Genomic DNA, 225,583 nt, shown 5'->3' with positions numbered 1-225,583 from the left:
GTGATGCGCGCATCAGGAATGCTGCGCAGCATCGGGGCGATGGAGCGCGTGAACTGCTCTGTCGTCATGCTCCGGTCGGGATCGAGCAACACGGTGATCGTGCCGGTGCTGACATCGCTCGGCCCGGCCTGCAAGAGGCTGGAACTGGCGACGCCGGTCTGCGCGAACACACGCGTCACCTCCGGCCGGGCCTGGAGCAAGGTGGTGGCCTTCCTGAAGGCCGCATCCATGTCACGCGTGGTGGCGCCGCGTGGTCCTTCGACCGTCAGGTACAGGAAACCGGCATCCCGCACGGGCTGGAAACCCACTTGCATCGTCGCGGCGATGGCGAGGGCGCCAAAAAAGGCGAGGGCGCCCAGGATTACCGAACGCCAGCGGTGGGCTAGCGCCCAGTCCAGCGCCTTTTCATAAAGGGGGTTGATTGGTGGGCGCGGCCTGCTGTGGGCGACCGGTCGCAGGAAATAGGCGGCCATCAGCGGCGTTACGAAGCGTGCGACGAGGAGCGAGAACAGAACCGCGACCGCGACGGTCAGGCCGAATTCGCGGAAGAACTGGCCAACCTGGCTGGACATGAAGGACACAGGCAGGAACACGACGACGATGGTCGCCGTGGTGGCGATGACGGCAAGGCCGATCATGTCGGCGCCGATCAGCGAGGCGCGGTAGGGCGATTCGCCACGTTCTATGCGCTTTTCGATATTTTCGATCTCGACGATCGCATCGTCGACCAGGATGCCGATCACCAGAGTGAGCGCCAGCAGGGTGATGATGTTGAGGCTGAAGCCCATCACCTTCATGACCGCGAAGGTAGGGATCAGCGACAACGGCATCGCCAGCGCGGTGATGACGGTCGCGCGCCAGTTACGCAGGAACAGCAACACGACCAACGCGGCGAGGATCATGCCTTCGATCAGCACATGGACCGTCGCGACATAGCTCATGCGTGTCTGCTTGACCGTCGAGACGATGGTGGTGATCTTGACCTCGGGATGGTCGGCCATCAGCTTCGCAATAGCCTTGTCGACCTCGTCCTCGACGCTGACCTCGCTGGCGTTGGCTGTGCGGCTGACCTGAAATGCGACTGCGGGCCGCCCGTCGAGCCGCGCGAAGGAGCGTTGCTCCGCCGTGCCGTCGGCTACCGTAGCGATATCGTCCAGGCGGACATAACGGCCGGCTGAAACGGGAATCATCATCCCGCGCAGTTCCTCGACCGTCGCGGCCGAACCCAGGACGCGGATTACCTGCTCGCGTCGGCCGATATCGGCGCGGCCGCCGGGATCGTCTCGATTATAGAGCGCAAGCGCACGGTTGACCGCGCTGGCGGTGACGCCATAGGCGGTCAGCCGCTGCGGATCGAGCGTGACGTTTATTTCCCGCGCGACCCCGCCGACGCGCGATACCTGGGCGACCCCCGGCTGCGCCTGTATCGCGCGGGCGATGGTGTCGTCGACGAACCAGGACAATTCGACGTCGCTCATCTTCGGACTGTTGACCGCATAGGTGAGGATCGGCGCATTGGCGACATCGATCCGCCGTGTGCTGGGTGGGTCGATCCCCGCAGGCAGGATGGCGCGGGTCTTTTCCACCGCGGTCCGCACATCGTCGACCGACTTTTGCATGTCGGCCCCGATTTCGAATTCGGCGGTGGTGGTCGACGCACCAAGCACCACGGTCGAACTGATGTGGCGAAGGCCTGAAATGCCCGAAAGACTATCCTCGATCGGGCGCGTGATCTGGGTTTCGATCTCGGCGGGCGCGGCGCCATTCTGGGTGACGGAGATCACCACGAGCGGGAATTCAATGTTCGGCGTTTGCTTGATCGGCAGCACCGCATAGGCGCCGAAGCCCGCAATGGTGAGCGCGATCATCACCAGGACGACCGGGATAGGGTTGCGGATCGCCCAGGCGGAGACCTTGATACTCATTGGGCGGTTCCGGCCAGGCGCGGCGTCACCTTGTCGCCGTCGAGCAGGAAGCCCTGGCTGCCGAGCAGTACGCGGGTGCCCGGCGGCGGCCCGTCGACCAGTTCGATATAGCCGCCGCCGCTGCGGCCGGTCTTGACCGTTCGCGTGGTGACGGTGTTGCCCTTGCCAAGGGTCATCACCGTTGCGCCTGATGCGCCATATTGGACTGCCGCGGTGGGAACCGACGACACAAGCGGGGCCTGCGCCTGACCCAATATCGCCTGAGCGAATCCGCCGGGCCGCAGATCGGGACGTGGCGGCAGCAGGATGCGTGCCCTGCCAAGATTGGTGTCCCGGTTCACCTCTGGACTTACAAGCCTGATCGTCCCGCTAATCCGCGTCGCCGTCGGCAGAACGACATCTGCCGTCTGGCCCGGCCGGATCAGGCCGATCATTCGTTCAGGCACCTCGGCATCCAGTTCGATCAGGTCGCCGCGTGCGATACGGAACATGGGTGTGGAGGGCGAGGATACGTCGCCCGGCCGCACCGACCGTTCGAGAATACGACCGCTGACCGGTGCGCGGACTTCCATTAATCGTGCACGGACCCGTTGTGCATCAAGCAGCGCCTGCGCCTGTGCGACCGCCGCGCGTGCGGATCGGGCGGCCATGCGCCGCCCTTCGATCGCCTCGTCGGAGAGGACGCCGCTGTCGTCAAGTCCGGCGACACGATCGGCATCCTGCTCGGCCTTTTTCGCGGCGACTTCCTTTTGGACGAGGTTGGCCTGCTGTTCGGCGATGTCGGCGCGCAACAGGCTGTCATCCAACCGGGCAAGAACCTGGCCCGCACGCACCATGTCGCCCTGATCAACCAGGACGGCCACGACCTGATAACCGGAAAGTTGGCTCGCGACGACGGCTTCCTCACGCGGTACGAGTCGACCGGACACCATGCTGTCGCTTGCGAGCGGCCGCAGCGCCACTGGCGCCACCAGTACGGCGCGGGGCTGCGCGGCTGGCGACTCCGGCACGCTCTTGCTGCATCCAGCAATGGTGATCGGCAACAGCAGCGCCAGAGCGGTTGAGGGCAGGCGGCGCATCAGGGCATGTCCTTGTCTGCGGCGCCTGCGGTATCTGGTGTCCAGCCCCCGCCCAGCGCCTTGAATGTATCGACGGTATCGCGAAGCGTCGTGACCTGAAGCCCGGTCAGCGCCGCGAGATTGCCACGCCAGGTCCGTTCGGCGGTCAACAGCGCGGTCAGATCGATGATGCCGACGCGATAACCCTTTTGCTGCGCGCCGAACGCCGCGCGCGCGCGGCCTTCGGCAGTTTGTAGATCCATCAGCCGTCGCTGATCAGCCGCGAGGGTCGTCAGTCGGTTTTCGGCTTCGCCATAGGCGCGCTGGACCGCAGCCTCATAGGCGATCACCGCCTGTTCGGTGCGGGCATCCTGTGCACGGATCTGGGCGAGCAGGCGACCTCGATCGAGGATCGGCAAGGTAAGTCCGGCGCCAATCGACCAGAGGCTGGTATTATAATCGACCGGTCCTGTATTGCGGGTGGCGGATGCCGTGGGTAGCAGGTTCATGGTCGGATAAAGCGCCAACCGATCCAGCGTGAGCCGTCCTATGGCCGAGGCGAGCCTGGCTTCCGCCGCCCGTAAATCGGGCCGGCGGACCAGCAATTCGGCGGGCGCCGTCGCCGGAATCGCGGGAGGCGTGCCCAGATCCGCGGCGATAGGAAGCGAATCGAGAGGATCGGCACCGCGACCGACAAGGACGAGCAGGGATCGTCTGGACACGGCCGAGGCGGCATCAAGCGCGGATAAATCCGCCGCAGCCGTGGCCGCGTCGGCGGCAAGCGCGTCGGCATCCGCCCGTGCGCCGATGCCTGCCGCCGCTCGGCGGGCACCCAGATCGGCGAGCCCCTGCAATATGTGTAACGTGTCGCGCGCCTGCTGTATGCGTACAGCCAGACCGCGCGCTTCGAAAAGGTTGAGCGCGACATCGGCGGCAAGGCTGTGGCGGGACGCCTCATAGTCGAACTGGGCCGCCTGAACATCGGCCTGTGCCATGCGCGCGGTGGCGGCGCGCCGCCCGAACAGATCGATTTCCCAACTGGGGCTGAAGCCCCCGGCGAGCGTGGTCGAATCGCCTGCGCCAAGCTGAACTCCGGCCCCCGGTAAAGAGCCGATACCGCTGATCTCCTGATGCTGCCTTTTGGCCGAAGCCGTAAGCGAGCCTTGCGGATCGAAGGCTGCCAGGGCGCGACTGCGTTCTGCCCGCGCTTCTGCGAGCACGGCGAGCGCACGGCGTGCGTCCGGCGCGGCGATCAGGGCTGCATCGATTAGCTGAGAAAGCTGGGCATCGCCGAACAAGGTCCACCAGCGGTCGAGCGCAAGTGGGGCGGCGTTGGAAGCCGCAGGCCTTTCATAGGCGGGCGGCAGGGCGATGGCGGGCGTGCGGACGGGATGCACCGCGCATCCGCCAAGGGCCGACGCCGTCAGGACCATCACGATGAGGTCCCTCCGACCGACGCGCGGGGGCAATACAGGACAAAACAGCACATCAACCCCCGCGGTTGTAAACAGGTGTTTATTTGACCTGTGTGCAGAGGAGTGTCAACACTCGTTTACTCATGAACGGGACGATGGGCCAATGACCGATGCTATGATGCAGGAAGAGGGCAAGCGGACACGCGACGCCGCAGCGACGCGCGACGCCATTTTGGCGGCGGCATGCGAATGTTTCGTCGCCAATGATTATGAGCATGTCGGCCTGCGTGAGATTGCCGCGAAGGCCGGGGTCACCGCTGCGTTGATCAACCGCTATTTCGGTACCAAGGAAATGCTGTTCCGCACCGTGCTGGAAACACGGCCGGTCGATGCGGAGGCCAGTGATTCCTCGCTGCAGGCTTTGATGACGGATCGTGACAATTTCGGTATGCATCTTGCGCGCCGAGTGCTGAACGCGCGACGCAATAAAGCCAATTTCGCGTTCGATCCGATGCTGGTGGTGTTGCGCTCGGCGGGCCAGCCTGCCGCCCAGGCGGTTCTGCGCGAGCGCATGACGCTGTGGCTGACTCCGCTTGCCCGCGAACTGGGTGGTTGCGATGCGGCGATCCGGGCCGAGATGATTTTGGCAATCCTTGTGGGTTTCGACCTGCTGCGTAACGTCATCCTCATGCCGGGATTTGCCGAGGGTGACGAAGAGCTTCTGATCAAGCGCCTGGGCGCCGCGCTGCAGGCGCAGCTGGACGATTGAAGCGGGAACAAGCTGAAACGGCGATTTAAAAGATGGCTTCCCTACGGAGAACCGGGCAATTATTTTCGTCCCGTTTCGCTAAGGGGCAGGATTGGACAAAGACGTCAGTGGGCCAGGCAAAAGCGGGATGCTGTAGCAATCTTGCCAAAGCAAGGTGCCGTCCTTAGGCTTTGGCAATCGGCGGATCTCGATAATAAAAGCCGGGGGAGGAGAGTTTTTGACATATGTCTGACAAGAAGGTGCATTCGGTCAAACGAGCTGTAGAGGTCGCCGCAAGGGCTTTCGCATTTCGAAAATTCAATGAAGTCACCGTTGCTGAGATTTCCCAAGCGGCGCAATGCTCCACGACCACCATCTATGCCATCTTCGGGAACAAGGAGGGGCTGTTTCTGGAAGCGATGACTCATCTGCTTCAAACCCAGGTGCCCGAAGTCAGACTCAATAACCGATCGGCGCTTTGCAGACTTGTCAGTTTTGCAGAAGCGCGGGTCCGGAGTCTGTCCAGCCCGGTCGTGCGCGGCGCCGTTCGCGCCATTTCAGGTCAGATAGACACCGCCCGGACGCTGGTCGATCATCTGGCAGAGCAGCAATGTGGCAAAGTGATAGCGATTCTGGAACCACAGATTGATGCGTGCGTGCAGCACAATCTGCTCCGGCCGCTGGGCAGCGATAATTTGGCATATGCGATCATGGCCGTGACGGCCTATGAACCGATCGTTTTCGGCATGTTGTATGGCAATGACCAATCTGTCGATATCACCGGCGTATTACGCAAGGCATTTACGCCACTTGTCACGCCAAGCGGCGAAGTGATGCTGACCCAATTGCTGGATGAAGGCCCGGTCTATGGTGCCCTTAGCTTGGCGTCACGCAATCCTCCTCAACATTATCAATCTACCGGCAGGGCCTGAAAAGCGGTTTCGGTAGGAATTGGGCTTTGCTGGAACAGGGCTTGATCCAGTGACTTAATGCGAGCGCCTATATGCGTAATTGCCGAAACACTGGCTGGAACTGAAAGCGCACTGTCGCTTGAGTTTCGCACACTTTCAGACTCCCCCATTGATTCTCCGATCTACTTGACACACTCTGTTGCCAGCAATCCGACGACAGACATCTTCAGAATGTCGGGCAAGGTCGGCAATGCGGAGGGTGAGGATGGCTAATATGCCAGTCCAGATCGATTGGTCTGAACTTTATTCGGACTTGATGTCCGACAGGGAGACAAAGCGCGGAATCGCGGCTGCGCGGCTGCTGGAAAGGGATATCCGACTGAACGGCTGGTTGGTCGGGCGGGTATTTGCGGATCGGCCGGAACTGGCGAAACGTTATGGACTCGGCCGAAGGACGCTGGTGGAAGCCGTCCGCCTGCTGGAGGACCGGGGAATTGCGCGAATGCGTAGAGGCCCTGGCGGTGGTTTGATCGTTCTTGAAGTGTGTCGCAGCCGTTCGTTGAAGTTGCTGAACGAGCATTTCGTTGCGGCAGGAACGACGGTGGCGCACATCCGGGAAGCGCGGCTCGTTATCCGCATTATCGCGGATTATCTCCGTCTTCATCGCCGGGGTCCGGCAGCGCTTGAAGTCTTCAACGGTTATTTCACGCGCGGATTGGCAACGACGCGCCGTGAGGATCCACTTGCAAATATTGTCGCCGCTGGCGCCATTCAGGACCCCGCACCGCCGGGCGATCCGATCATCGATTTCCTAAACGATTCTCTCGATCGCTTCTCTCGGCTGGTTGCCCTGACCGATGCTCCTGCGGCGAGCGACGAGATGAATATTCGCGTTCCCGCGAACCGGCCGAAGACGAGCCTGGCGAGCCTTGTCGCGAAACGGATCGTCGAGGAGATCAGGAATGGAGATAGTCATGATCTCCAGCGGCTGGGCACCGAGGCTGAGATCGGCGAGCGCATGGGGGTCAGTCGCCAGGTCGTTCGCCAGGCGGTGCGTATTCTCGAATCGCAGGGAACCGTCGAGAGCAGACGCGGTCGAACGCATGGGATATCCGTGACCGATCCAGAGTCCACAGTCGCGGCTGAAGCCGTCGTCGCGCTGTTGTCATCGATGCGGATCGACGAAGCGAATGTTCGGGCGGCATGTTCGGCCATGGGCCGTTTGACCCGGATTCTCGTTGCGGCCAAGGCAGGGCCTGAGCATTTCAAGGAATATGAACGTCTCGTCGATTGCGGTCATACATGGGGCGGAATCAACATGTTTTCCCAGTGGGTCCGCCTCGATTGGGAGATTATCGACAACCCCATCCTGCGTATCTTCGCCCAGGCGCTGACCGGCTGCCAGGTCCGCCTCTCCAACGACGTCTGTGCGGTCCCGATGGAAGGCATGCCGGGGGTACAGCGCGGGCTGGCTGATCATATCGAGGCCGCGAAGAAAGGAGACCTCCTGCTCGCGGACCGGTTGCATGACGAATTGACGATGCTCGTCAGGGCCGCCTTTCACCCGGCATGATAGGTGCCCCCCGTGCTGATCAGCCCGAGGGTTCCGCAGTCTGCAACCGTGTGTTGGGTCGCCCCATCATCATGATCAGGGGAATCGTGAGCAGGGTGATTACGATCGCGGCGTAGAAAACCGGGTCGTAGCTTCCCGTCCGTTCCCTCACCCATGCAGCCAGCGGCGCCGTGACGGAAACGACCGCGAAGAAGGGGACGGCGAGCCCCATCACCCTTCCCACCGATCGCGCGCCAAACAGGCGTGTGAAAAGGACCGCCTGCATGGGCGCCACCGCACCGGACCCCAAACCAACCAGAACCAGAGCCATGTGAAGGCGTGGGAGGCCTGGTTCGTTCGAAAGCAATGCCAGCGCAACCATCTGGATGACTGCCACAACCATCCAAAGCGTCGGCAGCGCCACCTTGTCCGACAGATAGCCACTCAGGACGCGACCAACGATGATGGCAAAGGCGAAGGTCGTTATCAGGAGCGCCGCCGGCTTGAGGCCGACGTTCAGGTCGGCGGCATAGGGCGCGATATTCGGCTGGATGGCTGCGGCGACGGCCAGGAAGGCGAGAACGCTCAACACGGATAGCCAGAATTGCGGGGCGCCGAAGATGCTGCGCGCCGTCAAGCTTTCGGTGCCGCGTGGCGCTCTTGCAACCGCGCCGCCCGCCGGCACCACCAACAGAATGACCGGCAGAAGCACGATGATCGTGAATGCGCCCAGATACAGGTTGGCGCCGCGCCATCCATGATCCGCCAGCAACGCCGCGAAGATATTGGGGATGATCGCCCCGCCGATGGACCCTCCGGTCAATGCGACGCCCAGGGCGAGTCCGCGTCTTTGCTCGAATGCGCGCGTAATCAAGCTGATCGCGATCAGCGATCCGGCAAACACGACCGAGGCTGGAAATATGATCGCGAAGACCAGATAGAGGCTCCACAGATTGGGAGCGACGGACGCGAGGATAAGCCCGCCCCCGAGCGCAGCCACTCCGATCAGCAGCAAGGTTCGCGGCGCGCCATGATCGAGCATGCGGCCGAATATTGCAGACGCCGCGCATGAGGCGATGCCGAAGGCCGCCAATATCCCCAGCACGGCCTTGCGCTCTACGCCGAACTCTGTGGCGACGGGATCCACCCACAGGCCGAAACTATAGGCAACGGCTCCTGTCGACATGGCCTGAATGGCCAGCAGAACGAGGAGGAGGATCCATTTTGACGCCATCGGGCCGCGTCCTTCCTGCACGCGCGTCATGCGCCTAGGATACTATGACACGGGCGGCAGCGAGATTTTCGATGCGTCGCGTCACGGCAGCGCAGTCGCCATCGCGATGGGACGTCACCCGCGCCGTCGGGAAATAGGTTCCGGCTGTGTCAAAGGCGTGCGTGACCATGCTCCGCATCCGTGCATCGGTGCCAGTGACCTCTTCCTTGACCGGATAGGTGCCCTTCCCGTCAAAGTCCCATTCCAGCGCGATGATCGTGCCAGCGCCGGGCGGAACCTCCGCGATCACCTCGAGCGTTATCTTTTCCCCCACAGCCGTCTCAATCCGGGCGGCCCCGTTCGCGGTCACCGCGATGACCGGCTGGATGCCGCCGCGCTCTCCGGCGGATTTCGGCAGGTTGATCTTGCCGTCGGAGAAGGTGAATTGCGTGCTGGCGGGGTCGATGCCCTGCTCCACCCAATCGATTAGATCCTTGAGGCTTTGTTCGACCAGCCCCTGAAAGGTGATCAGCCAGTTCGCGGCCGATCTGTTGGGTTGCATCGGCACCATCATCGGGGGCGTATGCTCGGCATTCTCGGTCCAGCGAATGCGGAAATTCTCCTGGGCGCCCTCCAGCCCCTGCGCCTGTTCGACCGCGCGCTTGTAGGTCAGTCCCTGGGGCGGCCACAGCGACGAATCGTGGGTCGCGTGAATCCACATCAATTTGCCCTCATACTGCCCGCAATAGGGGACTCCCATCAACGGAGAGGCGAGTGGCACGGCATGCTGCGGGTAGATCGGCTTTCCGTCGATCCGCAGGAAATCGCAGATCGGATCGTCGCTGATATGGTGACGATAATAATAGCAGAATGCAAGGAAGGGTCGATTATCGACCCGCACCTTGTCGCCGGCCTTGACGCCGGTCGCGCGGAGCAGGTTCGCCTCACCCCGGCCATCCAGGAAGAAGATGTCGTTCGATTCTCCCATCGCATACAGGCGCCTGCCGGCTGCCTCGCCGGTCTGGACATAGACGCCCGCGCCGCGCCGATACCCGCTGCCGACCCCTTCCAACTGGATCGCCATCGGCAGATCCATGGTCTGATTGAGCATTGCGATGAAAATCGATGGATAGGCCAGAGCCTGCAGTGCTGGATCGGCGAACTCCGTATTTTCCTGCAGATCCCTCGCGGTGAGTACGCGGGCGACCGTTGCCTCCACATCAATCACATCATTTTCGACGAACTGCGGTTCATCATGGCCAAGATAGCCCGGCTCGCTCCAGAACGCCCTGAAATAGTCGGCATCATCCTCAAGAAGCATGTCGGCGATTGAGGTCCAGAGCCAGATTTGGCCGAAGGGCTGGCTGATCATGAATTCGTCGCCGCGGGGAAAGCCCAGGCGGTAGAGATTGGTGAGTTCCTCCCGCTGATGCACATTCAGGCCCGCGCAGGGGTCGCCCGAGCCGCCCGGCGCCATGGCGTCGATGACGCTGCCGATACGGTCTCCCAATAGCCTTTGGACGTTGAACATCAGGCCGAAATGGACGGGCTGTTCGCTCCGTACGCGTGATGTCGTCCCCCAGGGTTCGATATTGCCGCCGCTGTGATAAGGCAGCGCCCCCGTATAGACTCCAGCGCCATATTCGAGGCATCCCGGCGAGCGCCTGCCCCCGCCGCTGCCGCCATAGACATAGCCGTTTGCGGGCGGCGCGCCGTAAATCTGTTCGGCAAGATGGCGCGAGAGCCGCGCGGATTCGATCGCCGCACGGAAGCCATAGAGCGTCGGATCTTCGCCTCCGCGCGGATCGATATCGTCCCCGATATGCCCGCAATTGGATTCGACCATATAGCCGCCCAGCCGAAATGCCATTTCGAGCCCGCCGGAAATTTTCGCGACGGGGCCTTCCCCAAAGATGTTCTCATGCCCGGCGTGGCCACCTTCCATCGGCTGGAACATGCGGCTGCGATAGCCTTCCTCCGACTGGAAATAGAAATTGAAGCGAGTGTCCGTGCCAGCAAATCCGCCATGGACCACACGATGCGACCGCGGTTCGGACCTGTGTTCGTCGCGATCGATGTAGGGTGCGCCGAAATAGCTGTCGGTCACTGCATAGGATGCGAGGTCGAGTGCGCCCCCGATGTTCTTTGTCGTCAAGATATTCTCCTATTTGCCTGGTCCGAGCTGGTTGCGTCGAGATGGCCGCTTTTGTTCATTGCCCGCTATCCCGTCGATAAGCGCCGCACGGCTGAAATTCGTGAATTATGAAGTGATCGAGCGAACAACCCTTCATTCTACCAAATTTTTCAACAGTTATGCCGAAATCCAATGGATGTCGGGCGAGCGCATTCCGTCCATGAATCTGGAAATTCCATCAACCCAAGATGTTTTGTAAGTCATTAATATGGTTGCCTTCCATATTATCTGTTCATGTTCGATAAAATAGTGGTCAGAATTACCGAGAACCCTGTTTTTCTACCCATGGTTTCTCCTGACACGAATAGTGACCCCTATTTTATTATTGGGCGATTGCTAGAAATCGGGCCAAGCGGCGCGCCCACTCTGAGCCTCAGAGGCGGAGTCGGTCGCATATAAACGTTCGGAGCCGGCCACGTGCAGGCCGGCAACCGAGCATATCGGGAGAGTAAGATGTCTCGTATGGCCAAAGAAATGTCTCGCATCGCCAAGGCGACCGGATTTACCTGCCTGGCGTTGCCGGTGGGCCTCGCTTATGCACAGGCGCCTGCGGAATCGCCTCGCATCACGGCCGGTGAGTCCGGATCGTCCCGAATCGACCAGGCCATGGCCGAAGACATCGTTGTTACCGCGCGGCGCGTTAACGAGCGGCTCCAGAATGTCCCGCTTTCGATCACAGTCGTCGATGCGCGGCAATTGACCGAACGCAACGTGCGCAGCGCCTTCGATCTGCCGAACGTCGCGCCGGGGTTGAGCGTGCAGGCAAGTGGTTCGGGGACCACCGCGCAATTCTCGTTGCGCGGACAGGGGCAGACGCTTGGCCAAAGTGCGCCAGGCGTTGTCCCCTACTTCGCGGAGGTTCCCGAATTTTCGACGCAATTCTACGACCTTGCCAGCGTTCAGGTGTTGAAGGGCCCCCAAGGAACGTTGTTCGGCCGGAATACGACGGGCGGCGCGATCCTGTTTTCTCCCGTGAGACCGGGCAATGAGTGGGAGGGCTTCATTACCGGGCGGTTGGGCTCATATGATCGCCGCGATCTTGAATTCGCGGTCGGAGGCGCGATCGTGCCGGACAAGGTTATGTTGCGGGTGGCGGGCCAGATCCTCCGCCGCGATGGCTATGTGCATGAACTTACATCGGGCAAGCGGGCGAATGACGAGCACAAGACATCGTTCCGGGCGAGCCTGATCCTTTCCCCTGTCGAAGGCTTCGAAAACTACACTATCGTTGAGCGTACGCGGATCGACGAGCATGGCGTGGCCCAGATATTCTCGGGCTTTCGTGCCTCGCACCCGCTCGCCGCGGAATTTACGGCCCTGCTGGCCAATCAGCAGGCGCTGGGAATCCGAAAGCTGGCCACGAGCCAGCCTTTGTTCAACAAGTTCAAATCGAACGGGGTCATCAATACGACCACACTGGATATAACGGAAAATATCTCACTGAAGAACATCTTCAGTTACAGGGAATTCGATGTCTCGCGCGGTTTTGATCTGGACGGCACCACCTTGCCGGTGCTCGACGTGGTAAATCCGTTCAAAGGTTATACCAAGAACCGTACCGAAGAAATTCAGCTACGAGGCGATTTCAGCCAGTTGCGCTTCGTCGTCGGTTATTATGACGAGACACTCAAAGATCCCTATCGATTGGCATCGCAGACCGTTCAATATCTTCAGGGTCTGGGATTCCTGCCCGCTGCCGGTTTCAACAAGGGCGATCAGAAGACCAGGGCGGGTTTTCTGGAAGTCACCTACGATGTCACAGATGCGCTTGCGCTGACAGGCGGTATCCGGCGGACGAAGGATAGCCGGTCGTCCAAGGCGCAAACGAGCCTGCTTGTTCCCGGCTTCCCGGCTGGCCCCGTCCTTGCCGCATCGGGCTCGTTCAAGGCCACGACCTGGAATGCCAGCGCGCTTTACAAGATCAATCCCAATGTGAGCGTCTACGGTGCCGTCCGCCGCGGTTTTCGTGCTGGCGGGTTCAATCCGGCCGCCTCGACACCGGAACTGTTATCCTATGCGCCCGAGACGGTCACGGATTATGAGATCGGCATCAAATCCTTCTTCGTCACCGAAGGGGGGTGGAAGATCCGCGCGAACGTCGATCTGTTCTACGACGATTACAAGAACATACAGAGGCTGGTGCTTCTGCCGACAGTTCCGGCTGCAACCTATACGACCAATGCAGCTCGCGGCAATGTCAAGGGCCTCGATCTGGAACTGAGCGTCGCCCCGAGCCCAGTCTTCGAGACGAGCTTTCAATATGCCTATCTCGATACCCAGTATAAAGATTACACGGATTTCGTCGTGACACCCACGGGTCTCGTCTCGGCGGACCTCAGTGACAGCCGCTTTCCCAATGCGCCACGTCACCAATTCACCCTCACGCCGCGGTTGAATATGCCGCTGTCCAATGAGCTTGGCACGGTGACGGCGCTGGCCGCGCTCTATTACCAGACAGGCGTGGCCTTCGATCCGGCGAATCGGATCGATGGGGTTCTCCAGCCTGGGACAACCGTCAAGGGCTATGCCAAGCTCGACCTCAGGGTCGAGTGGCGGGATATCGCAGGGACCGGTCTGTCGCTGGCGGCTTATGCCCGAAACGTCACCAACAAAAAGTATATCGTGGGCAATGCCAATCAGTTGGCGAATTTCGGCACCCTGCTTTACACATATGCGGAGCCGAGAATTCTTGCCATGGAAGCAACATTCAAGTTCTGAATATAACATTATCATAAATCTGGATTATATTCCAAATATTGGAATAATAATAATTTCATAAGTTAAATATGTGCTGGCCGCGCGTCGTGGCACATGCTCCAGGAGACGACCGAATGCTCAACGAAATCACATGGATGCCGGCTTGGCAGATTCGGGATCTGATCTTCAGGCGGGAGATTTCGCCGGTGGAGGTGACCGAACATTTCCTCGCGCGGATCGAAGAGCATGACGGCAAGATTCAATCTTTCGCACATGTCGATCATGCCGGCGCGCGCGCGCAGGCCGCACGGGCCGAGCGGGCGGTCGCGGTGGGGGAGCAGCTAGGCTCTCTCCACGGTATTCCCGTTTCGGTGAAGGGCCACATCTTTGTCGAAGGTCTGCCGACGTTCGATATGGGAACCCTGTCCAACATTCCCGCCGCCCCGCGGGACGATGTACAGGTCGAGCGGCTGCGGGCGGCGGGAGCCGTGATTATCGGCACGAATACGCTCATGGGTTCAGGCTCTGATGCGAGCCTTGCTGGCGGAGACCCCCGGCGGAGTTACAACTGGGATGTCGAGGCGCGTAACCCGTGGGACATATCGCGCGTGCCGGGCTGGTCCAGTTCGGGGACCGCAGCAGCAGCGAGCGCCCGTCTGGTGCCGATCGGCCTGGGGTCTGATGGTGGCGGTTCGACACGCCTGCCATCGGCTTATTCCGGGGTGTTCGGCATTGTGGCTACACCGGGACGCATCCCCTGGATTCATCCATCCGCGCCCGCGATGGCGCTCACCGCGAGCACGGGCCCGATGTGCCGCGACGTGCTCGATGGCGCCATCGCCACGCAGGCGATGGCTGGTCCGGATGGTCGCGATTTCTATAGCCTGTACGATGAACCCGATAATTATAGCGCGAACATTGAAGACGGCGTGGAGGGGATGCGCTTCGCATGGAGCGACGATATGGGCTTCGCCTCGCTCTACGCGCAGGAAGAAAGCCCGCGCGTGATCGCCGCCATCCGCGCAGCCGCGCACGGCTTCAACCAGCTTGGCGCCACGGTCGAGACCACCGACGAGAAATGGGACGACTTCTGGGACGGCTTCATGATGATCAACCGCGCTTTCGGCGCTGGCGGGCGCGGCATGGGCGAGCAGCCCCCGGCCGACGAATTATGGGCATCCCTGCAATCGCGCGGCGAGAATGTGGACAGGTTCAATCGCCTGTTCAAGGATTATGACGTGCTGCTCACGCCGACGACCCAGCTGCTCCCGCGCAAGATTGAGGACTGGAACGATTGCTGGACGATCAACAGTCCGCAATATCCGCATGGCAGTTTCGCGGGCGTCTATACAAGCCACGTCATGCTCTTCAACTGGCTGTCCATGCCTGCCTTTTCGGTGCCGGCGGGCTTCGTCGATGGGCTTCCCGTCGGATTGCAGATCGTTGGCAAGCCCGGCAGCGAAGCCAAGATGTTCAAGATCGCTCGCGCTTTTCAGAAGGCATTCCCGCATGACCAGCGCCCGCCGACCTTCTGAGCAAGCCCAGTGGAATTGATTGCGCGCATCGCTCGATGGCTATGATCCGTTCTTCATCAGCCGGCGACAAGCTGTTCTGTCGGTCGACAAGCTTGCCCCCTTCTGTCCGAGGTGCTCGATGAACGACCAGCCAGTTAATGCGGCAGACCATATGTCTCCCGCCGTGCGGGACGCATGGCGCGCTTACCTTGATGCCATCGAAGTGGTGCGTGAATTCATCTATTCCCGCGAATATGCCGAGCTGCCGACCGTCCGGCAGCAGGCTACCCAGTTCCTGATGCAGATGCAGGCGGTCAGCTATCAATGGATCATCGCGCCTCAGGTCGATTATCCGCGCTTCTATCGTTATCTGCATGAACCGATGAGCTGGAACTGGGGGTTCCCATCGCCCGACTACGGGTATCGATGGGGTTTCGTCGATGGCAGGCAGACCTATCGCATCAGCGGCAAGCGCAGCGATTGCGTGTTTCTCGACATTCAGGTTCAGCCACTGTTCGGGATCGTCGAGGATGCCGAGTTCGTCAAGCTGCCAACGAAATCCTATCTCGTCGACGACATGCAGATGGATGCGGACGGGAGCTTCGAGATCATCGCCAGTCCGGAGCCGCATCCCGGCAACTGGATTCAGCTGGACCCCAATCAGCATGTCATGATGCTGTTCGTTCGCGAAACTTTCTATGACTGGGGCAAGGCGCGCCCGTCCAGCATGTGGATCGAACGGGTATCCGATACGCCGGCACGGCCAATGCTGAACGACGAACCGGCGCTGATCGCAAAGCTTGAGCACGCTGCCCGCTTCGTCAAGTTCATCGTCCGAGCGTGGGTGACAGCGGGGTTCGATAGAAGCCTGGCGGCGCAGGATCGTCAGTTCAACCGCTTCGCTATGCAGCATATTCCGGCCAATGCGGGGGGTAATCCCCTTGCGGTCTATCACAATATGATCTTCAGTCTGAAAGACGATGAAGCGCTGATTATCGAGGTGAACGCGCCGACCAGTCGCTATTGGAGCTTCAGCATCGCCAACCGTTACATTCAGCTCATCGACTATGTTTATCATCAGTCGAGCCTGAACGGTCATCAGGCACGGCAAGATGCTGACGGCAAATATCGCTTTGTCCTGTCCAAGGATGATATCGGCGCACCCAACCTCTCTTATTCACGACGCTCGGTTTCGGGCCCGCTCTGGGCATTTGCTGCGGCTGGCTGTATTGCGCGGACGACCGGCATCGCTGGCGTTTGTTTCACCGCATTCGGATTGATGGGCTTTTCGGGTTGAAGGGCTGGGCTCGGAGTTCTGCGGCGCTGCCGCATGGGCTACGTCGGCGCAGGCTTCAGCCGGAGAACGAGGGCGCGGAACAGGTCGGCATCCGGACAGGCGGAAGCGAAGGCAATGCGGATGCGGCTAGCACTTTCTACGACGCGCGCAGCGACCTTGAGCAGCCGCAGGCGCAAGGTGGTAAACTCCGCGCTTGCCAGAGCAGCGGTCCTGGGCATCGCCTGCTGGATGCGCCATAGCAGCCAGTATGCGGCAGTGTGCAGTATCAGGCGCATCTGATTGGCATTGGCCGAGCGGCACGAGGTTCGGTCGCTGGCGAGCTGGGACTTGTGGCGCTTGATCAGGTTCTCGGCCTGACCACGCGCGCAGTAGAGCGTGTCGTAGATGTGCTCGGCCGATCCTGTTGCCAACGAGGTGACGACATAGCGGATGTCCATGCCCAGCGTGCTGGCCTCGATCCGTGCAACGACGCGACGCTGGCACTTCCAGGTCTTTGCCCCATAGCGGGTCTCGGCATAGTTGCGCAGGACGGGACACTGACGCTGGGCGCGCTTGACCGCGCAGGCATCGGCGACCGCAACAATGGCGGGATCGGCGCGCAGCGCTGAATTGGTGGGCAGGCCGAACACGTAATCGACGCGGGCCGCATCGCAGTAGGCCATGACCTCGGGTCGACCATAGTGCCCGTCGCCGCGGATAGTGATGTGGGTATCGGGCCAATTACGGCGCAGGTGACGCACCAGGCGTCGGATGTGCCCCGCCGCCTCCTTTCCAGAAGGCGTCTTGCCTGTGCGCAGCAGCATGGCCACCGGCCTGCCGGTCGCGGTGTCGTAGATATGGATCGGTAGGAAGCAGCGCTCCCCATGATGCCCGTTCCAGAACGAGAGCTGTTGATAGCCATGCACGACGTCGCACGTGTCGTCGATATCCAGCGTGACCGCTGTCGGAGGGGCGGGATAGCTGGCGCAGTAGATGTCGATCATCGCGGCCATCATGCTGGCCAGTTCGCGCGTAGTCGGTGCATTTTCCCACCGGCTCATCGTCGGTTGGCTGGCCAGCCCCGCGCCCGATTCCGGCAGCTTGCCGAGCGCCAGGCGGAAGCCTGGATCGTCGCGCAGAGCATCGAGATCATCGGCATCCTCATAGCCGCACGCAATCGCGAACACACGGGCACGCAGAATGTCATCCAGGCGATGGATCACCCGCGCTGGATCGCGCGGATCGGCAATACAAGCCGCCAGGCGCTGGCAAATCCCCATCGCGCGCTCGGCCTGTGCAAGCAGTAGAACACCGCCATCCGAGGTAAGCCGGCCACCGTCGAACGCAGCTGTGATTTTCTTGCGGCCGACTGCTGGGAATCCAAATGAGCTTGCGATATCATCGTTCATGGCGGGTGTGGCCCGTGGCATTTTCTGCCCTGCGGCAGGTTCGGCTTAGACACCCAGTTCCTAATTCAGATCAGAGGCTTACGCCACTCCCGCCAACCCTTCAGGACACTTTTGGTGAATAAGGCGGGCCAACTGGCTCGACCCGCTCGACGCGGCGGAACTGGGCATGATGCAGTTTCGCCAATTTTATCAGGAACAGGCGGTTGATCTGCCGAAGGTGACCAGCGTGAGGTCACAAGATGCGTTCACCGCGCTTCCGGCCGGTACGATCTTCATTTCACCTGTGGAGAGGCAGGCTCAGCTTGCACAGCGCAGTCGCGATGTGCTGGCCATTTACGGCTATTGAGCCGCCGCGCCATTTGTCGCCTTCTCCGCTTCAACCTCCATTTCGGCGAGAGCCGGGAAAGACACGGACTTCATGCTTACAGCCTCAGGATATTTCGACGGCGCAGCAATCTTTGATCGCGTGGCAGAGGATACGAGTCTGGGCTCGCATGCCGATCCGGCTGTTCGCGAGCGATATATTGCCATCGTCGAGCAGTTCAATGATTTCGCCAAACCGCGCGAGGATGCCGTGGAAGGATCGCTCCGTGATCTGCGGCGTATCGTCGAGATGCGGCTTCAGCTATCCCGCGACTGGGCGGACTATCCCGCGATTCTGGATGAAGAGATCACCCGACCGATATTCGTGATGGGCTTTCCGCGCGGTGGCACCACCTTGTCGCAAAAGCTGCTGTCTCTGGACTGGGGTCATCGCACCCCGCGTTATATGGACGGGTTGTTCCCGTCACCGCCGCCCGGGCTCGATCCCGATGCCGATGCCGAAGCGTTCAGGGCAGGCGACGCTTATACCCAGCATGTGATCGATCGCGAACGCATGGCGTTGGTCGCGCATCCTTATCACGACAAGGGAGCGATGGCCGAGGCGGAGGATGAGTGGGGCGCTTGCCTCGATTTCCGGTTCGTTTATCCGCTGCACTTCCAGAACACGCCCAGCGTGCCGCCGACCTTGCCCCCGTCGGACCCGCACGCCCATTATCTGTTCCAGAAAAATATGATGCGGCAATATCAGTGGAAGCGGCCGACTGCCCGCTGGGTCGGCAAGGGCGTCCTTCATCATTACATGGCGCCATCGCTGTTCGATGTTTTTCCCGATGCCATCGGCGTGTGGTGCCACCGCCCGATAGAAGATCAGATCGCCTCGATGATATCGATCAACAATATCTTCTACCAGCCGATCCGCGGGGGAAACTGGCGCGAAGAGCCGTCCAGGATGGTGGAGGCGGTGGAGGCTGGCGTGCAGGCGGTGCTGGCGAATCCTATGGTGAATGACCCGCGGATCTACCACCTGCGGTTCGCGGACCTGGTGAAGGATCCTGTCGCTGCGCTCGCCGGGGTCTATGAATCGCAAGGCCTGCCCTTCACCTCCTATTTCGAGCAACGCATTCGTGCCTGGCTGGCGCACCCGTCCAACAAGGTGGATCGTCATGGGCGATTCAACCATTCCCCCGAGCAGCATGGGCTCGACCGCAAGGAACTCGCGCGCATCTTCAAGCCCTATAAGGAGCGGTTCGGGCTGTGAGCTGGCTGGCGTATCTGCAATGCCCTCTGGGTTGACTGCGGCAAGTTGACCAGATTGATATGCTTTAAGCGGCCCCGGCGTAAAATTTCGGGTGGGTGGCCGCCTGCGCGTGAAATATCGAGTGCAATGCCGACAGGACGCCGCAAAGGAACATAAGCCATGGAAACAGAAAGCTGATCATGAGTTCGAATGAAGTTGCGGGCAACCCATATGACGAGACGGGGCTGGATCGGATCAAGGCGCTCGTGGAAAAAACCACAGGCGGCAAGATCGTGCGGCTCGAACAGCAGGCTCGCTGGCGACCGGCATGGTTTGCCGACGTGGAAATGGACGGAACCATCCTGCCGCTGCACCTGCGCGGCAATCGCGTTGGCGACGTGGCGATTTTTCCCGATCTGAAGCGCGAGGCGGACATTATTAATGTGCTCCATCGGGGCGGCGTGCCGGTGCCACGCATCCACGGCTATTGCGCTGATCCCCCATGTATCATCATGGATTCATTGCCCGGCACCCGCGATGTGCATGCCGCGACAACGTCCGATGATCAGCGCCGGGAAATTGGCCGCGCGCTGATGAACGGGCTGGCGGTCATGCATCAGCTGCCGCTCGACTCGTTTGCCGCAATCGGCATCGAGACTCCCGATACGCCGGAGGAAATAGCGCTGGTCGGCTTGCGCGCCTACATGCCGCTCTACCAGCGCACGAAAAGCAAGCCTGAGCCGCTGCTTGAGTTCGTCATCCGCTGGCTGGAGCGGAACTATCCCAGGCATCGTGCACGGGCCAGTTTCGTCCAGTTCGATTGCGGCCAATTCCTCGTGGAGGATGGCCGGATGACCGGCTTCTATGACTTTGAATTTGGCCTTGTGAGCGATCCACACGTCGATCTGGCGACGCTGGCCATGCGCGACAGCGTGGAACCGATGGGACGCCCGCTGCCGGAATTGTTTCGCTGCTATGAAGAAGCGATGGGCGAGCCGGTCGATCACGACATCGTGCAATATTATATTGCCTTGTTTTCGACATTGGGGACGATGCAGTTCGCGGGCACCGTCGGCAAGCCGGCTCCTGGCGATCCACACGCCGTTTATCTGTCATGGGATATGTCTCTGCGTAAATGCATTTTGCTGGCCTTGTCCAAGCTGTTGCACGCGCCGTTTCCCGATCATGATGACGTGCCGATCACGCCCTCGGCGGGCAAGAGCGGCACAGCGATCGCTGCGCTTGTCGACACGATCCGCCAGGTGCGCGGCGCGGCGCCGATTGATACGCATACGCTGGAGCAGGCGCTGGAACTGGCCGAGTGGATTGAGCGGGATGATCGCTGTGGAGACGAACTGCGTGCCCGCGACCATGCGGATATCAGCGCTTATCTGAAGGTGGATTTTGCGGATATCGACGATGCCGTTCTGGCGCTCGAGCGGCACGTGCAGCAGGCTCCTGCCGAGGAAGAGCTTGCACTCTTCACGCTGCTGGCCCGTCTCGAACGACGGCGTCAGGCGGTGTTCGAGCCGGTGAAGCTGGGTGTCCACTCGCGCAATGTCATCCCTATCGAAACGCGCTGATATACCCAATGGTAGGGGACGACGCTCTGTTGATGCGGTCGAAGAAAAAGATTGGAAAGGAGATCAACCATGTCTGACGTATCCAAGCAGGATATCGAGAATTTCATCACCAACCAATATCGATTGTGGAGCGAGAACCGGATCGACGAGATGATGGATTTGTTCCGTGCCATCGCGCCGAATGGATTCACCATCCAATATGTCGGGGCCCCCGAGGTTGAGGGGGAAAAGGCGATGGCCGACATGATCGCCGAATATGCAGGTAAGATTCGGACGGATCTGGTCAGGCTGCTCATCAACGGCAACGAGGCGGCAACCGTTGTGGACAATATCCGTAACGATACGGAGCAGGTTATTCCGAGCATCGAGACATACCGGTTCGAGAATGGCAAGATGTACGTCCGCTATTTCCATTAAAGACGTGGGAGCCCTCGGCAGAGGGCTCCTCAGCTTTGTCTTGAATGCGGATGAGCCGATCTCTCCGCTGGAGGTGGGCAGTGCCGCCTCAACGCGCCATGATCGCTGCCATTTTGCCGGTCGAACTCGCAGCGAATTAAACCGGTGGGCCAGATGGCGCGGGCTCAGGCGGGTTCCGATCGATCGATGAGGCCGCTGTCCAGCAGGGGAGCGGCGTCGATATGCTGCGCGTCCATGAGCGTCGCCAGGCGCTCGACGGCGGCCAGGATCATGGCCTGTTCCCATGGCGGCAGACCCGCAAAGCGATCGGTGAAGGTAGTCTGCAAGAGGTCCGGAGCGTCGGTGAGCGCGGCTTTGCCAGCGGGCTGGGCTGACAGAATGAACTGGCGCTTGTCCCTTTCGCTGCGCTGGCGTTGCACCAGTCCGAGTTCCTGTAGCCGGTCGACGATCGCCGTAATGGTCGCCTGACTGAATTGAAGGGCCGTTGCGATCGTTCCGGGGGTGGCCGAATCGCGGGAGTCGATTTCGCGCAGGACGAGCCATTGCGACGGGGTGAGGCCGGTCATGCTGGCGAGGCGGCGGCTGCCGATTTCGGTGGCGCGGAGCACGCGGCGCAGGGCGCGCAGCGTCAGGGAGGCGATCTCTGAATTCATGAAGGAATTATAGAAGGGTTGGGGATTTTTCGTCACGCGGAATCCTTCATAGGGTGAAGGAGTTTTGCACATGTTTCATTGACCGAAGGACTGCTTGAAAGCCATAAGGGTTGAAAACCGAGTCCAAACAGCCATATATGGCGCCGAAGTCACACCGGGACCATGCAGGTTCCAAAGAATATACTTCGGGAGGTGAATAATCGTTGATCCGGAATCCGACGCGGCCCTGGCGCCGCCACGGAAGTTCGCGCGCCCTGCGCCGAGCGTGCAACCAGAGTTTCAGTTGCGCCCGCCCATGGGGAGCGATGGGCCTTCGATCACCAGCCTGATCGCGCGGTGCCCGCCGCTGGACGCCAATTCGGCTTATTGCAACCTGCTGCAATGCACGCATTTCGCGGAAAGCTGCGTCGTTGCGGAGCATCGCGGCGAGGTCGCGGGATGGGTTTCGGGCTATCGCCCGCCGTCCGAGCCGGAGAGCTTCTTCGTGTGGCAGGTCGCCGTTTCGCCCGCCGCGCGGGGGCACAGGCTGGCCGGACGCATGATCGAGGCGCTGCTGGAGCGTCCGGCGGCGGCAGGCGTCACGCACCTCATCACCACGGTGACGGATGACAATCACGCGTCCTGGGCCCTGTTCGAAGGGCTGGCGCGGCGATGGAACGCGTCCCTGACCAAGAGCGCGCTGTTCGAGCGCGACACCCATTTCGCCGGTGCCCATGCCACCGAATGGCAGGCCCGCATCGGCCCATTGCCGCGCTGATCCGCGACATACCCCATCAAGGAGAATTGGCGACATGAGCACCACCCTTCCGCAGCCCACCACACGCAAACCGGACACAGCCATCTATGAACGCCGGGAATCGGCCGTACGCAGCTATGCGCGGTCGATGCCGCGCCAGTTCAACAAGGCGGAAGATGTCTGGATGCACGACAATCAGGGCGGCCGGTATCTCGATTTCCTGTCGGGCTGTTCGACGCTGAATTACGGCCATAACCATCCGGTTCTGAAAAGCGCGCTGATGGATTATATCGCCGCCAACGGCATTACCCATGGCCTTGACCTGCACACCGACGCCAAGGAGGCCTTTCTCGACACGCTGGAGACGGTGATCCTCAGGCCGCGAGGGCTGAATTACCGGGCGATGTTCACCGGGCCGACCGGCACCAATGCGGTCGAAGCGGCGATCAAGCTGGCGCGCAAGGTGACGGGCCGCGAATTGGTGATCGCCTTCACCAACGGTTTCCACGGCATGACGTTGGGGGCGCTGGCCTGCACCGGCAATGCCGCGAAGCGCGGCGGCGCGGGCGTGCCGCTATTCCATGTCGCCCATGAACCCTATGACGGCTATCACGGCCCAGACGTGGACACGGCCGAACTGCTGGAACGGCGCCTGGCCGACCCGTCAAGCGGCCTGGATGCGCCCGCCGCGATCCTGGTGGAAACGGTGCAGGGCGAAGGCGGGCTGAACGTCGCGTCCGCCCCATGGCTGCGGCGCATCGCCGCCATCGCGCGCCGCCACGGCGCGCTGATGATCGTCGACGACATTCAGGCGGGCTGCGGCCGCACCGGCGGCTTTTTCAGCTTCGAAGACATGGGCTTCGTCCCCGACATCGTCACCATGGCGAAGTCGCTTTCGGGCATGGGCCTGCCCTTTGCGCTGACACTGTTCCGGCCCGAACTGGATCAATGGTCGCCCGGCGAGCATAACGGCACCTTCCGGGGCAATAACCACGCCTTTGTCACCGCAGCCGCAGCGTTGCGCCATTTCTGGAGCGATGGGCAGTTCCAGCAGGACGTCGCCCGCAGAAGCGGGATGCTGGAACGGCGGCTGGACGCGATGGCGGCCGAACATGGCCTGTCGACGCGCGGCCGGGGCATGATGCGCGGCATCGACCTGGGATCGGGCGAAATCGCCGGGACCGTCACCGCCACCTGTTTCGAACGCGGCCTCATCATCGAAACGAGCGGCGCCCATGACGAGGTGGTCAAGGTGCTCGCCCCGCTCGTCATCGACGACGCGCTGCTGTCGGCGGGGCTCGACATTCTGGAAAGCAGCATCCGTGAAACGCTGGCCACGCCCTATGGCGTCGCCGCGGAATAAAAGGAGACAAGATCCATGATCGTCCGCAAACTCCAAGCCATCCGCAAGTCGGACCGCAATGTCCAGTCAAAGCAGTGGGAAAGCGCCCGCCTGCTGTTGAAGGACGACAATATGGGCTTTTCCTTCCACGTTACGACCATGTACGCGGGCGAGGAATTGCACATGCACTACCAGAACCATCTGGAAGCCGTGCTGGTGCTGAAGGGCACCGGCACGATCGAGGATCTGGGTTCCGGCATCACCCACCAGCTCGCATCGGGCGTCATGTATGCGCTCAACGCCCATGACAAGCATGTGGTGCGGCCCACCACCGACATATTGTGCGTCTGCGTGTTCAATCCGCCGGTCACCGGTCAGGAAGTGCATGACGAAAGCGGCGCCTATCCCGCCGAAGCAGACATGGTTCGCGAGGGCGAACTTACCCATTGAAGATTACAGGAAAGGGGGAAGTCCCTTGAAAGACATCTACCCATCCCGCCATGCAGCCATGGCGGAATTCTCGCCGCGTCTCGACCCCGTCGTTCACAGCGAATGGAACGAAGCCGCGCCCATCGGCGCCCAGCAGGCCGAACAGTTCGAACGTGACGGCTATCTGGTGCTGGAGGACATGTTCTCCGATGAGGAAGTCGCGTTTCTTCAGGCCGAGGCTGGCAAGCTGCTGGCCGATCCCGCCGCGCTGGAGGCCGAAACCGTCATCACCGAGCCGGGCAGCCGGGAAGTGCGGTCCATCTTCGCGATCCACGCGCAGAGCCGCGTGCTGGCGCGGCTGGCCGCCGATGAACGGCTGGCTGGCGTCGCACGCTTCCTGCTGGGCGACGAGGTTTACATTCACCAGTCGCGGCTGAACTACAAGCCGGGCTTTCAGGGCCGGGAATTCTACTGGCACAGCGATTTCGAGACATGGCATGTGGAGGATGGGATGCCCCGGATGCGGGCGCTGTCCATGTCGGTCCTGCTGGCGGAAAATACGCCGCATAACGGGCCACTGATGCTGATCCCCGGATCGCATCGCGCTTTCCTGACATGCGTGGGCGCAACGCCCGAGGACCATTATCGCACTTCCCTCAAGAAGCAGGAATATGGCGTGCCGGACGAGGACAGCCTGGCCGAACTGGCGCACAGGCATGGCATTGTCGCGCCGACCGGCAAACCGGGATCGGTCGTGATCTTCGACTGCAACGTCATGCATGGGTCGAACGGCAACATCACGCCTTTCCCCCGCGCCAACGCCTTCCTTGTCTATAATGCGGTCAGCAACCGGCTGGCAGCGCCCTTTGGCGTCGAAAGGCCGCGCCCCGAATTCGTCGCCACGCGCGGCGAACCGCGGGCGATTGCGCCGATATCCGGCCTCCTGCTGGAAGAGGCGCCGGCATGACGGGCCACCACAGCGTCGAGAAGATCGGCGGCACGTCCATGGCCGCCACCGCGATCCTGTTCGACAATGTGCTGATCGCGGGGCGCAAGGACGCCGATCTCTACAACCGCATCTTCGTCGTGTCGGCCTATGCCGGGATGACCGACCTGTTGCTGGAGCACAAGAAGAGCGGCGAGCCGGGCGTCTATGCGCGTTTCGTCGCGGACGACGGCGCGGATGGCTGGCGCGAGGCGATGAAAGATGTGCGGGCGGCCATGCGGGCGCGCAACGCGGAGATGTTCGTCCCTTCCGAAAGCCTGGCCCGGGCCGACGCTTTCGTCGACAGGCGGATCGATGGCGTGGCCGCATGTCTTGAGGATCTGGCGCGGTTACGCAGCCACGGCCGTTTCTGTGTGAAGGAACAGCTGATGACGGTGCGCGAGATGCTCGCCGGACTGGGCGAGGCGCACAGCGCGCACAGCACGGCGCTGCTGCTGCGCGACGCGGGCGTCCATGCGCGCTTCGTCGACCTGACGCTGTGGGACCAGCAGGACATGCGTGCATTGGACGAGCGCATCGTCGAGGCGTTCGAACCCATCGACCTGTCCACGACCCTGCCCATCGTCACCGGCTATGCCGGGTGCAGCGAGGGCATGGTGCGGCGTTATGCGCGCGGCTATTCGGAAATGACCTTTTCCCGCATCGCCGTGCTGACCGGCGCGCGCGAGGCGATCATCCACAAGGAATTTCACCTGTCGAGCGCCGATCCCAGGCTGGTCGGCACCGACAAGGCGCGCAAGATCGGGCGCACCAATTACGATGTGGCCGACCAGCTCGCCAATCTGGGGATGGAGGCGATCCATCCCGGCGCGGGGCGGGGGCTGCGCCAGACGGATATTCCGCTGCGCGTTCGCAACACGTTCGACCGGGAAGATGGCGGCACGCTGATCTGCGGCGACTATGTTTCCGACACGCCGCGCGTGGAGATCGTCACCGGCATCCGCCACGCCCAGGCGCTGCAATTTTTTGAGCAGGACATGGTGGGCGTGAAGGGCTATGACGCCGCCATATTGGAAACGTTGACGCGCCATCGCGCATGGATCGTCAGCAAATCGTCCAACGCCAACACCATTACCCATTATCTGTCGACCGACGCCGGAACGGTGAATCGGGTGATCGAGGATTTGCAGCGGCGCTATCCCGACGCTGCCATATCGGCCCAGCCGGTCGCGATGGTGTCGGTGATCGGCAGCGACATCGCCCGGCCCTCGCTGGTGGCGGACGCGCTGTGCGCGCTGGCCGCGCAGGGGATCGGTGTCATCGCGATGCAGCACCAGATCCGCAATGTCGACGTGCAGTTCATCATCGACGTCGCGCAATATGATGCGGCCGTCCGCGCGTTGCACCGGGCGCTGGTGGAGGAAGAGGACGAGAACGAGGCGATAGCGGAGGGCCAGCGCGCGGCCTGATCGGCCGGAATCGCGCACGACATCATGCTTGCAGCCATTAAACCTGTCCAAAGCCTGCTGCTGTCCATCTTCATGCTGATGGCGGGGAGCGGTTTCCTGGCGACGCTCATCAGCCTGCGGCTGGAGCGCGAGGGGAGCGGAACGATCACCATCGGCATCGTCGCCACCGCCTATTTCGGCGGGCTGATGATCGGTGCGCTGCGGGCCGGGGGGATCGTGCGGCGGGTGGGGCATATCCGGGCCTTCGCCGCCTTCGTCGCTTTGCTGTCGGCCAGCACATTGGCCTATGTGCTGCTGCACCATCCGCTGTTCTGGATGGTCTTGCGGCTGATCGACGGGATCTGCGTCGCGGGGGTGTTCGTCTGCCTCGAAAGCTGGCTCAACGACCGGGCCGAGCCGGAGATGCGGGGCAGCGTGCTGGCGGCCTATATGGTCGCGCTCTATTCGGGGCAGGCGATAGGCCAGTTGTTGCTGGGCGCGAGCGGGGCATTGCCCTCCATTCCCTTCCAGCTTGCCTCCATCCTCATTTCGCTCGCCATCATTCCGCTGTGTCTGACGCGCAGTTCCGCGCCCGCGCCCGCGGAAGCCAGCGCCCTTTCGATCCGGTCACTGCTAGCCGCCACGCCGTTGGGCACGATGGGCGCGGTGGCGACGGGGTTGATGCTGGGCGCCTTTTACGGGCTGGCGGCGGTGCATGTCCGGCGGCTGGGGCTGGACCTGCCGGAAACGGCGCGGTTCATGATGATCGTGATCCTGGGCGGCGTGGCGTTGCAATGGCCGCTCGGGCGGCTGTCGGATCGCTACGACCGGCGGCGGGTCATCATCCTGAGCTTTGCCGCGACCGCGCTGGTCAGCCTGGCGCTGGCGCTGCGCGGTTCGGGCGGGGTGGGGCTGCTGGCGCTGGGCGCGCTGTTCGGGGGGCTCAGCTTCGCGCTTTATCCGCTGTGCGTCGCGCATTGCAACGACCGGCTGCTGGAAACGGAGCGCGTGGCGGCCAGCGGGCGGCTGGTGCTGCTTTATTCCATTGGCGCGGCGCTCGGCCCGGTCTGCGCGGCGAGTTTCATGACGGCGGCAGGGACCGGCGGGCTGTTCCTGTTCATCGCCATTTGCGCCGTGCTCGCGCTGATCTTCGGCTTGTGGCGGCAGAGGGCGTCCGATCCCGTGCCGGGCCGCGAGCAGCAGGAGTTTCAGATCGTCCCGCGCACCACGCCCATGGCGTCCCTGCTCGATCCGAACACGCCCGATGAGGGCGCGACCCAAGGACAGACGACATGAGCGCGATTTCGCCCGCACCCGCATCGCCAGCCCCGCCGTCTTCGGCAAAGGATGCCACCTTGCGCCGCGCCATCGCCGCATCGGCCATGGGCAATGCGACCGAATGGTTCGACTATGGCATCTATGCCTATGGCGTGACCTATATTTCCGCCGCCCTGTTCCCGGGCGACACAGACGAAGCGGTGCTGTTCGCGCTGGCCACCTTTGCCATTTCCTTTCTGATACGGCCGCTGGGCGGGCTGTTCTGGGGACCGCTGGGCGACCGGCTGGGGCGCAAGTCGGTGCTGGCGCTCACCATATTGCTGATGTCGGCGGCGACGCTGTGCGTCGGCCTGATCCCCGGCCATGCCACCATCGGCTTCTGGGCGCCGACACTGCTGATCCTGCTTCGCATGGTGCAGGGCTTTTCGACCGGCGGCGAATATGGCGGCGCGGCGACCTTCATGGCCGAATATGCGCCCGACGACCGGCGCGGCTATTATGGCAGTTTCCTGGAGTTCGGGACGCTGGCGGGATTTTCGCTGGGCGCTTCGCTGATGCTGGGCTTTTCCTTGCTGCTGGGCGAGCAGGCGATGCACGATTGGGGCTGGCGCGTCCCGTTCCTGGTCGCCGCGCCCATGGGGCTGATCGGCATGTACCTGCGATCGAAAATGGAAGACACGCCGGTTTTCCGCGCGGCGGCCAGCCTGCATGACAGCGGGCAGGCATCGCCCGGCCTGTCCGTGCTGATGCGGCGGCACTGGCAGCCGATGCTGGTGGTCGGTGGGCTGGTCGTCGCGCTCAACGTCGTCAACTATACGCTGCTGAGCTACATGCCGACCTATCTCCAACGGCGCATCGGCCTGTCGCCGGACGAGGCGCTGATCGTGCCGATCATCGGCATGGTGCTGATGATGGTCTTCCTGCCCTTCGCCGGCCGTTTGTCCGACAAGGTCGGGCGGCGGCCGATGTGGCGCGTGTCGCTGATCGGGCTGCTCATCGGGGCGGCGCCGCTCTATATGCTGATGGCGACGGGGCTGGCGGGCGCGATCATCGGCTTTGTCCTGCTGGGCCTGCTCTATGTGCCGCAGCTTGCGACCATATCGGCGACCTTTCCGGCGCTGTTCCCGACGCATGTGCGCTTCGCGGGCTTTGCCGTCGCCTATAATGTGTCCACGTCTATCTTTGGCGGAACCGCGCCGGTGATCGGCAGCGGGCTTATCGGCCTTACGGGCAATGAACTGATGCCTGCATACTATATGATGCTGGCCTGCGCCGTGGGCCTGGTCGCGCTGCGCTTCATGCCGGAGACGGCGGGCCAGTCCCTGTATGACGACCCTTTCAGCAAGGAGAAGCGAGCTTGATGCGCCACCTGTCGGTTTCCAGCGAAAATGTCGGGACGCTGACGCAAAAATATGTCAGCGAGCCATGGATGCAGAGCGGCGTCGCGCTGCTGCTGCTGGGGCTGGTGGCGTGGATCGCCAACTGGGTGGCCAAGCGCATCGTGCTCAAGCTGTTGATGCGCCTGCTCGATCATCTGCCTTTCCGGGTCGAGGCGTCGCAAATCGGCGCAATCGTCGCCCGCCTGTCGAACATCGTTCCGGCGCTGGTCATCCAGAACGGCGTCGGCGCGGTGCCGCATATGCCCGCGGGAGCGATCGTTTTCGTCCGCAGCTTTTGCGCGGCGTTCATGATCCTGACGATCGCCATCGCGCTGAGCGGGCTTCTCACCGTGCTGAACGATCTTTACCAGCGTCGCCCCTATGCGGCCAACCGGCCGATCAAGGGTTATGTTCAGCTTGGCAAGTTGCTGATCTACGCCGCAAGCGCGATCCTTGTCATCGCGGTGCTGATGGACGAGTCGCCCTTGCTGCTGCTGTCGGGCCTTGGCGCGATGGCGGCGGTGCTGATGCTGGTGTTCAAGGACACGATCCTGTCGCTGGTCGCGTCGGTGCAGATCGGGTCGAACGACATGGTGCGCGTGGGCGACTGGATAGAAATGCCGCAGTTCAACGTGGACGGCGATGTCATCGACATCGCGCTCCACACGGTGAAGATCCAGAATTTCGATAAGACGATCACCACCGTCCCCACCCACCGCCTTATTTCGGAGAGCTTTCGCAACTGGCGCGGCATGGCGGAATCGGGCGGGCGCCGGATGATGCGGTCGGTGATGATCGACCAGAACAGCGTGCGCTTCCTGCAGGCGGAGGAACTGGACGGCATGTCCCGCTTTGCGCTGCTCCGCAACTATCTGGCGACCAAGCGCCAGGATATCGAGCAGTGGAACGCGCAGAAGGCGGCGGGGGAAAGTGTCAATGGCAGGCGCCTGACCAATATCGGCACCTTTCGCGCCTATGTGCTGGCCTATCTGCAATCCCGGTCTGATATCGACGGCGACAAGACGTTGCTGGTGCGCCAGCTTGCCCCCAGCGAAAATGGCCTGCCGTTGCAGATATACGCCTTTGCCAACACTACGGCATGGGGAGAATATGAGGGCATACAGGCCGATATATTCGACCATCTGATCGCCATCATGCCTGAGTTCGGGCTGCGGCTCTTTCAACGGCCGGCTGGTTCCGACCTGTCCGCGCCGCGCTTCATGATCCCGGCGCATGCTTGAGGCCGGCAGGTCCGTCCTCATGGGGCAAGGAGGCGACGGCGCGGACCGGGCATGAGATATCGGCTTTTGGACTGGAACCGCTGCGGTTGCCGGTCCAATAGACGCCATGCCCGGATTCGAAACCCACAGCCCGATCATGCCATGAAATTGCGATCCCAGATCGACCGGCTGTTGCCCCGGTCCGCAGGCAGGCTGGTGCCGGTGGCCCGCCGCCGCATCGCCACGGCGCTGGGCGCAGTGTTGCTGGGGCTGGTCGCGCTCGTCTTCGCGGCTCTGGGCGACCGCCTTCAGCTCGCCCAGCTTCAGATCGTGCATCATTGGCCCTATGCGCCGTTGATCCTGACGCCGCTGATATTCGCGGGCACCGCCTGGATCACCTGTCGCTGGTTCGCGGCGGCGCGCGGCTCCGGCATTCCGCAGGTCATCGCGGCGGCGCACAATCCCGAAGGTTCCAGCAAGGGACCGTTCGTTTCGCTGCGGACGGCATGGGCCAAATTCGGCCTGACGCTCGCCATGTTGTTCGGCGGCGGATCGGTGGGGCGCGAGGGGCCTACGGTCCAGATCAGCGCCGCCATCATGATTGCCATGCACCGGCTGCTGCGCGTGCCGATCACGTCGGGCGTCTATATCGCCGGGGGCGCGGCAGGCGTGTCGGCGGCGTTCAACACGCCGCTGGCGGGCGTGGCCTTCGCCATAGAGGAACTGGCGGCCGCCTATGAACAGCGCGTCGCCGTGCTGGTGATGGCGGCGGTGATGATCGCGGGCTTTGTCAGCCTGGGCATTGCGGGCGATTATGTCTATTTCGGTGCGATGCGGCAGACGCTGGAGTTTGGAGCGGCGCTGGCCGTGATCCCGGTGGTGGCGTTCTGCGGCGGGCTGGCCGGGGGGCTTTTTTCGCGCGGGGTGCTCGGCTTTGGCAGGTCCACGCATCGCACCATCGTCGCGATACGGGCAAGGCCGGTGCTGCTGGCGCTGGGGTGCGGCGTGCTGGTGGCGGTGATCGGGCTGGCGACCGGGCTGACCTGGGGCACGGGCTATGAAACGACGCGCAACCTGGTGGAAGGCGAAGGCGCGCCGCTGTGGTTCGGACCGGCGAAACTGGTGTCGACGTTCGCCACGACGCTCAGCGGCACGCCCGGCGGCATCTTCGCGCCTTCGCTGTCGGTCGGCGCGGGCATCGGCAACCTGCTCTCGCCTCTCTTTGCGGCGCCTGTGAGCGTGGTCGTGGTGCTAGGCATGATCGCCTATTTCGTCGGCGTGGTCCGCGCGCCGCTGACCGCCGTCATCATCATCACCGAAACCACCGCGAGCCGGGGGCTGGTGCTGCCCCTGTTCGCGACAGCCCTTATCGCCGACGCCGTCAGCGCGCTGGTGTGCCGGGAACGCCTCTACCACGGATTGTCACGCGGCTTCCTGGTGGAGGAAGGGAAGGGCGGGCAATCCGCGGCAAGCCAGGAAGCTGACGGCACGGGCCGATGAACGGGCCATCAGCAATATTTTGTTACGTTCGGCATATATGACAGACATGTGGCATGGTTACAGCTTTGGGCTGTCCGGCTCCCGGCCGGGCGTTTCCGGCCGCGAAAGGAGAAGCCTCCCATGTCTCTTGCCATGGCGCTGAACGCCGCCGTGCCGCGCCTTCGCCCGGCATATGGGGCGGCGGGATGAACCATCCGCTGATCCTTGTTGCCGAACGGCAGATGGAATTGCGCCAGGATCTGCATGCCTTTCTGGAGCAGAGCGGATTCCGCACGCTGCCTGTATCTTCCGCGCGCGACGTTTGGGACGCGATCACGGCCGAGCCGGTCGATGCGTTGGTGCTGGACGCGGGGCTGCGCGGCGCCGATGGTATGGACCTGTGCGGCGGGGTGCGGGCGCGCAGCGATGTGCCGATCATTCTGGTGGGCGCGAACAGCACCGAAGTCGACCGGGTGGTCGGACTGGAACTGGGCGCGGACGATTTCATCGCCAAGCCCTATTCGACGCGGGAAGTGGCTGCGCGCCTGCGCGCTGTGCTGCGGCGCGGAAGAAGCGCGCGGGCGCTGGGCCAGCGCCATCAGACCGAAGCGCATTTCGAGGGCTGGGTGGTCGATTTCGCGCGGCGTGAAGTGCGCGATCCCGATGGCGCGCCGGTCGACTTTACGGCGGCGGAATTTTCCCTGCTGTCCCTGTTTCTGGACAATGCGCGGTCCGTCGTCGCCCGCGCCAGGTTACTGGAATTGAACGGCACGCGGGAAACGCCTTCGTCCGACCGCAGCGTGGACGTGCTGGTCAGCCGCCTGCGCCGCAAGCTCAATCACCCCACCCGCGCGGCGCCGATCGTGACGGTGCGGGGCATCGGCTATATGTTCAGCGCGATCGTCGAGAGGCGCTGACAAGCCCAGACATAGTTTTTAACAAAGGCGCTGCGCCGCAGCAAAACGGCATCCCTATTCTTCCTTCCAAAGCCGGTCCGTTCCCTCGACCGGCGTAAAGACAGGAAGGATAACGACATGAACGAGCTTATCGGCCGCGTCTTCAGTTTCGAAAGCCATGTCTTCCCGAACCAGAGCGTGCTCTATAACCGGCTTGCCAGCGATGGGCAGAGCCCCAAGGCGCTGATGATTTCCTGCGCCGATTCCCGCATCGTCCCCGAACATATCATGCAGGCCGACCCCGGCGACCTGTTCGTTTGCCGCAACGCGGGCAATATCGTGCCGCCCTTCGCCACGCAGAATGGCGGCGTGTCCTCGACCGTCGAATATGCGGTGATGGCGCTGGGCGTGCGTGACATCATCGTGTGCGGACATAGCGACTGCGGCGCGATGAAGGCGCTGGTCAATGAAGCGCCTCTTGCATCCATGCCCAATGTGGCGGCGTGGCTGCGCCATTCCCATGCCGCGCAGAAGGTCTGCCGCGAAAGCTATCCCGACGACATCAGCGACGAGGAAAAGATCCGCAATGTCACGCTGGAGAATGTCGTTGTCCAGCTCGCGCATCTGCGGACGCATCCTTCGGTCGCGTCGGGCATCGCGCGCGGCGAGATCGCCCTGCACGGCTGGGTCGTCGACATCCATGCGGGTCAGGTGCTGGGCCTGGACGGCGAGACCGGCCGTTTCGTGCCGCTGCGCGAAGGCCAGCCCATGCCCGTCGCCTTGCCGCACGCCCGGCGCCTCGCCGCCGGAGCGGTTTACGCAGAGGCCGCGGAGTAAGCCATGCTGAAGGCGTTTTCAGGCGGTACGCTGAGCCGCGACTTCACCGCATCCATCGTCGTTTTCCTGGTGGCGATGCCCTTGTGCATGGGCATCGCCATCGCGTCCGGCGTGCCGCCTGAAAAGGGGCTGGTTACCGGGATCATTGGCGGTATCGTCGTTGGCCTGCTGGCCGGATCGCCCCTGCAGGTCAGCGGCCCAGCGGCGGGTCTGGCCGTCATCGTCTTTGAGATCGTCCAGCAACAGGGCTTGTCGGCGCTGGGACCGATTCTGATCCTGGCGGGCGCGATTCAGGTGATCGCGGGGCTGCTCAGGGTCGGTGGATGGTTCCGCGCCATTTCGCCCGCCGTGGTCCATGGCATGTTGGCGGGCATCGGCGTGCTGATCGTCGTCGGGCAATTCCACGTCCTGTTCGACGACAAGCCGTTGTCGAGCGGTCTGGCCAATCTGCTGGCGATGCCGGGCCAGATATTCGGCCTTACCAATCAGGATGCGGCGATGGCCTTTGCCGTCGGCCTTGTCACCATTGGCGGCATGATCGGTTGGGAAAAGGTCCGTCCCGCATCGATGAAATTGTTGCCCGGGGCGCTGGTCGGTGTGGTGCTGGCGACGCTGGTGGCCTTTTTCCTGGGCCTGCCGGTGGCCCGCGTGGTGGTGCCGGAATCGATCATGTCGGCAGTCACCTTGCCGGAAGGCAATCTGCTCGCCCAGCTGATGACCCCCTCCGTCATCACGACCGCCATCGCCATCGCCTTCATCGCCAGCGCCGAAACGCTGCTGTCGGCGGCGGCGGTGGACCGGATGCATGACGGCGTTCGCACCAATTATAATCGCGAACTGAGCGCGCAGGGCGTGGGCAATCTGCTTTGCGGCTTTGCCGGCGCATTGCCGATGACCGGCGTGATCGTCCGCAGCTCCGCCAATGTGCAGGCGGGCGGCAAGACGCGCCTGTCCACCATGCTGCACGGCATCTGGATATTGGGCTTCGTCGCGCTGCTGCCCTGGCTGCTGCGGGAAATCCCGATGGCGGCGCTGGCAGGCATATTGGTGGTGACGGGCGTGCGCCTCGTCAGCCTAGACCATGCGAAGCATCTGCTGCACCGCTATGGGCCGCTTCCGGCGGTGGTGTGGGCCGCGACGCTGGTGACGGTGGTGACGACCGATCTGCTGACGGGCGTGCTGGTCGGCATTGGCCTGTCGTTGCTGGAAATGCTGCCCCATGTTCGCCGCCTCGGCCTCAAGATCGACGAGACGAGCTGGGACAACAAGCATGAAGTCGCGCTGGACGGCACGGCCAGTTTCTTCAGTCTGCCCGGCCTGTCCGCACGACTGGAGGCATTGCCCGCCGGCCGCGTGATCATCCTCAACGTCGAACGGCTTGGCCATATCGACCATACCTGCGCGGAAATGCTGCGGGAATGGATCGACCGCCGCCGCAATGCGGGGATGGAGGTCGAACTGTTCGGCGCGGCGGGACGGTTGCGCCAGCTCGCGGCCTGACCGCTCCCGTTTCGAATCCCCCCTGGCCGCCGCGTCCTCCACCCCCGGACGCGGCGGCTTTTTCATGTCTGGCGTGGAATGGGACAGCAATGAAATGGAAACATGGGTTGCCAATTCGGAAAAGAACCGTGTTCCCCGGGCCACGCTATTCGCCCAGCCTTTCGCACTTGCACAAAATACGGTTTGTAAGGGACGGCAGGCGGGATAGCCCTGTGTCTGTCCGCACGTACCGAAGGCGAACCGATCTTCGGACTGGCGGACGCAGGAAGGAACATTCTTTCGTAAAGGGGAATGTTCATGAAAAAATACCAGATCGCCTGTGCCGCTCTCACGCTGATATCCGCAGCGCCCGCCTTCGCGCAGGAGGCACCCACCAGTCCTGTCACGGTTTCGGGCAGCGTGGCCCTCGTTTCCGATTACCGCTTCCGCGGCGTGTCGCAGACCGACAAGGGCATGGCTGTCCAGGGCGGCGTCACGCTGACCCATGAAAGCGGCCTTTATGGCGGAACATGGGCGTCCAACCTGTCGGGATGGGGCACGTTCGGCGGCTCCAACATGGAACTGGACCTGTTCGCGGGCTATGCCATCCCGCTGGGCGGCGCGACGCTGGACGTCGGCCTTACCTGGTACATGTATCCCAGCGGCGCGGACACCACGGATTTCGCCGAGCCTTATATCAAGCTGTCGGGTGATGTCGGCCCGGTTTCCGCCCTCGTCGGCGTCGCCTATGCGCCCAAGCAGAAGGCGCTGGGCAAGGTCTATAACAGCGCGGCGTCGGTCCTGCCCGACAATCCGGGCAAGAAGAACGACAATTTCTATGTCTGGAGCGACGTTAGCGGATCGATCCCCAATACGCCCGTGACGCTCAAGGCCCATCTGGGCTGGTCCAAGGGTAATTCGGGCCTGGGCCCCAACGGCACCAGCCTTGCCCCGACCGGCAAATATCTCGACTGGATGGTGGGCGCGGACGTGGCTGTTCCGAACACGCCGCTGACGGTGGGCGTGGCCTATGTCGATACCGACATCGCCCGGGTCGAGGAAAATTACATCCGCCCGAACTTCTCGGACGCGGACGGTTCGTCCATCGCGCGTGGGCGTGTGGTCTTCTCGCTCTCGGCAGCGTTCTGATCGAAGAGGACGGGGCGGATGTCCTCCGCCCCGTCCCTCGACCGCGAATGTCTCCATCATGACAAATTGTTGCTGACGGCCCGGCATCCGCGCGCGCCCCGGCCGCTTGGTTGACCGTCGGCAGGCGCGGCCCTATCTCCTCCTCATGATCCATTTCCACTGTGTAAAGTCGCGATGACCGCCCCTTCGATCATCCTGGTGGAAGACGATCCGCCGCTTCGCACGCTGACCGCCCGTGCCTTGCAGGAAAATGGCTATCAGGTCCGCCCGGCATCCTCCGGCCCGGAAATGTGGGTGGCCTTCGACGCGGGACCGGTCGACCTCGTCGTGCTCGACGTCATGCTGCCGGGCACCAACGGCATCGACCTGTGCCGCCAGATCCGCCGCAAGAGCGACGTGCCGATCATCTTCATCAGCGCCAAGGGCAGCGAGACGGACCGCATCGTCGGGCTGGAACTGGGCGCGGACGATTATCTGCCCAAGCCCTTCGGCACACGCGAGCTGATCGCCCGCATCCGCGCCATATTGCGCCGCGTCGGGGTGGAGCGCGGCCCGGACGAGCATCGCGACAATGAAGCGCGCTTCGACGGCTGGGTCGTCAATTTCCCCCGCCGCGAGCTGCGTTCGCCCACGGGCGGCATCGTCGACCTGACCGGGGCGGAGTTCGACCTGCTCGGCTCTTTCCTCAGCCACCCCCAGCGTGTCATTGCCCGCGAACGGCTGATCGAATTGTCACGCACCCGCATGGGCGACAGCAGCGACCGCAGCATCGACGTGCTGGTCAGCCGCCTGCGCCGTAAGCTTTCCACGCAGGACAAGGGCGCCCCCATCACCACCGTGCGCGGCGTCGGTTACATGTTCAATGCAGAGGTCAGCCGCGCTTGAAGTCGGGGATGAAGCGGCCGCTCGGCCTGGTTGGGCGGATTTTCGCGATATTGCTGCTGACGGTGGTGCTGGAATTCGCGGTCGGCACGCTGATCTACGAGCGGGCCAGCCATTTGTCGCTTCAGGATGACGAAGCGCGCCGGCTGGCAGAACATCTCATCATCGCGCGCAAGCTGATGGACGAGCAGCCCGCCCAGGCCCGCCGTCCGCTGGCGGTGCAATTGACCACCGACCGCTACGACATTCACTGGACGCCCGCATCCCCGCCGCCGCCGCCGCTTGCGCCGGAACTGGAGCGGATGCGGCGGCAGATCGTCGCTTGGGAACCGTCGCTGGAAAGGTCGCGTCTCTGGCTGCGGCTGGCCGCGCCGGGGCGCGTGTCGGAAATCAATGGCGGGCTGCTGCTGTCGGACGGCAGCTGGCTTTATTTCGGGATGCACCATAGCGGATCGAAATGGGAATTCACCATTGGCCGGGTCGGACTGGCCCTCATTCCCGTGGTGGCGCTGCTGCTGGTGGGGGGCGCGATGATCCGCCGCACGCTGGCCCCCTTGCGCGAACTGACACGCGCGACCGAGCGCATTGGCCTGAGCGATGGGGTGATCGTGGAGGAAGGGGGCGGCAGCGACGTGCGCGACCTGATCCGCGCCTTCAACGCGATGCAAAAGCGCATCCACCGCCTCATCACCGAGCGGACGGAGACGCTGGCGGCGGTGGGCCATGACCTCCGCACGCCGCTCTCCCGCTTGCAATTGCGGCTGGAAGGCGTGCCGGACGGCGAAGCGCGCGAGGCGATGGAGGGTGACCTTGCCGAAATGGGCGAGATGATCGATTCCCTGCTCGCTTTCCTGGGCGGGGAAAAGAATACGGAGCCGACCCAGCGTACCGACATCGCGGTCATGCTGGCGACCATCGCCGATGCCTTTCAGGATCAGGGCAGGGATGTGGATTATGACGGCCCCGATCATCTGGAGATGGCGGCGCGGCCGCTTTCCCTGCGCCGCGCCGTCGGGAATCTCGTGGAAAACGCGCTGCATTACGGCCAGCGCGCGCGGGTCAGCCTGTCGCGGCGCGATGGGGAAGTCCTGATTCGCGTGGATGATGACGGCCCCGGCATCCCCCGCGACAAGCTGGAGGAGGTGCTGAAACCCTTCGCCCGGCTGGACGAAGCGCGGCAACGCAACACGCGCGGCCTTGGCCTCGGCCTGGCCATCGTCGCAAAGGCGGTGGAGCGCGAGGGTGGGGCGCTGCTGCTTGTCAACCGTCCCGAAGGCGGCCTGCGCGCCGAAATCAGCCTCCGCGCGCTGAACAGTTAGGGGAGGCATGGGATTGCAAACCCGTGCTGGATGGCGGGGTTTGGGTGGGAAGGTGGACGTCGACTTCCTTCGGATGGAACGTTCGCTTCCATCCCAACAAGACGGCGTCCGCCCATCCCCTTTCCTGAAGGATTGAGGCGGAGACGCGGAGACGTTGTGGACCATCAGCCTGTGCCCTTCGCGTCTCTGCGCCTCCGCGTGAACCTGAAAGGGCGCTCTGAATGGCGGTTATGGGTGGAAGGTGGGCATTCCCTTTATCTCCGTTCGCCCTTCGACACGCTCAGCCCGAACGGAGGTGGAGTGGCGGCTATGGCCGAAACCCGCCATCCCCACTGCGCGTGAATTTGCAGGCCGCGTGACTAATGCCCAGCGCAGCTATCTCCTTCGCCGGCGATCAGATCCAGGCAACGTCCGTCTATCTCGCCCTTGGGCACCGGCAGGTTGATGAGCGCGGCGAGGGTCGGCAATATGTCTACCGTTTCCACGCCCAACGGCTGTTCGAAATGCCGCAGTCCCTTGCGCCAGAACAGGATCGGCACGCGCCGGTCGGTGTCCCATGGACTGCCATGGGTCGCCACATAGCCTTTGGTCGGGTCGATGATCGGCATGATGCGGGGTTTCAGCAGCAACAGCAGGTCGCCCGAGCGTTCGGGATCAAAGCTCGCCCGTGCTTCCTGCAACAGGCTCCAGCTTTCGGGCGGGCCGGAGGGAGAGGGGGTGGCGGCGATCTCCGCCCTGGTGAATACCGCCTGCACCTGGGGATGGGCGCGCAGGATCTTCAGCGTTTCGGCCTGCACGGCGGCGCGCTGTCCGGGCGTCAGGGAAAGGTCGAAATAGAGATCGCCCATCGGCCCGTCGCCCCAGATCAGCCTGCGCCCGGCCAGTCCCGTCCTGGCGCCGACCGCTGCGGTCAGCGCCTTGGGCGTCAAGGCCGCGTCCACGCGGCTTTCCATCGGCATGGCGTTCTGCCGGTGCCGCTCGGGCAGGTCATGGCCGCCATGATCGGCGGTCAGCACGACCACATAGTCGATGCCGGTCTTGTCCAGCCGGTCGAAGAAGGCGCCCAGTTCCTGATCCAGCCGATCGATCTGGATGCAGCTTTCCGTGCCTTCCGTGCCGTAAGTGTGCCCCACATAATCCGTCGCGGACAGGCCGATGGAGATGATGTCGGTCTGCCCCTGCCTGCCAAGGTCCATATTGTCGATGACCGACGCGGCCAATGCCAGCGTCAGGGCATCCTGTTCCGGCGATGCGCGAAAGACCTTGAAATCGCCCGCCTCCCGCGCGAAGCGGCCGGTGCCCACGCTCTTCCCCGCGCCAATGCCGACGGGGAAATCCTTTGCCGCGCATTGCGCCGGCAGTTCAAAGCCGGGGCTGGGCTGCGCCAGCCTCTGTGCGAAAACCGCATTCACCTTCGCGATCAGCGGCGGCGTCGGCACGCCCTTGTAGCTCACATAGCCTTTGGGGCTGAGCCACCAGACCTGATCGGCGGTCGGCCCGCCCATCATGATGGCCGCGCGATCCTTCCCCGCGACGGACACCACGCGGGTCGCCGGGTTCGCGGCCTTCATCCGCCCGCCCAGCGTCGGCACGCGCAGATGGATGGGGGAGGCGACATAATCGCCGCTGTTCGTCCCCGGCTGGCTTTCATCCTCGGCGCAATAGACCGCCTTGTCCTCGCGCCCGGTATTGAGGTCGAACCATGTGTTGGCGATGATGCCGGTGCGCGACGGGCGGCTGCCGGTCAGGATGGTGCTGTGGCCGGGGCATGTTTCCGTCGCGGCATGGGATTGATAACCGCGTGGGAATGCAATGCCGTCAGCGGCCAGGCGCTTCAGACCCGCTTCGAAATAAGGGCGATATTCGTTGAAAAGATCGCCGGAAAACTGGTCGACGGAAATGGCGACGATCAGCTTGGGCGGCGTCGCGGGCGCGCTTTGCGGGGCAGGGGCCGCGCCCGGCTGGGCGATGGCGGGCATCGCGCACGGGACGAGCAACAGGGCGGCGGCGACTTTCCTCAACATCATGCAATGACCTTCTCGACCTTGACGGCGGATGGACAGAGACCTAGCCCGCTCCAAGCCACCCGACCAGAGGCCCGATGCGGATAGTTCATGTCCTTTTGATGACGCTGGCGTTGTTGCTGACGCCAGCCGCCGCCTGCGCGCAGGGCGCCTTCGGGACGGGGGCGCCGCATATCGCCGCGCGCCTGTCGGCCGAAAGCGGCGCGCCCGCGCCGGGGCAGGAGACGACCATCGCCTTCGCCATGACGCCAGAGGCGGGATGGCACGGCTATTGGGAAAATCCGGGTGACGCGGGCCTTGGCATGACGGTCAAATGGACGCTGCCCAAGGGCGTGAACATTGGCGCGCTGCGCTATCCGGTGCCCGAAATGCTGACGATCTCCGGCCTGATGAACCATGTCTATGAAGGGCCTTATGCGATTCTGGCGCCGCTGGCGATTGCACCGGACGTGCCGGAAGGCACGCGCCTGCCGATCCGCGTGCGCGCCGAGTGGCTGGCCTGCACCGACAAGATCTGCGTGCCCGAAGGCGCGGACCTCAGCCTGAACCTGGTGGCGGGGAGTGGACAGGTCCAGCCCGCCGATGGCGCCCGCTTCGACCAGTGGCGCGCCCATCTGCCCCGGCCGCTGGGCGCGCAGGCCAGCTATGCGATGGCCGATGGCAAGCTTCGCATCGCCATCCCCTTTCCAGCGGGCGCGCAGGCGAGCGACGTGCATTTCTTCCCGCTGGCCGAAGGGTTCGCCCGCTATGCCGCGCCGCAAAAGGTGCGGCGCGAGGGCGACCGCCTGCTGATCGAAACGGAAGTGGGCGAGGGTTTCAAGGGCGGCAGGGCGCAGGGCGTGCTGCGGACTGGCGATCATGTTGGCTTCCTCGTCGCCGCCGTGGCCGGGCCGGTGGCCGCGCCGGGGGGAGGTGCGGCGCAGACCATCCTGATCGCGCTGGCTGGAGCAGTGCTGGGCGGCCTGTTGCTCAATGTCATGCCTTGCGTCTTTCCGATCCTGGGGCTCAAGGCGCTCAGCCTTGCCCGCGCGGGGGGGCAGGAACGGGAAGTGCGCCGCGAAGCCATCGCCTATGCGGCGGGCGTCATTGTCGCCTGTCTGGCGCTGGGCGGCGCGTTGCTGGCGCTGAGGGCGGCGGGCGCGGCTGTGGGATGGGCCTTTCAGTTGCAGGACCCGCGCATCATCCTGCTGCTGCTGCTGCTGGTGACGGCCATCGCCTTCAACCTTGCGGGCCTGTTCGAGCTGAGGGCTTTTGGCGGTGGCGAGCGTCTGGCCGCAAAGGGTGGCATGATCGGCAGTTTCTGGACCGGCGCGCTGGTCGCCTTTGTCGCGACGCCGTGCACCGGGCCTTTCATGGGCGCGGCCATGGGCGCGGCGCTGGTGCTGCCGCTGGCGGCCTCGCTCGCCATTTTCGCGGGGCTTGGCCTTGGCCTTGCGTTGCCCTTCCTGTTGCTGGCCTATCTGCCCGCCTTGCGAAGCCGCTTGCCGCGGCCGGGGCCATGGATGGAGCGGCTGCAACGCATTTTTTCCATCCCCATGTTCCTGACCGCACTTGGCCTTGCGTGGCTACTGGGCCAGCAGAGAGGCGTCGCGGCGATGACGCTGGGGCTCGGCGCGGCGCTGCTGCTGGCGCTGCTGCTTTGGTGGCTGGGCGGGCGGCAGGGCAGGGGAAAAAGCGGGGGCCTGTTCGTCTTGCTGGGCGCGCTGGCCCTGCTGGTTGTCGGTGCCGTCCTGCTTCCGAAGCAAGCGCCCGCCGCTGCTTCCGCACAAGCATCCGGAGCCATTCCCTTCGACGAAGCGCGTCTCGCCAGCCTGCGCGCGGCGGGCAAGCCCGTATTTCTCTACTTCACCGCTGACTGGTGCCTTACCTGCAAGGCGAACGAAGCCGCCGCCATCGACCGCGCCGAAACCCGCGCCGCGTTCGACAAGGCAGGCGTCACCGTCATGGTCGGCGACTGGACTAATGCCGATCCCGCCATCACCCGCTTCCTCGAAGGGCAGGGGCGGTCGGGCGTGCCGCTCTACCTCTGGTATGCGCCAGGCGGTGAGGGGAGGGCGCTGCCGCAGATCCTCACCGTCTCCACCCTGACCGCTTTGGTGCCCTGATGGCGAAGGTGCGCGCCGACCAGCTTCTCGTCGACCGGGGCCTGGCCGAAAGCCGCGCCCGCGCGCAGGCGCTCATCCTGGCGGGCCATGTGTTCCTCAATGACAGGAAGGTCGAGAAAGCCGGGCAGCAGGTCGCGCCCGATGCCTCCCTCGACGTGCGCGGCCGCGACCATCCATGGGTGTCGCGCGGCGGGATCAAGCTGGCCCACGCTCTCGACCATTTCGCCATCGACGTGACCGGCCTTGTGGCCATCGACGTGGGCAGTTCGACCGGCGGCTTCACCGACGTGCTGCTGACGAAGGGCGCGGCGCGGGTCTATGCGGTGGACAGCGGCACCAACCAGCTTGCGTGGAAGCTGCGTTCCGACCCGCGCGTCATCGTGCATGAACAAACCAGCGCCCGCATCCTGACCGCCAGCCACATCCCTGAACCCGTCCAGATCATCGTTTGCGACGCCAGCTTCATTTCGCTTGCCAAGGTTTTGGAAAGGCCCATGACTTTCGCGTCTTCCGGCGCGATGCTGGTCGCCCTCATCAAGCCGCAGTTCGAGGCGGGGCGGGAAGAAGTGGGCAAGGGCGGCGTCGTCCGCGATTCCGCCGTGCATGACCGCGTGTGCGCGGAAGTGCGCGCCTGGGTGGAGATGCAGGGCTGGCGGGTCGAAGGCATCACACCCAGCCCCATCACCGGCCCGCAGGGCAATGTGGAGTTCCTGCTCCATGCCCGCAAAGACGGGCTGTGACCGGCTGTTACATTTTGCGACAAAAGCATCTGTTGTGTCGCGTCTCAAGGGCCGCTAGCTCCCTTTCCATGCGTTTTCCCGTAGCTCTGTTCCTGTGCCTTTCCCTTGGCTTGACCGGCTGCGGCAAGAAGCAGGAGGCAAAGCCGCGACCCGCCGCGCTGGTCGAAGCCGCGCCCATCGGCAGCGCCACTTTTTCCGATGATGTGGCGGCGGTCGGCACCGCGCTCGCCAATGAACAGGTGGTGCTGTCCGCCCCGGTGACGCAGCGCATCACGGCGCTGAACTTCTCCGACGGCGGCTTCGTGAAGCAGGGGCAGGTCATCGCCACGCTGGCCCAGGGGCAGGAACAGGCGCAACTCGCCGCCGCGCAGGCGCAGGCGCTGGAAGCGCGTCAGCAACTTGATCGGATCAAGGCGCTCAAGGCGCGGGGCTTCGCCACCACCGCGACCTTCGATCAGCAGGTCGCCGCCGCCAACGCCGCGCTGGCCAATGCCCAACTGGCCAAGGCGTCGATCGGCGACCGGGTCATCCGCGCGCCCTTTTCGGGCTGGGCCAGCCTGCGGACCGTCTCGGTCGGCGCGATTATATCAGCGGGCACGCCCATCGCGACGGTCAGCGATATTTCGCGGATCAAGCTCGACTTCACCGTACCTGAAACCCAGCTCTCCCTGATCCGGCAGGGGCAGGCGATCAAGGCGGTGTCGGCCGCATGGCCCGACCGGCCCTTCAGCGGCGCCATCGCCACCATCGATCCCGTGGTCGATCCCGCCACCCGCGCGGTGAAAGTCCGGGCGATCCTGCCCAATCCCGACCGTGCGCTGAAACCGGGGATGTTGATGACCGTCAGCGTCATCGCGCGCCAGCACCAGTCGCTCGCCGTGCCGGAACTCGCGGTGGTGGGCGATGGCGAGCAGCGGTCGATCTTCATCGTGCAGGATGGCAAGGTGAAGCGCACCGATGTCCGCACCGGTCTGCGTCAGAACGGCCTCGTTGAAATATTGGATGGCGTAAAGGCGGGACAGGTCGTGGTGACGGATGGCGTCGTCAAGCTGACCGATGGCGTCCCCGTGCGGATGGAGGGCGCAAAAGCCCCCACCGCCGCCCCGGCGCGCTGACGGGACGGGCGGTGCAGCTTTCCGACCTTTCCGTCCGCCGCCCGGTCTTTGCCGCGGTGGTCGCGGTGTTGCTCTGCATTGTCGGGCTGGTCGGCTATCTCAGCCTGTCGGTGCGCGAATATCCCGACACGGACCCGCCGATCGTGTCGGTCGAAACCACCTATACCGGTGCGGCGGCCTCCGTCGTGGAAAACCGCATCACGCAGCTTCTGGAAGATTCCATCGCAGGCGTGCAGGGCATCCAGACCATCACCTCCACTTCGCAGGACGGACGGTCGGACATCAATATCGAGTTCAGCCCGTCCCGCGACATCGATTCCGCCGCCAACGACGTGCGCGATCGCGTGAGCGCGGCGGTGGAGGATTTGCCCGAAGATGCGCTGGCTCCCGAAATCCGCAAGGTGGATGCGGATTCCCGGCCCATTCTCTATCTCACCTTTGCGCGCCCCGGCTGGAATAGCATCCAGATCAGCGACTATGTCGACCGCAATATTTCCGACCGTTTTTCCGCCATTGACGGCGTCGCCCGCGTGTTCATCAGCGGGGAAGCGCGTCCGTCCACCCGTATCTGGTTCAACGCGGAAAAGCTGGCCGCTTTCGGCCTGACCCCCGCCGATGTGGAAGCTGCGCTGCGGGCGCAGAATGTGGAACTGCCCGCGGGCCGTTTCGAATCGAAGGACCAGAACCAGACCCTGCGCGTCGAGCGGCCCTTCGTCACGCCCGCCCAGTTCGCGCAGCTTGTCGTAGGGCGCGGCGATGATGGCTATCAGGTGAAGCTGGGCGACGTGGCCCGGATCGAAACGGGCGCGGAAGACCCCTATAACATGTTCCGTTCCAATGGCGGCAATGCTGTGGGCCTGGGTATCGTCCGCCAGTCCGGGGCGAACACGCTGGAGGTCGCGGAAAGGGCGAAGGCGCTCATCAAGGAACTGGAACCGACCGTGCCGCAGGGGATGCGTATCGCCATCGGGTCCGACGAATCCCTGTTCATCAGCCGCGCGATCGAAAATGTCTATGACACGCTGATCGAGGCGGCGTTGCTGGTCGTGCTGGTCATTTTCCTGTTTCTGGGATCGGTGCGCGCCACGCTTGTGCCTGCCGTGACGGTGCCGATCTGCCTGCTCGCGACCTGCGCGGTCATGTGGCTGTGCGGCCTGTCGATCAACCTGCTGACGCTGCTCGCCTTCGTGCTCGCCATTGGCCTTGTCGTGGACGACGCCATCGTCGTGCTGGAGAATGTCTATCACCGCATCGAACAGGGCGACGATCCGCTGGTCGCGGCCTATCTCGGCACGCGGCAGGTGGGTTTCGCCATCATCTCCACCACACTGGTGGTCTGCGCGGTGTTCGTGCCGGTCATGTTCCTCGCCGGACAGACGGGCCTGCTGTTCCGCGAACTTGCCATCGCCATGGTCGCGGCCATCGCCTTTTCCGGCTTCATATCGCTCAGCCTTGCGCCCATGCTCTGCTCCAAGCTGCTCAAGACGGCCGAGCGCGGTCGGCTGGCGCGCTGGATCGACGCCCGTTTCCAGCGGCTGGAGGCGGGCTATGCCCGGTGGCTGGACAGGGTGTTGGGCAAGCCGCTGCTTCTCCTGCTGGGCGTGGCCCTGTTCCTGGCGCTTTCGGGCGCGGCTTTCACCCTCTTGCCCAATGAACTGGCCCCGGAAGAGGACACTGGCGTCGTCCAGGGACAGGTGATGGCTGCCGAAGGCACCGGCTTTGACCGGATGACCGTCTATATGGATCGGATCGAAAAGGATCTGACGCCGCTGGTGAAGGACGGCGCGCTCCAGCAATTGCTTCTCCGCGCGCCCGCCGGTTTCGGGGGCAGCGACGATTTCAACAGCGGTAATGTCATCGCCTTTCTTCGTCCGTGGGAGGACCGTCACCTCACCACCGCGCAGGTCGCCGACGCCATCAACAAGGTGATTGCCCAGCAGCCAGGCGTGCGCGGCAACGCCGCCGCCCGATCCGGCCTTGGGCGGGGACGCGGCCTGCCGGTCAACCTTGTCATCGCAGGCGCCACCTATGAAGGGCTGGCCGCCGCGCGCGACCGGATCATGGCGGCGGCGGCTTCGAACCCTGGCCTCATCAACCTCGATTCCGACTATAAGGAAACCAAGCCGCAGATGCGGATCGACGTGAATCAGCAGCGCGCAGGCGATCTGGGTGTGTCGATCAACGACATCAGCCAGGCCTTGCAGAGCCTGCTCGGTTCCCGCCGCGTCACCACCTATGTCGACCGGGGCGAGGAATATCGCGTGCTCGTGCAAGCCGAAAAGGAAGGCCGCCAGACGCTTGCCGATCTTGAACGCATCCAGGTCCGCTCGCGCAGCGGCGCGCTCATCCCGCTTTCGTCGGTCGTCACGGTCCGCGAGATCGCCGGTCCGCGCCAGCTCAACCGCTATAACAAGTTGCGGGCCATCACGCTGACCGCTGCGCTTGCGCCCGGCACTTCGCTGGGCGAGGCGCTCAGCTGGCTGGAAGGGCAGGCGAGCCAGTCGCCCGAAGTGCTCGCCATCGGCTATCGCGGCGAAAGCCAGTCGCTGCGCGAAACCGGCGGGTCGATCTGGCTGGTCTTCGGCCTCACCATCCTGATCGTCTACCTGCTGCTTGCCGCCCAGTTCGAAAGCTTCATCCATCCCGGCGTCATCATCGCCACGGTGCCGCTGGCGGTTGCGGGCGGCGTGCTGGGCCTCCTGCTGACGGCGGGGTCGATCAATCTCTACAGCCAGATCGGCATCGTCATGCTGGTGGGGCTGGCCGCGAAAAACGGCATATTGATCGTGGAGTTCGCCAACCAGCTTCGCGACGAAGGGCTGGAAGTCGCCGACGCCATCCGGCAGGCGGCGGCCCGCCGTCTGCGCCCGATCCTGATGACCTCCATCGCCACGGTGATCGGGGCGGTGCCGCTGGTCATCCGGGGTGGGGCGGGAGCAGCGGCGCGGCACAGCATCGGCACGGTCGTCGTGTTCGGCGTGTCGCTGGCCACGCTCATCACGCTTTTCCTGATCCCGATCTTCTATTCGCGGGTTGCGGGACGAACCGTTTCACCGCAAACCGTGGGACGGCGGCTGGATTCGGCGCTCAAGGATTCGCCCGACGCCGCCGAGTGAGAGGGCAGGGAGAATAAGTGCCGATGAACCAGATCGCGTCGCCCGGTCAGTTGCGCCTTGCCTATCTGCGCTGGGCGCTGGTGACGGTTCCCGCGATCCTCTTTCTCGGTTTCCTGTCGGGAAAGCTCGCCAATAGCGGCTATGGCAATCGCTGGTTCGCCGCGCTTGCCAAGCCGGAGCTGATGCCGCCCGGATGGGTATTCGGCGCGGCATGGACGCTGCTCTATATCCTGATGGCGCTGGCCTTCGCGATGGTGCTCCATGCGCGCGGCGCACGGGGGCGGGGCGTTGCCATCGCCCTGTTCCTGATCCAGTTCGCCTTGAACCTGATCTGGTCGCCGCTGTTCTTCCGCGCGCATCAGGTCGGCGACGCGCTGGCGCTGATCCTTGTCCTTACCGTGCTGATCGCAGTCACGACGGCGCTTTTCCGGCGCATTCGCCGGGCGGCGGGATGGCTGCTGCTGCCTTATCTGCTGTGGCTGGCCTTTGCCACTTACCTCAACTATGAGGTCGACCGGCTGAACCCGGACGCAGAAACCCTTGTCGTCCCGGCGCTTCGCACCCAGATATGATTTTTGCCGCCCGACAGGAGGCGGCGCGAATGAGGACGACAGGATCATGCAGAGCGAAAACCGCTTTTTCGACGACCTTGCCAAGCTGGTGAACGGCGCCGCCGGGACCGTCGCGGGCATGAGCCGCGAGTTCGAGTCCAATGCCCGCGAAAAGGCGAAGCAGTGGATGGGCGGCATGGATTTCGTCAGCCGCGAGGAATTTGACGCGGTCAAGGCGCTGGCCGCCGCCGCCCGTGAAGAGGTGGAGCTTTTGAAAGCCCGCGTCGACGCGCTGGAAGGCAAAGCGCCCGAACCCGTCACCAAGACCGTCCGCGCGAACAAGGGCAAGGCGAAGGACGCCGAATAACGGCGTTTCGCGCCTGTCCTTTCACTGTTCCCGATGTTAAGGGCCGCACATGATGGACGCCGACGAATTTGAAAATGGCGGGCAGGAAGCGGCCCCGATTGATATGCTGGCCGCCTATTTCGAGGCGCATGGCTGGAGCTTCGACCAGATGGGCGAGGATGAGATCGTCGCCAGCACCCAGGGTTCATGGGCGCAATATGAGCTGCGCGGCATCTGGCGGGACGAGGATCAGGTGCTTCAGCTTCTGGCCTTGCCCGACATTCGCGTGGCGGATGAAAAGCGGGCCGCGATCCATGAAACGCTGGCCCTGATCAACGAACAGCTTTGGCTGGGTCATTTCGAACTGTGGTCGTCGAGCGGCATCGTCCTGTTCCGCCACGGGGCATTGCTTGGCGCAGGGGGCACGCTGACGCTCGATCAGGCGCAGGTTCTGGTCGAAACCGCCATTGACGAGTGCGAGCGTTTCTATCCCGTGTTCCAGTTCGTCCTGTGGGGTGGCAAAACGCCATCTGAAGCGATCTCCGCCAGCCTCATCGAAACCCGCGGCGAAGCCTGAACGCATCCCATGACCGACATCAAATGGCCCGACCACCTGTTCCTCGTCGGTTGCGGCAATATGGCGGGGCAGATGTTGGCTCGCTGGCTTGATTGCGGCCTCGATCCGGCCCGGGTCATCGTGCTGCGCCCCAGCGGAAAGCCGGTAGCCGAAGGCGTGCGGGTGGTAAGCGATTATCCCGCCGCCCTGCCGGCCGGAACCACCGTTCTGCTGGGGATGAAGCCCTATCAGATCGCCGATGTCGCCGCGTCCCTCGCGCCGCTCTGCGGGGAAGAGACGCGCATCGTCTCGATCCTCGCGGGCACGCCGCTCAACGATTTGCGCGGGCATTTCCCCGCCGCCCGCGCCTTGGTGCGCGCCATGCCGAACCTGCCCGTGGGCATAGGGCAGGGCGTGACGGCGCTCTACACCGACGCCGCGACGCCGGATGAAGCCCGTGCGGCCATAACCGCGCTTATCGCGCCGCTCGGCCTTGCCGAATGGATGGCCGATGAGGGGCAGTTCAATGAAGTGACCGCGCTGTCCGGCTGTGGCCCCGCTTTCCTGTTTCGCTTCATCGACGCGCTGGCGCGGGCGGGGGAGGCGCTGGGCCTGCCCGCCGATCAGGCCGCGCGCATGGCGCTGGCCACGGTGGAGGGTTCCGCCAGCATGGCAGCCCGCGCCAGCGACGGCCCCGGCGCGCTGGCCGACCGCGTCGCCAGTCCCGGCGGCATGACGCGGGAGGGTCTCAATGTGCTCGACGCCGACGATCGCCTGCTCAGGCTGCTGACCGACACGCTGACCGCCGCCCGCGACCGGGGCGAGGCCATGGCGCGGGGCGGCTAGAGGACGCCTCACTCAATTTCTGGAGCTTCCCATGTTGTCCCCCGACACGCCCATCCTCATCCTCACCACCGGCGGCACGATCGACAAAATCTATTTCGACGCGCTCTCCGATTATCAGGTGGGCGAAACCGTGGTCGCCAAGCTGCTGGAGATCGCCCGCGTCAAACGCCCCTTCCGCATCGAGGAAGTGACCCGCAAGGACAGTCTGGAACTGGACGATGCCGACCGCGCTCATATCCGCGCCCGAGTCGTCGCGGCCCACGAAAGCCACATCGTCATCACCCACGGCACCGACACGATGACGGAAACCGCCAGGGTGCTGGCCGATATTCCCGGCAAGACGGTGGTGCTGGTCGGCGCGCTCGCCCCCGCGCGTTTCGGTGAGAGCGACGCGAGCTTCAACCTCGGCATGGCCTTCGCCACGGTGCAGGTGGCGCAGCCGGGCGTCTATATCACGATGAGCGGATCGGTCTTTCCCGCCGCGCATGTCGTCAAGGACCGCGAAAAGGGCGCCTTCGTCCCGGTGGAGTGAAGGCGCTAGGTTCGATGCGGGCCGAGCAGGATGACGGCCGCGCCGATGAGGCAGAGCGTAGCGCCCCCCAGATCCCAGCGATCGGGCCGCACGTCTTCCGCCATCCACAGCCACAGCAGCGCGGATGTGATGTATATGCCGCCATAGGCCGCATAGGCTCGGCCTGCATGGCTGGTATCGACCAGCGTCAGCAGCCAGGCGAACAGGGCCAGCGAAAGGCAGCCGGGAACCAGCCAGAGCGGCGACCTGTCCAGCCGCAACCAGGCCCAGAAGGCAAAACAACCGGCAATTTCGGCGATGGCTGCTGTGATATAGATGATGGTTGTGGTCATTCTCCGCCCCTCATGCGCGAATGGCAACGTGTCTGCCAACCCCATAAACTCCGCCTCATGGCCGCCATTGGTCATGGGTACGCGGCCTTGGAGAGAAGGGGCTTATGAAAGGCGGCAAATAAAATTTGAGCCGGATTGCGGTTTTGGGTGGATTGCGGAATGGCCGCTTTCCTCACCCCCATTCGTCCTGAGTAGCCGCTGAGCTTGTCGAAATGGCGTGCCGAAGGACTGATGTCGCGCAAGATCCTTCGATACGGGTCTTCGACTTGGCCCGAGGCCAAGTTTATCCTGAGCAAGCAGTCAGTCGAAGGGCTTGGCCCACCTCAGGGCGAACGGATGTCTATGTTTCGGTAAATGTCCGCATTGGCCAATAGCAGCCCATGCATGATCGCGGGTTTGTGAACGGAAATCCTCCAAAAGAAAAGGGCGGCGCCATGATGGCGCCGCCCCGATCCTCTCTCCGCGGTGCGGAGCGAAAGCTTACTTGAGTTCGACGGTCGCGCCGGCTTCTTCAAGCTGCTTCTTGAGCTTTTCGGCTTCGTCCTTGCCGACGCCTTCCTTGATCGCCTTCGGCGCGCCTTCGACCAGCGCCTTGGCTTCGGTCAGACCCAGGCCGGTGATGGCGCGGACTTCCTTGATGACGTTGATCTTCTTGCCGCCGTCGCCGGTCAGGACGACGTCGAATTCGTCCTTGGCTTCTTCAGCAGGCGCGCCGCCAGCAGCGCCACCGGCCGGAGCGGCAACCGCCACGGCAGCAGCGGCCGAAACGCCCCACTTTTCTTCCAGAGCCTTCGACAGCTCAGCGGCTTCGAGGACGGTCAGGGCCGACAGCTGATCGACCAGTGCGTTAATGTCTGCCATAATATTTTACCTGTTCCCTTCTGGGCGGGGCCAGAAGGCCCCTTAAACTAGCGTTGAAACAATGTCCGGTTTCGACCGGGCCTGAAAAATCAGGCCGCGTTCTTTTCCGCATAGGCGTTGAAAACCCGCGCGAGCTGCGCTGCCGGCGCCTGGGTGACGGTCGCGAGCTTGGTCGCGGGCGCAACGAGCAGCCCAACGATCTTCGCACGCAGTTCATCCAGCGACGGCATCGATGCGAGCGCCTTGACGCCGTTCGCATCCAGCAGTGTCTCGCCCATCGCGCCGCCAACGATCTCAAGCTTGTCGTTGGTTTTCGCGAATTCGACCGCAACCTTGGCGGCTGCGACCGGATCGACCGAGGAAGCAAGAGCGACCGGACCGGTCAGCAGGTCGCTGATGCCGGTATAGTCGGTGCCTTCAAGGGCGATCCTGGCGAGGCGGTTTTTCGTAACCTTGAAGGTTGCGCCGGCATCGCGCATTTTCTGGCGCAGGTCCGTCGACTGGGCGACGGTCATGCCGAGGTTGCGGGTCACGACGACCACACCGACCTCTGCCAGATGTGCGTTCAGCGCGGAAACGACCTCAGCTTTCTGATTACGATCCATGCCATTCTCCACATATTCATGCGCCGGACGGTCCGGCGCACAACAAACCCATGCAAAGGCTTTCGCCGCCGCATGGGGCACTGGTCCGAATGGGGAGAGGTCGACTGGCCCGAATCGCTTCAACGAAGACAGGCAGACCCGGAACATGGCATAAAGGCCCGTCCGGCAAGAACTTTTCCCCGTCTAGGCTGGACATTAAGAAGGGCAGATTCCCTTCACCAACTGTCTCGGACGGTGGACCCGCAAGGGGTCCGGTGGCGGCCCTTTACAAGGGATGGTGGAGGAAAGCAATCCCTTGCGGAAAAGGGGTCATACGCGATCCGCCTGCACCACCGCGTCCAGCGCCCGCAGCGCGGACAGGATACGGTTGAGGTGCTGGGCATCGGCCACTTCCAGGTCGATGATGTCGGTGTGGAACGGCCCTTCGCGGTTCACCAGTTGCAGGTTGAGGATATTCGCTTTGGTCGCGCCGAACACATTGGCGACGGCCGCCAGAGCGCCCGGCTGGTTCTTAACGATGACGGAAAGGCGCGCTGTCCCGCCCTTGGACCGGCTGTCCCAGGACAAGTCCACCCAGTCCGCATCCTGCCCAGCTTCCAGCGCCTTGCAGTCGATGGTGTGCACCTCAATCGGTTCGCCCGTCCGGCGCAGTCCGACGATGCGGTCGCCCGGCACCGGGTGGCAGCATTCGCCCAGATGATAGGCAATGCCGGGCGTCAGGCCACGGATCGACACGGGCGCGTGCTGACGGGGGTGGGCTTCCTCCATGCCTTCCGCGCTGGTGGAACCGGGGATCAGCGCCTCCATCACTTCGGAATCCAGCAGGCGATGGGTCGCGATGGCGATCATCAGCGCGGCGCGATCCTCCAGCTTCAGCCGCTTGAGCGCCGCGGCCACCGCCTTGTCGCCCAGTTCGCTCGCCAGTTCGTGAGGGAGGCGGCCGACGATTTCCTCATAGAGTTTTTCGCCGAGCGCGATTTCCTCGCCCCGTTGCTTCTGGCGGATATAGCGGCGGATGGCGGACCGCGCCTTGCCGGTGATGGCGAAGGTCAGCCAGCCCGGTTGCGGCTGCTGCCCTTCGGATTTCAGGATTTCGACCTGATCGCCATTTTCCAGCTGCGTGCGAAGCGGCATGACCCGGCCATTGACCTTCGCCCCCACCGTCTGGTTGCCGAGCGAGGTGTGCACGGCATAGGCGAAATCGACCGGCGTCGATCCTTTGGGCAACTGGTGCAGTTCGCCCTTGGGGGAAAAGGCGAAGATGCGGTCCTGATACATCGCCATACGAGTATGTTCGAGCAATTCGTCCGCATCCTGGCTTTGTTCCAGGATTTCGACCAGATCGCGCAGCCATGCCGCCTGATGATCGTTCGCGTCGCCCCGCTGCTTGTAGGCCCAGTGCGCCGCCAGCCCCAGTTCCGCGTCATGATGCATTTCGCGGCTGCGGATCTGCACCTCGATGCGGGCATTGTCCTGATGGATGACGGTGGTGTGCAGCGAACGGTATCCGTTGCGCTTGGGGGTGGAGATATAGTCCTTGAACCGCCCCGGCACCATTTTATAGGTCTGGTGGATCACGCCCAGCGCCTTGTAACAGTCGGCGGTGGTTTCCGTGATGACGCGGAACGCCATCACGTCGGTCAACTGCTCGAAGCTGATGTGCCGTTCCTGCATCTTCTTCCAGATGGAATAGGGATGCTTTTCCCGGCCCGATACCGTCACCGGCAGGTCGTGGGTGCCCAGCAGCAATTGCAGTTCCGCGCCGATCCGGTCGACCTTGTCATGGCCACCTTCCTTCAGTTGCTCCAGCCGCTTGGTGATGCTGTCATAGGCTTCCGGCTCCAGTTCCCGGAAGGCGAGCAACTGCATTTCCCGCATGAAGTCATACATGCCGATTCGCTCCGCCAGCGGGGCATATATGTCCATCGTCTCCTTCGCGATGCGACGGCGCTTGGCCTCATTCTTGATGAAATGGAGCGTCCGCATATTGTGCAGCCGGTCGGCCAGCTTCACCAGTAACACCCGGATGTCGTCCGACATGGCGAGCAGGAATTTGCGGAGATTTTCCGCCGCCCGCTCATTTTCCGACATGGCTTCGATCTTGCTGAGCTTGGTGACACCGTCGACCATGCGCGCGACATCCCTGCCGAACGCCTGCTCAATCTCTTCATAGGTGACGAGCGTGTCTTCGATCGTGTCGTGCAGCAACGCGGTCACGATGGTCTGGTCGTCCAGATTGAAGTCGGTCAAAATCCCTGCGACTTCAATCGGATGGCTGAAATAAGGGTCGCCGCTGGCGCGTTTTTGCGACCCGTGTTTCTGGACGGAAAAGACATAGGCGCGGTTTATCATCGCTTCATCCGCGTCCGGATCATAGCGTTTCACCCGCTCGACAAGTTCATATTGGCGTAACATCGTTTCCCGATTGTCCGTGAAGCACCTTGTGGTGCAACAAAAAAATCCCATTTTGACGTAATTCTGCTGCACTTTTGCAACGGAGCGCGCTTTACGTTAGAGTTGTTACGATGAGACACAATCTGGCGCAGGACCTGGAGCAATGCGCGCTGCCAAGCGCGCTGGAGATGATGGGCGAACGCTGGTCCTTCCTGATCTTGCGGGGCGCCATGGCGGGCATCCTGCATTTCGAGGAGTTCCAGTCCGTCCTGGGCATCGCCCGTAATATCCTTGCCAATCGCCTGGCCCGGCTGGTTGAAAACGGTATCATGGTCCGCCAGCCCATGCAGTGCGACCGGCGCAAGGTCGAATATCGTCTGACCGCAAAGGGGCAGGAACTCGCCCCTGTCATGGTCGCCCTGCGTCAATGGGGCGAAAGATGGGGCTGCAGTCCGCAAACCTGCCAGGTGCTGGCCGACAGCCGCGACCGTCAGCCGATCCGCCGCATGACGATCCAGTCCCATGATGGCCGCGATCTGGCGATCGAGGATCTGGTCTGGCTGTGCGCGGATGGAGTATCGGCATTGGAGGAAGTGGCCGCTGGCTGATGGGCGGCGCGATCCCGCTGCGTTGAACCCGGTGCGGATCGCGCGGCACTGTTCTTTGATCGCCATCTTTTTTGCGAAAAACCGGTTCCCACTTTTTCGCATGATGCTTTAGTCTGCCCCTGATGTCACCGCCTCGTATCCAGCCGGAACCCTTTTTCGCGGACAAGAATCGCGCTTTCTGGAACCTCCAGTCGCTGGGCTGGGCCGGGGCCTTCCTGCTGCGCGGTTCTTCCACCGTCGCCAACGGCCAGCCGCTTTCCAGCCTGATCCCGGTGTTGATCTCCACCGTCAGCGGTTATTCGGTCACGCTTCTGATCGCGGTGATCTTCCGCTTTCTGTTGAAGCAGAAGCCCGTCATCACCTGGGGCGTTTCGATCATCACGGTGCTGGCGGCGGCGGGGCTGGTGGCGTTTATCGACGCCTGGGTCTTTTCCACCCAGAACCGCGCGAGCGGGACGGCGGGGGTCCAGCTTTTCCTCGGCGCCTTCTATCTCAGCGTCACGCTGCTCGGCGCGTGGTCGGCGCTCTATTACGCCATTAATTTCTACCTGACCGTGGAGGAGCAGGCGGATCAGCTTCTGCACCTGGAAAATCAGGCGTCCAGCGCGCAACTGGCGATGCTGCGTTATCAGCTCAATCCCCATTTCCTGTTCAATACGCTCAACAGCATCTCGACCCTGGTGCTGCTGAAACAGACCGACCGGGCCAATGCGATGCTTTCGCGCCTGTCGTCCTTCCTGCGCTACACGCTGATCAACGAACCCACCGCGCAGGTGACGATCGAGCAGGAGGTGGAGACACTGAAACTCTATCTCGAAATCGAAAAGATGCGGTTCGAGGACCGGCTGCGTCCCGTCTTCATCATCGATCCGGCGGTCGCGCAGGCGCGTCTGCCCTCGCTATTGCTTCAGCCGCTGGTGGAAAACGCCATCAAATATGCAGTGACGCCCAAGGAGGAGGGGGCGGAAATCTCCGTCACGGCGCAGCCCGCCGGTGAAAACGTCCGGATCATCGTATCGGACAGCGGTCCGGGATTGAATGACGGGGCCATGCGCCCGAACAATCCCGTCAGCGCGGGAACAGGCGTCGGGCTGGCGAATATCCGTGATCGGCTTATTCAGGCTTTCGGGGAACGACAGAGCTTCGAAACGCGTTCCACGCCAGGCGGCTTTTCGGTCATTATCGAAATGCCGCTTAATCTGGATGAACCATCGAAAGTGGCCGCATGACCATCAGAACGATCCTCGTCGACGACGAAAGCCTGGCTATTCAGGGCCTCAAGCTGCGTCTGGAAGCGCATGAGGATGTTGAAATCGTTGAAACCTGCAGCAATGGCCGTGAAGCCATTCGCGCCATAAAGACGCATAAACCCGACCTTGTGTTCCTTGACATTCAGATGCCCGGATTTGACGGCTTTTCCGTCGTTCAGGGCATGATGGAGGTCGAACCCCCGCTTTTCATCTTCGTGACGGCCTATAGCGACCATGCGATCCGCGCGTTCGAGGCGCAGGCGGTCGATTACCTGATGAAACCGGTGGAGGAAGGCCGCCTTGCCGACGCGCTCGACCGCGTGCGCCAGCGCCTGTCCGAAAAGCGGCAGGTGCAGGAAGTCGAAAAACTGCGCGAAGTGCTGGCCGAAGTCGCGCCCGACGCGATGAACGACTTTGCATCGGACGAGGATGCGCCCGCGTCCAACCGCTTCGAAAAGCTCATCAACATCAAGGATCGCGGCCAGATTTTCCGCGTCGACGTGGATTCGATCGAACGGATCGACGCGGCGGGCGATTATATGTGCATCTACACCGCCGACAACTCGCTGATCCTGCGCGAAACGATGAAGGATCTGGAAAAGCGGCTCGACCCCCGCAATTTCCAGCGCGTCCACCGCTCCACCATCGTGAACCTGTCGCAGGTGCGTCAGGTGAAGCCCCACACCAATGGCGAATGTTTCCTGGTGCTGGAAAGCGGGGCGCAGGTGAAGGTCAGCCGCTCCTATCGCGACGTGGTGGCGCGGTTCGTCCATTAACGCGCGGTGCGTTACCGGAATACCCATTGCCGGTTGAGCAGGAACACCACCGCAGGGGTCACGAACAGCATGGCCGGGATGGGCGACCATTCCGGCCATTGCATATGCGTGACGCACAGCCACACCCACAAGGCATTGAGCGCATAGCTCACCAGCGATACGGCGACGAACCGCGCGCCTCGCGCCGCATGGCCATCCTCTCCCGCGCCATGTCCGCGAAAGGTGAAGGCGTTGTGGGACGCATAGCCGACCGCGACTGCCGCGATATAGCCGATCCCGTTGGCGATCTGGACATGCAGCCCCACGGGCGCGGCCAGCACCCAGTAGATCGCCGCCTGACAGGCCGTGACGAACAGCCCCGTCACACCATAGCGGACGATCTGCCACATCAGCGCCTGCTGCTCTGCCGACAATCGCTGAATGATTTTCATATGTCCCCGTTGCGCTTTGATGCGGAGCGTCTAATCCACCGTTCATGAACTTGCAAAGCTGGCCAGCCCTGCGCGCCCGTATCGCGACTTTTGCGACGGGCTTTCCCGACTATGCCGCAAAGCACTGGAAATGGCTGACCCTGCTCCTCTGGATCGCCATCGTGGCGGGTTTCCTCGTCAGTCGCTGGTCTGCCATCCACTGGTTTGTGCTCAGCGATACGGACGACAATATCCGTTATGTGCAGGTGAAGGACTGGCTGGCGGGGCAGGGCTGGTATGACCTGCGCCAATATCGGCTCGATCCGCCAAAGGGGTTCGACATCCATTGGTCGCGGCTGGTGGATTTGCCGATTGCGGGCTTGATGCTGTTCTTCCGCGCCTTTCTGGATCAGGGCATGGCCGACCGGCTGGCCTGCGCCATCGCGCCGATGCTGCCCCTGCTGCTCTTGATGCTGAGCCTCGGCTTTATCGCGCGGCGGCTGGCGGGGGGCAATGCGTGGATCATCGCCGCGCTGGCGCCGCTCGCCGCGCAGATGGGCCTGAGCATGTTCGTGCCGATGCGGATCGACCATCATGGCTGGCAACTGGCGCTCGCCGTCACGATGCTGGCGGGACTGGTCGACCGCAACTGGCTGCGTGGCGGCATTATCGCGGGGATCAGCACGGCGCTGTCGCTGACCATCGGCATGGAGATGATCGTCTATCTGGCGGCGGGCGGCGCGTTGATCGCCCTGCGCTGGGTGTTCAAGGAGGGCGCGGGCCGCCGGATGCTGCCCTATGCGCTCAGCCTCACCGGCGCGACTTCGCTGCTGTTCGTGCTGTTCGCCAGCTATGCCAACCGGCAGATGGTGTGCGACGCGATCTCGCCCATCTGGGTCGCCATCTTCGCGGCGGCTTCGGCGGGCATGGTGCTGCTCACCTTTTTGCCGCTGCGAAGCTGGCAGGCGCGGCTTGCGGCGGGGCTGGCGGTCGGCGCGGCGGTCGCGGCCTTTGCCTGGCTCAACTGGCCGCAATGCCTGAGCGGCGCCTATCAGATTTCACCGGAGCTTGAGCGCCTGTGGCTCGCCAATATTCGCGAGGCCAAGCCCCTGATGGCGCAGAGCCGCGATGTCGCCGTGCCGTTGATGGCGCTGCCGGTGGCGGGATTGATCGGCCTGCTGTGGGCCTTGTGGGATTCTCGGCGGGATGCGGATCGCCTGTGGGCATGGGCGACGGTCGGGCTGATGATGCTCTTTTCCACGGCGATGCTGTTCTGGGCCTTGCGCGCGGGTCCGGCGGCGCAGTTGATGGCGGTCCCGCCTGCCGCATGGATGACGCATCGCCTGCTCGGCCTGATGCTGAACGCCCGCCCGCTCGTCCGCCTCGCCGTCTGGGCCGGGATATTGCCGCTGGCTGCCATGGCCTTTGCCGCGCCGCTCTATCCGCAGGCGAACCGGCTCTGGGCGGAACTGACCGGCAACAAGCCGAAGCCCTGGCGTCCGCAAGCGAAGGCGCGGACCGACGCGATCAAGAAAGCCAATGGCCGTTGCCGCACCCTCCCCGCGCTGGAGGTGATGAACAGGCTGCCATCCGCCACCATCTTCACCATGGTCGACCTTGGCCCGCGCATCATTGCGACGACGCACCACAGCGCGGTCGCCGGACCCTATCATCGCAACGGCGCGGTGATACTGGACGTCCACCACGCCTTTGACGGGCCGGCCGACGCCTTCCGCCCTATCGCGGCAAAGCATCATGCGACCTATCTGCTGATCTGCCCCAATTTCCCTGAAGGAACCATCTATCAGGCGCGCAGCCCGCGCGGCTTCTACGCCGATTTGATGCGCGGCCATGTGCCGGGCTGGCTGCATCCCGTGACGATTAGGAGCGGGACGGAATTGCCCTACACGCTCTATAAAATCGACTATTCAGCGCCGGACAGCAAAAAAGCCGCGCAGCAACGCTGAGGCCTCCGCCTCGGCCAGTCCGCCATAGACTTCGGGTCGGTGCAGGCATTGGGGCTGGGCGAACAGACGTGGCCCCTGTTCCACCGCGCCGCCCTTGGGGTCCGACACGGCGTAATAAAGCCGCGCTATCCGGGCATGGGAAATCGCCCCCGCGCACATCGGGCACGGCTCCAGCGTCACCCACAGATCGCACCCCGTCAGGCGGAAGTCGCCGATCCGCCGCGCCGCTTCCCGGATCGCCACCATCTCTGCATGAGCCGTCGGATCATTGTCGCGCCGGTTGCGATTCTCACCCTCGCCGATGACGCGCCCGTCCAGCGTCACCACCGCACCGATCGGCACTTCATCCGCCTGCTGCGCCGCATAAGCGAGATCGAGCGCACGGCGCATGGGATCGGGCAGGGGAAAGGGCGACGGCATGCGCCGCCCTTATCACGGATGCCCGCACCGATGAAACGCTCAGGGCTTCTTCACGTTCACGGTCGGCACTTCAACCGTTTCGTTGCGGCTGCCCATCTCCACCTTGCCGACATTGGCGTCATATTTGGGAAGCTGGCCGCCCTTGACGGAGATTTCGGGCAGGCTGCCCTCCTGCGTCTTTTGCAGGTTGATAAAGCCCGTCGCGATCCCCGCCGCCAGAATCAGCAGCACGATCAGCAACAACCCACCAATCACTCGCATTGCACTCTCCTCTGGGATACGGGAGAAGGAACGCCCGGCCAGCGGAAAAGGTTGCGGTTGCGGCATGATCGGGCCCTCCGCATGGCTTGACGGGAAACGGGAATCCGGTTACTGGCGCCGCTTTCCGAACGAAACCGAACAACAAGGTTGATGAGATTATGTCGCGCATTTGCGAGCTGACCGGCAAGGGCCGCCAGGTGGGTCACAATGTTTCCCACGCCAACAACAAGACGAAGCGTGTGTTCCTGCCCAACCTGCAGAATGTCACGCTGATCTCCGAAGCGCTGGAAAAGGGCGTGAAGCTGCGCGTGTCGACCCATGGCCTGCGTTCGGTGGAGCATAATGGCGGCCTCGACAACTGGCTGCTGAAGACCGGCGACGACCAGCTGTCGGTGAAGGCGCAGCGCCTGAAGCGCGACATCGTCAAGAAGAAGGCTGCCGCCGCAGCCTGATTTCTTCTGATTCGTTTCGGTAAGGGAGCGGTCTGGCGACAGGCCGCTTTTTTGCGTGGGATCAGGCGCGGTATCAGCGCAGCGCGAATTTGAGCAGCAGGGTGCGCTGGAAAAATTCGTGATTGTCGTCCGACGCGACCCAGATCATCGTTTGTCCGCCTTCTCTGGTGACGGCCAGCCCCTCGAAATTATCGGCCAATAGCGGCGGCGCGAGCCGTGCCAGCGTTTCCGCGCGCAGTCGCGTGCCGGGCTCCAGTCGTTCGGGCAGTTCGACGATGGCGACGACGCCGGTGAACAGTTCCTGCAAGGTCAGCCGCCGGTTCAGCACCAGCAGGTGCCGTTCATCCAGCGCCACCGCATCGGTGGGGCGATAGCCTTGCGGCGGCGTATAGCGCAGATGAATGGGAGAGGGGGTGTCCGGGTCTGCCGGATCGCCGGAAAAGAGCAGGGCATCATGATTGCCGTCCGCCGTCATCCCCATTTCGGCGATGGCGATGAAGCGTCCGTCGGGCAGGCGAGCGAGGGATTCGATGGAGCCGGTTTCCGGCCACGCCTCGATCTCCGGCCATGTGCGGCAGGCTTCGACCCGCGCAAAGCCGGATGAATAGCGGCAGATCATCTGCTGCAATTCGAAGCCGACCCAATAGCGGTCCGTGGCGGGGTCATGCGTCATGGACTCCGAATCCCACGCCCACCAGGGTTTCTGCCGATCCTGCGGACGGACGGGCAGGGGCGCGATGAAGGACCGGCGGCGGGCTTCGCCGGGGCCGACATGAAATCCCATCAAAATGCCTGCGTCGCTCAGCCCCAGAACCTGTCCTGACGGTTCCACCAGCAGCGACGATATGCCGCCGAAATTGGGGTTCCGGCTGGTCAGCGCCCATCCCGCGACATAATCCAGCCTGCCCACGCGCCGCAGCGCCGGGTCGCTGGCGCTCAGCGCGACGGCGCGCGCCAGCACGGGCAACGTACCGGGATGCAGCAGTTGCGGCTTGTTCTTGTGGGCTGCCGGCAGCAGCAGGATCGCAAGGACCAGAACGATCAGGATTCGACGCATCGCGGCTTGCCATAGGACAATAGCAGGCAGCTTGCAGCATCCGCGTGACAGATCGATGATTAGCTGAACAATGGCTGTCACGCTTATTCAGGCTTGGCTCAAAGCGAATCGGGCATAAGGGCGTCAATCAAGGCGAATTCGTATTCCGGATGCGCCGAGAAGATGGCTTTTGGAGGAGCAACGCCATGAAAATGAAGTTTCTTGTGAATATGGGAGCTGCGCTGGCCATGGGCGTTGCATCTCTCGCGGTGACCGCCACCCCCGCCATGGCGCGCGACGGCTGGGGTCGTCATTATGATCGCGGCCATTCCTATCGGGGTGATCGTGGCTATCGCGGTTATCGCGGCGACTATAATCGCGGCTATCGGGGCGATCGCTATTATCGCAACAATTATTATCGCGGTTATCGGGGCGGCTATCGCTGCCGGGACAGCGGCACGGGCGGCACGATCATCGGCGCGATCGCCGGTGGCCTGCTGGGTAACGAAGTCGGCAAGGGCAGCGGCCGCTATGGCCGTGGCGACGGCACCACGGGCGCCATCCTTGGCGCAGGCGTCGGGGCCCTGGCGGGTCGGGCCATCGACCGCGATTGCTAAGCGAACCGTCCTCATCGGACATGATTCAGGCAGGGCCGCTCCGCAAGGGGCGGCCCTTTCTGCTTGGTGGTCCGGGATGGGTTACGGCCATTCGGCTCCGCCCCTCCTGGGGAGGATTTATAGGTCCGCGCCTGACCGCCGCAGGTCATTGCATGGCATGGATTTACGGAATTTTCGCGCCTGAGCTGTTTTCGGCGGCGGGCTCGATACGATTTCGATCGGCGCGCAGGGCCTTCATCGCCGCTGGGTTGATGCCCGCGTCTTCATTGTGAGCCTGTCCCGCACGCATATCCAGCATGGCCGCGGCATCGTTGAGCGCGCTGGCCTCACTCGCGCTGACGCCGCCTACGCCGTCGCCGGAATCCGATCCGCAGGCCGTCAGGCAGGCCAGCATCGTCATGCCCATAAGGGTGCGGATCATTTTTCCATCCTCCTCACGCATAAGAAAAGGGCCGCTCCGTTTCCGGCGCGGCCCTTTTCGAAAACTTCCGAAACGGAATTACATCGCGTTCGAAGCAGCGTTCGCGGCGGCGTTCGAAGCGTTCGAAGCAGCGTTCGATGCGTTGTCGGCGGCATTCAGCGCGGCGTTCATCGCGTTGTCGGCAGCGTTCGATGCGTTATCCGCAGCGTTCGCGGCGGCGTTAGCGGCATTTTCCGCACCGCCCGAACAGGCGGCGAGGCCGAGCGACGCGGCGAGAACGAGCGAAAGAGCAATCGACTTGGTCATGGGCTAAACCCCTCTCTGAGAACAAAAAACCGTGCAGACCATCTCGGAGAAAAGCTCACCCCCCATTGTCTGCGGGCCGATTCGTAATGCCTTGGTCCGCGCAAGGCAATCCTCTTCATGTGGGTTAAGGGCGCTATTTCCACGATTTTATGCGAAACATATAGGGAAAGAGCGCGATTGACGTATATAAAGTTTTCTTTATATAACCTTGTCATGAGCGCCGCACTCGACATTTTCCGTGCCCTTGGCGATCCCACGCGCCTGCGGATCATCCATTTGCTGCGCGCCATGGAACTGGCCGTGGGCGAAATCGCGCAGGTCGTGGGGCAAAGCCAGCCGCGCGTGTCCCGTCACGTCCGCATCCTCGCCGAGGCCGGTCTTGTCGAACGGCGCAAGGAAGGAAACTGGGTTTTTCTTCGCCTTGGCAAGGATGCCGCCCTTGCGCCCTATCTCGCTTTGTTCGACCGGATCGAACCGTCGCAGGCCGAACATCTGTGGCAGCAGGCGGACCTCGCCCGCCTGGCCGCCGTGCGGGCGGATCGTTCGCGCGCCGCAGAAAGCTATTTCGCCGAACATGCGGAGGAATGGGACGCGATCCGCTCGCTCCACGTTGCCGAAGCCGATGTGGAAGCGGCCATGACCGCGCTCCTCGTGCAGGAGCCGATCGGCCATCTCCTCGATATCGGCACGGGGACGGGCCGCATGATCGAGCTTTTCGGCCCCGAAGCCGAACAGGTGACCGCGCTCGACCGCAGCCCCGACATGCTCCGATTGGCCCGCGCGAAGCTGCCGGAGGACGCGGGCGACAAATATGCGCTGGTGCTGGGCGATTTCGGCGAGTTGCCGATGGAGCGGGGCAGCGTTGACACGGTGGTCCTGCATCAGGTGCTGCATTACGCACAGGCGCCCGAAGCCGCCATCGCCGAAGCCGCCCGCGTCACCGCCGCGCAGGGCCGGGTGCTGATCGCCGACTTCGCCGCCCATGAGCGCGAGGAACTGCGCCTGCGCGATCAACATGCGCGTCTGGGCTTTTCCAACGAGCAGATCGAAAACTGGTTCGCGCAGGCGGGCCTTGACCTGGAACGGGTGGAAAGCCTGCCCGGACAGGAACTTACCGTGCAACTCTGGCTGGGCCGCCGCCGTGGCGCGCGCGTCCTGCCGATCGAAGGACGCATTTCCGCATGACCCTCAGCTTCCCCTCCGTCGAAGAGGCGCGGCGCGCACTGGATGCGCCGCTCTATGCCGATCTGGCGGGCGACCTTAACGTCAGCTTCGAATTCTTCCCGCCCAAGACGGAGAAGATGGAGGAGCAGCTCTGGTCCGCGATCGAGACGCTGACGCCGCTGGGGCCGAAATTCGTTTCCGTCACCTATGGCGCGGGCGGTTCGACGCGGGAGCGCACGCACAACACGGTGGCGCGCATCGCGAAGGAAACGCCGCTCGCCGCCGCCGCGCACCTGACCTGTGTTGCCGCCAGCAAGGACGAGATCACCGAAGTAGCCGATGCCTATTGGGACGCGGGCGTGCGCCACATCGTCGCCCTGCGCGGTGATCCGCCGGTGGCAGGCGCGAAGTTCGAGCCGCATCCGCAGGGCTATCAGGGCGCGGCCGAACTGGTCGATGGGCTGGTGAAGCGCCATCCCTTCGAGATTTCCGTGGCCGCCTATCCCGAAACGCACCCCGATGCGGCGAGCGCCCAGGGCGATCTCGACAATCTCAAGCGCAAGCTGGACGCGGGCGCGACCCGCGCCATCACGCAATTCTTTTTCGAACCGGACACCTTCTTCCGCTTTCGCGATACGGCGGCGGCGGCGGGCATTTCGGCGGACATCATCCCCGGCATCATGCCCGTCAGCAATTTCGCCGCGGTTCAGCGCATGTCGGCCATGTGCAACACTGATGTGCCGCTTTGGATGGGTCGCCTGTTCGAGGGGCTGGACACGCTTCCCGCCGCACGGCAGCTTGTTTCCGCGACGCTGGCGGCGGAGCTTTGCCGCAAGCTTTATGCGGGCGGAGTGCGCGACTTCCATTTCTACACACTCAACCGTGCGGAACTCAGTTACGCCATCTGCCATCTGTTGGGCCTGCGACCGGAGAAAAGTGCATGACCGCCGAGGAACAATTCCGCGCCATCGCGGCGGAAAAGATCATGATATTCGACGGCGGCTATGGCACGTCGATCCAGAAGCATGGCCTGACCGAAGCGGACTATCGCGGCGATCTGGAGCTGCCCAAGGACCAGAAGGGCAATAACGATCTGCTCTGCCTGACCCGCCCCGACATCGTGGAGGGCATCCACGCCGCCTATCTGGAGGCGGGCGCGGACATGGTGGAAACCAACACCTTCTCCTCCACGAAGATCGCCATGGCCGACTATGGCTGTGAACATCTGGTGCGCGACATCAACATCGCCGCCGCGAAACTCGCGCGCAAGGCGTGTGATGCGGCGACCGCGAAGGATGGCCGCCCGCGCTTCGTGGCGGGGTCCATCGGCCCCACGAACAAGACGCTGTCGATCTCACCGGACGTGAACGACCCCGCTTACCGCGAGGTGGATTACGATACGCTGAAAGCGGACTATCGCGAACAATGCGATGCCCTGATCGAAGGCGGCGTCGATTTCCTGCTGGTCGAAACCTGCTTCGACACGCTCAATGCCAAGGCGGCGGGCATGGCTGCCCGCGAAGCCGAAGCGGCGGCCGGCCGTTCGGTGCCGCTGATGCTCAGCTTCACCATCACCGACATGTCGGGCCGCAACCTGTCAGGGCACACGATCAATGCCTTCTGGTATTCGCTGCGCCATCTGAAGCCGATCACCATCGGCGTGAACTGCGCGTTCGGCGCGGATCTGCTGCGGCCTTATCTCAGTGAACTGGCGAAGAATGCCGACACGCTGATCCTGGCCTATCCCAATGCGGGATTGCCCAACGAACTGGGCCAATATGACGAACTGCCTGAAACCACGGCCAGCCTCATCCGCCAATGGGTGGACGAAGGACTGGTCAACATGGTCGGCGGCTGCTGCGGCACCACGCCCGCGCATATCGGCGCGGTGGCGAAGGCGCTTGCGGGCCACAAGCCGCGCGTCGTGCCGGAACTGCCGGTCGTGACGCGCCTCGCGGGTCTTGAACCGATGCACATCGCGGCCTGATACCCACCTCCGTTCGTGTCGCGCGAAGTCGAGACACGAACGCAACCGCCTCTAGACTTCGCTCGAAGCGAACGGATTGACAGAATGACCACCCAACCTTCCGCCACCAACTTCGTCAACATCGGTGAGCGCACCAACGTCACCGGATCGGCCAAGTTCAAGAAGCTCATCATGGCGGGCGACTATGCCACCGCCATCGACATCGCGCGCGAGCAGGTGGAGAACGGCGCGCAGGTGGTCGACGTCAACATGGACGAAGGGCTGCTCGACGCCATCGAGGCGATGACGACCTTCCTGAAACTCATGACGTCGGAACCCGACATCAGCCGCGTGCCGGTGATGATCGACAGCTCCAAATGGGAAGTGATCGAAGCGGGCCTCAAATGCGTGTCCGGCAAGCCCATCGTCAACTCGATCAGCATGAAGGAAGGGGAGGACGCCTTCCTTGCTCATGCCCGAAAGGTTATGGCTTATGGCGCGGCGGTGGTCGTCATGGCCTTCGACGAAACGGGCCAGGCCGACACCAAGGAGCGCAAGGTCGAAATCTGCGCCCGCGCCTACGACCTGCTGGTCAGCATCGGTTTTCCGCCGGAAGACATCATCTTCGACCCCAATATCTTCGCCGTCGCGACGGGCATCGAGGAGCATAATAATTACGGCGTCGACTTCATCGAAGCCTGCAAGGAGATCAAGGCCCGCTGCCCGCATGTCCACATTTCGGGCGGCCTGTCGAACCTCAGCTTCTCCTTCCGCGGCAACGAACCCGTGCGCCGCGCGATGCACTCCATTTTCCTGTATCACGCCATTCCGGCGGGCATGGATATGGGCATCGTCAATGCGGGCCAGCTCGACGTCTATGACGCCATCGACCCCGAACTGCGCGAAGCCTGCGAGGACGTCATCCTCAACCGCCCCCAGCGCGATCCCAGCGTTACGCCCACCGAGCGGCTGGTCGAACTCGCCGAAAAATTCCGGGGCACCGGCGGGGAAGTCGACAAGGCGGCTGAGGAATGGCGCGGCTGGCCGGTCGCCAAGCGCCTCGAACATGCGCTGGTCAAGGGCATCGACATGTATGTGGTCGAGGATACGGAGGAAGCCCGTCTTTCCGCAGACAAGCCCATCGAAGTGATCGAAGGCCCCCTGATGGACGGCATGAACGTGGTCGGCGACCTGTTCGGCGCGGGCAAGATGTTCCTGCCGCAAGTCGTCAAATCCGCCCGCGTCATGAAGAAGGCGGTGGCCCATCTCCTCCCCTATATCGAAGCCGCGAAGGAACCCGGCGCCAAGGGCAAGGGCAAGGTCGTCATGGCGACCGTCAAGGGCGACGTGCACGACATCGGCAAGAACATCGTCGGCGTCGTGCTCCAGTGCAATGGCTTCGAAGTGATCGACCTGGGCGTCATGGTGCCGTGGCAGGACATATTGAAGGCCGCGAACGAGAATGATGCCGACATGATCGGCCTGTCCGGCCTCATCACGCCCTCGCTGGACGAAATGGTGACGGTGGCGCAGGAAATGCAGCGCGCCGACATGTCAATGCCGCTGCTGATCGGCGGAGCCACCACGTCGCGGGTGCACACCGCGCTGCGTATCGACCCGGCCTTCACTGGCCCTGTCGTTCATGTGCTGGACGCCAGCCGGGCGGTGGGCGTGGCGACCGCGCTCGTCTCGCAAACGCAGAAGACCGATTTCGTCCAGAAGACCAAGGACGATTATGAGCATGTCCGCGTCGCCCGCGCGAATAAGGGGCAGAGCGCCCTCCTGTCGCTGGAGGACGCCCGCGCCAATGCCTTCGAGATCGACGAGAATCTGAAGCCGCCGCGCCCGCGCCTGCCCGGCGTTCATCGCTTCCCGGACTGGGATCTGAAGGATCTGCGGGACTATATCGACTGGACGCCTTTCTTCCGCGCCTGGGAGCTGGCGGGCAATTATCCCGCGATCCTCACCGATGACATCGTCGGCGAAAGCGCCGCCAGCCTGTTTGCCGACGCACAGAAGATGCTCGACCGTATCATCGACGAAAAATGGCTGACCGCGCGCGGCGTCGCGGGGCTGTGGCCCTGCGCCCGCGAAGGCGACGACATCATCGTCCATGTGGAGGACGAACGCCACGTCCGCCTTCCCATGCTGCGCCAGCAGATCGCCAAGCGGGAAGGGCGGGCGAATATGTGCCTTGCCGACTTCATCAGCCCGGACGGCGACTGGATCGGCGGTTTCGCGGTGTCGCTCCACGGCATCGAGCCGCATCTGGCCCGCTTCAAGAATGCGATCGACGATTATTCGGACATATTGCTGAAGGCGCTGGCCGATCGCCTTGCCGAAGCCTTTGCCGAGCGGCTGCATCATTATGTCCGCACCGCGCTCTGGGGCTATGCGGAGGGTGAGCAGCTTACCAACGAAGCGCTCATCAAGGAGCAATATCGCGGCATCCGTCCCGCGCCGGGTTATCCCGCCTGCCCGGAACACAGCCTGAAACCCTTGCTGTTCGACATGCTGGATGCCCATCACGCGACGGGCATCACGCTCACGGAAAGTTTCGCCATGCTCCCCACGGCGGCGGTCAGCGGCTTTTATTTCGGCCATCCGCAGGCGGAATATTTCGGCGTCGCCCGCATCGGCCGCGACCAGTTGGAGGATTATGCCCAGCGACGCGGCGTCGATGTGGAAACGGCGGAAAGGTGGCTGCGGCCCAATCTGGACTGATCGGATCGCAGCCCGCCGTTCACTTCATCGGGCTGATGCGATTGTCAGCGCCCGTTATCTGAATCCGGGGCCGGGAGCCATCCGGCGTCGACCAGTGGATTTCGTTGCTTGCGCCGGTGACGCGGATGGTGCCGCCCTTGGCCATGGACAGGTGGACGCGGTTGTCTGCGCCTTCGATAGTGACCAGACGGCAATCACCGGAAATATGCACCTGATTGCCCGCACCCGTGATGGAGGCGGACTCGCCTCCGCAATCAAGCTCGGTGGTCTGTCCCGCGCCAGTGAAGCTGGCCTGCGCGAACGCCGCCATCGGCAACGTCCCCACGACTAATAAAGTCGCGACGCCGCTCAGAAGGCTCGGTTCATCAATTTCTCCCTTCTGCCAATGATTTCGCTATGGCAACGTCGGCGGGGGGAAGGAGTTCCGGCAGAGACTTTTCTCCCTTCCCTCACACTCGGCGTCACGACCGTCCCATAACGGGGCAGGAATCCGTTAACCATGTCCCTGCATTGGCCGCGCGCCGGGCAGGGGCTACATGCCGTTCATGCGTATCCTCTCCACCATCGTGCTCGTTTCCGCCGCCGTCGCCGCCACCGCGTTGGCGCAGGTGGCCCCCGCGCCCTTCACCGTCGCGGAAACGGGGCAGGCGTTCGGTTCGCTCGCCGATGCCGTGAACGCTATCGGCCATGCGAAGGGCACGGTGGTGATCGCGCCCGGCACCTATCGCCAGTGCGCGGTGCAGGAGGGCGGCGACGTCACCTTTACCGCAGCGACCCCCGGCACGGCCATATTCGATGGCGCGACCTGTGAGGGCAAGGCGGCGCTGGTCCTGCGCGGCAGCGCAAGCAAGGTGGACGGCATCGTCTTTCAGAACCTGCGCGTGCCCGACGGCAACGGCGCGGGCATCCGTCTGGAAAGCGGCAACCTTACCGTCACCAACAGCCTGTTCCGCAATAGCGAGGAAGGCATCCTCTCCGGCGATGCGCCGGGAAGCAGCGTGACCATCGACAAGTCGACCTTTCGCCATCTGGGCCGATGCGACCGTGACCTGGACTGCGCGCATGGCATCTATATCGGCCATTATGGCAGCCTTACCGTCACTCGCTCCCGTTTCGATCAGGGCGACGGCGGCCATTATCTGAAAACCCGCACGCCGCGCGTCACCATCACCGGCAACAGCTTCGACGACAGCGCCGGGCACCTCACCAACTATATGATCGACCTGTCCAACGGCGCGAGCGGCACGATCACCGGCAATGAAATGGTGCAGGGCAAGGACAAGGATAATTACAGCGCTTTCATCACCGTCGCCCCCGAAGGCCGGGAACATGACAGTTCGGGCCTCTCCATCGCGGGCAACAGCGCGTCCTTCGTGCCGGGGCTTTCGCGCAGCAGCAGCTTCGTCGCCAATTTCACCGATGACGCGGTAAAGATCGGCGCGAACAAGCTGGCGAGCGGCATCAAGGTTTCCGACCGCCGCTAAAGCGTTTTCAAGTCAGGGAGATCACCTGACGATCCGAAAATCATGGCAAGCAAAAACCTCTTTGCCTTGCCAGCGGAGCGTTGGGGGCGGACAATCGGCTCCATGCGAACGACTTACCAATCCGCCACGGTCCGCCTCTATCATCTGAGCGACACGCAGGAAGGCGGGGCGGCCACGACTCTTTTCTATGGCCCGTTGAACGAAGCCCTCCTTATCGCCGAGCAACAGCCGGCCGATGTGCAGGACGGCCTGTTCCTTGCCACCGACAATGATGTCGTCGCCTATCTCGACCTGATCGACGGGTGAGGGGTATGTGGTTCCACGTTTCTGTTTGATTTGGGTGGGAAGGTGGACGGTTTGCTATTCCCATCTCCGTTCGCCAGGCTTCGACAGGCTCAGCCCGAACGGAGATGGGTTGTCCCAAGCTGGCCGTCGTCCGCCATCACCCGTCCGCAAATCCAAAGGGTGCATGGGTGCGCCGGAAATCGTCGGGCAGCACGTCGCGGCCGATGGGCGGGGCGGATCGCGCCAGGCACTGGCTGCGGTGGCACAGGCGGCATGTCACGCCGATGGGCGTCGGTTCTGACGGCGCGGTATCCTGCGTATAGATCAGCCGATGGGCGTGCTCCGCCGCGCAGCAGAGCGCGATCGCCCGGTCGACGCGCGGCGCTCCCCATCCGCCGCCGCCCGCCCGCACTGACCGCGCGATGGAGAAGAACCGCTCGCCATCGGGCAGCTCCAGCCATTGCGTCACCACTTCGCGCGGCGTTTCGAACACCCGATGCACCGACCAGAGCGGGCATGACCCGCCATGGCGCGCAAAGGGAAAGCCCGCCCCGTCCAGCCGCTTGCTGACATTGCCCGCCGGATCGACCCGGATGAAGAAGAAAGGCACGCGCTCCTGCCCCGACTTTTGCAGGGTGGTCAGCCGGTGCGCTGTCTGTTCGAAACTGGCGCCGAACTGTCGCGCCAGCGCCTCCACATCGTAATGCCGCGCCTCCACCGCTTTGGCAAAGGCCGTGTAGGGCATCAGGATCGCCGCCGCACCATAGCTCGCCAGCGCCCGCCGCGTCAGCCGCCGCCCGCTTTCGCTGGCGAACTGCCCTTCCTTCAGCAGCGTATCGAAGGCCTCCCGCATCTCCAGATAGGCGATCTGCAGCGCAAGCTGGAAGCTGGTGCTGGCCCCGTCCAGCGCATCGTCGATCAGCACTGCGTCGCGATGCCGGTCCAGCCGCCGCATCGACCCCGCCATCACCTCCGAAGGCAATCGCCGCACCCGCAGCCCATGCTTTGCCTTGAGCCATGCATGGAGGTCGCCCGCGCCCTCGATCTCCGCCGCCAGCACTTCGCCCGCATCGTCCAGCAGCGGAAAGCTGTTCCGCCGCGCCGCCACGAAACGCCGCGATTCCGCCACCGGGTCAGGGGCGTCTCCGGCCTCCATGCGTTCCCCGTCCATGTTCGCGCCCCTGTCGGCCAGCGCGAGTTGTTCCTCGCGATAGGCGGTGTAGAGCCGCAGCAGAGCTTCGGTCATGCCGGGATAGTTGACCGCGACATCCTGCGTCGCGAGGGCGGGTAGGTCGATATCGGCGAACATCGGGTCTTTCAGAACCGTCTGCAAACGCGCTGTCTGCTCCGCGCCGCCGTCTCCCGCCAGTTCGCTCATGTCCAGCCGGTATGTCCGCGCCAGCCGCAGCAGCATATCGGCGGTTAGCGGCCTCTGATTACGTTCCAGCAGCGCGACATAGGATGCGGAAATCTCCAGGTCCGCCGCCATGTCGGCCTGCGTCAGCCCCAGTTCGCGGCGCAACCTTCGCAAGCGCGGCCCCATGTAAACCGGACGATCCTTGGCCATCTAAAGAATGCTCCTGTACAGGCTTTACAACTTTACACCAGATTTTTGTAAAAATCGACAACTGAACTTCAAAGAGAGTGCCGGACAGATCCCGCCCCCCTAAACCGGCGCCAGTTCTCTTTTTTACGGAATTGACGCTCATGACCTACCAGCAGGAAATCGCGAAAGCCGGCACGCTGATCGGCGGGCAAGCTCATTGGGACGGCATCGCACCCGAATCCGTCGCCCGGATGCGCCTTCAGAACCGCTTCCACACCGGCCTTGACATTGCGCGCGCCACCGCCGCGATCATGCGCCGCGACATGGCGGCCTATGACGCCGATCCGGCAGCCTATACCCAGTCGCTCGGCTGCTGGCATGGTTTCATCGGGCAGCAGAAGCTCATCTCGATCAAGAAGCATTTCGGATCGACCAAGGGCAAATATCTCTATCTCTCCGGCTGGATGATCGCTGCGCTGCGGTCCGAATTCGGCCCGCTGCCCGACCAGTCGATGCATGAAAAGACCAGCGTTCCCGCGCTGATCGAAGAACTCTACACTTTCCTGCGCCAGGCCGACGCGCGCGAGCTCAGCCTCCTGTTCCGTGATCTCGACAAGGCCCGCGAAACCGGCAACGAGGTCGAAATCCAGCGCCTCACGCATGCCATTGACAATCATGAAACCCATGTCGTGCCGATCATCGCGGACATCGACGCGGGCTTCGGCAATGCCGAGGTGACCTACCTCCTCGCCAAGAAGATGATCGAGGCGGGCGCCTGCGCGCTCCAGATCGAAAATCAGGTGTCCGACGAAAAGCAATGCGGCCATCAGGACGGCAAGGTCACGGTCCCGCATGAGGACTTCCTGGCGAAGATCCGCGCCTGCCGCTATGCCTTTCTGGAACTGGGCGTGGACGACGGCATCATCGTCGCCCGCACGGACTCGCTGGGCGCGGGGCTCACCAAGCAGATCGCCTATAGCCGCGAGCCGGGCGACCTTGGCGATCAGTATAACAGCTTTCTCGACTGCGATGAGGTCGACCTGAACGGGATCGGTAATGGCGATGTCATCATCAGCCGCGACGGCAAGCTGTTGCGTCCAAAGCGCCTGCCGTCGAACCTCTATCAGTTCCGCTCCGGCACGGGCGAGGATCGCTGCGTCCTCGACTGCATCACTTCGCTCCGGAACGGCGCGGACCTGCTGTGGATCGAAACGGAGAAGCCGCATGTCGAACAGATCGCGAGCATGGTCGACCGCATCCGCGAAGTCATCCCCAACGCGAAGCTGGTCTATAATAATTCGCCCAGTTTCAACTGGACGCTGAACTTCCGCCAGCAGATATTCGACCGCTGGCAGGCGGAGGGCAAGGATGTGTCAGCCTATGACCGTGCAAAATTGATGAGCGCAGACTATGACGCGACTGACCTCGCCGTCGAGGCCGATGAGAATATCCGCACCTTCCAGAAGGATGCGGCTGCACGGGCTGGCATCTTCCATCACCTCATCACGCTGCCGACCTATCACACGGCGGCGCTCAGCACCGACAATCTGGCCAAGGACTATTTCGGCGATGCGGGTATGCTGGGTTATGTCGCGGGGGTTCAGCGTAAGGAAATCCGCCAGGGCATCGCCTGCGTGAAGCATCAGAATATGTCGGGTTCCGACATCGGCGACGATCACAAGGAATATTTCGCCGGCGAAGCCGCGTTGAAAGCGGGCGGCGTCCGCAACACCATGAACCAGTTCGCCGCATAGAAAGGGTTTCGCGGCTGGCGCCGTGAGGACCATGTCGCAGGGGGTATCCCATGCGCCTTGCGATAAGGAAGGACTGGCGGCCCGGAGTGCTCCTGCTCCGGGTCGTTTTTTTGCCGTCCCGTGAAATGGCCTTGCGAAACTTATGCGCCGTTCCGACTTTTACGGCCAGAAGCGACGCTGTATCGTCATGCCGGATCGCTCCATGGAAAGGCTGGCCCATGCCCTTCACGCTCATCACCGCGAATCGCAATTATTCGAGCTGGTCGCTTCGGCCATGGGTGTTGATGAAGGCGCTGGACATATCATTCGCCGACCGGATCGAGCCTTTCACGCAGGTCAGCAACTATGCGGCCTTCCGCGATTTTTCGCCGACCGGACAGGTGCCCGTCCTTGTCGATGGCGATCGGACCGTCTGGGATTCGCTGGGCATCGCGCTCTATCTCGGCGACCGCCATCCCGCTGTCTGGCCGCAGAAAGAAGCCGTCCGCGCATGGGCGCAATGCGCCGTAGCGGAAATGCACAGCGGCTTTGGCGCCCTGCGTCAGGATTGCACGATGAATGTCGGCATCCGCGTGGAATTGCACATGCCATCGCCCGTGCTCAATCGCGACATCGCGCGCCTGCGGGAATTGTTGGAGGAGGGGTTGGCGCGCTTTGGCGGTCCTTTCCTGGCCGGTTCGGCATTTACCGCCGCCGATGCCTTCTACGCGCCCGTGGCTTTTCGCGTGCGGACTTATGGACTGGACATCGGGCCGGTGGCGCGGGGCTGGGTAGATCATATGCTGGGGCTTCCGGCCATGCGCGAGTGGGAAGCTGCTGCTCTGGCGGAAACATGGCGCGAGGAAAGCCACGAAGCGGAAGTCGCCGCGGCTGGCCGGGTTGTCGCGGACCATCGCGCCATATAACTTTCTTGCTTGACGATGCGGTGAAACAGCCGATTCAGGCTCCATTTCCTCTTTCGTCCCGCGCCTGACAGGTCTAGGGGGAAGGGATCATGGTCAAGCCGAGCACTCTCTACGAAAAAATCTGGGACTCCCACGTCATCGAACGCCGTCCCGATGGAACCTGTCTGATCTATATCGACCGCCACCTTGTGCACGAGGTGACGAGTCCTCAGGCGTTCGAGGGGCTACGCCTTGCCGGGCGCAAAGTGCGCCGTCCCGACCTGACGCTGGCGGTGCCGGATCATAACCTGCCCACTACGCCGCGTCGAGACGCCGCCGGCAACCGCATCCCGATCGCGGACCCGCAAAGCGCGCAGCAACTGGCCGCGCTGGAGCGCAATGCGCCCGAATTCGGCGTGCGCCTGTTCGGTGATACCGATCCGCAGCAAGGCATCGTCCATGTCGTCGGGCCGGAACAGGGTTTCACGCTGCCGGGCACCACGCTGGTATGCGGTGACAGCCACACCAGTTCGCACGGTGCGCTGGGGGCGCTGGCCTTTGGCATCGGCACCAGCGAGGTGGAGCATGTGCTTGCCACGCAGACGCTGCTGCTCAAACAATCGAAGACGATGGAAGTCCGTATCGACGGTGAACTGGGCTTTGGCGTCACGCCCAAAGATGTGGCGCTCGCCATCTGCCAGCATATCGGTACGGCGGGCGGCACCGGCTATGTCATGGAATATCGTGGCTCGGTGTTCCGCGACATGTCTATCGAGGGACGGCTGACGGTTGCCAACATGTCGATCGAGGCCGGCGCGCGATCCGGCCTGTTCGCGCCGGACGAAAAGACTTTCGCTTATTTGAAGGGCCGCCCGATGGCTCCGAAAGGCGAAGCATGGGACGCCGCCGTAGCCTGGTGGAAGACGCTCAAGACTGACGAAGGCGCAGTGTTCGACAAGGTGGTGGTGATCGACGCCGTCGACATCGTGCCCAATGTCACCTGGGGCACCAGTCCCGAAGACGTGGTGGCCGTGACGGGGGTGGTGCCGGACCCGGAAAGCTTCGCCGATGCGTCCAAGCGCGCCGCCGCGCAGAAGTCGCTCGATTATATGGGGCTGACGCCGGGTCAGCGGATGCAGGACGTGCCGGTCGAGCATATCTTCATCGGCAGTTGCACCAATAGCCGGATCGAGGATCTGCGCGCTGCCGCCGCTCTGCTCAAGGGTCGTCATGTCGCCAGCGGCATCAAGCAGGCGATGGTCGTTCCTGGCTCCGGCTTGGTGAAGTTGCAGGCGGAGGCCGAAGGGCTGGACCGCATCTTCAAGGAAGCGGGCTTCGAATGGCGCGAGCCGGGCTGCTCGGCCTGTCTGGGCATGAACCCGGACAAGGTGCCCGCGGGCGAGCGCTGCGCGTCGACCAGCAACCGCAATTTCATGGGGCGGCAGGGACCGGGATCGCGCACGCATCTCGTCTCGCCGGCCATGGCGGCGGCGGCGGCAGTAACGGGCCGCCTGACCGATGTGCGCGAACTGTTGGATAATAAGGAAGGGGCGGTCGCATGAAGAAGATATTCTGGTTGCTTACGCTGGGCGCACTGGCGAGCGCCGCCATGGCGGCGACGTTGGGTCGTGCCGAAGATGGCCCCGCTACGGAGACGAAACAGGTTCGCTGATGGAAAAACTGACTGAAGTCGAAGGCCGGGCCTATCCGTTCGGCATGAAGAATGTCGACACCGACATCGTCATCCCCGCGCATTGGCTCAAGACGATCAGCCGCACCGGGCTTGGCAAGGGCGCGTTCGAAGTGCTGCGGAAGGAACCGGGCAACGTCTTCGACGATCCGGAATATGCGGGCAGCCCGATTCTGATCGCGGGCGACAATTTCGGCTGCGGGTCGAGCCGCGAACATGCGGCATGGGCGTTGGCGGACCTTGGCATCAAGGTCGTGATCGCGCCCAGCTTTTCGGACATTTTTTCGGGCAACGCCTTCAAGAACGGCATACTGACCGTGGTTCTGCCGCAGGAAGCGATCGACCGGCTGATGGAGGTCGCGAAGAGCGATCCGATCCATGTGGATCTGGAACATCAGACGGTGACGACGCGGTTCCAGGATCGTTTCGCGTTCGAGATCGATCCTTTTCGCAAGCATTGCCTGCTGGGTGGTCTGGATGAAATCGGTCTGACGCTGGATAACAGGAGCGAAATCGACCGTTATGAGGACAGGCTTGCGGCCGAAAAGCCCTGGCTCGTTCCGACCGTTGCCTAAGCGCGCGGTTCGGCATATCTGCGAAGATGACCAACGAGCTTTTGAACAGGGCATAGCATGACCACTTTTGACGATCGCGAACGGGCTTTTGAAAATATGTTCGCGCATGACGCGGAAATGCAATTCCGCATTCAGGCGCGCCGCAACCGCCTCGTCGGTGAATGGGCGGCCGCCAGAATGGGCCTGACGCCGGAAGAGACCGACGCCTATGCCAAGGCCGTCGTGCAGGCCGATTTCGAGGAAGCGGGCGACGAGGATGTGATCCGCAAGCTTCTGGGCGACATGACGCAGGCGGGCGTCGACATTGATGAAGCGTCTGTGCGTACCGCGCTGGAAGAACAGCAGGTGATCGCTCGCCGCCAGTTCATCGAAGCCCAGTAAGCTGCAGGAACGGGGAAGCCGCCATGCCGATGGCCGCCGATGAAATAGCCGACATGATCCGGGCCGCGATCCCGGACGCGCAGGTGGAGATCACCGATCTGGCCGGCGACGGCGATCATTATTCCGCCCGCGTGGTATCCGAAAGTTTTCGCGGCCTGACACGCGTCGCGCAACAGCGCGCCGTCTATGCCGCGCTGGGCGGCCGGATGGGCGGCGTCCTCCACGCCTTGCAACTGACCACTGCCGTTCCCAACTAAGCGGCAGGAATAATGTTCGCGCCTGCACGATGATGGCGCCAGACAGGAATGGACTCAATAGATGACCGACGTCGTGCAGCAGCGGATTGCCGAGATCGTCAATGGCAATGACGTGGTGCTCTTCATGAAGGGCACGCCGCTTTTCCCGCAATGCGGCTTTTCCAGCCGCGCCATCGCCATATTGGAACATCTGGGCGTAGCTTATGAAAGTGTCGACGTGTTGCAGGATCAGTCGATCCGGCAGGGCATCAAGAGCTTTTCCGATTGGCCGACTATCCCCCAGCTTTATGTGAAGGGCGAATTTGTCGGTGGCAGCGACATCATGATGGAGATGTATGAAGCGGGCGAACTGCACCAGCTGATGACGGATCAGGGCGTCGCTCTGGCCAGCTGAAGAGCGACCTTACGGGAATTTCGGAAGGCGGTCCGGCGCTTCGGGCCGCCTTTTTCGTGCGCCATTGCCGGGAAGGAAAGACCGGGTGGGGGACGCGGCGGAGACCGGCCTGCGTCCCCCGAGTAGTTAAACGGTCGGGAACGCCTGACAGGAAGCAAGCGCCGTGCCAGAGCCATAGGCTGGCAGAAAAGCGCCCTTTCAAAGGTTAACGCTTTCGCGTCGATGGAAGCGGATGTAAAATATATCGACAGGTTCGGACGTGATGGGCGTATTCCATCCTTGGCCCGCCTATTGACTACGTCTGTAGTCAATGCGATTACAGACGTAGTTGAGGACTCGGGACTCGAAACGCATCATGGCTGTCAGTGAAAAGATCAGCGAAGCCGAACTGGTGGTGATGGAGGCTTTGTGGCAGCGGGCGCCACTCACCGCCGCCGACGTTGCCGGCCGGGTGACGGCGGATCGCGGCTGGAGCGTGCAAACGGTCAAGACGCTGCTTTCCCGCCTGATGGCGAAGGACATCATCGCCGCTGATCAGGACGGGCGCCGCTTTCTCTATCGCCCCATGGTCGCGCGGGAGGATTATGTCGCGAGCGAATCCGGGCGGCTGGTCAAACGCCTGTTCGGCGGCCGTATATCGCCGCTCGTAGCCCAGCTTGCCCAGCAGGACCAGTTGACGGCGGATGACATCGCGGAACTGGAAGGCATATTGAAGGGGCTGAAATCATGAGCATCTGGCTCGCTGAAACCCTGATCGCCACGACTTTACTGATAGCGCTGGTCATGATGGTCCGCCGCCCGGTCGCGCGGTGGATAGGGGCGGGCGTCGCCTATTGGCTCTGGGCTTTGCCGCTGGCGCGGATGCTGTTGCCCACCTTGCCCAGCCAGGTCGCGGCGCCGTCTCCGCTCCAGACGGCCGTCGATCAGTCCGGTATTCCCGAGTTCATGACCGTTATATCCGTTTCGTCTCCAGCCGACGCCGCATCAAGCGCTCCATGGCTGGAAATCGCAATCGCGGTCTGGCTGTGCGGCGTGGTCGCTTTCCTGGCCTTGCAGTTGGTCGGCTATATCCGTTTTCGGCAGCATATGCTGGAGGGCGCGACTCTGATCGAGCAGGAAAGGCGCATTCGGATCATCACCAGCCCACAGGCCGGCGGTCCGCTCGCCTTTGGTGTGTTGCGCCCTTATATCGTGCTGCCGGTCGATTTCGCACTGCGCTTCGACGCGGAGGAACAGGCGATGGCGATCGCCCATGAACGGGCGCATCACGACCATGGTGATCTGGCCGCGAACATGGCCGCGCTGCTGTTGCTGGCGATCCATTGGTGCAATCCGGTCGCATGGATCGCCTATCGGGCCTATCGCGCCGATCAGGAGCAGGCGTGCGACGCCCGCGTGCTGGCGCTCTACGGTCAGGATCAGGCCCATACCTATGGCCGCGCCATCCTGAAGGCGGCAGGTGGGCGTCAATTCGCCGGAGCCTGCCATCTCACCCGCATCGCTGCCTTGAAGGGGAGGCTGAAAATGCTCTCGAACCATGAAATGTCGCTCCGCCGGATCAGCTGGGGCATGGTCCTTGTGGGGCTGGTGACGGTCACTGGACTGGCCCTGACGGCGTCGGGCGGGCGGGCCGCGCGGCAGATGTCAGCTATTACGGAACAGGTGGAAGCCGTCGATTTCGCGCGGCTTTCTGATCTGGTCGCTCAGCCTGCCCATGCGGATGAACCCGCGACCATGCAAACGGCCGATGCGCCGGAGGCGGTGGACGCGCCGCCCGCCGCGCCGGCCGTAACGCAGGCCCATCACGCCGTGCCTTTGGCCCCCGTCGCGCCGCCCGCGCCAATGGCGCCCACGGCTGACATGGTGCCGCCGGTTCCCCCCTTGCCGCCGGTTCCGCCTGTCGCCCGTGTTTCCGATGCGGGGATGGAGGCTTATGCCATCCCGAGCGAGGCAGACATCCGCCGCAGAATTCCCAATGTCGACGTTCGCAATGGCTGCGATGGCGATCAGACCGTCAGTCATCGGGAAACCGTGGGCGCCGATGGCCGCCGTCACATCCGCGTCCGTATCTGCGAAACCGCGATCAAAGCGCAGGCCAGCAATGCGGCCCGGGCAGGCCTTATCAAGGCTCGGGCGGAGGCTGCGCGCGCCATGAAGATGTCGGATGAAATCCGGGCCGAAGTACTGCGTGATCTGGATGAGGAAATTGCCCGGATCGACAACCGCGCCGGAGATTGATCGTCAGACGGCGACGATTTCTGGCAGAATCGCATCAAGCAGCAACATGCCCGCCGGTTCGATCCGCAGCGCCTGTCCAGCTTTCGCGACGAGGCCGTGACCGGAAAGCCGTTCCACCGCTTTTGCATCGATCAAATCCGCCACCGGCAGGCCAGAAAGCGCCGCAATCCGTTCCAGATCGACGCCTTCCCCCAGGCGCAATCCCATCAGCAGAGCCTCGCGTGCCCGATCCTGCGAGGCGAGCGCCTCCTCGCCCTGCAATCCGTGGCCGTTGCGCTGGATTGCGTTCATCCAGTTCTCCGGTTTCTTGTGGCGCAGCGTCGCCATCCCCAGCCGCCGCCCGTGCGCGCCGGGGCCGATCCCCGCATAGTCGCCATAACGCCAATAGGTTAGGTTGTGGCGGCTTTCCTGCCCCGGCCGGGCGTGATTGCTGATCTCATAAGCCGGGATGCCCGCAGCCATCGTCATTTCCTGCGTTTGTTCATAGAGCGTCGCGGCATGATCGCCATCGGCAGGCACCAGCTTGCCTTGCGCCACCAACGTCGCGAAGCGCGTTCCCGGCTCGATAGTGAGTTGATAGAGCGAGAGGTGATCGGTCCCGAAGGATAGGCCACGCGCCAGTTCCGCCCGCCAGCCGCTTTCGCTCTGCCCCGGCCGCGCGTAGATGAGGTCGAAATTCACCCGCGCGAAAACAGATTGCGCGACATCCAGCGCTGTCAGCCCCTCCCGCACGTCATGCGCGCGGCCCAGGAAATGCAATGCTTCATCCTCCAGCGCCTGCAACCCCAGCGATACGCGATTGACCCCGGCCGCCGCCAGATCGGCAAAGCGCGCCGCCTCCACCGAACTGGGATTGGCCTCCAGCGTGATTTCCAGATCGGAAACGGGTTGCCAATAGACCGTCGCTGCCTCGATCAACGCGGCCACGATTGCGGGCGGCATCAGCGAAGGCGTGCCGCCGCCGAAGAAGATGGAGGATAAGGGCCGTCCGCCAGTCAGATCCGCTTCATGCCGTAAGTCCGTCAGCAACGCGTCTCGCCATGCGTCGGCATCCACCTGATCCCGCACATGGCTGTTGAAGTCGCAATAGGGGCATTTGGAAACGCAAAACGGCCAATGCACATATAAGGCGATAGGATCGGCCGAGACCGATGCGGAAATGATGGGGGAGGACGACATGGGTGAGCGTTCCTAGACCGCTTTGCCATGCGCGGCCAGCGCTTGCGGCTGGAAGGGTGCTGAATGAGTGGGGATTTGGGGTGTTGCGTCCTTCCAATTTTGGCGCGCGGTGCTCCCACGAAGGCAGGAGCACGATCCCCATATTCCTCAGAAGACTGCCGCCACCATCTTCGCGAAGGCATCCGCCCGATGGCTCATCGCGTGTTTCTTTTCCGGCTCCATCTCGCCGAAACTGATTTCATGGCCAAGCGGCTTGAACATCGGGTCATAGCCAAAGCCCTTGTGCCCGCGAGGCGGCCAGATCAGCGTGCCGTCGACCCGACCTTCGAACACTTCGACATGCCCGTCAGGCCATGCCAGCGCCAGCGCACAGACGAAATGCGCGTCGTGGCCAGCATCGGGGCCTTTGGCCTCGACCGCGTCCCACACATTCTGCATGGCGAGCCGAAAATCCTTGTCCGGTCCCGCCCAGCGCGCCGAAAAAATGCCCGGATCGCCGTTCAGTGCGTCCACGCACAGGCCGCTGTCATCGGCCAGCGCGGGCAGGCCGGACAGATCCGCGGCCTGCAACGCCTTGAGTTCCGCATTGGCGATGAAGGTCGTGCCGGTTTCGTCCGGTTCGGGCAGGTCCAGTGCACCCGCCGACACCGTTTCAATGCCATAGGGCGCCAGCAGATCGCCGATTTCCCGCACCTTGCCCGCATTGTGGCTGGCGATCACCAGCTTGCCGGGTCCCAGCTTGCGGATGGCCTGTTCCTGTCCGAAATCGTCGCTCATGCCTGTTCCTATATCACCGTTCGCTTGTCGACTTCAGCTTATCCTGAACGCCTGCCAGGGCTGGCAGTCGACGGGCGCGAAGCGAACGGATGCCGGGAAGAAAGTTTTTAACGCCATGTCGCCTTGTCCTGCGCCGCGAAGATCTTCGCGCAGCCGATCCGCGCCAGCCGCAGCAGCCGCAGCAATTCTTCCTCGTCATAGGTCGCGCCTTCGGCGGTCGCCTGCACTTCGGCGAATTTGCCGTCGCCGGTCAAAATCAGGTTGGCGTCCGCTTCGGCATTGCTGTCCTCGGCATAATCGAGGTCGAGCACAGGCGTGCCCTTATAGATGCCGCAACTGATCGCCGCGACTTTCTGTACGATAGGGTCTTCCTTCAGAGCGCCCGATGCAATCAGCTTGTCGATGGCGATTCGCAGCGCCACCCAGCTTCCCGAAATGGCCGCCGTGCGGGTGCCGCCATCGGCCTGGATCACGTCGCAATCGACCACGATCTGCCGCTCGCCCAGCTTTTCCAGATCGACCACCGCGCGCAGGGAGCGGCCGATGAGCCGCTGGATTTCCTGTGTGCGGCCCGACTGCTTGCCCTTGGCCGCTTCCCGGCTGCCGCGCGTATGGGTGGCGCGGGGCAACATGCCATATTCAGCCGTAACCCAGCCCGAACCCTTGCCGCGCAGGAAAGGCGGCACCTTTTCCTCCACCGAGGCAGTGCACAGCACGCGCGTGTCGCCAAAACTGATAAGGCAGCTCCCCTCGGCATGGATGGTGAAGCCGGGTTCCATGGTGATTTCGCGCATCTGGTCGGGCGCGCGGCCGGAAGGACGCATATATTTCTTCTCCGAAGCGTTCAGGGGGTGGGGCTTAGCGTCCGTTGCGGCGTCATGCCAGTGCCGATAGGGAATAAAGAGCGGGAAAAGGAAGTGGGCTATGCGGATAATGATGGGTTTGACGGCGGTGGCGGCGCTGACCGGGTGTGCCATGGATCAGGCGGAACTGGAAACGCCGGTGCGGGCCGGGGACACGATTCGCTTTTCCGCAGGCCCCTGTTTCGGCACCTGTCCCAGCTATACCCTGCGCGTCACGCCTGATGGATCGGGCCTGATCGAGCCCGAACGCTTCACCGCCGTTCCCGGCCCTACGCGCTTTACCGTCACCCCCGCGCAATATCGGCGGTTCCTGAGCGCCCTTGACGCCTATCGCCCCGCATCCGGCACCACCAAGCGAATCACCCATGGAGAAAATTGCGAGCGCTTCGCCACCGATATGCCCGGCTATGTCATCGAATGGACCCGGGGGGAGGATGCGCCCACGCGTCTGGAATATCAATCCGGCTGCATGGACGCGCGCTATGGCCGCCTGCGGGCCATGATTGCGTCCGTGCCCCGGATGTTGGGCCTGGAAGCGATGCTGAAGCCCACCCAGCACCGCAAAGCCGACACTTGAGCGGCGCGCCCGTCTTGCCTAGATAGGTGCCCATGGCGGTCACCCCGATCTCGGAATTAAATGAGCGCGCGCGCGACGTGTTCCGTCTGGTGGTGGAAAGCTATCTGGGCACGGGCCTTCCTGTCGGGTCGCGCACGATCAGCCGCATCGCCTCGCTCAGCTTGTCGCCTGCTTCCATCCGCAACGTGATGCAGGATCTGGAGGAACTGGGACTGCTGGCCGCACCCCATACCTCCGCCGGGCGGATGCCCACCGAAACGGGCCTGCGCCTCTTCGTGGACGGCATGATGCAGGCTGCGGAGCCTTCACAGGAGGAACGGCGCGCTATCGAGGCGGGACTGACGGAAAACGGCCCGATCGAAGAAGCGCTGTCCGCCGCGACGGCGACCTTGTCGGGCCTGTCCGCCTGCGCGGGCATCGTCATGGTTCCCAAGCGCGAGCCGGTACTGCGCCAGTTCGGTTTCGTGCCACTCAATGACCGTCAGGCGCTGGCCGTGCTGGTGGGGCAGGACGGCTCCGTCGAGAACCGCGTGCTCGACCTGCCCGAAGGCATCACGCCTTCCTTGCTGGCGGAGGCGGCCAATTTCATGTCCGCACGCTTCACCGGCCTGACCCTCAATCAGGCGGGGGACCTCCTCCGGCAGGAGTTGGAGAGCGAACGCAACGCGCTCCAAGGCGCGGCGCGTGAGTTGATCGAGCGCGGCATCGCCATCTGGTCGCAGGATGCCGACGACCGCCCCGTGCTGATCGTCCGTGGCCAGTCACATCTGCTGGACGATGGCACGGCGGCCGATCTGGAACGGGTGCGGCAATTGCTGGAGCAGTTGGAGGGCAAGCAGGAGATATTCGGCCTGCTGCAAAGCGCGCTGGCGGGCAATGCCACCAAAATCTTCATCGGTTCGGAAAACAAGCTCTTTTCCCTGTCCGGTTCTTCGGTCATAGCCGCCCCTTACCGGGGCGGCGATGGCCGGGTCGTCGGCGTGGTCGGCGTGATTGGCCCCACGCGCTTGAACTATGCGCGGGTGATCCCCATGGTGGACTTTACCGCCCAGACATTGTCGAGATTGATGAGATGAGTGAAGACAAAGAGAATATCGAAAATACCGAAGTCGTGGATCAGCTTCCCGAGGATGTGGCGCCCGCAGGCGACGGGGCGGAGGACCGCCTGACCGCCCTTGAAAATGAATTGGCGACAGCGAAGCAGGACGTGCTTTACGCCCATGCCGAAACGCAGAATGTGCGTCGTCGGCTGGAAAAGGAGCTGGCGGACGCGCGGGCTTATGCTTCCACCTCCTTTGCCCGCGACATGTTGTCAGTGGCTGATAATCTGGCCCGCGCGCTTCAGGCCATCCCCGCTGAGCTGCGGGAAGATGAAAAGTTCAAGGGACTGGTAGCGGGTCTGGAAGCTACGGGCCGTGAACTGGAAAGCGTGTTCGGCCGCAACGGCATCTTGAAAGTGGAATCGATCGGCCAGCCGCTCGACCCCAACAAGCATCAGGCGATGATGGAAGTGCCCTCCGCCGATGCGGAGCCGGGCACCGTGCTGGTGGAAATGCAGGCAGGCTACACCATCAAGGACCGCTTGCTGCGTCCCGCGCTGGTCAGTGTGGCGAAGAAGCCGGATTGATTGCACCCGTCACCGGGCGGTATCGGGATTTCAAGGAACGGCGCGGACATATTGGTTCGCGCCGTTTTTTGTGGTCGTTGGAACCGAGGGGGTCGGTGCCTGGCTCTTCCGTCCGCATCTTAAACATAAAAAGATATATCTTAAATCTTGCATGGTGCGATTTTTAAGATATATCTGGATGCATCACGAAATAGCAAAGAGATTAAGATGCATTTCCATATTTCCCATTGCGGTCATGGAGGCCGCTCTTCTCACCATGACGGGCGAGACCGGTTTGCCGGTCCCGACGGCTTCGGCCGGGCTTTTGGCGGCGGCGGCCGTTCCCGCTCCTTTGGTGACGAACCCTTCGGCGGAGACAGCCGAGGCGGGCGTGGCGGCGGGCGGAGGCGGCTCTTCACCAACGACATGTTGCAACTCATCCTGCTGCACCTGATCGCCGCCGCTCCGCGCCATGGCTACGACCTGATCCGCGAGATCGAAAGCTTGTCGGGGCAGGTCTATGCGCCCAGTCCGGGCGTGGTCTATCCGACGCTCACTTTGCTGGCCGATATGGGCCTGATCGCCGAACAGCCCGGCGAAGGCAGCCGCAAGCTGTTCGCCGTCACCGATACCGGAACGGCGCGTCTGGCCGAAAATCAGGCTGAGGTGAAGGCCATCCTGGAACGGCTCGCCCATCTGGCGAAGAAGGCTGAGCGCAGCGACGGCGCGCCCGTCCGCCGGGCCATGCACAATCTGGCCATGGCAGTCCGGGGCCGCCTTGAAAAGGAAGGGGCCGATACCCAGACCATGTTCGACGCGGCGGCCCTGATCGATGAGGCAGCCCACAAGATCGAAAGGCTCTGAGAATGACGCTCACCGCTCATGTGCCGACCGGCCATGCCAGCCGTTATCTGCAACAGCTGTGCAAGCATTGGGGTCACAAGTTCGAGACCGATTTCGACGCGCAGCAGGGCCGGATCGCGCTCCCGATGGGAGCGGTCCGCATGACTGCCGCGCCTGAAGCACTGACGGTCACGATCGAGCCGAAGGGAGATGCGGATGTAGAACAGTTCAAGCAGGTGGTGGTCGCTCATCTCGACCGTTTCGCCTTCCGCGAAGGGCCGCTGACCTTCGACTGGCAATAGGGCAGGGTAGGGCGGGATACCCCCTTGGTCCTAGCGCGTCGGTATCCGCCGCGCGCTCGCAAGGTGATGGGCGTGGGTGATCGCTACGGCGAGTGCGTCGGCGGCGTCCGCGCCCGCGATCTTCGCACCGGGCAGCAAGCGCGCGACCATGGCGTGCACCTGATCCTTGGACGCATTGCCCACGCCGACCACGGATTTCTTCACCAGCCGCGCGGCATATTCGCCCACGACCATGCCCGATCGCGCGGCCGCCAGCAGGATCACGCCGCGCGCCTGCCCCAGCTTCAGCGTCGATTGCGGGTTGACGTTGACGAACACCTCTTCGACCGCCGCGCCATCCGGGCGATGTTCAAGGATGAGGTCAGTCAACGCCATATCGAGCGCCATCAGCCGCGTCGGCAGCGGCAGTTCCGCGTCCGTCTTGATCTGGCCATTGGCGACATGGGCGAGGCGGTTGCCGTCCGCAACGATCAGCCCCCAACCCGTCGTGCCGAGGCCGGGGTCCAGGCCGAGCAGGATCATGCCGGCTGTTCCTCCCCCTCAACGGACGGATGGGATGCGCCCGCATCGCGAAGGCAGGCGGCCAGCTTCCCATAGAGATTGGGGTGATATCGTTTCGAGCGTGGGTCGTTGCTCACGGTGGATATGAACGCGCCCCTCGCCGCGACATGGATGTGCCCGCTGGCTTCATTGAACCAGATTCCCACATCCAGCTTTACCGTTTTCGGCTCCTGCCGTGCGCTCATTTTGCCCTCCACCAGCGAGCGGACAGCACTCCGCATGAGGAAGGCCACGCCAGAGCATGGCCCCTGTCAAAGAGGAAAAGTTTCCCGGCCTTAACCCAGCTTCTCCATCACCGCGTCGGGCACTTCATAATTGCCCCACACGGTCTGGACGTCGTCGTCATCTTCCAGCGTGTCCACCAGCTTGAGCAGAGTCGCCGCGCTGCTTTCGTCCACTTCCACCGTGGTTTGCGGCTTCCATGCCAGCTTGGCGCTTTCCGCCGGGCCGAGGGAGGCTTCCAGCGCCTTGGCGACCTCATGCAGCGCGTCCATCGCGGTCCACACTTCATGCTCGTCCTCGTTGGAGGACACATCCTCCGCACCCGCTTCCAGTGCCGCCTCGAAGATCGCGTCGGCATCGCCCGCGGTCGCCGGATAGGTGATGAGGCCCATGCGGTCGAAGCCATGGCTCACCGCGCCCGAAGCGCCCAGATTGCCGCCATTCTTGGAAAATGCCGTGCGGACGTTGGTCGCGGTGCGGTTGCGGTTGTCGGTCAGTGCCTCGACAATGATCGCCACGCCGCCGGGACCATAGCCCTCATAGCGGATTTCCTCATAATTTTCCATGTCGCCACCCAGAGCCTTGTCGATGGCGCGCTGGATATTGTCCTTGGGCATGGATTGCGCCTTGGCCGCGTTGACCGCCAGGCGCAGGCGCGGGTTCATGTCCGGGTCGGGCATGCCCATCTTGGCCGCGACGGTGATTTCGCGGGACAGCTTGGAGAACATCGACGAGCGCTTCTTGTCCTGCGCGCCCTTGCGATGCATGATGTTCTTGAATTTGGAATGGCCAGCCACAGCCCGCTCCTGAAACTGTTGGTGCTAAGGAGCGCGCTCTCTAGCGTTCAGGACGCGTCCGCGCAACTTAGACGAGTATGGCGGTGCCGGAAGCCGACACCATCAGCATCGACCCGTTCGACCCCAGCACTTCATAGTCGAGGTCAACGCCCACAACGGCATTGGCGCCCAGCGTTGCCGCGCGCATCCGCATTTCGCCGATCGCCTGTTCCCGGGCGCGTTGCAGCACGTCCTCATAAGCGCCCGAACGCCCGCCCACGATGTCGCGAACGCTGGCGAACAGGTCGCGGAACAGGTTGGCGCCCACGATCACCTCTCCGGTGACGATGCCGAGATATTCCTTCGCCGGCCGCCCTTCCAGACGATTGGTGGTGCTGACGATGATCTCGGTCATGGGCGCTCTCCTGTTTCGCGGGCGTTATTCGATTCCCAGAGCGTTCTTGTATGTTTCCAGCAGCGCTTCGGCTTCCATGCGCGCGTTGCGCTCCATCTTGCGGAGCCGGACGATCGCCCGCATCGTCTTCACGTCATAACCATTGGCCTTGGCTTCCAGATAGACGTCCTTGATGTCGTCCCCGATGCCCTTCTTTTCCTCTTCCAGCCGTTCGATGCGTTCGATGAAGAGGCGTAGCTGTTCGGCGGCGACATTGCCATCGCTCATGGGAATCTCCGTGTGAGTGTGAATCGGTTGACGCACGCTCCTAATGGCTGTCGGCGTTCTTCGCCACACTCTCCTTCATCTTCTCGATCTGCTCGGGCGTCGCTTCCGCCTGATAGCGGTCCTTCCATTGGGTAAACGGCATTCCATGGATGATTTCCCGCGCCTGATCGCGGGTCAGGTTGCCATCCGCCTCCGCGATCCAGTCGGCGAGGCAGTTGCGGCAGAAACCCGCCGCGCCCATCAGGTCGATATTCTGGACGTCAGTGCGATGTTGAAGATGGGCCACCAGCCGCCGGAAGGCGGTTGCGGCAACGGCGTCGTTGAGTATGGTGTCGCTCACGGCGAAGCCTTTCGCTGATCTACACAATCCTGTCGTGCAGCATGGATAACCGATAACCGCGCCCAGGCAAGCCAGGGGCGACCCTATGCCCAGGAGAAGATAATGACAAGATTGCCGCCCCGCTCGCGCAAGGTCCGCATTCTCGCGACCCTTGGCCCGGCCAGCGACACGCCGGAGATGATCCGCGCGCTGTTCGTCGCCGGAGCGGACGCGTTCCGCATCAATATGAGCCATGGCAATCATGAGGATCACGCCGCTCGCATCGCCGCCATCCGCGCGCTCGAAAAGGAATATGGACGGCCTACCACTATATTGGGCGACCTTCAGGGACCGAAGCTACGCGTCGGCACCTTCGCGCGCGGATTGGCGGTACTCAAAACCGGCGCGCGCTTCATTCTCGACCGCGATGAAAAGCCGGGCGACGCCAAGCGGGCGAACTTGCCCCATCCGGAAATTTATGCCGCGCTGGTGCCCGAAACCCGGCTGCTGCTGGATGACGGCAAGCTGGTGCTGCGCGTCAAGGCAGTCTCGGATGATCGCATCGAAACGGTGGTGGAGGTCGGTGGCGCGCTGTCCAACCGCAAGGGCGTTAATGTGCCGGACGTGGTCGTGCCAGTGCCCGCGCTCACCGACAAGGACCGCCGCGATCTGGCTTTCGCGATCGAACAGGGGCTGGACTGGATCGCGCTCAGCTTCGTTCAGCGGCCGGAAGATCTGGCCGAAGCGCGGCGGCTGATGGGCGGTCATGGCGCGCTGATGGCGAAGATCGAAAAGCCCTCCGCCGTGCAGCGCCTGGAGGAAATCTTGGAACTGTCCGATGGCGTGATGGTAGCGCGTGGCGATCTGGGCGTGGAGTTGCCGCCGCAGGCTGTGCCGCCACTGCAAAAGCAGATCGTCGCCACCGCCCGCCGCATGGGCCGCCCGGTCGTGGTGGCGACACAGATGCTCGAATCGATGATAAAGGCGCCCACGCCTACCCGCGCGGAAGTGTCGGACGTCGCCACCGCCGTCTATGACGGGGCGGACGCGATCATGCTTTCGGCGGAAACTGCGGCGGGCGACTGGCCTCAGGAAGCCGTCGCGATGATGGACAGCATCGCGCACAGCGTGGAACGCGATCCCGGCTATTTCGCGCGGTTGCATTTCACCGAGACGCAGCCCGACGCCACCACCGCCGATGCGCTGGCGGAAGGCGCGGGCGGCATAGTTTCCGTTGTCGGAGCGAGCGCGATCACTTGCTACACCACATCGGGCAGCACGGTGCGGCGGGTGGCTCGCGAGCGGCCGCTCGTGTCGATACTCGCGCTGACGCCGCGACTCGACACGGCGCGGAAGCTGGGCCTCACATGGGGCGTTCATGCCGTGCGGACAAAGGACGTCGGCAATTTCGAGGAGATGATCGGCAAAGCCCGCCGCATGGCGCTGCGTCATGGCATGGTGGAAAAGGGCGGGAAGATCGTCGTGCTGGCTGGCGTCCCCTTTGGCACGCCCGGGTCGACCAATGTGCTGCACGTCGCCACTATTCGCGGCGATGAACTCAAAGGACGGGAATAGAGGGAAGGAGTCCCAGCGCGGCCAGTTCTTTCCGCAGCGTTTCCGCATCGCGAAACAGATGGCCGTGCATCCCCAAGACTCGCGCGCCCGCCACATTCTCCTCACGGTCGTCGATGAAAAGGGTTTTTCCCGCCACTGTACCGAATCGCTCCAACGCCAGCCGGAAAATGGCGGGGTCGGGCTTCACCATCTTTTCGACACCTGAAACCACAATGTCGCGAAAGGGTAAGAAGAAGGCCGCCTCCCGCGCATGGAAAGTCTGCCAGAACTCTGCGCTGAAATTGGTGATGGCGAACAGCGGGATGCCGCCTTCATGCAGGTCCGCAACGATCTGCGCCATGCCATCAACCATCGGTGTCACGCTATCGATGAAGCGTTCACCCCACAGGCGGATCAGTTCCGCATGGCCGGGATGCCGCGCGATCAGTTCCGCGCTGGTTTTCGCGAAGGAGCGGCCTGCATCATGCTGGAAATGCCATTCCGCTGTCACCACGTCGCGCAGAAATGCGTCAAGCGCCTGATCGTCGGGGATCAGGCGCTCGTAAAGAATCCTGGGATTCCAGTGATAGAGGACATTGCCGACGTCGAAGATGACGGCGGCGACCTCCGCCACGGCTTCAGTCATTGCATCGTTAAAACGGACAACCGGTGCCCACTTTTCCGCGCGATGCTTTAGTTTAGCCCTGGCGGGCCTTGAAGCGGCGGTTGGTCTTGTTGATGACATAGGTGCGGCCGCGACGACGGATCACGCGGTTGTCCCGGTGACGGTCCTTGAGCGACTTGAGCGAATTGCGGATCTTCATGGAAGCCAGCCTTTGATGAATCTTTATGATCGGAAAATCGAAGCGCTGCCCCTATGGGCGGGAAGGGCGAAAGTCAAGGGTGAGCAGCGCTCTTTTCCCGCCATTCATCCTGCATGCAGCAAAGCCGTGGCTGATGCGTTAGAGTGATTTATCAGGCAGATGAAATCATCCGCCGACTCGGAAATGACAGTAAAAAGAAGAAGCCGATCCGGGTTCATCTGGAACCGGCCCGGCCCGGGAAGGAATCCGCCGCGTGGCAACGTGTCAGGGCATATATTTTGTTGGGAGTGCATCCATGCTGAAAAAGATCGTTCTTCCCTGCTGTCTCGCCCTGTCACTGGCTGCCTGCGCGACGGCTGTGCCGCCGGTGGAGGTGACGCGTTTCCATGTCGGCGATCCGGCGCGCAGCGGCACCGTTGCGGTGGAGGAAATGCCCGGAAATCCGGATGTCAGCCTGGAATATCGCACCTATTCCAATGCGGTGCAGCAGGAATTGCAGAAGGTCGGCTTCACCCCCGCCGCCGAAGGCGCGAAGAGCGATTATGTCGCGCTGGTCGCCTTTCGGCGGGGCTTTCGGCCTACCGGCTATGACCGCAGCGGCAAGCCCGTCAGCGTCGGCGTAGGCGGCGGCGTTGGTAGCGGCGGCTATTCGGGCCTTGGCGTAGGCATCGGCATCAACCTGTCGGGCAAGCCAAAGGACATCGTGTCCACCGAACTCCAGGTGCAGATCCGCCGCCGCTCCGATTCGACCACCGTCTGGGAAGGCCGCGCCGTGACGGAAGCGCGCGAAGGCAGCCCCGCCGCGCAGCCCGGCCTTGCCGCCGGAAAGCTCGCGACAGCGTTGATCCAGGGCTATCCGGGCGAGTCAGGCCGCACTATAACCGTCAAATGACCATCTCTATTTCGAGCGCTTTCGACAGCGGCAATATTCGCCTTCTTTCTGTCAACGACATGCCGGCGGCTGTCCGCGCCACGCTGGAGATTGTCCGCGACAATCAGAGTGATTTCTATCAATGGTTCCACTTCCGCGTGGCGGGCGTCGCCGGACGGGACGTGGAACTGGCCATCACCAATTGCGGGTCATCGGCCTATCCCGATGGCTGGAAGGGCTATAAGGCGCGCTACAGCGAGGATCGGGAAAATTGGCTGCTCGCCGATACCGATTATGCGAACGGCACGCTCACCATCCGTCTCTCGCCGGATAGCAACGCGGTCTGGGTCGCCTATTTCGCGCCCTATTCGATGGAGCGTCATCATGATCTGATCGCCTGGGCGGCCTGCCAGCCGGGTGTCGTCCATCGCGAGCTTGGAGTGACGCTCGACGGTCAACCGCTCGATCTTTTGACGTTGGGGGACGGCCCAAAGCAGGTGTGGCTCTATGCCCGTCAGCATCCCGGCGAAAGCATGGCCGAATGGTGGATGGAAGGCGCGCTGGAACGCCTGACGGATGAGGAGGACGCCGTGGCCCGCCTGCTCCGCCAGAAAGCGACCTTCCACATCGTCCCCAACATGAACCCGGACGGCAGTCGGCGCGGGCATTTGCGTACCAACGCGGCGGGCGTGAACCTCAACCGCGAATGGCACGAACCTTTGATGGAGCGCAGTCCCGAGGTTTTCCTCGTCCGCGCGGCGATGGAGGAAAGCGGCGTCGACTTCGCGATGGACGTGCATGGCGACGAGGCCATTCCCGCCGTTTTCCTTGCGGGCTTTGAAGGCATACCGTCGATCACGGACCGGCAGTTGGGTCTGTTCCATCGCTATCGCGACACGCTGGCCGTGCGCACGCCCGACTTCCAGACGAAACGCGGCTATCCCATCGCAGGGGAAGGGAAGGCGAACCTGTCCATGTCCACCAACCAGCTTGCCGAACGCTTCGGCGCGGTGGCGATGACGCTGGAAATGCCGTTCAAGGACAATGATGACCTGCCCGACGCTGACTATGGCTGGTCACCCGCCCGCTCGATGCAGTTGGGCAAGGATTGCCTTGCCGTGCTGGCCGAGATGATCGACGAGATTTGAGTTTGTCCGGTTTGAGTGCGTTAGGGATTTATCGCACGCCGTCATGCTAAACGAGTTCAGGTTGACGATGAAGTGACGACCGTCACCGGTCGTTTGCCAATCGTTCAATCGAACAGATCGCTCAGGAAATCCTTCATCGCCCGGAAGCTGCGGTGGTCTGCATGCGGGCTATAGGCCATGCCTTTGTCGGGCATGTGCACCGACTTGTCTGTAAAGGCGTGGCCGGTCTGGCCATAAGCATGGATCTGCCAGTCGCATCCCGCCTCGGTCAATTCCGTTGCCAGCGCAACGGTTGCCTCAGGCGGCGCGATGGGATCGTCCCAGCCGTGACAGATCAACAGCTTCGCCCGGATGACTGCATTGGGAAAGGATGGCGCGTCATAGACGCCGTGAAAGCTCACCCCGCCCGCAATGTCGGCCCCGCTGCGCGCCAGATCCAGCACGCATTTCCCGCCAAAGCAGAAGCCCAGCGCCGCCGTCCGGGCAGCGTCCACCTCATCACGCCCCTTAAGCACATCATGCGCCGCGTTCACCCGATCGCGCAGCAGGGCGCGATCATTGTTCACGACATTCATATAGCGCCCGAAATCCTCGTCCGCCCGCGTCGTGCGATTGCCCTGCCCAAAGATATCCGCGACCAGCACGGCATAGCCCAATGCCGCGACCTCTTCAGCATAGACGAAATCCGCTTCCTTCGTTCCCATCACATTGGGGAACAGCAGCACGCCCGGCACGGTCCCGGTCGTGGCGTCATCGAACACGGCCATGCTTTCGAATAGGCCGCCCGGTCCTTCATGCACAATGGTCTGGCGTTGAATTGTCATGGTCAGATACTCCCAAATCCCCAAGCCTCGCCTCGTTCCGCGCTGTTGATGCGGCGCGGGCGCTTCCAACCGATCCGCGGCCGTTTGCGAAGCCGCAGCGTCGGCCAGTCGCCCCGGTCGCTCCGTTCGGCAAGCCGCATTCCCTGCGCCCGATAGGCCGCCAGCACCGCGGCGGCCTGTTCCTTCAATAGGCCCGCCAGCACGATCGTCCCACCTTCTTCGACCAGCGCGCAGAGCGATGGCGCCAGTTCGATCAGCGGCCCCGCGAGGATGTTGGCGATCAGGAGGTCATAGGGCGCGCGCCCTGTGATGACGGGATGGTCCGCGCCCGCCGCCGTGCACAGGATGACCTGACCGGCAACCGCGCCCAGCCGCACGCCATTGGCCCGCGCATTGTCCGCGCTGACCTCCACTGCGACCGGATCGATATCCGAAGCCGTCGCCTGGGCGCGCGGCCACAGGCGCAGCGCCGCGAAGGCGAGCAGTCCTGTGCCCGTGCCGATATCGGCGACGTTGCGGAACCGCATCCCTACGCGGTGCATTCGGTCCAGCATCATCAGACAGCCCGAGGTCGTCTCATGCTGGCCCGTGCCGAAAGCGCGGCTGGCTCCGATCAGGAAGTTGACATGGCCGGGCAGTTCGGGATCGCCGGGCAGGTTGCGGACATGAAAGCGCCCGGCAGTGACAGGTTCCAGCCCCTGCTGGCTCAGCGTCACCCAATCTTCGTTGGGCAGTTGCTCGATCGCGGGCCTGATGCGCGTAGCGCTCGGCACCAGCGTCCGCAACAACTTCACCGCGGCGGCGCTGGGCTTGCCCTCGAAATAGGCTTCCAGTCGCCAGCTATCGTCATTGTCCGGCTCCGCCTCGCTGGTCATCAGCACCGGCGGCCGATCCATCATCGAGAAGGCGGCAATGTCGCTTTCCAGCGCCTCGGCCTCGGCGCGGGTGCAGGGGAGCGTGACTTTCCAGCTTTGGACGAGATCGGCGGTATCGTTCATGCCGCCGCCTTACTGCACGGATAAGGGGAGGGGAAGTATTGGGCGTATGGAGTCCGCAGACTTATGTTTCATGTGGCGGGTTTCGGCCATTTATGGACATAACCCACATCCGTTCGTCCTGAGCAGCCACTGAGCTTGTCGAGGGGACGTATCGAAGGACATGAGGGATGCGCCAGCCTCTTCGATTTCGCTCGGCCCCTATCCAGGATGAACAGGGAAGGAGGCGGATAGTCTCCAATCCACCTATAATCCTCATTCAACCAGCCGTCTCCGCTCCTTAAGCGACCTGCCGGCTGAAGTCCGACGATGCGACCCGTAGGCCCGACAACTTGCCTTCCACCGTCATGAAGCCGCGTTCAAGCTGGTCGATTTCCGATGCGACCACTTCGGTGTCCTGCCGGATTGCCGAAATGGTGCTCGACATCGAATCGGCGGCAAGGGCGGTCTCGTCCACGGCTGCCGTTATCATGGTCACGGTCTGGGCTTGCAAGTCCATGGCGTGACGGATGCGCTGGGCGCTGGTCTGCACCTCGCCCACCGTGTCGCGGATGCGTTCGTTGGTCTGGACGGACTGGCTGGTCGATGTCTGAATGTCGGCGATCTTGCCTGCGATTTCATCGGTCGCCCGGGCGGTCTGGTTGGCGAGGCTCTTCACTTCCTGCGCGACGACGGCGAATCCGCGCCCTGCATCACCCGCGCGCGCCGCCTCTATTGTGGCGTTGAGCGCAAGCAGATTGGTTTGCCCCGCAATGTCGCGGATCAGGCCCAGGATCGATTCGATCGACTTGGCATGTTCGGAAAGGGTTGCGGACATGGTGACGGCGTCGCTCGACTGCTGGGCGGCCCGCTGCGCCACATCCGCGGCGCTTTCCACTTCGGCGCGGGCATCGTCGATGGCGCGGATCAGTCCGGCGGAGGTCTGCGCTGCGTCCCGCATGGCGAGCGCCGACTGCTCGGCGGCGGCGGCGACCTCGGATGCCTTGCCCAACATGCCGCGCGTGGCGGCGGATGCGTCCTTGGCCTGTTCGCGTAGCGATTCGCCCAGATGCGACGCGCTGTCGATCTCGGCGACGATTCGCTGTTCGAACAGGGCGCCAAAGTGCATCCGCTCGGTGCGCCGGGCATCGGCGATGTCCTGCGCCATGGCGTTGCTCATCATGCCGATGCTCATCATGGACATGCGGTTGACCGTCCGCAGCAGCCTTTGGCAGCGCGGCCTGTCGTCCCAGATGCGGTCGCAGACAAGCTCCGCGATCTTTTCATCGCCGCGCGCGATCGAAGCCAGCACCGCGGCCACGGGCAAGTCATGCTTGCTCGCGTGGCGGGCGCAAGCGGTCGCGATGTTACCCCATTCCCCGGCATCGAAGCGCAACAGCTTTTCCCGCACATAGTGACGCGTGCTGACCTCGATCTTACGCAGGGCTTCTGGCGACAGATGTTCGGTCAACTTCGCTTCGGCCGCATAGGTATTGAAGAATGTCTGCGCGACGATATCGAGGGAATCTTCGATCAACCCATATATTTCCAGCGCTTCAGGCCCGATGGTGGGGTCCAGTTCGGCCAGATTATCGGCCTGGATGATCCAGCTGTTTGCGGCAGACGACATAGAATAAGGTGTCCCTGAATGGTGCGCGATCACATCTCGGCCTGCATAGCCCGCTTTGGTTAATCGATCCTTTATCCCAGCTTTCGTGCGCCACGTTCCGCCGTGCCTTGCCCTTCGCCGCGTTCGCTCTTAAGGGGGGCGGAACCAGGGACAAAGATCAGGGACACGGGTAGACATGGCGCGATCCACCAGCCGGCCGCTCTCGCCGCATATGACGATATGGAAATGGGGGCCTGCCATGGCCATCTCCATCCTGCACCGCATCACCGGCAATGGCCTCGCCATCGTCGGCGCGCTGGGGCTGGTCTGGTGGCTGCTTGCCGCGGCGACCGGGCCGGAAGCCTATGCGACCTTCCTCAAATGCGCGACTTCGCCGATCGGCTATATCGTCATGATCGGCCTGACCTGGGCATTTTTCCAGCATCTCTTTTCCGGCCTTCGCCACTTCGTGCTCGATATGGGCGCGGGTTACGAGTTGAAGACGAACAAGAGCTGGTCGATCGCCGCGATGATCGGTTCAGTCGTCGTGACGGCGCTTGTCTGGGTGTATATCTGCGGGGGTAAGTTCTGATGGGAACGGGAACCGGAATCGGCCGCGTTCGTGGCCTTGGCTCGGCGCGGCACGGCGCGCATCACTGGCTGGCGCAGCGTTACACCGCCGTCGGCAACCTGCTGCTCGTCCTGTGGCTGATCTTCAGCTTGCTGACGCTGCCCGGCCTCGATTATGAAAGCGTGACGCACTGGATCGCCAATCCGCTGGTCGCGGTGCCGATGATGCTGATGATCGTCAGCATTTTCTGGCATTTGCGTCTTGGGATGCAGGTGATGCTGGAGGATTATGTCCATGACAAGGGCCTTGCCTTCCTGTCCGTTCTTCTCCTGAACTTCTACGCCATTGGCGGCGCGGCCGCCGGCATCTTCGCGATTGCGAAGATCGCCTTCATGGGAGCTGCCGCATAATGTCGACCGAAGCCTATAAGATCATCGACCACACATATGACACCGTGGTTGTGGGTGCGGGCGGTTCGGGCTTGCGCGCGACCATGGGCAGCGCCGAAGCGGGCCTCAAGACCGCCTGCATCACGAAGCTGTTCCCAACCCGCAGTCACACCGTGGCGGCGCAGGGCGGCATCGCGGCGAGCCTTGGCAACAACTCGCCCGATCACTGGACCTGGCACATGTATGACACCGTCAAGGGGTCGGATTGGCTGGGTGACCAGGATGCGATTGAATATATGGTGCGCGAAGCACCCGCCGCCGTGATCGAGCTGGAACATGCCGGCGTGCCTTTCAGCCGCAACGATAACGGCACTATCTACCAGCGGCCCTTTGGCGGCCATATGCAGAATATGGGCGCCGGTCCGCCGGTGCAGCGCACCTGCGCCGCCGCGGACCGCACTGGCCACGCCATGCTGCACGCTCTGTATCAGCAGTCGCTGAAATATGATGCGGACTTCTACATCGAATATTTCGCCATTGACCTCATCATGGAAGATGGCCCGAACGGCAAGGAATGCCGGGGCGTCATCGCCATTTGCCTGGAGGATGGCTCCATCCACCGCTTCCGCAGTCAGGCGGTTGTGCTGGCGACGGGCGGCTATGGCCGCGCCTATTTCTCCGCCACCTCGGCGCATAGCTGCACTGGCGACGGCGGCGGCATGGTGTTGCGCGCCGGCCTGCCTCTGCAGGATCTGGAGTTCGTGCAGTTCCACCCGACCGGCATCTACGGCGCGGGTGTGCTCATCACCGAAGGCGCGCGCGGCGAGGGCGGTTATCTCACCAATTCCGAAGGCGAGCGTTTCATGGAGCGCTATGCCCCCTCGGCCAAGGATCTCGCCAGCCGCGACGTGGTATCGCGCTCCATGGCGATGGAAATGCGCGAAGGGCGCGGCGTCGGCCCGAACAAGGACCATATTTTCCTGCACCTCGATCACATCGATCCCAAGGTGCTGGCGGAGCGTCTGCCGGGCATTACCGAAAGCGGCAAGATTTTCGCGGGCGTTGACCTCACCCGCCAGCCGCTGCCTGTGACGCCGACCGTCCACTATAATATGGGCGGCATCCCCTGTAACTATCATGGCCAGGTGGTGACAAAGGTCGGCGACGATCCCGAAGTCGTGGTGCCGGGCCTCTATGCGGTCGGCGAAGCGGCCTGCGTGTCGGTCCATGGCGCGAATCGCCTCGGCTCCAATTCGCTGATCGACCTTGTCGTATTCGGCCGGGCGACCGGCTTGCACCTCAAGGAAACGATCAAGCCTAACGGCGCGCATCGGCCGCTGCCCAAGGATTCGGCAGATCTGGCGCTGGGCCGCCTCGATCACTTCCGCAACGCCAAGGGCGGCTCGTCCACCGCGAAAATCCGCCTCGAAATGCAGCATACCATGCAGAAGCATGCTGCCGTGTTCCGCGACAGCGCGCTGCTGTCCGAAGGCGTCGCCAAAATGGCGGAGGTCAACAAGCGGCTTCAGGATGCATCCATCGCGGACCGCTCGCTGATTTGGAACACCGACCTTATCGAGACGCTTGAGCTCGACAATCTGATGTCGCAGGCCGTATGCACCATGGTCAGCGCGGAAAACCGCAAGGAAAGCCGTGGCGCCCACGCGCATGAGGATTATCCGAACCGCGACGACGAAAACTGGATGAAGCATACGGTCAGCTGGTTCGAAGGTTGGGGCGGCAATGGTGGCAAGGTCAGCCTCGATTACCGTCCGGTCCATGACTATACGCTCACCGACGAGGCGGAATATATCAAGCCCAAGGCGCGCGTTTACTGATCGCCTGCAAAGGCTGAAGAACGCAAAGGGGGCGGGCCTGCAGCTCGCCCCCTTTCCATATGCGCGCCGTCAGAGTGTGTTGGCGTCGTCTCTTTGGTGGGCTAGACGGTAAGCATGGAAATACGATCCGAGCGCCCCTCCGATGAAATGGCCATTCGCCATCTCGTGACGGCGGCGTTTGCCGGCGCTCTCCACAGCAGCGGCACGGAAGCTGTCATCGTCGAAGCGCTGCGCGACGCCGGCGCCCTTACATGCTCGCTCGTAGCTGAAGAGGATGGTGCGATCGTGGGCCATGTCGCCTTCTCGCCAGTCAGTATCGACGGTGTCGCCGGGCGATGGTTCGGGCTGGGCCCTGTCGCCGTCCGTCCCGACCGGCAGCAGCGCGGCATCGGCCAAAAGCTGATTGCCGCTGGGCTGGAGCAATTGCAAAAATATCGGGCGCAGGGATGCGTGGTCCTGGGCGATCCTGCTTATTATGGCCGTCTCGGTTTCGAAAGCGATCCCGCGCTACACTATCCCGATGTACCCGCCGAATATTTTCAGCGCCTCAGTTTTGATGGCTCCGCGCCGTCCGGGACAGTGGCCTATCATTCAGGCTTTGCCGCCGGATAGGGCCGCGCCTCCAACCCTTGCCCCTTCCCCCCGCAAGGGTGTATCATGCCGGTCATTGGCCATGAGGCGGTCCTCATGCCGAGATGGCGCTTGCCGAAGACGAAACTGGATGAATGGCCCAGCGCGTCCCGACTAAGGACAAATGAATCAACGCCCTGCATGGTCACCCCTTCGGGAGAGCGACCATGGCAATAGTGCATCCAACTCCACTGGCATCCGCCCAGGAAAATTATGAAATCCGGGCCCTCGATCTGGGCGACATTCGCATTGCGCTCAAACAGGGCTGGGAGGATTTTCAGGCAAAGCGCGGCGATCTGGTCTTTGTCGGCTTCATCTATCCCATCGTGGTTCTGCTGGCGATTTTCTCGGTCAGCCGGGTGTCCATGCTGCCCTTCATTTTCCCACTGGTGGCCGGATCGGTCATGCTGGGTCCGCTTTTCGCCAGCGGCTTTTATGAGTTGGCGCGGCGGCGCGAGGCAGGGCTTGATACGCGGTGGCGGCATTTCCTGGATGTCGTGCGTGGTCCGTCCGCACCCGCATTGTTCGACCTTGCGAGCGTCACGGCGGCGCTGTTCATGGCGTGGATCGCGGCGGCCTGGTTCATCTATCAAGGAACTATGGGGCGTCTGGGGGCGGACGCAGTCAGCTCTGTCGGCGCATTCCTGCATTCGGTTTTCACGACCCCGGAAGGCTGGAGCATGATTGTCTTCGGTAATCTGGCGGGCCTTTGCTTTGCCATCGCCACACTTGCGGTCAGCGCCGTGTCTTTTCCCATGGTGATCGACAAGCCGGTCAGCTGGGGCGTGGCGCTCCGCACGTCCGTTCGCGTCGCCCGGCGCAATCCCGTGACGATGACGATCTGGGGCCTCATCGTCGTTGCGCTGTTGGTGCTGGGCGCACTTCCGGCGCTAGTGGGATTGGCTGTGGTGCTGCCCGTGCTCGGCTATGCGACATGGCACCTCTATACGCGGGCCGTAGTGCGTTAGGGGCATGGGTCGCTCTCCAGAGTCCGTCCGGTCGAGACAGGGCGGACTCTAAAGCGACAGGAGCATGGGACGGGCTTCTTCCAACGCTTTTTGCCCGTCACCCGGATTGCCGTCGAACAAGGCAACGACAACGTGTCGGCCGCGCTTCAGCACGATGGCATAATTGTCCTTGAACAATCCGAAATGGGACAAGCCGCCCCGCGACACTTTCCATCCCAATCCGTAATAGGACGCCCCGGCATAAAGCGGCCTTTCCATGATGAGTGGGTTCGTCGGCTGGGCAGCGAAATGCCAATAGGTCATCGCCGTGCCGGACCATCCGCCCGCCGGTCCCAACCAGTCGTCATAGCGCATGTTGCGCGTCGCCGGGATCAACCTGCGCGCGGCGTCTTCAAAGGGCAGGCCCGATCTGCGTTCGACCAGAGCGCCCAATATGCAATAGCCGATATTGGAATAGGCCTGCCGCGTGCCCGGTTCGAACTGTTTGGGCGGCGGAGGAATATCGACGCAGCGATTGTCGGTCTGGCGCTGGGTTACAGGGTCGCCAGCCATGGCCCGATCCCACCCGCCCGCATGATGCATCAGGTTGCGAGGCGACGTCCCCGCAACTGCTTCGTCCAGAGACAGGACATGCCGGTTCGCCAGTTCCATGACCATCGCCGCGGTGATGGGTTTTGACAGGCTGTAATAAGGATAGATTTTGGCTGGATCGGAATGGATGGTCAGCGTTCGCGGTATTTCATCCCGGTCGCCATAGGCGATGCTGACCGATGTCAGCCCATGTCGGGCCATGAAAACCGTGAGCCGCTGGCGGGGATCCAAGGCGCCGGGAAACAGAATGGCGGCATAGGCGAGCTGAACCAGCAATAGCGACAAGACGACGGGCAGGAATGTTCCGCCCGATTGTCCGCCCCCTTGCATCATGGCTGCGGACAATCGAGTCCGGATGCCGGGAAGTCAAATGGAAAGAGGGAGGGCGCAGCCATCCGGCCGCGCCCTTCCATTGCCCGACAGCAATTTTTTTCTCCGGCCAAGCGATCAGGCGGTCAGGAACATCTCCGGGTCCAGCGCCATCAGGCTGTCCGCGCCGCCTTCGATCTTGCGCCGCAGCGCGCCCGCATCCGGCATGATCCGTTCGGCGAAGAAGCGCGCCGTCACAAGCTTGGCCTCCAGGAACGTCGCGTCCCCTTCGTCTGCTTCCAGCAGGCCGTTCGCCGCCTTCGCCATGCGGAGCCACATCAGCCCTGTCGCCACGATCCCCATGATATGCATGTAGTGATGCGCTGCTGCCCCGGCATTGTCGGGGTTTTTCATGGCGTTCTGCATCAGCCACATGGTCGCGGCCTGCAATTGCTGGGTCGCCTTTTCCAGCGCCTCGGCAAAGCTCACCAACTTCTCCACGCCCTTGGCCTCGGCGATTTCGCCCGTCACGATCTTCAGGAAAGCTTGCATGGCTCGCCCGCCGTTCATCGGCAGCTTGCGACCTACAAGGTCCATCGCCTGAATGCCGTTCGTGCCTTCGTAGATCTGGGCGATCCGGGCGTCGCGCACATATTGCTCGACCCCGTTTTCCCAGATGTAGCCATGGCCGCCGAACACCTGCTGGCAGGCAACGGTCACGTCGAAACCCTTGTCCGTGCCGTATCCCTTGATGACCGGCGTCAGCAGCCCGATCAGATCGTCGGCAAGCTGGCGCTCCTCCTCGGTCGCGGCGTGGTGCGACAGGTCCACCTGCAAGGCGCCCCACAGGATCAGGGCGCGCAGCCCTTCGGTCAGCGCCTTGGCTTCCATCAGCATCCGGCGCACGTCGGGATGGACGAACAGCGTGTCGGCTTTTTCCTCTGGCTCCTTCGGTCCCGTCAGGGCGCGGCCCTGCCGCCGTTCCCGCGCATAATGTACCGCGTTCTGGAAGGCGATCTCGCCCTGGCCCAGTCCTTGCAGACCCACGCCCAGACGCGCGGCGTTCATCATGATGAACATGGCGGCCAGGCCCTTATTTTCCTCGCCCACCAGCCATCCGGTCGCGCCGTCATAGTTCATGACGCAGGTGGCGTTGCCGTGAATGCCCATCTTGTGCTCGATGGAGCCGCAGGACACTGCATTGCGATCCCCCAGCGTCCCGTCATCCTTGACCAGAAACTTGGGCACCACGAACAGGGAAATGCCCTTGGTTCCTTCCGGCGCGTCGGGCGTCTTGGCCAGCACAAGATGAATGATGTTTTCCGACAGGTCATGCTCGCCCGCCGAAATGAAGATCTTGGTGCCCGTGATCGCATAGCTGCCGTCGGCAGCGGGGACGGCCTTGGTCTTGATGAGGCCAAGGTCGGTGCCGCATTGCGGCTCGGTCAGGTTCATCGTGCCGGTCCATGTGCCCGCCACCATGTTGGGCACATAGGTCGCCTTGAGCGCGTCGCTGCCCTTCGCCAGCAACGCCGCGATCGCGCCCGTGGTCAGCCCATGGTACATTTCGAAGGACTGGTTGGCCGACAGCACATATTCGTTGAACGCCGTCGCCAGCACCGTGGGCATGCCCTGGCCCCCGAACTCGGCAGGCGCGTGCAGCGTCGTCCAGCCGCCCTCGACGAACTTCTCATAGCCTTCCTTGAAGCCGGTCGGCGTCGTCACGCTGCCATCCGGGTGCCAGGTGCAGCCCTCCTTGTCGCCCACCATGTTCAGCGGAAACAGCACTTCGGCCGCTATCTTGCCGCCCTCAGTCAGGATCGCTTCGACCAGATCAGGGGTCACATTCTCAAAACCCGGCAGATTGGCATGGCGATCCAGCCCCACGACATGGTCGAGGACGAAACGGGTGTCGCGAACAGGCGCGGAATAGCTGGGCATGATCTTCTCCGAACATTTTGTTCTGTTTGCAAAAGGGGTGGGGGATCAGTCTCTGGCGATCGTGGCGATGAAGTTCGACAGTTCCATAATGGCCGCGTCGATATCGTCCTTTTGCCGGGTGAGCAGGTCGATGCGCGCTTTGCACTTGGCTATAGTGACGCGCCGCTGCGCTTCATGTTCCTCATCGGCGTCATAAAGATCGATCATCTCGCGGATGTCGGACAGGCTGAAGCCCACGCGCTTGCCGCGCAGAATCCACGCCAGCCGCGCCCTGTCTCGCCGCGAATAGATGCGGGACAGTCCTTGCCGCTCGGGCGATATCAACCCTTCATCCTCATAAAAGCGCAGCGCGCGTGCGGTGACGCCGAATTCATCCGACAGATCGGTGATGCTATAGGTCTGCCGATCATCCTGATCCGGTAATTCGATGCCGGCAATGCTGGTTCGTTGATCCATATCGGCTATCTATAATCACTTTACGTTTACGTCAAGGTTAGGATGTCGTGCGCCTTGGGCACTTTGTCCTGATGACAGCAGCCTTTGTCTTCGTTAGAGGCGCGGACGATGTTGGGGGCAATCAGACAATCGGATAATGCACGGGGCCTGTTGGCTGCGCTGGCATTGCTTGTCTTTGCCATACAGCTGCTCGCGCCTTCGGGTTTCATGCCGGTGCGGACGGCAAAGGGCATCGTCGTGACGCTCTGTTCCGGCACTGGCCCGGTCAAGGTCATGGTGCAGCGCGACTCCGTGGCGCAGGGCCGGATGAAGCAGCATCACCAGCCCGCCGATGACGGTATGATGCAGCAGCATTGCGCCTTCGCCGGAGCCAACGCCACGCCAACGGTTCCGCCGCTTGCGCTGGCGGACGTCCCGCTGCCCGCGTGGCAACTGGCGTTCGGGCCGATCGCCTTCGCGCTCAAAACGGGTTTCATCGCCCGGCTGGCCGCGCCGCCACCGCCGTCTTCAGGACCGCCATCCATCCTCTGAAAATCCATGCCGTTGCGCGTTGGGCGATGACCTGACGCGCCGCTTTACGCACATGTTTTCAGAAGGTTTCCCTTTCCATGACCCTTTATTTCCGCACCCGTGGCGCGTCGCTCTGCGCGATTGCCTGCGCTCTTTCCGCCGTTCCGGCTTTCGCCGATGAAGCTGATCAACGTATCATCGTCACCGCCAGCCCGATCATAGAAGAAGCCGCGGCCAAGGTTGCCCGCACCCCTGGCGGCGTGGATGTCATCGCGGCCGAAGACTATCAGGACAAGCTCGCCGTCTCCCTGCGCGATGCACTGAGCTTCTCGCCCGGCGTCTATACCCAGCCGCGCTTCGGGCAGGAGGTCCGCATCTCCATCCGTGGTTCTGGCCTGTCTCGTGGCTATCATATGCGCGGCCTGACGCTGTTGCAGGACGGCATCCCGATCAACAGCGCCGACGACAATGGCGATTTCCAGGAACTCGACCCGCAGATCTTCCAGCATATCGAGGTCTATCGCGGAGCCAACGCCCTGCGGCTGGGTGGATCGACGCTGGGCGGCGCGATCAACGCGGTCGCGCCGACCGGACGAAACGCGCCCGGCATCGACATGCGGATCGACGGCGGCTCCTTCGACACGGTGCGCGGCAAGCTGGGCTATGGCTATGCCGATGATCGCGCCGACGCATGGGCCGCCATCACCGCCGACCGCTCCGATGGCGACCGCGACCATGGTCGCCGCAAGGCGCTGCGCTTCAACGGCAATGTGGGCTTCCGGCTCAGCGACACGGTCGAAACCCGCTTCTACGCCAGCGCCCAGAGCATCCGCCAGAAATTGTCCGGGGCATTGACGGAGGGCGATGCGCTCGACCATCCGGCCAAGGGCAATTCCACCGGCGATCAAGCGCGCAATATCGATTCGATCCGGCTCCAGAACCGCACCACCGTCCAGATCGATGGCGGCCGGATTGCGTTCGGTGCCTTCTACAACGCCAAGGAACTCTATCACCCCATATATCAGGTGATCGACCAGAACAGCGAGGATCGCGGCGTCTTCGCCAGCCTCGACTGGGCGGGCGATCTGGGCGGACTGCCGGTGGAACTGACGTTGGGCAGTCAGGCACGTTTCGGCAGAACCGTCGCGAAGCAGTTCGATAATATCTCCGGCAAGCGCGCCGCGCCGACCGCCTATGCGATCCAGAAGGCGCAGACGATCAACAGCTATGGCGAATTGCGCGTCGCGCCTGTCACGGACTTGTGGCTGATCGCGGGCGGCCTCTACACCCATGGCGCGCGCAAGATCGACAACCGTTTCCTGCCCGAACGCAGCGGCAAGGCGGATTTCGACACATTCGCCCCGAAATTCGGCCTGCTCTATGCGCCGGCGAGCGCCGTGCAGGTCTATGCGAACTACAGCCGCTCGGTCGAATTGCCCGGCTTTGGCGAACTCAGCCAGACGCCTTTGGGCGGTGCGCCGGGCTTCACGCCGGTCGGCGCGCAAAAGGCATGGACGGCGGAGATCGGCACGCGTGGCCGCATCGGCATTGCGGCATGGGATATCAGCCTTTACCGCGCCACGCTGAAGGGCGAGATGCTGCAATTTGTGCTCGATCCGGACGTTCCTCCCTTCACCTTCAACGCCGACCGGACGCGGCACCAGGGTATCGAAGCGGGGCTGGACCTGACGCTGGCGCCATGGGCGACGCTGCGGCAGATGTATCAATATAGCGACTTCCGTTTCCGCCACGACGCGACCTATGGCGACAATCGCCTGCCGGTGGTGCCGCGCCATTTCTATCGCGCCGAACTGCGGCTGGGCACGGATCGCGCCAGCATCTCCCCTTCGGTCGAATGGGCGCCGCAGGGCGCATGGGTCGACTATGCCAACACGAAGAAAGTTGACGGCTATGCCATGCTGAACCTCAGCGCGCAGGCGCAGGTGAGTGACGGCGTGACCCTTTTCCTCGACGCCCGCAACCTGACGCAAAAGCGCGCCATCGGCGACATCAGCGCCGTGGTCCAATATATGGGGCAGGCGAGTTTCTATCCGCTGGAACGGCGCGCTTTCTATGGCGGCATCCGCGCCCGCTTCTGATGCATGAAGGGGCAGCGGTTCCCTTTCCCGCCCGCATCCATTAGGGGGCATCCTCATGTTGCGCCTTTCGGGACTGAAGCTGCCCCTCGACCACCCGGCCGAGGCGATGCCCGCCGCCATTTGCGAGCGCCTCGGGATCGCGCCGCACGAATTGCTGAACCACGTCGTCGTTCGCCGCGGCAATGACGCCCGGCGCAAGAATGCGATCCAGCTCGTCTACACCGTCGACGTGGAACTGACCGACGAAGCGGCAGTGCTGGCGCGCTTCGACAAGGATCATGACGTTCGCCCACGCCCCGACACGGACTATAAGTTCGTGGCCAAAGCGGTCGAAGGCTGGTCCGGCAAGCGCCCCGTCGTCATCGGCGCGGGGCCGTGCGGCCTGTTTGCGGGCCTGATCCTCGCGCAGATGGGGTTCCGCCCGATCATCCTCGACCGGGGCAAGGTGGTGCGCGAACGCACCAAGGACACATGGGGCCTGTGGCGGCGCGGCGAACTCAATCCCGACAGCAATGTCCAGTTCGGCGAGGGCGGGGCGGGCACCTTTTCCGACGGCAAGCTCTATTGCCGGGTGAAAGACCCCCGCTTTCTGGGCCGCAAGGTGCTGGAGGAATTTGTCGAGGCGGGCGCGCCGGACGACATTCTCACCGAAGCCCATCCTCATATCGGCACCTTCCGCCTCGTCACCATGGTGGAGGCGATGCGTCGCCAGATCGAGGCGCTGGGCGGCGAATATCGCTGGCAGCACCGCGTCGAAGACATCGAACTGGAACGGCAGGGCGACGGCACGCAGCGCCTGCGCGGCCTGCATCTCCACGGTGGGAGCTTCATCGAAGCGGATCATGTCGTCATGGCGGTCGGTCACAGCGCGCGCCCGACTTTCGAGATGCTGCATCGACGCGGCGTGCATATCGAACCCAAGCCCTTTTCCATCGGCGTCCGCATCGAGCACCCTCAAAGCTGGATCGACCGCGCCCGTTTCGGCCAGTGCGCGGGGCATCCCGCGCTGGGCGCGGCGGCCTACAGCCTTGCCCATCACTGCGCCAATGACCGCACGGTCTACAGCTTCTGCATGTGCCCCGGCGGCCGTGTTGTCGCCGCCACGTCGGAGGAAGGCTGCGTCGTCACAAACGGCATGAGCCAATATAGCCGCGCCGAATTCAACGCCAATTCCGGCCTCGTCGTCGGCATCGACCCGCAACGCGACTATCCCGAAGGCCCGTTGGCGGGCATCGACCTGCAACGCCGCCTTGAATCGCTGGCCTATGTCGCGGGCGGCTCCTCCTACAACGCGCCGGGGCAGACGGTTGGCGATTTCCTCGCGGGCCGCGCATCCACGCAGCTCGGCGAAGTCATACCGTCCTACAAGCCTGGCGTGACACTGACTGACCTGTCTTCATTTCTGCCCGATTTCGTGCTGGAGGCGTTCCGCGAAGCGCTGCCTGCCTTCGGCCGCCAGATCGCGAATTACGATCATCCGGACGCCATCATGACCGGCGTTGAAACCCGCACATCCTCCCCCATCCGCATCACGCGCGGCAAGGATTTCCAGAGTCTGAATGTCGCGGGCCTCTATCCGGCGGGCGAGGGCGCGGGTTATGCGGGCGGCATCCTTTCCGCCGCGATCGACGGGATCAAGGTCGCCGAAGCCGTCGCCCTGGGTATCGCAGCGCGCTGATCCGGCGCAGCTTCATTGCGGCGTCGTCCGGCCCCCCGATGCGCGATAACGGGTCATTTGCGCGTCATAGGCTTCCTGCGCCGCTTTCACGCGCGCCGATTCGGCTTCATAGGCTTCCCGTTCGCGCTGATACTGGTCCTGCGCCCGCTGCGATTCCGCCAGCGCGGCGGCATAGGCGTCCTTGTCCGACTTGATCCGCTCCGTGTCAGCCGCGGCCTTGGCGGCCATGTCGGCATTCAGGCGCAGCCGGTCCGCCCGGTCGGCATCCGGCGCAGGAGGGGGAGGGGCTGGCGTGGTGCCAGCCGCCCTCGCGGCGGCATCGCCCTTGCCCAGATCGTCAATACCCTTCGCCTTGTCCCACAGCGTCTGCGGAATAGCGTCCGGGCAGGGCGTCACCTCGCCATTGACCGCGATCAGCCGCAGCATCTGCGCCACCTGCATTCCATAGGCATCGGCCTCCGGCCCGGTGGCGATACTGCGCTTGAGCGCGGCGGCCGAACAGGCGGTCCAGCTTTGTGCATTGTCGGGGTCGCTGGTCGATAGCGCCTGATATTTGCGCGCCACATCCGCATCCGCGCCTTCCGCCGGAGCGCCAGACGGCCCCGGATCGATGGCCCGGATCGGACGCGCGGCGGGCGGCCCGCCCAATCGCTTCAGCCGTGTGGGCACATTGCCCGCCACATCCTTGAACGCCTCTATGGTCTGGCTATCGATACCCCTGATGCCATAGGTGTAGCCGGTATTGGGGTTGAAGAAGAGATAGGTGTCAGGCCGGTCCGCTCCCGCTGGCTGATAGGGGGAATCCTTGTTCGGTTCCTTTACCATCAGGCCCGTCGCGGTCTTTTCCACGGTGATGCTGTAGCTTCCGCCTTCAAGGACATAGGTGCCTTCCTCCACCGGCGCGGACTGGGCCAGCGCGGCCGATCCAGCGCCCAGCATCATGGCGGTCATCATCCCGGCGATTGCGCGGACAAGGCTTTTCATCATTCCCCTACATTCCCATGTCATACGGACCAGGATGCAGCATAGCATCGGTCGCGGACGGGAACAGGCGCAATCATCTGTCTTCCTCCGCCCATGCCACCATCCGCATCGGTCCATGCCCGCCCGCGCCAAAGGGATAGCAGGTGGTGAGCGCCAGCATGGGCCGCGCCGGATCGCGAGGATAGGCGAAACGGTCCCAGCGCACGACTTCAAACCCCGTGATCCGATAGCGGTGGGCCGTGCCGCTGATCGGCTGGACGTGAACAATGTCGCCCACTTTCGCTCGCGCGAGGAAAGCGAAATGCGTATCGCGATGCGCCGCCATGATGGTGATGCGGTCATGACCCTGTGCGGCGGGCAACAGTGTCGGCCCGAACGCCATGGCCTGCCCCGATCCGCCGGACAGAATCACCTCGCGAACGCCAAGGCGGGGCACGCTGATGCGCGCCATCGGCGCGGTATCCGCCCAGGGCCACGGCTTGACCGGCCGACCCCGCGAGACGCTTTCATCAAAGGCGCGGTCGAGCAATATCTGCGCGGCCCATGCCTTGAGCGGAACCATCGCGCCCCACGCCATCAGCGTCAGGCCGATTACGCACAGCGCGATCAGCACTGTCCGCTGAAGGACGCGCCCGAAGGCGCGCCCTCCTTTCCTTGCGGTCGAGATCGCAGCGCCGCTCATGCCCGAGCCTCCCGGCGCATCCACACCAACCCGGCAAGGCCGATCAGCAGGCACAGCAGCCCCTGTCCGATCAGCAGGGCATAGCCGGTCGCCGTCTGGGGCAGGTCCATCGCCTCGGCCTGATCGGCGGGCTGCATGTCGCCCTTTGCCGCCACATGAGTCGCCTGTCCGCCAAACAGCGTGTCGAAATCCCATCCGGCGGGCAGCAGCAACGGCAATTCTTCCCGTGTCAGCCCTACGCCGTCGGGGCGGCTGGGCGTTTCGTCCACCGCGACAAGGCTCGTCTGGCGGGTGACGATGCTGTAGCTCAGGCCCAGTTGCGCGATGGCTTCATCCGCCGTCGCATCATCCGTTTCCCCCGCCGCGCGGGCGGCTTCGACATCGGCAATGCGGCGATTGGCCCACAGCTTTGCGACGGCGGGGCTGTCCACGGCTTGCGACAGGTCCACCCGCTGCGACCAGGGCCGGTCCCCGATCATGCCGGACACGGTGAGCTTGCCCGACAGCGCATCGCCCTTGCCCAGCAGCACCAGCGGCTCCCCGGCATAAAGGTCCGGCAGGCGGCGGGGCGTCAGGTCCAGCGGCGCGCCGTCGACGCTGACTTTCAGGTCGCGCACGACCGGAGCCTTCAGCCGGTCGAGCAGGGCGGTCATCTTCGCCGCGACTTCCTCGCCCGAACCGATATTGGTGTAGGTGCCCCGGCCCGCTTCGGACATGCGGCGCATCAGATAGTTGTTGGGTGCGGACCCGATGCCGACCATGAAGACCCGGCTGCGTCCTCCCTTGGCTGCGATGGCCGCCATCATCTCCTTCTCGTTGGACAGGTCGCCATCAGTCAGGAACACAATCTGCCGCACGGTCCTGGCATCCGCCGGATTGGCATCCTCCAGCGCGGCCTCCAGTGCGGGCAGCATCTCCGTGCCGCCATTGGCCTCCAGTCCCTCGGTAAAGCGCCGGGCAAGCGCAATCTGGTCGGCCGAGGCAGGCACGCTGCGTTCGAACAGGCGGGTCATCGTATCGTCGAAGCGGATGACGTTGAACCGGTCCTGCGGCCCCAGCGTATCCAGCGCATAAAGCAGGCTTTCCTTCGCCGCCGCCATGGACTGCCCACCCATGGAGCCGCTATTGTCGATTACGAACAGCATCTCGCGCGGTGCCGCCGGAGCCTTTGTATCGCGGCTTGGCGGTGTGATCGACGCCATCAGATAGGACTGGCCATCCACCGCCTGCCGGAACAGGCCGATGGTTGGATCGGCGCTCGCGGACCGCCAGCGCAGTTCGAAATCGCGGTCAGCGGGCACTTGTCCATCGGCCAGCTTGATCGTCCGCGCCTGCGCCCCGTCCTGCTCCACGGCAATATGATGATACGGGCTGATGAGGTTTGCGGGTACGAAACCGGGATCGAGACGCACGGTGATCGAGACCGGGTTGATTTCTTTCCCCAGCGCCGGATGCGACAGCGGCGCGGTGACATTTCCGGCATCGGCCACGGTGGCCCCGTCCTTCAGCGTATGCGGCGGCACATAGCGCGGCCCAACCACCAGCGGCAGGCGCAGCGCATATTCCCCGCCCAGTTGCCGCACCGGCGCCTGATATTCGATGGCGACCAGCACGGTTTCGCCCGGCCCCACATTGGCGACGCTGTTGCGGAACATATTGGGCCGTTCGGATTCGACTAGCCCCGCCTTCTTCCCTTCCTCGCGCGCCTTTTCGTAGATGGCCCGCGCTTCCTCACGCCGCTTGATCCGGCCGATGATGACGCGTTGGCCGACGACCATTTTCAGGCTGTCGACCGCGCCGTCATCGGGTAGCGGATAGAGATAGGTGGCCTCCATCCATTGGGTGCTGCTGTTGCGGAAAGCCTGCGTCACGCGCACGCGAGCGATCTGGCCGCTGACGCGTACGTCCATGTCGGTGCCCAGCCGCATGGCGGGCAAAGCGGTGGCCACGCCCTTGCCGCGCAGCATCAGCGTGCCGCTGCCGATCGCATCGGGATCGCCCTCCGGCTCGGATGCCGTCAGGCGGCTGGTCAGGAAAATGGCGGCGATCAGGCCGATCAGCAGGAACAGGCCCAGAAAGGCCCGATGCCGCGACCGGCTGGGGAAGGGGAGAGGGGACATGGCAAAGCTCCATCATTAGCGGAGCCTTTCCAATAGGCAGCGGGTCCGCCGTACAGCCATGGGCAATGCAGGCCAGTTTCCGCCTTCTCCGGCGCATCCGTGCGGAACGAAGGAACGGACTTGACGGGATGTGCGGTTTTGTGCGGAATTGTCCGCATCATTTTGTGAAGGGGAAAGCATGTCGGATCAGGCGCAATTGCCGCAGGGGGAAGGGGACGCCATAGCCGACCGCCTGCGCGAGGAACTGGCGCGCCGCCGCATTTCCCGTCAGGCAGTGGCCGATATGGCGCGGATCAGCCTGTCCACGCTGGAAAAGGCGCTGGCGGGCAGTCGCCCCTTCACCCTTGCCACCGTCATCCGCCTGGAAGAAGCCCTCGGCGTCAGCCTGCGCGGCCAGCCCGGCCATGGAGAGGTTGCGGCTGCTCCCGGTCTCGCCCCGGATCATATGGGTGCTTACAGCCGCGCCGCTGTCCGCTGGATCGAGGGCGACTATCTTACCCTGCGCGCCAGTTTCGGCACGCCGGGGGCGCTCAACGCCTATCGCACGACGCTGTTCTGGGATGATGCAGCGGGCCATCTGCGCTTTGCGGAATCGGACAGGGCGGACGGTGCCTTCGCGCAGGCGGGGCATGTTTCCATGCCCAATCTGTCGGGTCATACCTATCTGGCGACCAATGAAGCGGGGCAGCATCGCCTCATCATCCTGGGCCGCCCCACACGCGAAGGGCAGATGTTCGGTCTGCTGACCACGCTTCAGGCCGGCGCCGGATCGCAGCTTGTGCCGGTGGCCTGCCCCGTCGCCTTCGTCCCGCGCGCGCAGTTACCCGATGTGCCGATGGGCGTCCTGACCGCGCAGAGCCCGCATTTCCCTGTCTGTCGCGCCATAACAGACCGCGCCACGAAGGACGATTTCTGCCGCTGGCATGGCGGATAACGCGGCGCGCTTGCCGGGGAATGCAAGAAAATCCCCCATAACAGGCCGCGTTTTCATCTGCTTACATGGGAAGTGGATGCCCGATGAGGATTCGAACCTCAATTGACGGAGTCAGAGTCCGTAGTCTTACCTTTAGACGATCGGGCATCAGAACGAAGCCATGCTCCGTCCGGAGAGGCGCAAATAGGCTTGGTTTTTGGTCAGGTCAAGGGGTTCTGAAACCCATCAGACCTAGTTTCCGCAACGCGGTTCGACCGACCTTTGCCAGGCCGAATGGCCGAGGCAGGAAGGGCGGACATTGTCAGGCCGATCAGGTCCATCTCCGGTAGCCCGGTGATAAGTCCCCTTGCCCATACGTTCGGGCTGTTTACAAACTGCGCCATTCCCAAATGAAAAGGGGCCGCTCTCCCGGTGGAAAGCGGCCCCTTTCTGATGGTTCAGTCCATATCCTGTGTGGTGAAGTCCTCACCCTGGACAGCGCCCAGCGGATCGTCGCCGATCGCCGCTTCGGGACCCTGCGCCAGTTCAGCGGCATGTTCCTGCGCGGCGGTCTTTGGCGCGATCAGATCGACCTGGCTTGAAGCGCGCAGCGCGGCTCGCAGCGCCGCGTCACGCGACGAGGCGGCAACGCGCATCCGGTTCATGCCCGCACCCGTGCCCGCCGGGATCAGGCGGCCGACGATGACGTTTTCCTTCAGACCGACCAGCGTGTCCTTCTTACCCTGAACCGCCGCTTCCGTAAGGACGCGGGTGGTTTCCTGGAAGGACGCGGCCGAGATGAACGAACGGGTCTGGAGCGACGCCTTGGTGATGCCGAGCAGCACCGGCTTGCCAGCCGCAGGCGCAAAGCCCGGTGCCAGCTTGGCGTTGATCTCGTCCATTTCCTCGCGGTCGACCTGCTCGCCCACCAGCAGCGTGGTGTCGCCGGACTCGATGATCTCGACCTTCTGCAGCATCTGACGAACGATCGTTTCGATGTGCTTGTCGTTGATCTTCACGCCCTGCAAGCGATAGACTTCCTGGATTTCCGCGACCAGATATTCGGCCAGCGGCTCGATGCCGAGCACTTCCAGAATGTCGTGCGGATCGGGCGAACCACCGATCAGATTGTCGCCGCGCTTCACGAAGTCGCCTTCCTGAACGTCGATCACCTTGCTCTTGGGGATCAGATATTCGACCGGCTCGCCGCCATCCTCGGGATTGATGGCGATCTTGCGTTTCGCCTTGTAATCCTTGAGGAACTGGACGCGGCCCGACACCTTGGCAATGATCGCATTGTCCTTGGGCTTGCGGGCTTCGAACAGTTCGGCGACGCGCGGCAGACCGCCGGTGATGTCGCGGGTCTTCGCGGCTTCGCGGGAGACACGCGCCAGCACGTCACCGGCCTGCACCTGCGCTCCGTCATCGACCGACAGCGTAGCACCCACCGCCAGCATGTAGCGGGCGGCCTCGCCGGATTCGTCGTCCAGCAGAGTGAGGCGCGGACGCAGATCCTCCTTCGTGCGGGCGGCGCCACGGAATTCCGTGACCACGCGCTGCGCGATGCCGGTGGCTTCGTCGGTCTGTTCGGTCAGCGTCTTGCCGTCGATCAGATCCTGATACTTCACGACACCCGGCTTTTCGGTGATGACCGGCATGGTGAAGGGATCCCACTCGGCGAAGCGGTCGCCCTTCTTCACGGTGTCGCCATCCGCGAACAGGATGGTGGCGCCGTAAGGCAGGCGGTGCGTTTCGCGTTCGCGGCCTTCGGAATCGATGATCGCGATCTCGCCATTGCGGGCGAGCGACAGGCGGCGACCCTGCTTGTCGGTGATGGTCGGCATGTCGCGCAGCTCGATCGTGCCGTCCGACATGGATTCCAGGTTCGACGTTTCGTTGAAGTTCGCCGCGCCGCCGATGTGAAAGGTCCGCATGGTGAGCTGCGTGCCCGGCTCGCCGATGGACTGCGCCGCGATGACGCCGACCGCTTCGCCGATATTGACCGGCGTGCCGCGAGCAAGATCACGGCCATAGCATTTCGCGCAAACGCCCATCTTGCTTTCGCAGATCAGCGGGCTGCGGATCTTCACCGCCTGCGTGCCGATGGCTTCGATCTCAGCCACGAGAGGCTCGTCCAACAGGGTGCCGACCGGCACCACGATGCGGCCGTCCTTCGTGTCGACGATATCCTCGGCCGTGGTGCGGCCCAGGATACGCTCGCCAAGCGAGGCGATGACGCTGCCGCCCTGGACGATCGCCTTCATCTCCAGCGCCTTTTCGGTGCCGCAATCCTCTTCGACGATGGTGCAATCCTGCGACACGTCCACCAGACGGCGGGTCAGGTAGCCCGAGTTCGCCGTCTTGAGCGCGGTGTCGGCCAGACCCTTGCGGGCGCCGTGGGTGGAGTTGAAATATTCAAGGACGGTGAGGCCTTCCTTGAAGTTCGAGATGATCGGCGTTTCGATGATCTCGCCGCTCGGCTTGGCCATGAGGCCGCGCATACCGGCAAGCTGCTTCATCTGGGCCTGCGAACCACGCGCACCCGAGTGCGCCATCATGTAGATGGAGTTGATCGGGGCCAGGCGGCCGGTCTGCGGGTCCTTGGGCTGGGCGCGGATTTCGTCCATCATGGCGTTCGCGACCACGTCGCCGCAACGGCTCCAGGCGTCGATCACCTTGTTGTACTTTTCCTGCTGGGTGATCAGGCCGTCCTGATATTGCTGTTCATAATCAGCCACCAGCGCCTTGGTTTCCGCAACGGTTCCTTCCTTGGAATCAGGGATGACCATGTCGTCTTTGCCGAACGAGATGCCCGCCTGGAACGCGTGGCGGAAGCCCAGCGCCATGATCGCGTCGGCGAACAGCACCGTGTCCTTCTGGCCGGTGTGGCGATAGACCTGATCGATGACGTCCCCGATTTCCTTCTTGGTGAGAAGGCGGTTGACGACGTCGAAGGGCACCTTGTGGCTCTTGGGCAGGCACTCGCCCAGCAGCATGCGGCCGGGCGTCGTCTCGAAGCGCTTCATATACTGATTGCCGGCTTCGTCGGTCTGCGGCACGCGGCTGGTGATCTTCGTGTGCAGCGTCACTGCCTTGGCGAAGAGCGCCTGATGCACTTCCTGCATGTCGGCCAGCAGCATGCCTTCACCCGGCTCGCCTTCGCGTTCCATGGACAGGTAATAGATACCCAGCACCATGTCCTGCGAGGGGACGATGATCGGCTTGCCGTTCGCGGGGCTGAGGATGTTGTTGGTCGACATCATCAGCACGCGCGCTTCCAACTGGGCCTCAAGGCTCAGGGGAACGTGCACGGCCATCTGGTCGCCGTCGAAGTCCGCGTTGAACGCCGAGCAGACCAGCGGGTGAAGCTGGATCGCCTTGCCTTCGATCAGCACGGGTTCGAACGCCTGGATGCCCAGACGGTGGAGTGTCGGCGCACGGTTCAGCATGACCGGATGCTCGCGGATCACTTCGTCCAGGATGTCCCAGACTTCCTTGCGCTCCTTCTCGACCCACTTCTTCGCCTGCTTGAGGGTCATGGACAGACCCTTGGCGTCAAGCCGCGCGTAGATGAAGGGCTTGAACAGTTCGAGCGCCATCTTCTTGGGCAGGCCGCACTGATGCAGCTTGAGTTCCGGGCCCGTCACGATCACCGAACGGCCCGAATAGTCGACGCGCTTGCCGAGCAGGTTCTGGCGGAAGCGGCCCTGCTTGCCCTTGAGCATGTCGGACAGCGACTTGAGCGGACGCTTGTTCGCGCCGGTGATGACGCGGCCGCGGCGGCCATTGTCGAACAGGGCGTCGACGGCTTCCTGCAACATGCGCTTTTCGTTGCGGACGATGATGTCCGGCGCGCGCAGTTCCATCAGCCGCTTCAGGCGGTTGTTACGGTTGATGACGCGGCGATACAGGTCATTGAGGTCCGACGTCGCGAAGCGGCCGCCGTCCAGCGGCACCAGCGGGCGCAGTTCGGGCGGGATGACCGGCACCACGTCCAGGATCATCCATTCCGGGCGATTGCCGGATTCCAGAAAGCTCTCGACGACCTTCAGGCGCTTGATGATCTTCTTGGGCTTGAGTTCCGACTTGGTGGTGGCCAGCTCGTCGAGCAGCGCGACCTTCTCGCCTTCCAGGTCGAGGTCCATCAACATCTGCTTGACCGCTTCCGCGCCGATCCCGGCGGTGAAGGCGTCCTCGCCATATTCGTCCTGCGCGTCGAGCAGTTCGTCCTCGGTCAGAAGCTGGAACTTCTCCAGCGGGGTCAGGCCCGGCTCGGTGACGATGTAGCTTTCGAAATAGAGCACGCGCTCAAGCTGCTTGAGCTGCATGTCGAGCAGCAGGCCGATGCGGCTGGGCAGCGACTTCAGGAACCAGATATGCGCGACCGGCGCGGCCAGTTCGATATGGCCCATCCGCTCGCGGCGGACCTTCGACACCGTGACTTCGACACCGCACTTTTCGCAGACGATGCCCTTGTACTTCATGCGCTTGTACTTGCCGCACAGGCACTCATAATCCTTGATCGGACCAAAGATGCGCGCGCAGAACAGGCCGTCGCGTTCGGGTTTGAACGTGCGGTAGTTGATGGTTTCCGGCTTCTTGATCTCGCCGAAGGACCAGGACCGGATGCGCTCGGGCGAGGCAAGGCCGATCTGGATCTGGTCGAAGGTCTCCGCCTTCTGGACGGGGTTCGCGAAGTTGGTCAGTTCGTTCATAATTCAAGTCCCTCTAGAGGGTAAATTTGGGAGCTGCGAAGGAGGGAAGGGGCACTGCCTTTGGGAGACAGTGCCCGCAGGTTCCCTTATTCTGCCGCCTGCGCGAAGCCGTCGCCGTCTTCTTCGATCTCGTCCATCGCGGCGAGTTCGACGTTGAGGCCCAGCGAGCGCATTTCCTTGACGAGCACGTTGAAGCTTTCGGGGATGCCAGCTTCGAAGGTGTCGTCGCCCTTGACGATCGCTTCGTAGACCTTGGTGCGGCCGACCACGTCGTCCGACTTCACCGTCAGCATTTCCTGCAGCGTGTAGGCGGCGCCATAGGCCTGGAGCGCCCACACCTCCATTTCACCGAAGCGCTGGCCGCCGAACTGCGCCTTACCGCCCAGCGGCTGCTGGGTGACGAGGCTGTAGGGGCCGATGGAACGGGCGTGAATCTTGTCATCGACCAAGTGGTGCAGCTTGAGCATGTAAATGATGCCCACCGTCACCTTACGGTCGAACTTGTCGCCCGTGCGGCCGTCATACAGGTCGCTCTGACCCGACGAGTTCAGCCCCGCCAGTTCCAGCATCGCCGACACGTCCGCTTCGCGCGCACCGTCGAACACCGGCGTCGCCATCGGCACGCCGCGTTCCAGATGCTGCGCCAGATCGACGATCTGGTCCGCGGTCCGCCCGTTGATCTGGTCCGCATATTGCGGGCCGTAGGTTTCGAGCAGGCGCGTCTTGACCGCATCCGGCATGTCGCCAGCCTGCGCGTTCGGATTGGCTTCCCGCCAATCTTCCAGCGCGTGCTTGAGCTGCTGGCCGAGGCCACGCGCGGCCCAGCCCAGATGCGTTTCGAAGATCTGCCCGACGTTCATGCGCGACGGCACGCCCAGCGGGTTGAGCACGATGTCGACATGGGTGCCGTCCTCTAGGAACGGCATGTCCTCGATCGGCAGGATGCGCGAGATCACGCCCTTGTTGCCGTGACGGCCGGCCATCTTGTCGCCCGGCTGCAGCTTGCGCTTCACCGCGACGAAGACCTTGACCATCTTGAGCACGCCCGGGGGCAGTTCGTCGCCGCGCTGCAGCTTGTCGACGCGGTCCTCGAACTTCTCGACGATCGAGCGGACGGCTTCGTCATACTGTGCCTTGACGGCTTCCAGATCGCTCTGGATCTTGTCGTCCTCGACCGCGAACTTCCACCATTCGTGGCGCTCGACCTCGTTCAGCAGAGCCTCGTCGATCGCCACACCCTTGCGGATGCCCTTGGGCGCGGCCGTGGCGGTCTGACCCTGCAGCATTTCGCGCAGGCGGTTGAAGGTCGCGCGGTTCAGAATTGCGCGTTCGTCCTCGCGGTCCTTCGCCAGACGATCGATCTCCTCGCGCTCGATCGCCATGGCGCGCTCGTCCTTGTCGATGCCGTGGCGGTTGAACACGCGCACCTCGACGACCGTGCCGGCAACGCCCGGCGGCAGGCGCAGGGACGTATCGCGCACATCGCTCGCCTTTTCGCCGAAGATGGCGCGCAGCAGCTTTTCTTCCGGCGTCATCGGGCTTTCGCCCTTGGGCGTGATCTTGCCGACCAGGATGTCGCCGGGTTCGACCTCGGCGCCGATATAGACGATGCCTGCCTCGTCGAGGTTACGCAGCGCTTCTTCACCGACGTTTGGAATGTCGCGGGTGATGTCTTCCGGCCCCAGCTTGGTGTCGCGGGCCATGACTTCGAACTCCTCGATATGGATCGAGGTGAAGACGTCATCCTTCACGATGCGTTCGCTGATGAGGATGGAATCCTCATAGTTGTAGCCATTCCACGGCATGAACGCGACCAGCGTGTTGCGGCCCAGCGCCAGCTCGCCGAACTCGGTCGACGGGCCGTCCGCGATCACGTCGCCGGCTTCAATGAGGTCGCCCACCTTCACCAGCGGACGCTGGTTGATGCAGGTGTCCTGGTTGGAACGCTGGAACTTCTGCAGCGTGTAGATATCGACGCCCGATTGTCCGGCAGTGATATCGCCGGTCACGCGGATGACGATACGGGCCGCGTCGACCTGATCGACGATGCCTGCGCGCTTGGCCGCGATGGCCGCGCCGGAATCGCGCGCGACCGTGCCTTCCATGCCGGTGCCGACGAAGGGCGCTTCGGCCTGGACAAGCGGCACCGCCTGACGCTGCATGTTCGATCCCATGAGCGCGCGGTTAGCGTCATCGTTTTCCAGGAACGGAATGAGCGAAGCTGCAACCGACACGAGCTGCTTGGGGCTGACGTCCATCAATGTGATGTGGTCACGGGGCGCCATCAGGAATTCGCCCGCTTCCCGCGCGGAGATCAGGTCTTCGGCCAGCGAGCCATCGGCGTTCACTTCGGCGTTCGCCTGCGCGATGGTGTGCTTGGCTTCTTCCATGGCCGACAGATAGACGACGTCGTTCGTCACCTTGCCGTCGATCACCTTGCGATAGGGCGTTTCGATGAAGCCATATTTGTTCACGCGGCTGAATGTGGCCAGCGAGTTGATCAGACCGATGTTCGGGCCTTCCGGCGTTTCGATCGGGCAGATGCGGCCATAATGGGTCGGGTGAACGTCGCGCACTTCGAAGCCGGCGCGCTCGCGGGTCAGACCGCCCGGCCCAAGCGCCGACACGCGGCGCTTGTGGGTGACTTCCGACAGCGGGTTGGTCTGATCCATGAACTGCGAAAGCTGCGAGGAACCGAAGAACTCGCGCACCGCAGCCACGGCGGGCTTCGCGTTGATGAGGTCGTTCGGCATCACGGTCGACACGTCGACGCTCGACATGCGTTCCTTGACCGCGCGCTCCATGCGGAGCAGGCCGACGCGATACTGGTTCTCCAGCAGCTCGCCCACCGAACGGACACGGCGGTTGCCGAGGTTGTCGATATCGTCGATCTCGCCCTTGCCGTCCTTCAGGTTCACCAGTTCCTTGACCACGGCGAGGATGTCCTCGACCCGCAGCGTCGTCACGGTGTCCTCTGCGTCGAGGTCAAGGCGCATGTTGAGCTTCACGCGGCCCACAGCGGACAGGTCATAGCGTTCCGGGTCGAAGAACAGGCCCGCGAACAGCGCCTCGGCGGTTTCCTTCGTCGGCGGTTCGCCGGGGCGCATGACGCGATAGATGTCGGACAGAGCCTGATCGCGTTCCTCGGCCTTGTCGGCCTTCAGCGTGTTACGGATCCACGGGCCGGTGGTCACATGGTCGATGTCGAGCAGTTCGAGCCGGTCGATGCCCGCCTTGTCCAGCTTTTCCAGGTTCTCCGGCGACACTTCGTCGCCCGCCTCGATATAGATTTCGCCAGTCGCTTCGTTGATGAGGTCATAGGCGCTGTAGCGGCCATAGACTTCCTCGGTCGGGATCAGCAGCGTTTCAAGCCCGTCCTTTTCCGCCTTGTTGGCGGCGCGGGGCGAAATCTTGTGGCCTGCCGCGAAGACGACTTCGCCCGACTTGGCGTCAACGATGTCGAAAGCGGGCTTCTGACCGCGCCATGCTTCGGCGAGATAGGGGATCTGCCAGCCGCCTTCGCCACGGACGAAAACGACCTTGTTGTAGAAATAGCCGAGCATGTCCTCAGCCGTCAGACCCAGCGCATAGAGCAGCGCCGTGACCGGCAGCTTGCGCTTGCGGTCGATGCGGACGTTGACGATGTCCTTGGCGTCGAATTCGAAGTCCAGCCACGAACCGCGATAGGGGATGACGCGCGCGGCGAACAGATATTTGCCCGACGAGTGCGTCTTGCCCCGGTCATGGTCGAACAGCACGCCTGGTGAGCGATGCATCTGCGACACGATGACGCGCTCGGTTCCGTTGACGATGAAGGTGCCGTTGCCGGTCATGAGCGGCATGTCGCCCATATAGACGTCCTGCTCCTTGATATCGAGCACGGAGCGGGTTTCGGTGTCCTGGTCGACTTCGAACACGATCAGGCGCAGCGTGACGCGCATCGGCGCGGCGTAGGTTATGCCACGCTGACGGCATTCCTCTACGTCATATTTCGGGTCTTCCAGCTCATAATGGACGAAGTCCATTTCCGCCGTGCCCGCAAAGTCGCGGATCGGGAAGACGGAGCGCAGCGTCTTTTCAAGGCCCGAAACATAGCCGATCTTGGGATCGGACCGCAGAAATTGCTCGTAGCTCTCCCTCTGGACCTCGATCAGGTTCGGCATCTGCACCACTTCGTGGATGTCGCCGAACACCTTGCGGATGCGCTTCTTCGCGCCGGTGTTGCTGATGGGGGGAAGAGCTTTGGTCGCCATGCGTTTCCTGCCTTTTGTTCGTCGCATTTTTTCGCATCGCAGCGAAAACTCAGCCTGACGGGACGATTTTCGGGCCGGATTCGACTCGATTCGCCACGCAAAAAAGTGCGGGCCGGGACTGTCCGATCCGCACTGTCAGCGTCTTGTGCACCCGCCGAACTCACCCAATTCCGCCGAAAACCGCGCGCTACCCGGTTTCGGACCCCGGTGGGATCGTGGGCCAGTCAAACTCCGCAAAAGCGGCGGATCGACCGGATTTCAGAAAGGCATATAGGATATACGTCCCGGTTTGTGAAGGGGGAGGAGGGATCGCTTCTACCCGCCTCCCCGCAAATCGCATCGCTGCCTTTATGGCTTCGCCGCCGGCGCCGCGACGACCGGCAAGGTTGGTGGCGCGATCTTCACCGTTTCAAAGCGCTCCTTCCGCCGAACGCCCAGCAGGGCGGGAGGGGCGGGTTTCGGAGCATCCGCCGCCGCGCTCGGCCCCTCTGCGATGACCGGTTCGCGCTGACGCATGCATTCATTGCGGTTAGCGCGCGGAAACTGGGCGCAGTTCCACAAGGACCGCTGCAACCCCGTCGCCGCATTGTGGATATAGGCGAAGGTCATGCTCTCCATCTGTTCGCCCGACAAGGGCACGCTGGTGGGTGCGCTCCCCACACGCCAGCCCATGATGCGGCACTCCCGCCGGCCCGCGCAGAAAGTGCGCGCCATGACGGGCCAGTTGTCCGCCATGCTCTCCTTCGCCAGCTCGACCAGAAAGCTCTTGCCGCCCGGAACGGCTACCACCAGCCGCGCCCCGGCGATGGCATTACCCTCCACCGGCTGTTGCGGCTTCCCCGCCAGCTCGGCCGCTGTGCCGCCCACCAGCAACGACGGCGTCAGGCCAGGCATCAGGCCGGGCAGCCCCTGATGCGCTGGAGACAGGCGGGCGATCCGGCTGATGACCGGCTCGTTTGTCTCCTGCGCTTTCCGAAAGGCGGGCGGCGTCCCCCACCAGCCGCGCCAGCGGAAGAACAGATGCGTCCCCACCGCCGTCACCTTGTCCAGCGTGCCGCTCCAGTAAGGTACCACCCAGTCGGTGTGATAATGGGTGGCGTAGCCGACAGGCTTGAACACTTTGCCCGCCAACGCCTGTTGCGCGATGGCGCGTGCCCGTTCCCAGGCCGCTTGGCCCGGCGAGCGGGCCAGTGCGCCGTCGCAGGTGAAGGTGAACTGGCATCCCGTCGCCCGTTCCTGCCCCTGAAAGACGACACCGCACACCGTCTTGGGAAAAGCGGGATGCCGCACGCGATTGAGCACGACTTGCGCGACCGCCCGTTCGCCCACCGCATCGTCGCCCGCCTCATAAAGCTGGGCGGCGGCGAGGCAGTCGGTCGCGCGGGCCAGATCGTCCGCAGGCCCGGTGAACTGAAAGGGCCGCGCCGCCGGATTGGGGCCATGCGAAAAGGGCACGGAAGCGTTGAGCGTCCGCGCCTGATCGCGATCGATGTCGTAAACTTCCACCGGTTCGACGGGTGGGGGCGGACTGGGTGGACGGATCGTGCGCTCCGCATCGGCAGCGGTGAAGCGCGGAGCCGTCAAGGGGCGTTCCCGCGCTTCCCAGCTCGCGATGGCCATCGGCAGCCCGACGAACAGCGCAAGCCAGACGAGCCACACCAGCGGATGCGGCTCCCTCCGAGGGAGAGCGTCCGTCATGCCGCTTCCGGCTTACCCTTATTCCGGCAGGAAATCGGGAACGGACAAATAGCGTTCGCCAGTGTCATAGTTGAAGCCCAGAACGCGGCTCCCGGCGGGCAGTTCCCTGATCTTCTGGGCGATGGCCGCCAGCGTCGCGCCGGATGAGATGCCAACCAACAATCCTTCTTCGCTTGCCGCGCGCCGGGCATAGTCCTTCGCATCGGCGGGATCGACCTGAATCACGCCGTCCAGCAACTGCGTATGGAGATTGGCCGGAATGAACCCCGCGCCAATTCCCTGAATAGAGTGGGGTCCGGGCTGTCCGCCGCTGATGACAGGGGAAAGCGTGGGTTCCACCGCATAGACTTTCAGGTTCGGCCACAGTTTCTTGAGCACCTCGGCGGCCCCGGTGATATGGCCGCCCGTGCCCACGCCCGTGATCAGCGCATCGATGGGCGCATCGGCGAAATCATGGGCGATCTCCTGCGCGGTGGTGCGGGCATGCACGTCGATATTGGCGGGATTCTCGAACTGCTGCGGCATCCATGACCCCGGCGTCTGGTCGATCAGTTCCAGCGCGCGCTCGATGGCGCCCTTCATGCCCTTTTCGCGCGGCGTCAGGTCGAAACGCGCGCCATAGGCCAGCATCAGGCGCCGCCGCTCGATCGACATGCTTTCGGGCATGACCAGGATCAGCTTATAGCCCTTGACCGCGGCGACCATGGCCAGGCCGACGCCGGTATTGCCGGAGGTCGGCTCGATGATCGTGCCGCCGGGCTTGAGTTCGCCCGAAGCCTCCGCCGCCTCGATCATCGCGAGGGCGATGCGATCCTTGATCGACCCGCCGGGGTTGGAGCGTTCGGACTTGATCCATACTTCCGCGTCGCCAAACAGCTTGTTGATGCGGATATGCGGCGTGTTGCCGATGGTTTCGAGAATATTGGCAGCTTTCATGAGGACTTCTCCTGGCTGATGTCCGCCTCCCTTATGTCGGGTGGGTCGAAGGTGCGTGCAAGGCGCAATTCGGGAAACAGGCGCGCCCAGACAAGGGTGATGACAATAGCGCCGATTCCTCCGCCGATCACGGCCGCAATCGGGCCGACCAGCGCGGCGAGGAAACCGGACTCCGCCTCGCCCAGCTCATTGGAGGCGGAGATGGTGAGTTGCGACAGGCTCGACACCCGGCCCCGCATGGCGTCGGGCGTGTGAAGCTGAATCAGCGACTGCCGGACATAGACTGACACCATATCGACGCTGCCCAGTGCGATCAGGGATGCGATCCCCACTTCCATCGCGATGCTCCGGGGCAGGAAAGCGGTGCAGCCGAAGGTGATGGTGGCAAGGCCGAAAAGGACCACGGCCCCCAGCATCTTGAGGCCCACTTCTTTCTTCATCGGCCGGAATGAGAAATAGAGCGCGGTGACGCCTGCGCCAATGCCGGGGGAAGCCGCCAGGTGTCCAAGGCCGGTCGATCCCACATGCAATATGTCGCGGGCATAGATGGGCAGCAATGCGGTCGCGCCCGCCAGCAGCACCGCGAACAGATCCAGCGTGATCGCGGCCAGCACCAGCCGGTTGGTGCGGACATAGGCGAAGCCGTCGATCATCTGGCGGATCGGATGGCGGCTGGTGTCGCGCGGCGGCTGCGGCACCGGCCCGATCAGCATCATGCAGATCAGCGCCATGGCGAACAAGGCCGACGCCAGCGCATAGGCGCCCCATGGCTCGGCTGCGTAGGCATAGCCGCCCAATGCGGGCCCGGCGATCATGCCCGTCTGCCACACGACGCTGGAAATGGCGATGGCGTTGGGCAGCACTTCGCGCGGCACCAGATTGGGCGCGAGCGCGCTATAGGCCGGCCCGTTGAAGGCGCGGGCAATGCCGACGATGGCCGCGATGCAGAAGATCAGCGGCAGGCTGATCCAGCCTTCCCATGTCGCGAAGGCGAGCAGGCCAGAGGATAATGTCAGCAGCGTCAACGTTACGCGCGTAATGATGCGCCGGTCGAAATGATCGGCGACCCACCCCGTCACCGGCGTCAGAAAGAAGAGCGGCACGAACTGCGCGAGGCCGATCAGGCCAAGCTGGGCCGCCGCGCCCGATGTGCTCATCGTCTCGCGGGCGACGTTATAGGCTTGCCATCCCAGCACGATCATCATGCCATATTGGGCAAGCACCGCTGCGAAACGGCCCGCCAGATATGCGCGGAAATCGGGATAGTGAAGCGGATGCCGCGGCGCGTGAGGGGACGTCATGCGCTTTCCTTAGCCGCGCCGGGTTGCAAACGGCAACCATATGGCAAGGAAAGGGAAGCAGTAATTCTTGCTGCTTCCATGTCCGCGCTTTGGCGGTCACGGAAACTCCGATTCCTCTGCGGCCTTGCGGGCCGGAACCTGCAAGGGGAAGGCCGGGCGATTCTATTCGTCGCGGCGCAGCAGGATGCCCGTCACCGAACCGTTACGCACCGAGCAGACGAACGGGACAGATGAATCGGTCGCGGGAGCCACCATGCCTTCCACTTCCCAGCCGGTCGCCATGCTGTTCGCGCTGGGTGTGCCGATGATCTTCGCGCCCGCTCCCGCCTGTGCGAGCGCCTTCTGCGCGCAGGCGTCACGCGCGCCGTGGGCCGTCGCGATGGAGCCATAGCCGGAGCCGGGCGAAACATAGGGTTGCCGCTTGGCGTCGCGCTCGGCCTGCCGGTCGCTGGCGATGTCGCTCAGGATCGCGGCGCCGACGGCGCGATGCAGATCGCCGTGGCTTTGGGCGAGGGCCGCCGTCCCGGCCGTCAGGCCAAGGGCGAGAGCCGTCATCGTGAAAACTGTCCGCCGCGCTGCCAAGGTCATGCCGTCCTCCCTGTCTGGACTGCTATGATACCGTCATCATCGGCGCGGGAAAAGCGGTCATACGCGGCTATTTGAACAGCCCCCCCAATATGCCCCGCACCAGCTTGCCTGCAATCCCGCCAGAGCTACGGCTCGATCCGCCAAAGACGGCGCGGCCAAGCTCATTGGCCACCTGGCGCCCGACCGAGGAAGCAGCGGAGCGCGTGGCGGACTGGACCGCCTTGTCGAGGGCTGATGGCTTGGCCGCTTCCCGCTGGGCCGCCGCATCCCGCCGGGCCTGTTCCTTCAACTCCTGCTCGCGCTGCTTGGCTTCGACCTTGGCCTGAGCGGCGGCGGCCTTGTCGGCTTCCGCCTTCGCCTTGGCCGCTTCGGCAGACGCAGCGGCGGCTTGCCCGCGCGCGGCGAGGATTTCCTGCGCCGACTCCCGATTGACGGCGGCGTCATATTTGCCCGTGCACGGCGAAATCGACTGGATGATCGCGCGTTCCTTGGCATCCACGGGGCCAAGCCGCGACCGGGGCGGGGCGATCAGCGTGCGTTGCACGATGCTGGGCGATCCGTCTTCCTGAAGCAGGGAAACCAGCGCTTCGCCGACCTTGAGTTCGGTGATGGCGGTTTCGACCTTAAGGTCGGGGTTGATGCGGAATGTATCCGCCGCCGCCTTGATCGCTTTCTGGTCGCGGGGTGTAAAGGCGCGCAGGGCGTGCTGCACGCGATTGCCAAGCTGGCCCGCCACGGCTTCGGGAATGTCGATCGGGTTCTGGGTGACGAAATAGACGCCCACGCCCTTGGATCGGATGAGGCGAACCACCTGTTCGATCTTGTCCTCCAGCGCGGGCGGCACATCGTCGAACAGCAGATGCGCCTCGTCGAAGAAGAATACCAGCACCGGCTTGTCCGGGTCGCCCACCTCCGGCAGCGTTTCGAACAGTTCGGAAAGCAGCCACAGCAGAAATGTGGCGTAGAGCTTGGGGCTCTGCATCAGCTTGTCGGCAGCCAGGATGTTGATATAGCCGCGGCCCTTGTCGTCGACCTTCAGGAAATCATGGATGTCGAGCGCCGGTTCCCCGAAGAAATGCGCGCCGCCCTGGCTTTCGAGCTGAAGGAGCTGGCGCTGGATCGCGCCCACGCTGGCCTTGGTCACATTGCCATAGCGCGACGACAGGCTGTCCGCATTGTCCGCGCAATAGGCCAGCATGGATTGCAAATCGGCAAGGTCGAGCAGCAGCAACCCTTCCTCATCGGCATATTTGAAAGCGATGGACAGCACGCCTTCCTGCGTTTCGTTCAGGCCCATCAGGCGCGCCAGCAGCAGCGGGCCCATTTCGCTGACGGTGGTGCGGATCGGATGGCCCTGCTCACCGTAAAGATCCCAGAAGATCGCGGGATTGTCGGCATAGCTGTAATTTTCGATGCCGATTTCCTTGGCCCGCTCGACCAGCTTGTCGGCATTTTTCGCCGTCGGCGATCCCGCCATGGATATGCCTGACAGGTCGCCCTTCACATCGGACAGGAACACCGGCACGCCCAGCGCGGAAAAGCTTTCGGCGATCCCTTGCAGTGTCACCGTCTTGCCGGTGCCGGTCGCGCCAGCGATCAGGCCATGGCGGTTGGCGCGCCGCAGGTTCAGATATTGGGGCAGGCCGCCATCCTTTTCCGGCGCGCCCAAACCGATGAAAATGCCGTCGCTCATTGACCCACGCTCCCTCGAAAAAACATTGGGCCGCGCTTGCCGGTTCAGCCCGCTCCCCGTTTATGGGAAGGGGAACTGATCCGGCAGGCGCGGCCCATCATGATCCGCTGTCCTGCCCAGCCTTATTTGTCGCGAAGCCGCACGGGCAGGAAGATCGGCGGTTGTCCGCGACGCAGCACCTGCAACAGGATCGCGCTGCGGCCCTGCGACGACACCTGCTTCACTGCCGCATCCAGATCGGACTGGCTGACGACGGGGCGGTTGTTCGCGCTGATGATGACGTCGCCGCGACGCAGGCCCTTCGCCCCCGCATCGGTGGAAGCGTCGACCGCCGTGATGACGATGCCGCGCGTATCGGCCGCGATGCCCAGCTGCCGGATGATGCTGGAGGTCAACGGAATGGCGGAAATGCCGAGCGACTTCTGTGCGGCCTGCCCGTTATCCGATCCATTGTCCTGCTGGCCAAGCGCATCGTCATCCTGCTGCTGCGCGAAGTTGTTGAGCTGATCTTCGGGCGGGCGTTCGCCGACGATGGCGGTGACATTCTGCCGCTGGCCGTTGCGGATGATGACGATGGGCACGCGCGCGCCGATCGCCTGATTCGCGACGATGGACGACAGATTCTGGTCCGGGGTCACTTCCTGCCCGGCGACGCTGACGATCACATCGCCCGCCTTGATCCCTGCTTTGTCCGCGCCCTTGCCCGGCTCGACGCTCTGGACGAATTCGCCACGGTTCTTCGCCAGCCCCAGGGAATCGGCCATGTCCTCGCCCAGCGGCGTGATTTGGATGCCCAGATAGCCGCGCTTGACGATCTGCCCCTTGCGAAGCGTTTCGACGATGGGCGCCGCCTGCTCCGATGGAATGGCGAAGCCGATGCCGACATTGCCGCCCGAAGGCGACAGGATCTGGCTGTTGATGCCGATCACGTTGCCGGCCATGTCGAACATCGGGCCGCCGCTATTGCCCTGGTTGATGGACGCGTCGGTCTGGATGAACTTGTCATAGGTGCCGCCGGTGCCGCGATGCAGGGCGGAAATAATGCCCGCCGTCACCGTGCCCGAAAGGGCGAAGGGATTGCCGATGGCCACCACCCAGTCGCCCACGCGGGCGCGGGTGCTGTCGCCGAACTTGACGAAGGGCATGGGCTTCTTCGCGTCGATCTTCAGCACGGCGATGTCGGTCGCCGGATCGCGGCCGACCAGCTTGGCGGGATATTCCTCGCGGTTGGTGAGCGTCACCGTGATCGAATCGACGCTCGCGCCTTCCGCGCCCGCGGACACCACATGGTTGTTGGTGACGATATAGCCGTCCGGCGAGATGATGAAGCCGGAGCCGAGCGATTGCGCCTGACGGGTCTGTGGCTGGCCGCCTCCGCCTCCACCCTGGCCAAAGCCGAACAGGTCGCCAAAGGGCGTGCCGGCGAAGGGGTTCTGTACCTGTACGCGCTGCTTGGTCGAAATGTTGACGACGGCGGGTTGCAGTTTTTCCACCATGTCGGCCAGACTGGCGGGCGCTCCTGCGGGCGCGGCGGCCTGCATTCCTTCATTTTGCGCGGTCTGCGCGCCGACATTGGGGCTTGAGGTGACGGCGATGGCGGTGCCGCCAAGCAGCAGGGCGCCGGTAATGGCATAAGCGTAACGCACTCGTGACGGTCCTCTCATGATCTTCGGGAATGGAAGGGCGGGACTCTAGGAGAGTCCTGGATGCGCCGCCCTGCCTTAACCCATATTGAATGACTCTGGTTCCGTAATGACCTCATCGCCCCTGGAATTGCCGGAGGAATTCATTATCGCGGGACAGGACCATATTGGTCTGCCCCGGCTTGTCGGTCGCGAAGGTATAGCGATAGGACTGCATCGCCCGATAGAAATCGTAGAATTGCGGGTCCTTGCCAAAACTTTCGGCATAGATGCGGGCGGCGTTCGCGTCTGCTTCGGCCCGGATGATCTGGGCCTGTTTGGCGCCCTGCGCGCGGATGGTGAGCGCTTCCTGCTCGCGCGCGGTCCGCATCCGGGTAAAGGCGCTTTCCAGCGGCGTGCCGTCGGGCAGGTCGGCGCGCTTGATGCGGACATCGACGATTTCCGCGCCATATTGCCGCGCGACGCGGTCGAGGCCCGCTTCGATATTCTGCATCACCTGGCCGCGCTCGGGGCTGAGCAGCGCCGCGAAAGGCCGCTTGCCCAGTTCGTTGCGAAGCGCCGAGCCGAGTATGGGCCGCAGCGCGTCGGACACGCGTTCCTCGCTTCCCGCCGCGATATACATGCGAAGCGGATCGACGATGCGGTAACGGGCAAAGGCGTCCACCTGCAAGCGAAGCTGGTCGGTCGACAGCACCTGCTGCCGCTCCATCTCGACCGACAGGACGCGCTTGTCGATCCACACGATCTGGTCGATGAACGGCCAGCGCATGATGACGCCCGCGCCGGTTTTCCCGAAGGTTTCGTTCGGACGATAGCGGTTGATGATCGCCTTGGGATCGCCGAAGCGCACGACCACGCCCTGCTTGGTTTCCGGCACGATGGCGATGGTGCTGCCAAGCAGGAGCAGCAACGCGATGGCGATGAGCGCGATGGCGATCGGATGGCGTTGGAATGCGGGCATCACTGATCCCCCTCGGCCTGCGCGGCGTTGCCTGGCGCGGCGGTGGCGGCCTGCGCCCGGCGCTTGAGTTCGGGCAGCGGCAGATAGGGGGTGACGTTGCCGCTTTCGACGATCGTCTTGTCGACGTTGGACAGAACGCTCTCCATGGTTTCATAATACATGCGGCGGCGCGTGACGTCCGGGGCGAGCCGGTATTGCTCGAACACCTTGTCGAACGCGGCGGCCTCGCCCTGCGCCTTGGCCGTCACCTGCTGGGCGGCGGCGCGTGCTTCGTTGAGGTAGGTCTGCGCGGTTTGCTGCGCGGCGGAGACCGCCTTGAACGCGTCATTGACGGCGGTGGGCGGATCGGCCTGCTTGATCGCGACGCCCTGCACGCGGATGCCGGACCTGTAGCCGTCGAGGATTTCCTGCATCCGCAATTCGACCTGCTGTTCGATCTCGGTGCGGCCCGCGCCCAGCGCGTCGTCCAGGCTGACGCTGGCGACGACCGAGCGCATGGCGCTTTCGGCGACTTCGCGGACGCTCGCGTCGGGATCGGAAAGCTGGAACAGATAGAGTTCGGGATTACGGATGTTCCAGCGGACCGAATAAGCCAGGTCGATGATGTTCTGATCGCCCGTCAGGACGAGGTTTTCGCTTTCGGCGCTGGTCGATCCGATGTCGATGGTGCGGATTTCCTCGACATCCACCGTCGTCACATTCTCGAACGGCGCGGGCAGCGTCAGGCTGATACCGGGCGAAAGCGTGCGGCTATATTTGCCGAGCAGCGTGACGACGCCGCGTTCCTGCGGACCCACGCGGTGAAAACATGTAAGCGCCAGCCACAACAGAATGAGGATACCGATGGCGAGCGGCCACAACGCCTTCCCATTGGCGCGGGGCGGCAGTCCGCCTAGCCCGCCGCCACCGCCCGAACCAAAGCTCTCGCGGCTGCGGCGCAGCAGTTCCTCGATCGCGGAGGGGCCTTTCTGCCCGCCCGATTTGCCTGGCTGGGTCCACGGGTTGCGCGGGCCATCGTTCCCCCCGCCGCCCTTGCCCGGTCCGTCATTGCCCTCCGGCCCGTCGCTTTTACCGCCCCATGGCCCCTGGACCATGGCGCTCGCGATGCCGGGCATCCACCCGAAAATTCTCTTCATGAGGTCTCTATAGGAAGGCTGAGCGGCGAAAAACAGTGCCCATCGTCGGGAATATTGTTTGAAAGCATTTCCGGACGGCGCGCGAAGCGGAAAATGCGCCAGCCGGGCAAAGCCTCTTTCCCCACCATGCCGAAAGGCTTTAGAGGGCAGCCATGACCGATCTCGACAGCTTCGCCGCACGCCTCAAGACCATCACCGGCGGCCGCGCCAGCACGCCGCGCGTCAAGGACGGCGTCATGACCCTCGCGCTGGAAGTAGGCGGCCTGACCGCCGATCAGCGCGACGCCATCGCCGCCGCCATTCGCGAAGGCGCGCTGACCGTTCCGGGCGTGAGCGATGTCCGCATCGCCATGACCGCGGAACGCAAGGAATTGCGGATCATCGCGGTCGCGTCGGGGAAAGGGGGCGTCGGCAAATCCACGCTGTCGGCCAATCTGGCCGTGGCCCTCAAACGGCTGGGCCATCGCGTGGGCCTTGTCGATGCCGACATCTATGGCCCGTCGCAGGCCCGCCTGATGGCGAGCGAGGATCAAAAGCCGCAGGCGCGCGACAAGCATCTGATCCCCGTGCAAAGCCCGGTGGGCGTGCCGATGCTGTCCATGGCCCATCTGGTGGAGCCGGGCCGCGCGCTGGCGTGGCGCGGGCCGATGGTCAGCAATGCGCTGGGCCAGCTCATCGACGCCGAATGGGGCGACGTGGAAACGCTGATCGTTGACATGCCGCCGGGCACCGGCGACATCCAGCTTTCGATGATCCAGAAGCACAAGCCCGCCGGCGTGGTGATCGTTTCCACGCCGCAGGATCTGGCGCTGATCGACGCCACCCGCGCCGTCAACCTGTTCGAGCAGGCGCATGTGCCGCTGATCGGCCTGGTCGAGAATATGGCGGGCTATGCCTGTCCCCATTGCGGCGAGGTTTCCGATCCCTTCGGCGCGGGCGGCGCGGAAGCGGCGGCGAAAGAGATGGGCATGCCCTTCCTGGGCCGCATCCCGCTCGCCATCGACATCCGCCGCCGCTCGGACGCGGGCGATCCTCCCGCGGCGGGCGACGATGTGCATGGGCAGGCGTTTCGCGCCATCGCGGAAAAGGTTGCGGAACATATCGCGCGATAAGGATAGGGCGTGGCCGCAGGACAGCGGATCGCGTGATCCGGTTTGGGTGGGGAGCGGACTGTCCGCTATTCCCATCTCCGTTCGCCCTTTGACTTCGCTCAGCCCGAACGGAGGTGGGTTGTCCGCAACTGGCCGTTTGCACCATCCCTCGCGTCTCTCGCCCCACCTCCCAAAGCGCCCATAAATGGGAACGTCTTGCTTTACGCCGCGTCTCTCCCATCTGGGAAGCTGAACCAAGGAGGCTGCCATGCCATTGACCGAGCCGCAGGATATCGCCGATCTGCTGGGCGAAACCCGCACCATTGCGCTGATCGGCATTTCCGATCGTCCCGACCGCCCCAGCTATGGCGTCATGAAGGCGCTTCAGGACCATGGCTATCGCGTCCTGCCGGTCAATCCCCAGATCGCGGGAGAGCATGTGCATGGCGAGTTCGTCTGGGACCGGCTGTCCGACATTGGCGTGCCCATCGACATGGTCGACATCTTCCGCCGCAGCGAGGCGGCGGGCGAGGCAGTGGACGACGCCATCGCCGCCGGGGCAAAGGCGGTCTGGATGCAGCTCGGCGTCATCAACCCGCAAGCGGCCGCACGCGCGGAAGCCGCTGGCCTCAAGGTCGTGATGGACCGTTGCCCCGCAATCGAAATCCCGCGCCTCGGCCTTGCGCCCATCCGTGCCGAATAAGGCTATGCAGCGCCTTTGCCGCTCTCTATCAGTCGGGATATGGGGCGAGCACCGCTAAGGCAGAAGGGTAGGGGCAGGCAGGGAATCGACCGCCGCGCCCTGCTTGTCGGTGGAGGCGCCGGCGCGGGGCTGCTGCTCGCATGGGCCGTCTGGCCGCGCAGCTACAAGCCCAATCTCAACGCCGCGCCGGGGGAGTTCGTCTTCAACGCCTTCCTCAAGATCGATCGGGCGGGACAGGTGATCGTCATCGTGCCGCAACTGGAAATGGGGCAGGGGATAACGACCCTGCTGCCCCAGATTCTCGCGGATGAACTGGGCGCCGACTGGCGCACCATCGCGGTGCAAAGCGCGCCGGAAAGCCCCCTTTATGCGAACACCCTTCTGGCGCGTGAGTGGCTGGCGAGCGACTGGACCCGCGTCGGCGGCGAGGTGGGCGACTGGGCGCTCGATCAATATGCGACGCGCAAGGCGCTGATGCTGACGGGCGGCGGAACCTCCGTGCCGATGTTCCACGATGCCTATCGCGATGCCGGGGCCGCGGCGCGCATCCTGCTGTGCAAGGCGGCGGCGAAGCGCTGGAACGTGCCGTGGGAAAGCTGCGACATTCAGGAAGGTCTGATTTCCGACGGCGGCCAAAGGACGCTGCGTTTTGGAGATGTGGTCGAGGAGGCGGCGGCGTTCGACCTTCCCGAGATCCTGCCCCTGCGGCAGGGGATGGAGGGGCGGTTGGCGGGACAGGATTTGCCCCGGCTCGACACGCCTTCCAAGCTCGACGGCAGCCATAATTTCGCCGCCGACATCCGCCTGCCCGACATGATCTTCGCGTCGATCCGCCAAGGGCCGATCGGCGATGCGCGGCTGGAAAGCGTGAATGAGGGCGCAGCCAGGAGCGTCACCGGCTTCCTGAAGCTGGTCCGGTCGGAACGCTGGGTCGCCGCGGTTGGAACCAACTGGTGGGCGGCGAACAAGGCGCTCGATCTGGCCGATCCCGTATTCATGCTGGATGGGCCGCCCGTCAGCGACGAACGCATCGACGCCGCGCTGGAGGATGCCTTTTCCGGTTCCCATGGCCGCCGTCTTTATACGCAGGGCGACCTGTTGCCGGTGTTTGAGGGCGCGACGATTCTGGCCAGCGAATATCGCGTGGACGCCGGGCTGCATCTGGCGCTTGAACCGATGTGCGCCACCGCGCGCGTCACCGACGCCGGGGCTGAGGTGTGGACCGCGACGCAGGCCCCAGGTCTCGCCCGCACGGCCATCGCCGACGCGCTGGGGATCGACCGGGCTTCCGTGACGCTTTACCCCGTGCACGCGGGCGGCTCTTTCGGGCGCAAGATGGATTTCGAGGCAGCGGTGCAGGCGGCCCTGATCGCGCGGGACATGGGGCGTCCCGTCCAGTTGCTCTGGTCGCGGCTGGAGGATGTCATTCATGACCGGCCAAGCCCGCCCGCCCATGCTCGCATGGCAGCGAAGCTCGGCCGCAGCGGCGTGATAGAGGGCTGGCTGGCGAAAGTCGCCGCCCCCTGCGCGATGAGCCAGACCTGGGCACGGATCGCAAACGGCGCCTTGCCCCACGAAGCGGCGGCCCAGAGCGCGGACAAGGCGACAAGACTCGCGATCGCGGGTATGGAGATACCCTATGCCGTCTCCAACTGGGCCATCGACCACTATCCGTCAGATGTATATCTGCCTCTTGGTTTCGTGCGCGGCAACGCTCATTTGCACAGTACGTTCTTCACCGAAAGCTTCATGGATGAACTCGCCCATCTGGCACAGATGGAGGCGATGTCTTTCCGCATCCAGATGCTGGGCGGCAATCCGCGTCTCGCCCATTGCCTTTCGACCGCCGCCGCCATGGGGGGATGGCAGGGCGGCATTGCGGGCAGCGGGCAGGGGATCGCCGCGTATCAGGCCGGCAATGCGTTCGGCGCGGTGCTGGTGGAGGCCGCGATCACCGGCGGCAAACTCACGGTCAGTCGAATGGTCGCGGCGATCGATTGCGGCGATCAGGTCAATCCCGACATAGCCCGGCAGCAGGTGGAAAGCGGCCTGATCTATGGTCTTGCCTATGCGATGGGGGCGTCGGTCCCCTATGACAAGGGAATGCCCAGACGCGCCATATTGGGCCGCATGAACCTTCCTCGGCTGGACGATATTGGTGAAGTCACGGTTGAATTGATCCGCAGCACCGCGCAGCCCGCCAGTGCGACGGAAATCGCCGCACCACTGGTGACCCCGGCCATCGCCAACGCCCTCTTCACCGTCACCGGCCAAAGGTTCCGCAGCCTGCCGCTTCTTTCTCAGGACTGAATATGCCTCGCATCGGTGTTCTTCTCATCAATCTCGGCACGCCCGATGCGCCGGATGCTGGGGCCGTCCGGCGCTATCTGGCCGAATTTCTATCCGACCCGCGCGTTGTGGAAATCCCGCAATGGCTCTGGCAACCGATCCTGCGCGGGCCGATTCTGCTCACCCGTCCGCGCAAGTCAGCCCATGCCTATGCCCAGGTCTGGACGAAGGAGGGCTCCCCGCTCGCCGTCAATACCCGCGACGTGGCCATCGCCCTGCAAGGACGCTTCGGCTCCGAAGTGATGATCGACTGGGCCATGCGCTATGGCAATCCATCGATTGCGAGCCGGCTGGCGGCGCTTGATGAGGCAGGCTGCGACCGCATTGTGGTAGCGCCTCTTTACCCGCAATATTGCGGGGCAACGACCGCCACGGCGGTAGATTGCGTGTCGGCGGCGCTGGCAAAGATGCGCGCTCAACCCGCGATCCGCACCTTGCCGCCCTATTTCGACGATCCGGCCTATATAGAAGCGTTGAAGATGTCGGTCCAAAGGCAACTCGACGCGTTGGATTTCGAGCCCGATCTCCTGATCGCCAGTTTCCACGGAATGCCGGAACGTACAAAGACGCTGGGCGATCCTTATCATGAGCAGTCGCTGGAAACGGCGCGACTCCTGACGCAGGCTTTGGAACGGGACGTCCGGGTGACGTTCCAATCCCGTTTCGGACGAGCGAAATGGCTTGGGCCGGCGACCGATGAGACGCTCAAAAGCCTACCGCCAAAGGGTGTCCGAACGGTTGCCGTTCTTACGCCTGGCTTTTCTGCCGACTGCCTTGAAACCCTCGAAGAAATCGGCATCCGGGGACGAGATGATTTTCTGGCTGCTGGCGGGCAAAAATTCGCGCATTTGCCTTGTTTGAACGCCTCTCCAGAGGCTATCAAACTCTATGAGAATCTGATCGGTCGAGAATTGGCCGGCTGGGTGAGTTGAATGAGGTTTCAGACTGAAAAATTATAGGAGGGCTTATGAGCAAGGTTGCTGTCGTCACTGGCGGAACACGCGGTATTGGCGAGGCGATCAGCCTGGCTCTCAAGGCTCTCGGCTACACCGTCGCAGCTAATTATGCGGGCAATGAGGAAAAGGCGCGCGCCTTTACCGAAAAGACCGGCATCGCCACTTTCAAATGGGATGTCGGCGACCATCAAGCCTGCCTCGACGGATGCACGCAAGTGACGGAACAACTTGGCCCCATCGATATCGTGGTCAATAATGCAGGCATAACCCGCGATGGCGTGCTCGCGCGGATGAGCTTTGATGACTGGAATGATGTGATGCGCATCAATCTGGGCGGGTGCTTCAACATGGCCAAGGCGACGTTCGGCGGCATGCGGGAGCGGGGCTGGGGGCGCTTCGTCAATATCGGTTCGGTCAACGGGCAGGCGGGTCAATATGGTCAGGTGAATTACGCCGCCGCCAAATCCGGCATCCATGGCTTTACCAAGGCACTGGCGCAGGAAGGCGCGAAATTCGGCATCACCGTCAACGCGATCGCGCCCGGCTATGTCGATACCGACATGGTCGCCGCCGTTCCTGCGGCCGTGCTGGAAAAGATCGTCGCGAAGATACCGGTGGGCCGCCTTGGCCATGCCTCTGAAATCGCCCGCGGCGTGGCATTTCTGTGCGGTGAGGAGGCGGCCTTCATCACTGGCAGCACATTGTCGATCAACGGCGGTCAGCACATGTATTGATGGAACGGGATGAGGCTTCGTCGGCCCGGTCCGCCGGAGCCTCTCTTTTTGCCCCGCCTGCAAAGCGGAGCGTGACTATTGCTGGCCACCAGACGGCCATCAGCCTTGAACCGATATTCTGGAAGGCCCTTCGTGAGGAAGCGGCGCGCGAAGGGATTCCGGTCAACGCCCTTATCGCCCGGATCGATGTGGAGCGCCTGGCGGCAGCGCAGCCGCCCAATCTTGCCAGCGCGATCCGGTGCTGGCTTTTCGATGTGACATATCGAGCGCAATAATAAGAATTATTCGCAATAATGTTGACTCTGAGAACAAGTCGCAATAGCAGGTCTCCCGACAACAAAGGGGGCTTCCTGATCCATGTCCAAATCCGCAAATGTTCCGTCTTTTCTGGCGATGGGCTGTGTCGGCGCTATTGCGCTGGCGTCCACCGTCCACGCGCAGGATAGTGCCTCGGCGCCCAAGCTGGGGGGCGTCACCGTCACCGACACCGCGATCGATGAATCCGAAGTGAAGGTCGAGAAAGCGGACTCTCCGAAATATGTGCGTCCGCTGCTCGATACGCCCCAGACCATCACGGTGATCAGCAAGGCGACCATCCAGCAGCAGAATCTGCTGACCTTGCGCGATGTGCTTTCGACCGTTCCGGGCATCACTTTTGGCGCGGGCGAGGGTGGTTTCGGCTATGGCGACCGCATCATCCTGCGCGGGCAGGACGCGAAGAACGATGTGACTATCGACGGCGTGCGGTCGGGTGCGTTTCTCAACCGTAACGAAGTCTATAATATCGAGCAGATCGAGGTCACCAATGGTGCGAATTCCGTCATGAATGGCGGCGGGTCGGTTGCGGGCACGATCAACCTCGTCACGAAGCGGCCGCTGGCCGACGATCAGATCGTGATGAATGCGGGCATCGGCACCGACAATTATTATCGCGCAACCATTGACGCGAACAAGCGCCTGGACGATCTGGTCGCCGTCCGCATCAATGCCGTCTATCATGAAAATGATGTTCCGGGCCGCGATGTGGAAGATTATAAGCGCTGGGGCATAGCGCCTGCCGTCACTATCGGCATTGACGGGCCTGCCAGCTTGACGCTGCAATATGAGCATCTAGATGACAAGGCGATGCCGCAATATGGCATGCGTTATTTCCCGGCGCTCGGCGGTATTCTCAGGGACTTCGACCGCTCCGCCTATTATGGCTTCGCCAATCTGGACCGGCAGGACAGCAAGACGGATTCGCTCCAGGCGATCTTCAGCCACGCGTTTAGTGATAGCGTGAAGCTTCGCAATCTCACCCGTTATGAAAATGTTCGCCAGAACACCGTAACCAGCCAACCGCAGGGTGTCTTCTGCTTGGATGATGGCGCCGGCGGCGGTTTCAACCCGGATACCAACGGTGCATGCACGATGACCATCTACATGAGCGAGGCAGGGGAAGCGCTCACCATACCAGTAGGCTATTATCTGCCTACTGGCGGCCGCGGCAACCAGCGCTTCATCAGCAATGAAACGGCCTATACGCAGTTCGACCTGAGCGCTGAATTTGAAACTGGCGGCATTGGTCATTCCCTCGTCATCGGCGCATCGGCGATGTGGGAAAAATATCAGCAACGTCAGGGCAGTATCGGACGTACCGCGGACGGCTATGACCCCTATGCAGCACCCTTTGTGGTGGCGCGAGGCGCAAGTTCGGGGGTGCCCAATCCGCTTTACAATGCAGGCGCCAGCCTGGGCCTTTACTATCCGCTCGTGAATATCGGCGATCCATCGTCGGTTATTGCCGGCCCGGCGGCGATTGGTGGCCTCGCCCGTCTTTATGGCAGCAACAGCTATGTCGGTCCGACCAATTTCATCATGGGCGGCCGAAATATCGGCCAGCAGACAAGCTATGCGGCCTATCTGTTCGATGCGATGAAGTTTACGGAATGGTTCGAGATCAATGGCGGCGTGCGCTATGAAAAGGTGAAGGGCTGGAACCGGAACTTCAGTTACCAGACCAGCGGCCCCGACATTGGATTGCCGGTGGTTCCCACTGATCCGGCCGAAACCAATCCGACCTATTTCGAGGTGGAAGACAATCTCTTCTCCTATCGTATCGGTGCGGTGGTGAAGCCGACGCCCAACACCAGCATCTATGTCGCTTATGGCAATTCAAAGCTGCCTTCGAAGGCATCTGTCGATGGCGCCTGCTCGGCCGCTAATTGTCGCCTGAAACCGGAAACGACCGAGAATTATGAAATTGGCGTGAAGGCGGATTTGTTCGACGGGCAATTGCTGCTGACTGCTGCGCTGTTCCGCAACGACCGTAATTCGATCAAGGTGAACTCGAACGATCCGACGCTGCCGGACCAGACGCTTGATGGCAAGCAGCGGGTGGAGGGTATTTCCCTTGGCGCATCGGGCAATATCACGCCCAACTGGACGATTTCGGCGAATTACATGTATCTGAAATCGAAGATACAGCAGGGCGTGTCCAACTATTGCCTTGCCAATCCGGGTGCGGCGGGTTGCGGTAACAGTGCCGATTTTGTGGATCCGACCGCTGGTTACCAATTGGCCAATACGCCCAAGCATTCAGGTAGCCTGTTCTCCACCTATCGCCTGCCCTTTGGGCTGGAACTAGGCTATGGGCTGACTTATCAGGGTAAGTTCCTGCTGAACCAGCCCACGCTCGCGCAACTCGCGGCCGACAATTATGTGCCTTATCGTGTGCCCAGCTATACGATCCACCGGTTCATGGCATCCTACCCCATCACGGAAAACCTGATGGCGCAAGTCAATGTCCAGAACTTCACCAACAAGAAATATGTGACCACGGTTCGGAATAATATCGGCAACAGTTGGGCGCAGCCAGCGCCGACCCGTTCGGCGGTGTTCAGTCTGAATTACAAGTTCTGACCCGGAATAACCCCCGGCTTGTCCCGGCCGGGGAAAGGGGCGGGCAGCGGCGAATCCATCCTCCTCGGGCCGCTGCCCGCCCAATCCTTTGAACCGGAGCAGGACCATGCGAGACAATTATGCAATTGATTCGCATTAGGGTTCGGGATATGGGCCTTTGCTGGCTTACTGATCGGAAGAAGGGGCGATCATGCTCTCGGTAGCGGAAGAAAGGATCGACGACGTGTTGGACGTTCCGGCGTCTCAGTACCTCCTTGAATCCCGTAGCCCCAGCCGGGTCTTGTCGTCAAACCCCGTCGAGGCCACAGGTCGCTTCGGTGAAGGGCGCAGGCCCAACCTGCCCGTCATTCTTGCTATTGTCCTGATCCATGCCATGCTCATCTATGCGCTGATCCAGGTGCGGCAGCATGTCATTGAAGCGCGCGAAGCAAAGCTGACGGTGGTCAACCTGACGCCCCCACCGCCGCCGCCCGCCGCCGATACGCCCCCACCGCCGCCCTCGAAGCCGGAAATCGTTGCACCTCCACCGTTGGTCCAGATGCCCGTGCCGCCGGTTCAGTTGGTGGCGACAACGCCCGATCCCGTGCCCGTTCCGTCGCCCATGCCGGTCATGTCCCCGCCGGGACCGTCGGCATCTGCCGCACCGCCAGCGCCGCCGAGCATCGTGCAGGGTGGGGATTTGGGCGCCCAGATGGTGGCAGGCAAACCGCCGCGTTATCCCATCGAAAGCCGTCGCAAGCGTGAGCAGGGGACGGTAGTGCTGTCTCTGACGCTGGGCGTGGACGGCAGCGTCGAAAGCATCGTTATTGCACAAAGCAGCGGCTCCAAGCGGCTGGATGACGCCGCGCGCGATGCCGTTCGCGGCTGGCGCTGGAAGCCCATCATCCGCAATGGACAGCCAGCGCGGGTCAAGGGCGTGGTGGAAATCCCGTTCGTCCTGCGAATCGACGCTGCCTGATAAAGCGTTAGCCTTTCGCCCGACCTTTCTACCCCTTGTCAGTCCCGGTTCGAGTTTCAGGTCATGTTGATTGCCGTTCCCCAGTTGCTCGACATGCAGGCCGTCTGCGCTGTTCGGGCATTGATCGATCAGGCGCAGTGGGTGGACGGCAACGTTACGTCGGGCCATCAGTCGGCGCTCGCCAAGCGCAACCTGCAATTGCCGGAAGATGCGCCGGAAGCCAGGCAGGCTGGGCAGATGGTGCTGGACGCCCTCGGTCAATCGCCCCTGTTCATTGCGGCGGCCCTGCCGCTCAAGATATTCCCGCCGCTTTTCAACAGCTATGCAGGCGGGCAGGCATTCGGCACGCATGTCGACAACGCCGTCCGTATTCAGGCTGGAACGGGTTTTCGCGTCCGGTCCGACCTTTCTATCACCATCTTTCTGGAAGAGCCTGACGCCTATGACGGTGGTGAACTCACCATTGAAACCCATTTCGGGGTTCAGCAGGTGAAACTGGCCGCGGGCGATGCTGTGCTCTATCCCTCTACTTCGTTGCATCGGGTGGAACCGGTCACGCGCGGGCGTCGCGTCGCGAGCTTCTTCTGGCTGCAATCCATGGTCCGCGACGACGCCGCGCGGCAGATGCTGTTCGATCTCGACAGCAGCATTCAGGCGCTGGCCGCCGATCTGGGTCATGGGCACGCGCAGGTGATCCGCCTGACCGGCGTTTATCACAATCTGCTTCGCCGTTGGTCGGAGGCTTGAACCAATCCGGATTGGCGTTGACGCGGATTGCGCTATAAGCAGAAAACAGGGGCCATCCGAAGCCCGCAATGAAGGACGGGAAATTATCCATATGTCTCAAATCGATCAGCCGATGAATATCACGACGATTGCCGAAGAACTGATCACCGCCGCGATCGAGGCGGGCAAGGCGATCATGGCAATCTACGATGCGGGCTTTTCGGTCGAGACCAAGTCGGACAACAGCCCCGTGACGCAGGCCGATGCCGCGGGGGAAAAAATTATCCTGGAAGCGCTGGCGCGATTGGCGGGGCATATTCCGGTGATCGCGGAAGAGGAGGCGGCGGCAGGCCGCATTCCGCAAACTGACGGCACGTTCTTCCTTGTTGATCCGCTCGACGGGACGAAGGAATTTATCCAGCGGCGCGGGGACTTCACCGTCAATATCGCGCTGATCGAGGGGCGCAAACCTGTATTCGGCATCGTCCATGCTCCGGCAAAGGGCCGGATTTTCGTGGGCGACGTGCACAGCGGAGAAGCATGGAGCGCGTCTGTCTCCCGCGAAGGCATGATCGGTGAGCGCACCCCGATCCGCGTGCGTGACCTGCCCGACACGGGATTGTCGGTGGTCGCCTCAAAATCCCACAACACGCCGGAAACCGACGCCTATCTCGATCAGTTTGACGTGGCCGAGCGGGTGTCTTTCGGCTCCTCGCTGAAAATCTGCATGGTCGCGACGGGGGAAGCGGACCTCTATCCCCGTCTCGCTCCGACCTGTGAATGGGACATCGGCGCGGGTGATGCCGTTTTGCGCGCTGCGGGGGGCAAGCTGCTTGCGCCCGATGGGGCGCCGATGGCCTATGGCAAGGACGGCTTCTTCAATCCCGGCTTCGTTGCAGCTGGCGATATTGATCCGCCGCCCATTGCACCCTTCATGACGAAGTGAGGCCGACGCCTTTCAATTGGGCTGTCTCAGCTGTGGCATCTCGCGCTGGCTGCTCCCATGTGGAGGGCGGGTCAACGCGACGCCATCATGACCCGCTCCTGCAACCAGGCGCCGACCGTAGCGATACGAGCGACTTTCCGCAGATCCTCATGCGTCACCAGCCAGAAATGGCGGATGATCTCCACCCTGTCGGCCATCAATTCGATCAGTTGCGGGTCGCTGCGCGCAATGAAGTCGGGCAGTACGCCGATGCCGCTTCCATCGCGGACCATGCGATATTGCATATTGATGCTCGTCGCGCGCAGATGCGCTTCCAGCCCGGCCTCCACCTCGTCCAGATAATCGAGTTCGGGAGAAAAGATGAATTCCGGCACATAGCCGACCAGCATATGATCGCGGAGCTGGGCAGGGCGATCCGGTCGTCCTGCCCGCGCCAGATAATCGACCGACGCATAAAGATGCAGGCGATATTCTCCGAGCCGCTTGACCGACAGCCGCCCTCGCTGCGGTCGTGCCAGCATCAGCGCCATGTCCGCCTCGCGCTTTGAAGGATTGAGGAAACCCGAAGCGGTAATGAGGTCCAGCCTTATGCCCGGATGCCGTCGGCTGAACTCCGCCAGCCCCGGCGCCAGCACCCATGTTCCAAAGCCCTCTGCCACCGACAGCCGCACTTGCCCGGCAAGCTGTTGTTCCAGCCCGGCCACATCCTCCACCGCCGACATGGCTGCGCTTTCGACGGCTTCGGCATGGTGCAGTAGAGCCTGTCCTCTGACGGTCAGCGTCCGCTCGCCCGATGCCATCTCGAACAGGTCCGCCCCCAGCGCCCGTTCCAGTCGGGCGAGGCGCCGCATGATGGTGGTTGCATCGATTCCAAGCATCCGCGCCGCCGGAGCGATCTTGCGCGCCCGCGCTACGGCCAGAAAGACGCGCAGATCGTCCCAATCGAACATCATTTCCCCCAACTGCGTTTTTGCAGTATAGACATGCGAAACTTCGTCGTTGCATGCAATTACACGCTATTGCTAGAGCCGCGTCAACCTTACGGAAAGGACCGTCCATGCGTGAGATTTCTCACAAGCTCGCTTTCGCCCACGATACCGCGTCCGCGCGCTATGGCGATGTCTTCGATCCCAATAATGGCGGCGTTCAGGCCCGCGTCACGCTCGGCGACGCCGCTTTGCTGGATCGCGTCGTGGAAGCCGCGCAAAAGGCGCAGCCCGCATGGGCGGCCGTTAATCCGCAGCGTCGCGCCCGCGTCATGTTCCGTTTCAAGGATCTGGTGGAACAGCATATGGACGAACTCGCCCATCTGCTTAGTTCCGAACATGGCAAGGTGATCGCTGATGCCAAGGGCGACATTCAGCGCGGCCTTGAAGTGGTTGAATTTGCCTGCGGCATCCCTCATGTGCTGAAGGGTGAATTCACGCAGGGCGCTGGCACCGGCATCGACGTATTTTCCACCCGTCAACCGATCGGCATCGGTGTGGGCATCACGCCGTTCAATTTTCCGGCGATGATTCCGCTCTGGATGTCCGCCGTTGCCATCGCGACCGGCAACGCCTTCATCCTCAAGCCCTCGGAGCGTGATCCGTCCGTTCCGGTGCGTCTGGGTGAACTCTTCCTTGAAGCGGGCCTGCCTGAAGGCATTTTCCAGGTCGTCCATGGCGACAAGGAAATGGTCGACGCGATCCTCGATCATCCCGGCATCGGTGCGGTCAGCTTCGTCGGTTCGTCCGACATCGCCCATTATGTTTACAATCGCGGCGTTGCGGCGGGCAAGCGCGTTCAGGCGATGGGCGGCGCGAAGAATCATGGCGTCGTCATGCCGGATGCCGATCTTGACCAGGTGGTCAACGATCTGTGCGGCGCGGCTTTCGGTTCGGCGGGTGAACGCTGCATGGCGTTGCCGGTCGTCGTGCCGGTGGGCGAAAAGACCGCTATTGCCCTGCGCGAGAAACTGATTCCTGCGATCGCGGCGCTGCGCGTCGGCGTCTCCACCGATGCGGAAGCGCATTACGGCCCCGTCGTTTCAGCCCAGCATAAGGCGAAGATCGAGCAGTGGATTCAGACTGGCGTCGATGAAGGCGCGGAACTGGTCGTCGACGGCCGCGGCTTCACGCTGCAGGGGCATGAGAAGGGCTTCTTCGTCGGCCCGACGCTGTTCGACCATGTGACGCCCGACATGCAGGCATATAAGGAAGAAATTTTCGGCCCCGTGCTCCAGATGGTCCGCGCCGACAATTTCGAAGAGGCGCTCGCGCTTCCCAGCAAGCACCAATATGGCAACGGCGTCGCTCTCTTCACCCGTAACGGCCATGCCGCACGCGAATTTGCCGCACGGGTCGAAGTCGGCATGGTCGGCATCAACGTGCCGATCCCGGTGCCGGTCGCCTATCACACCTTCGGTGGCTGGAAGCGGTCTGCCTTTGGCGATACTAACCAGCATGGCATGGAAGGCGTCAAGTTCTGGACCAAGGTGAAGACCGTCACTCAGCGCTGGCCCGACGGCGGCGAAAGCGGCGATAGCGCCTTCGTCATCCCGACCATGGGTTGAGGGCAGGGGTATCGTGACTCAGTTCGATCTCACCGACGACCAGCGCGAGATCCAGGATCTCGCGCGCCGGTTCACCGCCGACGCGATTACGCCCCATGCGGCGGAGTGGGACGAAAAGCATATTTTCCCCCGCGACACGATCCGGGCGGCGGCGGAATTGGGCTTTGGCGGCATCTATGTTTCCGAAGCGTCGGGGGGCATCGGCCTTGGCCGTCTTGAATCGGCCATCATCATGGAGGCGATGGCCTACGGTTGTCCGTCGACCAGCGCCTTCATGTCCATTCATAATATGGCCGCCTGGATGATCGACCGCTTCGGTAGTCAGGCGGTCAAGGATAAATATCTGCCTTCCATGGTGCCGATGGAACGGATGGGCAGTTACTGCCTGACCGAGGCAGGGTCCGGTTCGGACGCTGCGGCCCTCAAGGCCCGGGCGGTTCGCGATGGCGACCATTATATCGTCACCGGCTCCAAGCAGTTCATCTCCGGCGGTGGAGAGAACGAACTTTATGTCACCATGGTCCGCACCGGCGATGACGGCGCCAAGGGCATCAGCTGCCTCGTCATCGAAAAGGATATGGAAGGCGTCAGCTTCGGCGCGCAGGAACGCAAGCTGGGCTGGCATTCTCAACCTACCGCGCAGGTCAATTTTGACGCGGTTCGCGTGCCGGTCGAAAATCTGGTCGGGGGCGAAGGGGAAGGCTTCCGCATCGCCATGATGGGTCTTGACGGGGGGCGCCTCAATATCGGCGCCTGTTCGCTCGGGGGCGCACAACGCTGCATCGACGAAGCGGTTAGCTACACAAAAGACCGCAAACAATTTGGCCAGTCCATCGCCGATTTCCAGAATACCCAGTTCACGCTGGCGGACATGGAAACGGAGCTTCAGGCTGCCCGCACCCTGCTGTATGCCGCAGCGGTCAAGGTAACGGAGAATGCGCCTGACAAGACCCGTTTTGCCGCCATGGCCAAGCGTCTTGCCACCGATACAGGTTCGTCCGTGGTTGATCGCGCGCTGCAGCTGCATGGCGGCTACGGCTATCTGATGGACTATCCGATCGAGCGTTTCTGGCGCGATCTGCGCGTGCATTCGATCCTGGAAGGCACCAATCAGGTCATGCGGATGATCGTTGCCCGCGATATGTTGCGGCAGTAATCGCTAACTTTTGGGGAAGGGCGCTCAGGGGCTGGGCGGTTCGCTGTCCGGTTCGAAGCTGGAACGAAGAAAACGCGCAGCCAACCCCATTACAACTCCGCTCCGGCATGTGCCGCGCCAAGGAGAGAAGATGACTGACCAAGTTCTGACCTTCATCGAAAATGGCGTCGGCCGCATCCGGCTCAACCGGCCCAAGGCGCTCCACGCCCTGACGCCGGAAATGTGCGGAGCCATCAACGATGCCTTGCTGGCCTGGAGCAAGGATGACACGGTCGTCGCGGTGATGATCGATCATGCCGAAGGGCGCGGCTTTTGCGCGGGCGGCGACATTGCCCTCATCGCCAACAGCGCGAAGGGCGATTGCGTTGAGGCCGAGCATTTCTTCTTCGTCGAATATCGGATGAACCATCTGTTGTTCGTCTATGAAAAGCCGATCGTTGCCTTCATTGACGGGATCGTCATGGGCGGCGGCGTCGGCCTTTCTCTCCCCGCACGGCATCGCGTCGTGACGGAACGGACTATTTTTGCCATGCCGGAAACGGGCATCGGCCTCTTTCCCGATGTGGGTGGTGGCTGGTTCCTGCCGCGTTTGCCGGGCAGGACAGGCGCATGGCTCGCGGCCACCGGCGCGCGGATCGACGGGGCCGATTGCCGCGCCGTTGGACTTGCCACGCATTATATGACCTCGGACAAGCTGGATACGGTCAAGGATGCCATCCTTGGCGATCCGCAGCAGCTCCTTGCCATATTGGACGATAATGCCGAAACGCCGCCGCCTTCCAAGCTGGAGGCGATGCGTCCCGACATTGACCGGCTGTTCGCATCTGGCCGGCTGGAGGAAATCCTTGCCGCGCTGGAAGCGGATGGCGGCGAATGGGCGGCGAAGCAGCGGACCGTTCTGGACAGCAAATCCCCGCAAACGATCAAGGTGGCGTTGCGCCAGCTGGCCGAAGGCGCGGCCAAGACCGACTTTGCCGACAATATGCGGATGGAATATGGCATTGCCTGTCATGTGATCCGCCGTCCCGATCTGGTCGAAGGGGTGCGCGCGGTGATCTTCGACAAGGACAATGCGCCCAAATGGAATCCGGCGACGCCTGAAGGCGTAACGGATGCGATAATCGAGGCGATCTTCGCGCCCTTGCCGCCGGAAAAGCAATGGACGCCCTTGCCCGAACTTCAGGGGTAAAGGAAAGCTGTCCTGCGGAAATGGCGGCCCGGACTCCCAGCACCATCTGCCCGTTTCCGACAGGGTCAATGCCATGGATGAATTCGCATTCCGCGAGATATAGACGTCAAGAGTTGGAAGGAGCCTGACATGAGCCTCACCATCGCCTTCATCGGCCTCGGCAACATGGGCGGCGGCATGGCCGCCAATCTGCTGAAGAACGGCTATGCCGTCCGCGCCTTCGACTTGTCCGAAGACGCACTGGCCCGCGCCGAAGCGGCTGGCGCCGTCCGCGCCGCCAATGCGGCCGAAGCCGTCACCGGTGCGGATGCCGTCGTCACCATGCTTCCTGCGGGCAAGCATGTCGAAAGCGTCTATAATGGCGAAATCTTCGGCGCGGCCAAGGCGGGGGCGTTGTTCCTCGACTGCTCCACTATCGACGTTGCCACCGCTCGCCGCGTCATCGAAGCCGCGACGGCAAAAGGCTTCGAAATGGTCGATGCTCCCGTCTCCGGCGGCATCGCGGCCGCCAATGGCGGCACGCTCACCTTCATGGTCGGCGGCGCCGATGCGGCCTTCGCCAAGGCAAAGCCGATTCTCTCCGCCATGGGCAAGGCCGTCATCCATGCAGGTGGTGCGGGCAATGGGCAGGGGGCGAAGATCTGCAACAACATGCTGCTCGGCGCGACGATGGTTGCGACCTGCGAAAGCTTCGCCATGGCGCAGAAGCTGGGCCTCGATCCGCAGACCTTTTACGACATCTCCAGCGTCTCGTCCGGCCAGAGCTGGTCCATGACCAGCTATTGCCCCGTTCCCGGCGTTGGCCCGCAAAGCCCGTCGGACAATGATTATCAGGGCGGTTTCGCGGTCGGCCTGATGCTCAAGGACCTGAAGCTGGCGATCGAAGCGGCCGCCTCCGTCAACGCCAGCGTTCCCATGGGCAATGCCGCCGAAGCGCTCTATCAGATGCTCGCAAACCAGGGGAAGGCGACCCGCGACTTCTCCATCATGATTGAAATGCTGGACGGTAAATAAGCTCCGTCAGCTTTCCAGCAATTGCCGGAGATCCGGCATGGCATCGGCCTGTCCCATGCCATGCCGCTCCATCTCCCGCAGCGTTGCCAGCGCCATGGCCTGATAGTCCGGCAACACATCCGGGCAATATCGGTCAAAGGCGGCCAGATGATCGCCGATGGTTCCCCGGTCCCCGCGGAGCAAAGGCCCGGACAAGGCTGCGAACCCGCTGGTCAGACTATTCTCCATGGCGGCGCGGACCAGCGGTCCCAGCACTTTGCCCGGATCGTCCACCCCGGCTTCTTCCAGGGCGCGGGCCGCTCCGGCCATCAGTGTCACCAGATGGTTTGCCGCATGGCTCAGCGCGCCATGATAGAGCGACCGTTTTTCTTCTGCGATAATGAATCCCTTGCCCCGCAGCCATCCCACCACCGCCATGGCGCGTTCGGTAGTCTCGGCGGAACTCCCCGTCACGCCAAAGGGTGCGCCCACCATGCGCTTCACTTCATGGGCCGGATCGCCGGTGAAGGTCATCACCGGGTGGATGGCGGCAGTCAGCGCGCCCGCTTCGCGCAACATTTCCAGCGCGGCGGCCCCACTTCTCCCGCTCAGGTGAAAGAGGAATGGGCGATGCTTCATGGTTTCGCGCGACAGGCTTTCCACCACGACCGCTATCGCATCATCGGAAACAGCCAGAACGATGGTGTCGCATTTTTCCGCGACCTCTTTCAGATGCTCCGCAGGCGCGATATCGGGTAAACGGTCGAGCACCTCCCGCCGTCGGGCCTCGGACCGATTGTAGAGCAGTGGCGTTCCTTGGGAAAAGGGCGCCAGCCCCAAGGCGAAGGCCTGACCGGCGCGTCCCGCTCCGATAATGCCCAGCCTTTTGCAGAAAAGCGCCTGTCCCGACACCCCGTCCCTCACAGCCGCCGCGCAATGGCTCCGGCGGTCCACCCCATGCCAACGGCGAGCAGGATCGCGGTCAACCCATAGAAGAAAGACCAGTGTTCCGCCGCCATGGCCATGAACTGCTCAAAGCCCGATTTGCGGACAGTAATGTCCCTTACCGCCGCCGCCACGACGCGGCCGTCCTGCACCAGGAAAGTTTCCGCCGTATAGTCTCCCACCGTGACCCTTGCCGACAATGGCAGACGCGCCCGATACAGCACGCCGTCGGTGATTTCGATGGTGCCGGGCTTCTCGACATAAAGACCTACACGTCGGCGCAGATCCACCAGGCCCGTCTGAAACCGTGCAAGTGCGGCGCTGTCGTTTAGCGATGATGGCGACAACTGCAACTTGTCGACGCCCAATTCGTAAATGGCGGCGGTCCTGTCATCGACGATTTGCCTGATCGGCCGGGACGATGCCATAGCATAGAAGCTGGGCGCGGAGCGGAAGCGCGCGCGGTCTGCATTGACCCAGATGCCCGCGACCTTCTCCTTCTCGCGCATTATGATGGATTGGTCAGGGCCTTTGAGGATCACGACGATGTCGGCCGGCTTTTTGGGTCGTCGCCCGTCGGGATAGACGATCGCGCCGAACAGCAGCAGATTCGCGCCGGTGAAGCTATATTGGATTTCGACGGTGCGTTGCGACACGTCGGGCACCAACTCAGGCTCATCGGCGGCGCCCAGCAACAGGATGAGAGCGGGAGCGAGCAGGGAAGGGATGAAGGCGCGCTTCATCGGACCTCGATCGTATAGATTTCGTCTGGCCGCCACCCCAGGCCCAACGCCATGCGCGCCGCGACGAGCAGAACGATTGCAGCCAGCAGGATGCGAAGATATTCCGGGCGGATTGTCATCGAAAGGCGCGTTCCCACCTGCGCGCCCGTCACGCTGCCGATAAGGAGCAGCAGGGCGAGAACCAGATCCACCGCCTTTGTCGTCATGGCATGCATCATCGTGGTCGCCATGGTGACGAAGAGGATTTGGAAAAGGGAAGTGCCCACCACCGACTGTGTGTTCATGCCCAACAGATACAGCATTGCGGGCACGAGGATGAACCCGCCGCCCACGCCTAGCAGCATGGTAAGAATGCCCGTCGCCATGCCCAGAAGCAGCGGCGCGAGCGGGGAAATATAAAGCCCCGAGCGATAGAAGCGCCAGCGCATCGGCAATGCCGCGACGAGGGGGTGATGACGGCGTTTGCGCGCCGGGAGGCGCTTGCCGGACTTGAACGCAATCAGGGCTTGGATCGATTCCTTGGCCATCAGCGTCCCGATGCCGCCCAGCATCAGCACGTAAAGAATGGCGATAACCGTATCGATTTGCCCGAGGGACTGGAGCAACCTGAACAACAGGACGCCGATCCCCGCGCCGATCACGCCGCCGGCAATCAATACGCCGCCCATGCGAAAATCGACGGTGCCGCGCTCCATATGCGTGACAACGCCCGAAACGCTGGCGCCTGTCACCTGCGATGCGGCCGACGCGGCCGCGACCGTGGGAGGAATGCCATAGAAGATGAGCAGCGGCGTCGTCAGAAACCCGCCGCCTACGCCGAACATTCCGGACAGCAGGCCGACGACCCCGCCCAGCCCGATGATGACGAGGGCGTTCACCGACAGATTGGCGATGGGCAGGTAAAGATCCATGTCTCTCTGGGTTAGTGCCAAAGCATCCGGATATAAAGTCGTGCAATGCCCGATCGGTTAAAAATCGGTGGCAAGCGTCATGGCCAGCCCGGATGGAGGGCGCGCCCGCCCCGCGATGCGTTCACGCCATTCGATGACAATGCGGGCATTGGCATCGGGGAGAGGAAGACGCCATTGCAATTCGGGGCCTATGTCCAAACGCTCCAGATCGGGCTGCGCTCCGCCCGACAGGCTGCCGCCGATGCGGAAAGAGGATTTGCCGATTCTTGAAAGGAGCGACAGCTTACCGTCGGCGAATAGGTCGCGGCCACGTAATCCTACCATGCCCATTTGGGTGTAACCTTCGGCCTCGACGCCATCGAACAGGACGGTCGGGCCAAAGCCACCCACGATCAGGGCGGCATTGGCGTTTCTTCCTCCTTCGCCCAACGCTATGCGACGCTCTATCCCAATGCTCACCGGAATGCCGGGCACAGGCTGCAAGGAAATGCCCAGCGCCGCCTCCGTTGCAATCGGGCGGTCGAGCGCGCCGCTTATCCGTCCATATGCAGTGGCTCGTCTTTCCATGGATGGCGCGAGAAGGAAGTCGATCCGTATCCCCGCCTGGGAAGCGCCCAACCGACCAGGAGAAAGCGCATGCGGGACATCGCCGCCATCTCTCCAGAACAACCATGCGCTCGCCCGCCAACGGTCGGTGGAAGGGCGGTAGGGGGAGGGATGAGGTTCCGGCGCGGGGATCGCCAGGACGGGCGAGCCATAGTTCCCGGATGGCGCGGCCTCATCGGAAGGGGGGCTGAACCCGGCAAGATGGAGGGGGATGTCTCTGCTGATCTGATGCGGGTGATGATGCCGGGCCTGCCTTTCAGGGCGAAAGGCGTCATGTTCTTTTCCCTTCCTGGCTCCTGGTCCTGGCGTGGAGACCGTGGGAGTCTCCATCGCGAATGACCGAACGGGCATGGGAGCAAGGCGCATCAGAGGGCGCGCCAGGGAGTTTGGTTCATCCATCCATATGACGGCAGCGCGAAATGCAACCCATCCCAGGATCAACAACGCGAAAAAGCGAAGGGGACGCCCGCTGGTTGTGACAGTCATTCCTGCGCCCGTAATTCGGGGAAACGGTGCTCGGTCTTGTCCCATGCCAGCGGTCTGCCAAGCAGCGAGCCGACATAAAGGAAAATGGCGCGGCGGGCCGCCATGATGGCAATCAGATTGGCGACGAATATGCGCGGGATTGAGGCGATCCCATGGTGCCAGCCATAGCTATGCCCCGCAAATAATGCGCGCAGCAACGCGCGCCAGATCATGATGCCCGCGTTCAAAAGCAATAACGTCCGGATCGCTTCAGGATAGGGCGGCAGTGTATAGGCAGAAAAAAATTCGACGAGCAGCAACATGCCCCACAGCAAAAAGGACAGGTATGCCGCGAATAGTACGAGCGCGGCAAACGCGGCCCGCCGATCGCGGATACGCATCCACCATTCGGATACGCCGCCATGCCACCCCAGTCGATCCCATCCCGCAAGGGATATGCCGATGATCCAGCGCGCCTTCTGCCTGATGGCGGCATCCAGCGTGTCTGGGAAATATTCGCGAGTGGCGACCAGGTCGCCTTTCCCATCGCGCATACGCACGAATATGCCTCGACCGCCCATTTCGCCGATGCGGAGACCGGCTTCATAATCTTCGGTCAGGGACGCAGGATCGAAGGGGCCCTCGTGCCTGTCGTGGGCCAGCCGACCCAGCATCCGCCTTTCGAAGGCGCAGGCGACCCCGGCAGACGGAATGGCGGCACCCAATGCTTCCCTTATGGTCAGGAATTTGGAATGGCTCTCCGCAAATTCGTCGCAATAATGATTGGTGACGGCGCGGCCTAGCCATCCGCCCTTGCCGGGCAGGGGCAGCACCGGCAGTTGGACCAGATCGAAACGATCGATCATGAAGTCGAACAGACGGATCTCATCGCCATGCACGACATCCTCGGCATCGTGAAGCAGGACCGCCTTGAACGCGAAACCGCTTTTGTGTTCTTCGGCTTCCATCGCGCGCCACAGCAGGTTGAGGCAATCGGCTTTCGTGGTGGGACCGGGATGAGAATTGATCGCCAGGATCACTCGCGGTTCATGGGCCGCGATCCTGCCCGCCGCCTCGATCGTCGCACGGTCGTTCGAATAGACTCCGACGAAAATCCTGTAGTTCGCATCCTGCCAACGGTGCAGCGCGTTTCTGATCATCGGGCCGATCACGTCAGCCTCGTCCCATGCGGGCACCAAAACGGCGATTCGTCCGGGGTTTGGAGAGTGCGGCATCGTGGCCGTCGTCATACGCGGATGGCGCGAGTAGATGGTAAGCCTGCGCCAAACACGGCGGCACAGGAACAGGACATCTATCAGCAGGTCGTCGATCCCGCCGATAAAAAGCCCCGCCACCGCGAAGAGAAGAATCTCGCGATGAGCGATCGCCAAAAAGGCGACCAGCATTTCCCCCAAAATATCGACCCCCTGTCTTTATGGGAGCGGGTGATGCCATGATGATGCCCGTTTTCCAAGAGGTTGCGTCATCGACTCCATGAAATTGTCGCCATTGCCGCAATCCTTGCCATCGCAGGCGAGGCGCTTCATCATGCGCTAGTCCGGCATGAGAGTGCGTCAGGCCGCGCTACCCGTGGGACAGGCTGATTCGCCGGAATGGGCGGGAAAGGGTAAAATCCCGCACCGGCGCCTCAGGCGACCGAGATGAGCCACCTGACCCACATATAAGGAACGTCAAGGAGAGGCCGATGGATAGGGAAGTGGATGTCAACTACCTGCTGCATCGTCAGCAGATGTCCTTGATACGCGCCGCAAAGAGTCAATCGGCGGCCGGCAGGATGGCCTATGAAGATCTCGCGCGGGGCTATGGCGAGCGTGTGGATGCCTATCGCCAGGGAAATTTCCGGACAACTTCCCTCACGCACTAGGTAAAGCCGTCAGCGCCGCGCAATCGGTCTTTCAAGAGTGCTGCTCCTGCAAGCTGTTTAGGCCTGGTTCAGCATCATGTCGCCATCAATCGGGCCATGACGAGTCCGATCCCGCGCTGCGCCTTCGTGCCCCTGCTTATGGCCGCGCTGCTTTCATCCTGCGCGACCGTTTCGCCCGAGTCGCGTTTGCGGAACCGCCTGATGGAGGCGGGACTGTCCCCTCGCATGGCGAGATGCATGGCCGGCAAGATGGTGGACAGATTGAGCCTGTCTCAACTTCGCAATCTTCAATCCCTTGCCTCACTTCGCAAAACGGATATGGGAGAAGTCACGCTCGATCATTTTCTCCACAAGATCCGCGCACTGGAAGACCCGGAAATTTTCCTCGTTACCAGCAAGGCGGCGGTTTCCTGCTCCTTTTAAGGGTGCGTCACTTTGCAATTTTGCAAAGTCATTTTGCAAATTCATCTGGCATGGCGCCATCGCCTATGCTTTAGCCCTCCCTAACAGGTTTGCTGCGAAAAGGACGGGCCGGACCCATGAACATCCACGAATATCAGGCTAAGGAACTGCTGGCGAAATATGGTGCGCCGATCGCCGCGGGCTATGCTGCTTTTTCGGTCGATGAAGCTGTCGAAGCCGCAAAGAAGCTGCCCGGACCGCTTTATGTGGTCAAGTCGCAGATCCATGCCGGTGGCCGTGGCAAGGGCAAGTTCAAGGAACTGGCTCCCGAAGCGAAGGGCGGCGTTCGTCTGGCCTTCACGCTGGATGAGGTGAGGGCGCACGCTACCGACATGCTCGGCAATACGCTCGTCACCGTGCAGACCGGTGAAGCGGGTAAGCAGGTCAACCGTCTCTACGTGACCGACGGCGCAGACATTGCCAAGGAATTCTATCTCGCCCTGCTGGTCGACCGTGCGACGGGCCGCGTTGCTTTCGTGGTGTCGACCGAAGGTGGCATGGACATTGAGGAAGTCGCGCATTCGACGCCTGAGAAGATCCACACCTTCGCCGTTGACCCGGCCACCGGCTTCATGCCGCATCATGGCCGCGCTGTCGCCGCTGCGCTGGGACTTGCCGGCGATCAGGCGAAGCAGGCGGCCAAGGTCGCATCGTCGCTCTACGCCGCGTTCCTCGATACCGATGCCGAGCAGATCGAAATCAACCCGCTGGCCGTCACCGAACAGGGCAATATTCTCGTGCTCGACGCCAAGGTCGGCTTCGACGGCAATGCCATGTTCCGTCACAAGGACATCGCCGAGTTGCGCGACCTGACCGAGGAAGATCCGGCCGAGGTCGAGGCTTCGGAATATGACCTTGCTTATATCAAGCTGGACGGAAACATCGGTTGCATGGTGAACGGCGCGGGCCTGGCCATGGCGACGATGGACATCATCAAGCTGAACGGTGAATTTCCCGCCAACTTCCTGGACGTCGGCGGCGGCGCTTCCAAGGAGAAAGTGACTGCGGCCTTCAAGATCATCCTGAAGGATCCGGCGGTGAAGGGCATTCTCGTCAACATTTTCGGCGGCATCATGCGTTGCGACATCATCGCGGAAGGCATTGTCGCGGCGGCCAAGGATGTGAATCTGTCGGTTCCGCTGGTCGTGCGCCTGGAAGGCACGAACGTCCAGCAGGGCAAGGACATTCTGGCGCAGTCGGGCCTGGCCATCGTTCCCGCGGACGATCTGGGCGATGCGGCGAAGAAGATCGTGGCGGAAGTGAGGAAGGCGGCCTGACGCACCAAGCCACTGGAATGAACAGCATGGGGCGTAGGTGGTCCGGAAACGGGCCGCCTGCGTCCTTGTTGGCGTATTAACGGAGGATGTTGCAATGAAGATCCTTGTGCCCGTGAAGCGGGTGATTGATTACAATGTGAAACCCCGCGTGAAGGCGGACGGAACGGGCGTCGATCTTGCGAACGTCAAGATGTCGATGAACCCGTTTGACGAGATTGCGGTTGAAGAAGCCATTCGTCTGAAGGAAAAGGGCGTCGCGACCGAGGTTGTCGCGGTGTCGATTGGCGTTACCAAGGCGCAGGAGACGCTGCGGACGGCTTTGGCGATGGGTGCGGACCGCGCGATCCTGATCGAAAGCGATGCCGAGGTGGAACCGCTGGGCGTGGCGAAGCTGCTGGCGAAGGTTCAGGAAGAGGAAGGCGCTGGCCTGATCATCCTGGGCAAACAGGCGATCGACGACGACAGCAACCAGACCGGTCAGATGCTCGCGGCGCTGCTGAACCTGCCGCAGGGCACGTTCGCGTCGAAGGTCGAGGTCGAGGGTGACAAGGTCAATGTGACCCGTGAGGTCGATGGCGGGCTTGAAACGGTGAAGCTCAGCGTGCCTGCGATCATCACGACGGACCTGCGCCTTAATGAACCGCGCTATGCCTCGCTGCCCAACATCATGAAGGCAAAATCCAAGCCTCTGGCGACCAAGACGCCCGCCGATTATGGCGTGGACATCTCGCCGCGCCTGGAAACGATGACCGTCGCCGAACCGCCCAAGCGGTCGGCGGGGATCAAGGTCGCCGATGTCGATGAACTGGTTGCGAAACTGAAGGCTCTGGGAGTTGCGGCATGAAGACGCTTGTATGGGTTGAACATGAGGGCGGTGCCATCAAGGACGCGACCCTTTCCGCCGTTACCGCCGCCGGCAAGCTGGGCGAAGTGCATCTGCTGGTTGCCGGTCAGGGCGTCGATGGCGTCGCCGCCGAAGCCGCGAAGATTGCGGGCGTGGGCAAGGTGCATGTCGCGGACGATGCGGCCTTTGGTCATGCGCTGGCCGAAAATGTCGCACCGCTGGTCGTGGAACTGATGGGCAGCCATGACGCTTTCGTGGTGCCTGCCACCTCCAACGGCAAGAACATCGCGCCGCGCGTAGCCGCGTTGCTCGACGTGATGCAGATCAGCGACATCCTCTCGGTCGAGGGCGAGGATACGTTCACGCGCCCGATCTATGCGGGCAATGCGATCGCGACGGTCAAGTCGAAGGACGCGAAGAAGGTTATCACCGTGCGTGGCACGGCGTTCGAGAAGACAGCGCGCGAAGGCGGCAGCGGCGCGGTGGAAGCCGTGGCTTCGACCGGTGATAAGGGCCTCTCCAGCTTCGTTGGCGCGGAGATTGTCAAGCTGGAACGTCCCGAACTGACCTCTGCCAAGGTGATCGTGTCGGGTGGTCGCGCCTTGAAGGACAGCGAAACCTTCGAGCAGGTGATCTTTCCGCTGGCCGACAAGCTGGGCGCGGCCGTTGGCGCAAGCCGGGCTGCGGTGGACGCGGGCTATGTGCCCAACGACTATCAGGTCGGGCAGACCGGCAAGATCGTGGCCCCCGAAGTCTATGTCGCGGTCGGCATCTCCGGCGCGATTCAGCATCTCGCCGGCATGAAGGACTCCAAGACCATCATCGCCATCAACAAGGATGAAGATGCGCCGATCTTCCAGGTCGCGGACATCGGCCTTGTCGGCGATCTGTTCAAGATCGTCCCGGAACTTACCGAAAAGCTGTAATCGGCTTTCGACAAGTAGGAAAAGGGCGCGATCCGAAGATCGCGCCCTTTATTCTTGCTTTTCCTCTTGGTTTATTCGCAATTGATGTCGTTACGGTCGATAGCGCGGCCTGCCAGCGCGCCGCCCGCACCGCCCAGGATCGTACCAAGCGTCTTGGAACCGCCCGGAGCGATCACATTGCCCAAAACCCCGCCCGCCAGAGCACCCACGATTGTGCCAGTAGTGCCGTCATCACGCTTGCAATAATAGCGGCCATCACGGTCGCGGTAGATGCTGTCATTGTCGCCAAGCCGACGGTGATGCCGTTGCCCGTCACGGCGGTCGCCGCGATGGCTGGGGCGATCATAGCTGCCGGGCCGGTCATAGCCATAACGGTCGCCATAGCCGTCAGAAGCGCAGGCGCCGAGCGGCAACATGGCGACCAGGGCAATGGCGAGAATGGGGGTGCGCATAAACATTCCTCCTTATTGGCTTTTCACCAACCCTTCGGAGCGGGGAAGGTTGCGTAGCTCTGTCACATCATGTGGCACGAGATGCGCGCAATGTTTCGGTGATCAGCGGAAAACTGCGGGCCGGCATTACGGAATGGTGGATGAGGATGGCGTGGGATTCCCCGGCGCCTGCCGGGTGACGAGGTCGGCCTTCGCCTGATTGTAGCGGGTGTTGAGGTCGTCCTTGAAGGCTGTCAGCTTGCCTTCGTCATAGAGCTTCTTGCCGACATAGCCTGCGATGGCGCCGAAGATGAGGGTGCGGATCATGGAGAACTCCTTGGCCTGTGAAACGGTCGAGCCGGACAACGGGCCGTCGGGCGTTCCTGTTCCGGGTCAAGGGAAAGGGCGCGGCGAATGGAAGAGAAGAGGCGGCGGGCGGTCTTTTACAGAGGGAAGTAGAGAACTGAAACCAGTTTGCCTGAGGCCGCAGGTGGGGCATTTTCCTACATATGTTGGAAAATCGGGATGGCCCCTCATGGCTCATTCCGCCGCCACGGCCTCCAGTCCCAGCAAGGGGGCGAGATAGCGTCCGGTGAAACTGCGGCTGTTCTTCGCGACCTTTTCCGGCGCGCCTTCGGCCACCACTTCGCCGCCCTTGACGCCGCCTTCTGGTCCCATGTCGATGATCCAGTCGGCGGTCTTGATGACATCCAGATTATGTTCGATCACCACCACGCTGTTGCCCTGCTCGACAAGGGCGTGGAGGACTTCCAGCAGCTTGCGGACGTCCTCGAAATGGAGACCGGTGGTGGGCTCGTCCAATATGTAGAGCGTGTTGCCGGTGGCGCGGCGGGAGAGTTCCTTGGCCAGCTTGACGCGCTGGGCTTCGCCGCCGGACAGGGTTGTGGCCTGCTGGCCGACCTTGACATAGCCCAGCCCCACTTCGGCCAGCATCGCCATCTTGTCGCGGATGGGCGGCACGGCCTTGAAGAACTCCACCGCGTCCTCGACCGTCATGTCGAGCACGTCGGCGATGGACTTGCCCTTGAACTTCACTTCGAGAGTCTCGCGATTGTAGCGGGCGCCGTGGCAGACGTCGCAGGTCACATAGACGTCCGGGAGGAAGTGCATCTCAATCTTGAGCACGCCGTCGCCCTGACAGGCTTCGCAACGGCCGCCCTTGACGTTGAAGGAGAAACGGCCTGGCTTGTAACCGCGCGCCTGCGCTTCGGGCAGACCCGCGAACCAGTCGCGGATGTTGGTGAAGGCCCCCGTGTAAGTCGCGGGGTTGGAGCGTGGGGTGCGGCCAATGGGCGACTGGTCGATGTCGATGACCTTGTCGCAATATTCGAGGCCCGTCACCTTGTCATGCGCGCCCGCGACGATGCGCGCGCCGTTGAGGGCGCGGGCGGAGGCCGCATAGAGGGTGTCTATGGTGAAGCTGGACTTGCCCGATCCAGAGACGCCGGTGATGCAGGTGAAGGTGCCGAGCGGGATGCTGGCCGTGACGCCGCGCAGATTGTTGGCGCGGGCGTTGTGGACGGTGAGCTTCTTGCCGGTGCCCTTGCGTCGCCTGGCCGGCACTTCGATGCGGCGGGTGCCGTTCAGATAATCGGCCGTGAGGCTGTCGCGATGGGCGAGCAGTTCGTTGAGACTGCCCTGCGCCACGATCGCGCCGCCATGAACGCCCGCGCCCGGTCCCATGTCGACGATATAATCGGCGGCGCGGATCGCATCCTCATCATGCTCCACGACGATGACGGTGTTGCCGAGATCGCGCAGGCGTTTGAGGGTAATAAGCAGGCGGTCATTGTCGCGCTGGTGGAGGCCGATGGAAGGTTCGTCGAGGACGTAGAGAACGCCCGACAAACCGCTGCCGATCTGCGAGGCGAGGCGGATGCGCTGGGATTCGCCGCCTGAGAGGGTGCCGCTGGTGCGGTCGAGGTTCAGATAGTCGAGGCCGACATTGTTGAGGAAGCCGAGACGCTCGACGATTTCCTTGAGGATGGCGCGGGCGATCTGGTTCTGCTGGTCGGTGAGCTTGTCGGGCAGGGTGGAGAAGAAGGCGAGCGCATCGACCACGCTGCGGCGGGTGGACATGGAAATGTCCTCACCGGCGATCTTGACCGCGAGAGCTTCGGGCTTGAGGCGCGCGCCGTCACATGTCTCGCAGGGCATGGCGGTCTGATATTTGCTCAATTCCTCGCGCATCCAGGCGGATTCGGTCTGGAGCAGACGGCGGTTGAGATTGCCGATCACGCCTTCGAACGGCTTGCGGACTTCGTAGCTTTTCTTGCCGTCGACGAAGCGCAGGGTGACAGGCTTGCCGCCGGTGCCGTGGAGAATGATGAGCTTCACCTCGCCGGGAAGGTCTTGCCACGGCGTTTCGAGGGAGAAACCGAACTCCTTCGCCAAGGAGCCAAGCACCTGCATATAATAGGGGCTGGGCGGGTTGGACTTGGCCCAGGGGACGACCGCGCCCTTCTTGAGGGAAAGGGCTTCGTTGGGAACGACCAGTTCGGGGTCGAACTCCTGCCGTTCGCCCAGGCCATCGCAGGCCGGGCAGGCGCCCATCGGCGCGTTGAAGGAGAAGAGGCGCGGCTCGATCTCCGCGATGGTGAAGCCGCTGACCGGGCAGGCGAATTTTTCCGAGAAGACGATGCGGTTGGCGGGGATGCCGGCGCCTTTCATCTTCTTGTCGGCGGATTGCGCTTCGTCTTCGCGGCCCGGGACGACGCCGTCAGCGAGGTCCACAAAGGCGAGACCGTCCGCCAGCTTGAGCGCCTGCTCGAAACTGTCGGCGAGGCGGGTGCCCATGTCGGGTTCGACGGCGAGGCGGTCGACCACGACTTCGATGTCATGCTTATATTTCTTGTCGAGCGCGGGTGCGTCCTCGATCAGATATATTTCCCCGTCGATGCGGACGCGGGTGTAGCCCGCCTTCTGCCACTCTGCCAGTTCCTTGCGATATTCGCCCTTGCGGCCGCGCACGACGGGGGCGAGCAGGTAGAAGCGGGTGCCTTCGGGCAATTGCATCACGCGGTCGACCATCTGGCTGACGGTCTGCGCGGCGATGGGAAGGCCGGTGGCAGGCGAATAGGGGATACCGACGCGCGCCCAAAGCAGGCGCATATAGTCGTAGATTTCCGTAACCGTGGCGACAGTGGAGCGCGGATTGCGGCTGGTCGTCTTCTGCTCGATGGAGATGGCGGGGGACAGGCCCTCGATATGCTCGACATCGGGCTTTTGCATCATCTCCAGGAACTGACGCGCATAAGCGGAGAGCGACTCCACATAGCGGCGCTGTCCCTCGGCATAGATGGTGTCGAAGGCCAGGGAGGACTTGCCCGAACCCGACAGGCCGGTGATGACCACCAGCGCATCGCGGGGCAGGTCGACATCCACGCCCTTGAGATTATGCTCGCGCGCGCCGCGCACGGAAATATGCGTGAGACTCATGGGGTCTTCTTGTTCCAGATTTGTTCTATTGGGGCAAGTGCGCGTTTCGCATCTGTCCGCCAAGATAGGATCGGTTGCGGGAAAGGGAAGGGCGCGGGGGTTCCATCCCGCCGCGCGGCGCATTAGGGTCCGCCGCATGAGCGGTGGAATGGCGAAAGGGATGCGCGGCGGCGTGCTGGCTGCGACGGTGCTGCTGGCGGCCTGTGGCGGGGGTGTGCGATACAGGCCGGTAAGCGACGTGCCGGTGAAGATCGGCAAGCCCTATAGCGTGCGGGGCGTGACCTATGTGCCCGCGGCCGATCCAACCTATGACTATCTGGGCTATGCGAGCTGGTATGGCAGCGAATCGGGCAATCAGACAGCCAATGGCGAACGATTTCGGCCCAAGGCGGTGACTGCCGCGCACACGACCTTGCCGCTGCCGAGCTATGTCGAGGTGACGTCTCTGGACAGCGGGCGCACGATATTGGTGCGGATAAATGATCGCGGACCCTTCGCCAGAAATGGCAGAATCATTGACTTATCTCGGGGTGCCGCGGAACAGCTTGGCATGCATGTCCAGGGGGTGGCGCCGGTGCGCGTTCGCATTGCCAACCCACCGGAAAAAGACCGGAAAAAGCTGCGCGAAGGCAAGGATGCACCGGAAAGGCCTCGCGTTCCCGAGTCCGTGCTGGTAAAGTGGCGGGCGCAACTGGTGGCTGGAAAATAGGTAATACCCCCTGTCCTGTTTCCCAAAATAGGACGCAAAGCCAATTGACGTTACGGAAACGTAGCGTTAATGGTTTTACCTGCCAAATGTCGTTGGTAGCCGCAGGCAGCCCGTTCGTCCCCTGGGGACGCTGTCGAGCGGAAATTGGCGGCCGACTGTCGATTGGCGCCGGGTGAATGGCGTTTCTCGACTATCATGAGGCATCCCAAGAGGGGGTTTCCCCCTGTTCAGAGACGGTTAACGCGTGAGCGTGTCGTCTGATAGATGACAGTTTCGAAATCCTGGAGTGCCCGACAGCATCCTGGATACGCCCCCGGCCTTCCCTTGCGCCGGGGGCGTTTTCGTTATGCGCCTGACCGTTTCGATTCGGAGTTTCCGTTAAGGAAATGTCGCTTGTCCGGGTGTTCATGTCGTTCGTCATGTCTTTTGTCCGGCGCTATCTGCCTTTTGTCGATGGATGTGCCGTTGGGCGATGAAGCGCGCCGTCCATCGAAGGCGGCAGGCATCGCGCCCGCCACCGCCGTAAAAGGAAAGGGCAACGGCGGCGACGCGCTTTCCCCCAACCGATCGAGCCTCCGTTTTCATCCCCGGTTTGTCGCTCAATCCCCCCGAGCGACGAACCGGCAAGACAAGCAGTTGAGGAGACTTTGCCATGTTTGCCCCCTTGAAGACCCTTTCCATTGCCGCCTTTGCCGCCGCTTCGCTGATCGCGGGCAGCGCCAGCGCGGAAACCTTTATGTCCAACGGCCGCACTTTTGAGGTCCGTTTCGGCGATCTGGACCTGTCGCAGGCAGCGGATCAAAGGGAATTGCAAAGCCGTATCGGGCGCGCCGCCGGCAGGGTGTGCGGAAGCCGGGATCTGGCCGAAGCCACCCGTTGCCGCAGCGCGGCCATCGCCCATGTCAAGGCGCCGGTCGCCGCCGCCATCGCCCGGGCGGAAACCAAGGCGCGCTATGCCGAGGCGGGGAAAGCCCCGCATTCCGCTTTCGCCAATTGAAGGGCGCGGTCCCAGAAAGGAAAAAGGCCCGGCATTGTCGGGCCTTTTTCTGTGTGCCGCTTGGACGTCAGCGTCCCGTCATGGCCCGCGCGTTGGCAAGGAACGTGCGGCCGATGCGGATTTCCCCGCCCAAGGCGAGGCAGGCGAACCAGACGCCGCTGCCGTCATGACGCAGCCGGACGATATGGTCGCGCCGGACGATATGCGAGCGGTGGAGCCGGACGAAACGCTGCGGGTCCAGCCTTTCCTCCAGCGAACTGATGGTCTGGTGCAGCAGATAGCTGTGAGCGCCCACATGCAGGCGCATATAGTCGCGCTCCGCCTCGATCCGGTCGATCTGGCCGGCGGCGATGCGGACCAGTTCGGAGCGGTGCGGCACCCAGAATTCCTCCGCCCATTCAGGTTCCGGTTCGGCCGACGGCGCGGGGCTGGCCAGCGCGCGGCTTTGCAGCGCGAGTTCGACGCGGTCGATCGCGCGGGAAAGGCGGTCATGCGCCACAGGCTTGAGCAGATAATCGACCGCGGCGAGATCGAACGCTTCCACCGCGAAGCCTTCAAAGGCGGTGACGAAGATGACGGCTGGGCGCAATCCCATGCGGCCGATCGCGCGCGCCACGCCGATGCCGTCGAGCAGCGGCATGGCGATGTCCAGCATCACCAGGTCGGGTTGCAACCCTTCTATCAGGCGAAGCGCGGCTTCCCCGTCATTGGCCGTGCCCGCCAGCGCGATGCGCGGTTCGCGGGCGCAGAGCATCTGGAGGCGTTCAACGGCCAGCGGTTCGTCATCGACGATCATGGTGCGGATGGAGGTCATAGGTTTCAGCAGCCCCGTCGGATGATCGGAAGGGCAAGTTCGACCGCAAAGCCGCCGCCCTCACGCGGACCATAATATATGCGGCCTTCATCGCCAAAGCGGGCGGCCAGCCGGTCGCGCACATTGGCGAGGCCGATGCCGTTGCCGCCGTCCGATGCGCTGGGCGGCTTGTCGCCGTCATCGGTGACGGTGAGGCGGAGCATCCCATCCTGCTCACGCGCGGCGATGGTGATGGTGACGGATGCGGACGTGCGCGACACGCCATATTTGATCGCATTTTCCACCAGCGGTTGAAGGATCAGGCCCGGCACGCAGGCGTGAAGCAGGGATGGGGGCACATCGATGCGCGTGATGAGGCGGTCGGGGAAACGGACGGCTTCGATGTCGAGATAGAGCTTCTGAAGGTGCACTTCCTCTTCCAGCGGCACATCCTCCAGCGGATCGCCGGTCAGGCTGGTGCGGTAGAAGTTGGATAGGGAGAGTATCATCTGCTCCGCCTCGTCCCGCCGATCTTTCATGACGAGGGAGGACAGGGAATTGAGCGTGTTGAACAGGAAATGCGGGTTTACCTGATAACGCAGCGAGCGCAGTTCCGCCTGTTGCGCCGCGCGTTCGAGGCGCGCTGCGCGGCGTTCGACGCGATGCGCTTCGCTGGCATAGGAAATGGCCAGATACAGACCGGCCCAGGCGGCGAGGAAGAAATAGCGGCTGATCGCGTCTTCCACGATCGACATGAGGGCGTAGCCCGCTTTTTCATATTTCGCCGGATCGGAATCCGGGAACAGGCCCACGGGATCATAGACGTTGAAGATGTAGAAATTCGCCGCCGCCATCGCCAGCGCAAAGGGAGCCGCCAGCGAAAAGGCCGCGACGATGCGGACGCTGAGCGGCTTATGATCGAACCGGCGCAGCGCCAGATAGAGAACCCATGTGGCGACGACGCCGATCACCGTCACCACCATGCGCCGCGCGGCCAGCGCGTCCTGCGCCTCAAATCCCATGACGGCGGCGCGCAGCGACACGAGGATGGCGTAGAAGAGCCAGAAGCCGAGGATGGAATAGAGCGCAATGGCGGGCGGCACGCCGCGTTCGCCGTCTTCGGGAAGAAACGTCATATTGCCGGTCTACGCCAAAGGGCATCCGCTGTCGCGTGTCTGTCGTGTAGCTGGTCGAAAGACGCTGACCATTGGTCGAAGCGCCTGACGGAACCCCCGCCCATGGGCATCCGTTTTCCTTTGGCAGAGGGCCGGTGTTCCGGTCCAACAAGGAGAGCCATTATGTCCGACAAGAGCGATATCCGGCCCAACAGCCGGGAGGAGGCGGGTGACAAGCGACCGACCGACGCGCAGGACCATGCCGTCACGACGGAAGAGAAGCTGGAGGAAGGACTGAAGGATTCAATGGATGCATCCGATCCCCCGGCCGCCACCATGCCGGGCGACAATGGCGATCCGGTGCCATCTTCGGGATATAAGAAGGAGCGGGGCCAATAGCGGCCCTGCGGGAAACATGTTAATATGAGAGCAAGGGCGGCTTTCAAGGCGGAAAAACACCAGGCCGCCCCTTTGGAAGGAGAGCCGTTTATGCCGACATCTGCCACGCCTGCGATTGAGCGTATCGCCCGCGTTCTTGCCGGACGCCAACTGAGCCTGAATGGTGAAGGCAACGATCCGCATGCGTCGAGCGCGGTGGATGCGACATGGCATCGGCACGTCGATGACGCCTATGCCATTCTCCATACCCTGCGTGAACCCGATATGCAGATGGCGCAGGCGGGCGATGTCGCCGTATGGCGCAGCATGATCGGCGCGGTGCTGGAAGGCCGCGCGGATTGATTTTCTCTCGATTTTTCTGGGACAAGAGCGGATGGAAATCGCCTCCATCCGCCGCATAGCGAAAAAATGATGTTGCGCCGCAAAACGAAATCTGATTCCCTGTGAATGTCGGTGGAACAGGCGCTTAAGCCTTCAGTAACCATAAGGCGTGCATGTTCTGCAGGACGACTGGAAGTCGGAGGGCATGAGCATGGGCACGAGTGCAAGACCTGCGGATGGCGCCATTACCCTGGCGGAACTTCGCGAATTCGCCAGCTTCACCAGCGCGACGCAACGCTATATCAGGCGATCTCTGGACATAGGGCTGCATCGCCGCGACGCGATGAAGCTGTGGTCGCGCGACATGGTGGAGGAAGCCTCCATCCGCGCCCAGGCCCGGATCTATGGGCGGCTGGACGAAATCAAAGCGCGGGTTCCGGACGATAGCGGCCTGGATCAGATGGAGCCGTTCATGGCGCCGCTGGTAATCGTGTCGGCCTTCGATCTGGGGCAGGATCGGCTGGGAAGCTTTTCGGCCTATCGTTTCCTTTATGAGCGGCTGTTGGGGGCGGGGGCCCGGCCTTGGCTGCCCGGCGCTTTCTGCGCGGCGGCGAGCCTGCCGCACCTGCATCCAGAGAAGCGGCGCGCGCTGCTCCAATCGATCAGCGAAGCGGCGGCGACGGCGATCGGATGGTCCAATCGGGAGCCGACCTTCTATCCCGAATGGGTCGACAAGGTGGACCTGAGCAAGGCGAACTGAACCGCGGGCGATCCGCTTGGCGAAAGCGGATCGCATGACGAATATTGTGTGGAACACGGCAGGCTGAGGCTTGCGCGCCGCCTGTTCGTTATCGAACGATAAGCGCCCGTCAATCGGCCTGCACAGGCGGATCGAGGATCACGGATGCCTCAGCCGTCTGGGTCTGGTAGGTCAGCGTTTCCTGAAAATAGAGTTCGACGTCATCGGCGGAATGGCTGAGATAGCCGATGGAAAGGTCCTGACCGATCGTAAGGTCGAAATCGCCGCCGCGGGTCGTGACGACCACGCCGCCCTTGATCGCGGGGCTCCAGATGATGTCCTTGTCAACCAGCCGCTGGATATGTTTGAGAATGGGATAGCCTTCGTCGCTGCCGCCGGTGATGCTGGTATAGGCATCTGATCCCAGCACCAGCGCATAGGGTCCGTTGACGCCGGCGAGCCGAAGCGCGTTCACCGCTTTCGCGACGGCATCGGGATAGCCCTGAATATCGCTGGGCAAGGTGAGCTTTGGATTGCTTGTGACCTGGCGCATGCCGTCGATGCCGCCTTGCGGATACCCCTCGATGATGACGTGGTCCTCCGCGAAGGCGATCGTCCGCGCTGCGTCCTTGAGCGGTTGCCAGTCGGAATCGTTCGAGCCGCGCTCGACATCATCTATCGCCTTGCGCGTGAGCCTGAAGGGAACCCGCAGTTCAAGGACCGGGACAACCTGCCGCTGGGCGACCTTGAGCCCGTCGCAGAGCGGTGGAATGTCGCGCGTGTGCCCGGTTCCCACGGAAGAGAGGTCGAAACCTTTGGGACCGATCAGATCCACCACCTTCCGCGCGCCCAGATAACGCTTGAGCGTCCGTCCGGCCTCCTGCTCGATCTGGGCCCATGCGCTCTCGGAAATGGGCGCCAGTTCGCGATGAAGATTGTTCATGTCAGTCCTCGCTCTTCAAAGATCCAATACCCAATGATCCGTTCGATCGCGCCGCCGGTTCTGCATCGGCGGCGGATTGATCTGTGACGGGCTGCACGTCCGTTTCGGGCGATGTTGCCGCTTGCGCCGATACATTGTCCAGAAACGATGCCGTGGGGACGAAGAACAGGCTCCCCGTGACGGCCCGGCTGACATCCAGGAGGCGGTCGTAATTTCCCGGCGGATCGCCGATGAACATGTTCCGAAGCATCCGTTCGGTGCGGCTGGGCGATCGGGCATAGCCGATGAAATAGGTGCCGAACTCACCCTTGCCGATGTCGCCGAAGGGCATGTTGTCCCGCACGATATCGAGCGAATTGCCGGCGTCGTCGTTGATGCTGGTCAGCACATTATGCGCGAAGGTGGGTTTGGCGGCCTCTTCCAGTTCAATGTCCGAAAGCTTCTTTCGTCCAACGATCCCTTCCTGCTGTTCGACCGGGATCGCCTCCCACTTGGCGAGGTCGTGAAGATATTTCTGCACGATCACATAGCTGCCGCCGGCGAAATCGGGATCCTCATCCCCGATGACCGCAGCATCGATACAGGCGGGGCCGACGGGATTTTCGGTTCCGTCGACAAAGCCAAGAAGGTCGCGATCGTCGAAATATTTGAACCCGTGCGTTTCATCCACGATCGTGACCGCCGATCCGATCCGGGTCATGATCTGCGTCGCAAGTTCAAAGCAAAGGTCCATGCTCATCGCACGAATGTGAAAGAGGATGTCGCCCGGCGTCGACACCGCGTGGTGGACGCCCTGTATTTCCTGGAAGGGATGCAATTCCTGGGGACGCGGCGCGCCGAAGAGCCGGTCCCAGGCGTCCGAACCGAAACCCATGACGCAGGACAAGCCTCCATCCAGGTCGCGAAAGCCCACGGCGCGTATGAAGGCGGAAAGGTCCGCGCAAAATGCCCGCACCTTTTGAAGGCCTTGGGGCGTGTCGTTCAGGGTTGCGACAAGGAAGATCGCCGAACGGGAGAGCTTTGCTGCAACCGGCTGACTTTCTATGGATTCCACAAATTCACTCCCCGTCGGGCTTTGCCGGTCGCTTTCTCCAAGCCCCGATCATGTCGATGATTCCAGCCATGTAAAGGGCTGTTTCAGGCGTTCTTGCCGATGGGGCGATGGAAGCGGATGACCCGCTTCAGTTTCGCTTCTGTATGAACCTGCCGCTGCGCCAGTGTCGATGAAGATCGCGGCGCAGGATGCGGGCAAAGCCAAGATGCTGGTCTATATATAGGCCCGGGCGCGAAAGGGTCGCCGGATGGCGACGCCGTCTTTGAAAGGTGAGCGCGGCCGGGCCAGCGACATGGATAGATCACATGCCGCTGGCCCGGCCCAACCGTTAATCCCCTGCTTCCATAAATGCGAGCAGATCGGCGTAATGGGGCTGATGCACCAGTCCGCCGCCGGAAATGGAGATGTTCTCCCCGGTGATGTAGCGGGATTCGTCCGATGCCAGAAAGGCCACGAGGGCCGCGATATCATCGGGCGTGCCGAATTCGGGCGTCAATATGTGCCGCTGGATGATTTCCTTGAGCCCCGGCACCGTTTTTTCCAGCGCCGGGGTCAGCACGACGCCGGGAGCGATGCTGTTGCAGCGGATATTCTGCCGGCCATGCTGGGTTGCGACATATTTGGTCAAGCCGATGATCGCCGCCTTGGTCGAGCCATAGGCGATCCGCGCCAGATCGCCCGCGGTGCCGGAATTGGACGCCGTATTGATGATCGACCCGCCGCCGCCGGCCACCATGTGCGGGATCGCATATTTGCAGCCCAGCAGATAGCCGGTCAGGTTGATGTCGAGAATTTCCTGCCAGATCGGCAGCGGAATATCGGGTGCGGTGGTGTCTTGCGGGCTTTTGACCGGATCGGTCATCGCGGCGTTGTTGTGAAGGATGTCGACACGGCCGAAATGGCCGACCGTCCGGTCCACCATATCCTTGACCGATTGCGGGTTCGCGGCATCGAACTGCACGGCAAGCGCCTTGTCGCCCAGCGGCTCGGCGGCCTTGGCCGCGGCATCTTCGAACAGATCGGCGATGACCACGCTCGCGCCTTCGGAAACCAGACGGCGGGCGACGGCCGCGCCTATGCCGCCGCCTCCGCCCGTGACGATCGCGACCTTGTTCTCGAGTCTTTTCATCTTCGGATCATTCCTCTCATCGCTGTGGCTGACGGGGGCGCCGCCATGCGGCCCGCCTTTCAGCCGTGGGTCATCATGGTCCATGAGCAGGCCATGCCTTCTACCTTTTGGCAGGTTCGATAGACGATTAATCTGTCCGCCAGGCGATATTCGTCGCGTGAGCGATAGTTCTGAAGGAAGCATGGGGCGCTGCATTGCCCTAATGGTCTGGAAAGAATTCATAACCGGGCGGGACGAGCGATGCACAATCCATCAACTGCGGGCACCGCACAGGGGGCGGTGCCTCATGGAAAGCCTTCGCCGACCGCCAGCCGGTCGGTTCTGCTCTGGACCATCATCGCCCTGTTTCTGCTGAACTGCCTCAATTATATCGATCGTCTGCTCTTTTCGGTCGCGCAGGAACTGATCAAGACCGACCTTGGTCTCAGCGATTTTCAGCTTGGCCTGATCGGTGGGCCGGCCTTCGCCATCCTCTACACGCTTTTCAGCTTTCCGATCGCGCGGGCGGCTGACCGGGGCCGGCGGGTCAGGATCATCGCCATTTCGCTGACATTGTGGAGCGCCATGACCGCCTTTTGCGGGATGGCGGCCAATTTCGTCCAGATGCTGATCGGCAGGGCGGCGGTCAGCATCGGCGAAGCAGGATGCACCCCTGCATCCCACTCGCTGATTTCCGACGCTTTCCCGGCCGAGCGGCGGACGACGGTCATCGCCATATTCGCGGTTGCCGGTCCTTTTGGAGCCATGTTCGCGGCAGTGGTCGGCGGCGCCCTGATCGGTTCCTATGGCTGGCGCGCGGCCTTCATCATCTGCGGCGCGGCGGGTATCCTGCTGGCGATCCTGTTTGGCGCAACCGTGCCCGAGCCGGCCCGGACCCATCCCTCCTCTTCGCCATCCTTCCTCTTTACGTTCCGTCACCTGCTGCGTCGCCGCAGCTTTGCCCTGGTGGCTCTGGCGGGCGGAGTCGCGGGCATCGGCAGCTATGCCAACCAGCAATATATGGTTTCGTTTCTGATGCGGGCGCATGGCCTGTCGCTGCCAAACGCGTCCCTGCTGATGGGGCTGGTGATCGGTGGCGTGGGCATATTGTTCACGTTGATCGGTGGCCCCGCGATGGACCTGGGGCATCGCCGTTATCCGCGGATCAAGGCATGGCTTCCCTCCGTCAGCCTGCTGTGGTGCGGAACGCTCTACGCCATCGCGTTCCAGATACCGGCGGTGGGCCTTGCCATCGGACTGATGATATTCGCATCGATGGGGCAGCATTTCTACATGCCCGCCATGTATGCACATGGACAGGATGTGGCGCCGCCCCACATGCGGGCGATGGCGTCGGCGATCATCATCGCTACGAGTTCCGTTGTGGGTTATGGCCTCGGCCCGCCGCTGGTGGGACTTGTCAGCGACATTCTGGCGGAAGCCGCGCGGGGAGCCGCAGGTCTTGACCTTGCGGATTGTGCGAAGCGCGCAACGCAGGCTTGCGAGGCGGCGAGCGCGCAGGGATTGCGCTTGTCGCTCAGCTTCGGATCATGTTTCTTCATTCTCGCCGCCGGTCTGTTCGCCCTGGCGAGCCGGTGGATGACGGCCGATGTGGCCGACCGGGACCAGCCATGACTTGCTATCCGAGGCCAACTGGCAAATAATGGCTCTGCCTTTCCAGGTCTGAGAAAGACTCGACCAAGGGCAGGAGGTTTGAGGATGCAGATAGAAGCCGGCAATGCTCTGCCGATGTGCGCGCCGCACACGGCTTCGCATTTCCATGTCGAACAACAAGTCCATGCCAATGGTATTTTTGCGGACATCCGCCATTTCGGCTGGACGCAGAGCAGCAGGGCGGTATTCCAGCCCGATTCCTATTATCTCGATTTTTCCATCGGCCCGCGCTGTCCCACGTCGCGTTTCTACAGCAACGACCGCCAGTTGGCCGACCCGCCGGGCGACATCGTCTTTCTGCCCAAGGGCGGCGCTTTTGCGGCGCTCAGCGAGCCGGGCGAGCACAGTCTGCTATGCCTGACATTCGCCAATGAGCGGGCAATGCAATTGTTCGAGGAGGACAGCATCGCCGATCTGACGCCATGCCAGGACGTGCAGATCGGCCGTGTGCGTCAGGGACTTGCCCGACTGGTAGAGGAATTGCGTAACCCCGGCTTCGGGCAGGACATATTGCTCGAAAGCATGGCTCTGTTGCTGGTTGTCGAACTGTGCAGACATTTTCGTCATGCCCAATATGACGACCGCGGCGTTTATGGGCAAATGCCGGGCTGGCGGCTGCGCCGGATCAAGGACAGGATAGAAGCGGAACTGGCCAGCACGCTTTCCGTCGCTGACCTTGCGACGGAAATCCGCACCAGCCCGCGTCACCTCATGCGGACGTTCAAGGCCACGACCGGCACGACCTTGACCGACTATATTGCTGGCCGCCGAATTGCCCGGGCGCAGGAGCAACTCGCGCAGGACGATGCGATGATCAAGGTGATTGCCGGTAATTGCGGCTTTCAGAGCGCGGCAGCCTTTTCCGCGGCCTTCCGCAAGGCGACCGGCATGACCCCCCGTGAATATCGTGAGGAACGCGGCAGCTAGACCGCGTTCCGCACGGTTCAGCCTCCCATCATGGTGGCGGTCAGTTTCTCGATTTTCCAGCGGCCGCCCGTTTTGCGAAGCGTCGCGTCATAATTGGAGAACATGAGGGCGCGGCCGCCATTGTTCCAGTCAGTCACCAGACCGGAGGCTCCAATGATAGCGACATCCTCGCTCGTCCCCGCGTCGATCATGATGTCGGTGATCTGGTGCCGCCATTTGCCGCCGCTATTTTCCGCCAGCATCGCGGGCATGCCGGCCAGTTGTTCGGCGCCGCGCAGGGTCATCTGGCCAGCAATATCAAAGCAGCCGTCGTCGGTGAACAACGCCACCCATTCGGCTGCCCTGCCGGCATCGACATATTGGCAGTAGCGCGCGAACAGATCGTAGATGTCCAGCCGGTCTTCAACGCTCAATCCCATGACTTCCTTCTCCTTCTCCCTGCTTCATGCTGCCTCCGTGACGGCAGCGCAACGCCATGTTGGTCGCGCAGAATGGAATATGGGCGCATCATGTCCGCCTGACGATGTTTGGGCACTTCGGCTGTAGGCATCGGCATTGCAGTGAGGGCGCGGCGACCGCCACAATCCATCTTCGACAGAAAGACGGACTCTCATTCCATGACCAGCTATCTAGATCAACTGATCGCCGATCCCACCAGTTTCCATGACGCGCCCTATGCACAGGCTTTCACGCTCAGCCGGGATGAAATCGACCGGCTGCATCTGGAAGGCGCGCGCAAGCGCTTTGCCGAACTTCGACCCGGTCTGTCCGTGCTGGACAAACTCGCGCGCGAGCAGGGAATCGACAAGATCGAGACGATCGACGATCTGGCGCCGTTGCTGTTTCCACACACCGTCTACAAATCCTATCCCATCAGCTATCTGGAGCGCAGCCGTTTCGACAAGCTGACCAAATGGCTCGCGGGCCTGACGACCAGTGACATTTCCCATGTCGACGCGTCGGGCATCGAAACGATCGACGACTGGATCGACCTGCTCGACGCGGAGACCGACCTCACCGTCCAGCACACGTCCGGCACGACCGGAAAGCTGAGCTTCGTGCCGCGCACCAAGGCGCAATGGCGCGAAACGATCATCCATTCCGCGATCATCATCCGCGACTGGTGGCCCGATCGCGGGCCGGACATCTTGAAGGACGGAATGCCGATCATCATTCCGGGCTATCGCTATGGCGCGGCGGCAACGCAGCGCGGCAACGGCATTCAGATCGACCTTTATGCCAAGGGCGAGGAAAACGCCCTGTTCCTCTATCCGGACGCCCGCTTCAGCGCGGATATCGCCTCGCTCGGAGGCCGGTTGCGTGCGGCGGAGGCACGAGGCGAGGCGGGAATGCTCGACATTCCGCCGGTTCTGCTGGAACGGCGGGAGGCTCTGCTGGAACTGGAGCGCCGCCGGCCCGACGATCTCAAGCATTTCTTCAGCGAGGCCCAGCGGCGCTTCGGCGGGCGCGACGTCTATGTGACGGCGATGTGGGCGATCCTCTACGACTGGGCGGAAGAGGGGCTGAAGCGCGGCCTCAAGAACGTCTTTGGCAAAGGCAGTGTGCTGCTGACTGGCGGCGGCAAGAAGGGCAAGGAACTGCCCGACGACTGGCGCGAGCGGGTGCTGGAGTTTCTGGGTTTCGACACCATCTATGAAATGTACGCCACGTCTGAACAGATGGGTCTGTCGATGATGTGCGAGCACGGCCATTATCACATCCCGCCGATCCAGATCCCGTTCCTGCTGGATCCGGAAACCGGCAAGCCCTTGCCGCGCAAGGATGGCCTGACCGGTCGCTTCGCTTCGTTCGACCTGATGCCCAACACCTATTGGGCCGGGCTGGTGACAGGCGATGAGATCACGCTGTCGGGCTGGGAAAAGCCCTGCGCCTGTGGCCGCACCGGGCCGCACGTCATTCCGCCGGTGCGCCGCTATAGCGAGAAGGAGGGCGGCGATGACCGCATCGTCTGCGCCGGCGCGCCCGAAGCGCATGACCGCGCGCTCGAATTCCTTGCCGAACTGTCGATGTGAGAAGAACCATGACCGACGATTTCCGCGTTCCCCTCATCATCCGGGGCCAGATTATTGATGATGCAGAGATCAGCTATGGCGGCCGCCGGGGCGGCGTCAGCTTTTCGGCGCCTGACATAGGCAAACATGTCGCCCGCCTGCCGCTCAGAACGCCTTCGTCCATGGCGGATCTCTATGCGCTGAGCTTTGACGAGATACTCGATTTCCTCGTTGCCCTGGGGCAGCGACTGGATTTCGGACAGAACCGGCATTTGCAGGATGCGTTTCGCCTGTCTTGCCGGACCTCCGGCCTGTCGGAAAGCATCCTGCGTACTCATTTCCAGCATATCGGCGCTGGCTTTGACCGGACGGAAATGCGGCGCATGATGGAACGGGCCTGCGGCATCGACTATCTGGAAGGCTGGGTGGATCAGGGGCCGAGCGTCTTTCCGGGCCTGACCGCCCGCACCCGCGCCTTCGGCGCACGGACCGTGCATGTGATCGCGGGCAATGCGCCCATCGTGTCGATCCTGACGGTGATCCGCAATGCGCTGACCCGGTCCGACGCGATCATCAAGCTGCCGTCCAACGATCCGCTGACCGCTGCCGCGCTGGTACGCACGATGGTGGAGATGGACCCCGACCATCCGCTCTCCAAACATGTTTCCGTCGCCTATTGGAAGGGCGGCGATGAGCAGGTGGAATCGGCGATCTACGACCCGCGCGGGATCGAGAAGATCGTGGCCTGGGGCGGGTTCGATTCGGTGAAGCACATCACCCGCTATCTGCAACCGGGCATCGACCTTATCACGCAAGATCCCAAGCTGTCGGGCACGATCATCGGCCGCGAAGCCTTCGCCGATGACGCGACGCTGGATCAGGTGGCGCGCCGTCTGGCGCTCGACATCGGCGCGCAGAACCAGGAAGGCTGTGTGTCTGCTCGCGTCATCTATGTCGAAAGCGGCACGGATGAAGCCGGGCTGGAGCGCGCCAATCGGCTGGGGCAAATGACCTTTGACGCGCTCCAGCGTCTGCCCGATCATCTGAGCACGCCGCATAAGGCGTTCGACGGTGCGCTCAAGGCAGAGATTGACGGTATCCGCCTCAATGACGAGGATTATCGCATCTTCGGCGGCCGGACCAACGAGGGCGCGGTGATCGTCAGCCAGGAGGATTATCCGGTCGACTTTTCCCGCACGCTCGCCTGCCGGGTGGGCAATATCGTGCCCATCGACAGCAGGGAAACGGCTGTCAGCGCGGTCAATGCCTATACCCAGACGATCGGCATTTTCCCCGAAAGCCTGAAGGATGAATTGCGCGACCGTCTGGCCTTCCAGGGCGCGCAGCGGATCGTGTCGCTGGGCGGCGCGGCGACGATGCAGCATAATATGGAAAAGCAGGACGCGATCGAGCCGGTTCGCCGCATGGTGAAATGGGTGACCGAGGAACAGGCGTCGGGCGAGATGCTGGCGGCGCTGGCAGGCTGAGCGAGAGGAATGGACATGGCCGACGCTGATCTGGTGATCCGGGGCGGAACGATAGTCGATGGGGATGGTGGCGAGCCGTTCGAAGCGGACATCGCCATTGTCGAGGGTCGCATCGCGGCCGTCGGTTCCGCCGTGGGGCAGGGCAGGGAGGAGATTGACGCGCGCGGGCTTCTGGTTACGCCGGGCTTCGTCGATGTCCACACCCATTATGACGGGCAGGTCACCTGGTCGGACAGCCTTGTCCCTTCCGCCGAGCATGGCGTCACCACCGTCGTCATCGGTAATTGCGGCGTTGGCTTCGCGCCGTGCCGGGCGGAGGATCGCGAGGCGCTCGTCAATGTCATGGAGGGGGTGGAGGACATCCCCGAAGCCGTTATGGCGAAGGGCCTGCCCTGGAACTGGGAAAGTTTCCCGGATTATCTGCGTTCACTCGAAGCGCGGGCCTGGGATGCCGATGTCGGCGCCTATATCCCGCATTCGCCGTTGCGCGTCTACGCCATGGGGCAGCGCGGTCTGGATCGCGAGCCGGCGACCCCGGCGGACATCGCCCGGATGACGCAGCTTGTCGAGGAAGGGATGGCGGCCGGCGCGCTGGGTTTCGCCACGTCGCGTTCGCTGGTCCACCGGCGCGGCGACGGCGCCTTCATCCCGTCTTTCCAGGCGGAGAGCGACGAACTGGCGGCGATTGCTCGATCCGTGGGCGAAGCGGGGCGCGGCGTGCTTCAGATGATCCCCAATCTCGATACCGCCGATTGGGAAAGCGACATCGATCTGATGAAGCGCATGGCCCATGAGTCCGGTCGCCCCGTGACCTATTCATTGGCCCAATGGTCGACCGATCCGCAGGGTTGGCGGCGCACCATGGATGCGCTTGCCCAGCATAATGGAAGCGGAGCGGCGCCAGTGCTGGCGCAGGTTTTCCCAAGGCCGATGGGGGCGATGTGCGGCCTGTCGACATCCGCAAACGCTTTCAGTCATTGTGCGAGCTATCGCGCGATTGCGGAGCGGCCGTTGGCGGAAAAGGTCGCGATCATGCGCGATCCCGCTTTTCGCGCGCGGCTGATCGCGGAGGAGCCGGACGAGACGCCGACGCCGCTGCATCGCCTGTTGCGGACGTGGGACAATATCTATCCGCTGGGCGCAGAACCTGATTATGAACCTTCGCCGGACGGGAGCATCGCCGCGCTGGCCGCCAAGCGCGGCGTCAGTCCGGTGGAACTGGTTTATGACCTGATGCTCGAACAGGATGGCCACGCGCTGATCCTGATGCCTTTTTCCAACTATGCGGAACGGTCGCTGGAGCCGGCGCTTGCCATGATGCGCGATCCATACAGCATAGTGGGGCTTGGGGATGGCGGCGCGCATTATGGCATCATCTGCGACGCCAGTTACCCGACGACGATGCTGTCATACTGGACCCGCGACCGTGCGGGAGAGAGGCTGACGATTCCCGCCGCCGTGAAGGCGCTGAGCGCCGATAATGCCGATTTTCTCGGACTGCGAGACCGGGGGCGGGTGAAGGTCGGCCTGAAAGCGGATATCAACGTGATCGATCATGATGGGATCAGGTTGCATGCCCCTCATGTCGTCTATGACCTCCCCGGCGGAGGCCGCCGTCTGGCGCAGCATGCGACCGGCTATCGCGCCACGATGGTCAGCGGGATTGTGACCCGCCGGGACGGGGTCGATACCGGCGCGCGTCCCGGAAAACTGGTTCGCGCCGCATGATGGGAGCATGATCCGTCCGATGTGACGGATCATGCTCCAAGCATTTGCGTTCCATATTTTCCAGACCGTCAGGCGTTTCCGCCAGACCTGGAGTTAAGCGCGCGGCTGGATGGTGGTGCCGCCGGTCAATCCATGACGAATGAAGGGCGAAGCGAGGAAATCGTGCGGGAAGCCGAGCGGCGTCCGGCTGGCCGCGTCCAGGCGCTCCAACTGCGCCGCATCGAGGGATATGCCGAGCGCGGCGATATTATCTTCATATTGCCGCATGGTGCGCGCGCCCACCAGCGGCGACACCACCGCCGGATTGGCAAGGGTCCATGCGATCGCCACTTGCGCGGAGGTCACGCCCATTTCATCGGCGGTCGCCTTCACCGCATCAGCGATCGCCACCACGCGGGCATCGACCCGGCCAGCCGCTTGCAACATGGCGCCGCGACCGCCCGCTTCGCTGTCATGCGCGCTGCCGCCGGTCGCATATTTGCCGGACAGCATCCCGCTTGCCAGTGGCGACCATGGCATGACGCCGATGCCCAGCGCCTTGGCGGCGGGGATCAGGTCGCGCTCGGCCGTGCGTTCGATCAGATTATATTCAGCCTGCAGCGCCACAAGCTGGCTCCAGCCACGCAACTCCGCCATGGTCTGCAACCGGGCCATCTGCCAGGCGGGCGTGTCCGACAGGCCAAGATACAGGATCTTGCCCTGCGTTACGAGATCGTCGAACGCGCGCAGAATTTCATCCGTGGGCGTGGTGTCGTCCCAGACATGCAGGAAGAACAGGTCGATCCGGTCCGTACGCAGCCGCTTCAGGCTGGTTTCGACCGTCTGCACCATGTTGCGGCGGCTGTTGCCGGCGGCATTGGGATCTCCGACCGAGCGGGTCAGCGAGTATTTGGTCGACAGGACCAGCCGTTCGCGCTTGGCCTCGGCGAATTTACCGGTCAGCGTTTCCGATGCGCCATCGGCATAATATCCCGCCGTATCGATGAAATTGCCGCCCTGATCCACATAGCTATCGAATATCCGGCGCGATTCCTTCTCATCCGCGCCCCATTCCTCGCCAAAGGTCATCGTGCCCAGCGCCAGCGGCGAAACCCGCAATCCCGAGCGGCCGAGCAGGCGATAGGTATCGAGCGACAGCGCCTGAGTGTTCGTCTGTGTCATAGGTCTTTTCAATCTTTCGCTGCTTCGGTGACGACCCAATGCATCATCTTGTGCACCGGCCATCCCCCATCGTGCGGCAGGCCGCCGAATTTTCCGTTGTTGATATTGCCAAGGCCGACGATGCGCTGGGCACCTGCCGAGGAAAGGCCGTCGCGCACCTCGGCAATGCGGGATTGCGGGTAGACGCCGACCGATTGGGTGGCCACCGTCACATGCTGGATCGCGTCGGCGAGGCGATCGACCGTGACGACATTGACCAGCTTTCCGCCGGGGTTGAACGACACAGGCTCGCTGGAGCGGATGACCATGCCCCGGCCATCGGGCTGGCCGAACACGCGATAGACCGGCTCCAGATTGCTCAGCATGTCCAGTTCGTCGACCAGCATGGGGGGCGGCAACGGACCGTCAACGCCGGCGCCATAGCGAATATCCTTGCCCATCGCCTCGACTAGTGCCTCGCAATAGGCATCGACCTGATCGCTCGACCCTTCGATGAACTGGAAGCGGGCGCAACTGCACGCATCCTGATTGAAGGCGATGATGTCAGCGGCGCTTCGTTCGGCGATGGTCGCCAGCGGCGTGCCGTCAAAGGCTTCGCTGCCGATCAGCGAAATCGACACTTTGGGATCGAAGGACATGATCTCAAAGCCCGGCGCGGCATATTTCATGGCGTGGCGCACCGCCGCTTCGCCGCCCCAGACGGCCAGCTTGTCGAAATATTGCGAGCGCAAGATGTGATTTTCGATGCTGGCGTCGCCGCCGCGCCAATAGGCTGCCGAAAAGGAGCGGGTCACGGGGTGGTTGGGGCCGACGTCAGCCATCGTCCGCAACAGGGCGGTCGCCGTGAACATGTCGTTCGACGGCATTTTCATCAGATGCACGCCCTTGCTGATGGCGCCCCGGACGATCGTGACCGGCGGCACGATGGGCGCGTTTCCGGCCAGCACATGCACCATGCGCGGCGGGAAGGCGCGGATGTCGAAGGACGCGCCCTGCACGTCGCGCCGCGCCCATCCATCGAGCACATCGGTCGATCCCAGCGATTGTTCCGCTTCGGCCTCGACCGCTTCGCGCTTGAAGAACCAGGCGATATCGCGGTAGCAATTTTCAAGGATGCGCGCGCCCAGATTGTTGCAGCGCAGATTATAGGCGGCAGCTTCCTGCAGGTAGATATTCCGGTCGAAATCGAGCGCCTTGCCCACTTCGACGAGGAAATCCACGATTTCCGCCAGCGGCGTGTTGAAAGCGGGGCCTGCCTCGCTGCGCGGCCAGATCAGCGAGTCGAGGTCGATCGATGGCGTCATGACCGAACTGCCGCTGCCGCGCGAGCGATGTTCGACGGCGGCATCCAGTTGGACGACGCCTTTGATCACATGGGGAACGAGCAGTTTGTCGTTATCGGCGATGATTTCATGCAGCATGTCTGCCTCCTGTGCTTCAGGCCGCGACGGACTGGGGTGAGGAGATGGACCCACGCACATAGGAATCGATCGACCCCGCGCAGCTGAGCTTATCCTCGCCTTCCTCCAGATCGGCGTAACGGGCGATCGCGTGGACCACCGGGGTCTTCACCCCTTCAAGGCCGGAGCCGAACTCGACCTGCACCTTGTCCCCGGAAATGACGCCGCCCCAGCGGCCGTCGGCCAGTATGTCGAAAAACGCCATGCGGCCTTCGACCGTGCCGCTATCCGTGGTCGTGCCGAGCAGCTTTTCGCCTGGCTTGTCGAGGATGAGGGGGATGATCCATGGCGGCATCGCATAGGATTCGGTCGGCTGGATCTTGGCGCAGAAGCCGCTCATTTCCACCATCGCATAGGAACTGGTGATGCGATCCGGCGTCACGCCGAAAAAGCCCATAATCTGTTCCTTATAGTCGGGCGGGACGGCCGCGCCCTTGGTGCCTCCACCAAAGCTCATCAGCGTGTCGGGATGGAAATCTCCATCCTTGACCCCGCGCGCGCGCAGTGCCTGAACGATTTGCCATGCGACGCCATACATGACGCCGATGTAGAGCGGGCGATCCCGGCGGCTTTCGAGCAGGTCCATCCAAGCATCGAATTCGCCCGCCCGCTTGACCTGGCGCGCTTCGACCTCCGCTTCATAGGCTGCTATCTCGCCGGGACCGACCTTGCCCGCAGCCAGCAGGCGGCGGAGCTGCGCCGGTCGCATGGCGTCGAATGCGCGGATCGGGTCTTCGCTCAGGCGATGAAACTCGCCCGGCGCGGCCCAGCGGGGGAAATGCGCGTTGCAAAATTCGATCATCTTGTGCGTGCCGCGCGGCGGCATCATCGTGAAGACCGACCGCGCGTTATCGGGAGCATAAGCGGGCGTGGAAAGATCCGCCGCCGCGATGCATGCGGCGAGCGAAAGATCGCGATCCTGCGTTGACTGGTCGAGGAAGGAGGATTTGCCCGACGTCCCGCTCGACGCGAAAACATGATGGCCCGCGGCCTTGGCGCGATCCAGCCAGTCGTCGATATCGCGGACATCCGAAACGTCGATATTGTCGGTCGGATAGCTGCTGAGCGTGCCGAGCCATATGTTCATATGCTTCCACTGGCCATTGTCTACAAAGGCCTCGGGATAGCTTTTGTAGTTGGTGTGAGCGAAGAGCAGGGGCACGAGGTCGGCAAAGTTGTCGACGCTGTCGATACCGGCTTCACGCGCGCGCTTGTCGAGCACCCGGATCTGCTGCCGTCGTTCCGTGAAGCACTCGCGCGCGGCCTCCAGTTGCAGTTCCGCCAGATTGTCCGGCGCATTGCGGAATGGATCGGGCGACTGGGCAAGGGCGATCAGTTCGTCAACGGCACTCATGCAAAACTCCTCCAAGCATCAATCAGGAATATAGGAGGCGCCCGATTTTCTGCCGCTCCATTCGCTTTCATGAGAAGGACATACTGTTTTCAGCGCGACCTTTCGGCCACGCGCGGCATGGCGGCGCTGATCCGTTGCGGGCATCTGTTGTTGGTCGCGACCCGAAGCGCGCCTATGCACAGGCCATGACATCCTTCGACGATTATTCTCCCGGCGCGCAGAAACTCATTTTGGCAGCTGAACAGCTGGTGGCCGAACGCGGCCTGGAAGGCACCTCTATCCGGGAAATCCTGCGCCGGGCCCATCAGGCAAATAATTCGGCGATCTATCATCATTTCGGCTCCAAGCAGAAGCTGATCGAGGCAATATACGATCTTCGCCAGGCGGAGGCGGATCAGGCGCGGATCGACTGGCTGGCCCGTCACGGTCGCTTGCCAGGGGATATGAAGGAGATATTGGACGCTCTGCTGCGCCCTGTCCTGGAAGCCTTTCACGGACAGCGCCGTGCGACCTTCGCCAAGTTGATTCTCCAGCTCGTTCTGGCCGATCCCGAAAGCCCCCTGTTCGTCGAGGAAAGGCAACCGGCCACGACCCGGCAACTCAACCTGCTCCTGCGCCAGAACTGCCTGCATCTGGACGATCATCTGTTTCGCCAGCGTTATACGCTGGCCGTCCTCTATCTCCTTCAGGCTGCGGTCTATGCCGGTCAACGCGTGGCACAGGGCACGCTGGGGGAAGAAGATGACGCCGCATTCTGGGACGAGATCATGCGCGTCATATTTGTTTCGATGAAGGCGTGATTTCACCGCCGCCAGCTTGGGCGCGGGCCGGGCTTAAGACCCGCCATCAAGGGCAGCCGCTATCTTTCGGCAGGGCAGAAACGCGCCGCGTCGCGCCATGGAGGATGAAGCCAAATGAAAGCAGGGGAGTGATATGCCGGGTCCATTGGAAGAAGCGCTGACGTTTTTCCGGGAGAGCAGCGGCTCGCGCGAAGATATGCTGACAGCCATGCAGCGCCGGTTCACGGCGCAGACGCGCTGGGAAAATGTCGGCGTTGCGACGACCGTCGGAATCGATCAGGCCAATCAGTTCGTAGAAGGTTTCCTGGCCCGGTTTCCCTTCGAGCGGGGGGAGTTCGTCGTGCATCATGCGGCGGTGGCGGGCAATGTCGTTCTGACCGAGCGCAGCGATATATTCTATGGACCGGATGGGCAGGAAATGCTGGCGCTGAGGGTGATGGGCGCCATGGAAATGGATGGCCCGCATATCGTCGCGTGGCGCGATTATTTCGACACCAACAGCTTTTGAGGGGGGAAGAAAATGACGGATCGCAAGGCTGTTTGGGCGCAGATCGTCCCCATGCCGGGGCAAGAGCTTTCCGCGCTGGCGCAGGGATATGAAGCGGCGGGGGTGGAAGGCATATGGGCACCCCAGATGTTCGGCGCGCCCTTTTCGACCCTCGCTGCGGTCGCCCCTGCCACGCAGCGGATCAAGCTGGGCACCGGCATCGCGCTGGCCTTTGTGCGTAGTCCGCTGGAAACGGCATGCAGCGCGATTGACCTCGACCTGATCAGCAATGGCCGGGTAGTGCTGGGGCTAGGATCGAGCGCGCAGAGCCAGATCGAGGGATCGTTCGGCAGCGCCTATGGCAAGCCTCTCGCCCATATGCGCGAGATTGTCGGCATGATCCGCGCTATCGTGGCGAAAGGGCATACGGGTGAACTGACCGAACTGGCGGGCGAATATCATCGCCTCGACCTGTCGCATTTCCGCCTGCTGCATAAGCCGGTGCGTGGCGATATTCCGATCATTCTGCCCGCCGTGTTCCAGAAAGCCTGCGCGCAGGCGGCAGAAATCGCCGACGGGCTATTGGGGCATCCTTTGTGGAACGATGCGTGGATAGAGCGCGAAGTAGCGCAGCATGTGAAGGCGGGGCTGGAGCGGTCCGGGCGAGCGCGCAAGGATTTCTCGCTCAATATTTCGATCTTCACCGTAATTTCGAACGATCGGCGCGAAGCCATCGACGATTGCCGAGGGACCGTTGCCTATTACAGCCAGTCACCGCAATATATGCGCTATTTCGAGGAAATCGGCTTTGGCGCGGAAGCCGCGGCGATTCAGGCCGCTTTCGCGCAAGGCGATATGGCGGGGATGACGGCGGCCTGCACCGATGACATGGTGGAAAGCATCGCGGTGATCGGAACCGCCGATGAAGTGCGGGATCGGGTCATGCGCCGCGCGGCGCTGGCCGATGCGATCACACCGGTTATTCCCCATTACGGTTTGTCGCCTGAAAAGAGCGTCATTTATACCCAGCGCATTGCGGAGACATTCTATGGTTGATCCCACTTCGTCCGCGGTCGCGGCCATGGCTGGGGACGGGCTTTACAATCGCCACTCGGGTCTTCAACACGCTAATCTGCAATCGGCGCTGCCTCTGCTGGAAGATGCGGCGCGGGCTATCGACGCCGATTCCGGTCGCGCCGTCACCATCGCCGATTATGGCGCGTCGCAGGGGCGCAATTCGATGGCGCCGATGGCGACGGCCATTGATCTCATTCGCTCAAACGATGCGGAGCGGGTGGTGCAGGTCGTGCATACGGACCTGCCTTCCAATGACTTTACGTCGTTATTCGGCCTGCTGGCGGATGACCCCACCAGCTATCTTCAGGGGCGCGAGGGTGTCTTTCCTTCGGCGGTCGGCCGATCCTATTTCGACATGATCCTGCCGCCTGGCAGCGTGGATATCGGCTGGTCGTCCAACGCGTTGCACTGGATGAGCCATAGCCCGGTCGACGTTACCGACCATGGCTGGGCGGTTTACAGCCAGTCGGTCGAGGCGCGAGCCGCTGTCGACGCCGTGCTGGCCGAAGACTGGCTTCGTTTCCTGAACGCGCGCTCGGCCGAATTGCGGCCAGGCGGACGACTGGTCTGCCAGTTCCTGGGCCGGGGGCCGGATGGCCACGGATTTGAGTGGATGGCGGGCAATTTCTGGCAGTCTATCATGGATATGGAGCAGGAAGGACTGCTGAGCAGCGCTGAAACTCTCAGGATGACATCGCCCTCGGCCGGCCGCTCGGTGGACCAGTTGGCGATGCCGTTCGAGACGGGATTGGTGCCTGATCTGGTGCTGGACCATCTTGCGGCGATCCCGGCTCCCGACCCCTATTGGGAGGCTTTCCAGCAGACCGGCGATGCGGCTGAACTGGGGCGGCAATGGGCGAACATGATGCGAGCCGCCAACGGTCCCAACTTCTTCGCGCGTATCGATGCTTCCCGCGATCGCGAAACGCTGCTGGATAATCTGACGCAGCGTCTGGCCGCGCGTATCGAGGCCGATCCCAAACGCAGCCTGTCCTACATCGTAATCATGTCGATCCGAAAGCAGGCCTAAAACGCGAAATGCGTCATGAGAGGCCATCGAAGTAAAAGATGGAGAGCCCTGCCATTGCAAGCTGGGGGCGGGCGCACGCCCTACATGGAGCGATCGTGGCGGAGGCCGCATCTATCCCGTCTGCTGACCAGCTGACTGTGCGCGGCTTAATGGCCGGCGATTTTAAGTCGGCGCGCCAGATCCCCGTCATGAGGCCCTGAGCGTGGCGCGTCGGTCCATCTATTGAGTGCTAGCGCCGGGGCGTGGATAGGGCGGAAAACGATCCTCCTTCCACAAGACAGGTTCCAGCGGACCGATCGTGCGCTGCCTTTGTCTGTATCCGGTCCATGGCACCGGCAACCAATCGTAATGGAAAGAGGAAGCAGGAATGGGCCGCCTGGCAGACAAGATTTGCATCATCACCGGCAGTGGAAGCGGCATCGGACGGGCCAGCGCGATGATGTTCGCGCGGGAGGGCGCCACGGTGATCGTCGCGGACATTCGCGCCGAAGCGTCCGAGGGAACGGCGCAGGCTATTGCCGATGCGGGAGGAACGGCGCGAGCCATGACTGTCGATGTCGGTGAACATGCTGACCTTGAACGCATGATCGGCCAGACTGTTGCCGATTTCGGTCGTATCGATGTGCTGTTCAACAACGCGCTTTACGTCAATCAGGACCATGCCATGCGCGACATGGATTTCCTGGCGTTCGATCCCGACATCTTCCTGGCAAATTTGCGGGTGAACGTTCTGGGTGCCGTTCTGGCGAGCAAGCTCGCCATTCCGCACATGCTGGAACGCGGGGCGGGGTCTATCATTTCGACATCTTCCGGCAGTTCCTTGGGCGGCGATATCACTGCCTATAGCTATGGATCGTCGAAGGCCGCGCTCAACTGGTTCGTCCAGGCGATTGCAGCCACTTATGGTAAGCAAGGCATCCGCAGTAATGCGATCCTGCCGGGGCCGACGCAGACGCCATCCAAGATACAATGGTCTACGCCGGAGATGGACCGGCTGTTCCTGGAAGTGTTGAACACCCCCTTTATCGGGGAGCCGGAAGATATCGCCGCCATGGCGCTTTTCCTGGCTTCGGACGAATCCCGTTACGTCAACGGGATGCTTTATCCGGTCGATGGCGGGCAGAGCTGCACGGTGCCGTTCATTGGCGTAACGCGGGCCTTGTCCCGGGGGTGAACGCATAATCCATATTCCGATGGAAATATGAAAAGGAAATGCTGATGGGCATTGAGATCGAGAACAAGGTGCGGGCATTTTGCGACGCCTGGGGCGATGGCAGCGATGAGAGCAGGCCCGATGTCGAGAAGATCCTGTCGATGATGGCAGAGGACGCCGAATGGCAGCTTTGGGTGCCCGGCGGTCCGGTCGTGAAGGGCAAGGCGGCTCTTCGGGCGGAAATCGAGCGACAAATGGCTTTTGCCACCAACAATAAATGTAATGAGGTGAACATCGTCTCGAACGACCGGATGGTCATGCAGGAGCGTTCCGACACCGCCATCATCATGGGGCGTCCATGTCCACACCAGATGGTCGCGATCTACGAGTTTGACGAGGCCGGACTGATTTCGCGTTGGCGTGAATATCTCGACATGGCGGACCTTACCCGCAAGATGGGGATAGATGAAGCTGCGGCGGGCGGGACGGAAGTTCCGGCCTGATCGTCTTTCGATAGGGCGGGACATGGCCGCATGTCCCGCCATTTTATATGCGCTCGCAGAATTCGCGCATGGTTTGAGTATGGAGTGGCAGGCGGGTGCAACTAGGGCTGCCCTTGCCAAGGTCGCTATGCAGCACGGATTTCTGTAAGATCAGCACATCTCGGGGCTGGCAACGCGCCCAATTCCTTCTGTCGCGGAGCAAGCCTTGCCCTCGACCGCGCCTATATATCCGGGCTGATGCCGGTCCTGGATCATGCGTGGAAGAGGACGATCAGAACCACGCAGGTGACGACCGCCCAAAGCTGGAACAGCCACAGCAGCAGGGGCGGTGCATGCCGCAACTCCATGAACTCGCGTCCGACCAGCAATACCTTCGCGAAGGCGATGACGAGGATAAGGGAGCGAAGAAGAAAGGCATTGCCTAGCCCGCCTTATTCACCAAAAGTGTCCTGAAGGGTTGGCGGGAGTGGCGTAAGCCTCTGATCTGAATTAGGAACTGGGTGTCTAAGCCGAACCTGCCGCAGGGCAGAAAATGCCACGGGCCACACCCGCCATGAACGATGATATCGCAAGCTCATTTGGATTCCCAGCAGTCGGCCGCAAGAAAATCACAGCTGCGTTCGACGGTGGCCGGCTTACCTCGGATGGCGGTGTTCTACTGCTTGCACAGGCCGAGCGCGCGATGGGGATTTGCCAGCGCCTGGCGGCTTGTATTGCCGATCCGCGCGATCCAGCGCGGGTGATCCATCGCCTGGATGACATTCTGCGTGCCCGTGTGTTCGCGATTGCGTGCGGCTATGAGGATGCCGATGATCTCGATGCTCTGCGCGACGATCCAGGCTTCCGCCTGGCGCTCGGCAAGCTGCCGGAATCGGGCGCGGGGCTGGCCAGCCAACCGACGATGAGCCGGTGGGAAAATGCACCGACTACGCGCGAACTGGCCAGCATGATGGCCGCGATGATCGACATCTACTGCGCCAGCTATCCCGCCCCTCCGACAGCGGTCACGCTGGATATCGACGACACGTGCGACGTCGTGCATGGCTATCAACAGCTCTCGTTCTGGAACGGGCATCATGGGGAGCGCTGCTTCCTACCGATCCATATCTACGACACCGCGACCGGCAGGCCGGTGGCCATGCTGCTGCGCACAGGCAAGACGCCTTCTGGAAAGGAGGCGGCGGGGCACATCCGACGCCTGGTGCGTCACCTGCGCCGTAATTGGCCCGATACCCACATCACTATCCGCGGCGACGGGCACTATGGTCGACCCGAGGTCATGGCCTACTGCGATGCGGCCCGCGTCGATTACGTGTTCGGCCTGCCCACCAATTCAGCGCTGCGCGCCGATCCCGCCATTGTTGCGGTCGCCGATGCCTGCGCGGTCAAGCGCGCCCAGCGTCAGTGTCCCGTCCTGCGCAACTATGCCGAGACCCGCTATGGGGCAAAGACCTGGAAGTGCCAGCGTCGCGTCGTTGCACGGATCGAGGCCAGCACGCTGGGCATGGACATCCGCTATGTCGTCACCTCGTTGGCAACAGGATCGGCCGAGCACATCTACGACACGCTCTACTGCGCGCGTGGTCAGGCCGAGAACCTGATCAAGCGCCACAAGTCCCAGCTCGCCAGCGACCGAACCTCGTGCCGCTCGGCCAATGCCAATCAGATGCGCCTGATACTGCACACTGCCGCATACTGGCTGCTATGGCGCATCCAGCAGGCGATGCCCAGGACCGCTGCTCTGGCAAGCGCGGAGTTTACCACCTTGCGCCTGCGGCTGCTCAAGGTCGCTGCGCGCGTCGTAGAAAGTGCTAGCCGCATCCGCATTGCCTTCGCTTCCGCCTGTCCGGATGCCGACCTGTTCCGCGCCCTCGTTCTCCGGCTGAAGCCTGCGCCGACGTAGCCCATGCGGCAGCGCCGCAGAACTCCGAGCCCAGCCCTTCAACCCGAAAAGCCCATCAATCCGAATGCGGTGAAACAAACGCCAGCGATGCCGGTCGTCCGCGCAATACAGCCAGCCGCAGCAAATGCCCAGAGCGGGCCCGAAACCGAGCGTCGTGAATAAGAGAGGCTAGCGTCATCGTTTCGAAAGACAAAAAGGTTGCGGCGACCAGAATCGCCCAGATCAGAGTGATGCGGTTGCGCCAGATGGCCATGAAACGATGTCCCTACAGCAGGTAAAGCAGAGCGAAGAGGATGATCCACAGCAGATCGACCAAATGCCAGAAGGCGCCGCTGCCCTCAATCAATGCGACGCCGCCCGGCATCTTCCCGTTCCGGTCGAAGCGTGAAAGCGCGAAACACAGCACGCCGAGGCCGATCAGCACATGCACCAGATGGATGCCGGTAAACATGTAATAATAGATCGAAAAGCTGTTGCTGTTGAGCGTGAAGCCTTCAGCGATCTTCGCGGAATATTCGAATATCTTGACGATGACAAAGCCGCTGCCGAGCAGGATCGCGGCCAACAGCAGCGGACGTGCCTTGCTGTCGCCCCGGCGCACGGCTGCGACGGACTGGGCGACGAAAAGGCTGCTGGTCAACAGCAAAAGGGTGTTGAGAAGGCCAAGATTGCGGTTGAGCAGGGCTTGCGCGCTTTCGAATAGCGCCAGTTCCTGCTGCCGCGCGACGGCATAGGTGATGAAGAAGACGGCAAAGACGACAAGATCGCCGCCGATGAACACCCATACGCCTTCTTCGCCGGGCACATGGCCGCGGGAGCGGGCGGCGGCGGCTTGCGACGCAGCCATTATTCGCCGCCCAGCGCGTCGCGCTTGATCGCGCCGAGCATGGCGAAGATCATCAGGTTGAACCAGATGCCGAACACGACAGCCGGCATCCAGAAGGCCAGAACACCGTTCCAGGCGAAAGGCCCGGTCTTGAACAGGCCCACCGCCAGTCCGGGCAGCAGCAGAACGCCGGTCCACAGGTTCATATAGCCCAGCCAGCGCGGCAGGATGGGCTTTGCGCGGCGGTCGCCCAATATGACGAAGCCGGTCAGCAAATTCTGCACGAAGGCTGGCACCGCGGGCATGACGAACAGAAGAAAGGCTATGTCGCTCAGCGCCCCGATGACCGCGTCGGGCCGGTCAGGCCTATAGGCCGCCGCCGTGAAAAACAGACCAGCGAAGAACACGGTCACGAAGCCAAAGGCCACGACCATCACGAAGGCCCAGGTCACAGGCGAAATCGGCCCTTCGATTTTCTTCATGAAGGTGGCGACCGCCGCCAGAAAGGGGAAGAACAGCACCGAGGAGGAAGCGATCAATATGGCGCCCACCAATATGCCGGTCTGATGGCTGCGATAATAAGCGGCGACTTCCTCGACGGGCATGGATGGGGCCAGAGGCGGAAACAAATGTGCGATCGGCCATATGCCGACGAACATCATCGTGCCGGCTATGGCGCCCATATAGGTGCACAGCGTCATGGTCGTGCTTTTGGTAGTCACGGCTCTCCCCTCCCCATATCTCCACTTTTGTGGCGAGAGAGTGTGAAGTGAACGCGATAACGCCACCCACCCATGGATAGGGTTCGGACCGGCCATTGCACCTGCAAAAGACCGGGGACGACTGTCAAGGCCGCAGGCATGGCGGCAATGGACGGATTATGACGGAGAAGGTTGATGGGCGATACAGAAGCGAACAAGGCAGTGGCGCGCCGCTATATGCAGGCGGTTGAGGAAGGGGACGTCGAAACGATCGAGGCGTTGCAGCATCCCGATTGCCGCTGGTGGATATTGGGCCATGGGGACATGAGCCGGGCTGATTTCATCGCCAGCGTGAAGGGCGGATTGCTGGTCGCGCAGAAACGCACGGCGGAAATCATCGGGATAACTGCCGAAGGTGAGCGGGTGGCCGTGGAAGTCCGTGGCGAGATGGTCTTTCCCGACCGCGTTTATCGCAACGACTATCATAATCTGCTGATCATCCGGGATGGGCAGATCGTTTCCGGCAAGGAATATATGGACACCCGCGCCGTGGCGGAGGCCTTTTCAGCCGGAGAAGGCGGGCAGTGACGGATACCGCTCCGCTCAATAATTATGACGATGCGGCGGTCGGCCGGATCACCGCTTTTGTCGAGGAACTGACAGGCGGCAAGGTGGTCGGACTAGAGCGGCTTGTCCGCTGGCGCCCTTCCTGGTTTGTCGACGTGGAAAAGGCGGGGGAAGTGCGCCGCCTGCATCTGCGCGGCGATCGCGGCGGTGACGTTTCCATCTTCCCCGATCTCAAGCGCGAAGCGGACGTCATCGATGTGCTGCACAAGCATGGGCTGCCGGTGCCGGAAATTTACGGCTACCTTGCCGATCCGCCGTGCATCGTGATGGAGGCGATCGAGGGGACGCGCGATTTTTCCGCGCTCGATGCCGCGACCAAGAGCGCGATCGGCCGCGTCTATATGCAGGCGGTCGCCGCCATGCACCGTTTGCCAGTCGATCCGTTCGTGGCCGCGGGCGTGCATCTGCCCGAGGGGGCGGAGGCGATCGCGCTGGTTGGCCTGGAAGCCTATATGCCGCATTATCGGCGGACCAAGAGCCGGCCGGAGCCATTGTTGGAATTCGTGATCCGCTGGCTGCGCCGCAACGTGCCCCGCCACCGCCAGCGCGCCAGCTTCATCCAGTTCGATTCGGGGCAATATCTGGTCGACAAGGGTGCGATGACCCAGCTCTACGACTTCGAATTTTCGATGATAGGCGATCCGCTGGTCGACATCGCCACCATGGGGATGCGTAACAGCTATGAACCGCTGGGCGCGCCGCTGCCCGAACTGGTGCGCTATTATGAGGAGGCGACGGGCGAACCGCTCGATCATGATGCGGTTGTTTTCCACGTCCTGCAATTCTCGCTGCTGGGCACAATGCAGTTTACGGGGACCGTGGGCCAGCCCTGCACCGGCGATCCGCATTCGGTCTACCTCATGTTCGACCTTGCGCTGCGTCGCTCCATCCTGCTGGCGCTGTCTCAATTGACGGGGATAAAACTGCCTGAATTGTCTCCGCTGGAGGAGCGCGCGGGTGATAATGCGCCGTTGCTGGCGAAGCTGGCGGACACGCTTGCGACATTGCCTGTAACGGGAGAGGCGGCAGAGGCGCACAAGACGCAGGTGGCCGAACTGATCGAATGGGCGCAAAGGGCCGACGATCATGGGGCGGACATGGTGGCAAGGAACATGGCGGATGTGTCCGCGCTTCTTGGCCGCCGTTTCGATCGCTGGGCGGATGCCGCCGAGGCGCTGGAAGCCCATATCATTGACGCGGGACCGCAGGAAGATGCCACGATCATCCAGTTGCTCGCGACCATCGAGGGGCGGCGGATGCAATTGTTCGGACCGACCGCATTGGGCGAAGCGGCGCGTCACGTCGTCCTGCCGGCGACGCGATCGGCCTGAAGGAGTATCAAGCACTGGGGTTGCCCCCGATCGTCGGATAGGTCACGTCCATGACCTGCGCGGCGATGCCAGCATGAAGGACAGGAGCAGGATATGAGCGAAAAAATTGTGCTGGTAACGGGCGCCACGCGAGGGCTGGGGCGCGGAATGGCGCGGGGTCTGGCAGCGCGTGGCAATATGGTGGCGGTCACTGGACGCGACAGCGCGCAACTGGCCGAGGTCGTGGTTGAGATTGAGCGTGCGGGCGGCAAGGGTCTTGCCCTGGAATGTGACCATAATGACGATGGCGCGGTTGAAAGAGCCTTTGCACAATTGGCCGAGCGGACGGACGGAAAGCTGGACCTGCTCGTCAACAATGCTGCTGCCGTTTATGGGCCCGAACTGGTCGCGCCGGGTGGTTTCTGGGAAAAACCGCTGAAGCTGGCGGACATGATCACCATCGGGCTGCGTTCCAGCTATGTTGCGGCCTATTATGCCGCCCCGATGATGGTAGCGGCTGGCAAGGGCCTGATCGCCAGCATTTCCTTCTATGGAGCGGTGTCCTATTTTCACGGGGCTGCCTATGGCGCCGCCAAGGCCGGGACTGACAAGATGACGGCGGACATGGCTGTGGATCTTGCGCCGCATGGCGTGTCGGTGGTCTCCTTCTGGCCAGGTTTCATCCTGACCGATGCCATCAGGACCATGCCGCCGGAAATGATGCCTGAAGAGTTGCGCGCATCCCTGCCCAATTGGGAAACGCCGGAATTTTCCGGCCTTGTCCTCGACAGGCTCGCGGAAGATCCCGACCTTGCCGTTCTTTCAGGCAAGGCCTTGATCGGCGCGGAACTGGGTGAGCGATATGGCATCCGCGACACAGACGGAAAACAGCCCATATCCTATCGCGCGATGATGGGTGCGCCTATCAGCTTCATGCCGCCACCGCAGGGCTGATCAAAGCATAAATCAGGAGAGGAAAGGCAAAAGCGATGATAGATGCCGTGCTGGTCGTGCTGACCAAAGCCGTTCCGGGCCGGGAGGCCGACATGGAGGATTGGTACACCAACATCCATGTCCGCGACGCGCTGCGTTTTCGGGGATCGGTGACCGCGCAGCGTTTTCGGCTCGCTGCGGATCAGCCCTGTCCGCCCGAAGGGTTCGATTGGCAATATCTTGCCTTTTACGATGTCTTCGATCCGGTCCGCTTCAGCCGCGAGCATCTGGACAATGCGCTGACATCGCGGATGCAGGTGTCGGATGCGATTGATGACAGCCTGCTATATGATTTCCATTATTATCCGCTGCTCTTTCAGGACAATGACCCCGAGCTGGTCCATGCAGGTGGCGTCATCCTGGAGGAACTGAACCCCGGCGCCGATGGAGATGATGCTTTCAGGCAATGGTATGCGGAAAACTATTTTCGTGAAGCGGCCATGCGCCCCGGCATCAAATCCGCCGCTTTTCTGAAATTCCGGACGTTCGGGCAGATGATCCCGATGACGCCCGACTATCGCTATGTCGCGATCTACAGGATCAATGACGGCGAAGCTGCACGCAAGGCCTGGATCGGTGCTGACGCCATGCTGGAGAAGAGCGGTATGCTCCCGCCCGATGGCGCGCGCATCACGCAATGGGACCGGGCGACGCCAAGGCTTACGAAGGACGATGTCCAGCATCCGACGGCGGCAGGCCTGGCGGAAGAGGAGCGCGCCCGTGCCCATATGGGGGATCGGGTTCGCACCGGCGGCACGGAAAAGCTGGCGATGAGTTGATCGTTCAAGTCGCCGGGGTGCGGTCGACGATGGCGCGCATCTGGCGATAGGCCGGGCGCGCCGCCATCCGCTCGACATAGGCGGCGATATTGGGATGCCCTTCCACATCAACGGACATGAACAGGCGTGTTGTGGTGAAGGGGAAAGTCATCATGATGTCGGCCGCCGTGAATCTGTCGCCAGCCATGAAGGGCGTGCGCGATAACTGGTCGTCGACCAGCGCGAGGAAATGGGCGGCTCTGGCCCGGCCCGCGATACGGGACGGATGGTTGTGGGCAATGTTTGCAAATTCGGCCATGATCTCTGTCACGAGCGCCGGCATCAGGGATGACTCGGCGAAATGGAACCAGAACAGATAATCGACATAGTCGGTGTCGCCCGGCTTTGCGTGAAGCGCGCCGTTCCCCTGCGTGGTAGCGAGATATTCCATGACCGCGCCGCTTTCGGCGATGCGCCGCCCATCGGCTTCGATCACTGGGGAAGACTGCATCGGGTGCAGCGCCTTGTAGGCAGGTTCGGCCGCCAATGTTTCCAGCCGTTTATAGAAGCGAATGTCATAAGGACTGCCCAGTTCCTCCATCAGCCAAACGGCGCGTTCGGAACGAGACCTGTCGAGTTGGAAAATCGTGATGCTCATGGATTGTCATCCCATTGATGAAGCCATTGGATGAGCCGCGCAGGAAATAGCTGAACCTATCTTTATCTAGGTATCGGTCAGTTCACGCCGTGCAAGGCAGTGGGAGCGAGAGGAACTTCAGATGACCGATAGCGATCATGTGCCGGAATTTCCGCAGATGTTTCACGTCGCGTCCGCTTTCGAACGTCTGTCGACCCATGCGATCGGCAGGGGTGCCGATCCTGGTGAAGAGCCCGAACGCGGCCAATGGACGGAAAACATGTATCGCGACGAGAGGGGAAGGGAATGATCGGAAGGTTGAAATTCAACTTGTTGGCCGGGGCGTTGATGCTGACTTCGGGCGCATTGGTCGCCGGTGCGCCTGTCAAGCCGCTGAAATCAAGGCCGCAGGTCGACCGGCCCAATGTCGTTATCATTCTGGCCGACGATCTTGGCTTTTCGGACATTGGCGCTTTCGGCGGAGAGATAGCGACACCCAATCTCGATCAACTCGCCCATGCCGGGCTTCGCCTCACGGATTTTCATGCTTCGCCTACCTGTTCCCCGACGCGGTCGATGCTGTTGTCAGGGACAGGCAATCACACGGCTGGTGTCGGCGCGATGGCGGAATCGGGTAGGGCCGATGGACGTTGGGGCTATGAAGGGCATCTGACCACCCGGGTCGCGACGCTGGCGGAACGGATGCGAGGGGCCGACTATAGCACGCTGATGGCGGGGAAATGGCATCTGGGCCTCGACCCGGATCAAGACCCTCATGCCCGCGGTTTTGAACACAGCTTCGCCTTGTTGCAGGGCGCGCATAACCATTTCGGCAAGGGAGGGTTTGGGCCGGACGATCACCCCGGAACGGCGGCATGGTATAGCGAGGATGGCGTCCGGACCGGCATTCCGGCGCAATTTTATTCATCCGATTATTTCACCAGCAAATTGATAGGTCAGATTGACGCCGCGCCGAAGGACAAGCCTTTTTTCGCCTATCTGGCCTTCACAGCGCCTCATTCGCCGCTTCAGGCTCCGGCAGAACTGATCGCGAAATATAAGGGTCGCTATGACGGTGGCTGGGACAAATTGCGGGAACTGCGCCTGAAGCGGATGAAAAAGCTTGGCCTGGTCGATGACAATGTCGCGCCCGCGCCATTGAGTCCTGATGCGGGGGCGTGGGGAAAGCTGGATGCAGCCCAGCGCCAGGTCGAGGCGCGGAAGATGGAAATCTATGCCGCCATGGTCGAGCGCATGGATGAAAATATCGGGCGGCTCGTCCAGCATCTTCGCGCCACCGGCCAATATTCCAACACGATTTTCATTTTCAGTTCCGACAACGGCGCGGCGGGTGAGGTTCCGCAGACTTTTTCCGTTATGCCGGGCGAACTGGAATATATTGCCAGAGCGGACAACCGGCTGGACAATCTGGGATCAGCCAGTTCATTCGTGATGTATGGTCCCTATTGGGCCCAAGCGGCGATGGCGCCGTCCCGGATGCACAAGGGCTGGATGACGGAAGGAGGAACCCGGGTTCCGGCGATCGTCAGCTATGCCGGATTCAAGCGGCAAGGCCGTATCGGCACGGCCTATGGCAATGTGATGGACATCGCTCCCACGATATTGGAAGCGGCGGGCGGCCATGCGACGTTGTCGGTGGATAAGCGGGAGGTAGCTCCGGTCCGGGGTCGCTCCATGCTGCCCTATCTGCTTGATCGCAGCCCGGCGATACATGGTGAAGGAGACGCGGTTGCCATGGAATTGCATGGGCAGCGGAGCGTTCGACAGGGGCGGTGGAAGCTGTTGCGCCTTTCGCCACCCTTCGGCGATGGCGTCTGGGCGCTTTACGACCTGAAGGATGATCCCGCCGAACAGAAAAACGTCGCGGCTGAGCATCCCGAACAGGTTCGAACGATGCAGGCGGCATGGGATCAATATGCGGCGGAGGCGAGGATCGCAGCGCCGTGAGTTGGAACTGCCGGACGTCTGAGGGCTTGCTTCCGCATAGGATGATGACGCGACGATGGGCGCAAATGTAGGAAGGCTGGATGGGAATATTCACGCATGTCTGCCTTGGCAGCAACGATCTGGAACGATCGGCCCGTTTCTATGATGCCGTGCTCGCGCCATTGGGCATCGGGAATCTCGGCCCGTTTCTGGATCAGGGTATCGGCTATGGGAGACGAGTTCCTGAACTGCTCATCCTGCGTCCGCTGCTGGGTCAGGCGACGTCGTCCAATGGCGCGACGCTGGGATTGAAGGCGCCTGACCGCGGCGCCGTGGATCTTTTTCATGTGGCAGGGCTGGCAGCCGGAGGAACCGATGCCGGCGCGCCCGGTCCACGCGGCGCCGTGCCCCATGCCTATGGCGCCTATCTGCTGGACCCGGATGGTAACAAAATCTGCGCCTATTGCTTTGATCCACCGTAGTTTTGCACGGCAATTCCCTACCATCCTATAGGTGTTCGTTGCCAGGAGCTCGGCGCTAATTGAGCAAATGGGAGAATATGGAATGGCGGGATCACTGGAAGGCCGCGTGGCTATCGTTACGGGTGCGGGTCAGGGCATCGGCACGGAAGTGGCTACGGTCCTTTTGGAGCGGGGTGCGACCGTCATTCTGACCGACATTCTGGCCGATCGGGTCGAAGCGGCAGCAGAATCATTGCGTGCCAGGGGCGGGCGGGCCGAGGCAGAGGCATTCGATCTGACGGACGAGGACAGCGTTGCGGCAGCCGTGGCGCGTATCGCCCATCGGCATGGACGGATCGACATCATCCACAATAATGCCGCTTACCAGACGACCGAGCAGCGCGCCCGCGATCTGGATGTCGTCAATCTGGCGACCGATGCATGGGACAAGGCCTTCGCCGTCAATGCGCGCGGGCCGATGTTGCTATGCAAACATGCGTTGCCAGCCATGATCGAGGGCGGCGGTGGATCGCTCATCCACTCCGCTTCCGGCTTTGGCCTGCTGGGCGAAATGACGCTGACGGCCTATGGCGCGTCGAAAGCGGCGCTGATCAATCTCAGCCGTTTTCTGGCCACGCAATATGGCAAGCAAGGCATCCGGTCCAATGTGATTGCTATCGGATTTGTGCTCAGCGAGACGGCCATCGAAACGACACCCCAGGCGGTGAAGGACGTGCTGCGCGACCATCATCTCAATCCCGAACTGGGCAGTCCGCGCGATATCGCCAATGTCGTTGCCTTTCTGGCCGCGGACGAATCCCGCTTCATCAACGGTGCAATGATCCCGGTGGATGGCGGCTTTACCGCGCATCAGCCAACGATGGTGGATTTCCAGCGCTTGTTCGAAGCGGCGGGCAGCAACCAGTTGTAACGGCTCGCCCCCTATAACAGGGTTTCGACGAGCTTCGCCGTTTCGAGGTCTTCATAGGCCGTCGTCAACCGCAGATGGTTCATCACGTTGATTTCCCAGCCATAGTTAACAACTGGCGTGGTCAGCCAACCGATGTAGACGCCCCATATCAGGGTTCGCCGATATTCTTCCCAGGCGCTGTCGAAAGCAGGAGGGCGGGCGACGCCTTCCTGCCCAAGACGGTCCAGATAATAAGCGACAAGATCGCGCTCATGCGCGCGACGATCCGCGATGGATAGCCCGGTCGTGACGATATAGTTGACATCATGCATCGCATAGCCGCGCACCATCAACTGCCAGTCCAGCAGGCCAGCCTTTCCATCCGGCAAGCGATAGGTGTTGCCAAGATGAGTGTCGCCATGGAGCAGCGTCTGAGGCAGGGTGGATTGGTGCCGTTGCACCGCCTGCACGCCAGCCAACAGCTTGTCGGGCGTGGTGCGTAGCCGCTGAACCAGTTCGCGTTTGAAATTTTCGGTTTCGACCTCATGCGCGATATAGGCTGGGGCAATTTCGTTCATCATCGTTGCGACCGCACCTTCGACATGGGTTTCGACCCAGGCGAGATCGGAACCGAAACGCGGCGATTCCCAGAATGCCGCATGGAGACGCGCCAACTGATCCAGCAACATGCGGACATCATCCTGTCCGGTCCGCTGCGTCGTGTTGGGGAAGGTCGCGCCCCGCATCGTCAGGTCTTCCAGCAACAATCCGAAATGGGTGGTGGACGCGTTGAAATCTCCTCCGAAACAGCGCGGCGCCTCGATCGCCAGCTCTGGCCGGATGCCTTTGTAGAAGGCCACCTCATTGGCATAAAAGGGCGCCATGATCTCATCGACCGCCCGCGTCAGCTTGAGCACGAGCCGCGTTGGGAGATCACTGGGTGTGCCGCTGGCATAATCGACTTCGATGGAGACACGCCCGGCGGTCGACACCATTTGTTCGCCATAAGTCTTGGCGTCGGTCACGCGCACGGCGGTGACTGCGGCATTCGGCACGGTCGTGGCCAGCAGCTGATTGATGTAATCCGGCGTGATGCCGTCCGTGGATGTGGGATGGTTCATGGCCATGGCGATAATTCCTCTCGTGCTGTGCCGTTCGACCGGCACTTGTTTGGGATCGGCCCGTCAATTGCGCCGTGCGTTACAGGCGAAAATTTTCTCCGCGTCATCAATGCACTCAGGCTGCGATGCTCCCAGCCTTTGCCATCGTCGGCTCATTCTCCGAGCAATTTCCAGCTGTCGAGGTCTTCGCCGGCAGCGAAGAAGCGTTCGTTCATAGGCAGCCCATTCTGGCCCCAATGGTCCATATTCGCTACCCATGCCTGAATGCCATACATCACCCAGCGCGGAATCTGCTCATTCCAGATGGTGCCGAGGTCGATGACGTTGGTTGCGCCTTCCCGGATCAGGCAGTCGCGATAATGGGCGATCAGGTCGCGGTGATGGTGGCGGCGTTCCTCGATCGTCAGCGAACCGACCGTGAAATAAGTAAGGTCGCGCCAAGGCCGCCCGCGCCGACCCAATTGCCAGTCGACCCACATGCGTTCGCCATTGGGCAGAATATAGGTGTTGCCCTGATGGCAATCCCCCAGGATGATGCAATAGGGGGCATCGAACGCCCGCTCGAACGCGACCAGCCGATCATAGGCCCGCTCGACGCGCCGTGCGTCGTCCAGATAATGTTTGGGTGCGATGGCACGGAAATTGGGATCTTTCAGATTTTCGCCGATCCAATGCCACATGATGCGGACTTGGTCATGATCGACCGGAACATGCATCGACGTGGGCAGCCAGGGCGCAGCTTCGGCTGTGATCAGGGGACTGTCCCACAGGCCCGCATGCAGCTTCGCCAGATCGGCGAGCGCGCTTGCGACGCCGTCGATACCGGCATGTTGGGTGGAATGGCCGAATTCCCCGCCGCGATCGATGAGATCTTCCAGCACAATGACGCCATGGGCCGAACCGTCATCATCCCAGTCCGCATAATAGCAGGTGGCGGTGTTCGCGCTGAGCTTGTCTGTCAGGAAATGATAGAAGCGCGCTTCAAGGGCGTGGATGTCCACGTCGCTGAACATGCCCGACCAGTTCGACTTGATGCAGAGATTGCGGGGTAGGCCGGCGGCCAACCCGGCCTCATTCCAATCCACGGCAACGCGCAATTTCGTCGTGTGGCTGTCGAACAATTGCACGACTTCCATGGATTTCGCTTCCACGCCGGGATATTTATACGCCATCAGCGATCCCAGCCATTGAGCATCCGGAGTGAACCGGCCATGCGGCAGAGGGGTGGTGCGGGCAGGATAGGGACGAGGGACCAAATTGCGGTCGATGACCGAAACGGGGACGGTGGCAGGCTCGCTCATGACGGGATGTCCTCTCTCATGTCTTTGCCGTCAATCTGCATGGATGCAGTCGTCCAGCATGCCTTTCGGCTGAAATGCGAAGGTGATTTTCGGCCGTCGCAACGGGAATCGAGCCTGCCGGCCGGTAGGTCGATCGGGTGACGGTTAGTCGGCCATCAATTTGAAGCAGGCACGCAATTCCTGCACGAAAAGCGTCGGCTGCTCGAAGGCAGCGAAATGGCCGCCCGCATCCAGTTCGTTCCAGTGAACCAGGCGGGTATAAATACGTTCCGCCCAACGGCGGGAGGGGCGAAAGATCTCCTCCGCGAAAATGCTCACGCCGACGGGCAGGTCCAGTTGCCGCGCCTGAAACGCATTGGCGCTTTCCCAATATAGCCGCGCCGATGAAGCGCCGCTGTTGGTCAACCAGTAGAGGCTGATCACGTCCAGCATCTCGTCGCGTGTCAGGGCATCCTCCGCCGCCCCCCGATTGTCGGTCCATGCCTGGAATTTTTCGTAGATCCATGCTGCCTGACCGACCGGCGAATCCGACAGCCCATAGCCCAGCGTCTGGGGGCGGGTGCCTTGCAGCTTGGCATAGGCGGAGTCGTGATCCTGATAATATTTCATCCGCTCGACCGTTTTCGCTTCGGCAGGGGTCAGGTCGGCAAAGTCGCTTTCCACAGGGAAAACGAGCGGCATGTTGAGATGGACGCCGATGCACTCGGGCGGTGCCGCCATGGCGATTGCGGTCGTGACGGCAGCGCCCCAGTCGCCGCCTTGCGCGACGAAACGGGCATAACCCAAACGGCGCATGAGTTGAATCCAGGCATCGGCAATTTTTTCGACGCCCCAGCCAGTCGTCCTGGGCTTGTCCGAAAAGCCATAACCCGGCAACGAAGGGATGACGACATGGAAGGCCTGTGCGTCGGGCGCGCCATAGGCGGCGGGATCGGTGAGCGGTCCGATCACCTTCATGAACTCCAGCACCGATCCCGGCCAGCCATGGGTGAGGATCAGCGGCAGAGCATCCGGCCGGGAACTGCGGACGTGGATGAAGTGGATGGAAAGGTCGTCTATGAGGGTGGTGAACTGGGGCAGGGCATTGAGCGCCGCCTCGCAACGTTGCCAATCATAGCCTGCCGCCCAATAAGCGCATAGATCACGCAATGTTCCCAGCGGAACGCCCTGACTCCAATCGGCGACCGTCTGCGCTTCGGGCCATCGGTTACGGCTCAACCGGTGACGCAGATCGTCCAGAGCCTCCTGCGGAATGGCGACGCGAAAAGGCGTGATGGCGGCAGTCATTCATCTGTTCTCCCGCGTTAAAAATGAACGCCCAAAGCCGCGACCGTGCCGAGATCCTCACCCGCGACGAAGATACGTTCCACGATATGTGCGCCTTTCTGGCCCCATTCGTCCATGTTCGCCAACCAGGCCTGCATCGCATAGGGGGGCCAGCGGCGATAATATTCCCAGAGCGTGTCGTCGTCGGGCACATTGAGTGCCCCTGTTTCGACGAGGCAGCGGCGATAATGGCGCAACAATTCCCGATCATTGGCGCGCCGTTCCTCAATGGTAAGGGCGCCCAGCACGAAATAGGTGAAGTCGCGAATTGGGCGGCCCTTGCGGACAAGTTGCCAGTCGAGCCACACGCGTTCGCCGTCCGGGCGGACATAGCTGTTGCCCTGATGACTGTCGCCATGAACCAGACACCACGGTCCCTGTTCCTTCGTCTGCGCGAAATCGATCAATGCGTTATAGACGGTATGCAGGCGTGAAATGTCGCCCTTGATCCATTCGGGCAGGAAAGCCTGATAGTCGGGCTTCGCATGATTCTGTTCGGCAAAACCGAACATCATGGTCAACTGTTCCGTGTCTACCGGCGTCGCCATGGAGACGGGGAGCCAGTCAGCCGCATGTAGCACGGGACTGTCCCAAAAGGCGCCATGAATGCGGGCAAGACTCCCGACCGCGCGGGCTGCTTCCTCCACGCCCATATGATCCGTGCTGATCCCGAAATGGCCACCCTCGATGGAAAGATCCTCCATCATGACAAGGCCCTGACCGCTGTCGGGGCGCGGATCCCACGCCTCGAAATAGGATCGCGGCGCGGGAAAGGCGACGTGGCGGCGGAAATCCTCATAGAAACGGGCTTCCAGGCGGCAAATGCCCTGGCTGTCGAATTGTGCCCAATTGGCCTTCAGGCAGACATTCTCAGGAATGCCAGCCGCCTTGCCGACGTCGTTCAGGGTCAGCTTCACCTGATATTTGGTGGTGTGGCTGTTACGGAGAAACACCTCCTCCATTCCTTCGACGACTATGCCGGGATAACGTGGCTGCATGATCTGTGTCAGCCATTGCGCCGTCACGTCTTCCAACTGGGCGGGGATGCCCACCGGATTTGGCACATTCGACATGCAGGAAATCCTTATTTGATTTTCTTGAGTTCGCGCAGAGCCCGGTTGGCTGCGATCCGTCCGGCAATGCCCGATACGCCGCCGCCCGGATGCGCGCCCGCGCCGCCGATCAGAAAGCCGGGGAAAGGCGGCTTAGGGCCGCCAAAGCCCGTCGCCGGGCGATGAACGCCCGAACGCAGCGCGCCGAAGTCGATATGAGTCACGCAGCCATTGGTGACATTAAGGCGCTTTTCCCGTTCCCGCGCGGTTTCGACGAAGCGGCCGACTTCGGTGTCCAGGCCATCGTAAAATTCCCCGAGATGCTTGATGATCGAGGACATGGTCTTGTCCTTGAGCGCAGGCGACCAGCCTTCCCGCGCATCCACGGCCATGCCCGGCAGGTAGATATAGGCGAGCGATCCGCCCGGAGGCGCCTGCGTCGGATCGGAATTGGAAAGCGGAGTGAGCGACACCGCATGCCGGTCGGGAATGTCGCCGCGCCGCGCCATGGCAAAGGCTTCGCGCACTTCCTCCGGCGTGCCGATCAGGCCGACCGCTTTATTGAGATCGGCATCATCATGACGCATGTCCTGATGTTTTTTAAGGGTGAGCGGACCCGACATGGCGATGTTGGCGAGAAACGGCGCGGCGTTCGAGCGGTTCGCTGGCGCATGTTCGATCCGCTGCATCAGGGTGCGTGGCACGCCGCCGGGCGTGGTTAGGCGCATCGCCGTGCGAGGGTCGCAGGTGGCGATCACCATCTTGGAGCGGATGACCCGGCCATCTTCCAGCCGCACGCCCTTTGCCGCGCCGTCATCGACGATGATTTCGGCAACGGGGGCGTTGAGTTCGATCGTCGCGCCCGAAGCCTCGATGCTGCGCGCGAGCGAGTCGGAGAAGGATTGCAGGCTGCCGATTGGCTTGCCGGTGCCATATTTATGGGTAACGGCGAAGATCATGTAGGCGGCGGCATTGCCGTCGTCGTCCACGGGGCCGGCACCTGCCGCAATGCCGAGCAGCAGCGCGATGGTCGCGGGATGCTCGAACCGCTCGCAGGCGATCTGGTCAGCTGTCGCTTTCGACATGGCGATCAGTTCGTCCTTCAGGCGGACATTGCGGACGGCGCTCCCGATCATCTTGGAGAGGTTCTTGACGTCCGGGCGGCCCGGTTCGGCCATCATGAGCGGAAAACCGATATCCATCATGACGTTCAGCGTCTTCATGAACTCAAGATAGGCCTTGCCGTCATTGCGGTTGATGCGCGCAATATCCTCAGCCGTGCGGTGATAGTCGTAGAATAGCGCGATGGAGCTGCCATCGGGATGCAGATAGGCATAGGTCGGATCAGGATCGACGGTGCGGAGGCCATATTTGTGCAGATCGAAGTCCTCGATGATGCCGGACTTGCGTGCGAACAGCAGTTCGACCGCGCAGGGCGTCACCATATGTTCGGGCGCTTCGGGAATCATATAGCCCGAGCTGGTCATTCCGCCGACCTTGGCCAGCCGTTCGACCACGACCACCTTCTTGCCTGCCCGCGCCAGATAGCCGGCGGCAGCCATGCCATTATGTCCTGCGCCGATGACGACGACGTCGACCTGATCCGTCATTCCTATTCCCCTTATGCCTGCCGGTCAGCCGTTTGCAGCGGCGGTATAGGCTTTGCCCCATTCGGCCAGCGCGACGAGGCGCGTCTTGCGATCGGCCTGGATCTGCGGGATTTTTTCCTCATCCGGACCGTCGGGAACGATCACCAGCGGTTCCTTGCCCAGGCTGGCGAGGGCAAGAGCGCAGACATCAGCAGGATCATAGGCCATGGAATAATCCATTCCCAGCCCCTCGGTCGCGCGGCGTAGGGTCGGCGTGTCCATGATCGGTGCGGCAATGCCGACGATGTCCACATTCTGCCCATCCAGTTCCGCCCAGAGCGATTCGACGAAATTGAGTTCGAAGGCCTTGGTCGCGGAATACATGACCAGCCAAGGCTGTCCGCCAAGGCCTGCGCCGGATGACATGACGACGATGCCGCCCTTGCCGCGCTTCAGGAAGCGATTGCCGAAGCCATGGGTCGCCTCCAGCACATTGGCGGCATTCATGGTGAGCAGGCGCAGCGAGCGGTCGACAGGCGCACCTAAGAAACTATTGCCCGCGCCGTCGGCGCCTGCATTGGAAATATAGAGGCCAATGTCGAGATCGGCCGTTGCTTCGACCAGGCGCGTGCCCGCTCCCTTTTCTGTCAGGTCCGCGACGATGGCGCGATATTCAATGCCATGTTCGGTGGCCAGGCGCTGGCCCAGGGTATCGAGGGCTTCCTGCCGACGAGAGACCAGCACCAGATGGATGCCCATGGCGGCAAGCTGTTCGGCATAGCAGGCGCCAGTGCCTTCGGATGCGCCCGCGATGATGGCCCAGGGGCCGTATTTCTCCGCGAAGGCCGCGCGGTCGAAAGACGGAAGGTCGATTTTACGCATCGGTGGAAGTCCTCTCATATTGCTGGCCGTATCGGCCCTGACAGCGATTTAAGCGGACCCTAGAAGACGAGTGTCTTTCCACAGCCTATCGGGAGGAAGGGCCGGAAAAATTCGAAACGAAGCGGGGTGATGAGAATTGCCGTTGCCATATAATGACAAAAATGTCATTTAATTGAGGAGCAGGCGGGAAAGGCGATTCTGATGGGGTTGGAAATAGCGGAAATGCGCGGGGCCGATAATGGCCAAGTGGCCTTTGTCGCCGATCCGGTGGACGTGGCGGCGTCATTGAGGCGTTGCTGCAAGATCATGCCGAGGCTTGCGAGCGGGAACGGCGGATCGTCCCGCCGGTGATGGAGGCGCTGCGGGCATCCGGCCTGTTCCATATCACGGCCCCCAAGCGCGTAGGCGGGCCGGGGCACAGGTTGACGACCCATATCGAGACCGTGGCAGAACTGGGCAAAGGCTGCGTCGGCACTGCCTGGGCCTATGGCCTGTTGTCGGGGATTACCGGCACGGCGCTCGCGCTGCCTCCCGTCATGACGGAAAGGCTATTCCGAACTGGGGACGAGCTGTTTTGCAGCGCGTCCGCGCCATCGGGCAAAGCGGTTGCGGCGCCGGGCGGCTATCGCGTGTCGGGCCGCTGGGGCTATGGATCGGGATGCCTTCATGCCGCCTGGGCGCTGAACGGCGTTATGGTTGAGACGGATGGTGGGGCTGAACCGGTCATGGCGTTCCTCGATCTGCGCGATGTGGCCTGTTCGATAGAGGATAACTGGCATGTCGCGGGCATGGCCGGGTCTGGCAGCAACATGATTGTCGCGCAGGACTTGTTCGTGCCTGAGGAACTCATCCTATGGACGGCACGCAAGCCGTCGGCGGAGGCGTTGCTGACCATGGAAGGGCTAGAGCCGCGCGACCGCTGGCCGATGGAACCGCTGTTCCCGCTAGGCGTGCTGGCGCCGATGCTGGGCGCAGCAACCGCTTTGCTGGAGGGCGTCGTTCAGGCAATGCCCAGACGACAGGTGGTGGGCTGGCACTATGCCGGGCAAAGCGGGTCGGAGGCTCTGATCGGCGCGGCCGGACGCGCGGCCATGGAGATCGATTCGGCCTGGTTGCATGTACGTCGTGCCGCCGCCATGCTGGACGAGACGGCGCAGCAGCGCGTATTGACCGGCTATGACAAAGCGCAGGCTCAGGCCGATTGCGGCTATGCCATGGAATTGCTCCGTACGGCGGGCAACCGGCTGATGGATGTCGCCGGGCCGGGGGCCTTTGCCCTTTCCAGTCCCTTGCAGCGGTTGTGGCGCGACCTGAGCGTCGGCACCCGCCATAATGCGCTGAACGGGCAGCTTTCGCTGGAGCTTTACGGGCGGGCGATCATGGGGCTGCCGTCCAATATCGCCCTGCTGCCGGACATTCAGCCAGCCCCGGCATGGGCTGAACCGAAATAACAGGAGAAGGAAGAATCATGGCACTACCCACCGCACAGGAAATGGCGACATTCCTCAAGACCCAGGCCGGTTTGTTCAGCGAAGGCCGCATCGACGATTTCATGGCGGCGTTCCGCGCCATCGCGCCGGGCGGCTTCAAGGTGCAGGATCCCGCCACCGGACCCGTGCAGGAAGGATGGGACAAGCTGGAGGCGCTATGCCGCCAATATGTCGGATGGAAGCTGATCGTCGAGGATGTGAAGGTGAGCGGCAACGAAGCGGTGATCTATGTCCGCAACGAAGGCGAATATGAAGGGCAACCCGTCCGCGTGCACAGCATCGAACATTATATATTCGGAGAGGATGGCAGTCTGCTTGCGCGTTATTTCCACCCGATGCAATAGGAGCCGATGACCAGCGCCGCGCCTGTTTCCCCTGCTGTCGATCCGCGCACGGCCGCGGCGGCGATCAGGCGCGCGCGGATGCGCGAGCGGCTGCTTGAAGCCGTGCTTGACCTGTATCAGCCGGGGCAGGGCAGTGGCAGTCTGGTGATCGACGATGTGATCCGTGCGGCGGATGTGTCGCGCGGCAGCTTCTACAAATATTTCGAATCCCTCGACGCGGCGGTGAATGAACTGGGCGAGCGGATGACGGCGGATATGATCGCCGATTTCCGCAGGTTGTTCGATGATGGGGAAGCGCCGCTGGTTCGGGCGGTCGGCGGCTCCATCATGGCGATGGTGCGGGCCTGGCATGATCCGCGCTGGGGTGGTTTCACTTGCCGCGTGGACTATGTCGATTATTTCGCGCGGGCGAGCATGTTCGACCTGATCGTGCGCGACGCGTTGGCCACAGCGCGGTCTGGCGGACAGATGGTGTTTCGTTCGCTCGACGTGGCGGTGGACCTGATCGTTGGCATGACGATTGAGGGGCGGCGGCGCTTGCTGCTCCGATCCGTCGCACCGCGTGCCTATATTGACGAGATGATCGAGCGCACTTTCACAGGGCTTCAGGTGAAGCCGGATGCCCTTGAACAGGCGGTTGCGCGTGCATGGAGCGTGATAATGGAAGCGGCGCCGGGCCTGGACTGGTGGCGGCCGGGCGATGAGGGTTGCATTTCCTGAAGCGCGCCACTTTCAGGTTGATCCTCCCGTCAAATGACGATGCTTCTGTCTTGCCTCATGGATGAACGAGGCCGGGTGGCCCATGCGGCAAAATCACCGCATTTTCAATAATGAAGGGTGCCTTACAGCCGGGTCCAGCAGGGCGTTCCGGCCTTTTCCAGCGGTCCGCAACTGGCGATCCGAGTTGCGCCATTGGAAGCGATCAGGACGAGCCAGTCGCCGCTATCCTCACATCGCAGTGCCCAGGCTGCATTGGTGCCGATATCACCCCTGAACAGGGCTTTTGATGTGCGCGCGCATTGCTGCCCCGCGTCGTGCATGAGCTTTGCGAAAGCTGCGCTTCGGCCTGTCGCATTTTGGATTTCGATGCTGTTGCTATAGGAATTGCGGCTGCTGCCTTGACGCGTGATTTCGGCATAGGCGATGCGCGCGAGAAGTATGACCGCGATCATGGCGGTGGGCACGATCGTCCACAGCATCGCGCGGCGGACGTTTCCGCCGGAATGGCCGCATGCGGGGCACCACGTGCCATAACCTTCCTGTGGCGTTCTGCATCTGGGGCATTTCATGCCGCCGCACTATAACAGCTCCAGCATAGGGCACCCTATCCTTGGAGAGGGGCGACGGGACGAGGTTTTCAACATTCTATAGAATATGGAATCGCAGAATATAATGACTGACATGTTTTGGGTGTCCGATATGGACATGCAGGATTCCGCTGGCACATTCCGTTCGCCCGCGACCCGGCGACAGGCCGTGGCCGCTGTGCTGCGGTCACGGATCGTGTCCGGCGTCATTCCGCCGGGCGCGCTGCTGCGGGAAACCGCGCTGGCACAGGATCTGAATGTTAGCGCGACGCCGATCCGGGAGGCGCTGGGCACGCTGGCGTCGGAAGGGCTGGTTGAAATCGAGGCCCATCGGCTGAAGCGGGCGACCCCCATCGACATGGAGATGACCCGCGACCTTGTCCGTGTGCAGGGGGAATTGTGGCGTCTGGGCTATATTTGGGGGATGCCCCGGGTCGATACGGCGGATGTGACGGCGCTGGAGCGCGCCATCGCGCGCTATCGGGTGGCGGTGGAAACGGGCGAATATATGGCTGCGATAATGGCAGGCCTGGATTTTCACAGTATTTTCATCAGAGCCTCGAAAAGTCGCGAATTATTGCGCTCGACGCTGGACCGGCGCGGACTGATTGCGCGTTTCATTTTCCTTCACGGCCTTGCGACGCTCTCCGAAAGCGGCCTCAGCCAGCATGAGGCGATATTGCAGGCATTCAAGGCGGGAGACCCGGACGGCGTGCTGGCCTGCCTTGACCGGATGTCATCGCGTCTGGTCGCTCTGTGCGACATCGAACCCGCCGCTCGCGACGAACAAGATCAACACCCAAAGGACTGACAATGGATTTTGAACTACCCGAGGAATATCGTTCCTTCCGCGACGTGGTGCGGCGCTGGGTCGATAATGAAGTGCCCAAGGAATGGGCGCGCCTGTTGGAAAAGGACGAGCATAATTATCCCTTCGCGCTGTGGGACAAATTCACCGAAGCGGGTTTCCACGGCGTCGGCATTTCCGAGGAATATGACGGGCAGGGCGGCGATGTCGTCATGCAGATGCTGCTGGCGCGGGAACTGGCCCGTTCGCTGGGCGGGCTGGCATGGATTTGGGGTATCACCAGCTTTGCGGGCTCCAAATCCATCGGCCTATATGGTTCGGCCGAACAAAAGGCGAAATATCTGCCCCTGATCGCGACGGGGCAGCTCAAGGCGGCGATCGCCTTTACCGAGCCGGGCGGCGGCACTGATCTGCTGGGCGCGATGGCCACGACGGCCGAGCGAGTCGATGGTGGATGGAAAATCAATGGCGAGAAGATATGGTCTTCCTCCGCGCATGTGGCCGACTATCTCCTCGTGATCGCGCGCAGCGACAAGACGGTCGAGAAGAAGCATCAGGGTCTGACCCTCTTTTGGGTGCCGACCAAGACCGAAGGCGTCAAGATCACGCCGCTGGCCAAGCTGGGCATGCGGTCGATGGGAAGCTGCTCGATCCATTTTGAGGACGCCTTCGTCCCGGACGAGAATGTCCTGGGGGAACCGGACAAGGCCTGGTATATGTTGCTGCCCACGCTCAATAACGAGCGTATCATGGTCGGGGCCTTCTGTCTGGGCGTTATCGACGGGGTGCTGGAAGATGCGCTCGATTATATGCAGCAGCGCAAGGCCTTTGGCGGAATTATCGGACGCTTCCAGAGCTTGCAGCATTATGTCGCCGACATTGCGACCATGCAGAAGACCACGGAACTGATGTTGCATTATTGCGCCGACAAGCAGGCGAAGGGCGAGAATGTTGGCGTGGAAGCCAATATGCTCAAGCTGATGGCGTCGGAAAATGCCAATGCGGCGGCGGACCTGGGTATCCAGATCCTGGGGGGCATGGGCTATTCGGCGGAAACCGACATGCAGCGTTACTGGCGCGACAGCCGCCTGTGGCGCATCGGACCCATTACCAATGAGATGGTTCGCAACGGCATCGCAGAGAGTCTGGGCCTGCCGCGATCCTTCTGAAAGACAGGTGCGCTTGGGTGGATCGCTTATCAGTGTCCACCCAAGTTTCAAGGCCCGAAACGCGGGCCAGAAATTCGAGGAGAGTGAGAGCGATGAAATTTCCGGAGCAGCCAATCCCAGATCATGTGCCGCCTGCACTGGTGAGTAAGGATTTTCCTTTCATCTTCGGTATGACGACAACAAAGGATCCGTTCGACGACCTGACGATGAAGGTGCATGAAGGGCCGGACATCATCTATGCCACCCATGCCTATCCCGGCGGGACCGCCGCCTGGGTGCCGCGCAGGATGGCGCATCTTCGCGCAATCTATCTCGACACCGAGCATTTTTCCTCGACCGATTTCTCGCCATTTTCCAAGCTTGTGGGCGGGAACTGGATCAATTCCCCGGCGGAACTCGACCCCCCGGCCCATGGCCCCTTTCGCCAGATGGTCAACCCGGCCTTCACGCCGAAGGCGATGGCGGCGCTGGAGGACAATATCCGGCAATATGCGGTTGAGTATATCGATGCCTTCGCGGCGCGCGGCCAGTGCGAGTTCATGAGCGAGTTCGCCTTTGAATTTCCCATCAAGGTGTTCATGGAACTGATGGGCCTGCCGTTCGACCGGGTCGGTGAGTTCATGGAGTGGGAAATGAATCTGCTCCACAATCACGACCTGTCCAAGATCGCGGAAGCGACGCGCAGCGTGCTTGATTATCTGGGGAGCGAGATCGAGGACCGGCGTGCCAATCCGCGCAACGACCTCATCAGCTTTGGCGTGCAGGGGAAGATCGACGGCCGATCGCTGACCCAGGATGAACTGTTGGGCTTCATGTTCAATCTGTTCATCGGTGGGTTGGATACGGTTTCGACCAATATGGGGCTTCAGTTCCGGCATCTGGGCAGCCACCCGGAGGATCAGGCGTTCCTGCGGGCCAATCCGTCGGAAATCCCCCATGCCATTGATGAACTGATGCGGGCCTATGGCGCTGTGACGACCTTCCGCACCTGCAAGAAGGAGACGCAGGTGGCGGGCATCCGCTTCATGCCCGGCGACAGGGTGGCGATGTCAACCACGTTGGCCGGGCGTGATCCGGCCGAATTCGATGCGCCCGCTGAGGTTAGGCTCGACCGGCGGCCGCGCCATGTGGGATTTGGTTTCGGGATTCATACCTGTGTTGGTATGCATCTTGCGCGGCGCGAACTGCGAATCGCGATGGAGGAATTTCTGGCGCGCATTCCCGACTTCCGCATCGCGCCGGACCATCAGGTGCAATGCCATCTGGGGATGATCCAGCCAGTCGAACTGCCATTGGTCTGGACGCCCGCATCTTGAATATAGGGAGAGAAAATGAGCGTTTTCACACATGTGTCGGTCGGCACCAACGATATTGAGCAGTCGCGCGGCTTTTATGATGCAGTTCTGGGCCCGCTGGGTATGAAGCGGCTTTTCGATGGCGAAGCCATGTCCGTATGGGGCGTCGAGCAGCCTGCGGTGATGGTGACGAAGCCGGCCAACGGTGGGGAAGCCACCTATGCCAATGGCGGCACCATCGGCCTTGTCGCTCCGTCGCGCGCGGCCGTGGACGGTTTCCATGCCGCCGCGCTGGCCAATGGCGGGTCATGCGAGGGGCCTCCGGGATTGCGGACTTTCGCGCCGAACGCTTATGGCGCTTATGTGCGCGACAGCTTGGGCAATAAATTCTGCGCTTATTGTTACGCGCCGGAATGACTTGACGGCCGGGGCGGTCGTTTCGCGACAACCGCCCCGGCAACTTGCCTAGAGGTCGAGGCAGGCCTCTTCGAAATCGAGCCGGGGATTGCGGGGATAGAGCCCAGCCGGATCGCCATAGCCGATATTGCACAGGAAGTTGCTCTTCCACCGGCCATCGGGAAAGAATTCGGCGTCGGTGCCTGCCTGATCGAAGCCCGACATGGGACCGCAATCGAGGCCGATCGCGCGGGCAGCCATGATGAGATAGGCACCCTGAAGCGTGGATGATCGCGCTACCGTGTCCGCGATCATCGCATCCTTGCCCTCGAACGTGCTACGCATGTCGCGCGATGGGAACAGCTTGTCGTAGAACTCGTAAAAGCGCGTGTCGCCGGCGATAATCACGGTGCAGGGCGCCTGCATCACCTTGTCCACATTGCCGGCACTCAGATGAGGTTTCAGCCGCGCTTTGCCGGCGGCTGAGCGAATGAAGACGAAACGGCCCGGATTGCTGTTCGCGGTGGTCGGCCCCCATTTTGCGAGGTCGTAGAGGGTTCGGACAGTCTGATCCGTGACGGGTCGATCGCTCCATGCATTATGGGTGCGGGCTTCGCGGAACAGCAGGTCCAGCATGGTGGTTTCGGTAAAGACAGGCGTGTCGGGCATGGTCGCTCCCTTACTTATCGGTGGAATCGGCGATGCCGTGGTCATTCCAGCCTATCGCTTCGCGCGCAAGGATTGCTTCAGCCTCTTCCCCCAGCTTTGCCATGTCGGATTGTTCCCATATCCGATGAGCGCCCATGGCATAGGCTCGCCCATTGTCGCGATAGAGAAGGGCATCGACGATGTTCGCGCGCAGCTTGTCTATGCGGCGCACCACGCGGCCCGGCGTGCCCATGACGAGCGAATGAGGCGGGATCACGCTGCCCGGCGGCAGAAAGCTGTGCCCGGCGACGATCGAGCCGCGTCCTATGATGCAGCCTTCCATGATGGTCGCGCCCACGCCGATCAGGCTGGCCGGTTCTATGGTGCAGCCGTGAACGACAGCGCGATGGCCTATGGTGCAATAGTCGCCGACAATGGTGGGATCGTCCCAACCGATATGAACCATGGCATGATCCTGCACGCTGGCGCATCGTCCGATCGACACATGCGCCCGCTCGCTGCGGATGACGGCATAGGGCCACAAGCTGCAATCGTCGCCCAGCCGCACATCACCGAACATGCGGACGGTCGGGTCGATATAGGCCGGGATGCCCATGATATCAGCGGGTGATGACGATCTTGCCATGCGGGCTGCCCGCCTGCGCGGACCAGGCTTTGGCCGCGTCGGCAAAGGCATGGCGGCAGGTGTCGACAGTAAGCCCCCGTGTCATCGCCATATCGATCAGCCGGTCATAAGCCGCGCGGCGCTCGTTCGCCGGTCGTTGCCCGGTGCCGACGCCGACATGACTGCGGAAAACGAGATCGCGCAGGGAAAGCGTCACCGTGGGCCCTGCCTGAACGCCTATGCTCATCATCCGCGCGCCGGGACGGGTGGCGCGCATCGCCGCTTCGGCCGGAGGACCATAGATAATGTCGAGCACGACATCATAGCCGCCTTCCGCAACGGCTTTCAGTGCGGCCTCATCGTCCCCTTCACCCAATATGGCGATGGCGTCCGCGTGACCGGCGGCCTGCATGGCCTGAAGCCTGTCACGGTTGCGCGCCGCAGCGACGACGCGACCTGCGCCCAGTAGCCGGGCGACCTGCGCGCCTATTTGGCCCACCGGACCGGTTGCGCCTAGGATGAGGACGGACTCGTCCTTCGCTATCCTGGCTTCTTCGAGCGGGATCAGTGCGCCGGTGCCGGAGATGGCAAGAGCGATCAACTGGTCGTCAGACAGGCCATCGGGCGCTGGCCAGATTTCTTCCTCCGGCACGAGCGTGCGTTCCGCGATGGCGCCAAAGGGCGCTTTGCTATGCCCGAAATAGACGCGCTGTCCGTCATCGAGCCGTCCGACGCCTTCGCCACCCGGAACATAGGGTGCGCTGACAGGACCGAAAAACCCCTTCGCGCGCATGAGGTCGGTGGGGCCAATTCCGGCCGCCGAAACCTCGACAATGCGGTGGCCGGGCTCAGCGACGGGTTCGGGATGATCGGCGAGGGAAAAGCGGCCATCGGTGTCGATCAGTGCGGCGCGCATGTCATACCCCTGTGAATATGATGGGTGCGGCTGGGCCGCAGAAGTGAAGAGGGCTGCGCGCTCTTTCGACCGGGCAGCCCTGCTTCAACTATGGAATGTTGACCTCAATAAGCGCCCGGAGGCGAGATCGGGTCGGCCCCGGTCAGGTTGCGGCCATAGATTTCATAGCCGATGGTCGGAATATTCTGAATATGCCGCAGCGCCATCGAAATATCGCGCCAGTAGCGGTTGATCGGCTTGTCCAGAGCAAAGCCAGAGGAACCGGCCTGGAACATCAGCGATTCGCTGGCGCTATGGACGAGTTCGATCATCTGCGCGCCGCCCGCCCGCTGCTTGGCCTTTTCCGCGAGCGTGAATTCCTCGCCCAGACCGACGCGATCCAGTTTGGCGGTAAGGTCGAACAGGATCAGCTTGGCGGTATCGATCATCGCTGCAGCCTCGCCCAGATCGCGCATATAGGCGCCCGAGCTGGTGCGTGGGCCGATGATGGTTGTCAGCACCGGCTTCTTGGGAGATTCGGCGGTGACGATTTCCAGCATCGCATCGACCGCGCCGATCAACTGGGCAATGCCGGTGGTGCGGACGACTGGCACGGCGGGCAGCAGGTCGGAAGGAGCGCCGAAATTACGCTTGGTCCGATCGATCTGTCCGGCGCGTTCGTCCATCAACACCATCTGCGCGTCAGGGATGAAAACGTCCTTGGCGATGGCCGTGTCGGAACCAGTGCCTTGCATGCCGGACACGAACCATGTGTCTTCGATGGTCATGCTGTCCATCGGCAGATAGCACATGCTGATGCCAGGAACGACGGGGCCGTCATAGCCTTCCAGCACCACGCCCTGCTGCGCCCAGGTCGACTGGCGCGAGCCGGACATATAGGGCCATTTGCCGTTGATGATCCAGCCGCCATCGACCTTGCGGGCTTTGCCGGGCGGGTTGTAAGCGCCGCAGACCGGCTGCGGACCTTGGCCGAATACGGCGTCCTGCACGCCGTCGGGCGCAAGGCTGGTGATCCAGCTTGTCCCGTTGATAATCTGGATGACCCAGCTGATGGCAGGGTCGCCCTTGGCAATTTCCATCTGCACGCGGCAGAAATCCGTCGTCGACATGCCCATGCCGCCCAGACGCTGCGGCAGGAGCATGCGGAGGAAACCTTCCTCCTTCAGCATCTTGTCCACGGCGGGGGTGGGATTGCGCCGCTTTTCGCCTTGGGGCGCTTCGCTTTGCAGGAACTCGCGAAAACCGCGAGCCTTCTCCACCATCGCGTCGGCGACCGCCTTTTCGGCGAAGCCGCACTGGATTTCAGAATCCGCCTTGGGGGCAGTAGCCATCAGTTCATCCTTTCTTATGTTCAGCATGGTGGCCGGCGATTTGCAACGCCCATTCGCACAAGCGATCAGGCGCGCTGTTCCAGATCGCTAGCCATTCAGGTGTAGCGGGAATGATGAGGGTGCTCAGTTGCAGACGGACCATCGTGTCGCAGAAGACGTCACGGTTGATCCGACTGCCCGTAAGCATCTCGAAATAATCGAGCACCGGATTGAGCGCAAGCTGGACGGCGGCCTTGTGCCGGCTGAAATGGCACCGCAGGAAATTGAGGTGAAACGCCGGTTCGACCTCGAAAATCCCTTCGGGCGAGCGTTCGATCGTGAAACGGCCGTAAAAGCCCATCACCGCGCGAAAGCGTTCGATCGGATCGGCTATGCCTTCGCCCGATTCCACAATGCCTTTTTCGAAACTGCTGCAAATATATTCGCTGACAGCAGCCAGCACTTCCTCCTTGGAGGCGAAGTAGCGGTAGAGCGTGCCCCGTGAGACGCCGCTGCTTTCGCTGATGTCGCTCATCGACAGGCGGCGCGTCCCCATGCTGCTGATCGCGCGCAAGGTGCCGTCCATGATCTTCTGGACGCTGCCAGACTGATCGGTGGCGACGATTTCGCTCCAGTCGGTGTGCGGCATCAACTTCATGTCTGGGCTTCCATCTCCGCGAGATTGTGCGGCACACTCACATAGCCGGGCAAATGCTGGCCGCCATCCACATTGATGAGTTCCCCATTCACGAAGCGGGACATTTCCGACGCAAGGAAGAGAACGACGGGGCCGATGTCCTTTTCCGGATCGCCCGCGCGCTTGAGGGGATTGCTGGCGGTCGCCATCTCAAGGAAGCCGGGCACATTTTCGGCAAGTTCCGAGAAAACCTGACCCATGCCTGTGGGCGCGATGGCGTTCGTGCGGATGTTGAACCGGCCCCATTCGACCGCCGCGCTGCGGGTAAGGCCGAGGATCGCACCCTTGTTCATATTATAATCGGCATGAAGCCAGGCGCCGGTCTGCGCGTCGATCGAATAGAAATTGACGATCGAGCCACCGCCGCGCGCTTTCATGTGAGGGAAGGCGGCGCGCATGGCCCACCAGCTGCCCCAGGTGCCGATTTCCAACGTCCGCTGGAGCATATCGTCCGTCTTCTGTTCAAGCAGAATATTGGGTGAAAGCTGCGATGCATTGTTGACGAGGATGTCTAGTCCGCCAAATTCGCTGACGGCGCGGTCGATCATCGCTTCGACTTCGGACTTGACGCCCATGTCAGCGGACATGCCCACGGCGCGGACGCCGGATGTTTTCGTGATTTCCGCCGCGACGGCTTCAGCAGCGGAGCCATCCCGGCCGGTGATGAGCAGGTTCGCGCCTGCCTGGGCAAGACAGCGGGAAATGCCATGGCCCAGACCCTTGGCTCCGCCGGTGACGATTGCAACCTTGTCCTGCACCAAACCTGTCACGCAGCTACTCCTGTCATCTGTTCGCTCAGCGCACGATCCATGTCCATGCGTTCCTGGCAATAATCCTTCGTGAAAACATAGCCGCGGATGGCCCCCGCTGCATCCAGATAGTGATATTTGATGCCGCGCTCGTCGTTGGCGATTTCCTGCCACTGGCCTTCCACGCCCATCGGCGCGGGCAGCAAGACGACGGGATAGGCCGTGGTTTTGACCTGCACGGAAAGTGGCGGGAAGCGAATATCCGTCGGCGTGCCGAGCGCGCTGGGTGCGATGGCGCGTGCTGCTGCCATGATCGGCGTCACATAGGCGGCCAGCCCCTGTGGATATTCCGCGCAATCGCCGATCGCATAGATGTCGGGATCACTGGTGCGGCCGGTCTGATCGACCTTGATGCCTCGCGCGACTTCCAGTCCCGCGTCCTGCGCCAACTGGATGTGCGGACGCAGGCCAACAGCAGAAAGAACCGCCGCGGCATCGATCGCCATGCCATTGTCAAGTTCGGCCCGGATACCACTTTCGCTCTTGTGGATGGCGAGGACCTTGCGGCCCAGATGCCACTCCACGCCCTTTTCCAAAAGCGCATCGCGAATCATGTCGCCGACGCCCGGCGGTACGAGCTGGGCCAGGGGGTGGCCGAGCATGTCGACGACCACCGGCTGATAACCGCTTGCCGAAAGGTCGTTGGCAAATTCGGTGCCGACAAGCCCGCCGCCCATGACGAGCACGCGGGCGCTATCAGGCAGCGCTTCCCGAAATTCGCGATAATTATCGAGATTGTTGACCGCGAGCGCACGATGCGCGGCGTCGCCGTCAATCGGCGGACGGACCGGATCGGCACCCAATGCGAGCACCAGCTTGTCGTAGAAGATCGGCCCGCCGGTGGTCAGAACGGCCTTGTCCTGCGGATCAATGGCTTCGACAATGCGCCCGGCCCGCAGGTCGAGCTTCAGCTGCGCCGCCATTTTCTCAGCCGGTGTGGTGATGAGCGTTTCGGCGACCTTGCCCTTGGCAAGCGCGGTCGACAGCGCAGGCTTGGAATAGAAATGCCCATCATCCTGTGTGACGAGCGTCAGCCGGGCGTCCGGCGCAAGCTTGCGAAGCTCGCGCAGGACGCCATATCCGGCAAGGCCGCTACCGACGACCACGATATGCGGGGTTCCCGTCACCGAATGCTGGCTCCGATCAGAGGAAGATGGCGAAGTTGGACATGCCGATTGTAGACTGGTCGACGATGATTTCCCGGCTTGCCAGCTTGTATGCGCCATCGACCAGCCGCCAGATGTCGCGGCGTTCAGCGCTGATCGTCTCATTTTCCGGATTGTCCATGCGGCTGCGCTCCACATAGAGGTAGCTCACCACTTCATATTCCCCGGCCGTCTCGCTTTCGGCGATGCGGACATTGGTGACGAAGCGGCGAGTGCGCGATGGCGGATCTTCAGCCCAGGCGCTTTTCGACAGGCGGCCGGTCCGCATCAGGATCGATCCGTAATTTTCGTCGAAATGCTTCATCGTCCGCACCACGTCCCGGTCCTTGTTGGGGCCGTTGCGGGTGAGGCGCAGAGGCGCGGTGTAGCTCAGATCCTTTTCCAGATAGGCGACCCAGTCGTCGAAACGGCGTTCGTCGAGCGCGGCGGCCTCGTCATAGAGGGTTTCGAGCAGGCGGTTATAGACTTCCGACCCCAGCGGCACGCGCTTGGTGGACACCAGGCCGCGCATGACGCTAGTCTTGTCGATGGCGGCGGTCGCGTAGTTCACCATAGATATGATCCTCTCTTTCGCGCGGCTCAGGCGTCGGCCATCAGGTTGTAATAGGCCATCCACCAGGCCCATTGCGTATCGTCCTTGGTGAAGCCGGGGTAGAGATCCCCGCCGCCGACCCAGCCTTCTGGACGTTCATGGCCATGGAGCGCCTGATATTTGAGGGTGATGGACTTGCTCATGTGACCGCGCGAATTACGCATGATCTGCGGCCATGTATCGGCATCATCCTGCTCGATCGTTCCCGATGTGCCGGTCGACCAGATGGCGTTCTGCAGCATGTCGCGCTTCACATCTTCCGGCGCGTCCTTTTCCGCGAAGATGAAGTTCACGAATTCCACCTTGTCCGGCCCCTTGGGCACATAGGTGTGTAGCGACAGCGCGCCCGACGCGCCACCATCCATGCGAGGCGCGAAGATGAACGCGATCAGGATATTCGGGAACATGCCACCGACCTGGGGAGGGATGTTCGCAAGCTGGCTGACCTGATCTTCCGACAGATTCTTGAACAGTTGCGGGATCAGTTCCTTGGTGATGCCCGGAGGCGGCAACAGGTTCAGGCGTTCTTCCGTCGACTTGCCTTCAAAGCTGACGTCGGCGAACATCTTGAAGGTCTGCGCCGCTTCAAGGCAGCGCAGCGTGTGACCTTGCGGAACGGAAAGATCGACGCCGTACATGCCCGGCGCATTGTCATAGATCGACTCCGGCGTGCCGCCCATGATCCCGCCTTCCATCAGCGAGCGATGCAGGGTCAGCGTGTGGAAGCCATCCGATCCGGACTGTTCGCCGGGAATCTTCCAGTTGCAGGGCAGAACGAAGCGCTGCGGCGGGCCAAGCATCTCAAGGCCGTTGTCGGTGCGGCAGAAAAGCTGGTCGAGATAGAATTTGGCGTCGCCCAGATAATCCTCGAACGAGAGTTCCTTGTTCCAGGTGGCGAAGATAAGCCCCCCATAGAGATGAACGCGCGCCTTCTTGAGACCCAATTCGTCCTTGGAACGCTTGTTGCCGTGCATCTGCTCCTTTTCGATCGGCGCGCCGATGAAGCTGCCGTCAGAGCGGAAGGCCCAGCCATGATAGATGCAACGGTGAGCCTGGGCATTGCCCGCTTCGGCCGTGCAGACCTTCATCCCACGATGAGGACAGACGTTGAGCATCACATGGATTTCGCCACTGCGATCACGCGAAACGATCACATTGTCTTCCGCCATGTCACGCATGACATAGTCGCCCGCCTTGGGAATTTCCGATTCATGACCAAGGAGGAGCCAGGTGCGCGCGAAGATGCGCTCCATCTCCAGCTCGTAAAGCTCCTTGTCGTTCATCACTCGCAACGACACCTCATTCATGTCACGATTGATGAGGTCGTCCAGAGTCGTTCCATCACTAAGCGTCAGCCCGGCATTGTGCAGCATCTTGCTCTCCTCAAGGATTTCCTTAGATTGAGTCGTGTTATACATATTGAACTAAATCTGTTCAAGGTGTAATGTTGCTTAGGTTGGAAGGAGAGGCTGATGAGCCAGAAGTTGAAAGTTGTGATCGATAAGCCGGCTTGTTGCGGCTATGGGATTTGCGCTGAAATCTGTCCCGAAATTTACAAACTCGATGCCAACGGTATTGTGTACGTAGATGACGAAATCGTCCCCGAAGGATTGGAAGAGCGCGCCCGTGAAGGTGCCGAAGCCTGCCCGCAGGCCGCCCTTGCAATCGAAGAAGTCTGATTCGGACTCAAGGATGGGCCGTTCCGGCATGTCCATGTCCTGTCACTGGATAGGTTTTCGGCGCAGGCTTCCTGCTGCACCGTCGTCCGGCAGGCACAGGAGAGAATTGCACCGATGGAACAGGCCGACATGTTGTTTACGCCATATGCGATCGGTTCGCTGAAACTCCGCAACCGTTTCGTGATGGCGCCTATGACTCGCAATTTCTCTCCCGGCGGAATCCCGTCCGAGGGAGTGGCCGGCTATTACCGGCGGCGGGCTGAAGCCGATGTCGGACTGATCATCACTGAAGGGGTAGGGGTGGATCATCCTTCCGCGGTGGGACGGGAAACGATGGGCGGCGGCGCTGCGCCTGTCCTGCATGGCGAGGAAGTCCTGGCGCGCTGGCGCGAAATCGTCGCCGGAGTGCATGAAGCGGGTGGGCTCATCATACCCCAGCTATGGCATCAGGGGGTCATCCGCGTGCCGGGAACGGGTTATCATCCTGATGCTCCTTCGGCGCGCCCCTCTGGTGTGTGGGGCCCGATCGACAAGGCGATGGTTCCGCCGGAATATCTGGAACTGGTGCGTGAGCCCACAGCGCCGCTCACCGACAGCGAGATAGGAGACATCATCGCCGCTTTCGTCCGCAGCGCAGTCAATGCGAAGGCAGTAGGCTTTGACGGCGTGGCATTGCACGGGGCGCACGGCTATCTAATCGACAGTTTCCTGTGGCGGCACACCAATATGCGCGAGGATCGCTGGGGCGGTGGAGCTGCCGAGCGGGCAGGCTTCGCGGCCGCACTGGTTCGCGCGATTCGGTCCGCGACTGGGCCTGATTTTCCGATTATCTTCCGCTTCTCCCAGTGGAAGCTTCAGGATTATGACGCGCGCAATGCGGAAACGCCTGGTGAGTTGGAAGCCATGCTGGCGCCTCTCGTCGCGGCGGGAATCGATGTGTTCGACGCAAGCACCCGCATCTTCACGACACCGGCTTTCGAAGGGGCTGACATGGGCCTTGCGGGATGGATCAGGAAGCTGACAGGGAAACCCACCATAGCGGTTGGTGGCGTGGGCCTCAGCAAGGATCTGCAATCCTCCTTCGCCCAGCCGACGGTCATGACCGATAATCTGTCATTGGTGGCAGACAGGATGGCGCAGGGCGAATTCGATCTGATCGCGGTTGGCCGCGCTCTGCTGATGGATCCGCAATGGGTTTCCAAGATGCGGCATGGCGGAGAGGTCAAGCCTTTTCGGCTCGACGCCTACGCCACGCTGGATTGAAGGCCGCTGGTTCGATCTTAATAGCTATCCGCCGCCGCATAGACGTGAATGCGTGCGATGTTGGTTCGTTCGGACTGCTGTGCGATGACGACGACCGCATCGGCAATATCCTGGGGCTGCATCGGCGGGATGAAGCTATCCCATGAGGGTTGGCCTCTGGCCTTCATATCCTCGAAGATTTCCGTGCTGGTGGTGCCGGGCGCAACGATGCCTACTTTGACTCCCGTCCCGGCCAGTTCGACTCTCAGGCAGTCGGTAAATGATTCCAGTGCGCGCTTCAGCCCGCCATAGACACCTACGCCCGGAGCGGTGATGTTTGCACCGATGCTGGAAATGTTGATGATCTGCCCCTTGCCCGCAGCCTTCATCGTGCGCGCGAAAAGAGTGCTGGCACGGACCACCGCTTCATAGTTGATCGCGATCATGGGGCGTAGCTGGTCGAGGTCGAATGCGTCGATCGGCGCGGCGTGCAGCATCCCGGCATTGTTGACCAGAATGTCGGCGCGACCAAATCGCTCGAGCACGAAGTCGTGTAACCGTTGGGGGGCGTCTGGATCCGCCATGTCGGCGGTAAATGCAGTGCTTCCACGGCCAAGTTCCTCGGCCAGCGCAGAGAGACGGTCGGCCCGCCGTGCGACCAGCACAAGTGTTGCGCCCGCTTCGGCAAGCGCGCGGGCGCTGGCCGCGCCGATGCCCGAAGATGCGCCGGTGACGATGGCGATCTGCCCTTCCAGATTATTCATGACGTGATTTCCTCTTCCCAGATCAGACGAGACGGATCAGCCTCTTGCCGTCATTTTCCCCGCGATAGAGACCGGCGAGCGCATCGGGGCAAGCTTCGATCCCATCCAATATGTCTTCGCGCCATGTGATCCGGCCTTCCGCGATCCATGCGCGCAATTGCGCCGCCGCGTCGGCATAGCGATCGCCATGATCGAAGATGACGAAACCTTCCATTCGGGCCCGCTTGACCAGCAGGTGGCGTTCAATGCGTGGCCCCGTTGGCCATGGCGCCCAGCGGTCTATCGATGCAGTTCCGCATACGATCACACGCCCGCGCAGCGCCAGATGAGGCAGAACCGAATCGCTGATCCCACCGGCGACATTGTCGAAATAAACGTCGATGCCCTGCGGCGCATATTCCGCGATCGCCGCCCCCACATCCTGCGCGCGGTAATCGATGGCGTGGTCATAGCCATAGTCTTCCACGCAGCGCCGCACCTTCTCCGGCCCTCCGGCTATGCCGATCGTGCGGCAGCCAAGGATGCGGGCGATCTGGCCAACTGCTGATCCAACCGCGCCGGCTGCGGTCGACACCAGCACGGTCTCACCCGCGCGGGGCTGGCCGGTCAGGGTGAGAGCCAGGTAGGCCGTCATGCCGTTGATACCGAGAATGCCGAGCGATGCCCGCATCTCCCGCTCCGTGGTACGCTGGACCACCTGATCCGCCGCGACGCAGGCATAATCCTGCCACCCGAACCAGCCCGTTACATGATCGCCGACCGCATAATCCGGATGCGCGGAGGCCAGTATCTGGCCTGAGGCAAGGCTACGCATGACCGAACCGATGGCCACGGGAACGGCGTAGTTGCCCACGTCGGCAATCCAGCCGCGCATGGCCGGTTCAATCGACAGATAATGATTCCGCACCAGTATCTGGCCCTGGGCAGGCTGTTCGATCGGCGCTTGGCGAATGGCGAAATTTTCGGCCTGCGCGATTCCCGCGGGCCGAGACGTCAATATGACTTGGCGGTTGAGATCAATCATCCATTCCGGCCTTCACGAGGGTGAATTTTCGTCGCGAAATTTTCCACCCGTCCGAGGTGCGGACCAGGCAGTCGTCATAAAAGCCAGTCGCGCGATGGGTCACGCCACCCTGAGCCGCTTCGGGCAGGATCGCGTCCACATAGCTGCGCGCATGCACCTGATTGTTGCGATTCTCTATCACGATATTGGTGATGCGGTGTAATGTCAGCCCCATGTTACGGTGCGCGGCCGCCATATATTCTGCGATTTCGCGCGGACCGCGCCAACGCCCGAAGCTGCCATAATCGGCTTCGCAATCATGGGCGAAGCAGGTGCGAAACAACGGCCAGTCACGCGTATCGATGCCAGTGGCATAACGCAGCAGCACATGTTCGATCGCACGTTCGTCGTCAGCGCCGACGGGCAAGCGTCTCACCAGGCTGTCATGTGCGGGCATCTTCATTCTCTCCCCTTGTTTCCAGCAGAAACATAGAGAGGCGCCGTTCAATCTTGCCCGCCAAAGGATAGGATTGGCCTGCATGATCCTGCTATTTATGAATAATTGGCGAGCGCGTATATCGTCTGTCCGTAGGAGAAGAAAAATGCGGTGGCCGAAGACATGATATTGATTGACGTCGCCCTGACGACGACGGAGGCCAATCGCGGGGCTTTGGTGAGCTTGCTTGGCCA

The 225,583-nt window shown here is 62.5% G+C and carries 220 protein-coding genes and 1 tRNA gene (2 of these 221 cut by a window edge); 127 read left to right on the top strand and 94 right to left on the bottom strand.

Features of this window, described 5'->3' with window-relative positions; genetic code table 11:
- The 3 genes in view from LDB26_RS13540 to LDB26_RS13530 are tightly spaced (each overlapping or abutting the next) and all read right to left on the bottom strand, a layout consistent with a single transcriptional unit that may run on beyond the window.
- Positions 1-1,925 carry the 5' portion of an efflux RND transporter permease subunit gene (locus tag LDB26_RS13540; protein ID WP_257538782.1) on the bottom strand. Its footprint begins 1,165 nt before the window's first position, so the window shows 1,925 of its 3,090 coding nt (coding positions 1-1,925); the start codon lies at positions 1,923-1,925; its stop codon lies off the left edge, out of view.
- A complete protein-coding gene (locus LDB26_RS13535; protein WP_257538781.1) occupies positions 1,922-3,004 on the bottom strand; it encodes an efflux RND transporter periplasmic adaptor subunit in 1,083 nt (360 codons plus the stop codon). The genes LDB26_RS13540 and LDB26_RS13535 overlap by 4 nt, the downstream gene beginning before the upstream one ends.
- Positions 3,004-4,416: an efflux transporter outer membrane subunit gene (locus LDB26_RS13530; protein WP_257542117.1), complete on the bottom strand. Its 1,413-nt coding sequence runs from the start codon at positions 4,414-4,416 to the stop codon at positions 3,004-3,006. The genes LDB26_RS13535 and LDB26_RS13530 overlap by 1 nt, the downstream gene beginning before the upstream one ends.
- A gap of 145 nt (positions 4,417-4,561) precedes the next feature.
- Here LDB26_RS13530 and LDB26_RS13525 point away from each other — a divergent pair, with 145 nt between their 5' ends.
- The 3 genes from LDB26_RS13525 to LDB26_RS13515 all read left to right on the top strand — a co-directional run bounded on the left by LDB26_RS13525 (position 4,562) and on the right by LDB26_RS13515 (position 7,630).
- Positions 4,562-5,167: a TetR/AcrR family transcriptional regulator gene (locus LDB26_RS13525; protein WP_257538780.1), complete on the top strand. Its 606-nt coding sequence runs from the start codon at positions 4,562-4,564 to the stop codon at positions 5,165-5,167.
- Positions 5,168-5,391: 224 nt separating this feature from the next.
- Positions 5,392-6,078 (top strand): TetR/AcrR family transcriptional regulator, encoded by a 687-nt coding sequence (locus tag LDB26_RS13520; protein WP_257538779.1) that lies wholly within the window; start codon positions 5,392-5,394, stop codon positions 6,076-6,078.
- A gap of 244 nt (positions 6,079-6,322) precedes the next feature.
- A complete protein-coding gene (locus LDB26_RS13515; RefSeq protein ID WP_231746333.1) occupies positions 6,323-7,630 on the top strand; it encodes a GntR family transcriptional regulator in 1,308 nt (435 codons plus the stop codon).
- 19 nt (positions 7,631-7,649) lie between these two features.
- Here the strand turns inward: LDB26_RS13515 and LDB26_RS13510 are convergent, their stop codons facing one another.
- Positions 7,650-8,843 carry an MFS transporter gene (locus LDB26_RS13510; protein WP_197413626.1) on the bottom strand — a complete coding sequence of 398 codons (1,194 nt, stop codon included), beginning with the start codon at positions 8,841-8,843 and terminating at the stop codon, positions 7,650-7,652.
- Between the two features lie 34 nt (positions 8,844-8,877).
- A complete protein-coding gene (locus LDB26_RS13505) occupies positions 8,878-10,977 on the bottom strand; it encodes a PKD domain-containing protein (protein WP_257538778.1) in 2,100 nt (699 codons plus the stop codon).
- Between LDB26_RS13505 and LDB26_RS13500 the strand changes: the two genes are divergently transcribed.
- The 4 genes from LDB26_RS13500 to LDB26_RS13485 all read left to right on the top strand — a co-directional run bounded on the left by LDB26_RS13500 (position 10,961) and on the right by LDB26_RS13485 (position 16,524).
- On the top strand, positions 10,961-11,215 hold the full coding sequence (locus tag LDB26_RS13500) for a hypothetical protein (RefSeq protein ID WP_257538777.1): 255 nt from the start codon (positions 10,961-10,963) through the stop codon (positions 11,213-11,215). The two genes, LDB26_RS13505 and LDB26_RS13500, sit on opposite strands and share 17 nt — an antisense overlap.
- A gap of 254 nt (positions 11,216-11,469) precedes the next feature.
- Positions 11,470-13,734, top strand: a complete 2,265-nt coding sequence (locus LDB26_RS13495; protein ID WP_257538776.1) for a TonB-dependent receptor — start codon at positions 11,470-11,472, stop codon at positions 13,732-13,734.
- Positions 13,735-13,847: 113 nt separating this feature from the next.
- Positions 13,848-15,248, top strand: a complete 1,401-nt coding sequence (locus tag LDB26_RS13490) for an amidase (protein ID WP_257538775.1) — start codon at positions 13,848-13,850, stop codon at positions 15,246-15,248.
- A 19-nt stretch (positions 15,249-15,267) separates the two neighbouring features.
- A complete protein-coding gene (locus LDB26_RS13485) occupies positions 15,268-16,524 on the top strand; it encodes a DUF1214 domain-containing protein (RefSeq protein WP_257538773.1) in 1,257 nt (418 codons plus the stop codon).
- Between the two features lie 38 nt (positions 16,525-16,562).
- Here LDB26_RS13485 and LDB26_RS13480 read toward each other — a convergent pair whose 3' ends face one another.
- Positions 16,563-17,912, bottom strand: a complete 1,350-nt coding sequence (locus LDB26_RS13480) for an IS1380-like element ISSp1 family transposase (protein ID WP_013039775.1) — start codon at positions 17,910-17,912, stop codon at positions 16,563-16,565.
- Positions 17,913-18,078: 166 nt separating this feature from the next.
- Between LDB26_RS13480 and LDB26_RS13475 the strand changes: the two genes are divergently transcribed.
- The 4 genes from LDB26_RS13475 (at position 18,079) to LDB26_RS13460 (ending at position 21,473) form a co-directional block, all read left to right on the top strand.
- A complete protein-coding gene (locus tag LDB26_RS13475) occupies positions 18,079-18,258 on the top strand; it encodes a hypothetical protein (RefSeq protein ID WP_257538771.1) in 180 nt (59 codons plus the stop codon).
- 72 nt (positions 18,259-18,330) lie between these two features.
- A complete protein-coding gene (locus tag LDB26_RS13470) occupies positions 18,331-19,494 on the top strand; it encodes a sulfotransferase (RefSeq protein WP_062067605.1) in 1,164 nt (387 codons plus the stop codon).
- A 179-nt stretch (positions 19,495-19,673) separates the two neighbouring features.
- The gene (locus tag LDB26_RS13465; RefSeq protein WP_257538769.1) at positions 19,674-21,056 is read left to right on the top strand and encodes a phosphotransferase; all 1,383 of its coding nucleotides are present in this window, start codon (positions 19,674-19,676) and stop codon (positions 21,054-21,056) included.
- A 69-nt stretch (positions 21,057-21,125) separates the two neighbouring features.
- Positions 21,126-21,473: a nuclear transport factor 2 family protein gene (locus LDB26_RS13460; protein ID WP_062067599.1), complete on the top strand. Its 348-nt coding sequence runs from the start codon at positions 21,126-21,128 to the stop codon at positions 21,471-21,473.
- Positions 21,474-21,637: 164 nt separating this feature from the next.
- Here the strand turns inward: LDB26_RS13460 and LDB26_RS13455 are convergent, their stop codons facing one another.
- A complete protein-coding gene (locus LDB26_RS13455) occupies positions 21,638-22,126 on the bottom strand; it encodes a MarR family winged helix-turn-helix transcriptional regulator (protein WP_062069004.1) in 489 nt (162 codons plus the stop codon).
- A gap of 325 nt (positions 22,127-22,451) precedes the next feature.
- Between LDB26_RS13455 and ectA the strand changes: the two genes are divergently transcribed.
- The 15 genes from ectA to LDB26_RS13380 all read left to right on the top strand — a co-directional run bounded on the left by ectA (position 22,452) and on the right by LDB26_RS13380 (position 38,945).
- Positions 22,452-22,883: a diaminobutyrate acetyltransferase gene (gene ectA / locus LDB26_RS13450; protein ID WP_062069002.1), complete on the top strand. Its 432-nt coding sequence runs from the start codon at positions 22,452-22,454 to the stop codon at positions 22,881-22,883.
- 34 nt (positions 22,884-22,917) lie between these two features.
- Positions 22,918-24,225 carry a diaminobutyrate--2-oxoglutarate transaminase gene (ectB, locus tag LDB26_RS13445; RefSeq protein WP_257538767.1) on the top strand — a complete coding sequence of 436 codons (1,308 nt, stop codon included), beginning with the start codon at positions 22,918-22,920 and terminating at the stop codon, positions 24,223-24,225.
- A 15-nt stretch (positions 24,226-24,240) separates the two neighbouring features.
- Positions 24,241-24,654 (top strand): ectoine synthase, encoded by a 414-nt coding sequence (locus LDB26_RS13440; protein WP_062067593.1) that lies wholly within the window; start codon positions 24,241-24,243, stop codon positions 24,652-24,654.
- 25 nt (positions 24,655-24,679) lie between these two features.
- Positions 24,680-25,600, top strand: coding sequence for an ectoine hydroxylase (gene thpD, locus LDB26_RS13435; RefSeq protein WP_062067591.1), 921 nt, complete (start codon positions 24,680-24,682; stop codon positions 25,598-25,600).
- A complete protein-coding gene (locus tag LDB26_RS13430) occupies positions 25,597-27,048 on the top strand; it encodes an aspartate kinase (protein ID WP_257538765.1) in 1,452 nt (483 codons plus the stop codon). The genes thpD and LDB26_RS13430 overlap by 4 nt, the downstream gene beginning before the upstream one ends.
- A gap of 24 nt (positions 27,049-27,072) precedes the next feature.
- A complete protein-coding gene (locus LDB26_RS13425; protein ID WP_062067587.1) occupies positions 27,073-28,323 on the top strand; it encodes an MFS transporter in 1,251 nt (416 codons plus the stop codon).
- Positions 28,320-29,666, top strand: coding sequence for an MFS transporter (locus tag LDB26_RS13420; protein WP_257538763.1), 1,347 nt, complete (start codon positions 28,320-28,322; stop codon positions 29,664-29,666). The genes LDB26_RS13425 and LDB26_RS13420 overlap by 4 nt, the downstream gene beginning before the upstream one ends.
- Positions 29,663-30,925 carry a mechanosensitive ion channel family protein gene (locus tag LDB26_RS13415; protein ID WP_257538761.1) on the top strand — a complete coding sequence of 421 codons (1,263 nt, stop codon included), beginning with the start codon at positions 29,663-29,665 and terminating at the stop codon, positions 30,923-30,925. The genes LDB26_RS13420 and LDB26_RS13415 overlap by 4 nt, the downstream gene beginning before the upstream one ends.
- A 141-nt stretch (positions 30,926-31,066) precedes the next feature.
- Complete coding sequence (locus tag LDB26_RS13410) at positions 31,067-32,404, top strand: chloride channel protein (RefSeq protein ID WP_257538759.1); 1,338 nt, start codon at positions 31,067-31,069, stop codon at positions 32,402-32,404.
- 185 nt (positions 32,405-32,589) lie between these two features.
- Positions 32,590-33,300 carry a response regulator transcription factor gene (locus tag LDB26_RS13405; protein WP_062067578.1) on the top strand — a complete coding sequence of 237 codons (711 nt, stop codon included), beginning with the start codon at positions 32,590-32,592 and terminating at the stop codon, positions 33,298-33,300.
- A gap of 117 nt (positions 33,301-33,417) precedes the next feature.
- Positions 33,418-34,116, top strand: a complete 699-nt coding sequence (locus LDB26_RS13400; protein WP_062067576.1) for a carbonic anhydrase — start codon at positions 33,418-33,420, stop codon at positions 34,114-34,116.
- A 3-nt stretch (positions 34,117-34,119) separates the two neighbouring features.
- The gene (locus LDB26_RS13395) at positions 34,120-35,616 is read left to right on the top strand and encodes a SulP family inorganic anion transporter (RefSeq protein WP_257538757.1); all 1,497 of its coding nucleotides are present in this window, start codon (positions 34,120-34,122) and stop codon (positions 35,614-35,616) included.
- 291 nt (positions 35,617-35,907) lie between these two features.
- Positions 35,908-36,744, top strand: a complete 837-nt coding sequence (locus tag LDB26_RS13390; RefSeq protein ID WP_062067571.1) for a TorF family putative porin — start codon at positions 35,908-35,910, stop codon at positions 36,742-36,744.
- A 174-nt stretch (positions 36,745-36,918) separates the two neighbouring features.
- On the top strand, positions 36,919-37,629 hold the full coding sequence (locus tag LDB26_RS13385; protein ID WP_062067568.1) for a response regulator: 711 nt from the start codon (positions 36,919-36,921) through the stop codon (positions 37,627-37,629).
- Positions 37,630-37,637: 8 nt separating this feature from the next.
- A complete protein-coding gene (locus LDB26_RS13380; protein WP_257538755.1) occupies positions 37,638-38,945 on the top strand; it encodes an ATP-binding protein in 1,308 nt (435 codons plus the stop codon).
- 359 nt (positions 38,946-39,304) lie between these two features.
- On the opposite strand, the gene LDB26_RS13375 is transcribed toward LDB26_RS13380, so the two are convergent.
- Entirely contained in the window at positions 39,305-40,969 is a 1,665-nt protein-coding gene (locus tag LDB26_RS13375; RefSeq protein ID WP_257542115.1) for an alkaline phosphatase family protein, read from the bottom strand.
- A 77-nt stretch (positions 40,970-41,046) separates the two neighbouring features.
- Here LDB26_RS13375 and LDB26_RS13370 point away from each other — a divergent pair, with 77 nt between their 5' ends.
- The 9 genes from LDB26_RS13370 (at position 41,047) to LDB26_RS13330 (ending at position 50,876) form a co-directional block, all read left to right on the top strand.
- On the top strand, positions 41,047-43,074 hold the full coding sequence (locus LDB26_RS13370; RefSeq protein ID WP_257538753.1) for a protein-disulfide reductase DsbD: 2,028 nt from the start codon (positions 41,047-41,049) through the stop codon (positions 43,072-43,074).
- Complete coding sequence (locus LDB26_RS13365) at positions 43,074-43,814, top strand: TlyA family RNA methyltransferase (protein ID WP_257538751.1); 741 nt, start codon at positions 43,074-43,076, stop codon at positions 43,812-43,814. The genes LDB26_RS13370 and LDB26_RS13365 overlap by 1 nt, the downstream gene beginning before the upstream one ends.
- Before the next feature lie 68 nt (positions 43,815-43,882).
- The gene (locus LDB26_RS13360) at positions 43,883-44,929 is read left to right on the top strand and encodes an efflux RND transporter periplasmic adaptor subunit (RefSeq protein ID WP_257538749.1); all 1,047 of its coding nucleotides are present in this window, start codon (positions 43,883-43,885) and stop codon (positions 44,927-44,929) included.
- An 11-nt stretch (positions 44,930-44,940) separates the two neighbouring features.
- A complete protein-coding gene (locus LDB26_RS13355) occupies positions 44,941-48,045 on the top strand; it encodes an efflux RND transporter permease subunit (protein ID WP_257538747.1) in 3,105 nt (1,034 codons plus the stop codon).
- 23 nt (positions 48,046-48,068) lie between these two features.
- A complete protein-coding gene (locus LDB26_RS13350; protein ID WP_257538746.1) occupies positions 48,069-48,617 on the top strand; it encodes a TspO/MBR family protein in 549 nt (182 codons plus the stop codon).
- Between the two features lie 46 nt (positions 48,618-48,663).
- Positions 48,664-48,963 (top strand): accessory factor UbiK family protein, encoded by a 300-nt coding sequence (locus LDB26_RS13345; RefSeq protein WP_062067542.1) that lies wholly within the window; start codon positions 48,664-48,666, stop codon positions 48,961-48,963.
- A gap of 49 nt (positions 48,964-49,012) precedes the next feature.
- A complete protein-coding gene (locus LDB26_RS13340; RefSeq protein ID WP_062067540.1) occupies positions 49,013-49,519 on the top strand; it encodes a YbjN domain-containing protein in 507 nt (168 codons plus the stop codon).
- 9 nt (positions 49,520-49,528) lie between these two features.
- Positions 49,529-50,344 (top strand): pyrroline-5-carboxylate reductase, encoded by an 816-nt coding sequence (locus LDB26_RS13335; protein WP_062067537.1) that lies wholly within the window; start codon positions 49,529-49,531, stop codon positions 50,342-50,344.
- A 31-nt stretch (positions 50,345-50,375) separates the two neighbouring features.
- Positions 50,376-50,876 carry an asparaginase gene (locus LDB26_RS13330; RefSeq protein WP_257538745.1) on the top strand — a complete coding sequence of 167 codons (501 nt, stop codon included), beginning with the start codon at positions 50,376-50,378 and terminating at the stop codon, positions 50,874-50,876.
- 5 nt (positions 50,877-50,881) lie between these two features.
- On the opposite strand, the gene LDB26_RS13325 is transcribed toward LDB26_RS13330, so the two are convergent.
- The 5 genes from LDB26_RS13325 to LDB26_RS13305 form a co-directional block, all read right to left on the bottom strand.
- Complete coding sequence (locus LDB26_RS13325; RefSeq protein WP_257538744.1) at positions 50,882-51,208, bottom strand: YnfA family protein; 327 nt, start codon at positions 51,206-51,208, stop codon at positions 50,882-50,884.
- 71 nt (positions 51,209-51,279) lie between these two features.
- The gene (locus tag LDB26_RS13320) at positions 51,280-51,450 is read right to left on the bottom strand and encodes a hypothetical protein (RefSeq protein ID WP_156415306.1); all 171 of its coding nucleotides are present in this window, start codon (positions 51,448-51,450) and stop codon (positions 51,280-51,282) included.
- 238 nt (positions 51,451-51,688) lie between these two features.
- Positions 51,689-52,069 (bottom strand): 50S ribosomal protein L7/L12, encoded by a 381-nt coding sequence (gene rplL, locus LDB26_RS13315; protein ID WP_062067529.1) that lies wholly within the window; start codon positions 52,067-52,069, stop codon positions 51,689-51,691.
- 89 nt (positions 52,070-52,158) lie between these two features.
- Positions 52,159-52,674, bottom strand: coding sequence for a 50S ribosomal protein L10 (rplJ, locus tag LDB26_RS13310; RefSeq protein WP_062067526.1), 516 nt, complete (start codon positions 52,672-52,674; stop codon positions 52,159-52,161).
- Positions 52,675-52,983: 309 nt separating this feature from the next.
- The gene (locus LDB26_RS13305) at positions 52,984-55,089 is read right to left on the bottom strand and encodes a bifunctional (p)ppGpp synthetase/guanosine-3',5'-bis(diphosphate) 3'-pyrophosphohydrolase (RefSeq protein WP_062067523.1); all 2,106 of its coding nucleotides are present in this window, start codon (positions 55,087-55,089) and stop codon (positions 52,984-52,986) included.
- A 110-nt stretch (positions 55,090-55,199) separates the two neighbouring features.
- On the opposite strand from LDB26_RS13305, the gene LDB26_RS13300 reads away from it, so the two are divergent.
- From LDB26_RS13300 to LDB26_RS13290, 3 genes are all read left to right on the top strand, one after another.
- Complete coding sequence (locus LDB26_RS13300) at positions 55,200-55,676, top strand: helix-turn-helix domain-containing protein (protein WP_062067517.1); 477 nt, start codon at positions 55,200-55,202, stop codon at positions 55,674-55,676.
- A 122-nt stretch (positions 55,677-55,798) separates the two neighbouring features.
- Positions 55,799-56,905, top strand: a complete 1,107-nt coding sequence (locus LDB26_RS13295; protein WP_062067514.1) for a sensor histidine kinase — start codon at positions 55,799-55,801, stop codon at positions 56,903-56,905.
- Positions 56,902-57,702 (top strand): LytTR family DNA-binding domain-containing protein, encoded by an 801-nt coding sequence (locus LDB26_RS13290; protein WP_062067513.1) that lies wholly within the window; start codon positions 56,902-56,904, stop codon positions 57,700-57,702. Before LDB26_RS13295 ends, LDB26_RS13290 begins: the two co-directional genes overlap by 4 nt.
- Positions 57,703-57,713: 11 nt before the next feature.
- Here LDB26_RS13290 and LDB26_RS13285 read toward each other — a convergent pair whose 3' ends face one another.
- The gene (locus LDB26_RS13285) at positions 57,714-58,133 is read right to left on the bottom strand and encodes a GtrA family protein (protein ID WP_257538743.1); all 420 of its coding nucleotides are present in this window, start codon (positions 58,131-58,133) and stop codon (positions 57,714-57,716) included.
- A gap of 44 nt (positions 58,134-58,177) precedes the next feature.
- Between LDB26_RS13285 and LDB26_RS13280 the strand changes: the two genes are divergently transcribed.
- Positions 58,178-60,079, top strand: coding sequence for a hypothetical protein (locus tag LDB26_RS13280; RefSeq protein ID WP_062067506.1), 1,902 nt, complete (start codon positions 58,178-58,180; stop codon positions 60,077-60,079).
- Here LDB26_RS13280 and LDB26_RS13275 read toward each other — a convergent pair.
- Together LDB26_RS13275 and LDB26_RS13270 are read right to left on the bottom strand one after the other, a co-directional pair.
- Positions 60,041-60,499, bottom strand: a complete 459-nt coding sequence (locus LDB26_RS13275) for a nucleoside deaminase (protein WP_062067502.1) — start codon at positions 60,497-60,499, stop codon at positions 60,041-60,043. The genes LDB26_RS13280 and LDB26_RS13275 overlap by 39 nt on opposite strands.
- Positions 60,500-60,538: 39 nt before the next feature.
- Positions 60,539-60,760, bottom strand: coding sequence for a hypothetical protein (locus tag LDB26_RS13270; protein ID WP_062067501.1), 222 nt, complete (start codon positions 60,758-60,760; stop codon positions 60,539-60,541).
- Between the two features lie 158 nt (positions 60,761-60,918).
- Between LDB26_RS13270 and rpmB the strand changes: the two genes are divergently transcribed.
- Entirely contained in the window at positions 60,919-61,212 is a 294-nt protein-coding gene (rpmB, locus tag LDB26_RS13265) for a 50S ribosomal protein L28 (protein WP_062067498.1), read from the top strand.
- A 73-nt stretch (positions 61,213-61,285) separates the two neighbouring features.
- On the opposite strand, the gene LDB26_RS13260 is transcribed toward rpmB, so the two are convergent.
- Complete coding sequence (locus LDB26_RS13260) at positions 61,286-62,269, bottom strand: esterase-like activity of phytase family protein (RefSeq protein ID WP_062067495.1); 984 nt, start codon at positions 62,267-62,269, stop codon at positions 61,286-61,288.
- 185 nt (positions 62,270-62,454) lie between these two features.
- On the opposite strand from LDB26_RS13260, the gene LDB26_RS13255 reads away from it, so the two are divergent.
- Positions 62,455-62,865 carry a glycine zipper 2TM domain-containing protein gene (locus tag LDB26_RS13255; protein WP_062067491.1) on the top strand — a complete coding sequence of 137 codons (411 nt, stop codon included), beginning with the start codon at positions 62,455-62,457 and terminating at the stop codon, positions 62,863-62,865.
- A 163-nt stretch (positions 62,866-63,028) separates the two neighbouring features.
- Here the strand turns inward: LDB26_RS13255 and LDB26_RS13250 are convergent, their stop codons facing one another.
- The gene (locus LDB26_RS13250) at positions 63,029-63,286 is read right to left on the bottom strand and encodes a hypothetical protein (RefSeq protein WP_257538742.1); all 258 of its coding nucleotides are present in this window, start codon (positions 63,284-63,286) and stop codon (positions 63,029-63,031) included.
- 78 nt (positions 63,287-63,364) lie between these two features.
- A complete protein-coding gene (locus tag LDB26_RS13245) occupies positions 63,365-63,592 on the bottom strand; it encodes a hypothetical protein (RefSeq protein ID WP_062067488.1) in 228 nt (75 codons plus the stop codon).
- Between the two features lie 213 nt (positions 63,593-63,805).
- On the opposite strand from LDB26_RS13245, the gene LDB26_RS13240 reads away from it, so the two are divergent.
- From LDB26_RS13240 to metH, 4 genes are all read left to right on the top strand, one after another.
- Positions 63,806-64,777: a metalloregulator ArsR/SmtB family transcription factor gene (locus LDB26_RS13240; RefSeq protein ID WP_062067485.1), complete on the top strand. Its 972-nt coding sequence runs from the start codon at positions 63,806-63,808 to the stop codon at positions 64,775-64,777.
- Complete coding sequence (metF, locus tag LDB26_RS13235) at positions 64,774-65,700, top strand: methylenetetrahydrofolate reductase (protein ID WP_062067483.1); 927 nt, start codon at positions 64,774-64,776, stop codon at positions 65,698-65,700. Before LDB26_RS13240 ends, metF begins: the two co-directional genes overlap by 4 nt.
- Positions 65,697-66,743: a homocysteine S-methyltransferase family protein gene (locus tag LDB26_RS13230; protein ID WP_021247255.1), complete on the top strand. Its 1,047-nt coding sequence runs from the start codon at positions 65,697-65,699 to the stop codon at positions 66,741-66,743. Before metF ends, LDB26_RS13230 begins: the two co-directional genes overlap by 4 nt.
- Positions 66,744-66,827: 84 nt before the next feature.
- Positions 66,828-69,446 carry a methionine synthase gene (gene metH / locus LDB26_RS13225; RefSeq protein WP_062067481.1) on the top strand — a complete coding sequence of 873 codons (2,619 nt, stop codon included), beginning with the start codon at positions 66,828-66,830 and terminating at the stop codon, positions 69,444-69,446.
- A 19-nt stretch (positions 69,447-69,465) separates the two neighbouring features.
- Here the strand turns inward: metH and LDB26_RS13220 are convergent, their stop codons facing one another.
- Entirely contained in the window at positions 69,466-69,756 is a 291-nt protein-coding gene (locus LDB26_RS13220; protein WP_257538741.1) for a DUF3060 domain-containing protein, read from the bottom strand.
- Positions 69,757-69,991: 235 nt separating this feature from the next.
- Here LDB26_RS13220 and LDB26_RS13215 point away from each other — a divergent pair, with 235 nt between their 5' ends.
- Positions 69,992-70,930, top strand: a complete 939-nt coding sequence (locus LDB26_RS13215; protein ID WP_062068996.1) for a right-handed parallel beta-helix repeat-containing protein — start codon at positions 69,992-69,994, stop codon at positions 70,928-70,930.
- Positions 70,931-71,032: 102 nt separating this feature from the next.
- The gene (locus LDB26_RS13210) at positions 71,033-71,236 is read left to right on the top strand and encodes a hypothetical protein (RefSeq protein WP_062067475.1); all 204 of its coding nucleotides are present in this window, start codon (positions 71,033-71,035) and stop codon (positions 71,234-71,236) included.
- A gap of 136 nt (positions 71,237-71,372) precedes the next feature.
- Here LDB26_RS13210 and LDB26_RS13205 read toward each other — a convergent pair whose 3' ends face one another.
- A complete protein-coding gene (locus LDB26_RS13205; protein ID WP_257538740.1) occupies positions 71,373-72,782 on the bottom strand; it encodes a short-chain fatty acyl-CoA regulator family protein in 1,410 nt (469 codons plus the stop codon).
- 140 nt (positions 72,783-72,922) lie between these two features.
- On the opposite strand from LDB26_RS13205, the gene LDB26_RS13200 reads away from it, so the two are divergent.
- The 9 genes from LDB26_RS13200 to LDB26_RS13160 all read left to right on the top strand — a co-directional run bounded on the left by LDB26_RS13200 (position 72,923) and on the right by LDB26_RS13160 (position 80,934).
- A complete protein-coding gene (locus LDB26_RS13200; RefSeq protein WP_257538739.1) occupies positions 72,923-74,515 on the top strand; it encodes an isocitrate lyase in 1,593 nt (530 codons plus the stop codon).
- 218 nt (positions 74,516-74,733) lie between these two features.
- Positions 74,734-75,420 (top strand): glutathione S-transferase family protein, encoded by a 687-nt coding sequence (locus LDB26_RS13195; protein ID WP_257538738.1) that lies wholly within the window; start codon positions 74,734-74,736, stop codon positions 75,418-75,420.
- An 89-nt stretch (positions 75,421-75,509) separates the two neighbouring features.
- A complete protein-coding gene (leuC, locus tag LDB26_RS13190; RefSeq protein WP_257538735.1) occupies positions 75,510-76,961 on the top strand; it encodes a 3-isopropylmalate dehydratase large subunit in 1,452 nt (483 codons plus the stop codon).
- A gap of 109 nt (positions 76,962-77,070) precedes the next feature.
- Positions 77,071-77,664, top strand: coding sequence for a 3-isopropylmalate dehydratase small subunit (leuD, locus tag LDB26_RS13185; protein ID WP_062067461.1), 594 nt, complete (start codon positions 77,071-77,073; stop codon positions 77,662-77,664).
- 57 nt (positions 77,665-77,721) lie between these two features.
- The gene (locus tag LDB26_RS13180) at positions 77,722-78,045 is read left to right on the top strand and encodes a DUF1476 domain-containing protein (protein ID WP_062067458.1); all 324 of its coding nucleotides are present in this window, start codon (positions 77,722-77,724) and stop codon (positions 78,043-78,045) included.
- A gap of 23 nt (positions 78,046-78,068) precedes the next feature.
- Positions 78,069-78,302 carry a BolA family protein gene (locus LDB26_RS13175; protein ID WP_062067455.1) on the top strand — a complete coding sequence of 78 codons (234 nt, stop codon included), beginning with the start codon at positions 78,069-78,071 and terminating at the stop codon, positions 78,300-78,302.
- 61 nt (positions 78,303-78,363) lie between these two features.
- Positions 78,364-78,696 carry a Grx4 family monothiol glutaredoxin gene (gene grxD / locus LDB26_RS13170; RefSeq protein WP_257538733.1) on the top strand — a complete coding sequence of 111 codons (333 nt, stop codon included), beginning with the start codon at positions 78,364-78,366 and terminating at the stop codon, positions 78,694-78,696.
- 355 nt (positions 78,697-79,051) lie between these two features.
- Positions 79,052-79,426: a BlaI/MecI/CopY family transcriptional regulator gene (locus LDB26_RS13165; RefSeq protein WP_062067450.1), complete on the top strand. Its 375-nt coding sequence runs from the start codon at positions 79,052-79,054 to the stop codon at positions 79,424-79,426.
- Entirely contained in the window at positions 79,423-80,934 is a 1,512-nt protein-coding gene (locus LDB26_RS13160; RefSeq protein ID WP_257538731.1) for a M56 family metallopeptidase, read from the top strand. The genes LDB26_RS13165 and LDB26_RS13160 overlap by 4 nt, the downstream gene beginning before the upstream one ends.
- Positions 80,935-80,937: 3 nt before the next feature.
- On the opposite strand, the gene hemW is transcribed toward LDB26_RS13160, so the two are convergent.
- The 3 genes from hemW to rph form a co-directional block, all read right to left on the bottom strand.
- Positions 80,938-82,113, bottom strand: coding sequence for a radical SAM family heme chaperone HemW (gene hemW, locus LDB26_RS13155; protein ID WP_257538729.1), 1,176 nt, complete (start codon positions 82,111-82,113; stop codon positions 80,938-80,940).
- A gap of 147 nt (positions 82,114-82,260) precedes the next feature.
- Positions 82,261-82,890 (bottom strand): RdgB/HAM1 family non-canonical purine NTP pyrophosphatase, encoded by a 630-nt coding sequence (gene rdgB, locus LDB26_RS13150; protein ID WP_062067441.1) that lies wholly within the window; start codon positions 82,888-82,890, stop codon positions 82,261-82,263.
- A 107-nt stretch (positions 82,891-82,997) separates the two neighbouring features.
- Entirely contained in the window at positions 82,998-83,714 is a 717-nt protein-coding gene (gene rph / locus LDB26_RS13145; protein WP_257538728.1) for a ribonuclease PH, read from the bottom strand.
- 100 nt (positions 83,715-83,814) lie between these two features.
- On the opposite strand from rph, the gene LDB26_RS13140 reads away from it, so the two are divergent.
- The 5 genes from LDB26_RS13140 to LDB26_RS13120 all read left to right on the top strand — a co-directional run bounded on the left by LDB26_RS13140 (position 83,815) and on the right by LDB26_RS13120 (position 87,081).
- Positions 83,815-84,330, top strand: coding sequence for a DUF6438 domain-containing protein (locus LDB26_RS13140; RefSeq protein ID WP_197413622.1), 516 nt, complete (start codon positions 83,815-83,817; stop codon positions 84,328-84,330).
- Positions 84,331-84,362: 32 nt separating this feature from the next.
- A complete protein-coding gene (gene hrcA / locus LDB26_RS13135) occupies positions 84,363-85,406 on the top strand; it encodes a heat-inducible transcriptional repressor HrcA (RefSeq protein ID WP_062067435.1) in 1,044 nt (347 codons plus the stop codon).
- A complete protein-coding gene (gene grpE, locus LDB26_RS13130; RefSeq protein ID WP_257538727.1) occupies positions 85,403-85,957 on the top strand; it encodes a nucleotide exchange factor GrpE in 555 nt (184 codons plus the stop codon). Before hrcA ends, grpE begins: the two co-directional genes overlap by 4 nt.
- 207 nt (positions 85,958-86,164) lie before the next feature.
- On the top strand, positions 86,165-86,800 hold the full coding sequence (locus LDB26_RS13125; RefSeq protein ID WP_257538726.1) for a PadR family transcriptional regulator: 636 nt from the start codon (positions 86,165-86,167) through the stop codon (positions 86,798-86,800).
- 2 nt (positions 86,801-86,802) lie between these two features.
- The gene (locus LDB26_RS13120) at positions 86,803-87,081 is read left to right on the top strand and encodes a DUF2218 domain-containing protein (RefSeq protein WP_062067429.1); all 279 of its coding nucleotides are present in this window, start codon (positions 86,803-86,805) and stop codon (positions 87,079-87,081) included.
- 30 nt (positions 87,082-87,111) lie between these two features.
- Here LDB26_RS13120 and ruvC read toward each other — a convergent pair whose 3' ends face one another.
- The 6 genes from ruvC to LDB26_RS13090 all read right to left on the bottom strand — a co-directional run bounded on the left by ruvC (position 87,112) and on the right by LDB26_RS13090 (position 89,662).
- Positions 87,112-87,603 (bottom strand): crossover junction endodeoxyribonuclease RuvC, encoded by a 492-nt coding sequence (gene ruvC, locus LDB26_RS13115; RefSeq protein WP_062067426.1) that lies wholly within the window; start codon positions 87,601-87,603, stop codon positions 87,112-87,114.
- On the bottom strand, positions 87,600-87,827 hold the full coding sequence (locus LDB26_RS13110; protein WP_062067423.1) for a hypothetical protein: 228 nt from the start codon (positions 87,825-87,827) through the stop codon (positions 87,600-87,602). The genes ruvC and LDB26_RS13110 overlap by 4 nt, the downstream gene beginning before the upstream one ends.
- A 90-nt stretch (positions 87,828-87,917) precedes the next feature.
- A complete protein-coding gene (locus tag LDB26_RS13105; protein WP_062067420.1) occupies positions 87,918-88,661 on the bottom strand; it encodes a YebC/PmpR family DNA-binding transcriptional regulator in 744 nt (247 codons plus the stop codon).
- Between the two features lie 67 nt (positions 88,662-88,728).
- Complete coding sequence (locus LDB26_RS13100) at positions 88,729-89,055, bottom strand: heavy metal-binding domain-containing protein (RefSeq protein ID WP_197413621.1); 327 nt, start codon at positions 89,053-89,055, stop codon at positions 88,729-88,731.
- Between the two features lie 24 nt (positions 89,056-89,079).
- Positions 89,080-89,322, bottom strand: a complete 243-nt coding sequence (locus tag LDB26_RS13095; protein ID WP_062067418.1) for a DUF2312 domain-containing protein — start codon at positions 89,320-89,322, stop codon at positions 89,080-89,082.
- A 40-nt stretch (positions 89,323-89,362) separates the two neighbouring features.
- On the bottom strand, positions 89,363-89,662 hold the full coding sequence (locus tag LDB26_RS13090) for a DUF1244 domain-containing protein (RefSeq protein ID WP_062067415.1): 300 nt from the start codon (positions 89,660-89,662) through the stop codon (positions 89,363-89,365).
- 102 nt (positions 89,663-89,764) lie between these two features.
- On the opposite strand from LDB26_RS13090, the gene pyk reads away from it, so the two are divergent.
- A complete protein-coding gene (pyk, locus tag LDB26_RS13085) occupies positions 89,765-91,216 on the top strand; it encodes a pyruvate kinase (RefSeq protein WP_257538725.1) in 1,452 nt (483 codons plus the stop codon).
- Here the strand turns inward: pyk and LDB26_RS13080 are convergent.
- On the bottom strand, positions 91,200-91,841 hold the full coding sequence (locus LDB26_RS13080) for an HAD family phosphatase (protein ID WP_257538724.1): 642 nt from the start codon (positions 91,839-91,841) through the stop codon (positions 91,200-91,202). The two genes, pyk and LDB26_RS13080, sit on opposite strands and share 17 nt — an antisense overlap.
- A gap of 52 nt (positions 91,842-91,893) precedes the next feature.
- A complete protein-coding gene (gene ykgO / locus LDB26_RS13075; RefSeq protein ID WP_003046794.1) occupies positions 91,894-92,019 on the bottom strand; it encodes a type B 50S ribosomal protein L36 in 126 nt (41 codons plus the stop codon).
- A 295-nt stretch (positions 92,020-92,314) separates the two neighbouring features.
- On the opposite strand from ykgO, the gene LDB26_RS13070 reads away from it, so the two are divergent.
- Complete coding sequence (locus LDB26_RS13070) at positions 92,315-92,911, top strand: DUF4136 domain-containing protein (RefSeq protein ID WP_257538723.1); 597 nt, start codon at positions 92,315-92,317, stop codon at positions 92,909-92,911.
- The gene (locus LDB26_RS13065; RefSeq protein WP_062067407.1) at positions 92,908-94,038 is read left to right on the top strand and encodes a M14-type cytosolic carboxypeptidase; all 1,131 of its coding nucleotides are present in this window, start codon (positions 92,908-92,910) and stop codon (positions 94,036-94,038) included. The genes LDB26_RS13070 and LDB26_RS13065 overlap by 4 nt, the downstream gene beginning before the upstream one ends.
- 104 nt (positions 94,039-94,142) lie before the next feature.
- Here the strand turns inward: LDB26_RS13065 and LDB26_RS13060 are convergent, their stop codons facing one another.
- The 3 genes from LDB26_RS13060 to LDB26_RS13050 all read right to left on the bottom strand — a co-directional run bounded on the left by LDB26_RS13060 (position 94,143) and on the right by LDB26_RS13050 (position 97,466).
- Positions 94,143-94,862 (bottom strand): dienelactone hydrolase family protein, encoded by a 720-nt coding sequence (locus LDB26_RS13060; protein ID WP_257538722.1) that lies wholly within the window; start codon positions 94,860-94,862, stop codon positions 94,143-94,145.
- 2 nt (positions 94,863-94,864) lie between these two features.
- Positions 94,865-95,860: a 50S ribosomal protein L11 methyltransferase gene (locus LDB26_RS13055; protein ID WP_257538721.1), complete on the bottom strand. Its 996-nt coding sequence runs from the start codon at positions 95,858-95,860 to the stop codon at positions 94,865-94,867.
- A gap of 277 nt (positions 95,861-96,137) precedes the next feature.
- The gene (locus LDB26_RS13050; RefSeq protein ID WP_062067398.1) at positions 96,138-97,466 is read right to left on the bottom strand and encodes a methyl-accepting chemotaxis protein; all 1,329 of its coding nucleotides are present in this window, start codon (positions 97,464-97,466) and stop codon (positions 96,138-96,140) included.
- Positions 97,467-97,641: 175 nt separating this feature from the next.
- Here LDB26_RS13050 and sdhC point away from each other — a divergent pair, with 175 nt between their 5' ends.
- From sdhC to LDB26_RS13025, 5 genes are all read left to right on the top strand, one after another.
- Complete coding sequence (gene sdhC, locus LDB26_RS13045) at positions 97,642-98,037, top strand: succinate dehydrogenase, cytochrome b556 subunit (RefSeq protein WP_062067396.1); 396 nt, start codon at positions 97,642-97,644, stop codon at positions 98,035-98,037.
- Positions 98,037-98,426 carry a succinate dehydrogenase, hydrophobic membrane anchor protein gene (gene sdhD, locus LDB26_RS13040; protein ID WP_062067393.1) on the top strand — a complete coding sequence of 130 codons (390 nt, stop codon included), beginning with the start codon at positions 98,037-98,039 and terminating at the stop codon, positions 98,424-98,426. The genes sdhC and sdhD overlap by 1 nt, the downstream gene beginning before the upstream one ends.
- The gene (sdhA, locus tag LDB26_RS13035) at positions 98,426-100,243 is read left to right on the top strand and encodes a succinate dehydrogenase flavoprotein subunit (RefSeq protein WP_257538720.1); all 1,818 of its coding nucleotides are present in this window, start codon (positions 98,426-98,428) and stop codon (positions 100,241-100,243) included. Before sdhD ends, sdhA begins: the two co-directional genes overlap by 1 nt.
- 114 nt (positions 100,244-100,357) lie before the next feature.
- Positions 100,358-100,855 carry a GNAT family N-acetyltransferase gene (locus tag LDB26_RS13030; protein WP_257538718.1) on the top strand — a complete coding sequence of 166 codons (498 nt, stop codon included), beginning with the start codon at positions 100,358-100,360 and terminating at the stop codon, positions 100,853-100,855.
- Positions 100,856-101,040: 185 nt separating this feature from the next.
- On the top strand, positions 101,041-101,841 hold the full coding sequence (locus LDB26_RS13025) for a DUF2189 domain-containing protein (protein WP_257538716.1): 801 nt from the start codon (positions 101,041-101,043) through the stop codon (positions 101,839-101,841).
- Between the two features lie 48 nt (positions 101,842-101,889).
- On the opposite strand, the gene LDB26_RS13020 is transcribed toward LDB26_RS13025, so the two are convergent.
- The 3 genes from LDB26_RS13020 to LDB26_RS13010 form a co-directional block, all read right to left on the bottom strand.
- Positions 101,890-102,765, bottom strand: a complete 876-nt coding sequence (locus tag LDB26_RS13020) for a serine hydrolase (RefSeq protein WP_257538714.1) — start codon at positions 102,763-102,765, stop codon at positions 101,890-101,892.
- 114 nt (positions 102,766-102,879) lie between these two features.
- A complete protein-coding gene (locus LDB26_RS13015) occupies positions 102,880-104,682 on the bottom strand; it encodes an acyl-CoA dehydrogenase C-terminal domain-containing protein (protein WP_257538712.1) in 1,803 nt (600 codons plus the stop codon).
- Positions 104,683-104,727: 45 nt separating this feature from the next.
- On the bottom strand, positions 104,728-105,138 hold the full coding sequence (locus LDB26_RS13010; RefSeq protein ID WP_062067376.1) for a MerR family DNA-binding transcriptional regulator: 411 nt from the start codon (positions 105,136-105,138) through the stop codon (positions 104,728-104,730).
- 108 nt (positions 105,139-105,246) lie between these two features.
- On the opposite strand from LDB26_RS13010, the gene LDB26_RS13005 reads away from it, so the two are divergent.
- From LDB26_RS13005 to LDB26_RS12995, 3 genes are all read left to right on the top strand, one after another.
- On the top strand, positions 105,247-105,669 hold the full coding sequence (locus LDB26_RS13005) for a DUF2946 family protein (RefSeq protein WP_257538710.1): 423 nt from the start codon (positions 105,247-105,249) through the stop codon (positions 105,667-105,669).
- A gap of 77 nt (positions 105,670-105,746) precedes the next feature.
- Complete coding sequence (locus tag LDB26_RS13000; RefSeq protein WP_257538708.1) at positions 105,747-107,747, top strand: TonB-dependent receptor domain-containing protein; 2,001 nt, start codon at positions 105,747-105,749, stop codon at positions 107,745-107,747.
- Between the two features lie 55 nt (positions 107,748-107,802).
- Positions 107,803-109,425 (top strand): NAD(P)/FAD-dependent oxidoreductase, encoded by a 1,623-nt coding sequence (locus tag LDB26_RS12995; protein ID WP_257538706.1) that lies wholly within the window; start codon positions 107,803-107,805, stop codon positions 109,423-109,425.
- Between the two features lie 12 nt (positions 109,426-109,437).
- On the opposite strand, the gene LDB26_RS12990 is transcribed toward LDB26_RS12995, so the two are convergent.
- From LDB26_RS12990 to LDB26_RS12980, 3 genes are all read right to left on the bottom strand, one after another.
- A complete protein-coding gene (locus LDB26_RS12990) occupies positions 109,438-110,412 on the bottom strand; it encodes a hypothetical protein (RefSeq protein ID WP_257538704.1) in 975 nt (324 codons plus the stop codon).
- A 70-nt stretch (positions 110,413-110,482) separates the two neighbouring features.
- Entirely contained in the window at positions 110,483-111,091 is a 609-nt protein-coding gene (locus LDB26_RS12985) for a class GN sortase (protein WP_257538702.1), read from the bottom strand.
- Positions 111,088-113,211: a marine proteobacterial sortase target protein gene (locus LDB26_RS12980; protein ID WP_257538700.1), complete on the bottom strand. Its 2,124-nt coding sequence runs from the start codon at positions 113,209-113,211 to the stop codon at positions 111,088-111,090. The genes LDB26_RS12985 and LDB26_RS12980 overlap by 4 nt, the downstream gene beginning before the upstream one ends.
- Positions 113,212-113,389: 178 nt before the next feature.
- On the opposite strand from LDB26_RS12980, the gene LDB26_RS12975 reads away from it, so the two are divergent.
- Positions 113,390-114,145 carry a helix-turn-helix transcriptional regulator gene (locus tag LDB26_RS12975; protein ID WP_257538698.1) on the top strand — a complete coding sequence of 252 codons (756 nt, stop codon included), beginning with the start codon at positions 113,390-113,392 and terminating at the stop codon, positions 114,143-114,145.
- A 73-nt stretch (positions 114,146-114,218) separates the two neighbouring features.
- Here LDB26_RS12975 and LDB26_RS12970 read toward each other — a convergent pair.
- From LDB26_RS12970 to hflK, 11 genes are all read right to left on the bottom strand, one after another.
- Positions 114,219-114,292 (bottom strand) — tRNA-Gln (locus LDB26_RS12970).
- 290 nt (positions 114,293-114,582) lie between these two features.
- The gene (gene rpoC / locus LDB26_RS12965; RefSeq protein WP_257538696.1) at positions 114,583-118,839 is read right to left on the bottom strand and encodes a DNA-directed RNA polymerase subunit beta'; all 4,257 of its coding nucleotides are present in this window, start codon (positions 118,837-118,839) and stop codon (positions 114,583-114,585) included.
- A gap of 86 nt (positions 118,840-118,925) precedes the next feature.
- Positions 118,926-123,092, bottom strand: a complete 4,167-nt coding sequence (gene rpoB, locus LDB26_RS12960; protein ID WP_062067350.1) for a DNA-directed RNA polymerase subunit beta — start codon at positions 123,090-123,092, stop codon at positions 118,926-118,928.
- 348 nt (positions 123,093-123,440) lie between these two features.
- Positions 123,441-124,790, bottom strand: a complete 1,350-nt coding sequence (locus LDB26_RS12955) for a cell wall hydrolase (RefSeq protein WP_257538694.1) — start codon at positions 124,788-124,790, stop codon at positions 123,441-123,443.
- A gap of 18 nt (positions 124,791-124,808) precedes the next feature.
- Positions 124,809-125,726, bottom strand: a complete 918-nt coding sequence (gene cysK / locus LDB26_RS12950) for a cysteine synthase A (protein ID WP_062067344.1) — start codon at positions 125,724-125,726, stop codon at positions 124,809-124,811.
- Complete coding sequence (locus LDB26_RS12945) at positions 125,723-127,027, bottom strand: MFS transporter (RefSeq protein ID WP_257538691.1); 1,305 nt, start codon at positions 127,025-127,027, stop codon at positions 125,723-125,725. The genes cysK and LDB26_RS12945 overlap by 4 nt, the downstream gene beginning before the upstream one ends.
- Positions 127,028-127,189: 162 nt before the next feature.
- Positions 127,190-127,615, bottom strand: coding sequence for a hypothetical protein (locus LDB26_RS12940; RefSeq protein WP_062067331.1), 426 nt, complete (start codon positions 127,613-127,615; stop codon positions 127,190-127,192).
- 67 nt (positions 127,616-127,682) lie between these two features.
- Positions 127,683-129,308 (bottom strand): DUF853 domain-containing protein, encoded by a 1,626-nt coding sequence (locus tag LDB26_RS12935; RefSeq protein ID WP_257538689.1) that lies wholly within the window; start codon positions 129,306-129,308, stop codon positions 127,683-127,685.
- A 122-nt stretch (positions 129,309-129,430) separates the two neighbouring features.
- Positions 129,431-130,954, bottom strand: a complete 1,524-nt coding sequence (locus LDB26_RS12930; protein WP_062067325.1) for a Do family serine endopeptidase — start codon at positions 130,952-130,954, stop codon at positions 129,431-129,433.
- Between the two features lie 112 nt (positions 130,955-131,066).
- Positions 131,067-131,912, bottom strand: coding sequence for a protease modulator HflC (gene hflC, locus LDB26_RS12925; protein ID WP_062067322.1), 846 nt, complete (start codon positions 131,910-131,912; stop codon positions 131,067-131,069).
- The gene (gene hflK, locus LDB26_RS12920) at positions 131,912-133,048 is read right to left on the bottom strand and encodes an FtsH protease activity modulator HflK (RefSeq protein ID WP_197413620.1); all 1,137 of its coding nucleotides are present in this window, start codon (positions 133,046-133,048) and stop codon (positions 131,912-131,914) included. The genes hflC and hflK overlap by 1 nt, the downstream gene beginning before the upstream one ends.
- Positions 133,049-133,200: 152 nt before the next feature.
- Between hflK and LDB26_RS12915 the strand changes: the two genes are divergently transcribed.
- The 10 genes from LDB26_RS12915 to cysQ all read left to right on the top strand — a co-directional run bounded on the left by LDB26_RS12915 (position 133,201) and on the right by cysQ (position 144,412).
- Positions 133,201-134,160, top strand: a complete 960-nt coding sequence (locus LDB26_RS12915) for an Mrp/NBP35 family ATP-binding protein (RefSeq protein WP_062067320.1) — start codon at positions 133,201-133,203, stop codon at positions 134,158-134,160.
- 247 nt (positions 134,161-134,407) lie between these two features.
- Positions 134,408-134,842, top strand: a complete 435-nt coding sequence (locus tag LDB26_RS12910; protein WP_257538687.1) for a CoA-binding protein — start codon at positions 134,408-134,410, stop codon at positions 134,840-134,842.
- Between the two features lie 39 nt (positions 134,843-134,881).
- Positions 134,882-137,152, top strand: a complete 2,271-nt coding sequence (locus LDB26_RS12905; protein WP_257538685.1) for a xanthine dehydrogenase family protein molybdopterin-binding subunit — start codon at positions 134,882-134,884, stop codon at positions 137,150-137,152.
- A 2-nt stretch (positions 137,153-137,154) separates the two neighbouring features.
- Positions 137,155-138,123 (top strand): ferrochelatase, encoded by a 969-nt coding sequence (gene hemH / locus LDB26_RS12900; protein WP_257538684.1) that lies wholly within the window; start codon positions 137,155-137,157, stop codon positions 138,121-138,123.
- Positions 138,124-138,158: 35 nt separating this feature from the next.
- Complete coding sequence (gene phbB, locus LDB26_RS12895; RefSeq protein WP_257538683.1) at positions 138,159-138,881, top strand: acetoacetyl-CoA reductase; 723 nt, start codon at positions 138,159-138,161, stop codon at positions 138,879-138,881.
- The gene (locus tag LDB26_RS12890; RefSeq protein ID WP_257538682.1) at positions 138,881-139,156 is read left to right on the top strand and encodes a ribbon-helix-helix domain-containing protein; all 276 of its coding nucleotides are present in this window, start codon (positions 138,881-138,883) and stop codon (positions 139,154-139,156) included. The genes phbB and LDB26_RS12890 overlap by 1 nt, the downstream gene beginning before the upstream one ends.
- Before the next feature lie 82 nt (positions 139,157-139,238).
- Positions 139,239-141,782 (top strand): TonB-dependent siderophore receptor, encoded by a 2,544-nt coding sequence (locus tag LDB26_RS12885; protein ID WP_257538681.1) that lies wholly within the window; start codon positions 139,239-139,241, stop codon positions 141,780-141,782.
- A gap of 190 nt (positions 141,783-141,972) precedes the next feature.
- Positions 141,973-142,740: an energy transducer TonB gene (locus LDB26_RS12880; RefSeq protein ID WP_257538680.1), complete on the top strand. Its 768-nt coding sequence runs from the start codon at positions 141,973-141,975 to the stop codon at positions 142,738-142,740.
- A gap of 63 nt (positions 142,741-142,803) precedes the next feature.
- Entirely contained in the window at positions 142,804-143,487 is a 684-nt protein-coding gene (locus LDB26_RS12875) for a Fe2+-dependent dioxygenase (protein WP_257538679.1), read from the top strand.
- 91 nt (positions 143,488-143,578) lie between these two features.
- Positions 143,579-144,412 (top strand): 3'(2'),5'-bisphosphate nucleotidase CysQ, encoded by an 834-nt coding sequence (gene cysQ / locus LDB26_RS12870; RefSeq protein ID WP_257538678.1) that lies wholly within the window; start codon positions 143,579-143,581, stop codon positions 144,410-144,412.
- 71 nt (positions 144,413-144,483) lie between these two features.
- Here the strand turns inward: cysQ and LDB26_RS12865 are convergent, their stop codons facing one another.
- The gene (locus LDB26_RS12865; protein ID WP_257542112.1) at positions 144,484-145,362 is read right to left on the bottom strand and encodes a LysR family transcriptional regulator; all 879 of its coding nucleotides are present in this window, start codon (positions 145,360-145,362) and stop codon (positions 144,484-144,486) included.
- Between the two features lie 107 nt (positions 145,363-145,469).
- Between LDB26_RS12865 and LDB26_RS12860 the strand changes: the two genes are divergently transcribed.
- The 4 genes from LDB26_RS12860 (at position 145,470) to mmsB (ending at position 150,325) form a co-directional block, all read left to right on the top strand.
- Entirely contained in the window at positions 145,470-146,966 is a 1,497-nt protein-coding gene (locus LDB26_RS12860) for a CoA-acylating methylmalonate-semialdehyde dehydrogenase (protein ID WP_062067294.1), read from the top strand.
- Positions 146,967-146,976: 10 nt separating this feature from the next.
- Complete coding sequence (locus tag LDB26_RS12855; RefSeq protein WP_257542110.1) at positions 146,977-148,122, top strand: acyl-CoA dehydrogenase family protein; 1,146 nt, start codon at positions 146,977-146,979, stop codon at positions 148,120-148,122.
- Between the two features lie 130 nt (positions 148,123-148,252).
- Entirely contained in the window at positions 148,253-149,311 is a 1,059-nt protein-coding gene (locus tag LDB26_RS12850; RefSeq protein ID WP_062067289.1) for an enoyl-CoA hydratase/isomerase family protein, read from the top strand.
- Between the two features lie 129 nt (positions 149,312-149,440).
- Positions 149,441-150,325 (top strand): 3-hydroxyisobutyrate dehydrogenase, encoded by an 885-nt coding sequence (gene mmsB, locus LDB26_RS12845; protein WP_062067285.1) that lies wholly within the window; start codon positions 149,441-149,443, stop codon positions 150,323-150,325.
- A gap of 6 nt (positions 150,326-150,331) precedes the next feature.
- Here mmsB and LDB26_RS12840 read toward each other — a convergent pair whose 3' ends face one another.
- From LDB26_RS12840 to LDB26_RS12820, 5 genes are all read right to left on the bottom strand, one after another.
- Positions 150,332-151,216, bottom strand: a complete 885-nt coding sequence (locus LDB26_RS12840; RefSeq protein WP_197413754.1) for a Rossmann-like and DUF2520 domain-containing protein — start codon at positions 151,214-151,216, stop codon at positions 150,332-150,334.
- A gap of 8 nt (positions 151,217-151,224) precedes the next feature.
- A complete protein-coding gene (locus tag LDB26_RS12835) occupies positions 151,225-151,992 on the bottom strand; it encodes a TIGR02186 family protein (RefSeq protein ID WP_062067279.1) in 768 nt (255 codons plus the stop codon).
- A complete protein-coding gene (locus LDB26_RS12830; RefSeq protein ID WP_062067276.1) occupies positions 151,989-152,903 on the bottom strand; it encodes a sulfite exporter TauE/SafE family protein in 915 nt (304 codons plus the stop codon). Before LDB26_RS12830 ends, LDB26_RS12835 begins: the two co-directional genes overlap by 4 nt.
- 57 nt (positions 152,904-152,960) lie before the next feature.
- Complete coding sequence (locus LDB26_RS12825) at positions 152,961-153,470, bottom strand: hypothetical protein (RefSeq protein WP_257538677.1); 510 nt, start codon at positions 153,468-153,470, stop codon at positions 152,961-152,963.
- Between the two features lie 521 nt (positions 153,471-153,991).
- The gene (locus LDB26_RS12820; protein WP_257542108.1) at positions 153,992-155,380 is read right to left on the bottom strand and encodes a glycosyl transferase family protein; all 1,389 of its coding nucleotides are present in this window, start codon (positions 155,378-155,380) and stop codon (positions 153,992-153,994) included.
- A gap of 299 nt (positions 155,381-155,679) precedes the next feature.
- Here LDB26_RS12820 and LDB26_RS12815 point away from each other — a divergent pair, with 299 nt between their 5' ends.
- The 5 genes from LDB26_RS12815 to LDB26_RS12795 all read left to right on the top strand — a co-directional run bounded on the left by LDB26_RS12815 (position 155,680) and on the right by LDB26_RS12795 (position 159,368).
- Positions 155,680-155,859, top strand: coding sequence for a hypothetical protein (locus tag LDB26_RS12815; protein WP_257538676.1), 180 nt, complete (start codon positions 155,680-155,682; stop codon positions 155,857-155,859).
- A 96-nt stretch (positions 155,860-155,955) separates the two neighbouring features.
- Positions 155,956-156,282, top strand: a complete 327-nt coding sequence (locus LDB26_RS12810) for a hypothetical protein (RefSeq protein ID WP_257538674.1) — start codon at positions 155,956-155,958, stop codon at positions 156,280-156,282.
- Between the two features lie 116 nt (positions 156,283-156,398).
- Entirely contained in the window at positions 156,399-157,598 is a 1,200-nt protein-coding gene (sucC, locus tag LDB26_RS12805) for an ADP-forming succinate--CoA ligase subunit beta (RefSeq protein WP_257538672.1), read from the top strand.
- Between the two features lie 94 nt (positions 157,599-157,692).
- The gene (locus tag LDB26_RS12800; protein ID WP_062067181.1) at positions 157,693-158,442 is read left to right on the top strand and encodes an electron transfer flavoprotein subunit beta/FixA family protein; all 750 of its coding nucleotides are present in this window, start codon (positions 157,693-157,695) and stop codon (positions 158,440-158,442) included.
- Positions 158,439-159,368, top strand: coding sequence for an electron transfer flavoprotein subunit alpha/FixB family protein (locus tag LDB26_RS12795; protein WP_062067179.1), 930 nt, complete (start codon positions 158,439-158,441; stop codon positions 159,366-159,368). The genes LDB26_RS12800 and LDB26_RS12795 overlap by 4 nt, the downstream gene beginning before the upstream one ends.
- A 71-nt stretch (positions 159,369-159,439) precedes the next feature.
- On the opposite strand, the gene LDB26_RS12790 is transcribed toward LDB26_RS12795, so the two are convergent.
- The 3 genes from LDB26_RS12790 to uvrA all read right to left on the bottom strand — a co-directional run bounded on the left by LDB26_RS12790 (position 159,440) and on the right by uvrA (position 163,258).
- Positions 159,440-159,820 carry a glycine zipper 2TM domain-containing protein gene (locus tag LDB26_RS12790; protein WP_062067177.1) on the bottom strand — a complete coding sequence of 127 codons (381 nt, stop codon included), beginning with the start codon at positions 159,818-159,820 and terminating at the stop codon, positions 159,440-159,442.
- A 126-nt stretch (positions 159,821-159,946) separates the two neighbouring features.
- Complete coding sequence (locus tag LDB26_RS12785) at positions 159,947-160,126, bottom strand: hypothetical protein (RefSeq protein WP_062067175.1); 180 nt, start codon at positions 160,124-160,126, stop codon at positions 159,947-159,949.
- 213 nt (positions 160,127-160,339) lie between these two features.
- Positions 160,340-163,258: an excinuclease ABC subunit UvrA gene (gene uvrA / locus LDB26_RS12780; RefSeq protein ID WP_257538671.1), complete on the bottom strand. Its 2,919-nt coding sequence runs from the start codon at positions 163,256-163,258 to the stop codon at positions 160,340-160,342.
- 136 nt (positions 163,259-163,394) lie between these two features.
- On the opposite strand from uvrA, the gene LDB26_RS12775 reads away from it, so the two are divergent.
- Positions 163,395-163,967, top strand: a complete 573-nt coding sequence (locus tag LDB26_RS12775) for a septal ring lytic transglycosylase RlpA family protein (RefSeq protein WP_062067172.1) — start codon at positions 163,395-163,397, stop codon at positions 163,965-163,967.
- Between the two features lie 652 nt (positions 163,968-164,619).
- On the top strand, positions 164,620-164,964 hold the full coding sequence (locus tag LDB26_RS12770; RefSeq protein WP_062067168.1) for a UrcA family protein: 345 nt from the start codon (positions 164,620-164,622) through the stop codon (positions 164,962-164,964).
- 67 nt (positions 164,965-165,031) lie between these two features.
- Here the strand turns inward: LDB26_RS12770 and LDB26_RS12765 are convergent, their stop codons facing one another.
- Together LDB26_RS12765 and LDB26_RS12760 are read right to left on the bottom strand one after the other, a co-directional pair.
- Positions 165,032-165,778, bottom strand: coding sequence for a LytTR family DNA-binding domain-containing protein (locus tag LDB26_RS12765; RefSeq protein ID WP_062067166.1), 747 nt, complete (start codon positions 165,776-165,778; stop codon positions 165,032-165,034).
- Between the two features lie 5 nt (positions 165,779-165,783).
- Positions 165,784-166,893 (bottom strand): sensor histidine kinase, encoded by a 1,110-nt coding sequence (locus LDB26_RS12760; protein WP_257538670.1) that lies wholly within the window; start codon positions 166,891-166,893, stop codon positions 165,784-165,786.
- A 162-nt stretch (positions 166,894-167,055) separates the two neighbouring features.
- Between LDB26_RS12760 and LDB26_RS12755 the strand changes: the two genes are divergently transcribed.
- From LDB26_RS12755 to LDB26_RS12745, 3 genes are all read left to right on the top strand, one after another.
- Positions 167,056-167,271: a hypothetical protein gene (locus tag LDB26_RS12755; RefSeq protein ID WP_231746329.1), complete on the top strand. Its 216-nt coding sequence runs from the start codon at positions 167,056-167,058 to the stop codon at positions 167,269-167,271.
- Positions 167,272-167,361: 90 nt separating this feature from the next.
- Positions 167,362-167,613, top strand: a complete 252-nt coding sequence (locus LDB26_RS12750; RefSeq protein ID WP_062067160.1) for a hypothetical protein — start codon at positions 167,362-167,364, stop codon at positions 167,611-167,613.
- A 190-nt stretch (positions 167,614-167,803) separates the two neighbouring features.
- The gene (locus tag LDB26_RS12745) at positions 167,804-168,352 is read left to right on the top strand and encodes a hypothetical protein (RefSeq protein ID WP_062068972.1); all 549 of its coding nucleotides are present in this window, start codon (positions 167,804-167,806) and stop codon (positions 168,350-168,352) included.
- 109 nt (positions 168,353-168,461) lie between these two features.
- On the opposite strand, the gene LDB26_RS12740 is transcribed toward LDB26_RS12745, so the two are convergent.
- From LDB26_RS12740 to LDB26_RS12730, 3 genes are all read right to left on the bottom strand, one after another.
- Positions 168,462-169,274 carry a family 1 encapsulin nanocompartment shell protein gene (locus tag LDB26_RS12740; protein WP_257538669.1) on the bottom strand — a complete coding sequence of 271 codons (813 nt, stop codon included), beginning with the start codon at positions 169,272-169,274 and terminating at the stop codon, positions 168,462-168,464.
- A 1-nt stretch (position 169,275) separates the two neighbouring features.
- Complete coding sequence (locus LDB26_RS12735) at positions 169,276-170,328, bottom strand: Dyp-type peroxidase (protein ID WP_257538668.1); 1,053 nt, start codon at positions 170,326-170,328, stop codon at positions 169,276-169,278.
- 328 nt (positions 170,329-170,656) lie between these two features.
- Positions 170,657-171,457 (bottom strand): SDR family NAD(P)-dependent oxidoreductase, encoded by an 801-nt coding sequence (locus tag LDB26_RS12730; protein ID WP_062068970.1) that lies wholly within the window; start codon positions 171,455-171,457, stop codon positions 170,657-170,659.
- 240 nt (positions 171,458-171,697) lie between these two features.
- Between LDB26_RS12730 and LDB26_RS12725 the strand changes: the two genes are divergently transcribed.
- On the top strand, positions 171,698-173,071 hold the full coding sequence (locus tag LDB26_RS12725; RefSeq protein ID WP_257538667.1) for an MFS transporter: 1,374 nt from the start codon (positions 171,698-171,700) through the stop codon (positions 173,069-173,071).
- An 84-nt stretch (positions 173,072-173,155) separates the two neighbouring features.
- Positions 173,156-174,037 (top strand): AraC family transcriptional regulator, encoded by an 882-nt coding sequence (locus LDB26_RS12720; protein ID WP_062067151.1) that lies wholly within the window; start codon positions 173,156-173,158, stop codon positions 174,035-174,037.
- A 17-nt stretch (positions 174,038-174,054) separates the two neighbouring features.
- Here LDB26_RS12720 and LDB26_RS12715 read toward each other — a convergent pair whose 3' ends face one another.
- The gene (locus LDB26_RS12715) at positions 174,055-174,456 is read right to left on the bottom strand and encodes a nuclear transport factor 2 family protein (RefSeq protein WP_257538666.1); all 402 of its coding nucleotides are present in this window, start codon (positions 174,454-174,456) and stop codon (positions 174,055-174,057) included.
- 198 nt (positions 174,457-174,654) lie between these two features.
- Between LDB26_RS12715 and LDB26_RS12710 the strand changes: the two genes are divergently transcribed.
- Genes LDB26_RS12710 through LDB26_RS12700 form a run of 3 tightly spaced genes read left to right on the top strand, consistent with a single transcriptional unit; the run spans position 174,655 to position 179,264 of the window.
- Entirely contained in the window at positions 174,655-176,070 is a 1,416-nt protein-coding gene (locus LDB26_RS12710) for a hypothetical protein (protein WP_257538665.1), read from the top strand.
- Between the two features lie 8 nt (positions 176,071-176,078).
- A complete protein-coding gene (locus LDB26_RS12705) occupies positions 176,079-177,536 on the top strand; it encodes an acyl-CoA reductase (protein ID WP_062067143.1) in 1,458 nt (485 codons plus the stop codon).
- A gap of 15 nt (positions 177,537-177,551) precedes the next feature.
- Positions 177,552-179,264 carry an amidohydrolase family protein gene (locus LDB26_RS12700; protein WP_257538664.1) on the top strand — a complete coding sequence of 571 codons (1,713 nt, stop codon included), beginning with the start codon at positions 177,552-177,554 and terminating at the stop codon, positions 179,262-179,264.
- A gap of 93 nt (positions 179,265-179,357) precedes the next feature.
- Here LDB26_RS12700 and LDB26_RS12695 read toward each other — a convergent pair whose 3' ends face one another.
- Genes LDB26_RS12695 through LDB26_RS12685 form a run of 3 tightly spaced genes read right to left on the bottom strand, consistent with a single transcriptional unit; the run spans position 179,358 to position 183,239 of the window.
- Complete coding sequence (locus tag LDB26_RS12695; protein WP_373886115.1) at positions 179,358-180,437, bottom strand: aldo/keto reductase; 1,080 nt, start codon at positions 180,435-180,437, stop codon at positions 179,358-179,360.
- Positions 180,434-181,846, bottom strand: coding sequence for an acyl-CoA reductase (locus LDB26_RS12690; RefSeq protein ID WP_257538661.1), 1,413 nt, complete (start codon positions 181,844-181,846; stop codon positions 180,434-180,436). The genes LDB26_RS12695 and LDB26_RS12690 overlap by 4 nt, the downstream gene beginning before the upstream one ends.
- 16 nt (positions 181,847-181,862) lie before the next feature.
- Positions 181,863-183,239 (bottom strand): hypothetical protein, encoded by a 1,377-nt coding sequence (locus LDB26_RS12685; protein ID WP_257538660.1) that lies wholly within the window; start codon positions 183,237-183,239, stop codon positions 181,863-181,865.
- A gap of 185 nt (positions 183,240-183,424) precedes the next feature.
- Between LDB26_RS12685 and LDB26_RS12680 the strand changes: the two genes are divergently transcribed.
- From LDB26_RS12680 to LDB26_RS12655, 6 genes are all read left to right on the top strand, one after another.
- Entirely contained in the window at positions 183,425-184,039 is a 615-nt protein-coding gene (locus tag LDB26_RS12680; RefSeq protein ID WP_257538659.1) for a TetR/AcrR family transcriptional regulator, read from the top strand.
- Between the two features lie 133 nt (positions 184,040-184,172).
- Positions 184,173-184,547, top strand: coding sequence for a limonene-1,2-epoxide hydrolase family protein (locus LDB26_RS12675; RefSeq protein WP_257538658.1), 375 nt, complete (start codon positions 184,173-184,175; stop codon positions 184,545-184,547).
- Positions 184,548-184,559: 12 nt separating this feature from the next.
- Positions 184,560-185,582 (top strand): LLM class flavin-dependent oxidoreductase, encoded by a 1,023-nt coding sequence (locus LDB26_RS12670; protein ID WP_257538657.1) that lies wholly within the window; start codon positions 184,560-184,562, stop codon positions 185,580-185,582.
- Positions 185,575-186,633 carry a class I SAM-dependent methyltransferase gene (locus tag LDB26_RS12665; RefSeq protein WP_257538656.1) on the top strand — a complete coding sequence of 353 codons (1,059 nt, stop codon included), beginning with the start codon at positions 185,575-185,577 and terminating at the stop codon, positions 186,631-186,633. Before LDB26_RS12670 ends, LDB26_RS12665 begins: the two co-directional genes overlap by 8 nt.
- Before the next feature lie 367 nt (positions 186,634-187,000).
- A complete protein-coding gene (locus LDB26_RS12660) occupies positions 187,001-187,807 on the top strand; it encodes an SDR family NAD(P)-dependent oxidoreductase (RefSeq protein ID WP_257538655.1) in 807 nt (268 codons plus the stop codon).
- Between the two features lie 38 nt (positions 187,808-187,845).
- Positions 187,846-188,289 carry a nuclear transport factor 2 family protein gene (locus LDB26_RS12655; protein ID WP_257538654.1) on the top strand — a complete coding sequence of 148 codons (444 nt, stop codon included), beginning with the start codon at positions 187,846-187,848 and terminating at the stop codon, positions 188,287-188,289.
- Between the two features lie 251 nt (positions 188,290-188,540).
- On the opposite strand, the gene LDB26_RS12650 is transcribed toward LDB26_RS12655, so the two are convergent.
- The gene (locus LDB26_RS12650) at positions 188,541-188,675 is read right to left on the bottom strand and encodes a cytochrome C oxidase subunit IV family protein (RefSeq protein WP_257542106.1); all 135 of its coding nucleotides are present in this window, start codon (positions 188,673-188,675) and stop codon (positions 188,541-188,543) included.
- Between the two features lie 167 nt (positions 188,676-188,842).
- Between LDB26_RS12650 and LDB26_RS12645 the strand changes: the two genes are divergently transcribed.
- Positions 188,843-190,192 (top strand): IS1380-like element ISSp1 family transposase, encoded by a 1,350-nt coding sequence (locus LDB26_RS12645; protein WP_013039775.1) that lies wholly within the window; start codon positions 188,843-188,845, stop codon positions 190,190-190,192.
- 55 nt (positions 190,193-190,247) lie between these two features.
- Here the strand turns inward: LDB26_RS12645 and LDB26_RS12640 are convergent, their stop codons facing one another.
- Genes LDB26_RS12640 through LDB26_RS12630 form a run of 3 tightly spaced genes read right to left on the bottom strand, consistent with a single transcriptional unit; the run spans position 190,248 to position 191,740 of the window.
- Positions 190,248-190,445, bottom strand: a complete 198-nt coding sequence (locus LDB26_RS12640) for a hypothetical protein (protein WP_257538653.1) — start codon at positions 190,443-190,445, stop codon at positions 190,248-190,250.
- Between the two features lie 12 nt (positions 190,446-190,457).
- Positions 190,458-191,039 (bottom strand): cytochrome c oxidase subunit 3, encoded by a 582-nt coding sequence (locus tag LDB26_RS12635; RefSeq protein WP_257538651.1) that lies wholly within the window; start codon positions 191,037-191,039, stop codon positions 190,458-190,460.
- A complete protein-coding gene (locus LDB26_RS12630) occupies positions 191,039-191,740 on the bottom strand; it encodes a hypothetical protein (RefSeq protein ID WP_257538649.1) in 702 nt (233 codons plus the stop codon). Before LDB26_RS12630 ends, LDB26_RS12635 begins: the two co-directional genes overlap by 1 nt.
- 174 nt (positions 191,741-191,914) lie before the next feature.
- Between LDB26_RS12630 and LDB26_RS12625 the strand changes: the two genes are divergently transcribed.
- The 4 genes from LDB26_RS12625 to LDB26_RS12610 all read left to right on the top strand — a co-directional run bounded on the left by LDB26_RS12625 (position 191,915) and on the right by LDB26_RS12610 (position 195,428).
- Positions 191,915-192,307 (top strand): nuclear transport factor 2 family protein, encoded by a 393-nt coding sequence (locus LDB26_RS12625; RefSeq protein WP_257538647.1) that lies wholly within the window; start codon positions 191,915-191,917, stop codon positions 192,305-192,307.
- The gene (locus LDB26_RS12620) at positions 192,304-193,677 is read left to right on the top strand and encodes a phosphotransferase (RefSeq protein ID WP_257538646.1); all 1,374 of its coding nucleotides are present in this window, start codon (positions 192,304-192,306) and stop codon (positions 193,675-193,677) included. The genes LDB26_RS12625 and LDB26_RS12620 overlap by 4 nt, the downstream gene beginning before the upstream one ends.
- 93 nt (positions 193,678-193,770) lie before the next feature.
- Entirely contained in the window at positions 193,771-194,610 is an 840-nt protein-coding gene (locus tag LDB26_RS12615) for an SDR family NAD(P)-dependent oxidoreductase (protein WP_257538645.1), read from the top strand.
- Positions 194,611-194,645: 35 nt separating this feature from the next.
- Complete coding sequence (locus tag LDB26_RS12610) at positions 194,646-195,428, top strand: hypothetical protein (RefSeq protein WP_257538644.1); 783 nt, start codon at positions 194,646-194,648, stop codon at positions 195,426-195,428.
- A 4-nt stretch (positions 195,429-195,432) separates the two neighbouring features.
- Here LDB26_RS12610 and LDB26_RS12605 read toward each other — a convergent pair whose 3' ends face one another.
- Positions 195,433-196,065, bottom strand: coding sequence for a glutathione S-transferase family protein (locus tag LDB26_RS12605; protein WP_257538643.1), 633 nt, complete (start codon positions 196,063-196,065; stop codon positions 195,433-195,435).
- A gap of 121 nt (positions 196,066-196,186) precedes the next feature.
- On the opposite strand from LDB26_RS12605, the gene LDB26_RS12600 reads away from it, so the two are divergent.
- The 4 genes from LDB26_RS12600 (at position 196,187) to LDB26_RS12585 (ending at position 199,383) form a co-directional block, all read left to right on the top strand.
- Positions 196,187-196,354, top strand: a complete 168-nt coding sequence (locus LDB26_RS12600; protein WP_257538642.1) for a hypothetical protein — start codon at positions 196,187-196,189, stop codon at positions 196,352-196,354.
- Complete coding sequence (locus LDB26_RS12595) at positions 196,351-198,012, top strand: arylsulfatase (protein ID WP_257538641.1); 1,662 nt, start codon at positions 196,351-196,353, stop codon at positions 198,010-198,012. The genes LDB26_RS12600 and LDB26_RS12595 overlap by 4 nt, the downstream gene beginning before the upstream one ends.
- 80 nt (positions 198,013-198,092) lie before the next feature.
- Entirely contained in the window at positions 198,093-198,473 is a 381-nt protein-coding gene (locus LDB26_RS12590) for a VOC family protein (protein ID WP_257538640.1), read from the top strand.
- An 82-nt stretch (positions 198,474-198,555) separates the two neighbouring features.
- Positions 198,556-199,383, top strand: coding sequence for an SDR family NAD(P)-dependent oxidoreductase (locus LDB26_RS12585; RefSeq protein WP_257538639.1), 828 nt, complete (start codon positions 198,556-198,558; stop codon positions 199,381-199,383).
- A gap of 11 nt (positions 199,384-199,394) precedes the next feature.
- Here LDB26_RS12585 and LDB26_RS12580 read toward each other — a convergent pair whose 3' ends face one another.
- From LDB26_RS12580 to LDB26_RS12555, 6 genes are all read right to left on the bottom strand, one after another.
- A complete protein-coding gene (locus LDB26_RS12580) occupies positions 199,395-200,489 on the bottom strand; it encodes an ecdysteroid 22-kinase family protein (RefSeq protein ID WP_257538638.1) in 1,095 nt (364 codons plus the stop codon).
- A 146-nt stretch (positions 200,490-200,635) separates the two neighbouring features.
- The gene (locus tag LDB26_RS12575) at positions 200,636-201,784 is read right to left on the bottom strand and encodes an ecdysteroid 22-kinase family protein (protein ID WP_257538636.1); all 1,149 of its coding nucleotides are present in this window, start codon (positions 201,782-201,784) and stop codon (positions 200,636-200,638) included.
- A gap of 144 nt (positions 201,785-201,928) precedes the next feature.
- Positions 201,929-203,071 (bottom strand): epoxide hydrolase family protein, encoded by a 1,143-nt coding sequence (locus LDB26_RS12570; protein ID WP_257538635.1) that lies wholly within the window; start codon positions 203,069-203,071, stop codon positions 201,929-201,931.
- A gap of 17 nt (positions 203,072-203,088) precedes the next feature.
- Positions 203,089-204,183: a phosphotransferase gene (locus tag LDB26_RS12565; RefSeq protein ID WP_257538634.1), complete on the bottom strand. Its 1,095-nt coding sequence runs from the start codon at positions 204,181-204,183 to the stop codon at positions 203,089-203,091.
- Between the two features lie 11 nt (positions 204,184-204,194).
- Positions 204,195-205,772, bottom strand: a complete 1,578-nt coding sequence (locus LDB26_RS12560) for an NAD(P)/FAD-dependent oxidoreductase (RefSeq protein WP_257538633.1) — start codon at positions 205,770-205,772, stop codon at positions 204,195-204,197.
- Between the two features lie 24 nt (positions 205,773-205,796).
- Positions 205,797-206,633, bottom strand: coding sequence for an SDR family oxidoreductase (locus LDB26_RS12555; protein WP_257538632.1), 837 nt, complete (start codon positions 206,631-206,633; stop codon positions 205,797-205,799).
- Positions 206,634-206,926: 293 nt separating this feature from the next.
- Here LDB26_RS12555 and LDB26_RS12550 point away from each other — a divergent pair, with 293 nt between their 5' ends.
- Genes LDB26_RS12550 through LDB26_RS12540 form a run of 3 tightly spaced genes read left to right on the top strand, consistent with a single transcriptional unit; the run spans position 206,927 to position 209,187 of the window.
- Positions 206,927-208,084: an acyl-CoA dehydrogenase family protein gene (locus LDB26_RS12550; protein WP_257538631.1), complete on the top strand. Its 1,158-nt coding sequence runs from the start codon at positions 206,927-206,929 to the stop codon at positions 208,082-208,084.
- A gap of 17 nt (positions 208,085-208,101) precedes the next feature.
- Positions 208,102-208,467: a hypothetical protein gene (locus tag LDB26_RS12545; RefSeq protein WP_257538630.1), complete on the top strand. Its 366-nt coding sequence runs from the start codon at positions 208,102-208,104 to the stop codon at positions 208,465-208,467.
- 6 nt (positions 208,468-208,473) lie between these two features.
- Positions 208,474-209,187: a TetR/AcrR family transcriptional regulator gene (locus tag LDB26_RS12540; protein WP_257538629.1), complete on the top strand. Its 714-nt coding sequence runs from the start codon at positions 208,474-208,476 to the stop codon at positions 209,185-209,187.
- 122 nt (positions 209,188-209,309) lie between these two features.
- Here the strand turns inward: LDB26_RS12540 and LDB26_RS12535 are convergent, their stop codons facing one another.
- Entirely contained in the window at positions 209,310-209,666 is a 357-nt protein-coding gene (locus tag LDB26_RS12535; protein ID WP_257538628.1) for a hypothetical protein, read from the bottom strand.
- A gap of 193 nt (positions 209,667-209,859) precedes the next feature.
- On the opposite strand from LDB26_RS12535, the gene LDB26_RS12530 reads away from it, so the two are divergent.
- From LDB26_RS12530 to LDB26_RS12515, 4 genes are all read left to right on the top strand, one after another.
- A complete protein-coding gene (locus LDB26_RS12530) occupies positions 209,860-210,585 on the top strand; it encodes a GntR family transcriptional regulator (protein ID WP_257538626.1) in 726 nt (241 codons plus the stop codon).
- A 2-nt stretch (positions 210,586-210,587) separates the two neighbouring features.
- Positions 210,588-211,751, top strand: a complete 1,164-nt coding sequence (locus LDB26_RS12525) for an acyl-CoA dehydrogenase family protein (protein WP_257538625.1) — start codon at positions 210,588-210,590, stop codon at positions 211,749-211,751.
- Between the two features lie 170 nt (positions 211,752-211,921).
- Complete coding sequence (locus LDB26_RS12520; protein WP_257538624.1) at positions 211,922-213,067, top strand: cytochrome P450; 1,146 nt, start codon at positions 211,922-211,924, stop codon at positions 213,065-213,067.
- A gap of 15 nt (positions 213,068-213,082) precedes the next feature.
- Positions 213,083-213,463 (top strand): VOC family protein, encoded by a 381-nt coding sequence (locus LDB26_RS12515; RefSeq protein ID WP_257538623.1) that lies wholly within the window; start codon positions 213,083-213,085, stop codon positions 213,461-213,463.
- A gap of 48 nt (positions 213,464-213,511) precedes the next feature.
- Here the strand turns inward: LDB26_RS12515 and LDB26_RS12510 are convergent, their stop codons facing one another.
- From LDB26_RS12510 to LDB26_RS12470, 9 genes are all read right to left on the bottom strand, one after another.
- Positions 213,512-214,111: a malonic semialdehyde reductase gene (locus LDB26_RS12510; protein ID WP_257538622.1), complete on the bottom strand. Its 600-nt coding sequence runs from the start codon at positions 214,109-214,111 to the stop codon at positions 213,512-213,514.
- A 10-nt stretch (positions 214,112-214,121) separates the two neighbouring features.
- The gene (locus LDB26_RS12505; RefSeq protein WP_257538621.1) at positions 214,122-214,736 is read right to left on the bottom strand and encodes a gamma carbonic anhydrase family protein; all 615 of its coding nucleotides are present in this window, start codon (positions 214,734-214,736) and stop codon (positions 214,122-214,124) included.
- Complete coding sequence (locus LDB26_RS12500; protein WP_257538620.1) at positions 214,711-215,631, bottom strand: zinc-binding alcohol dehydrogenase family protein; 921 nt, start codon at positions 215,629-215,631, stop codon at positions 214,711-214,713. Before LDB26_RS12500 ends, LDB26_RS12505 begins: the two co-directional genes overlap by 26 nt.
- Positions 215,632-215,735: 104 nt before the next feature.
- Complete coding sequence (locus LDB26_RS12495; RefSeq protein WP_231746325.1) at positions 215,736-216,962, bottom strand: acyl-CoA dehydrogenase family protein; 1,227 nt, start codon at positions 216,960-216,962, stop codon at positions 215,736-215,738.
- 4 nt (positions 216,963-216,966) lie between these two features.
- On the bottom strand, positions 216,967-217,599 hold the full coding sequence (locus LDB26_RS12490) for a TetR/AcrR family transcriptional regulator (protein ID WP_062067125.1): 633 nt from the start codon (positions 217,597-217,599) through the stop codon (positions 216,967-216,969).
- Entirely contained in the window at positions 217,596-218,408 is an 813-nt protein-coding gene (locus LDB26_RS12485) for an SDR family NAD(P)-dependent oxidoreductase (protein ID WP_062067123.1), read from the bottom strand. Before LDB26_RS12485 ends, LDB26_RS12490 begins: the two co-directional genes overlap by 4 nt.
- Positions 218,405-219,574: an NAD(P)/FAD-dependent oxidoreductase gene (locus tag LDB26_RS12480; protein ID WP_257538619.1), complete on the bottom strand. Its 1,170-nt coding sequence runs from the start codon at positions 219,572-219,574 to the stop codon at positions 218,405-218,407. The genes LDB26_RS12485 and LDB26_RS12480 overlap by 4 nt, the downstream gene beginning before the upstream one ends.
- A gap of 16 nt (positions 219,575-219,590) precedes the next feature.
- A complete protein-coding gene (locus LDB26_RS12475; RefSeq protein WP_062067118.1) occupies positions 219,591-220,166 on the bottom strand; it encodes a 3-phenylpropionate/cinnamic acid dioxygenase subunit beta in 576 nt (191 codons plus the stop codon).
- A 26-nt stretch (positions 220,167-220,192) separates the two neighbouring features.
- Positions 220,193-221,578: an aromatic ring-hydroxylating dioxygenase subunit alpha gene (locus LDB26_RS12470; protein WP_257538618.1), complete on the bottom strand. Its 1,386-nt coding sequence runs from the start codon at positions 221,576-221,578 to the stop codon at positions 220,193-220,195.
- A 99-nt stretch (positions 221,579-221,677) separates the two neighbouring features.
- Between LDB26_RS12470 and LDB26_RS12465 the strand changes: the two genes are divergently transcribed.
- The gene (locus tag LDB26_RS12465; protein WP_082635242.1) at positions 221,678-221,884 is read left to right on the top strand and encodes a ferredoxin; all 207 of its coding nucleotides are present in this window, start codon (positions 221,678-221,680) and stop codon (positions 221,882-221,884) included.
- Between the two features lie 129 nt (positions 221,885-222,013).
- Positions 222,014-223,147: an NADH:flavin oxidoreductase gene (locus tag LDB26_RS12460; RefSeq protein ID WP_257538616.1), complete on the top strand. Its 1,134-nt coding sequence runs from the start codon at positions 222,014-222,016 to the stop codon at positions 223,145-223,147.
- Between the two features lie 17 nt (positions 223,148-223,164).
- On the opposite strand, the gene LDB26_RS12455 is transcribed toward LDB26_RS12460, so the two are convergent.
- From LDB26_RS12455 to LDB26_RS12445, 3 genes are read right to left on the bottom strand one after another with little or no spacing between them, the layout of a single operon-like run.
- Positions 223,165-223,890, bottom strand: a complete 726-nt coding sequence (locus tag LDB26_RS12455) for an SDR family oxidoreductase (RefSeq protein ID WP_257538614.1) — start codon at positions 223,888-223,890, stop codon at positions 223,165-223,167.
- Positions 223,891-223,912: 22 nt separating this feature from the next.
- The gene (locus LDB26_RS12450) at positions 223,913-224,914 is read right to left on the bottom strand and encodes an NADP-dependent oxidoreductase (protein ID WP_257538612.1); all 1,002 of its coding nucleotides are present in this window, start codon (positions 224,912-224,914) and stop codon (positions 223,913-223,915) included.
- Positions 224,907-225,356, bottom strand: a complete 450-nt coding sequence (locus LDB26_RS12445; RefSeq protein WP_231746324.1) for a nuclear transport factor 2 family protein — start codon at positions 225,354-225,356, stop codon at positions 224,907-224,909. The genes LDB26_RS12450 and LDB26_RS12445 overlap by 8 nt, the downstream gene beginning before the upstream one ends.
- Before the next feature lie 144 nt (positions 225,357-225,500).
- On the opposite strand from LDB26_RS12445, the gene LDB26_RS12440 reads away from it, so the two are divergent.
- On the top strand, positions 225,501-225,583 hold the beginning of the coding sequence (locus LDB26_RS12440) for a putative quinol monooxygenase (RefSeq protein WP_257538610.1). 235 nt of this gene lie beyond the right edge of the window; 83 of the gene's 318 nt are visible here — the first part of the coding sequence; its start codon is at positions 225,501-225,503; its stop codon lies beyond the right edge, outside the window.

The sequence above is a fragment of the Sphingobium sp. CFD-1 genome (assembly GCF_024611115.1).
Taxonomy (GTDB): Bacteria; Pseudomonadota; Alphaproteobacteria; order Sphingomonadales; family Sphingomonadaceae; genus Sphingobium; species Sphingobium baderi_A.
The sequence above is the reverse complement of the archived record's forward strand: the minus strand, read 5'-3'. Positions and strand labels throughout refer to the sequence as shown.

Coding starts and splice junctions, on each gene's coding strand:
- LDB26_RS13535 (WP_257538781.1), bottom strand. CDS start 3,004: ATGCGCCGCCTGCCCTCAACCGCTCTGGCGCTGCTGTTGCCGATCACC.
- LDB26_RS13530 (WP_257542117.1), bottom strand. CDS start 4,416: ATGGTCCTGACGGCGTCGGCCCTTGGCGGATGCGCGGTGCATCCCGTC.
- LDB26_RS13525 (WP_257538780.1), top strand. CDS start 4,562: ATGACCGATGCTATGATGCAGGAAGAGGGCAAGCGGACACGCGACGCC.
- LDB26_RS13520 (WP_257538779.1), top strand. CDS start 5,392: ATGTCTGACAAGAAGGTGCATTCGGTCAAACGAGCTGTAGAGGTCGCC.
- LDB26_RS13515 (WP_231746333.1), top strand. CDS start 6,323: ATGGCTAATATGCCAGTCCAGATCGATTGGTCTGAACTTTATTCGGAC.
- LDB26_RS13510 (WP_197413626.1), bottom strand. CDS start 8,843: ATGGCGTCAAAATGGATCCTCCTCCTCGTTCTGCTGGCCATTCAGGCC.
- LDB26_RS13500 (WP_257538777.1), top strand. CDS start 10,961: ATGTTCTTTGTCGTCAAGATATTCTCCTATTTGCCTGGTCCGAGCTGG.
- LDB26_RS13495 (WP_257538776.1), top strand. CDS start 11,470: ATGTCTCGTATGGCCAAAGAAATGTCTCGCATCGCCAAGGCGACCGGA.
- LDB26_RS13490 (WP_257538775.1), top strand. CDS start 13,848: ATGCTCAACGAAATCACATGGATGCCGGCTTGGCAGATTCGGGATCTG.
- LDB26_RS13480 (WP_013039775.1), bottom strand. CDS start 17,912: ATGAACGATGATATCGCAAGCTCATTTGGATTCCCAGCAGTCGGCCGC.
- LDB26_RS13475 (WP_257538771.1), top strand. CDS start 18,079: ATGATGCAGTTTCGCCAATTTTATCAGGAACAGGCGGTTGATCTGCCG.
- LDB26_RS13470 (WP_062067605.1), top strand. CDS start 18,331: ATGCTTACAGCCTCAGGATATTTCGACGGCGCAGCAATCTTTGATCGC.
- LDB26_RS13465 (WP_257538769.1), top strand. CDS start 19,674: ATGAGTTCGAATGAAGTTGCGGGCAACCCATATGACGAGACGGGGCTG.
- LDB26_RS13460 (WP_062067599.1), top strand. CDS start 21,126: ATGTCTGACGTATCCAAGCAGGATATCGAGAATTTCATCACCAACCAA.
- LDB26_RS13455 (WP_062069004.1), bottom strand. CDS start 22,126: ATGAATTCAGAGATCGCCTCCCTGACGCTGCGCGCCCTGCGCCGCGTG.
- ectB (WP_257538767.1), top strand. CDS start 22,918: ATGAGCACCACCCTTCCGCAGCCCACCACACGCAAACCGGACACAGCC.
- LDB26_RS13440 (WP_062067593.1), top strand. CDS start 24,241: ATGATCGTCCGCAAACTCCAAGCCATCCGCAAGTCGGACCGCAATGTC.
- LDB26_RS13430 (WP_257538765.1), top strand. CDS start 25,597: ATGACGGGCCACCACAGCGTCGAGAAGATCGGCGGCACGTCCATGGCC.
- LDB26_RS13425 (WP_062067587.1), top strand. CDS start 27,073: ATGCTTGCAGCCATTAAACCTGTCCAAAGCCTGCTGCTGTCCATCTTC.
- LDB26_RS13420 (WP_257538763.1), top strand. CDS start 28,320: ATGAGCGCGATTTCGCCCGCACCCGCATCGCCAGCCCCGCCGTCTTCG.
- LDB26_RS13410 (WP_257538759.1), top strand. CDS start 31,067: ATGAAATTGCGATCCCAGATCGACCGGCTGTTGCCCCGGTCCGCAGGC.
- LDB26_RS13405 (WP_062067578.1), top strand. CDS start 32,590: ATGAACCATCCGCTGATCCTTGTTGCCGAACGGCAGATGGAATTGCGC.
- LDB26_RS13400 (WP_062067576.1), top strand. CDS start 33,418: ATGAACGAGCTTATCGGCCGCGTCTTCAGTTTCGAAAGCCATGTCTTC.
- LDB26_RS13395 (WP_257538757.1), top strand. CDS start 34,120: ATGCTGAAGGCGTTTTCAGGCGGTACGCTGAGCCGCGACTTCACCGCA.
- LDB26_RS13390 (WP_062067571.1), top strand. CDS start 35,908: ATGTTCATGAAAAAATACCAGATCGCCTGTGCCGCTCTCACGCTGATA.
- LDB26_RS13385 (WP_062067568.1), top strand. CDS start 36,919: ATGACCGCCCCTTCGATCATCCTGGTGGAAGACGATCCGCCGCTTCGC.
- LDB26_RS13380 (WP_257538755.1), top strand. CDS start 37,638: ATGAAGCGGCCGCTCGGCCTGGTTGGGCGGATTTTCGCGATATTGCTG.
- LDB26_RS13375 (WP_257542115.1), bottom strand. CDS start 40,969: ATGTTGAGGAAAGTCGCCGCCGCCCTGTTGCTCGTCCCGTGCGCGATG.
- LDB26_RS13370 (WP_257538753.1), top strand. CDS start 41,047: ATGCGGATAGTTCATGTCCTTTTGATGACGCTGGCGTTGTTGCTGACG.
- LDB26_RS13365 (WP_257538751.1), top strand. CDS start 43,074: ATGGCGAAGGTGCGCGCCGACCAGCTTCTCGTCGACCGGGGCCTGGCC.
- LDB26_RS13360 (WP_257538749.1), top strand. CDS start 43,883: ATGCGTTTTCCCGTAGCTCTGTTCCTGTGCCTTTCCCTTGGCTTGACC.
- LDB26_RS13350 (WP_257538746.1), top strand. CDS start 48,069: ATGAACCAGATCGCGTCGCCCGGTCAGTTGCGCCTTGCCTATCTGCGC.
- LDB26_RS13345 (WP_062067542.1), top strand. CDS start 48,664: ATGCAGAGCGAAAACCGCTTTTTCGACGACCTTGCCAAGCTGGTGAAC.
- LDB26_RS13340 (WP_062067540.1), top strand. CDS start 49,013: ATGATGGACGCCGACGAATTTGAAAATGGCGGGCAGGAAGCGGCCCCG.
- LDB26_RS13335 (WP_062067537.1), top strand. CDS start 49,529: ATGACCGACATCAAATGGCCCGACCACCTGTTCCTCGTCGGTTGCGGC.
- LDB26_RS13330 (WP_257538745.1), top strand. CDS start 50,376: ATGTTGTCCCCCGACACGCCCATCCTCATCCTCACCACCGGCGGCACG.
- LDB26_RS13325 (WP_257538744.1), bottom strand. CDS start 51,208: ATGACCACAACCATCATCTATATCACAGCAGCCATCGCCGAAATTGCC.
- rplL (WP_062067529.1), bottom strand. CDS start 52,069: ATGGCAGACATTAACGCACTGGTCGATCAGCTGTCGGCCCTGACCGTC.
- rplJ (WP_062067526.1), bottom strand. CDS start 52,674: ATGGATCGTAATCAGAAAGCTGAGGTCGTTTCCGCGCTGAACGCACAT.
- LDB26_RS13305 (WP_062067523.1), bottom strand. CDS start 55,089: ATGTTACGCCAATATGAACTTGTCGAGCGGGTGAAACGCTATGATCCG.
- LDB26_RS13300 (WP_062067517.1), top strand. CDS start 55,200: ATGAGACACAATCTGGCGCAGGACCTGGAGCAATGCGCGCTGCCAAGC.
- LDB26_RS13295 (WP_062067514.1), top strand. CDS start 55,799: ATGTCACCGCCTCGTATCCAGCCGGAACCCTTTTTCGCGGACAAGAAT.
- LDB26_RS13290 (WP_062067513.1), top strand. CDS start 56,902: ATGACCATCAGAACGATCCTCGTCGACGACGAAAGCCTGGCTATTCAG.
- LDB26_RS13285 (WP_257538743.1), bottom strand. CDS start 58,133: ATGAAAATCATTCAGCGATTGTCGGCAGAGCAGCAGGCGCTGATGTGG.
- LDB26_RS13280 (WP_062067506.1), top strand. CDS start 58,178: ATGAACTTGCAAAGCTGGCCAGCCCTGCGCGCCCGTATCGCGACTTTT.
- LDB26_RS13275 (WP_062067502.1), bottom strand. CDS start 60,499: ATGCCGTCGCCCTTTCCCCTGCCCGATCCCATGCGCCGTGCGCTCGAT.
- LDB26_RS13270 (WP_062067501.1), bottom strand. CDS start 60,760: ATGCGAGTGATTGGTGGGTTGTTGCTGATCGTGCTGCTGATTCTGGCG.
- rpmB (WP_062067498.1), top strand. CDS start 60,919: ATGTCGCGCATTTGCGAGCTGACCGGCAAGGGCCGCCAGGTGGGTCAC.
- LDB26_RS13260 (WP_062067495.1), bottom strand. CDS start 62,269: ATGCGTCGAATCCTGATCGTTCTGGTCCTTGCGATCCTGCTGCTGCCG.
- LDB26_RS13255 (WP_062067491.1), top strand. CDS start 62,455: ATGAAAATGAAGTTTCTTGTGAATATGGGAGCTGCGCTGGCCATGGGC.
- LDB26_RS13250 (WP_257538742.1), bottom strand. CDS start 63,286: ATGATCCGCACCCTTATGGGCATGACGATGCTGGCCTGCCTGACGGCC.
- LDB26_RS13245 (WP_062067488.1), bottom strand. CDS start 63,592: ATGACCAAGTCGATTGCTCTTTCGCTCGTTCTCGCCGCGTCGCTCGGC.
- LDB26_RS13240 (WP_062067485.1), top strand. CDS start 63,806: ATGAGCGCCGCACTCGACATTTTCCGTGCCCTTGGCGATCCCACGCGC.
- metF (WP_062067483.1), top strand. CDS start 64,774: ATGACCCTCAGCTTCCCCTCCGTCGAAGAGGCGCGGCGCGCACTGGAT.
- LDB26_RS13230 (WP_021247255.1), top strand. CDS start 65,697: ATGACCGCCGAGGAACAATTCCGCGCCATCGCGGCGGAAAAGATCATG.
- metH (WP_062067481.1), top strand. CDS start 66,828: ATGACCACCCAACCTTCCGCCACCAACTTCGTCAACATCGGTGAGCGC.
- LDB26_RS13220 (WP_257538741.1), bottom strand. CDS start 69,756: ATGGCGGCGTTCGCGCAGGCCAGCTTCACTGGCGCGGGACAGACCACC.
- LDB26_RS13215 (WP_062068996.1), top strand. CDS start 69,992: ATGCGTATCCTCTCCACCATCGTGCTCGTTTCCGCCGCCGTCGCCGCC.
- LDB26_RS13210 (WP_062067475.1), top strand. CDS start 71,033: ATGCGAACGACTTACCAATCCGCCACGGTCCGCCTCTATCATCTGAGC.
- LDB26_RS13205 (WP_257538740.1), bottom strand. CDS start 72,782: ATGGCCAAGGATCGTCCGGTTTACATGGGGCCGCGCTTGCGAAGGTTG.
- LDB26_RS13200 (WP_257538739.1), top strand. CDS start 72,923: ATGACCTACCAGCAGGAAATCGCGAAAGCCGGCACGCTGATCGGCGGG.
- LDB26_RS13195 (WP_257538738.1), top strand. CDS start 74,734: ATGCCCTTCACGCTCATCACCGCGAATCGCAATTATTCGAGCTGGTCG.
- leuC (WP_257538735.1), top strand. CDS start 75,510: ATGGTCAAGCCGAGCACTCTCTACGAAAAAATCTGGGACTCCCACGTC.
- leuD (WP_062067461.1), top strand. CDS start 77,071: ATGGAAAAACTGACTGAAGTCGAAGGCCGGGCCTATCCGTTCGGCATG.
- LDB26_RS13180 (WP_062067458.1), top strand. CDS start 77,722: ATGACCACTTTTGACGATCGCGAACGGGCTTTTGAAAATATGTTCGCG.
- LDB26_RS13175 (WP_062067455.1), top strand. CDS start 78,069: ATGCCGATGGCCGCCGATGAAATAGCCGACATGATCCGGGCCGCGATC.
- grxD (WP_257538733.1), top strand. CDS start 78,364: ATGACCGACGTCGTGCAGCAGCGGATTGCCGAGATCGTCAATGGCAAT.
- LDB26_RS13165 (WP_062067450.1), top strand. CDS start 79,052: ATGGCTGTCAGTGAAAAGATCAGCGAAGCCGAACTGGTGGTGATGGAG.
- LDB26_RS13160 (WP_257538731.1), top strand. CDS start 79,423: ATGAGCATCTGGCTCGCTGAAACCCTGATCGCCACGACTTTACTGATA.
- hemW (WP_257538729.1), bottom strand. CDS start 82,113: ATGTCGTCCTCCCCCATCATTTCCGCATCGGTCTCGGCCGATCCTATC.
- rdgB (WP_062067441.1), bottom strand. CDS start 82,890: ATGAGCGACGATTTCGGACAGGAACAGGCCATCCGCAAGCTGGGACCC.
- rph (WP_257538728.1), bottom strand. CDS start 83,714: ATGCGTCCTTCCGGCCGCGCGCCCGACCAGATGCGCGAAATCACCATG.
- LDB26_RS13140 (WP_197413622.1), top strand. CDS start 83,815: ATGCGGATAATGATGGGTTTGACGGCGGTGGCGGCGCTGACCGGGTGT.
- hrcA (WP_062067435.1), top strand. CDS start 84,363: ATGGCGGTCACCCCGATCTCGGAATTAAATGAGCGCGCGCGCGACGTG.
- grpE (WP_257538727.1), top strand. CDS start 85,403: ATGAGTGAAGACAAAGAGAATATCGAAAATACCGAAGTCGTGGATCAG.
- LDB26_RS13125 (WP_257538726.1), top strand. CDS start 86,165: ATGCATTTCCATATTTCCCATTGCGGTCATGGAGGCCGCTCTTCTCAC.
- LDB26_RS13120 (WP_062067429.1), top strand. CDS start 86,803: ATGACGCTCACCGCTCATGTGCCGACCGGCCATGCCAGCCGTTATCTG.
- ruvC (WP_062067426.1), bottom strand. CDS start 87,603: ATGATCCTGCTCGGCCTGGACCCCGGCCTCGGCACGACGGGTTGGGGG.
- LDB26_RS13110 (WP_062067423.1), bottom strand. CDS start 87,827: ATGAGCGCACGGCAGGAGCCGAAAACGGTAAAGCTGGATGTGGGAATC.
- LDB26_RS13100 (WP_197413621.1), bottom strand. CDS start 89,055: ATGACCGAGATCATCGTCAGCACCACCAATCGTCTGGAAGGGCGGCCG.
- LDB26_RS13095 (WP_062067418.1), bottom strand. CDS start 89,322: ATGAGCGATGGCAATGTCGCCGCCGAACAGCTACGCCTCTTCATCGAA.
- pyk (WP_257538725.1), top strand. CDS start 89,765: ATGACAAGATTGCCGCCCCGCTCGCGCAAGGTCCGCATTCTCGCGACC.
- LDB26_RS13080 (WP_257538724.1), bottom strand. CDS start 91,841: ATGACTGAAGCCGTGGCGGAGGTCGCCGCCGTCATCTTCGACGTCGGC.
- ykgO (WP_003046794.1), bottom strand. CDS start 92,019: ATGAAGATCCGCAATTCGCTCAAGTCGCTCAAGGACCGTCACCGGGAC.
- LDB26_RS13070 (WP_257538723.1), top strand. CDS start 92,315: ATGCTGAAAAAGATCGTTCTTCCCTGCTGTCTCGCCCTGTCACTGGCT.
- LDB26_RS13065 (WP_062067407.1), top strand. CDS start 92,908: ATGACCATCTCTATTTCGAGCGCTTTCGACAGCGGCAATATTCGCCTT.
- LDB26_RS13060 (WP_257538722.1), bottom strand. CDS start 94,862: ATGACAATTCAACGCCAGACCATTGTGCATGAAGGACCGGGCGGCCTA.
- LDB26_RS13055 (WP_257538721.1), bottom strand. CDS start 95,860: ATGAACGATACCGCCGATCTCGTCCAAAGCTGGAAAGTCACGCTCCCC.
- LDB26_RS13050 (WP_062067398.1), bottom strand. CDS start 97,466: ATGTCGTCTGCCGCAAACAGCTGGATCATCCAGGCCGATAATCTGGCC.
- sdhC (WP_062067396.1), top strand. CDS start 97,642: ATGGCGCGATCCACCAGCCGGCCGCTCTCGCCGCATATGACGATATGG.
- sdhD (WP_062067393.1), top strand. CDS start 98,037: ATGGGAACGGGAACCGGAATCGGCCGCGTTCGTGGCCTTGGCTCGGCG.
- sdhA (WP_257538720.1), top strand. CDS start 98,426: ATGTCGACCGAAGCCTATAAGATCATCGACCACACATATGACACCGTG.
- LDB26_RS13030 (WP_257538718.1), top strand. CDS start 100,358: ATGGAAATACGATCCGAGCGCCCCTCCGATGAAATGGCCATTCGCCAT.
- LDB26_RS13025 (WP_257538716.1), top strand. CDS start 101,041: ATGGCAATAGTGCATCCAACTCCACTGGCATCCGCCCAGGAAAATTAT.
- LDB26_RS13020 (WP_257538714.1), bottom strand. CDS start 102,765: ATGATGCAAGGGGGCGGACAATCGGGCGGAACATTCCTGCCCGTCGTC.
- LDB26_RS13015 (WP_257538712.1), bottom strand. CDS start 104,682: ATGCCCAGCTATTCCGCGCCTGTTCGCGACACCCGTTTCGTCCTCGAC.
- LDB26_RS13010 (WP_062067376.1), bottom strand. CDS start 105,138: ATGGATCAACGAACCAGCATTGCCGGCATCGAATTACCGGATCAGGAT.
- LDB26_RS13005 (WP_257538710.1), top strand. CDS start 105,247: ATGTTGGGGGCAATCAGACAATCGGATAATGCACGGGGCCTGTTGGCT.
- LDB26_RS13000 (WP_257538708.1), top strand. CDS start 105,747: ATGACCCTTTATTTCCGCACCCGTGGCGCGTCGCTCTGCGCGATTGCC.
- LDB26_RS12995 (WP_257538706.1), top strand. CDS start 107,803: ATGTTGCGCCTTTCGGGACTGAAGCTGCCCCTCGACCACCCGGCCGAG.
- LDB26_RS12990 (WP_257538704.1), bottom strand. CDS start 110,412: ATGATGAAAAGCCTTGTCCGCGCAATCGCCGGGATGATGACCGCCATG.
- LDB26_RS12985 (WP_257538702.1), bottom strand. CDS start 111,091: ATGAGCGGCGCTGCGATCTCGACCGCAAGGAAAGGAGGGCGCGCCTTC.
- LDB26_RS12980 (WP_257538700.1), bottom strand. CDS start 113,211: ATGTCCCCTCTCCCCTTCCCCAGCCGGTCGCGGCATCGGGCCTTTCTG.
- LDB26_RS12975 (WP_257538698.1), top strand. CDS start 113,390: ATGTCGGATCAGGCGCAATTGCCGCAGGGGGAAGGGGACGCCATAGCC.
- rpoC (WP_257538696.1), bottom strand. CDS start 118,839: ATGAACGAACTGACCAACTTCGCGAACCCCGTCCAGAAGGCGGAGACC.
- rpoB (WP_062067350.1), bottom strand. CDS start 123,092: ATGGCGACCAAAGCTCTTCCCCCCATCAGCAACACCGGCGCGAAGAAG.
- LDB26_RS12955 (WP_257538694.1), bottom strand. CDS start 124,790: ATGACGGACGCTCTCCCTCGGAGGGAGCCGCATCCGCTGGTGTGGCTC.
- cysK (WP_062067344.1), bottom strand. CDS start 125,726: ATGAAAGCTGCCAATATTCTCGAAACCATCGGCAACACGCCGCATATC.
- LDB26_RS12945 (WP_257538691.1), bottom strand. CDS start 127,027: ATGACGTCCCCTCACGCGCCGCGGCATCCGCTTCACTATCCCGATTTC.
- LDB26_RS12940 (WP_062067331.1), bottom strand. CDS start 127,615: ATGACCTTGGCAGCGCGGCGGACAGTTTTCACGATGACGGCTCTCGCC.
- LDB26_RS12935 (WP_257538689.1), bottom strand. CDS start 129,308: ATGAGCGACGGCATTTTCATCGGTTTGGGCGCGCCGGAAAAGGATGGC.
- hflC (WP_062067322.1), bottom strand. CDS start 131,912: ATGCCCGCATTCCAACGCCATCCGATCGCCATCGCGCTCATCGCCATC.
- hflK (WP_197413620.1), bottom strand. CDS start 133,048: ATGAAGAGAATTTTCGGGTGGATGCCCGGCATCGCGAGCGCCATGGTC.
- LDB26_RS12915 (WP_062067320.1), top strand. CDS start 133,201: ATGACCGATCTCGACAGCTTCGCCGCACGCCTCAAGACCATCACCGGC.
- LDB26_RS12910 (WP_257538687.1), top strand. CDS start 134,408: ATGCCATTGACCGAGCCGCAGGATATCGCCGATCTGCTGGGCGAAACC.
- LDB26_RS12905 (WP_257538685.1), top strand. CDS start 134,882: ATGGGGCGAGCACCGCTAAGGCAGAAGGGTAGGGGCAGGCAGGGAATC.
- hemH (WP_257538684.1), top strand. CDS start 137,155: ATGCCTCGCATCGGTGTTCTTCTCATCAATCTCGGCACGCCCGATGCG.
- phbB (WP_257538683.1), top strand. CDS start 138,159: ATGAGCAAGGTTGCTGTCGTCACTGGCGGAACACGCGGTATTGGCGAG.
- LDB26_RS12890 (WP_257538682.1), top strand. CDS start 138,881: ATGGAACGGGATGAGGCTTCGTCGGCCCGGTCCGCCGGAGCCTCTCTT.
- LDB26_RS12885 (WP_257538681.1), top strand. CDS start 139,239: ATGTCCAAATCCGCAAATGTTCCGTCTTTTCTGGCGATGGGCTGTGTC.
- LDB26_RS12880 (WP_257538680.1), top strand. CDS start 141,973: ATGCTCTCGGTAGCGGAAGAAAGGATCGACGACGTGTTGGACGTTCCG.
- LDB26_RS12875 (WP_257538679.1), top strand. CDS start 142,804: ATGTTGATTGCCGTTCCCCAGTTGCTCGACATGCAGGCCGTCTGCGCT.
- cysQ (WP_257538678.1), top strand. CDS start 143,579: ATGTCTCAAATCGATCAGCCGATGAATATCACGACGATTGCCGAAGAA.
- LDB26_RS12865 (WP_257542112.1), bottom strand. CDS start 145,362: ATGTTCGATTGGGACGATCTGCGCGTCTTTCTGGCCGTAGCGCGGGCG.
- LDB26_RS12860 (WP_062067294.1), top strand. CDS start 145,470: ATGCGTGAGATTTCTCACAAGCTCGCTTTCGCCCACGATACCGCGTCC.
- LDB26_RS12850 (WP_062067289.1), top strand. CDS start 148,253: ATGACTGACCAAGTTCTGACCTTCATCGAAAATGGCGTCGGCCGCATC.
- mmsB (WP_062067285.1), top strand. CDS start 149,441: ATGAGCCTCACCATCGCCTTCATCGGCCTCGGCAACATGGGCGGCGGC.
- LDB26_RS12835 (WP_062067279.1), bottom strand. CDS start 151,992: ATGAAGCGCGCCTTCATCCCTTCCCTGCTCGCTCCCGCTCTCATCCTG.
- LDB26_RS12830 (WP_062067276.1), bottom strand. CDS start 152,903: ATGGATCTTTACCTGCCCATCGCCAATCTGTCGGTGAACGCCCTCGTC.
- LDB26_RS12825 (WP_257538677.1), bottom strand. CDS start 153,470: ATGGAAAGACGAGCCACTGCATATGGACGGATAAGCGGCGCGCTCGAC.
- LDB26_RS12820 (WP_257542108.1), bottom strand. CDS start 155,380: ATGCTGGTCGCCTTTTTGGCGATCGCTCATCGCGAGATTCTTCTCTTC.
- LDB26_RS12815 (WP_257538676.1), top strand. CDS start 155,680: ATGGATAGGGAAGTGGATGTCAACTACCTGCTGCATCGTCAGCAGATG.
- LDB26_RS12810 (WP_257538674.1), top strand. CDS start 155,956: ATGACGAGTCCGATCCCGCGCTGCGCCTTCGTGCCCCTGCTTATGGCC.
- sucC (WP_257538672.1), top strand. CDS start 156,399: ATGAACATCCACGAATATCAGGCTAAGGAACTGCTGGCGAAATATGGT.
- LDB26_RS12800 (WP_062067181.1), top strand. CDS start 157,693: ATGAAGATCCTTGTGCCCGTGAAGCGGGTGATTGATTACAATGTGAAA.
- LDB26_RS12795 (WP_062067179.1), top strand. CDS start 158,439: ATGAAGACGCTTGTATGGGTTGAACATGAGGGCGGTGCCATCAAGGAC.
- LDB26_RS12790 (WP_062067177.1), bottom strand. CDS start 159,820: ATGCGCACCCCCATTCTCGCCATTGCCCTGGTCGCCATGTTGCCGCTC.
- LDB26_RS12785 (WP_062067175.1), bottom strand. CDS start 160,126: ATGATCCGCACCCTCATCTTCGGCGCCATCGCAGGCTATGTCGGCAAG.
- uvrA (WP_257538671.1), bottom strand. CDS start 163,258: ATGAGTCTCACGCATATTTCCGTGCGCGGCGCGCGCGAGCATAATCTC.
- LDB26_RS12775 (WP_062067172.1), top strand. CDS start 163,395: ATGAGCGGTGGAATGGCGAAAGGGATGCGCGGCGGCGTGCTGGCTGCG.
- LDB26_RS12770 (WP_062067168.1), top strand. CDS start 164,620: ATGTTTGCCCCCTTGAAGACCCTTTCCATTGCCGCCTTTGCCGCCGCT.
- LDB26_RS12765 (WP_062067166.1), bottom strand. CDS start 165,778: ATGACCTCCATCCGCACCATGATCGTCGATGACGAACCGCTGGCCGTT.
- LDB26_RS12760 (WP_257538670.1), bottom strand. CDS start 166,893: ATGACGTTTCTTCCCGAAGACGGCGAACGCGGCGTGCCGCCCGCCATT.
- LDB26_RS12755 (WP_231746329.1), top strand. CDS start 167,056: ATGTCCGACAAGAGCGATATCCGGCCCAACAGCCGGGAGGAGGCGGGT.
- LDB26_RS12750 (WP_062067160.1), top strand. CDS start 167,362: ATGCCGACATCTGCCACGCCTGCGATTGAGCGTATCGCCCGCGTTCTT.
- LDB26_RS12745 (WP_062068972.1), top strand. CDS start 167,804: ATGGGCACGAGTGCAAGACCTGCGGATGGCGCCATTACCCTGGCGGAA.
- LDB26_RS12740 (WP_257538669.1), bottom strand. CDS start 169,274: ATGAACAATCTTCATCGCGAACTGGCGCCCATTTCCGAGAGCGCATGG.
- LDB26_RS12730 (WP_062068970.1), bottom strand. CDS start 171,457: ATGAAAAGACTCGAGAACAAGGTCGCGATCGTCACGGGCGGAGGCGGC.
- LDB26_RS12725 (WP_257538667.1), top strand. CDS start 171,698: ATGCACAATCCATCAACTGCGGGCACCGCACAGGGGGCGGTGCCTCAT.
- LDB26_RS12720 (WP_062067151.1), top strand. CDS start 173,156: ATGCAGATAGAAGCCGGCAATGCTCTGCCGATGTGCGCGCCGCACACG.
- LDB26_RS12715 (WP_257538666.1), bottom strand. CDS start 174,456: ATGGGATTGAGCGTTGAAGACCGGCTGGACATCTACGATCTGTTCGCG.
- LDB26_RS12710 (WP_257538665.1), top strand. CDS start 174,655: ATGACCAGCTATCTAGATCAACTGATCGCCGATCCCACCAGTTTCCAT.
- LDB26_RS12705 (WP_062067143.1), top strand. CDS start 176,079: ATGACCGACGATTTCCGCGTTCCCCTCATCATCCGGGGCCAGATTATT.
- LDB26_RS12700 (WP_257538664.1), top strand. CDS start 177,552: ATGGCCGACGCTGATCTGGTGATCCGGGGCGGAACGATAGTCGATGGG.
- LDB26_RS12690 (WP_257538661.1), bottom strand. CDS start 181,846: ATGCTGCATGAAATCATCGCCGATAACGACAAACTGCTCGTTCCCCAT.
- LDB26_RS12685 (WP_257538660.1), bottom strand. CDS start 183,239: ATGAGTGCCGTTGACGAACTGATCGCCCTTGCCCAGTCGCCCGATCCA.
- LDB26_RS12680 (WP_257538659.1), top strand. CDS start 183,425: ATGACATCCTTCGACGATTATTCTCCCGGCGCGCAGAAACTCATTTTG.
- LDB26_RS12675 (WP_257538658.1), top strand. CDS start 184,173: ATGCCGGGTCCATTGGAAGAAGCGCTGACGTTTTTCCGGGAGAGCAGC.
- LDB26_RS12670 (WP_257538657.1), top strand. CDS start 184,560: ATGACGGATCGCAAGGCTGTTTGGGCGCAGATCGTCCCCATGCCGGGG.
- LDB26_RS12665 (WP_257538656.1), top strand. CDS start 185,575: ATGGTTGATCCCACTTCGTCCGCGGTCGCGGCCATGGCTGGGGACGGG.
- LDB26_RS12660 (WP_257538655.1), top strand. CDS start 187,001: ATGGGCCGCCTGGCAGACAAGATTTGCATCATCACCGGCAGTGGAAGC.
- LDB26_RS12655 (WP_257538654.1), top strand. CDS start 187,846: ATGCTGATGGGCATTGAGATCGAGAACAAGGTGCGGGCATTTTGCGAC.
- LDB26_RS12645 (WP_013039775.1), top strand. CDS start 188,843: ATGAACGATGATATCGCAAGCTCATTTGGATTCCCAGCAGTCGGCCGC.
- LDB26_RS12640 (WP_257538653.1), bottom strand. CDS start 190,445: ATGGCCATCTGGCGCAACCGCATCACTCTGATCTGGGCGATTCTGGTC.
- LDB26_RS12635 (WP_257538651.1), bottom strand. CDS start 191,039: ATGGCTGCGTCGCAAGCCGCCGCCGCCCGCTCCCGCGGCCATGTGCCC.
- LDB26_RS12625 (WP_257538647.1), top strand. CDS start 191,915: ATGGGCGATACAGAAGCGAACAAGGCAGTGGCGCGCCGCTATATGCAG.
- LDB26_RS12615 (WP_257538645.1), top strand. CDS start 193,771: ATGAGCGAAAAAATTGTGCTGGTAACGGGCGCCACGCGAGGGCTGGGG.
- LDB26_RS12610 (WP_257538644.1), top strand. CDS start 194,646: ATGATAGATGCCGTGCTGGTCGTGCTGACCAAAGCCGTTCCGGGCCGG.
- LDB26_RS12605 (WP_257538643.1), bottom strand. CDS start 196,065: ATGAGCATCACGATTTTCCAACTCGACAGGTCTCGTTCCGAACGCGCC.
- LDB26_RS12600 (WP_257538642.1), top strand. CDS start 196,187: ATGACCGATAGCGATCATGTGCCGGAATTTCCGCAGATGTTTCACGTC.
- LDB26_RS12595 (WP_257538641.1), top strand. CDS start 196,351: ATGATCGGAAGGTTGAAATTCAACTTGTTGGCCGGGGCGTTGATGCTG.
- LDB26_RS12590 (WP_257538640.1), top strand. CDS start 198,093: ATGGGAATATTCACGCATGTCTGCCTTGGCAGCAACGATCTGGAACGA.
- LDB26_RS12585 (WP_257538639.1), top strand. CDS start 198,556: ATGGCGGGATCACTGGAAGGCCGCGTGGCTATCGTTACGGGTGCGGGT.
- LDB26_RS12580 (WP_257538638.1), bottom strand. CDS start 200,489: ATGGCCATGAACCATCCCACATCCACGGACGGCATCACGCCGGATTAC.
- LDB26_RS12575 (WP_257538636.1), bottom strand. CDS start 201,784: ATGAGCGAGCCTGCCACCGTCCCCGTTTCGGTCATCGACCGCAATTTG.
- LDB26_RS12570 (WP_257538635.1), bottom strand. CDS start 203,071: ATGACTGCCGCCATCACGCCTTTTCGCGTCGCCATTCCGCAGGAGGCT.
- LDB26_RS12565 (WP_257538634.1), bottom strand. CDS start 204,183: ATGTCGAATGTGCCAAATCCGGTGGGCATCCCCGCCCAGTTGGAAGAC.
- LDB26_RS12560 (WP_257538633.1), bottom strand. CDS start 205,772: ATGACGGATCAGGTCGACGTCGTCGTCATCGGCGCAGGACATAATGGC.
- LDB26_RS12555 (WP_257538632.1), bottom strand. CDS start 206,633: ATGCGTAAAATCGACCTTCCGTCTTTCGACCGCGCGGCCTTCGCGGAG.
- LDB26_RS12545 (WP_257538630.1), top strand. CDS start 208,102: ATGGCACTACCCACCGCACAGGAAATGGCGACATTCCTCAAGACCCAG.
- LDB26_RS12540 (WP_257538629.1), top strand. CDS start 208,474: ATGACCAGCGCCGCGCCTGTTTCCCCTGCTGTCGATCCGCGCACGGCC.
- LDB26_RS12535 (WP_257538628.1), bottom strand. CDS start 209,666: ATGCTGTGGACGATCGTGCCCACCGCCATGATCGCGGTCATACTTCTC.
- LDB26_RS12530 (WP_257538626.1), top strand. CDS start 209,860: ATGACTGACATGTTTTGGGTGTCCGATATGGACATGCAGGATTCCGCT.
- LDB26_RS12525 (WP_257538625.1), top strand. CDS start 210,588: ATGGATTTTGAACTACCCGAGGAATATCGTTCCTTCCGCGACGTGGTG.
- LDB26_RS12520 (WP_257538624.1), top strand. CDS start 211,922: ATGACGACAACAAAGGATCCGTTCGACGACCTGACGATGAAGGTGCAT.
- LDB26_RS12515 (WP_257538623.1), top strand. CDS start 213,083: ATGAGCGTTTTCACACATGTGTCGGTCGGCACCAACGATATTGAGCAG.
- LDB26_RS12510 (WP_257538622.1), bottom strand. CDS start 214,111: ATGCCCGACACGCCTGTCTTTACCGAAACCACCATGCTGGACCTGCTG.
- LDB26_RS12505 (WP_257538621.1), bottom strand. CDS start 214,736: ATGGCAAGATCGTCATCACCCGCTGATATCATGGGCATCCCGGCCTAT.
- LDB26_RS12500 (WP_257538620.1), bottom strand. CDS start 215,631: ATGCGCGCCGCACTGATCGACACCGATGGCCGCTTTTCCCTCGCCGAT.
- LDB26_RS12495 (WP_231746325.1), bottom strand. CDS start 216,962: ATGGCTACTGCCCCCAAGGCGGATTCTGAAATCCAGTGCGGCTTCGCC.
- LDB26_RS12490 (WP_062067125.1), bottom strand. CDS start 217,599: ATGAAGTTGATGCCGCACACCGACTGGAGCGAAATCGTCGCCACCGAT.
- LDB26_RS12475 (WP_062067118.1), bottom strand. CDS start 220,166: ATGGTGAACTACGCGACCGCCGCCATCGACAAGACTAGCGTCATGCGC.
- LDB26_RS12470 (WP_257538618.1), bottom strand. CDS start 221,578: ATGCTGCACAATGCCGGGCTGACGCTTAGTGATGGAACGACTCTGGAC.
- LDB26_RS12465 (WP_082635242.1), top strand. CDS start 221,678: ATGAGCCAGAAGTTGAAAGTTGTGATCGATAAGCCGGCTTGTTGCGGC.
- LDB26_RS12460 (WP_257538616.1), top strand. CDS start 222,014: ATGTTGTTTACGCCATATGCGATCGGTTCGCTGAAACTCCGCAACCGT.
- LDB26_RS12455 (WP_257538614.1), bottom strand. CDS start 223,890: ATGAATAATCTGGAAGGGCAGATCGCCATCGTCACCGGCGCATCTTCG.
- LDB26_RS12450 (WP_257538612.1), bottom strand. CDS start 224,914: ATGATTGATCTCAACCGCCAAGTCATATTGACGTCTCGGCCCGCGGGA.
- LDB26_RS12445 (WP_231746324.1), bottom strand. CDS start 225,356: ATGAAGATGCCCGCACATGACAGCCTGGTGAGACGCTTGCCCGTCGGC.